At 53.6% G+C, this 226,713-nt stretch carries 241 protein-coding genes, 6 tRNA genes, 2 pseudogenes and 1 riboswitch (2 of these 250 cut by a window edge); of the genes and pseudogenes, 106 read left to right on the top strand and 143 right to left on the bottom strand.

Going from position 1 to position 226,713, the window contains the following annotated elements:
* The 4 genes from Dform_RS09505 to Dform_RS09490 form a co-directional block, all read right to left on the bottom strand.
* Positions 1–156, bottom strand: partial view of a hydrogenase small subunit gene (locus tag Dform_RS09505; RefSeq protein WP_076004801.1) — the start only. Its footprint begins 897 nt before the window's first position; the window shows 156 of its 1,053 coding nt (coding positions 1–156); the start codon lies at positions 154–156; its stop codon lies off the left edge, out of view.
* Between the two features lie 2 nt (positions 157–158).
* On the bottom strand, positions 159–947 hold the full coding sequence (locus Dform_RS09500; RefSeq protein ID WP_076004800.1) for a 4Fe-4S dicluster domain-containing protein: 789 nt from the start codon (positions 945–947) through the stop codon (positions 159–161).
* Positions 948–1,232: 285 nt separating this feature from the next.
* Entirely contained in the window at positions 1,233–1,649 is a 417-nt protein-coding gene (locus tag Dform_RS09495) for a hypothetical protein (protein WP_076004799.1), read from the bottom strand.
* Between the two features lie 33 nt (positions 1,650–1,682).
* Positions 1,683–2,477, bottom strand: coding sequence for a DUF998 domain-containing protein (locus Dform_RS09490; protein ID WP_158513502.1), 795 nt, complete (start codon positions 2,475–2,477; stop codon positions 1,683–1,685).
* A gap of 302 nt (positions 2,478–2,779) precedes the next feature.
* Between Dform_RS09490 and Dform_RS09485 the strand changes: the two genes are divergently transcribed.
* The 3 genes from Dform_RS09485 to Dform_RS09475 are packed head-to-tail and all read left to right on the top strand — an operon-like array spanning position 2,780 to position 6,067.
* Positions 2,780–3,658: a BMP family lipoprotein gene (locus Dform_RS09485; protein ID WP_158513501.1), complete on the top strand. Its 879-nt coding sequence runs from the start codon at positions 2,780–2,782 to the stop codon at positions 3,656–3,658.
* A complete protein-coding gene (locus Dform_RS09480; protein ID WP_076004796.1) occupies positions 3,658–5,439 on the top strand; it encodes a sensor histidine kinase in 1,782 nt (593 codons plus the stop codon). Before Dform_RS09485 ends, Dform_RS09480 begins: the two co-directional genes overlap by 1 nt.
* Positions 5,426–6,067, top strand: coding sequence for a response regulator (locus Dform_RS09475; protein ID WP_076003798.1), 642 nt, complete (start codon positions 5,426–5,428; stop codon positions 6,065–6,067). The genes Dform_RS09480 and Dform_RS09475 overlap by 14 nt, the downstream gene beginning before the upstream one ends.
* A gap of 197 nt (positions 6,068–6,264) precedes the next feature.
* Here Dform_RS09475 and rbr read toward each other — a convergent pair whose 3' ends face one another.
* The 3 genes from rbr to Dform_RS09460 form a co-directional block, all read right to left on the bottom strand.
* Positions 6,265–6,840, bottom strand: a complete 576-nt coding sequence (gene rbr / locus Dform_RS09470) for a rubrerythrin (protein ID WP_076004795.1) — start codon at positions 6,838–6,840, stop codon at positions 6,265–6,267.
* A 69-nt stretch (positions 6,841–6,909) separates the two neighbouring features.
* Positions 6,910–7,704, bottom strand: coding sequence for a potassium channel family protein (locus Dform_RS09465; RefSeq protein ID WP_145925578.1), 795 nt, complete (start codon positions 7,702–7,704; stop codon positions 6,910–6,912).
* 101 nt (positions 7,705–7,805) lie between these two features.
* Complete coding sequence (locus Dform_RS09460) at positions 7,806–9,203, bottom strand: glycosyltransferase family protein (protein ID WP_076004793.1); 1,398 nt, start codon at positions 9,201–9,203, stop codon at positions 7,806–7,808.
* 598 nt (positions 9,204–9,801) lie between these two features.
* On the opposite strand from Dform_RS09460, the gene Dform_RS11295 reads away from it, so the two are divergent.
* The 3 genes from Dform_RS11295 to ftsH all read left to right on the top strand — a co-directional run bounded on the left by Dform_RS11295 (position 9,802) and on the right by ftsH (position 13,702).
* Entirely contained in the window at positions 9,802–10,092 is a 291-nt protein-coding gene (locus Dform_RS11295) for a hypothetical protein (RefSeq protein WP_145925577.1), read from the top strand.
* 728 nt (positions 10,093–10,820) lie between these two features.
* On the top strand, positions 10,821–11,678 hold the full coding sequence (locus Dform_RS09450; protein ID WP_225973676.1) for a TIM barrel protein: 858 nt from the start codon (positions 10,821–10,823) through the stop codon (positions 11,676–11,678).
* A 59-nt stretch (positions 11,679–11,737) separates the two neighbouring features.
* Entirely contained in the window at positions 11,738–13,702 is a 1,965-nt protein-coding gene (gene ftsH / locus Dform_RS09445; RefSeq protein ID WP_076004790.1) for an ATP-dependent zinc metalloprotease FtsH, read from the top strand.
* Between the two features lie 97 nt (positions 13,703–13,799).
* On the opposite strand, the gene Dform_RS09440 is transcribed toward ftsH, so the two are convergent.
* The 7 genes from Dform_RS09440 to Dform_RS09410 form a co-directional block, all read right to left on the bottom strand.
* A complete protein-coding gene (locus Dform_RS09440) occupies positions 13,800–14,771 on the bottom strand; it encodes a polyprenyl synthetase family protein (protein WP_076004789.1) in 972 nt (323 codons plus the stop codon).
* 15 nt (positions 14,772–14,786) lie between these two features.
* Positions 14,787–16,460 carry a methionine--tRNA ligase gene (gene metG / locus Dform_RS09435; protein WP_076004788.1) on the bottom strand — a complete coding sequence of 558 codons (1,674 nt, stop codon included), beginning with the start codon at positions 16,458–16,460 and terminating at the stop codon, positions 14,787–14,789.
* 5 nt (positions 16,461–16,465) lie between these two features.
* Entirely contained in the window at positions 16,466–16,681 is a 216-nt protein-coding gene (locus Dform_RS09430) for a hypothetical protein (RefSeq protein ID WP_076004787.1), read from the bottom strand.
* A gap of 35 nt (positions 16,682–16,716) precedes the next feature.
* Positions 16,717–17,535, bottom strand: coding sequence for a 16S rRNA (cytidine(1402)-2'-O)-methyltransferase (rsmI, locus tag Dform_RS09425; protein ID WP_076005143.1), 819 nt, complete (start codon positions 17,533–17,535; stop codon positions 16,717–16,719).
* A gap of 37 nt (positions 17,536–17,572) precedes the next feature.
* Positions 17,573–18,283, bottom strand: coding sequence for a hypothetical protein (locus Dform_RS09420; protein WP_076004786.1), 711 nt, complete (start codon positions 18,281–18,283; stop codon positions 17,573–17,575).
* Between the two features lie 61 nt (positions 18,284–18,344).
* Positions 18,345–18,420: transfer RNA gene (locus Dform_RS09415), tRNA-Thr, on the bottom strand.
* A gap of 61 nt (positions 18,421–18,481) precedes the next feature.
* Complete coding sequence (locus Dform_RS09410) at positions 18,482–18,862, bottom strand: DUF302 domain-containing protein (RefSeq protein ID WP_076004785.1); 381 nt, start codon at positions 18,860–18,862, stop codon at positions 18,482–18,484.
* Positions 18,863–19,539: 677 nt separating this feature from the next.
* Between Dform_RS09410 and Dform_RS11715 the strand changes: the two genes are divergently transcribed.
* The 12 genes from Dform_RS11715 to Dform_RS09355 all read left to right on the top strand — a co-directional run bounded on the left by Dform_RS11715 (position 19,540) and on the right by Dform_RS09355 (position 29,499).
* The gene (locus Dform_RS11715; RefSeq protein ID WP_076004784.1) at positions 19,540–20,535 is read left to right on the top strand and encodes a LuxR C-terminal-related transcriptional regulator; all 996 of its coding nucleotides are present in this window, start codon (positions 19,540–19,542) and stop codon (positions 20,533–20,535) included.
* 119 nt (positions 20,536–20,654) lie between these two features.
* Positions 20,655–20,731: transfer RNA gene (locus tag Dform_RS09400), tRNA-Arg, on the top strand.
* 149 nt (positions 20,732–20,880) lie between these two features.
* Complete coding sequence (locus Dform_RS09395) at positions 20,881–22,047, top strand: FMN-binding protein (protein WP_145925576.1); 1,167 nt, start codon at positions 20,881–20,883, stop codon at positions 22,045–22,047.
* A gap of 152 nt (positions 22,048–22,199) precedes the next feature.
* Complete coding sequence (locus tag Dform_RS09390; RefSeq protein ID WP_076004782.1) at positions 22,200–22,574, top strand: ArsR/SmtB family transcription factor; 375 nt, start codon at positions 22,200–22,202, stop codon at positions 22,572–22,574.
* 123 nt (positions 22,575–22,697) lie between these two features.
* On the top strand, positions 22,698–22,907 hold the full coding sequence (locus Dform_RS11290) for a hypothetical protein (RefSeq protein WP_145925575.1): 210 nt from the start codon (positions 22,698–22,700) through the stop codon (positions 22,905–22,907).
* A 171-nt stretch (positions 22,908–23,078) separates the two neighbouring features.
* Positions 23,079–24,371, top strand: coding sequence for a serpin family protein (locus Dform_RS09385; RefSeq protein ID WP_076004781.1), 1,293 nt, complete (start codon positions 23,079–23,081; stop codon positions 24,369–24,371).
* Between the two features lie 154 nt (positions 24,372–24,525).
* The gene (thiL, locus tag Dform_RS09380; RefSeq protein WP_076004780.1) at positions 24,526–25,512 is read left to right on the top strand and encodes a thiamine-phosphate kinase; all 987 of its coding nucleotides are present in this window, start codon (positions 24,526–24,528) and stop codon (positions 25,510–25,512) included.
* A gap of 78 nt (positions 25,513–25,590) precedes the next feature.
* The gene (tsaE, locus tag Dform_RS09375) at positions 25,591–26,061 is read left to right on the top strand and encodes a tRNA (adenosine(37)-N6)-threonylcarbamoyltransferase complex ATPase subunit type 1 TsaE (RefSeq protein ID WP_076004779.1); all 471 of its coding nucleotides are present in this window, start codon (positions 25,591–25,593) and stop codon (positions 26,059–26,061) included.
* Positions 26,058–27,410 (top strand): tRNA (adenosine(37)-N6)-threonylcarbamoyltransferase complex dimerization subunit type 1 TsaB, encoded by a 1,353-nt coding sequence (gene tsaB, locus Dform_RS09370; protein ID WP_076004778.1) that lies wholly within the window; start codon positions 26,058–26,060, stop codon positions 27,408–27,410. Before tsaE ends, tsaB begins: the two co-directional genes overlap by 4 nt.
* Before the next feature lie 11 nt (positions 27,411–27,421).
* Positions 27,422–27,841 carry a nucleoside-diphosphate kinase gene (gene ndk / locus Dform_RS09365; RefSeq protein ID WP_076004777.1) on the top strand — a complete coding sequence of 140 codons (420 nt, stop codon included), beginning with the start codon at positions 27,422–27,424 and terminating at the stop codon, positions 27,839–27,841.
* Positions 27,842–28,021: 180 nt separating this feature from the next.
* Positions 28,022–28,888, top strand: coding sequence for a diacylglycerol/lipid kinase family protein (locus Dform_RS09360; protein WP_158513500.1), 867 nt, complete (start codon positions 28,022–28,024; stop codon positions 28,886–28,888).
* 11 nt (positions 28,889–28,899) lie between these two features.
* A complete protein-coding gene (locus Dform_RS09355; RefSeq protein ID WP_076004775.1) occupies positions 28,900–29,499 on the top strand; it encodes a YkgJ family cysteine cluster protein in 600 nt (199 codons plus the stop codon).
* A 6-nt stretch (positions 29,500–29,505) separates the two neighbouring features.
* Here Dform_RS09355 and rsfS read toward each other — a convergent pair whose 3' ends face one another.
* Positions 29,506–29,916 carry a ribosome silencing factor gene (gene rsfS / locus Dform_RS11080; RefSeq protein ID WP_158513499.1) on the bottom strand — a complete coding sequence of 137 codons (411 nt, stop codon included), beginning with the start codon at positions 29,914–29,916 and terminating at the stop codon, positions 29,506–29,508.
* Positions 29,917–29,938: 22 nt separating this feature from the next.
* Here rsfS and Dform_RS11405 point away from each other — a divergent pair, with 22 nt between their 5' ends.
* The 4 genes from Dform_RS11405 (at position 29,939) to rsgA (ending at position 32,545) form a co-directional block, all read left to right on the top strand.
* Complete coding sequence (locus Dform_RS11405) at positions 29,939–30,202, top strand: hypothetical protein (protein ID WP_076004774.1); 264 nt, start codon at positions 29,939–29,941, stop codon at positions 30,200–30,202.
* A 60-nt stretch (positions 30,203–30,262) separates the two neighbouring features.
* Positions 30,263–30,354, top strand: a tRNA-Ser gene (locus Dform_RS09340).
* 159 nt (positions 30,355–30,513) lie between these two features.
* Positions 30,514–31,299 (top strand): hypothetical protein, encoded by a 786-nt coding sequence (locus Dform_RS09335; RefSeq protein WP_076004773.1) that lies wholly within the window; start codon positions 30,514–30,516, stop codon positions 31,297–31,299.
* A gap of 157 nt (positions 31,300–31,456) precedes the next feature.
* Entirely contained in the window at positions 31,457–32,545 is a 1,089-nt protein-coding gene (gene rsgA / locus Dform_RS09330; protein WP_076005141.1) for a ribosome small subunit-dependent GTPase A, read from the top strand.
* A 198-nt stretch (positions 32,546–32,743) separates the two neighbouring features.
* Here rsgA and Dform_RS09325 read toward each other — a convergent pair whose 3' ends face one another.
* Both Dform_RS09325 and Dform_RS09320 read right to left on the bottom strand, forming a co-directional pair.
* Complete coding sequence (locus tag Dform_RS09325; protein ID WP_076004772.1) at positions 32,744–34,165, bottom strand: reductive dehalogenase; 1,422 nt, start codon at positions 34,163–34,165, stop codon at positions 32,744–32,746.
* A gap of 105 nt (positions 34,166–34,270) precedes the next feature.
* The gene (locus Dform_RS09320; RefSeq protein WP_076004771.1) at positions 34,271–35,698 is read right to left on the bottom strand and encodes a reductive dehalogenase; all 1,428 of its coding nucleotides are present in this window, start codon (positions 35,696–35,698) and stop codon (positions 34,271–34,273) included.
* A 590-nt stretch (positions 35,699–36,288) separates the two neighbouring features.
* Between Dform_RS09320 and miaB the strand changes: the two genes are divergently transcribed.
* From miaB to nadC, 4 genes are all read left to right on the top strand, one after another.
* A complete protein-coding gene (gene miaB, locus Dform_RS09315; RefSeq protein WP_076004770.1) occupies positions 36,289–37,569 on the top strand; it encodes a tRNA (N6-isopentenyl adenosine(37)-C2)-methylthiotransferase MiaB in 1,281 nt (426 codons plus the stop codon).
* Positions 37,566–37,850 (top strand): preprotein translocase subunit YajC, encoded by a 285-nt coding sequence (yajC, locus tag Dform_RS09310; protein WP_076004769.1) that lies wholly within the window; start codon positions 37,566–37,568, stop codon positions 37,848–37,850. The genes miaB and yajC overlap by 4 nt, the downstream gene beginning before the upstream one ends.
* A 63-nt stretch (positions 37,851–37,913) precedes the next feature.
* Complete coding sequence (gene nadB, locus Dform_RS09305; protein WP_083635437.1) at positions 37,914–39,449, top strand: L-aspartate oxidase; 1,536 nt, start codon at positions 37,914–37,916, stop codon at positions 39,447–39,449.
* Between the two features lie 9 nt (positions 39,450–39,458).
* Positions 39,459–40,322, top strand: a complete 864-nt coding sequence (gene nadC, locus Dform_RS09300; RefSeq protein ID WP_076004768.1) for a carboxylating nicotinate-nucleotide diphosphorylase — start codon at positions 39,459–39,461, stop codon at positions 40,320–40,322.
* A gap of 65 nt (positions 40,323–40,387) precedes the next feature.
* On the opposite strand, the gene Dform_RS09295 is transcribed toward nadC, so the two are convergent.
* Both Dform_RS09295 and Dform_RS09290 read right to left on the bottom strand, forming a co-directional pair.
* Positions 40,388–42,934: a diguanylate cyclase gene (locus Dform_RS09295; RefSeq protein ID WP_076004767.1), complete on the bottom strand. Its 2,547-nt coding sequence runs from the start codon at positions 42,932–42,934 to the stop codon at positions 40,388–40,390.
* 146 nt (positions 42,935–43,080) lie between these two features.
* Positions 43,081–44,178 carry a type IV pilus twitching motility protein PilT gene (locus Dform_RS09290; protein WP_076004766.1) on the bottom strand — a complete coding sequence of 366 codons (1,098 nt, stop codon included), beginning with the start codon at positions 44,176–44,178 and terminating at the stop codon, positions 43,081–43,083.
* Between the two features lie 123 nt (positions 44,179–44,301).
* Between Dform_RS09290 and sso10a the strand changes: the two genes are divergently transcribed.
* The 4 genes from sso10a (at position 44,302) to Dform_RS09270 (ending at position 47,402) form a co-directional block, all read left to right on the top strand.
* Positions 44,302–44,595 (top strand): Sso10a family chromatin protein, encoded by a 294-nt coding sequence (gene sso10a, locus Dform_RS09285; RefSeq protein ID WP_076004765.1) that lies wholly within the window; start codon positions 44,302–44,304, stop codon positions 44,593–44,595.
* Between the two features lies 1 nt (position 44,596).
* Entirely contained in the window at positions 44,597–45,019 is a 423-nt protein-coding gene (locus Dform_RS09280) for a hypothetical protein (RefSeq protein ID WP_076004764.1), read from the top strand.
* A 161-nt stretch (positions 45,020–45,180) separates the two neighbouring features.
* Positions 45,181–45,762 (top strand): methyltransferase family protein, encoded by a 582-nt coding sequence (locus tag Dform_RS09275; protein WP_076004763.1) that lies wholly within the window; start codon positions 45,181–45,183, stop codon positions 45,760–45,762.
* 2 nt (positions 45,763–45,764) lie between these two features.
* On the top strand, positions 45,765–47,402 hold the full coding sequence (locus Dform_RS09270) for a GH3 family acyl-acid amido synthetase (protein WP_076004762.1): 1,638 nt from the start codon (positions 45,765–45,767) through the stop codon (positions 47,400–47,402).
* A gap of 55 nt (positions 47,403–47,457) precedes the next feature.
* On the opposite strand, the gene Dform_RS09265 is transcribed toward Dform_RS09270, so the two are convergent.
* Positions 47,458–47,772 carry a Smr/MutS family protein gene (locus Dform_RS09265; RefSeq protein WP_158513497.1) on the bottom strand — a complete coding sequence of 105 codons (315 nt, stop codon included), beginning with the start codon at positions 47,770–47,772 and terminating at the stop codon, positions 47,458–47,460.
* 208 nt (positions 47,773–47,980) lie between these two features.
* Between Dform_RS09265 and Dform_RS09260 the strand changes: the two genes are divergently transcribed.
* From Dform_RS09260 to Dform_RS09235, 6 genes are read left to right on the top strand one after another with little or no spacing between them, the layout of a single operon-like run.
* A complete protein-coding gene (locus Dform_RS09260; protein ID WP_076004760.1) occupies positions 47,981–49,918 on the top strand; it encodes a proton-conducting transporter transmembrane domain-containing protein in 1,938 nt (645 codons plus the stop codon).
* A complete protein-coding gene (locus Dform_RS09255) occupies positions 49,915–50,853 on the top strand; it encodes a respiratory chain complex I subunit 1 family protein (protein ID WP_099092359.1) in 939 nt (312 codons plus the stop codon). Before Dform_RS09260 ends, Dform_RS09255 begins: the two co-directional genes overlap by 4 nt.
* Positions 50,850–51,527: a hydrogenase subunit gene (locus Dform_RS09250; protein WP_076004759.1), complete on the top strand. Its 678-nt coding sequence runs from the start codon at positions 50,850–50,852 to the stop codon at positions 51,525–51,527. The genes Dform_RS09255 and Dform_RS09250 overlap by 4 nt, the downstream gene beginning before the upstream one ends.
* Positions 51,527–52,999 (top strand): proton-conducting transporter transmembrane domain-containing protein, encoded by a 1,473-nt coding sequence (locus Dform_RS09245; protein ID WP_076004758.1) that lies wholly within the window; start codon positions 51,527–51,529, stop codon positions 52,997–52,999. The genes Dform_RS09250 and Dform_RS09245 overlap by 1 nt, the downstream gene beginning before the upstream one ends.
* A gap of 3 nt (positions 53,000–53,002) precedes the next feature.
* Positions 53,003–54,577, top strand: a complete 1,575-nt coding sequence (locus tag Dform_RS09240) for a hydrogenase large subunit (protein ID WP_076004757.1) — start codon at positions 53,003–53,005, stop codon at positions 54,575–54,577.
* Positions 54,574–55,101, top strand: coding sequence for an NADH-quinone oxidoreductase subunit B family protein (locus tag Dform_RS09235; RefSeq protein ID WP_076004756.1), 528 nt, complete (start codon positions 54,574–54,576; stop codon positions 55,099–55,101). Before Dform_RS09240 ends, Dform_RS09235 begins: the two co-directional genes overlap by 4 nt.
* 3 nt (positions 55,102–55,104) lie before the next feature.
* Here the strand turns inward: Dform_RS09235 and Dform_RS09230 are convergent, their stop codons facing one another.
* A complete protein-coding gene (locus Dform_RS09230) occupies positions 55,105–55,452 on the bottom strand; it encodes a DUF488 domain-containing protein (protein ID WP_076005138.1) in 348 nt (115 codons plus the stop codon).
* A 66-nt stretch (positions 55,453–55,518) separates the two neighbouring features.
* Between Dform_RS09230 and Dform_RS09225 the strand changes: the two genes are divergently transcribed.
* The 4 genes from Dform_RS09225 (at position 55,519) to Dform_RS09205 (ending at position 58,152) form a co-directional block, all read left to right on the top strand.
* Positions 55,519–55,905 (top strand): hypothetical protein, encoded by a 387-nt coding sequence (locus Dform_RS09225; protein ID WP_076004755.1) that lies wholly within the window; start codon positions 55,519–55,521, stop codon positions 55,903–55,905.
* Positions 55,906–56,329: 424 nt separating this feature from the next.
* Complete coding sequence (locus tag Dform_RS09215; RefSeq protein ID WP_076004753.1) at positions 56,330–56,698, top strand: DUF1428 domain-containing protein; 369 nt, start codon at positions 56,330–56,332, stop codon at positions 56,696–56,698.
* Between the two features lie 34 nt (positions 56,699–56,732).
* On the top strand, positions 56,733–57,143 hold the full coding sequence (locus Dform_RS09210; RefSeq protein ID WP_076004752.1) for a VOC family protein: 411 nt from the start codon (positions 56,733–56,735) through the stop codon (positions 57,141–57,143).
* 112 nt (positions 57,144–57,255) lie between these two features.
* Positions 57,256–58,152 carry a VOC family protein gene (locus Dform_RS09205; protein WP_076004751.1) on the top strand — a complete coding sequence of 299 codons (897 nt, stop codon included), beginning with the start codon at positions 57,256–57,258 and terminating at the stop codon, positions 58,150–58,152.
* Between the two features lie 56 nt (positions 58,153–58,208).
* Here Dform_RS09205 and purU read toward each other — a convergent pair whose 3' ends face one another.
* Positions 58,209–59,063: a formyltetrahydrofolate deformylase gene (purU, locus tag Dform_RS09200; RefSeq protein ID WP_076004750.1), complete on the bottom strand. Its 855-nt coding sequence runs from the start codon at positions 59,061–59,063 to the stop codon at positions 58,209–58,211.
* Between the two features lie 45 nt (positions 59,064–59,108).
* Positions 59,109–60,083 carry a tryptophan--tRNA ligase gene (gene trpS, locus Dform_RS09195; protein ID WP_076005137.1) on the bottom strand — a complete coding sequence of 325 codons (975 nt, stop codon included), beginning with the start codon at positions 60,081–60,083 and terminating at the stop codon, positions 59,109–59,111.
* Between the two features lie 155 nt (positions 60,084–60,238).
* Between trpS and Dform_RS09190 the strand changes: the two genes are divergently transcribed.
* Positions 60,239–60,664, top strand: coding sequence for a MerR family transcriptional regulator (locus Dform_RS09190; protein WP_076004749.1), 426 nt, complete (start codon positions 60,239–60,241; stop codon positions 60,662–60,664).
* 28 nt (positions 60,665–60,692) lie between these two features.
* Positions 60,693–61,130 carry a flavodoxin family protein gene (locus Dform_RS09185; protein WP_076004748.1) on the top strand — a complete coding sequence of 146 codons (438 nt, stop codon included), beginning with the start codon at positions 60,693–60,695 and terminating at the stop codon, positions 61,128–61,130.
* A gap of 160 nt (positions 61,131–61,290) precedes the next feature.
* Here the strand turns inward: Dform_RS09185 and ispH are convergent, their stop codons facing one another.
* The 5 genes from ispH to rnc all read right to left on the bottom strand — a co-directional run bounded on the left by ispH (position 61,291) and on the right by rnc (position 64,039).
* Complete coding sequence (gene ispH / locus Dform_RS09180; protein ID WP_076004747.1) at positions 61,291–62,139, bottom strand: 4-hydroxy-3-methylbut-2-enyl diphosphate reductase; 849 nt, start codon at positions 62,137–62,139, stop codon at positions 61,291–61,293.
* Entirely contained in the window at positions 62,136–62,780 is a 645-nt protein-coding gene (locus tag Dform_RS09175; protein ID WP_076004746.1) for a lysophospholipid acyltransferase family protein, read from the bottom strand. The genes ispH and Dform_RS09175 overlap by 4 nt, the downstream gene beginning before the upstream one ends.
* Positions 62,781–62,847: 67 nt before the next feature.
* On the bottom strand, positions 62,848–63,132 hold the full coding sequence (locus Dform_RS09170; protein ID WP_083635436.1) for an acylphosphatase: 285 nt from the start codon (positions 63,130–63,132) through the stop codon (positions 62,848–62,850).
* A gap of 13 nt (positions 63,133–63,145) precedes the next feature.
* The gene (locus tag Dform_RS11470) at positions 63,146–63,286 is read right to left on the bottom strand and encodes a hypothetical protein (RefSeq protein ID WP_192846587.1); all 141 of its coding nucleotides are present in this window, start codon (positions 63,284–63,286) and stop codon (positions 63,146–63,148) included.
* A 51-nt stretch (positions 63,287–63,337) separates the two neighbouring features.
* Positions 63,338–64,039 (bottom strand): ribonuclease III, encoded by a 702-nt coding sequence (rnc, locus tag Dform_RS09165; RefSeq protein WP_076004745.1) that lies wholly within the window; start codon positions 64,037–64,039, stop codon positions 63,338–63,340.
* 345 nt (positions 64,040–64,384) lie between these two features.
* Between rnc and Dform_RS09160 the strand changes: the two genes are divergently transcribed.
* The 8 genes from Dform_RS09160 (at position 64,385) to Dform_RS11400 (ending at position 68,893) form a co-directional block, all read left to right on the top strand.
* A tRNA-Gln gene (locus Dform_RS09160) sits at positions 64,385–64,458 on the top strand.
* Between the two features lie 535 nt (positions 64,459–64,993).
* Complete coding sequence (locus Dform_RS09150) at positions 64,994–65,638, top strand: hypothetical protein (RefSeq protein ID WP_145925574.1); 645 nt, start codon at positions 64,994–64,996, stop codon at positions 65,636–65,638.
* Positions 65,639–65,734: 96 nt separating this feature from the next.
* A complete protein-coding gene (locus Dform_RS09145; protein ID WP_076004742.1) occupies positions 65,735–66,214 on the top strand; it encodes a hypothetical protein in 480 nt (159 codons plus the stop codon).
* A gap of 64 nt (positions 66,215–66,278) precedes the next feature.
* Positions 66,279–67,013, top strand: coding sequence for a fibronectin type III domain-containing protein (locus Dform_RS09140; protein WP_076004741.1), 735 nt, complete (start codon positions 66,279–66,281; stop codon positions 67,011–67,013).
* 107 nt (positions 67,014–67,120) lie between these two features.
* Entirely contained in the window at positions 67,121–67,618 is a 498-nt protein-coding gene (locus Dform_RS09135; RefSeq protein ID WP_076004740.1) for an arsenate reductase/protein-tyrosine-phosphatase family protein, read from the top strand.
* Positions 67,611–67,901 carry a hypothetical protein gene (locus tag Dform_RS09130; protein ID WP_076004739.1) on the top strand — a complete coding sequence of 97 codons (291 nt, stop codon included), beginning with the start codon at positions 67,611–67,613 and terminating at the stop codon, positions 67,899–67,901. The genes Dform_RS09135 and Dform_RS09130 overlap by 8 nt, the downstream gene beginning before the upstream one ends.
* A 1-nt stretch (position 67,902) precedes the next feature.
* A complete protein-coding gene (locus tag Dform_RS09125; RefSeq protein ID WP_076004738.1) occupies positions 67,903–68,385 on the top strand; it encodes a hypothetical protein in 483 nt (160 codons plus the stop codon).
* Positions 68,386–68,707: 322 nt separating this feature from the next.
* Entirely contained in the window at positions 68,708–68,893 is a 186-nt protein-coding gene (locus Dform_RS11400; RefSeq protein ID WP_158513496.1) for a hypothetical protein, read from the top strand.
* Between the two features lie 155 nt (positions 68,894–69,048).
* Here Dform_RS11400 and Dform_RS09115 read toward each other — a convergent pair whose 3' ends face one another.
* Together Dform_RS09115 and Dform_RS11850 are read right to left on the bottom strand one after the other, a co-directional pair.
* The gene (locus tag Dform_RS09115) at positions 69,049–69,363 is read right to left on the bottom strand and encodes an MBG domain-containing protein (protein WP_076004736.1); all 315 of its coding nucleotides are present in this window, start codon (positions 69,361–69,363) and stop codon (positions 69,049–69,051) included.
* Positions 69,311–69,499 (bottom strand): MBG domain-containing protein, encoded by a 189-nt coding sequence (locus Dform_RS11850; protein WP_425481064.1) that lies wholly within the window; start codon positions 69,497–69,499, stop codon positions 69,311–69,313. Before Dform_RS11850 ends, Dform_RS09115 begins: the two co-directional genes overlap by 53 nt.
* Positions 69,500–69,585: 86 nt before the next feature.
* On the opposite strand from Dform_RS11850, the gene Dform_RS11845 reads away from it, so the two are divergent.
* Together Dform_RS11845 and glmU are read left to right on the top strand one after the other, a co-directional pair.
* On the top strand, positions 69,586–69,792 hold the full coding sequence (locus Dform_RS11845) for an ATP-binding protein (protein ID WP_083635498.1): 207 nt from the start codon (positions 69,586–69,588) through the stop codon (positions 69,790–69,792).
* A gap of 410 nt (positions 69,793–70,202) precedes the next feature.
* The gene (gene glmU, locus Dform_RS09105; RefSeq protein ID WP_076004735.1) at positions 70,203–71,405 is read left to right on the top strand and encodes a bifunctional sugar-1-phosphate nucleotidylyltransferase/acetyltransferase; all 1,203 of its coding nucleotides are present in this window, start codon (positions 70,203–70,205) and stop codon (positions 71,403–71,405) included.
* Between the two features lie 50 nt (positions 71,406–71,455).
* On the opposite strand, the gene Dform_RS09100 is transcribed toward glmU, so the two are convergent.
* The gene (locus Dform_RS09100; protein ID WP_076004734.1) at positions 71,456–72,367 is read right to left on the bottom strand and encodes a DUF1616 domain-containing protein; all 912 of its coding nucleotides are present in this window, start codon (positions 72,365–72,367) and stop codon (positions 71,456–71,458) included.
* 164 nt (positions 72,368–72,531) lie between these two features.
* Between Dform_RS09100 and Dform_RS09095 the strand changes: the two genes are divergently transcribed.
* Genes Dform_RS09095 through Dform_RS09080 form a run of 4 tightly spaced genes read left to right on the top strand, consistent with a single transcriptional unit; the run spans position 72,532 to position 76,767 of the window.
* Positions 72,532–73,482 carry an NAD-dependent epimerase/dehydratase family protein gene (locus Dform_RS09095; protein WP_076004733.1) on the top strand — a complete coding sequence of 317 codons (951 nt, stop codon included), beginning with the start codon at positions 72,532–72,534 and terminating at the stop codon, positions 73,480–73,482.
* A gap of 6 nt (positions 73,483–73,488) precedes the next feature.
* Entirely contained in the window at positions 73,489–74,832 is a 1,344-nt protein-coding gene (locus tag Dform_RS09090; protein ID WP_076004732.1) for an oligosaccharide flippase family protein, read from the top strand.
* Positions 74,825–75,391, top strand: a complete 567-nt coding sequence (locus Dform_RS11630; RefSeq protein WP_145925572.1) for an acyltransferase — start codon at positions 74,825–74,827, stop codon at positions 75,389–75,391. Before Dform_RS09090 ends, Dform_RS11630 begins: the two co-directional genes overlap by 8 nt.
* A gap of 29 nt (positions 75,392–75,420) precedes the next feature.
* Positions 75,421–76,767 (top strand): glycosyltransferase, encoded by a 1,347-nt coding sequence (locus Dform_RS09080; protein WP_225973753.1) that lies wholly within the window; start codon positions 75,421–75,423, stop codon positions 76,765–76,767.
* Here Dform_RS09080 and Dform_RS09075 read toward each other — a convergent pair.
* The 13 genes from Dform_RS09075 to Dform_RS09015 form a co-directional block, all read right to left on the bottom strand.
* Complete coding sequence (locus tag Dform_RS09075) at positions 76,758–78,479, bottom strand: hypothetical protein (RefSeq protein ID WP_145925570.1); 1,722 nt, start codon at positions 78,477–78,479, stop codon at positions 76,758–76,760. The two genes, Dform_RS09080 and Dform_RS09075, sit on opposite strands and share 10 nt — an antisense overlap.
* Before the next feature lie 58 nt (positions 78,480–78,537).
* Positions 78,538–79,641, bottom strand: a complete 1,104-nt coding sequence (locus Dform_RS09070; RefSeq protein WP_076004728.1) for a glycosyltransferase family 4 protein — start codon at positions 79,639–79,641, stop codon at positions 78,538–78,540.
* Between the two features lie 6 nt (positions 79,642–79,647).
* Positions 79,648–80,697 carry a non-hydrolyzing UDP-N-acetylglucosamine 2-epimerase gene (wecB, locus tag Dform_RS09065; RefSeq protein WP_076004727.1) on the bottom strand — a complete coding sequence of 350 codons (1,050 nt, stop codon included), beginning with the start codon at positions 80,695–80,697 and terminating at the stop codon, positions 79,648–79,650.
* Positions 80,694–81,752 carry a DUF354 domain-containing protein gene (locus Dform_RS09060; RefSeq protein ID WP_225973752.1) on the bottom strand — a complete coding sequence of 353 codons (1,059 nt, stop codon included), beginning with the start codon at positions 81,750–81,752 and terminating at the stop codon, positions 80,694–80,696. Before Dform_RS09060 ends, wecB begins: the two co-directional genes overlap by 4 nt.
* Positions 81,753–81,770: 18 nt before the next feature.
* Positions 81,771–82,508 (bottom strand): lipid II:glycine glycyltransferase FemX, encoded by a 738-nt coding sequence (locus tag Dform_RS09055; protein WP_158513494.1) that lies wholly within the window; start codon positions 82,506–82,508, stop codon positions 81,771–81,773.
* Between the two features lie 320 nt (positions 82,509–82,828).
* On the bottom strand, positions 82,829–83,620 hold the full coding sequence (locus Dform_RS09050; RefSeq protein ID WP_158513493.1) for a hypothetical protein: 792 nt from the start codon (positions 83,618–83,620) through the stop codon (positions 82,829–82,831).
* A gap of 16 nt (positions 83,621–83,636) precedes the next feature.
* Positions 83,637–84,416 carry a glycosyltransferase family 2 protein gene (locus tag Dform_RS09045; RefSeq protein WP_076004723.1) on the bottom strand — a complete coding sequence of 260 codons (780 nt, stop codon included), beginning with the start codon at positions 84,414–84,416 and terminating at the stop codon, positions 83,637–83,639.
* Positions 84,409–85,326, bottom strand: coding sequence for a Gfo/Idh/MocA family protein (locus tag Dform_RS09040; protein WP_076004722.1), 918 nt, complete (start codon positions 85,324–85,326; stop codon positions 84,409–84,411). The genes Dform_RS09045 and Dform_RS09040 overlap by 8 nt, the downstream gene beginning before the upstream one ends.
* 4 nt (positions 85,327–85,330) lie before the next feature.
* Positions 85,331–86,644, bottom strand: coding sequence for a nucleotide sugar dehydrogenase (locus Dform_RS09035; RefSeq protein WP_076004721.1), 1,314 nt, complete (start codon positions 86,642–86,644; stop codon positions 85,331–85,333).
* Complete coding sequence (locus Dform_RS09030) at positions 86,645–87,211, bottom strand: acyltransferase (RefSeq protein WP_076004720.1); 567 nt, start codon at positions 87,209–87,211, stop codon at positions 86,645–86,647. It lies immediately after the preceding gene.
* Positions 87,204–88,289, bottom strand: a complete 1,086-nt coding sequence (locus Dform_RS09025) for a DegT/DnrJ/EryC1/StrS family aminotransferase (RefSeq protein WP_076004719.1) — start codon at positions 88,287–88,289, stop codon at positions 87,204–87,206. Before Dform_RS09025 ends, Dform_RS09030 begins: the two co-directional genes overlap by 8 nt.
* Positions 88,290–88,539: 250 nt before the next feature.
* The gene (glmS, locus tag Dform_RS09020) at positions 88,540–90,330 is read right to left on the bottom strand and encodes a glutamine--fructose-6-phosphate transaminase (isomerizing) (protein ID WP_076004718.1); all 1,791 of its coding nucleotides are present in this window, start codon (positions 90,328–90,330) and stop codon (positions 88,540–88,542) included.
* Between the two features lies 1 nt (position 90,331).
* Positions 90,332–91,516: a sugar phosphate nucleotidyltransferase gene (locus Dform_RS09015; protein ID WP_076004717.1), complete on the bottom strand. Its 1,185-nt coding sequence runs from the start codon at positions 91,514–91,516 to the stop codon at positions 90,332–90,334.
* Between the two features lie 222 nt (positions 91,517–91,738).
* Here Dform_RS09015 and Dform_RS09010 point away from each other — a divergent pair, with 222 nt between their 5' ends.
* Positions 91,739–93,046 carry a phosphohexomutase domain-containing protein gene (locus Dform_RS09010; protein ID WP_083635434.1) on the top strand — a complete coding sequence of 436 codons (1,308 nt, stop codon included), beginning with the start codon at positions 91,739–91,741 and terminating at the stop codon, positions 93,044–93,046.
* On the opposite strand, the gene Dform_RS09005 is transcribed toward Dform_RS09010, so the two are convergent.
* The 10 genes from Dform_RS09005 to uppS (Dform_RS08960) all read right to left on the bottom strand — a co-directional run bounded on the left by Dform_RS09005 (position 93,047) and on the right by uppS (Dform_RS08960) (position 106,178).
* The gene (locus tag Dform_RS09005) at positions 93,047–94,195 is read right to left on the bottom strand and encodes a geranylgeranyl reductase family protein (protein WP_076004715.1); all 1,149 of its coding nucleotides are present in this window, start codon (positions 94,193–94,195) and stop codon (positions 93,047–93,049) included. It lies immediately after the preceding gene.
* On the bottom strand, positions 94,192–95,829 hold the full coding sequence (locus tag Dform_RS09000; protein WP_076004714.1) for a DUF58 domain-containing protein: 1,638 nt from the start codon (positions 95,827–95,829) through the stop codon (positions 94,192–94,194). The genes Dform_RS09005 and Dform_RS09000 overlap by 4 nt, the downstream gene beginning before the upstream one ends.
* A gap of 18 nt (positions 95,830–95,847) precedes the next feature.
* The gene (locus Dform_RS08995) at positions 95,848–96,783 is read right to left on the bottom strand and encodes an AAA family ATPase (protein WP_076004713.1); all 936 of its coding nucleotides are present in this window, start codon (positions 96,781–96,783) and stop codon (positions 95,848–95,850) included.
* A 94-nt stretch (positions 96,784–96,877) separates the two neighbouring features.
* Complete coding sequence (locus tag Dform_RS08990) at positions 96,878–97,789, bottom strand: DUF4350 domain-containing protein (RefSeq protein WP_076004712.1); 912 nt, start codon at positions 97,787–97,789, stop codon at positions 96,878–96,880.
* On the bottom strand, positions 97,776–99,713 hold the full coding sequence (locus Dform_RS08985) for a DUF4129 domain-containing protein (RefSeq protein WP_076004711.1): 1,938 nt from the start codon (positions 99,711–99,713) through the stop codon (positions 97,776–97,778). Before Dform_RS08985 ends, Dform_RS08990 begins: the two co-directional genes overlap by 14 nt.
* 18 nt (positions 99,714–99,731) lie before the next feature.
* Complete coding sequence (locus tag Dform_RS08980; RefSeq protein WP_076004710.1) at positions 99,732–99,983, bottom strand: DUF8044 family membrane protein; 252 nt, start codon at positions 99,981–99,983, stop codon at positions 99,732–99,734.
* Positions 99,980–100,726, bottom strand: coding sequence for a hypothetical protein (locus Dform_RS08975; protein WP_145925567.1), 747 nt, complete (start codon positions 100,724–100,726; stop codon positions 99,980–99,982). Before Dform_RS08975 ends, Dform_RS08980 begins: the two co-directional genes overlap by 4 nt.
* A gap of 102 nt (positions 100,727–100,828) precedes the next feature.
* Positions 100,829–101,989 (bottom strand): hypothetical protein, encoded by a 1,161-nt coding sequence (locus Dform_RS08970; RefSeq protein WP_145925566.1) that lies wholly within the window; start codon positions 101,987–101,989, stop codon positions 100,829–100,831.
* Between the two features lie 377 nt (positions 101,990–102,366).
* Complete coding sequence (locus Dform_RS08965; RefSeq protein WP_158513492.1) at positions 102,367–105,384, bottom strand: YDG domain-containing protein; 3,018 nt, start codon at positions 105,382–105,384, stop codon at positions 102,367–102,369.
* Positions 105,385–105,488: 104 nt separating this feature from the next.
* Complete coding sequence (uppS, locus tag Dform_RS08960) at positions 105,489–106,178, bottom strand: polyprenyl diphosphate synthase (protein WP_076004706.1); 690 nt, start codon at positions 106,176–106,178, stop codon at positions 105,489–105,491.
* Between the two features lie 228 nt (positions 106,179–106,406).
* On the opposite strand from uppS (Dform_RS08960), the gene Dform_RS08955 reads away from it, so the two are divergent.
* The 4 genes from Dform_RS08955 to Dform_RS08940 all read left to right on the top strand — a co-directional run bounded on the left by Dform_RS08955 (position 106,407) and on the right by Dform_RS08940 (position 111,335).
* Positions 106,407–109,340, top strand: coding sequence for a PAS domain S-box protein (locus Dform_RS08955; protein WP_076004705.1), 2,934 nt, complete (start codon positions 106,407–106,409; stop codon positions 109,338–109,340).
* Complete coding sequence (locus tag Dform_RS08950) at positions 109,333–109,740, top strand: response regulator (protein ID WP_076004704.1); 408 nt, start codon at positions 109,333–109,335, stop codon at positions 109,738–109,740. Before Dform_RS08955 ends, Dform_RS08950 begins: the two co-directional genes overlap by 8 nt.
* Positions 109,741–109,742: 2 nt before the next feature.
* Positions 109,743–110,123 (top strand): response regulator, encoded by a 381-nt coding sequence (locus tag Dform_RS08945; protein WP_076004703.1) that lies wholly within the window; start codon positions 109,743–109,745, stop codon positions 110,121–110,123.
* A gap of 159 nt (positions 110,124–110,282) precedes the next feature.
* Entirely contained in the window at positions 110,283–111,335 is a 1,053-nt protein-coding gene (locus tag Dform_RS08940; protein WP_076004702.1) for a helix-turn-helix domain-containing protein, read from the top strand.
* Between the two features lie 219 nt (positions 111,336–111,554).
* On the opposite strand, the gene Dform_RS08935 is transcribed toward Dform_RS08940, so the two are convergent.
* Entirely contained in the window at positions 111,555–112,784 is a 1,230-nt protein-coding gene (locus Dform_RS08935; RefSeq protein WP_145925565.1) for a glycoside hydrolase family 26 protein, read from the bottom strand.
* The gene (locus Dform_RS08930) at positions 112,705–114,657 is read right to left on the bottom strand and encodes a glycosyltransferase family 2 protein (RefSeq protein WP_158513491.1); all 1,953 of its coding nucleotides are present in this window, start codon (positions 114,655–114,657) and stop codon (positions 112,705–112,707) included. Before Dform_RS08930 ends, Dform_RS08935 begins: the two co-directional genes overlap by 80 nt.
* Before the next feature lie 327 nt (positions 114,658–114,984).
* Between Dform_RS08930 and Dform_RS08925 the strand changes: the two genes are divergently transcribed.
* The gene (locus Dform_RS08925; RefSeq protein ID WP_076004699.1) at positions 114,985–115,629 is read left to right on the top strand and encodes a DUF998 domain-containing protein; all 645 of its coding nucleotides are present in this window, start codon (positions 114,985–114,987) and stop codon (positions 115,627–115,629) included.
* 45 nt (positions 115,630–115,674) lie between these two features.
* Here the strand turns inward: Dform_RS08925 and Dform_RS08920 are convergent, their stop codons facing one another.
* Positions 115,675–117,009: a HEPN domain-containing protein gene (locus Dform_RS08920; RefSeq protein WP_076004698.1), complete on the bottom strand. Its 1,335-nt coding sequence runs from the start codon at positions 117,007–117,009 to the stop codon at positions 115,675–115,677.
* Between the two features lie 385 nt (positions 117,010–117,394).
* Between Dform_RS08920 and Dform_RS08915 the strand changes: the two genes are divergently transcribed.
* The gene (locus Dform_RS08915; protein ID WP_076004697.1) at positions 117,395–120,091 is read left to right on the top strand and encodes an ATP-dependent DNA helicase; all 2,697 of its coding nucleotides are present in this window, start codon (positions 117,395–117,397) and stop codon (positions 120,089–120,091) included.
* Positions 120,092–120,670: 579 nt separating this feature from the next.
* Here the strand turns inward: Dform_RS08915 and Dform_RS11070 are convergent.
* Positions 120,671–121,705 (bottom strand): precorrin-8X methylmutase, encoded by a 1,035-nt coding sequence (locus Dform_RS11070; RefSeq protein WP_225973675.1) that lies wholly within the window; start codon positions 121,703–121,705, stop codon positions 120,671–120,673.
* Between the two features lie 124 nt (positions 121,706–121,829).
* Positions 121,830–121,971: riboswitch (cobalamin riboswitch) on the top strand.
* Between the two features lie 217 nt (positions 121,972–122,188).
* On the opposite strand from Dform_RS11070, the gene Dform_RS08900 reads away from it, so the two are divergent.
* The 19 genes from Dform_RS08900 to Dform_RS08810 all read left to right on the top strand — a co-directional run bounded on the left by Dform_RS08900 (position 122,189) and on the right by Dform_RS08810 (position 141,615).
* Entirely contained in the window at positions 122,189–122,914 is a 726-nt protein-coding gene (locus tag Dform_RS08900) for an energy-coupling factor ABC transporter permease (protein ID WP_225973674.1), read from the top strand.
* Complete coding sequence (locus Dform_RS08895; protein ID WP_076004695.1) at positions 122,911–123,435, top strand: hypothetical protein; 525 nt, start codon at positions 122,911–122,913, stop codon at positions 123,433–123,435. Before Dform_RS08900 ends, Dform_RS08895 begins: the two co-directional genes overlap by 4 nt.
* Positions 123,428–124,204 carry a cobalt ECF transporter T component CbiQ gene (gene cbiQ / locus Dform_RS08890; protein ID WP_076004694.1) on the top strand — a complete coding sequence of 259 codons (777 nt, stop codon included), beginning with the start codon at positions 123,428–123,430 and terminating at the stop codon, positions 124,202–124,204. Before Dform_RS08895 ends, cbiQ begins: the two co-directional genes overlap by 8 nt.
* The gene (locus tag Dform_RS08885; RefSeq protein ID WP_076004693.1) at positions 124,201–125,052 is read left to right on the top strand and encodes an energy-coupling factor ABC transporter ATP-binding protein; all 852 of its coding nucleotides are present in this window, start codon (positions 124,201–124,203) and stop codon (positions 125,050–125,052) included. Before cbiQ ends, Dform_RS08885 begins: the two co-directional genes overlap by 4 nt.
* Positions 125,053–125,215: 163 nt before the next feature.
* Positions 125,216–126,388 carry a radical SAM/SPASM domain-containing protein gene (locus Dform_RS08880; protein ID WP_076004692.1) on the top strand — a complete coding sequence of 391 codons (1,173 nt, stop codon included), beginning with the start codon at positions 125,216–125,218 and terminating at the stop codon, positions 126,386–126,388.
* 120 nt (positions 126,389–126,508) lie between these two features.
* A complete protein-coding gene (ahbB, locus tag Dform_RS08875; RefSeq protein ID WP_145925563.1) occupies positions 126,509–127,492 on the top strand; it encodes a siroheme decarboxylase subunit beta in 984 nt (327 codons plus the stop codon).
* Positions 127,492–128,136 carry a precorrin-2 dehydrogenase/sirohydrochlorin ferrochelatase family protein gene (locus Dform_RS08870; protein ID WP_076004690.1) on the top strand — a complete coding sequence of 215 codons (645 nt, stop codon included), beginning with the start codon at positions 127,492–127,494 and terminating at the stop codon, positions 128,134–128,136. The genes ahbB and Dform_RS08870 overlap by 1 nt, the downstream gene beginning before the upstream one ends.
* A 1-nt stretch (position 128,137) precedes the next feature.
* Positions 128,138–129,406: a glutamyl-tRNA reductase gene (hemA, locus tag Dform_RS08865; protein WP_076004689.1), complete on the top strand. Its 1,269-nt coding sequence runs from the start codon at positions 128,138–128,140 to the stop codon at positions 129,404–129,406.
* Positions 129,387–130,307 carry a hydroxymethylbilane synthase gene (hemC, locus tag Dform_RS08860; RefSeq protein WP_076004688.1) on the top strand — a complete coding sequence of 307 codons (921 nt, stop codon included), beginning with the start codon at positions 129,387–129,389 and terminating at the stop codon, positions 130,305–130,307. The genes hemA and hemC overlap by 20 nt, the downstream gene beginning before the upstream one ends.
* Entirely contained in the window at positions 130,298–131,809 is a 1,512-nt protein-coding gene (gene cobA / locus Dform_RS08855; protein ID WP_076004687.1) for a uroporphyrinogen-III C-methyltransferase, read from the top strand. Before hemC ends, cobA begins: the two co-directional genes overlap by 10 nt.
* Positions 131,806–132,792 carry a porphobilinogen synthase gene (hemB, locus tag Dform_RS08850; RefSeq protein WP_076004686.1) on the top strand — a complete coding sequence of 329 codons (987 nt, stop codon included), beginning with the start codon at positions 131,806–131,808 and terminating at the stop codon, positions 132,790–132,792. The genes cobA and hemB overlap by 4 nt, the downstream gene beginning before the upstream one ends.
* Positions 132,789–134,090 carry a glutamate-1-semialdehyde 2,1-aminomutase gene (hemL, locus tag Dform_RS08845; RefSeq protein WP_076004685.1) on the top strand — a complete coding sequence of 434 codons (1,302 nt, stop codon included), beginning with the start codon at positions 132,789–132,791 and terminating at the stop codon, positions 134,088–134,090. Before hemB ends, hemL begins: the two co-directional genes overlap by 4 nt.
* Positions 134,090–135,169, top strand: a complete 1,080-nt coding sequence (locus Dform_RS08840; RefSeq protein WP_076004684.1) for a cobalt-precorrin-5B (C(1))-methyltransferase — start codon at positions 134,090–134,092, stop codon at positions 135,167–135,169. Before hemL ends, Dform_RS08840 begins: the two co-directional genes overlap by 1 nt.
* Positions 135,162–136,397 carry a bifunctional cobalt-precorrin-7 (C(5))-methyltransferase/cobalt-precorrin-6B (C(15))-methyltransferase gene (locus Dform_RS08835; RefSeq protein WP_076004683.1) on the top strand — a complete coding sequence of 412 codons (1,236 nt, stop codon included), beginning with the start codon at positions 135,162–135,164 and terminating at the stop codon, positions 136,395–136,397. Before Dform_RS08840 ends, Dform_RS08835 begins: the two co-directional genes overlap by 8 nt.
* On the top strand, positions 136,398–137,102 hold the full coding sequence (gene cobI / locus Dform_RS08830; protein ID WP_076004682.1) for a precorrin-2 C(20)-methyltransferase: 705 nt from the start codon (positions 136,398–136,400) through the stop codon (positions 137,100–137,102).
* Positions 137,103–137,104: 2 nt separating this feature from the next.
* Entirely contained in the window at positions 137,105–137,860 is a 756-nt protein-coding gene (gene cobM, locus Dform_RS08825; RefSeq protein ID WP_076004681.1) for a precorrin-4 C(11)-methyltransferase, read from the top strand.
* Positions 137,847–139,682 (top strand): precorrin-3B C(17)-methyltransferase, encoded by a 1,836-nt coding sequence (cobJ, locus tag Dform_RS08820; protein WP_076004680.1) that lies wholly within the window; start codon positions 137,847–137,849, stop codon positions 139,680–139,682. The genes cobM and cobJ overlap by 14 nt, the downstream gene beginning before the upstream one ends.
* Before the next feature lie 626 nt (positions 139,683–140,308).
* Positions 140,309–141,142: a PadR family transcriptional regulator gene (locus tag Dform_RS08815; protein WP_076004679.1), complete on the top strand. Its 834-nt coding sequence runs from the start codon at positions 140,309–140,311 to the stop codon at positions 141,140–141,142.
* Between the two features lie 53 nt (positions 141,143–141,195).
* Positions 141,196–141,615 carry a helix-turn-helix domain-containing protein gene (locus Dform_RS08810; RefSeq protein ID WP_076004678.1) on the top strand — a complete coding sequence of 140 codons (420 nt, stop codon included), beginning with the start codon at positions 141,196–141,198 and terminating at the stop codon, positions 141,613–141,615.
* 170 nt (positions 141,616–141,785) lie between these two features.
* Here Dform_RS08810 and Dform_RS08805 read toward each other — a convergent pair whose 3' ends face one another.
* The 5 genes from Dform_RS08805 to Dform_RS08785 form a co-directional block, all read right to left on the bottom strand.
* Complete coding sequence (locus Dform_RS08805; RefSeq protein ID WP_076004677.1) at positions 141,786–142,199, bottom strand: hypothetical protein; 414 nt, start codon at positions 142,197–142,199, stop codon at positions 141,786–141,788.
* A gap of 161 nt (positions 142,200–142,360) precedes the next feature.
* Positions 142,361–143,542, bottom strand: coding sequence for a DNA polymerase III subunit beta family protein (locus tag Dform_RS08800; RefSeq protein WP_225973673.1), 1,182 nt, complete (start codon positions 143,540–143,542; stop codon positions 142,361–142,363).
* A 221-nt stretch (positions 143,543–143,763) separates the two neighbouring features.
* A complete protein-coding gene (locus tag Dform_RS08795; RefSeq protein ID WP_076004675.1) occupies positions 143,764–144,285 on the bottom strand; it encodes a hypothetical protein in 522 nt (173 codons plus the stop codon).
* A 434-nt stretch (positions 144,286–144,719) separates the two neighbouring features.
* A complete protein-coding gene (locus tag Dform_RS08790) occupies positions 144,720–145,217 on the bottom strand; it encodes a hypothetical protein (RefSeq protein ID WP_076004674.1) in 498 nt (165 codons plus the stop codon).
* Complete coding sequence (locus Dform_RS08785; protein WP_076004673.1) at positions 145,195–145,896, bottom strand: tyrosine-type recombinase/integrase; 702 nt, start codon at positions 145,894–145,896, stop codon at positions 145,195–145,197. The genes Dform_RS08790 and Dform_RS08785 overlap by 23 nt, the downstream gene beginning before the upstream one ends.
* Positions 145,897–146,221: 325 nt before the next feature.
* On the opposite strand from Dform_RS08785, the gene Dform_RS08775 reads away from it, so the two are divergent.
* Both Dform_RS08775 and Dform_RS08770 read left to right on the top strand, forming a co-directional pair.
* Positions 146,222–147,148, top strand: coding sequence for a hypothetical protein (locus tag Dform_RS08775; RefSeq protein ID WP_076004671.1), 927 nt, complete (start codon positions 146,222–146,224; stop codon positions 147,146–147,148).
* Positions 147,149–147,182: 34 nt separating this feature from the next.
* Positions 147,183–148,733 carry a recombinase family protein gene (locus Dform_RS08770; RefSeq protein WP_076004670.1) on the top strand — a complete coding sequence of 517 codons (1,551 nt, stop codon included), beginning with the start codon at positions 147,183–147,185 and terminating at the stop codon, positions 148,731–148,733.
* Here Dform_RS08770 and Dform_RS08765 read toward each other — a convergent pair.
* From Dform_RS08765 to Dform_RS08740, 6 genes are all read right to left on the bottom strand, one after another.
* Entirely contained in the window at positions 148,692–149,105 is a 414-nt protein-coding gene (locus Dform_RS08765) for a hypothetical protein (protein ID WP_145925562.1), read from the bottom strand. The two genes, Dform_RS08770 and Dform_RS08765, sit on opposite strands and share 42 nt — an antisense overlap.
* Before the next feature lie 273 nt (positions 149,106–149,378).
* Complete coding sequence (locus Dform_RS08760; protein ID WP_076004668.1) at positions 149,379–150,215, bottom strand: DegV family protein; 837 nt, start codon at positions 150,213–150,215, stop codon at positions 149,379–149,381.
* Between the two features lie 384 nt (positions 150,216–150,599).
* Positions 150,600–152,909 carry an efflux RND transporter permease subunit gene (locus Dform_RS08755; RefSeq protein WP_076004667.1) on the bottom strand — a complete coding sequence of 770 codons (2,310 nt, stop codon included), beginning with the start codon at positions 152,907–152,909 and terminating at the stop codon, positions 150,600–150,602.
* 37 nt (positions 152,910–152,946) lie between these two features.
* Positions 152,947–153,558: a hypothetical protein gene (locus Dform_RS08750; RefSeq protein ID WP_076004666.1), complete on the bottom strand. Its 612-nt coding sequence runs from the start codon at positions 153,556–153,558 to the stop codon at positions 152,947–152,949.
* A gap of 127 nt (positions 153,559–153,685) precedes the next feature.
* A complete protein-coding gene (locus Dform_RS08745) occupies positions 153,686–154,396 on the bottom strand; it encodes a helix-turn-helix domain-containing protein (RefSeq protein ID WP_076004665.1) in 711 nt (236 codons plus the stop codon).
* 59 nt (positions 154,397–154,455) lie between these two features.
* Positions 154,456–155,301, bottom strand: coding sequence for a patatin-like phospholipase family protein (locus Dform_RS08740; RefSeq protein WP_083635429.1), 846 nt, complete (start codon positions 155,299–155,301; stop codon positions 154,456–154,458).
* 145 nt (positions 155,302–155,446) lie between these two features.
* On the opposite strand from Dform_RS08740, the gene Dform_RS08735 reads away from it, so the two are divergent.
* Both Dform_RS08735 and Dform_RS08730 read left to right on the top strand, forming a co-directional pair.
* A complete protein-coding gene (locus Dform_RS08735; protein WP_076004664.1) occupies positions 155,447–155,818 on the top strand; it encodes a DUF2089 family protein in 372 nt (123 codons plus the stop codon).
* Between the two features lie 288 nt (positions 155,819–156,106).
* Positions 156,107–157,495: an IS1182 family transposase gene (locus tag Dform_RS08730; RefSeq protein WP_076004663.1), complete on the top strand. Its 1,389-nt coding sequence runs from the start codon at positions 156,107–156,109 to the stop codon at positions 157,493–157,495.
* A gap of 180 nt (positions 157,496–157,675) precedes the next feature.
* Here the strand turns inward: Dform_RS08730 and Dform_RS08725 are convergent, their stop codons facing one another.
* The 3 genes from Dform_RS08725 to tatA all read right to left on the bottom strand — a co-directional run bounded on the left by Dform_RS08725 (position 157,676) and on the right by tatA (position 159,277).
* The gene (locus tag Dform_RS08725; RefSeq protein ID WP_076004662.1) at positions 157,676–158,647 is read right to left on the bottom strand and encodes a polyprenyl synthetase family protein; all 972 of its coding nucleotides are present in this window, start codon (positions 158,645–158,647) and stop codon (positions 157,676–157,678) included.
* Positions 158,648–158,714: 67 nt separating this feature from the next.
* On the bottom strand, positions 158,715–158,978 hold the full coding sequence (locus Dform_RS08720) for a Sec-independent protein translocase subunit TatA/TatB (RefSeq protein ID WP_076004661.1): 264 nt from the start codon (positions 158,976–158,978) through the stop codon (positions 158,715–158,717).
* A 65-nt stretch (positions 158,979–159,043) separates the two neighbouring features.
* On the bottom strand, positions 159,044–159,277 hold the full coding sequence (gene tatA / locus Dform_RS08715; protein WP_076004660.1) for a twin-arginine translocase TatA/TatE family subunit: 234 nt from the start codon (positions 159,275–159,277) through the stop codon (positions 159,044–159,046).
* A gap of 188 nt (positions 159,278–159,465) precedes the next feature.
* Between tatA and Dform_RS08710 the strand changes: the two genes are divergently transcribed.
* Positions 159,466–160,368, top strand: coding sequence for a lysophospholipid acyltransferase family protein (locus tag Dform_RS08710; RefSeq protein ID WP_076004659.1), 903 nt, complete (start codon positions 159,466–159,468; stop codon positions 160,366–160,368).
* A gap of 107 nt (positions 160,369–160,475) precedes the next feature.
* On the opposite strand, the pseudogene Dform_RS08705 reads toward Dform_RS08710, so the two are convergent.
* The 7 genes and pseudogenes from Dform_RS08705 to Dform_RS08675 all read right to left on the bottom strand — a co-directional run.
* A pseudogene (locus Dform_RS08705) lies at positions 160,476–161,204 on the bottom strand (IS3 family transposase); the annotation flags it as partial.
* A 368-nt stretch (positions 161,205–161,572) separates the two neighbouring features.
* Positions 161,573–162,046: a hypothetical protein gene (locus tag Dform_RS11465; protein ID WP_076004657.1), complete on the bottom strand. Its 474-nt coding sequence runs from the start codon at positions 162,044–162,046 to the stop codon at positions 161,573–161,575.
* A 66-nt stretch (positions 162,047–162,112) separates the two neighbouring features.
* Positions 162,113–162,409 carry a hypothetical protein gene (locus Dform_RS08695; protein ID WP_076004656.1) on the bottom strand — a complete coding sequence of 99 codons (297 nt, stop codon included), beginning with the start codon at positions 162,407–162,409 and terminating at the stop codon, positions 162,113–162,115.
* An 81-nt stretch (positions 162,410–162,490) separates the two neighbouring features.
* The gene (locus Dform_RS08690; RefSeq protein ID WP_076004655.1) at positions 162,491–162,793 is read right to left on the bottom strand and encodes a hypothetical protein; all 303 of its coding nucleotides are present in this window, start codon (positions 162,791–162,793) and stop codon (positions 162,491–162,493) included.
* Positions 162,794–162,882: 89 nt separating this feature from the next.
* Positions 162,883–163,095, bottom strand: a complete 213-nt coding sequence (locus Dform_RS08685) for a hypothetical protein (RefSeq protein WP_076004654.1) — start codon at positions 163,093–163,095, stop codon at positions 162,883–162,885.
* 173 nt (positions 163,096–163,268) lie between these two features.
* Complete coding sequence (locus Dform_RS08680; protein WP_225973672.1) at positions 163,269–164,621, bottom strand: DNA polymerase III subunit beta; 1,353 nt, start codon at positions 164,619–164,621, stop codon at positions 163,269–163,271.
* Positions 164,622–164,648: 27 nt separating this feature from the next.
* Positions 164,649–165,407, bottom strand: coding sequence for a hypothetical protein (locus Dform_RS08675; protein WP_076004653.1), 759 nt, complete (start codon positions 165,405–165,407; stop codon positions 164,649–164,651).
* Between the two features lie 440 nt (positions 165,408–165,847).
* Here Dform_RS08675 and Dform_RS08670 point away from each other — a divergent pair, with 440 nt between their 5' ends.
* Positions 165,848–167,002 (top strand): Fic family protein, encoded by a 1,155-nt coding sequence (locus Dform_RS08670; RefSeq protein ID WP_076004652.1) that lies wholly within the window; start codon positions 165,848–165,850, stop codon positions 167,000–167,002.
* A 304-nt stretch (positions 167,003–167,306) separates the two neighbouring features.
* On the opposite strand, the gene Dform_RS08665 is transcribed toward Dform_RS08670, so the two are convergent.
* The 39 genes from Dform_RS08665 to Dform_RS11385 all read right to left on the bottom strand — a co-directional run bounded on the left by Dform_RS08665 (position 167,307) and on the right by Dform_RS11385 (position 191,984).
* Entirely contained in the window at positions 167,307–169,787 is a 2,481-nt protein-coding gene (locus Dform_RS08665; protein WP_076004651.1) for an AAA family ATPase, read from the bottom strand.
* Positions 169,777–169,944, bottom strand: coding sequence for a hypothetical protein (locus Dform_RS11390; RefSeq protein WP_158513489.1), 168 nt, complete (start codon positions 169,942–169,944; stop codon positions 169,777–169,779). The genes Dform_RS08665 and Dform_RS11390 overlap by 11 nt, the downstream gene beginning before the upstream one ends.
* 231 nt (positions 169,945–170,175) lie before the next feature.
* Positions 170,176–170,712 carry a hypothetical protein gene (locus Dform_RS08660; protein WP_076004650.1) on the bottom strand — a complete coding sequence of 179 codons (537 nt, stop codon included), beginning with the start codon at positions 170,710–170,712 and terminating at the stop codon, positions 170,176–170,178.
* Between the two features lie 9 nt (positions 170,713–170,721).
* Complete coding sequence (locus Dform_RS08655) at positions 170,722–172,197, bottom strand: ArdC-like ssDNA-binding domain-containing protein (RefSeq protein ID WP_076004649.1); 1,476 nt, start codon at positions 172,195–172,197, stop codon at positions 170,722–170,724.
* Complete coding sequence (locus Dform_RS08650; protein WP_076004648.1) at positions 172,197–172,502, bottom strand: hypothetical protein; 306 nt, start codon at positions 172,500–172,502, stop codon at positions 172,197–172,199. Before Dform_RS08650 ends, Dform_RS08655 begins: the two co-directional genes overlap by 1 nt.
* Positions 172,480–172,749 (bottom strand): YkgJ family cysteine cluster protein, encoded by a 270-nt coding sequence (locus tag Dform_RS11840; RefSeq protein WP_425481074.1) that lies wholly within the window; start codon positions 172,747–172,749, stop codon positions 172,480–172,482. Before Dform_RS11840 ends, Dform_RS08650 begins: the two co-directional genes overlap by 23 nt.
* Positions 172,750–172,799: 50 nt before the next feature.
* On the bottom strand, positions 172,800–173,102 hold the full coding sequence (locus Dform_RS08645) for a hypothetical protein (RefSeq protein WP_076004647.1): 303 nt from the start codon (positions 173,100–173,102) through the stop codon (positions 172,800–172,802).
* The gene (locus Dform_RS08640) at positions 173,099–173,335 is read right to left on the bottom strand and encodes a hypothetical protein (RefSeq protein WP_076004646.1); all 237 of its coding nucleotides are present in this window, start codon (positions 173,333–173,335) and stop codon (positions 173,099–173,101) included. The genes Dform_RS08645 and Dform_RS08640 overlap by 4 nt, the downstream gene beginning before the upstream one ends.
* A 9-nt stretch (positions 173,336–173,344) precedes the next feature.
* A complete protein-coding gene (locus tag Dform_RS08635; RefSeq protein WP_076003445.1) occupies positions 173,345–173,737 on the bottom strand; it encodes a hypothetical protein in 393 nt (130 codons plus the stop codon).
* Entirely contained in the window at positions 173,734–173,934 is a 201-nt protein-coding gene (locus tag Dform_RS08630; RefSeq protein ID WP_076003444.1) for a hypothetical protein, read from the bottom strand. The genes Dform_RS08635 and Dform_RS08630 overlap by 4 nt, the downstream gene beginning before the upstream one ends.
* 3 nt (positions 173,935–173,937) lie before the next feature.
* Entirely contained in the window at positions 173,938–174,618 is a 681-nt protein-coding gene (locus Dform_RS08625) for a tyrosine-type recombinase/integrase (RefSeq protein ID WP_076003443.1), read from the bottom strand.
* A 5-nt stretch (positions 174,619–174,623) separates the two neighbouring features.
* Positions 174,624–175,088, bottom strand: coding sequence for a hypothetical protein (locus Dform_RS08620; protein WP_076003442.1), 465 nt, complete (start codon positions 175,086–175,088; stop codon positions 174,624–174,626).
* Between the two features lie 9 nt (positions 175,089–175,097).
* Entirely contained in the window at positions 175,098–175,700 is a 603-nt protein-coding gene (locus Dform_RS08615) for a hypothetical protein (RefSeq protein ID WP_076004645.1), read from the bottom strand.
* A 9-nt stretch (positions 175,701–175,709) separates the two neighbouring features.
* The gene (locus Dform_RS08610) at positions 175,710–176,096 is read right to left on the bottom strand and encodes a hypothetical protein (protein WP_076004644.1); all 387 of its coding nucleotides are present in this window, start codon (positions 176,094–176,096) and stop codon (positions 175,710–175,712) included.
* Positions 176,097–176,405 (bottom strand): hypothetical protein, encoded by a 309-nt coding sequence (locus Dform_RS08605; protein ID WP_076004643.1) that lies wholly within the window; start codon positions 176,403–176,405, stop codon positions 176,097–176,099. It lies immediately after the preceding gene.
* Between the two features lie 5 nt (positions 176,406–176,410).
* Complete coding sequence (locus Dform_RS08600; protein ID WP_076004642.1) at positions 176,411–176,602, bottom strand: hypothetical protein; 192 nt, start codon at positions 176,600–176,602, stop codon at positions 176,411–176,413.
* On the bottom strand, positions 176,603–177,859 hold the full coding sequence (locus Dform_RS08595; protein ID WP_076004641.1) for a S8 family serine peptidase: 1,257 nt from the start codon (positions 177,857–177,859) through the stop codon (positions 176,603–176,605).
* Between the two features lie 9 nt (positions 177,860–177,868).
* On the bottom strand, positions 177,869–178,624 hold the full coding sequence (locus Dform_RS08590; RefSeq protein WP_076004640.1) for a hypothetical protein: 756 nt from the start codon (positions 178,622–178,624) through the stop codon (positions 177,869–177,871).
* Between the two features lie 13 nt (positions 178,625–178,637).
* Positions 178,638–179,141 (bottom strand): hypothetical protein, encoded by a 504-nt coding sequence (locus tag Dform_RS08585; RefSeq protein WP_076004639.1) that lies wholly within the window; start codon positions 179,139–179,141, stop codon positions 178,638–178,640.
* Positions 179,142–179,609 carry a hypothetical protein gene (locus tag Dform_RS08580; protein WP_076004638.1) on the bottom strand — a complete coding sequence of 156 codons (468 nt, stop codon included), beginning with the start codon at positions 179,607–179,609 and terminating at the stop codon, positions 179,142–179,144. It lies immediately after the preceding gene.
* Complete coding sequence (locus tag Dform_RS08575) at positions 179,609–180,175, bottom strand: hypothetical protein (protein WP_076004637.1); 567 nt, start codon at positions 180,173–180,175, stop codon at positions 179,609–179,611. The genes Dform_RS08580 and Dform_RS08575 overlap by 1 nt, the downstream gene beginning before the upstream one ends.
* A complete protein-coding gene (locus tag Dform_RS11120) occupies positions 180,172–180,333 on the bottom strand; it encodes a cytosine permease (RefSeq protein ID WP_099092358.1) in 162 nt (53 codons plus the stop codon). The genes Dform_RS08575 and Dform_RS11120 overlap by 4 nt, the downstream gene beginning before the upstream one ends.
* A complete protein-coding gene (locus Dform_RS08570; protein WP_076004636.1) occupies positions 180,330–180,830 on the bottom strand; it encodes a hypothetical protein in 501 nt (166 codons plus the stop codon). The genes Dform_RS11120 and Dform_RS08570 overlap by 4 nt, the downstream gene beginning before the upstream one ends.
* 17 nt (positions 180,831–180,847) lie before the next feature.
* Entirely contained in the window at positions 180,848–181,435 is a 588-nt protein-coding gene (locus Dform_RS08565; protein ID WP_076004635.1) for a hypothetical protein, read from the bottom strand.
* Positions 181,436–181,466: 31 nt separating this feature from the next.
* A complete protein-coding gene (locus tag Dform_RS08560; RefSeq protein WP_076004634.1) occupies positions 181,467–181,661 on the bottom strand; it encodes a cell division protein FtsH in 195 nt (64 codons plus the stop codon).
* A gap of 36 nt (positions 181,662–181,697) precedes the next feature.
* Positions 181,698–181,901, bottom strand: a complete 204-nt coding sequence (locus tag Dform_RS08555) for a cell division protein FtsH (protein ID WP_076004633.1) — start codon at positions 181,899–181,901, stop codon at positions 181,698–181,700.
* 142 nt (positions 181,902–182,043) lie between these two features.
* Positions 182,044–182,256 (bottom strand): hypothetical protein, encoded by a 213-nt coding sequence (locus tag Dform_RS08550; protein WP_058439980.1) that lies wholly within the window; start codon positions 182,254–182,256, stop codon positions 182,044–182,046.
* 527 nt (positions 182,257–182,783) lie between these two features.
* Positions 182,784–184,694: an ATP-dependent helicase gene (locus Dform_RS08545; protein ID WP_076004632.1), complete on the bottom strand. Its 1,911-nt coding sequence runs from the start codon at positions 184,692–184,694 to the stop codon at positions 182,784–182,786.
* Between the two features lie 129 nt (positions 184,695–184,823).
* On the bottom strand, positions 184,824–185,054 hold the full coding sequence (locus Dform_RS08540; protein WP_076004631.1) for a hypothetical protein: 231 nt from the start codon (positions 185,052–185,054) through the stop codon (positions 184,824–184,826).
* The gene (locus tag Dform_RS08535) at positions 185,044–185,289 is read right to left on the bottom strand and encodes a hypothetical protein (protein ID WP_076003423.1); all 246 of its coding nucleotides are present in this window, start codon (positions 185,287–185,289) and stop codon (positions 185,044–185,046) included. The genes Dform_RS08540 and Dform_RS08535 overlap by 11 nt, the downstream gene beginning before the upstream one ends.
* On the bottom strand, positions 185,289–186,074 hold the full coding sequence (locus Dform_RS08530; RefSeq protein ID WP_076004630.1) for a C2H2-type zinc finger protein: 786 nt from the start codon (positions 186,072–186,074) through the stop codon (positions 185,289–185,291). The genes Dform_RS08535 and Dform_RS08530 overlap by 1 nt, the downstream gene beginning before the upstream one ends.
* A gap of 201 nt (positions 186,075–186,275) precedes the next feature.
* A complete protein-coding gene (locus Dform_RS08525; RefSeq protein ID WP_076004629.1) occupies positions 186,276–187,196 on the bottom strand; it encodes an AAA family ATPase in 921 nt (306 codons plus the stop codon).
* A 1-nt stretch (position 187,197) separates the two neighbouring features.
* Positions 187,198–187,581 (bottom strand): J domain-containing protein, encoded by a 384-nt coding sequence (locus tag Dform_RS08520; protein ID WP_145925560.1) that lies wholly within the window; start codon positions 187,579–187,581, stop codon positions 187,198–187,200.
* Complete coding sequence (locus Dform_RS08515) at positions 187,560–187,781, bottom strand: hypothetical protein (protein WP_076004628.1); 222 nt, start codon at positions 187,779–187,781, stop codon at positions 187,560–187,562. Before Dform_RS08515 ends, Dform_RS08520 begins: the two co-directional genes overlap by 22 nt.
* On the bottom strand, positions 187,778–188,023 hold the full coding sequence (locus Dform_RS08510) for a hypothetical protein (protein ID WP_076003417.1): 246 nt from the start codon (positions 188,021–188,023) through the stop codon (positions 187,778–187,780). Before Dform_RS08510 ends, Dform_RS08515 begins: the two co-directional genes overlap by 4 nt.
* On the bottom strand, positions 188,020–190,308 hold the full coding sequence (locus Dform_RS08505) for a DUF3854 domain-containing protein (protein WP_225973671.1): 2,289 nt from the start codon (positions 190,306–190,308) through the stop codon (positions 188,020–188,022). Before Dform_RS08505 ends, Dform_RS08510 begins: the two co-directional genes overlap by 4 nt.
* Positions 190,309–190,321: 13 nt before the next feature.
* Positions 190,322–191,302, bottom strand: a complete 981-nt coding sequence (locus Dform_RS08500) for a recombination directionality factor (RefSeq protein WP_076004627.1) — start codon at positions 191,300–191,302, stop codon at positions 190,322–190,324.
* A gap of 165 nt (positions 191,303–191,467) precedes the next feature.
* Positions 191,468–191,728, bottom strand: coding sequence for a helix-turn-helix domain-containing protein (locus Dform_RS08495; RefSeq protein WP_083635426.1), 261 nt, complete (start codon positions 191,726–191,728; stop codon positions 191,468–191,470).
* Between the two features lie 97 nt (positions 191,729–191,825).
* Positions 191,826–191,984, bottom strand: a complete 159-nt coding sequence (locus tag Dform_RS11385; RefSeq protein WP_158513488.1) for a hypothetical protein — start codon at positions 191,982–191,984, stop codon at positions 191,826–191,828.
* Positions 191,985–192,107: 123 nt separating this feature from the next.
* On the opposite strand from Dform_RS11385, the gene Dform_RS08490 reads away from it, so the two are divergent.
* From Dform_RS08490 to Dform_RS08470, 5 genes are all read left to right on the top strand, one after another.
* Positions 192,108–192,506 carry a helix-turn-helix domain-containing protein gene (locus Dform_RS08490; protein ID WP_076004626.1) on the top strand — a complete coding sequence of 133 codons (399 nt, stop codon included), beginning with the start codon at positions 192,108–192,110 and terminating at the stop codon, positions 192,504–192,506.
* Between the two features lie 15 nt (positions 192,507–192,521).
* Positions 192,522–193,484: an ImmA/IrrE family metallo-endopeptidase gene (locus tag Dform_RS08485; RefSeq protein WP_076004625.1), complete on the top strand. Its 963-nt coding sequence runs from the start codon at positions 192,522–192,524 to the stop codon at positions 193,482–193,484.
* On the top strand, positions 193,481–195,001 hold the full coding sequence (locus Dform_RS08480) for a recombinase family protein (protein WP_076004624.1): 1,521 nt from the start codon (positions 193,481–193,483) through the stop codon (positions 194,999–195,001). The genes Dform_RS08485 and Dform_RS08480 overlap by 4 nt, the downstream gene beginning before the upstream one ends.
* Positions 194,979–195,055: transfer RNA gene (locus Dform_RS08475), tRNA-Glu, on the top strand. The genes Dform_RS08480 and Dform_RS08475 overlap by 23 nt, the downstream gene beginning before the upstream one ends.
* A 315-nt stretch (positions 195,056–195,370) precedes the next feature.
* Positions 195,371–195,769 (top strand): PRC-barrel domain-containing protein, encoded by a 399-nt coding sequence (locus Dform_RS08470; RefSeq protein WP_076004623.1) that lies wholly within the window; start codon positions 195,371–195,373, stop codon positions 195,767–195,769.
* 56 nt (positions 195,770–195,825) lie between these two features.
* On the opposite strand, the gene Dform_RS08465 is transcribed toward Dform_RS08470, so the two are convergent.
* The 3 genes from Dform_RS08465 to Dform_RS08455 all read right to left on the bottom strand — a co-directional run bounded on the left by Dform_RS08465 (position 195,826) and on the right by Dform_RS08455 (position 197,693).
* Complete coding sequence (locus Dform_RS08465; RefSeq protein WP_076004622.1) at positions 195,826–196,233, bottom strand: pyridoxamine 5'-phosphate oxidase family protein; 408 nt, start codon at positions 196,231–196,233, stop codon at positions 195,826–195,828.
* A gap of 17 nt (positions 196,234–196,250) precedes the next feature.
* The gene (locus tag Dform_RS08460; protein ID WP_076004621.1) at positions 196,251–196,688 is read right to left on the bottom strand and encodes a response regulator; all 438 of its coding nucleotides are present in this window, start codon (positions 196,686–196,688) and stop codon (positions 196,251–196,253) included.
* Positions 196,689–196,784: 96 nt separating this feature from the next.
* On the bottom strand, positions 196,785–197,693 hold the full coding sequence (locus Dform_RS08455) for an EamA family transporter (protein ID WP_076004620.1): 909 nt from the start codon (positions 197,691–197,693) through the stop codon (positions 196,785–196,787).
* A gap of 317 nt (positions 197,694–198,010) precedes the next feature.
* Between Dform_RS08455 and Dform_RS08450 the strand changes: the two genes are divergently transcribed.
* Positions 198,011–198,406, top strand: coding sequence for a hypothetical protein (locus Dform_RS08450; protein ID WP_076004619.1), 396 nt, complete (start codon positions 198,011–198,013; stop codon positions 198,404–198,406).
* Positions 198,407–198,512: 106 nt separating this feature from the next.
* On the opposite strand, the gene Dform_RS08445 is transcribed toward Dform_RS08450, so the two are convergent.
* A complete protein-coding gene (locus Dform_RS08445; protein ID WP_076004618.1) occupies positions 198,513–198,980 on the bottom strand; it encodes an Hsp20/alpha crystallin family protein in 468 nt (155 codons plus the stop codon).
* Between the two features lie 340 nt (positions 198,981–199,320).
* On the opposite strand from Dform_RS08445, the gene Dform_RS08440 reads away from it, so the two are divergent.
* Positions 199,321–200,001, top strand: a complete 681-nt coding sequence (locus Dform_RS08440; RefSeq protein WP_076004617.1) for a peptide arginase family protein — start codon at positions 199,321–199,323, stop codon at positions 199,999–200,001.
* Positions 200,002–200,017: 16 nt separating this feature from the next.
* Here Dform_RS08440 and Dform_RS08435 read toward each other — a convergent pair whose 3' ends face one another.
* The 3 genes from Dform_RS08435 to Dform_RS08425 all read right to left on the bottom strand — a co-directional run bounded on the left by Dform_RS08435 (position 200,018) and on the right by Dform_RS08425 (position 200,980).
* Positions 200,018–200,227, bottom strand: a complete 210-nt coding sequence (locus Dform_RS08435; RefSeq protein WP_076004616.1) for a hypothetical protein — start codon at positions 200,225–200,227, stop codon at positions 200,018–200,020.
* 75 nt (positions 200,228–200,302) lie between these two features.
* Entirely contained in the window at positions 200,303–200,620 is a 318-nt protein-coding gene (locus tag Dform_RS08430) for a hypothetical protein (protein ID WP_076004615.1), read from the bottom strand.
* 120 nt (positions 200,621–200,740) lie between these two features.
* A complete protein-coding gene (locus Dform_RS08425; protein WP_076004614.1) occupies positions 200,741–200,980 on the bottom strand; it encodes a hypothetical protein in 240 nt (79 codons plus the stop codon).
* A 111-nt stretch (positions 200,981–201,091) separates the two neighbouring features.
* Between Dform_RS08425 and Dform_RS08420 the strand changes: the two genes are divergently transcribed.
* Together Dform_RS08420 and Dform_RS08415 are read left to right on the top strand one after the other, a co-directional pair.
* Complete coding sequence (locus Dform_RS08420) at positions 201,092–201,559, top strand: hypothetical protein (protein ID WP_076004613.1); 468 nt, start codon at positions 201,092–201,094, stop codon at positions 201,557–201,559.
* Between the two features lie 123 nt (positions 201,560–201,682).
* Positions 201,683–202,924 (top strand): isoprenoid biosynthesis enzyme family protein, encoded by a 1,242-nt coding sequence (locus tag Dform_RS08415; protein WP_076004612.1) that lies wholly within the window; start codon positions 201,683–201,685, stop codon positions 202,922–202,924.
* Here Dform_RS08415 and Dform_RS11460 read toward each other — a convergent pair.
* The 4 genes from Dform_RS11460 to Dform_RS08395 all read right to left on the bottom strand — a co-directional run bounded on the left by Dform_RS11460 (position 202,915) and on the right by Dform_RS08395 (position 206,389).
* Complete coding sequence (locus Dform_RS11460; protein ID WP_076004611.1) at positions 202,915–203,919, bottom strand: DUF4870 domain-containing protein; 1,005 nt, start codon at positions 203,917–203,919, stop codon at positions 202,915–202,917. The two genes, Dform_RS08415 and Dform_RS11460, sit on opposite strands and share 10 nt — an antisense overlap.
* Before the next feature lie 1,022 nt (positions 203,920–204,941).
* A complete protein-coding gene (locus Dform_RS08405) occupies positions 204,942–205,184 on the bottom strand; it encodes a hypothetical protein (protein ID WP_076004610.1) in 243 nt (80 codons plus the stop codon).
* A gap of 62 nt (positions 205,185–205,246) precedes the next feature.
* Positions 205,247–206,038, bottom strand: coding sequence for a DUF4328 domain-containing protein (locus tag Dform_RS08400; RefSeq protein ID WP_076004609.1), 792 nt, complete (start codon positions 206,036–206,038; stop codon positions 205,247–205,249).
* 33 nt (positions 206,039–206,071) lie between these two features.
* A complete protein-coding gene (locus tag Dform_RS08395; RefSeq protein WP_076004608.1) occupies positions 206,072–206,389 on the bottom strand; it encodes a zinc-ribbon domain and TM2 domain-containing protein in 318 nt (105 codons plus the stop codon).
* 788 nt (positions 206,390–207,177) lie between these two features.
* On the opposite strand from Dform_RS08395, the gene Dform_RS08385 reads away from it, so the two are divergent.
* The 3 genes and pseudogenes from Dform_RS08385 (at position 207,178) to Dform_RS08375 (ending at position 209,192) form a co-directional block, all read left to right on the top strand.
* Complete coding sequence (locus Dform_RS08385; protein ID WP_076004606.1) at positions 207,178–207,774, top strand: zinc ribbon domain-containing protein; 597 nt, start codon at positions 207,178–207,180, stop codon at positions 207,772–207,774.
* 608 nt (positions 207,775–208,382) lie between these two features.
* Positions 208,383–208,448, top strand: a pseudogene (locus tag Dform_RS11835) (zinc-ribbon domain-containing protein); the annotation flags it as partial.
* A gap of 36 nt (positions 208,449–208,484) precedes the next feature.
* A complete protein-coding gene (locus Dform_RS08375) occupies positions 208,485–209,192 on the top strand; it encodes a hypothetical protein (RefSeq protein ID WP_225973759.1) in 708 nt (235 codons plus the stop codon).
* A gap of 175 nt (positions 209,193–209,367) precedes the next feature.
* Here Dform_RS08375 and Dform_RS11705 read toward each other — a convergent pair whose 3' ends face one another.
* Complete coding sequence (locus Dform_RS11705) at positions 209,368–209,493, bottom strand: hypothetical protein (RefSeq protein ID WP_257787723.1); 126 nt, start codon at positions 209,491–209,493, stop codon at positions 209,368–209,370.
* A gap of 304 nt (positions 209,494–209,797) precedes the next feature.
* Here Dform_RS11705 and Dform_RS08370 point away from each other — a divergent pair, with 304 nt between their 5' ends.
* Complete coding sequence (locus Dform_RS08370) at positions 209,798–210,184, top strand: hypothetical protein (RefSeq protein WP_145925559.1); 387 nt, start codon at positions 209,798–209,800, stop codon at positions 210,182–210,184.
* 57 nt (positions 210,185–210,241) lie between these two features.
* On the opposite strand, the gene Dform_RS08365 is transcribed toward Dform_RS08370, so the two are convergent.
* The 5 genes from Dform_RS08365 to Dform_RS08345 form a co-directional block, all read right to left on the bottom strand.
* Complete coding sequence (locus Dform_RS08365; RefSeq protein WP_076004602.1) at positions 210,242–210,424, bottom strand: hypothetical protein; 183 nt, start codon at positions 210,422–210,424, stop codon at positions 210,242–210,244.
* Positions 210,421–213,069 (bottom strand): heavy metal translocating P-type ATPase, encoded by a 2,649-nt coding sequence (locus Dform_RS08360; RefSeq protein ID WP_076004601.1) that lies wholly within the window; start codon positions 213,067–213,069, stop codon positions 210,421–210,423. The genes Dform_RS08365 and Dform_RS08360 overlap by 4 nt, the downstream gene beginning before the upstream one ends.
* An 18-nt stretch (positions 213,070–213,087) precedes the next feature.
* Entirely contained in the window at positions 213,088–213,300 is a 213-nt protein-coding gene (locus tag Dform_RS08355; protein ID WP_076004600.1) for a heavy-metal-associated domain-containing protein, read from the bottom strand.
* Positions 213,301–213,416: 116 nt separating this feature from the next.
* Positions 213,417–213,489, bottom strand: a tRNA-Glu gene (locus tag Dform_RS08350).
* Between the two features lie 18 nt (positions 213,490–213,507).
* Positions 213,508–214,788 carry an MFS transporter gene (locus tag Dform_RS08345; RefSeq protein WP_083635423.1) on the bottom strand — a complete coding sequence of 427 codons (1,281 nt, stop codon included), beginning with the start codon at positions 214,786–214,788 and terminating at the stop codon, positions 213,508–213,510.
* Between the two features lie 82 nt (positions 214,789–214,870).
* Here Dform_RS08345 and uppS (Dform_RS08340) point away from each other — a divergent pair, with 82 nt between their 5' ends.
* Genes uppS (Dform_RS08340) through Dform_RS08330 form a run of 3 tightly spaced genes read left to right on the top strand, consistent with a single transcriptional unit; the run spans position 214,871 to position 217,496 of the window.
* Complete coding sequence (gene uppS, locus Dform_RS08340) at positions 214,871–215,581, top strand: polyprenyl diphosphate synthase (protein WP_076004598.1); 711 nt, start codon at positions 214,871–214,873, stop codon at positions 215,579–215,581.
* Between the two features lie 2 nt (positions 215,582–215,583).
* Entirely contained in the window at positions 215,584–216,378 is a 795-nt protein-coding gene (locus Dform_RS08335; protein ID WP_076004597.1) for a phosphatidate cytidylyltransferase, read from the top strand.
* A 20-nt stretch (positions 216,379–216,398) separates the two neighbouring features.
* Positions 216,399–217,496, top strand: coding sequence for an aminopeptidase (locus Dform_RS08330; protein ID WP_076004596.1), 1,098 nt, complete (start codon positions 216,399–216,401; stop codon positions 217,494–217,496).
* 78 nt (positions 217,497–217,574) lie between these two features.
* Here the strand turns inward: Dform_RS08330 and Dform_RS08325 are convergent, their stop codons facing one another.
* Together Dform_RS08325 and Dform_RS08320 are read right to left on the bottom strand one after the other, a co-directional pair.
* Entirely contained in the window at positions 217,575–219,071 is a 1,497-nt protein-coding gene (locus Dform_RS08325; RefSeq protein WP_158513487.1) for a radical SAM protein, read from the bottom strand.
* A 16-nt stretch (positions 219,072–219,087) separates the two neighbouring features.
* Positions 219,088–219,879 (bottom strand): LabA-like NYN domain-containing protein, encoded by a 792-nt coding sequence (locus Dform_RS08320; RefSeq protein ID WP_225973670.1) that lies wholly within the window; start codon positions 219,877–219,879, stop codon positions 219,088–219,090.
* Positions 219,880–220,069: 190 nt separating this feature from the next.
* On the opposite strand from Dform_RS08320, the gene Dform_RS08315 reads away from it, so the two are divergent.
* Entirely contained in the window at positions 220,070–221,824 is a 1,755-nt protein-coding gene (locus Dform_RS08315; RefSeq protein ID WP_158513486.1) for an ATP-binding protein, read from the top strand.
* A gap of 38 nt (positions 221,825–221,862) precedes the next feature.
* On the opposite strand, the gene Dform_RS08310 is transcribed toward Dform_RS08315, so the two are convergent.
* Positions 221,863–222,255 carry a hypothetical protein gene (locus Dform_RS08310; RefSeq protein ID WP_076004593.1) on the bottom strand — a complete coding sequence of 131 codons (393 nt, stop codon included), beginning with the start codon at positions 222,253–222,255 and terminating at the stop codon, positions 221,863–221,865.
* A gap of 139 nt (positions 222,256–222,394) precedes the next feature.
* Here Dform_RS08310 and Dform_RS11280 point away from each other — a divergent pair, with 139 nt between their 5' ends.
* A complete protein-coding gene (locus tag Dform_RS11280; RefSeq protein ID WP_076004592.1) occupies positions 222,395–222,592 on the top strand; it encodes a YgaP family membrane protein in 198 nt (65 codons plus the stop codon).
* 273 nt (positions 222,593–222,865) lie between these two features.
* Here the strand turns inward: Dform_RS11280 and Dform_RS08295 are convergent, their stop codons facing one another.
* The 5 genes from Dform_RS08295 to Dform_RS08275 all read right to left on the bottom strand — a co-directional run.
* Entirely contained in the window at positions 222,866–223,060 is a 195-nt protein-coding gene (locus Dform_RS08295; protein WP_076004591.1) for an SHOCT domain-containing protein, read from the bottom strand.
* 121 nt (positions 223,061–223,181) lie between these two features.
* Positions 223,182–223,388, bottom strand: coding sequence for an SHOCT domain-containing protein (locus tag Dform_RS08290; protein WP_225973669.1), 207 nt, complete (start codon positions 223,386–223,388; stop codon positions 223,182–223,184).
* A gap of 129 nt (positions 223,389–223,517) precedes the next feature.
* The gene (locus Dform_RS08285; RefSeq protein WP_076004589.1) at positions 223,518–223,961 is read right to left on the bottom strand and encodes a GNAT family N-acetyltransferase; all 444 of its coding nucleotides are present in this window, start codon (positions 223,959–223,961) and stop codon (positions 223,518–223,520) included.
* A 1-nt stretch (position 223,962) separates the two neighbouring features.
* Positions 223,963–225,468, bottom strand: coding sequence for a hypothetical protein (locus Dform_RS08280; RefSeq protein WP_145925558.1), 1,506 nt, complete (start codon positions 225,466–225,468; stop codon positions 223,963–223,965).
* 47 nt (positions 225,469–225,515) lie between these two features.
* On the bottom strand, positions 225,516–226,713 hold the final stretch of the coding sequence (locus Dform_RS08275) for a vitamin B12-dependent ribonucleotide reductase (protein WP_083635421.1). Its footprint extends 1,571 nt past the window's final position; 1,198 of the gene's 2,769 nt are visible here — the last part of the coding sequence; its start codon lies beyond the right edge, outside the window; its stop codon occupies positions 225,516–225,518.

The following is a 226,713-nucleotide window of genomic DNA, read 5'->3' as shown; positions in this document are numbered from 1 at the left end:
GCAGCCTGAGCCCTGGAACCAGATGACCGGTACCTCGGTCAGCGCCTGGGCGAACAGCTTGTGAAATTCGGGATATTTGAACAGCGACATACCGAGCGCGGCGGTCGATCCGGCGCCCAGTTCGATAAAATGGCGGCGCGTTAATTTGACTGTCACGATTAACCTCGCTTCTCGTTATGAGAGTTGTCTTTACCGGCGGCTGCCATGCGGCGCGACCGGAAGGTGTAAATCCCGCCCAGGATCAGGGCCAGTGAGGCGATTTCAACCGGGATTCTGCTGAGAAATTCGTGAGTGAAATTGGGGTACATTTCGGTTTCGGTCTCGGGGAATCCCAGCTCGCGCATATCCACCGCGCCGATGTACATCTTTAGCGTGCCGCCGACTTCTGTCTCACCGTAGACATGATCGAAGTACACGTCCGGGTTGTCAGCGATTCTCTGGTGAGCCAGAGCGATAAGGTCCGCCCGGTCGCCGAATCGGATAGCCTGGGTGGGGCAGACATCGGCGCACACCGGGTTCAACCCCTTGAGGAGGCGCTGGTCATGGCAGAAAATGCACTTCTGGATCTTAGGCCAGGCGACATCCCATTCGAATTTGGGGATCTCGAACGGGCAGGCGTTCTGGCAGTAGCGGCAGCCGATGCACCGTCCCTCATCCCAGACGACCGGCCCCTCGGGGGTTTTATGAAGGGCGGCAACCGGGCAAACAGAGGCGCAGGCCGGGCTGAAGCAGTGCAGACAGCGTTTGCTGACGCCCACGACTTTGGTTCCGTTAGGGGTAGGGACCTCGTAGTTCTTCACCACCACATAGTGGTACGCATCCAATTCCGGTTTGTCGCTTGAGCCTTCGAGACGCTTGTTTTTTAGACCATAGAAGTTGTGGCATTCGTTCTCGCACCTCAGGCACAGGATGCACTTGGTGGTGTCGATCAGCATTCCAACGGGCATAGCGGTCTCCTTTGCTTAAAAATGCTTAATGACTGAAAAATTGGGATTTGTAGGCCCTGATTAGGCTAAAGATGTCAAGGATTAATACCATCGGCAAAATATAGCACAGATTTCAAGCAAAGTAAATTGGTCGTAGCTTTGTCATACGAATGGGGCGGATTAGTAATTGATAACCCTTCGGGTAAACAACACGAACCGAGAAGCGAAGTTAATGGTTACGATTTTTCAGGGGTCTGGGAAAAAACACCCAAGTTGCAATGGAATCAATTGGCGCCGGCGGATTGCTTACGGGACAATAACGTCGACTGTCTGCGTCCAGTCGCCGCCTTGCCATTTGAGCGGGAAAACCAGGGGGAGGGTTTGTGTCTTATCTTTATCGAGGTTGGTGATCATGTCGTTGGTCTGGGTCACCCCGCCCTGGGTCAATGTCGCCCTGACGATAACGGTGCCGTCGGAGCCTTTATTCTCGATAGTAATCTGGAGAATTGCGTAGTAGTGGCTGTCCATGCCGCTCGTCGTGGCTTCGACGGATTTCACCACCGGCTTGGGTTTGGGCATCGAAGTGACTGGAGCAGCGGTCGTTGTCGATGTGTCGTCTTTGGAATCGAAAACGCCTTTAACGCTGTCGCAACCTGATGCCAGGGTGAGGGTCAGAGTTAAGGCGCTGATTGTTGCAGCCCGCAGGACTTTTGTCCCGATCATACGCCGGTATCTTAGTACTTTTAACAAAGGGCGTCAATCGGGTTGGAACCCGGATTTGTAACGCCGCTGAGCGTGGTTCTCATTGAGGTCAAATGCGCTCGCCATAACCGGTCGCATCGCCGGAGGCCCTTTTACAGAACAACGCTTCGGATTCCTGTATTGGAAGCGGTCACCCTCGCGCGCCTTTCTGTCCGCCAGCCAAAGATGGATGCTTGATAGCTGTATCCAGATCAGTCCGTTAAGCACAATCAGGCGTTCGATGCCGCCTATCCAGTTTGTGTCAGCGTAAATCGCCACCAGGCCGGCAAGGTTCAAGGTAGCCCCGATCACTCCCCCGGTTAGGCTGCACATCACCAGGAACCGGTGCTCCTCGCATTTCCGGAGCGTCCGGGCCAGCATGAAGCAGGCGACCGGCAGCGCTGCCGCGATTCCCTGGGCTGTGTACTGGTGGACCAGGGACCCAAATGTGGGCGCCGAATCAGGGGCCTGGGTCGGAAATACCGCGATTACGGCAAAACCCAGGGCGGCGGCCAGCAGGGGCAACCTCGCTGCCATGATCCTCATACCCAATAAAACTAGGGTTAGCGCGAAAGCCACGAACATCAGGTTCTCTACCCAACCCGCCGGCCCCCATACCAGTTCGCTGATGGTATTTGAGACCCGGTTGTAACCGGGTTGATATATTTCCAGGGCGGTCGTGCCCCCTAGGAAAATGGCCGGGAAAGCAAGTCCCATGACCGTAGCGATATTCGAAGATCTGAGAGCCAATACCTTTGGCAGAGCGTAGATCTGATTTCTGGCGTTGGATATGGTGTTAGTTGCGTTCACGATAGACAGTATAGGTTGGGAACGGTTCATAAACGCCGTGGAAAAGGACGGATTTTAACTATATAGACGGCTAGTTTTCATTACCGTACTTACGGCGGGGGGCATGAACCGGGATCGTGAAATGTGAAGATTTCAATTGACATTTATTAATGTCCCAATTACGATTATGGACGATTGCGTTACCAGAGAGTTATCTTATGTTTTTGCCGGGCCGGCGCTTATTCGTTCTGTTGATTTCAGCCGCGCTTCTCCTCCCCGTTTTTAGCTGCGCTCAGCCCGCGCAACCTGCCAGGATATTGAACGTGGGGCTCCTGTTGGGTAGCGGCGGCCTGGGGGACCGTTCATTTAACGATTCCGCTTATGCCGGACTACTCGAAGCGCAAAAGAAATATAATATCCGTTTTGAAACTATCGATACCGGTACCAAGGACGCTAATATCGATGCGCTCCGGCTGTTTGCCCGCAACCATTATGACCTCATCATCGCCGTCGCCTTCGAGAACCTGGAAAGCCTCAAAACCGTCGCTTCCGAATTCCCGGGTATCCATTTCGCCGGTATCGATTTTGAATTAGCCGCGGATAACGTCGCCTCCGTCGTCTACCGGGAGCAGGAAGCAGATTTCCTGATGGGCGCCCTCGCCGCCATGCTGACTAAGACAAAGAAGGTCGATGTCATCGGCGGGACCGACATCCCGGCCATTCGCCGCATTATGACCGGATTTTCTCAGGGTGTGGCATACCAGGATCCGGGCGTTACTGTCCTGACTGATTTTGCCGGCACCTTCGCTGATCCGGCGGTCGGGCTGGCTTTAGCCCTGAAGCGCTACGGCGAAGGCGTCGATGTCATCCATAACGCCGCCTCCAAAACCGGCTTGGGCATCATCCAGGCGGCCCAGCAGGTCAATAAGTACGTTACCGGCACCAGCGGCGATCAACGCTACCTGGCCCCCGGCAACATGGTCGGCAACCGGCCAAAAAGGGTGGACACAGCGGTGATGCTGCTTATCGACGGGGTTTACCATGACTCATTCAAACCGGGTGTCAGTTCGCTTGGTTTGAAAGAGAACGGCTTAGCCCTGGGTCCGTTCGACCCGAACATCGTCACGCCTCAAATCAGCGCCCGTCTCGATGATCTCAAGCAGAAAATTATCGCCGGTCAGATCGTGGTCAAGGCAGAATAATGTCTTCAAGTCGCCCGCCCATCTGGTCTCGGATTACCCGGTGGGTGGCCGTTAGTCTAAAACGCCGCCTGGTCGTATCCAGCGCGGTTTTCTGGATTGTGGCCGTGACCATTATCGCTTTCACCTTCCTTGGTTTCGGGCAACAGCAGATGCTTAACGAGACCCGGGACCGTAACGTTCAGACCGCCTCGATCATCAGCCGTGACCTGAACTCCCAGATGAACGGCATTCTGGCTGATGCCCGGAATTTTACGAGGCACCTTGAACTTTTGAGCCCGGATCTGGACGCCCAGGCTTCGGCAGCGATATCATTGCGCCTGTCAGCCCCGCAGCAGTACCGGGGTATTTATCTGTTTGACCTTCAGGGCAGGCTCCAGATTTTTGTCAACGACAGTGTCGATAGCCTTCTCCGGTTGAGAAGCGCCGATATCATCACCCGTTCCCCGGCTGTTGTCGACGAGAGGGTGATGAACGCCTTCCGGCAATCCCTGGCCGGCGGCACCTACGTTTCCGGGGTGCAATATACTGACCTCGGAAATGTGCCGGTTTTACATCTGGGGTTGTCGTTGAGTCCGGTGGCAGGCAATCCCGTCATCGCTGTCCTCGAAATAGATCTCCAGTCCATGTGGGAACGCATAGACCAGATCACCTTCGGCCAGACCGGGTTCACCTATATCGTGTCGCGTGAGGGTACCATCATCGCCTATCCGGAATCATCGCACCTGGGACATCCCATCGAAAACTCCCTCACCCCTTTGCTCGACGGCAATGAAGGTTTTGCGGAGTACCATGATCCCGCCCGGGGATTGATCCTGGCAGCCTTCAGCCCGGTGGGGGGCTTGACCGGATGGGGAGTGGTCATTGAGCAATCCGCCTCGGAGACCAACATTCCCATCAGCCGCATGGGCGCCGCCGTCATAGGCATTTGGATGTTTATGGCCTTTTTGGGCACGGCTGCCATTTTCCGTGCCGTAAACGGTGTGACCAAACCGATAGTAACGCTAACCGTGACGACGAATGATATCGCCCGCACCGGTTCTTTGAAACGCATCAACCCGATGAAACGAAGCGATGAGATTGGACAGCTTTCACGCTCCTTCGACCAGATGATAGAGCGTCTGCAGGCGACAGAAGGAAAACTGGAGCGGGCGGCTATCGACGAACGCAATCGGCTCGCGAGGGAGCTCCACGACGCCGTCAGCCAGACCTTGTTTTCGGCATCGATAATCGCTGAAGTCCTGCCAAAATTGTGGGCTAAAAACCCGGATGAAGGCCGCCGCCGGCTTGCCGAGATCCAGCAATTGACTCGCGGCGCGCTGGCTGAGATGCGCACTTTATTATTTGAACTCAGGCCGCAAGCCCTTCTTGAAGCGGAAACGAGCTACCTTTTGCGCCAGCTTGTTGAATCGTTCGGGAACCGGCACCGGATACCGCTGGACCTTAAAATTGAAGATGAATGTTCCATGGACCCTGAGGTGAAAGTGGCTTTTTACCGGATAGCCCAGGAAGCCCTCAACAATATCGCCAAGCATGCCCAGGCTTCTCAAATCTCTATCAGGCTGTGGTGTGAAGGGGATTCGATCCGCCTGAGTATCGCCGATAATGGCCGGGGCTTCGACCGGGCGTACGCCAGGCCGGGCAGCCTCGGGTTAGGCATCATGACCGAGAGATCCAGGGAGATCGGGGCAGAATTATCGATCGAAAGTCAGCCCGGTCAAGGGACGACGGTGACCGTTAAATGGCAAAAGCCGGTTAAGGAGGCAACAAATGGCGGAAACTGAACCAATTCGGGTCATGCTGGTTGACGATCACGGCGTGGTGCGGTCGGGCCTTAAGGCGATGCTGGCCGCCGAGGATGACCTGGAACTGGCCGGGGAGGCCGCCGACGGCAGCGAGGCCGTCAGGTTCGTCGAGCGCTTCAAGCCCGACGTCATCCTGATGGACCTCTTGATGCCGGTGATGGACGGCGTGGCCGCCACCAAAGCCATCCATGACCGCTGGCCGGACATCCGGATCATCGTCCTAACCAGTTTCAAGGAGCGGGAGCAGGTGGACGGCGCCCTCAAGGCCGGGGCCATGAGCTACCTCCTGAAAACCGTCTCCGCCTCGGAACTGGTCTCAGCCATAAGGGGCGCCATGGCCGGGCAGTCCAAGCTGTCCTCCGAGGCTACCCAGGTGCTCATCCAGGAGATGAGGAGCCCCGCCGCCCGGGACTATGACCTGACCGCCCGTGAAAAGGAGATACTTAAGCTCATGGTGGACGGCCTGCCCAACACCGAGATCGCCGATAAGCTGGGGGTGAGCCCCTCCACCGCCAAATTCCACGTCTCCAACGTCCTTTCCAAGCTGGGCGTATCAAGCCGCACCGAGGCCGTTTCCCTGGCCTTGAAACAAAAACTGGTCAAATGACCTGGCCAAAACCCGCCCTCCGGATATAAAAAATCCCCCCGGAAAGCTGATTTCTCGGGGGGATTTCCGTTTTATGCTGTCGGTGTAAGGCAATCAGGAGGACGGAAATGTTACTGGTACTACTTGCCGCGGCGGTCAGCGCCATTGCCTGGATCGCCGATCTCAAGGTCTCCCATATCTACTCAGAAGATGATTAGCTACCAGTTTTCGGCCAGCACTTCATAGAACGACCTGGGATGCCTGCAGGCGGGGCAGGTTTCCGGTGCCTCGGGGCCCTCATGGACGTACCCGCAATTGAGGCAATGCCATTTTACCGCGCCGTTTTTCTTAAAAACCTCGCCGTTGGCTACATTAGAGATCAGTTTGCTGTACCTTGATTCATGGAATCTCTCGACCTTGGCGATCTGTTCAAAAGACTGCGCTACTTCCGGGAATCCTTCTTCTTTAGCCGTCTGGGCAAAATCAGCGTAAATCCTGGTCCACTCCAGGTTCTCTCCAGCCGCTGCCGCTTCCAGATTTTTGAGCGTTGAACCTATCGTCCCGGCGGGATAGCTGGCGGTGATTTGAACGTCGCCGCCTTCCAGGTATTTGAAGAAGACTTTGGCGTGTTCCTTTTCGTTTTCAGCCGTTTCGATGAAGATATTGGCTATCTGCTCGAAACCTTCCTTCCGGGCCGCGGACGCAAAATAGGTGTACCGGTTCCTCGCCTGTGATTCCCCGGCAAAAGCCGTTAACAGATTGACCTCAGTCTTGGAGCCTTTTATCGATTTCATTCAATTCATCCTTTCCTTTTTTTGTTCGGCTAATCATACCAAGAGGGTCGAGCTAATCCAAGAGGGTTATTAAGCCGGTTCGACCGGGAACGGCGGCGGGCAGGAGCGTTCCGGTTTGGCCACTCCGAATGGGTTAGTTTCCAGGATGGTCATAAACAGGCTCGGATAGGCCTTTTCAAGGTGTTTCATGTGAGACAGCCACAACTTGACTGCGGGTTCGTAGATCTTACTCAGATCATTAGACAAATGAGCTTGCAGGTTATCTGATAGATTGCTGAACTGTTCATGAATCGCAAGCTCACCTTTGACATGGAACATCCCGCGCAGCACTTTATTGAACAGCGCATGATTGAAAACCTGAGGATTTTCCAGCAGCGTCAGCAACAATGGCGAGTCGAGAATCTCCTTGAGTTTCCCCGCGTCCAGCTTTTCAAGGCTGACTTTGAAGCCATGGTATTTCAGCACTTCAGCCAATTGAGAATAATCCTCGTGGGTCCAGGTTTTTTCAGTCGACGGCGGTTCCTGGATGCATGGTAGGTCCGGGTCGCAGCTACTCAACAGCCGGATGAGCCTGTCGCCAACTTCACTATAAAAAAGAGTGATGAGGGTCTGTAATTGTTGGCTGCGCCGGGTCTCCTCCCGCCTTTCGAATAGCGATTGTACCGAGGTTATGACCACCGCAGTGAAGAATGTGAAACCGGTAACTACTAGCCCCATGGCAAGTAATCGGCTGGCATCGGTCGTCGGTACGATATCCCCGTAACCGACGGTGGTGATGGTGACTACCGTTAGATAGAAGGCATCAAATGCCGATAGTCCTTCCAGGCGGCTGAATCCAATTGTCCCGGCAATGGCGATTAACATCAGGATTCCGATCGCTAAAGCTAGGCGCTGGTTTGCGTTCAAAGGGTTTCACCTCGATTTGATGATAACATGATAATATTACACCATCCGGCGGTCCAAACTCATTGAATAGCTGTTTGACGTTTAACCTCCTCGGGATTTAGTTGATTCGTAGGCCGCTTCCATCGGGTGAACGCAAAAGCGGTGTAGGCCAGGCAAAGTACCGTAATAGCCAGCGCGATCCGCAGATACACGGTGTCCGAAGCCGTAAGGTGAGTCAACCCGATGCGTTCGAAAAAAGAGATCGCCTCAGGGTGGTCTGGAGTCAGGTAGGTGAACCAGAAAGACAGGTTGAAGTACCATAACCACACCGCCGGGAAAATAGCCAGCCAAAGGGCGATGATCCGCTCTGACACATAGCTTGTCCTTGCCATGGCCAGGATCGCCAGGGGGATGAATATTACCAGGTACTGGTAGTTAATGCGGTAGAAGAGCCCGATGAACAGGAGGATACCGACCAGCATCGCCCGCAGTGGCGACAGCCGTTTGAGGTATGTCAGGACCAAACCGCCGATAATGGCGATTACCAGGACCGGGATGGTGTAGCTGAACCAGCTCAAGGTGTCCCAGCCGTACCTGTCATGCAGGTAGGTAAAGGCTGCGCCGCTCCCGGAAAATGTATATAACAGAGGTTCCTGGTAAGCCGGCGCCTGCCCCGGCAGCACCACCGCCCGGGCATATTCCAAGATATTCCCGGTCACCATGAAAGGCACTGAGAATAGGGCGGCAATCCCCGCGAATATCGCGAAATTCACCGCGAAGCGTCTCCATGGCATGGTCCGCAGCGTCGCCGCCATCATGAAGGCCACCGGAATCAACGTATGTTGCTTGGTCATCACCGCCAGGGCGGCCACCCCGAACGCCCATCGGTCATGCCCCCGTTCGAGGAGGATAAGCGAACCAACAAGAAACGCGGCGGCGATGGCGTCGAACTGCCCGAAAACCCCCGACTGGTACCAGGCGACCGGGTTGAGCAGCCAAAGGGCGGAGAAGAACAGTTTTTTCCACCGCGACCCTGGAATAGCTATGAAAAGCATCAATCCAATAGCCAGGTCGGCGGTGATGATCGGCGCCTTTTCAGCAATCCGCCAGGCCGTATCCACAAAAAATTGGCCTGCCATCGTACCCGGAACCGCCGCCAACGCGACTCCCAGAATGAGTATCCAGATCGGCGGATACACATAGCCCCACCCCTGCCACGGGTTTATCGGATCGTAGCCGTTGTAATAGCGGTAGAAATCGAAGCCGTGCTCTTTGAAGAGTTGAGCGAAAGACCAGAACTGAGCCATATCCTGGGTGGCAGAATATGGAGCTGCAACGATTCGCGCGGTTGCTCCGGCGAGAAAGATGACAGCGAAAACGAATAGCGCGAACCGTGGTGTGAAAAAACGGTTTTGGAATTTGGAAAAAGCTATGCCGATGCGGTCGTTGAATGTAAGACTTTTCGCTGTTTCCGGCACCAGACGATTATAACCCAGGGATATTACTATCGTAAATTTCGATCCATCGCGTAGGGGCGAGCGGCCTCGCCCGCCCCGTCTTGATTGCCCCGCCCCTCCCCACCCGCCTTCAAATCATGTGGTAGGGGCACGATATACCGTGCTCTCCTCCCCCGTAGCGGCACGGCATGCCGTGCCCTCCCGGCAAACACACGTAGGGGCGGGTTTTTAACCCGCCCGCCCTCGTCCGTCGTTGCAAGTCCCAGCCACGCCGTGGCGAAGCAATCTCAATTTCACCCTTGTTCTCCATGTTGTCATTCCAATCCCCGCGAAGGCGAGAAAAGCCCTAACCTAACATTTGTCTTTCTGAGTCCTCGATAAGCCGGGACGAAGAATCTCGGTGTAACACAAATTCTGGCCGAACTGTTTACTGAAAACCGGCGAAGCCGTCCCGTGGAGCGTAAGCGACGTGGGGGTCTAATGCTTCATCAGGCTACGGAAAACAAGACATAACAAAATAATCCAGGAAAAACGACAAAAGTCGCTTGACAATCGGAACTCCTGTGCTATAATTCTCTGAGTGAATATTAGCACACCTGTACAACACCCCGTTCCGCCCATGTCTCTTGACGCGCAACCCGAAATGCGTAATCCGCAACGTCGCCGGGGCGCGCCGAAAGGGAATTCCAACGCCCGCGTCCATGGCTACTATGCCCGCAAAACCAACGATGCCTGCCGCTGGGAACTGGAGGCTTCCACCCCCTACCGGGGGATCGATCTGGAGATCGTCCTTGCCTTGTGGCAAGCTGCACGCATCCAGGGCGCCGCGCCTGACCGCGAGGCTCTCTACCGAGCGGGTATTCAGTCTCGTCCGGCACAAGTACGGCCTGAGGTCCAGGAAGGACTATGAAACGCTGATGGTACTGTTCCTCAAGCTCGCCTACGACCTTATCCTCCGTCCTGACCTCTGCCAACGGTTGGAAAAAGCCTGTGTCCTTAAAGCTGATTCAGGCTTGATTGGATAATTGGTACTTATTTGCTTATTGGTACTATTGGTACTTATTTTCTCGCGTCTTTCTGAGTCCGCGACAAAGTCGGGACGAAGAATCTCGGTGCCACGCTAGGAACAGGTTGAACTGACGGTTGTTAACTGTAAACTGTTTACTTGATTGAAATGAACACATTGGTTTTTCTTACCGGCAAAACAACGAATATTCGTTTCCCACGATTAGCCAATCGCGCATTTTTGGATTCGTTTTATAAAAAACCTTTTTTCCTCCAAAAAACAAAAACAAATCCTATGGCGGGGAGGGGGATTGGATTATTGGTATTATGACCCACGTGTGTCTTTCTGAACGAAGTGAAGAATCTCGGTGCCGGCCCGGGAGCAGGTCAAACTGATAACTGAAGACTGTAAACTGTCAACTGTACACTTCAATGAAAATTGATCACTATTCTCACCCCGAAACAAATCCACGTTTAACCCCTTCCATCCTCAATCGTACATCCGCCTCGTTCGTTTCGGTAAAAATGCTTATTATGGGGGGTAATCAAATACAAACATCTTCGATCCTTGGATTTCTATGTTGATTGCTGAAAGCTAATGGCTGATAGCTGATGGCTGAAAGCTGACAGCTTTTGGCTGTATACTTAATGACCATGCTCACCTTCGGCACCGCCGGCATTCCGGCCTCGACAAAAGCCAGCGGCGACACCGTTGCCGGCCTCAAGCGCATTGCGGAACTCGGGCTCGGCGGCATGGAGATCGAATTCGTCCGGGGCGTTTATCTCAAGGACCATACGGCGGCGCCCGTGGCTTACGTTGGCAAGAAGCTCGGCCTTAAATTATCGTGCCACGCGCCTTACTACCTCAATCTCAACCACGCCGACGAGGTTCGGCGGCGGCAGGCGGGCGGGGTCCTCCACCATGCGGCCAGCATGGCAGCCAAGGCCGGGGCAAAAAGCGTCGTCTTTCACGCCGGCTACTACCTTAAAGACAGCCCGGAGATTGTATATGACGCCATCAAGGCGCAGATCGAGGTCGTGCTGGATAAGCTGCAAGGAGAAGGTACCTTGGTGAAACTCAGGCCTGAACTTGCGGGTAAAATATCCCAATTCGGTACTCTGGCGGAGATCCTGAGGCTTTCCAAAGAATTACCCGGCGTAGCGCCGGCGATAGATTTCGCCCATCTCCACGCGTCTACCGGGCGTTACAATTCCTATGCGGAATTCTCCGAGGTGCTCAACCGCGTCGGCGATACCCTGGGGCGGGAAGCCCTCGATGATCTCCATCTTCATGTCTCAGGCATTGAATACGCCAAAACCGGCGAGCGGCGGCATCTCAACCTGGCCGATTCCGATTTCCATTACGATGAATTGCTCCAGGCCTTGACAGATGTGAAAGCGGGCGGGTTGCTCATCTGCGAGAGCCCGAATATTGAAGTGGACACCCTTCTTTTACAGCGGACTTACCTTGATTTGTCGCCAAGAATGTGATTTATTGCTATAATATTCTGTAAACTAGTCAGTCCCCACGGTTGTAAATAGAGGCATTCATGAAATTTAACTGGAAGCGCACCACCATCGCCTACATCATCATGCTGATCGCCAGCATCGTCATTTTCGCCATCCTCATTCCCGGCAACCAGAATAAGCCGACCGAGATTCCTCAGAACACCTTGGTCAGTCTCTCGCAGGAACACCTGATCAAGACAATTGTCATCGATGGCGACCGCATCAATATCACCACCACCGGCAATTACCCCAAACAGGGAGACCCCTCAGGTGAGTTTTTCACTTATAAAGAGACCTTGACTTCGATCTACGAAATCCCCGGTTTCGATCCGACTGGAATCGAGATCACACCCAAGGGCCCTTCCAGTTTTGATTGGGGATCGCTTCTGGGCACCCTTATCCCCATGCTGCTTATCGGCGGTATGATCATTTTCCTGTTCTCCCAGGCCCGGGGCGCCAATAACCAGGCGATGAGTTTCGGACGATCACGCGCCAAGCTTTTTAACGTCGACAAGCCCACCACCTGTTTCGACAACGTCGCCGGCGTCGACGAAGCCAAGCAGGAAGTCCAGGAAATCGTCGAGTTTTTGAAATCCCGCGAGAAATTCCAGGCCCTGGGAGCCCGGATTCCCAAGGGTGTCCTTTTGATCGGCTATCCGGGAACGGGTAAAACCCTCCTGGCCAGGGCCATCGCCGGCGAAGCCGGGGTACCGTTCTTCTCCATCTCCGGCTCCGAGTTCGTCGAAATGTTCGTCGGCGTCGGCGCGTCCCGGGTCCGCGATCTCTTCGACCAGGCCAAGCGCAACGCCCCTTGCATTATCTTCATCGATGAGATCGATGCCGTCGGCCGTCAGCGCGGCGCCGGCCTCGGCGGGTCCCACGATGAGCGTGAACAGACTCTTAACCAGATTCTGGTGGAGATGGACGGCTTCGAGGCTAATACCACCATCATCGTCATTGCCGCCACCAACCGCCCTGACGTCCTTGACCCCGCCCTGCTCCGCCCCGGCCGCTTTGACCGCCGCGTGGTGCTCGACATGCCGGACCTGCACGGCCGGCTGGCTATCCTCAATATCCACGCCAAGGGCAAACCCCTGAGCCCCGATGTCAACCTGGAAACATTAGCCAAGCAGACTATCGGCTTCTCCGGCGCGGACCTGTCCAACCTGATGAACGAGGCCGCTATCCTGGCTGCCCGCGAGGACAAGAAGGCCATCGAGATGTGCGACCTTGAAGAATCGATCGACAGGGTTATCGCCGGGCCGGAGCGCAAGAGCCGCAAGGTTTCGCCTCACGAGCGGGAGATAACCGCCTACCACGAGGCCGGTCACGCTCTGGTCGCCCGGATGTTGCCCAATGCCGATCCTGTTCACAAGATCACCATCGTTGCGCGGGGCATGGCGGGGGGTTATACCAAGCAACTGCCCGCTGAAGACCGCTACATCGCCACCGACTCCCAGTTCAAGGCCAAGCTTGCCATCTCCATGGGCGGCCGTATCGCCGAGGAGATCATGTTCAATGAGATGTCGACCGGCGCGTCGCAAGACTTCAAAGAGGCTACCAACCTGGCCAAAAAGATGGTCACCTCTTATGGCATGAGTGAAAAGCTCGGGCCGCGCACCTTCGGCAGCAAAGAGGAGATGGTCTTCCTGGGTAAGGAGATCCATGAGCAGCGAGACTACGGCGAAAAAACCGCCGACCTAATCGACCAGGAAGTCGAAGCCCTGATCCAGAACGCCTACACATCAGCCAGGACCATCTTGACCGATAACAAAGCCAGGCTGGTCCATATCGCCACCCAGCTAATGGCTGAGGAAACCCTCGAAGGTGACGAACTGGAGAAGCTTTTTACCGAGGCGTTGCCGGCTGCCGCGCCGACCGCTCCTGTCGAACCGCCGCTGGCTAAGAACGATTCGCCGTCAGAGAAGAAAGCCGAGCCGGTCTTGCAACCCAGGGACAAGCCTATGGAACCTGGCACAGCCTCACCGGCCATCGCCCCTGCTTAAGCCGTAACTAAATGGAATACGAAAGGCGAGTCGGTCTGACTCGCCTTTTTCTTTTCTTCAAGCCGGTGTCCGGCAGGGGCGAACGTTTCCGGACTCGCTAATTCCGCCGTCTGACCAGGTAAGATGCGAGGGCCTTGAGCGCTTCTTTGCAAGTGCTTTCCGGCAACCCCTCAAGCAGGTTTATGGCCTTTTCGGAGTATTTCTCGGCTTCACGGTAGCTCTCTTCGATGATCCCGGAGCTTTTGATCTGCTCGATAGCACGAGCGATGTTTTCCTCCCGGTCTTTGCCCGCCAGGAATCGCGACACCGGGTTGGAATTCGGTTGCCTTTGCATCAGCAATAAGGCCGGTAAGGTCACCGTGCCTTGCCTGAGGTCCGAACCTACCGGTTTACCCAGTTCCTTTTCAGTGCCGATGAAATCCAGGATATCATCGACTATCTGGAAAGCCAGGCCAAGGTTGTAGCCGTAATTCGCCAGTGTCTGGATCTGCTCCTCGGTGCCGCCGGCGAGAATAGCCCCGGATTCGGATGACATCTTCAACAGGGCTGCCGTTTTTCCAGCGATCCTTTGAAGGTAGCCTTCCATGTTTTGAGAGGCTGAAAATATGTCCCGAGCCTGCCTGAGTTCGCCGACAGCGATAATCCCCAGTGTCTGGGAGAATAATTTGGTTACCCGAAGGTTGTCGGTGGATGCGGCAAATTCACCCGCCCGGGCGAACAGGAAATCGCCCAGCAGTATCGCTTTTTCGGTGCCCCACAACTTGTTTACCGTTACCCGCCCGCGGCGGGTGTCAGCCCGGTCTATGGCGTCGTCATGAACCAGGGTGGCGATGTGCATCAATTCATTGGCGGTGGCCATTTTGAGAATACGGTCGGTTTTGCCGTCAATGCACCGTCCTGACATGAAAGTAAGGGCGGGACGGAGAATTTTACCACCCACCAGGATGTGCTTGAGCATATCATGGAGGTCAGGGAAATCTTTTTTCCAGAAATCAGCAAGGGATTTGAAGTTGCCCTCGACGTCGGCGAGGTCGTTTTTGACCGGGGCGTAAAGCGTTTTCAGGTCCAACTCATCACCTGCGTCTTATGTAGGGGTTAGTCCCATGCGGGCGGTTTCTTCTTCAATAACCGATTCGTCCAGTTTGATAAACAGAGCTTCGGGAGGGTTGAGGCTGGCGCCGGGAACCGGGCGGCGAAGTTTCCAGCCATCGTTTTGTGTAGTGCCCTCATAGCCGAGGAAGTGATGCAGTCTCTCTGAACTGAAAGGCAGGAAGGGATAAAACGCCGTCCGCAGGCCGGAAATGACCGTTAGGGCGGTATATAGCGCGACACCGGCCGCGGCTTTATCCGTCTTGACCGTTTTCCACGGCGCTTTTTCGTCGAGGTATTTGTTGGTCTCGGAAGCTAAAGCCATCGCTGCTTTGATGGCCTCTTTGAAGCGGCAGGCGTGGAGCAAATCGTCCATTGTGATCAGGATTTCTTCTGTCCGGGCGATCATGGACAGAGACCGGTCATCAAGCACCCCGTGGTCCGGCACCTTGCCCTCGAAATGCTTCTGGAGCATCGAGAGGGTCCGGTTGACCAGGTTGCCGTAGGTGGCGACGAGTTCGTCGTTGTTGCGCCGCACGAACTCACGCCACGAGAAATCAGTGTCAGAGGTGTCGGGCATGTTCACCGAGAGCATGTAGCGTAAAGCGTCGGGCTGGTAACGAGACAGGAAATCCTCCAGCCAGATGGCGAGGTTCTTGCTTTTGGACAGTTTCTGGGCCTCGACGGTCAGGAATTCGTTCGAAGGTACGTCATACGGCAGGTTCAGGCCGCCGTAGCCCATCAGCATGGCAGGCCAGATGATGGTGTGGAAGGGAATGTTGTCCTTGCCGATGAAATAGTAGCTCTTGCATTCCCCCTGCCAGAAGTTACGCCATGACTCTGGTTCGCCCCGAAGTTGGGCCCATTCTTTGCTCGCTGACAGGTAGCCGATGACTGCCTCAAACCAGACGTAAATGCGCTTGTCCTCGTACCCGGGCAGCGGCACCGGGATGCCCCAGGTGATATCCCTGGTGATAGCCCTGTCGCGCAATCCTTCTTCGAGGTAACGCCGGGTGAACCGTTGTACATTGGGGCGCCAATGTTCGGCCTGGGCGTTGACCCAGTCGAGAAGCGGCTTTTCGAAAGCCGATAAGCGCAGGAAAAAGTGTTCGGTCTGACGGAATTCAGGCGTCGTGCCGCACAGCTTGCAGCAGGCGTTGATCAGATCAGCCGGATTCATCGGCTTGCCGCAGGCATCGCACTGGTCCCCTCGGGCCCCAGGCATCTTGCAGGAGGGGCAGACACCCTCGACATACCGGTCGGGCAAGAATCGGCTGCATTTAGGGCAGTAAGGCTGCGAGACCGTGTCCTTGTACAAGTAGTCTTTTTCAAGAAGCTTGAGGAATATATCCTGCACCACAGCCCGATGGTTCGGTGTTCCGGTGGTGGTATATAGATCGAACGTGATGCCGAGGCCCGCCCAGCTCTCGAGGAACTTCTGATGGTAATAGGCGGCCACCTCTGCAGGTGTTTTGCCTTCGGCTTCAGCCCTGATGGTGACCGGCGTGCCATGCTGGTCGGAGCCTGAGACCATCAAAACCTCATTGCCCTTGGTGCGGTGATAGCGGGCGAATATGTCTGACGGCAGATAAGCCCCGGCGACATGTCCCAGGTGAAGCAGGTTGTTGGCGTAGGGCCAGGCAACGCCGATGAAGATTCGTTCAGTCATCGGGTTTAGGGGAGGAAGGTCAGTGTCCGTTCGCCCTTCTCTTCGCGATAGCGGGCATAACCCTTGTCCAAGGCGCATTCAACGCAGTAGCGCACCGTGTCGCCCTTGGCGACTTCTTCGCCGTCTTTTTCATCAACCACAAGGTAGCGTTCCGGGTATCCGATGATCCGGCCGCACTTATCGCACTTGATATTGCCTAATGAAATACATCCGCGTCGCATCTTTGCCTCCGAAAATATCCTAGTATTATATAGCTTTACTCAATTTTAAGCCAAGCCTTGTACAATTCACGTCGGGAGAGGCCTGTTTCATCCGCCAGCATGGTCGTTGCCTCTCTGGCGGCAACGCCGCTCTGTTTCAACTTGCAGAGCTGGGTTTCGACGTCGTTATTTAACTCCGGCGTTTTTTGCACGACCGGCGCCCCCGCGACAACCAGAACGAATTCTCCCCTAGGCTCGGTGAAATGCGCCAAAGCTCCAGACAAGGTGCCCCTGAATACCTCTTCGTGAATCTTGGTCAATTCCCGGCACACCGCGATTTGGCGGTCGCCCAGACCCTCCAAGAGAGCCTCGAGGGTTGTCCTGAGGCGATGGGGGGCTTCGAGAAAAACCATAGTTGCCGTTTCGGTCGCGAGTTGTTCGATCACCCTGTGCCGCTCAGATATTTTCCGGGGCAAGAAAGCCACGAACCGGAATTCCGACGTCGGCAGGCCCGATACCGTCAGCGCGGCCACGACCGACGATGGGCCCGGTACCGCCTCTACCCGAAAACCCCGCCTGATGGCTTCTGCTATAAGCTCGCTGCCGGGGTCGGCGATGCCCGGTGTTCCCGCATCCGATACTAAAGCGACGTCGCCCTTTTCGAGGTGTCCGAGGACATAGTCCAGCTTGGTCAGCTTGTTGTGCTCGTAATAGCTGGTCAAAGGCGTCTTTATACCCAGGGCATTGAGCAACTTCAGGGTGTGGCGGGTATCCTCCGCGGCGATAAGGGTAACTTGCCTAAGGATCCGGGAAGCCCGGAGGGTGATATCCTCAAGGTTGCCTATGGGAGTCGCTACGATATAAAGAGTTGGCACGTCAACACCGCCTCCCGGAACGGTGGCGGACAAGGGATTATTCGTCTTCGTCCGGTTCGATTTCCGGTTCGCTTTCCTCGGGATGAGCCGCTGGCGTAGGACAGTTCACGATGGCGGTGCTTTTTTCTTTGCCCTTTTTCTTGGGTTCGAGTTCATCGACGGCCTTACGCAACGCCTCGGTGTCGATTTTAGCGGAATCAACTACCACTCCGGCAATTCCGCGATCGGAGAGCGCCTGCATCTCAGCCTTGCCGTATATTTTGGGCAGTCTTAAGAGGAGTGTTTTACCGCAGAAATCGACCAAGCGCTGCACGGCCAAAAGATCGCGGAAAGTCAGTGAATCGCCAAGCCCGGCTTCTCCAATAAGCGCCGCGGCTTCCAGCCCGCCCAGGGCGCGGAGTTGGGCATCGGTCAGGTCGCCACCTATCCGGAGCACCCGCGCCGTATCTTCGTCAATGCCGACAATAGCGCCGTCAAGATCAAGGACGACGAAATCACAGCCTTTGTGCCCGACATCTTCCCCGATCGAGCACCCTCTGAGGATTTCTGATTTCCTGGTCGGGCACTTGCAGGGTCCGGGTACCACGATAGCGTCTACACCTTTCAGCCTGGCGCCGTCATCCAACGTGTGAGTCTCGGCCAAAATGAAAAGCCTTGGTTTAGCCGGCGCTGTATACTGCCCGAAACCCAGGGGGCGGGTTCCGCCTCTGATTACTTTCTCAAGTTGTTCGCTGAATTTGTTAGCCATCTTATCGTCCTGAAGAGTTATTTTATTCGGGTGGGAATCAGTTATCGGCGGTGATGAACATTGGAGCCAGCGAGAGGGCTCGAACCTCCGACCTGCTGTTTACGAAACAGCTGCTCTACCGACTGAGCTACGCTGGCGCCTGAACCAAACGCCATTATATCCTAAGAGCGGATTTTACGGCAACGGGCGCCAGCCGATCTAAACGCTGTCGACTACCTTTTTTAGCTTCGCCTCCACCTGCTCGGCGAGGGGCTCCAGGGCTTTGTTGCCGGTCATGCTCATTGCCATCGTCGGTTTGACCGAGGCTACGAAGACCTTGCCCTGATGTTCATAAACAAGCACGTTGCAAGGCATAAACAGCCCGATATCCCGTTCCGCCATAATGGCTTTATAAGCGAACGGCGGGTTGCAGGCACCCAGGATGACGTATTTTTCACACTCGGCGCCGAGTTTTTCTTTGACGGTCTTCTGTACGTCGATTTCAGTGATGACACCGAAACCCTCATTTTTTAACTCAGCCTTCGTCCTGGCCACGGTTTCCTCGTAAGTTCCCGCGGCCTCCTTTTTAAAAGCGTACATGTTTCCTCCTTTTCTCCATAGTACACCGGGAAGGTACGATGGCTGAAATGCGGAGGGGCTGAGTCGCGAAGTGCGAAAACAAAGGAAACAATTCCCTCGGCCCAGGCCGAATAATACCAATAATCCAATAATACCAATTCTCCAATACTACCAATACCGCGCCGCAGCAAGTCGCAGTTGCGGGTCGGCTGACCAGTGAGCCCAACGCGTTGCCCGACTGGCATACCGGGCAGGCGTGTAGGGCGAACCGGATGAGCCAGATTGGTTTTTCGTTTTTTCCCATGCAAAGTTTTATTGCGGAACGAATCACCGGAATTCAGCTTTGGCTCAATCGCAAGAATTGATTTCGAAAGCGAACCATAACGAATCCTGGCACAATCTCCGGCAGCCGGGATCGAAATCCCGGAATAGCATGGGAATGGCAAAGCGGGCGCGCCGGTCTGACCTATATCAGGCATCGATGACCGATAGGTTGCCATCAAAACATAGCTTCCTGAGTGTACAGGTGTGCTAACATTCATGGCGCATATTATAGCACGGGTGTACGTTGGGATTGTCAAGCGGCTCGTGTCGTTTTAGCGCGTTTTCAAAAATATTTTTTAGAGGTCGAAGGAAACCCAAAACGTGGGGTCTTTGTGTAAGGTAATGGTATAATTTTCCGGAAGGTAACCGGAGAAATGCGAATCTTAGTCGAGCTGGTTGTGCCCATCGCTGTCTTTATTTTCAGCGCGGTAGCTTTGTGGTTGCTACTCAGGTTCGCGCTCGATAAGATCGAACCCTGGACCAAAAAGCAAACTGCGACGCCTTTCACGAGTATCTACTCAGGCATCAGGCGATCGGCGATTATCATTGTCCTGCTGATCAGCGCCTACGCCGGGCTGCTGGTGTCTCCGTGGTCCGGCGGATGGGGCCAGGCGCCGCCGAACACCCTTTTATCACTTACCATCATCGCGGTAATGCTGACAGCGCTCAATATTCTTCAAAGCCTGGCGGGCTTCCTCGGCGGCCGCTTGAATCTTCCCGGGGCGACCCGGGCTATCCGGGTTGCATTGTTTATCGTAATCGTGATCGTGACCGTTTTGTTACTGCTTCTGGTTTGGGGCGCGGAGACAAATCCGCTGCTGATCTTCATTGCGGTCATTTCGATACTCCTGGTCCTGGCCTTGAGAGACACCGGCCCGGACTACGCGGCTGCTTTGCAACTGGCAATGTGGCAGCACATCAGGGTCGGAGAATCGATCAAGCTTCAGAACGGCCTGCAGGGCATCATCTCCAAGTTGAACTGGCAGAACGTTGAGATTCTTACCCCGGACAGCCAGTGCGTAATCGTTCCCAACAGCCGGTTCATAAAGGAAGTGCTTACCAGGTTCATCGACAGCCCCGAACAGGTCAAGACCTCGATTGAGTTTCTCGAAAAACAATCGCACTCCCCCTCGCGTGAGCCTGACCAGCCCGAAACTTATCCGGATATCGCCGCCATCTTATCCAAGCGGGAGTTGGAAATCGCCGAATTGGTCTCAAAAGGGGCAACGAACAAGGAACTAGCCAGTCAGTTATTTATTTCCGAGCACACCGTTAAGGTCCATATTAAAAACATCCTTCAAAAGCTTGAATTGAAAAACCGGCAGCAAATCGCCGTTTTGGCCGCCACGCAGTCCAAAAAAGCCAGGTAATCCTGGAGCCCCGGTTAAAATTTATACATCTGAATCTCGACACAAGTCGGTTCTTGCTTTGCGCCCTGGTATTACCCAGTTCACAGGCATGCCGCTTTATTGATATAATCGTGAACCGTGCCCCTGTAGCTCAGTTGGATAGAGCAGCGGTTTCCTAAACCGCGTGTCGCGCGTTCGAATCGCGCCAGGGGTACCAGTTATTACTGTCGGCTCAAGTGTCGAAAGCGGATTTTCCGACCTGAGTCGAAATGACCAGCCTGCGATAAATCGGCCTTAAAACGGAGTTTTGTGGCGGCGTTCAAATTAGGGAGAATAAAAACCAGCTCCATTCTGGTTTTGATTATATTGGTCGTTCTGATTGGCGCCGCCATTTTCGGCCAATATGGCGAAGGCCATTCCGGTTACGAGCCTTTCCTCAAAGATGCGATGCCCGCCGCATCGTCGTTCACCTCGTTGAAGACCTCCGGGGGCGCCATTTTGTACCAGGCGCGCGATGCCTCCGGAAATCCGGTCGGATATATTACCGCCGCCGAAGGGCCGGGGTACGGCGGACCGATGTCGGTGTTAGTCAACTGGACGCTTGACGGCACAATCACTGCGGTCAACGTCCCCCGCCATCATGAGGACATGCCCTGGTGGAAAGTCCTGTTCAAGGATAAATTTTTCAATCAGTATATCGGGAGGTCGTATTCCGAGCCGCTGCTGCTGGACAGCGATATCGATGCGGCCACAGGTTCCACCGTATCCAGCAACGGAGTGGCGGTCGGCGTGAGAAACGGCAGACTCGTCCTTGCCAGCTACCTGGGCCATCCCTACAGCGGGCCGCGGGAGCCGCTTAAATTTGGTTGGCCGGAAATACTGGTGGTGGCCGGAATGGCCCTGGCTGTGATAGCCAGGACTTTGCCTGTGTTGAAAGGCAGATCCTGGCCTCGCTTGTTAACGCTCTTCTACGGATTCATCATCCTGGGAGTTTGGCTTTCGATTCCGTTGAGCCTGACCAATATAGCTTCATGGCTGGTGGGTTACGCGCCGCATCTTCAGACCTTTTTAGTCATGTACCTGATGGTTTTCGGCGTAATAGGATTGACGGTGATTTTCGGGAAGAATTTTTACTGCTTCTGGCTCTGCCCGTATTCGGCGGTTCAGGAGTCCCTCCACCTGATTACCGATAAAAAAACGCGGCCTGGTCCTAAGTTGTTCAAAGTACTTCATAACACCCGTTTCGTCTTGCTTTTCATCGCGGTGTTCTTGGTGCTGCTGCTGAAGAATCCATCGGTTTCGGTATTCGAGCCATGGAACGTCCTTTTCAGCATGAAGGGCACCACAGACCAATGGGTGTTGATGATCTTTGCGTTGGTATCGGCGTTGTTTGTCTACAATTTCTGGTGCCATTATCTTTGCCCGGTGGGGGCGGTGTTGGAACTCATCCTGAAAATGAGAAAGGGGGTTGTCGGCATATGGCAGCGAATCAGACCCCAAAAAAACCCGGGGCGTTCTCCAACTTCTTCGTGACCGCCCTGGTGGTCACAGCCGCGGTAATGGTGCTTGTGGTGATTGCCGTTAAAGTGGCCGCGCTTTAATAACGTTTCGCGGGTTTGCTTCTTGACCTCGCCGCTTCATCACGTTACCATATGCACATATTCGCATGGGCTTGAAGGTTTGAGATGAGAGATTTGATTAAAGTTTTTAAAGCTTTGTCAGATGAGACCCGGCTCCGCGTTCTCAACCTCCTGATCCATAGAGAATGCTGCGTATGTGAGGTGGTACAGGTTCTCGGGATTTCGCAAACCCGCGCCTCCAGAAGTCTCAGTCAACTCTACGACGCCGGTCTCCTCGACAGGCGGTCAGAAGGGCTTTGGATCATCTACTCCCTGGCCTCCGAGCTGAAAGAGGATTATCGCAGCCTCGTCGTGAAGGCGGTCGGGGAAGCTTTGGGCGGCAATCCCGCCGCGGACAAAGACCTAAAACGCCTGGCGGTGAGCCAGAGGCTTTGCCCGCCCGCTGATGGAACGCCGTCACAGCAGTCCGGCGTGTGTTAAGAGTGACCCGGTCATTATCTAGTATTTACTAGACATAACTAAAAAAGTGCTTGCTAAACCGGATTTTCAGCCCTATAATCCCACTCAAGCAAAGTCTCGGGCTGTTAGCCCGGAGGTAACTCTGTGAAACCTATTGCTGGCGGCCTTAAACCGCTGTGCGACACCTGTAACCGGAACAATTACCCCTGCCGGTGCCCTCGCGCAAGTCATGAAATCGTCATCGGATGCCAGGACTACATCCAGGCACACGGCTCAGACGCTCCGGTCAAGTTTTCCGAATGCCCGAGCCCAGCGGAATCCACTAAATCAGAAACTGCAACTGACGACTGGTAACAAGTCATCTCCCCAATTTCCAAACTTGTCCCGATGCCAGGGTACTGTCTTTTCTAATCGCCCGCTCCCACGAATTCGAAGTCATTTGTTCCCGTTTTCATATCTTTCTCTTCTCAAATTCGTTATAGAGATCAGCGGATATTGAAGTAGTATTGGTCTAATGAGACGACGATGAAGAAATTTGCTGTACCCATCATTTTAGCGGCGGCGATGTTATTCTCCGGCTGCTCCAAGACAACTTACGGCGAGGAACTCAAGTCGGACAAAGCCAGGCTGGTATCTAACGCATCGCAGGCGGATGTCGCCGCATTGGTTGACGGCAACACCGATTTCGCCATGGCGCTTTACCAGGTTCTTAAAGAACAGGATGGCAACCTTTTTTATTCACCCTACAGCATCTCCGAAGCCCTGGCCATGACCTGGGGCGGCGCCCGCACCGAAACGGAACGTCAAATGGCCGAGGCGTTGAGCTTCAACCTGGCTCAAGCGGATCTCCACGCGGCTTTCAACTACCTTGACGCCGCTCTGGCTTCGAGGGGCCAGGGCGCCAAAGGCAAGGACGAGGAGCCATTCGTACTCAAAGTGGTCAATGCCATTTGGGGACAGAAGGACTTCAGTTTCAAGGCGGACTATCTCGATCTCCTGGCCCAGAATTACGGCGCCGGTCTCAGGATACTGGATTTCATCAAGTCGCCGGAAGAATCGCGCAAGACGATCAACGCCTGGGTAGCAAAAGAGACCGGGCAGCGGATCAAGGATCTCATTCCCCAGGGTTCGATCAACGAACTGACCCGCCTGGTGCTGACCAACGCCGTCTATTTCAACGGTGGGTGGTTGAATCCCTTTGACAAAGCTCTTACTTCAGATGGCTCTTTCTTCCTGCCGAACGGGCAGAAAGTCATCGTGCCCATGATGCGCCAAACTGCTACCATGGGCTACACCTCCGGCAACCTTGCTTTGAGTTCGTTCTTCCCCACGGGTTATCAGGCAGTGGAACTCAAATACGATGGCGGAGAGCTTTCAATGTTGATCATCCTGCCCGATAAAGACAACTTCAGCCAATTCGAACAGCACCTCAACGGGGACGAGATTCGCTTGATGTTGAACAGCCTCAAGCCCACATCTGTGAACCTGACCATGCCGAAATTCGAATTCGATTCCAGTTTCGGCTTGAAGTCTGCTTTGTCCACCCTGGGCATGCCCATCGCTTTCAGTGATAAAGCCGATTTCTCAGGGATGGACGGCAAGACCGACCTGCATATCCAGGACGTCGTTCACAAGGCTTTTATCTCGGTCGACGAGGCTGGCACCGAGGCTGCGGCAGCCAGCGGCGTCGTTGTCGGCACGACCTCGGCTCCGGTCGAACAAGCAACCGTAACCCTGGACCATCCCTTCATTTTCCTTATCCGCGACATCGCCACCGGCGCCATCATCTTCACCGGGCGGGTGGCGGATCCCTCTTAGACCGGTCCGTCGATGAACATAAACGCGGCGATCGCCCATCGCCGCGTTTTTTATTAGTTATTGCCGGACGATGAAGAAAGGGAGGGCCTCGACTTTACGTTTTTGGTTACCGGCAACAGCTGGATTCGTTACACGGTGTGCTATAATTTCGGGTATGAAAGCCTCTAAATCGGGCGAATTTGCCCTCATCGACCGCATCATCGCCGAGATCAACAAAGTTAAACCGGGGGAGTGGAACGCGCTGGTCTCCGGCATTGGCGACGACGCGGCGTTGATCAGGACACGCAGCCGCTACCAGGTGGCCACCACCGATTGCCTCGTCGAAGACGTCCATTTCAAAAAGAGTTTTCTCGATTGGAACGCCCTGGGCTGGAAAGCCCTGGCGATAAACCTTTCAGACATCGCCGCGATGGGCGGGACGCCCAATTACGCCCTGGTTTCACTGGCTATTCCCTTGAACACCGAGGTCGAAGACGTGCTCAGGCTTTACCGGGGGATGCTCGAAGCCGCCCGCGAATCCGGCACAATCATCGCCGGCGGCAATATCTCCCGGGCTTCCGAGATCGCCGTTCACACCACCGTTATCGGCGAAGTGCCGGCCCGGGGCAAGGCGCTGTTGAGGTCGAAGGCAAAAAAGGGCGATTTGATCGCCGTCACCGGCAGGCTCGGGGCGGCGGCGGGCGGACTCAGAACGCTCGCCGGCTCGCTCCACGCGGCGCGCATCGATGCCGAAGCCCTGGAAAAGGCTTTCTGGTATCCACAGCCGAGGATCGACGTCGGCCGAATCCTGGTCAAAAACGGCATCCGCTGCGGCATGGATGTTTCCGACGGCCTCGTTGCCGACCTGGGACACATCCTGGAAATGAGCAGGGCGGGCGCCAGGATTGAAGCGGCGCGCATCCCGGTTCATCCTTCCGTGGCTGTCCTGGGGTTCGAAGGGCTTGATTTGGCCCTGACCGGCGGTGAAGATTACGAACTGCTGTTTACCGGCAAGAAGGAAGCCATTGAAAAGGTCGCCGCTGAAGCCTGCTGTCCCATCACCATCATCGGCGAGGTCACCCGCGGCGCCGGCAAGTTGGAAGTCGTCGGCAGCGATGGGAAGTTGATTCCCGTTGAAAACGGCGGCTGGCATCATTTCTAAGGATAAAAAGGCATCAGCCGTGGAGAAGGGCGGGTCAATGTGACCCGCCCCTGCGTTATCAGGTAGAATTAAGGACTTATGATTTTTGAATCGAAATCCGCCGTGGTGACCCGCCGCTTCGGCGAGGCTATCGGCAAAGAGCTTAAAGCCGGCGACGTCATACTATTGGCCGGGCCGCTGGGGGCGGGCAAAACCACACTGGTGCAGGGGATGGCCAGGGGGCTGGGGGTGACCGGCAGCGTCATGAGCCCGACGTTTGTCCTGGCGCGGGAACTGGAAGGGCGTCTAACGATGTACCACGTAGATCTGTACCGCCTGGAGAAAATGCCCGAGATAAGCGACCTCGGGCTTGACGATTACCTTTACGGCGACGGGGTCACCGTCATCGAGTGGGCCGACCGGGCGGAAACCCTGTGGCCGGACGACCATTTGAGGATCGACCTTGCCTATGCGGGGGACAAGGCCAGGACAATGAATGTAACCTCTCACGGCAAACGCTATCATAAGATGATGGACAAATTGGCTCTGAAGTTCGGTGACAAGCGATGACGTTGATACTTGCCATAGACTGCGCCACCGCCAACACTGGCCTGGCGGTCCTGAGAGACGGGGCCGTGGTCGGCGAGGTCTGCTGGCAGACGAAGCATAATCAGACCGTGGAAATGTACCCCAGGATCGAAGCGCTGTTGCGTGAAGCCGGAGCGGCTTTCTCCGATCTGGATGCCATCGCCGTTACCCGGGGTCCGGGCAGTTACAACGGCGTCAGGGTCGGCATGGCCGCCGCCAAGGGGTTGTCTTTTACCCTCGACAAGCCTTTGATCGGTGTTTCGACCCTGGAAGCTGAGGCGTGGCGTTTCAAAGACCTGGGGCGACCGGTTGCGGCGATCCTGCCGCTAGGCCATGACTACGCAATAGCGGTTTTCGAGGTGCGCGACGGAACCTGGACCCGTGTCCAGCCTGAACAGGCGGTCAACATTGATGAACTGACGCAGGTTCTGTCTGCGAGATCGATCCTCACCGGGGATCTCCCGGACAGGTTGCTCCTGGCCTTGAGAGACATTTCACCCGGCATCGACATCGTGTGCCAGGCGAAAATTTCCCGCGCCGCAGCATTGGGGCAGATCGCCTTTGAACGGCTGCGACGCGGCCAAACCGATTCCGCCGAGTCCCTGCAGGCGCTCTACCTGCGACGCCCCCAGGTGACCCCTCCCAAGGTCCCCCGGGACATGTCGGGGGTGCCGGGCCGCGGTGTCATCTGGGATATGGATGGTGTTATAATCGACTCCGCCGATTTGCATTTTCAGGCATGGCGCGAGACCCTGGCTAAACACGGCGTTCGGATGGACCGGGAGGAGTTCGAGCAGGGCTTCGGCCGGCGTAACGATGATATTATCGCCGGGATCATCCAAAGGCCGATTACCCCGGAGGAAGTCAGCGCCATTGGGCGGGAGAAAGAAGCGGCTTACCGGCGGATGGTAAAAGGTAACGCCCGCTTTTTCCCCGGCGTCCTGGAACTCATGAGCTCTTTAAAAGAAGGCGGTTTCAAGCAGGCAGTGGCCTCTTCGGCTCCCGCTGACAATCTGGCGCTCGTTGTCGCCGAGATGAAGCTGGAACCGTTTCTATCGGCTACCGTTGACGCCTCCGGAGTGTCCAAGGGCAAACCTGACCCGGAGGTTTTTTTGAAAGCCGCTGAGAGACTAGGTTTGTCGCCAGGGTCCTGCCTGGTCATCGAGGACGCCGTGGCCGGGGTGGAGGCCGCCAAAAGAGGCGGCATGGCTGTCGTTGCCGTCACCAACACCCACCCCCGGGAGAAACTTGCGGCGGCAGATCTCGTGTTGTCCTCTCTTGAAGACGTGGAACCCTCGCAGTTACTGGAACTTATTAACGCCAAGAATTAGAAGGAGTATAGATGGAAAGAACACTGGTCCTGGTCAAACCCGATGCCGTTGAGAAAGGCTACACCGGAGCCATCCTGGCCCGCCTCGAAGCCACCGGCGCCAAACTGGTCGCCGCCAAGATGCTTCAGATCCCCAAGGCGTTGGCTGAAAAACATTACGAAGCCCATAAGGCCAAGCCCTTTTTCCCCAGCGTTGTCGGCTTCATCACCTCCGGTCCGGTCGTCGCCGCGGTTTTTGAAGGCCAGGATGTTGTCGCCAAGGTTCGTAAGGCCATGGGCGCCACCAATCCGGCCAACGCCGAGCCCGGCACCATCCGCAAGGATTTTGCCGAGAGCATCGAACGGAATGCCGTCCACGGTTCGGATTCGCCGGACAGCGCCATGGTCGAGGTCGCGCTGTACTTCAAGCCTGAGGAAATCGTTTCGTATTAGTTAGATCAAGCCCGGCTCGTTATCTGATTGAATCAAAGTAGTTTGGCTCCGTTCGTGGTGCTTGCCCCGGACCGGTCCGGGAGCTTGTCGAATCCATGAACGGAGCCAGTGTTTTCTCCAGCTATTCTTAATTATTAAGCGTGCTGCTATAATCGGTTGGTTATGGAACAGGCGGGTTTTTTGGCTCTTATCTCGAAGAAGGCGGGGCATTTCCGTCCCAATGTATGCCGCGACCTTACTAGGGCTTTTTCCCACCCGAACATCCCGCTCCGGTTCTACTATATCGAAGACGAAAAAGAGCTTGCCGGCGAGATCGACGCCGCATTCCGGGCTGGTTGCCGGGACTATCTCGCTGTCGGCGGCGATGGCACAGTCAGCCTTGTGGCGTCCTGCCTTTATGGCAAGCCACACCGCCTCGGTGTAATACCCGCAGGTACCGCCAACACCATGGCACGGGTCCTGGGTGTGCCCATGTCGGCTAAAAAAGCCATTCGCCTGGCGGTCTCCTCGGGTAAAACCAAATTTGTTGACGGCATGGACGTGCGCGGTCGGATATACCTGCTTAACGTCTCGGCGGGTCTGTCCTCGATTTCGCTGGATCGCCTCAATGAAAAAACCAAGTCTACGATGGGCATGTTTTCTTATGTTATCGGGGTAGCCAGAGCCTCACTGAAGGTGGCGCCCTGCAGCTTTAATATAACCATCGACGGCCGACGGATCTGCAGCCGCGACGTGGAGCTGCATGTTACCAACCTCGGCGTCCTCGGCCTGCCCCGGTATCACATCCACGAACATTCCCTTCTCGATGACGGCAAAGTAGAAGTGCTAGGCTTGTCCGATCTTGCCCCGACAACCGTTATCGGCGCCGTTCTTGAAGTCATCCTTCGGCGCCGGAAGCGCCGTTCTATCCGCCTGTTGGGCGAGGGTTCTGAGGTGGTCATCGACAGCGATGTCAAGCAGTCGGTGCAGGGCGACGGTGATATCATCGGCCCGACGCCGGTGTCGCTCAAGGTGCGGTCCAGGGCGATCAATTTTATTGTACCGTGACGGGTGGTTGAATGACGGAAAACGAGAGCGCCAAAACAGAACAGAACCTTAAAACCGTGCTTGAGTTGATCGAGCAGAAACGGAAGAAACACGGCGAACGGTACGAGCGGTTCCTTTGGACGGTGGCGCAACTGCTGCGGGCGGAATTTCCCGGACTATTTGCGGGAATGCCCGATGCTCAGCTACGCAATCTGATCGCGTTCGTTGATACGGTGGGTGAAGACACCCAGGCAATGATGAAACGTCTCAAGGCTGCCTGCGCCGGCTGCGGCTGGTGCTGTTCCCAGACCGGTAACATCGTTGTCTCCGCAGAGGACGCAGGACGGATCAGCCGCCAGTTGAAAATGAAGAAAGACGACCTTTTTATAATCCGTAACGGGGAATGGACGATCAAAAACGCCCACCCCTGCCAGTGGTGGAGCCAGAAGACGGGGCGCTGCCAGATCTACAGCATCCGGCCCGTGACCTGCCGTATCTGGCCGTCATCCTTGCCGAACGAAAAGGGGATTCGCTGCCTCCAGCCCGTGGCTGAATGCGCCTACGCGGTTAGGGTGACCGCGGTGAAGGTCATGGAGTCCCTGGAAGCCCAGAAAAAGGCGGCGATGGGTTAATCCGCTCTACTGGAGGGCGAGGACCGTTTTGGCCGCGGGCCACAGGCGGTCGAAATCGAAAAGGGCGCGTTTTTCCGGGGTGAAGACGTGCATCATCACCGGACCGTAGTCCACGATCAGCCATTCCTGGTCAGGCCCGATTCCTTCCGAATGAAGCGGGCGCTGGCCTTCCTTCTTTAATCTTTCTGTGACTTCGTCGAGGATAGCCCGAGCCAGGCGAGTATTATCCGCGGAAAGTACCACCTGGTAATCAGTAATGCTTGAGAGACCCCTGACGTCGGTAACAATGATGTCCGATGCCTGTTTTTCTGATGCGATGTCGGCGATCCGCCGGGCAATATCGATGTTTTCCAGTGGTTTACTGTCCCCCGATGATGTTAAAATCAGGATGATTATACCATATCGAAGTTTTGACATCTCGATTGAAAGGAAGCACGGGGTGAACGCATTACGGATTTTCGGTCTGGTGCTGATTGGCGCCTGTGTCGTCTCCATCCTTTCTGCCGTTGCCATCGGCGACAACATCGCTCTGTTCATCGCTGCCATTGCGCTGGGTATTTTGGGTAATATACTTTGGTGGCTTGGAAAGCCTCATGCAGCGCTATCCGGCATTGAAAAACCCGGTTTCTATGCTGAAGAAACGCCTGATTCCGAAAATGACGAGTCGAGCTCATCGGATGATAAGGGGTCGGCCGGCAAATAGCTTCAAGGTTGAGCGTTCAAAGCCGGTCATGGTATATTACGACTTTGCCCGGCCTGACGCGGAGGGATCGCATAGTGGTCTAGTGCGGGCGCCTGCTAAGTGCTTACCCCGGGTAACCGGGGTCGGGAGTTCGAATCTCCCTCCCTCCGCCACCCCCTTTATCTGAAACATCACAGTTCCAATTTTCCATTTTCGATTTTCTTCTTCTTCCCAGGTACTTTATATTAAGTCGATAAGTACTAAAGAGGGATTGTGACCACGACCCGCCTGGACTAGGATTAACAGTAACAAAACGTAAACTGAGGTAGGGTATGGGTAAGAAAATCAATGTCGATAAACTGGACGCCGACAGGGCGCCGGAAGAAGTCGAAGACTCTCTTGATGCTGAGACCGAAGCTGAAACCGCTAACTCTTCAGAAGAGCCGGATCAAGCTGAAATGGTGGGCGGTATTGATGTCTCCAAGATTATTAAAGCCGCCGGCGGAATTCAAAGCGCCGTGAACACCGCTTCACCTTCGATCGACCAGTTTGCCTCCCAGGCCAGAATCGAAGCTCAGCGTGCCTCCGCGCTGGCGATGAAAGAGTATCGCCGGCAGATGCAGGCGATTGTCGGTTCGATGCAATCCACCATACGGGAAGAGGGCGTTCGCCTGGCCGACGAGATTTGTGCCCGAATCACCACCCAGATCAGGCAGGCAGTCCTTCTGGAGACCGAGAAGAAGGCGCTCAACCTGGTTGACGAGTTTGTCCTCGGGTGGCAGATCGAGGCAGAGAGCATGTCCCAGGATCTACTGGCGGTGAACACCGAAACTACGGAAGATCCTTCGGTTAAACCGGCGACGGAAACCGGACCTCAAGTTCAGGAGGCGCCCTCAATGGTTGAAAAGCCGGTTAAGCCGGTAGAGGCCGACGAAAAAGAAGCCGTCGCTAAACCGGTTGAGGCGGTGATGGCAAAATCATCCGAACCGCTACCATCCTTAAAGAAGCCCGAGATTATTCCGGAGCGGGCGAAAACTGAACAGACTGAGACTGAAAAGAAGGTTGTCTTCGATTTTGCCACCTTCATCGCCCAAACCAAATCTCCACTAAAGATCTGATTCGCGAATGCGTCCTCCCTTTTCGCCGCCCGCAAGGGCGGCGGATTTATTTTGGGCGGGGGTAAATAGGGTGTTGTTGTCGCCGGTTTTTGAGTCCGACCGTTATTTCGAACACCGGGGAATCCATTTCGCTTGTCTGTCGTTATATAATGTGCGAATGAACTACTCTTTTGATAGTTGGCTAAAACAATTGGGTTGGAATACGTATTTCCAGGCCAACTATGAGACCATGCAAACAACCGGAACAATACCCGCCAGGGTCAGTTCAGAATCCAAGGGTTTGTACCAGTTATTGACCCCGCAGGGTGAAATGTCCGCCCGGCTGACCGGCAAGATGCGATACGAGCAGGCCCCTGCCACCATTTTTCCTGCAGTCGGGGATTGGGTGATGGCGATGCCGATAGCTGGTGAAGACAAAGCCATGATCCATGCCGTATTGCCGCGGAAGAGTAAGTTTTCGAGGAAAGTCGCCGGAGAATGCGCCGCAGAGCAGGTGGTTGCCGCCAATGTCGATTTTGTGTTCATTGTCAGCGGCTTGGACGGGGGCAGAAGTTTTAATCTTAGAAGAATTGAACGCTACCTGACCCTTGCCTGGAACAGCGGCGCCGTCCCTGTCGTCATCCTGAATAAAGCCGATATGGTTGAAAGCGTTGAAACTTTTATCCAAGAGGTCGAAGGAATCGCCCCGGGGGTCTCGGTCCACCCGGTCAGTGCCAGGACCGGAGCGGGGTTGGAAGCCCTTCTGGCGTACCTGACGGAAGGGAGCACGATCGGTTTTTTGGGGTCGTCGGGTGTCGGCAAGTCTGCTCTCATCAACGCGTTGCTCGGCAAGAACAAGCAAGCGGTAGGAGATGTGCGACTCGATGACCGGATGGGCCGGCACACCACTACCCGCCGCGAATTGATACCCCTGCCTGGCGGTGGCATCGTCATCGACACACCCGGTATGCGAGAGATCCAGATGTGGGGCGCTGATAGTGACCTCGACGGTGTTTTTTCCGATATAAGCCAAATCGCCGAGGACTGCCGTTTCAAGGATTGCAGCCATACCTCGGAGACCGGTTGCGCCGTGCTTGCGGCGGTCGAGCGGGGAGACCTGGATCCGGCCAGGCTGGAGAATTACCGCAAGTTGCAGAAAGAACTTGAATACGTCGGCGCACGGGAAGCGGATAGCGCCCGCCAGTACGAGAAGATGAAATTTAAGCCGATCGCTAAGCTTGTTAAACAGCTCTATAAAGAACGGTAAATAGATCGAGGGCCATCGGCTTATAACGAGCCCTCGATCGAATCCTTCCTCAAACCTTCACTGCCGAACCAGCAAGGATTTTGCAAATAACCGGGTAGTTTTCCATACTACTTGGCGAGGTTCATAGTTGCCGTCAGCAGGAGTCCCCTACAAGGCAGTGAAATTTAAACCTCGTGGTCTCGGCAATCAAGGGAATATCTACCATCCCTTTGTACCAAACCCCAATAACGTGTCATGCTCCCATGTGTCCAGGTCCCGGTACCACCAATCCGTATGAACCTCCGGGCTCAGTTGTCCGTTGTAATCGAAATTCCTCTCAAAGTTCGCAAAGAAACTGTTAAAAATCGGGGTAGCGCCCTGCACTGTTCTCACGAGGTTATGTATGCTGGCTTTATCGTTATCGTGGTCGAACGGACAATTCGTTTGGCAGTTCACGCAGTCAAACGGACCCCCTATTTCTGCGCACGATTTCCATTTCATATGCCAGGTTTTGATACCCGGATTGTTGCCGGTATCGACGGAATCCCAGGAAGTGTCTTTTTCAAGACTTAACGAGTTCGACGGGCATACCTTCGCACAGGTCATGCATTCACTACAAAACGAACGAACCCCGGAGTCAATTGGTTTTGTTGGGGTTAACGGCAAATCGGTGACTACATAGTCGATGTATCGTATCATCAACCCGTATTCGGGTGAACAACTATGGGCCGTTCTGCCCTGTTCAACCAGTCCAGACCAGACACCGAATTGGACGTTTGAAGAAGCTGTTGGTTTGATCGCTTGATAACCCAAGCCCTTGATAAATTTCATAACCTGGTTCTGAATCTGGGGAGCATGTGAATATGCCATGTTTTCGCCGGCTTTACCCTGGCGGAATACGGTGTTCTTCCAGGGATCGTTGGGATCGTTACGCATGGCAAGTTTATTCATCGCATGATTTTGCTTGGTGAACCACGCGAAAATCCATTGACACTTATTTGGTATACGCATGCCGCTCGCGTCTTGTTCAGCTTTTTCGACGTTTGTCCATGTCACAGTGTTATTAAAAAACTTCTTCGTTTGCTCGGTTACTTGCATCGCCCCGGCTTTTGGACTTCCGTAAAAATGCGCTGCCGCGCGCAGTGTAACGAGGTTATCTTCAGGGGTTCCATCCCAGGCCGGAACGCCTGAGCCTCTTTGACTTGGAGTTGTCGCGTTACCTCCGTCAAAAGGAATTGAAGGGTAGTTGCCTCCGGTTGCGCCATCGAGTGCCAAATCCCTTAAGGTACCGCCTGGCCATTTGTTAAGTATGCCATCAACTTGTCTCTTCGTTCGGGCGGCAGCATTCGCCGGGCTCATAGCCCCGTTCGCTCCTGCACCCGACATTAATGGCATTGGATGAGCTTTGGGATCATAGGAATTGTATATCTTCCAGTCAATTTCAGTGGTCGGATCACCCAGGTCCCTTTCCTTGACCCACCATTCCTTGTATGTTTTTGTAGAGTTCGATGTCGAAATTGCGAGTTCATCCAGATCGTGAAAAACGGGGGAAGCAAGTGCGGCAGATCCCAAACCGACTCCGGCGATCCCCAGTCCTTTCATAAAATCCCTTCGACTTACGGTACTATGGAAATGTGACATTAATGCACCTCAAAATTTTAATCTCGACTCGCTTTGATCATGAAACGGTATACAAGGCTGCTAAAATCTAGTCTTTGAGCTCGTAGTTTTTCCTCCTTCGGGTGTTTATTGGAGTTTCAGAGTATATCGAGTGGTGTCTATTCCATAAACGGGAGCGTTTTCAATATCCCACCAGGAATGGAGCTTTTCTCTGGGTGAAAAGCCATCGGGATCCCGTGGTTCGTAACCGAATGCCGTGTCCATATTCGTGAAGAAACTGTTAAAAACCGGGGTATAGGCAGCCACGGGTTTAACGATCCAATCATGGATTGACGCTTTACTTTTTTGCCCAAACGGACAGGCAGCCCGACAAGTTCCACACCCAAACACGCCTTCAAACCAATAAACTAAACATTTTGCGCCATCGTAGTAATAGTTTTTAATCCCTGGTTTATTCCATGGTCCCAGGGTTTTGTATGATGGTTCTGTCTCTAAGCTAATTGCATTTGAAGGGCATGAATGACCACAAAGCATACAAGTTTTACAAAAACGGAACATTCCCGCATCAATTGGGCTAGTTGGTTGCAGAGGTAGATCGGTAATTATCTTATAAGTTCGCATCATTGGCCCGTAATCCGGATTTAACGAAGTTATTCCCATGCGGCCCATTTCCGTTAAGCCACTTAGGACGTTACCACCGGCCACCTGGACGATCGCGTTCGACATCATTTCGGCCAATCCTTGATAGCCGATGCCACGTAAAAATTGCTGCAGCCGGTTACCCGTTAGCGCCCCTTGATTGTAGGCTAAGGTGGTAGTAGCCGAATTGATATTATCAGGGGCTCGCTTGAGCATTTCCTCGGATTCCAGGATGGTGAACATCACCACATATTTGGTTTTTTCTGGTATGACCCGCTTGGTATCCGTCTCATAAGCTGTCGGGACGTTTTCGAAAGTATAAGCCTTACCATCAGATTCATAAGAGTAAACGGTTTTCCGAGTGTTCTGATCTAGTTCAAACACTCCAATATCCTTTGCTCCAAAAAACCGGGCAGCCACCCGCAGCATCCTGAGATTTTCCTCTGGAGTTCCTTCCCAGCGCGCTGCTCCAAGTTGGTCAGGAGACGGAGCAATCTCCGGAGCAACAAAGTGGCCCTCTAGGCCATAAGCAAACCCAAATCCAGTGGCGTTATTCAAGGCTACATCGCGTAATGTAGCCCCGGGTTTGTTTTCCTGAATCCATTTTTTAGTATTATCCTCATTGATCTTGGCAATTTCCTGTAGTTTGGCTAAACCGATGACTTTAATAAAGGCGTCATTATTGAACATGGTCTGTCGGCTATCGAAATAGGTCATGGAGTTCCAGTCTACTTCAGCGGTCGGCTGGGCAACTTCGCGAACCCACCAGGGCTTTTTGAAATTCGACGAACCATCCATCGATTCATCTAAGTCATGGAATATGGGAGCTGTTGCTGAGGCCACTCCTATTCCGGCACTAGTCAGGCCAATTCCTTTCATAAAATCCCTTCGGGAGACAGTAGAGTGATAGAACATTCTTTTATCCTTTCTATTACTATTTTCTAAGCCCCTATTGAGGTACTACAGGAAACTTTTATACTGGATCAGGTGTACAGACTCCATTATGTCCTTATTTATATAGGAAGCAGGACATTGAGATCATATATATCACATGTCTTATACGATATCATCGTCCCAAAGAACTAATCACTGTTAGAATTTTTGCCTGTTTCGCTCGAGAGATATACGAAAATTCGTGAAATTCTGGTGATGAAGATGTGGAAAGTGCGGGCGCATTGGGAATTATTTTAGGAATAACCTCCCGAAACGGCATGAAACGCTTGGCATCCCCCAGGCGAAGGCTGATTGGCTCTCTCGAAGGGATCTACGGAATTGGGTTACCGAATTTGTTTACTACTTCGAAATACGATGAACGTCCTGAATAGTTATTGCCCCTTCTGAAGGCACCCGATTCGTTACCCAAAAACATATCAATTTTCAGAATTCGAATCACAATTCCGAGTATCGAAGCTGCAACCAGGGGCTCTTTTATGCTATACTTCTTGACATAATTATTTCTTTATTAGTCTCCTTGGCCTATCGCCTGCTAGTTCCAAATAGATAACATGCCGAATTATTTTATTTTCACTATCGGGTGCCAAATGAACCAGGCCGAGTCAGAACGCCTGGAAAGCATCCTCTGTCAAAAGGGCTATTCCCCCGTCGATTCCGCCGAGACCGCCGATCTTGTCCTTTTAGTCAGTTGCGCCGTGCGGCAAGGAGCCGAGGATCGCATCACCAACAGGCTGTCGCTGCTCCGGCGGCTCAAGAATCAAAACCCCTCGATGAAAATCGCGCTCACCGGCTGCATGGTCGAAGAAGACCTGGCACTGATGAAAAAACAGTACCCCATGGTTGATTACTTCTTTTCCGCCGGAGCGATGCCTGATTTCCTTGACCGATTGCCCGCGGACATCCTGCCCCAGAAGCCGGGAGTTTCGGTCAATGTCCCGATCATTCAGGGCTGCGACAACTTTTGTTCGTATTGTATCGTGCCTTACCGCCGCGGCAGGGAGACGTCGAGACCCCTCGATGCCATAGTTTCTGAGGTGGCTGAATTAGTAAACCGTGGCGCCCGCGAAGTGACGCTCCTGGGGCAGAATGTGAACGCCTACGGACACGATCTGTCACAACCGGCGGACCTTGCCGATTTGCTTCTAGCGCTGAACGGGGTCAAGGGGCTAAAACGTATTCGTTTTCTGACCAACCATCCCAAGGATATGAGCCCCCGGCTTATCGAAGCTATGGCTACCCTCGACAAAGTCTGCCCGTCGCTCAATCTGCCGGCACAAGCGGGTGACGATGAAATACTGGCGAGGATGCGGCGGGGTTACAGGATTTCGGACTATCGGACGCTTGTTGAATCGATAAGAAACAAAGTCCCCGGCATTTCCCTGACCACCGATATCATCGTCGGCTTCCCCGGCGAGACTGCCGAACAGTTCGCTAACACCCGCCGCCTGATCGAAGACATCCGGTTCGATGCCGTCCACCTGGCGGCTTATTCACCCCGCCCCGGCACCGAAGCAGCGGAGAAATTCCCTGACGATGTGAGCAGGGAGGAGAAAGCGGGACGGTTAGCGGATCTCGAAGCGCTCCAAACAAAACTGGCGACAGAAATAAATTCGGGGCTGGTAGGCTCGGTAGTCGAAGTCCTGGTGGAAGGGGAGGGCAGGGACAAGTGGCGAGGCCGGGAACGAAGTGGTAAACTTGTATTCTTTAAGGGCAAACGTGACCAGGTGTCCAATTCCGATCTCAAAGGCCGATTGGTACCGGTTAAAATAACAAAATCGGGGCCCTGGTCGCTCCAGGGAGACCCGGTTGAAACATTAAAGGAGAATAAATGACCAGCGACACGGTAACCCTCGTCGGTTTTATGGTCCTCATGTTCGTCATGTTCTATTTCCTGATCATCCGGCCGCAACAGAAGCGGGCCAAGTCCCAGCAGGCGATGCTGGCTGACCTCAAGCGCGGCGATAAGATCATTACCATCGGCGGCATCTTCGGGGTTATCGAAGCCATCGATGAAAAGAGCGTCGTCATCAAGACCGAGTCCGGCGCCATGCTTCGTCTGGTCCGCGGCGGCGTGGCGATGAAGCAGGAAGAAGAAGTCTCGGTTCAACCCTAGGCAACTTCCGTGGTCGAGGGGCGGGATAGCCTGCTCTCGCCGGGCACATTCTTCGGAGGCCGATTGGCGTCTTACGATTACATCATCGTCGGTTCTGGCATCGCCGGGTTGTACAGCGCCCTCCTGGCCCGGAAATACGGCTCGGTCCTCATCGTCACCAAGGGCAGCATCGAAGAATGCAACACCCGCTTCGCCCAGGGCGGCATCGCCGCGGCGGTGGGGGCGGGAGACTCGCCCGAGCTCCATTTCAAGGACACCATGTCCGCCGGCGCCGGCCTGTCCGATGAGATTATGGTCCGGATCCTCGCCTCCGAAGCGGCGCCCCGGATAAAAGACCTGATCGAACTCGGTGTCCCGTTTGACACCATCGAGGGCGAGGTCGCGTTGACCCTGGAAGCGGCGCATTCGGTGCCCAGGATTCTCCACGCCGGCGGCGACGCCACCGGCCGGTACATCGAAGAAACTCTCTCCGCCCGGGTACGGGCGGCGGATATCCCTGTACTTGAACACTGCCTGGCGACCAGGATCATCGTTGACGGCGGTAAAACCGCGGGGCTGGAGACCTTGAATGTCCTTACCGGCCAGCGTGAGACGTTGCTATGCCGCCACCTAATCCTTGCCAGCGGCGGCGCCGGCCAGTTATTCAGCCTGACCACGAACCCAACCGTTGCCACCGGCGACGGCGTAGCCCTGGCCTATGAAGCCGGGGCGGACATTATGGATATGGAGTTTTTCCAGTTTCATCCCACCGCGCTTAAGCTTCCCGGAGTCCCGGTTTTCCTGATTTCGGAGTCGGTCAGGGGAGAAGGCGGCATCCTGCGTAACCAGGAAGGCAGGCGCTTCATGACGGACTACGCCGCCAGGGGCGAACTTGCCCCCAGGGATGTGGTCAGCCGGGCTATCGTTTCGGAGATGACCAAGACAAGCGCCGATCATGTCTACCTGGATGTCACCCATTTGGCGCCGACTCACGTATTGGCGCGTTTTCCCCAGATCTATCACTACTGCCTGGAGCAGGGGCTGGATATTACCCGGGACCTGATTCCGGTGGCGCCCGCCGCCCACTATATGATCGGCGGCGTCCGGGTCAATGCCTGGGGCGCCAGTTCAGTTGCCGGGCTTTACGCCGCCGGGGAGGTCTCCTGCACCGGAGTCCACGGCGCCAACCGCCTGGCATCAAATTCTTTGCTCGAGGTGCTTGTGTTTTCCCATCGAATTATCGAAAATTCGGTTGGCGGTGGAGAATCCCTGACCATGGCGCCCGCCCAGCGGCGGAAGCTTGCCGAAGCCAAGTCCGGTACGGTAGTATCTTTACCCGGGAAACAAGGCATCCAGGAGACCATGTGGCGGCATGCCGGGATCATCCGTGACGGAGCAAGCCTGGCCGAGACCGCGGCATTACTTGCGAACTGGCAGGCATCAGCGCCCGGGCCGGTTTCACGGGAAGATTACGAAATTCGTCACCTGGTCACTTGCGGGAGACTGGTGACCGAGGCCGCGTTGTACCGCGAGGAAAGCCGGGGCGCCCATTTCCGCGCCGACTTTCCCTGGACTTCGGATAAGTGGCGGCGCCATATAGTTATCAACAGCGGGAATTAGGAGGAACAGATGGCAACCCAGGCTCAGATAGAACAGATCATTGACGTGGCCTTGGCCGAGGATCTAGGCCGGGGTGACCGCACCACTGAACTGGTTATCCCCCAGAACATGGGCGGTACGGCGGGCATCATTGCCAAAGAACCCGCGGTAGTCTGCGGCGGGGAGATTGCCCGGATCGCCTTTATGAAGGTTGATCAGACTCTCCAGATCAAGGTAAATATTCCCGATGGACAAAAAGCCAAGGCCGGGGAACCGGTGCTGCTGGTGACCGGCCGGGTGGCCAGCATCTTGAAAACCGAAAGGGTGGCCTTGAATTTCCTTTCGCATTTATCCGGCGTCGCCACGGCGACTTCGCAATTCGTAGAAAAGGTCAAGGGTCTGGATGTTAAAATCAGCGATACCCGCAAAACGCTGCCGGGCTTGAGGCTCCTCGAAAAGTACGCCGTTTATGCCGCCGGTGGCCAGAACCACCGGCCGGACCTGGCTTCCGGCATCATCATCAAAGACAATCACCTGGTGGCCCTTGCCGCAAGAGGGGTGAGCATACCCGATGCCATTGCCAAGGCCCGGGCCGGCGCCAAAGGGATGAAGGTTGAGATCGAGGTCCAGAACCTGGAGCAGCTTCAACAGGCAATTCTGGGCAAACCGGACATCATCATGCTGGACAACATGGCCATCGACGATATGAAAAAGGCGGTGAAGATGGTGCCTGCCTCCATCAGCCTGGAAGCCTCGGGGGGTATCACCCTCGAAAATGTCAGGGCGGTGGCTGAAACCGGCGTGGACGTGATCTCTATCGGGGCGATCACCCATTCCGCCAGGGCGATCGATTTCAGTCTGTCATTTATCACCGGAAGGCCTCCCCAAGCCTGATAACGGTTTAATCCTGCCCCCAAGCGCACCTGTCGGGATCCGTCCTATCTGGCCGGGTTTACCGACTAGTCCTCAGTCTGAGGAATCTGCGGTTCGGTGCGCCTGTCCAGGGCGACCGGACCGGATTTAGCCCCTTGCTCCATCAGTTCGCAGAATACCGGTACCAGGTCCGGATCGAACTGGGTTCCGGCACAGCGCCTGAGTTCGCCCAGCGCGTCCTTGAGAGCCAGCTGGGTGCGATACGGCCGCGGTGAAGTAATGGCATCGTAGGCGTCGGCAACGGAAAGGATGCGCGCTTCCAGCGGGATCGCCTCGCCTTTGAGCCGTTGCGGGTACCCGGTGCCGTCCCAGTTCTCGTGATGGTGCATGATGGCGGGCAAGCATTTGGAAAGGTCCACGACGTGTTTCAGGATCTCCACGCCGAGTTCAGGATGGGTACGGATAGGCTCCCACTCTTTCTGTTCCAGGGCTCCGGGTTTTGTCAGGATCGAATCGGGCACACCTATCTTGCCGATATCGTGCAGTAAGCCGGCGGCGCGGATGGTATGCACGGTGTCTTCAGGAAGCTTCAACGCCTCGGCAAGGGATACGGCGTATTCGCTAACCTTTCTCGAGTGTCCGTAAGTGTAGTGGTCTTTCGCGTCTACCGTGGCGGCCAGGGCGTAGATGATGGAAAGGGGCTTCGGCTGGGATTCCGTTTCCGGAGCTTCTTTCGGGTTGCTTACCAGCTTTAGCCCGTCCGAAGCGACGCAGGTACGGTTCCGGCCGGTCTGTTTAGCCCGGTATAACGCCGTGTCTGCCCGGTGGATGATCTCTTCTTTCATTACCCCGTCGGTAGGCCAGTTGGCGATGCCCAGTGAAGCGGTTACCGGCATCTCGCGGAAGGACGATTTTGATTCTATGGCTTTCCGCAGGCGTTCAGCGACCCGAAGAGCATCCTCCATCCGTGTTTCCGGCAGAAGGACGGCAAATTCTTCGCCGCCGTAACGGAAAGCCAGGTCGATGGTTCTCACTGAAGACTGGATGAGCTTTCCCACCTTGCGCAGCAGTTGATCGCCCGCCAGGTGGCCGTAAATGTCGTTATAGACCTTGAAAAGGTCGAGATCTAGGATGATCAACGAGAAGGTAATCCCAAAACGGCTGCCTCGGCCGATCTCCTGCTCGATTCGCTCGTGGAAATGGCGGTGATTATATAGTCCGGTCAACTCATCGGTGTTGGCACGGATGGTGGCCTGGATATAGAGTTGGGCGTTTTCGATGATCACTCCCGCTTGAGAAGATATCCGGTCGATCAGATCGAGGTCTTCGGTGGTGTATACTCCCCCGCGGCGTTTAGGTCCGACGGCGATGAGCCCGATGAGTTTTTCACGGCTTTTTATGGGTTGGAGCATGGCCAGGTTGGCGGTCGTAAGCTGCTCTTTTTCCATCTGCCACAGCCCTTTGAACTCAGGCAGAGATTCTACCTGGGCGGGGGTTAACGGCTTTCCTTCCCGGTCCATCCATTCGATGATGGGGTTGTCCACCGGCAGGCGCAGGCTGCCTTTGAGCTCGTGGTTATCGGGGTAGGTATATTGGACCAGGAAATCGGCGGCGGCGTTGTCCTGAAACAGCAGCGCCGAGTGGGTCACCCCGAGAGCTTTGGTGAGAGCCGGGAGTAAGGCGTGTGACAGGTCGTCGAGGTTGAGGATATGGCTCATCTTGCGCGAAAAATCCAGCAGGTCCTGGCGGTAACGGTAGGTGTCCTGATAGAACAGGCGGTCGACTGAAACGCTGATAAAATGGGCTAGCGACCGGCCGGACAGAGCCGCCGCAGTCACGATCAAACCGGCGGTGATCACCACGGTTGTACTGGGAACGCCAAGCTTGATCAGGATGAAGCTCAGACCACCGTACGTTACTGCGATGGCAGCCGTCAAACCAAGCAACGTCAAACCGCGCCTGGCAACCAGTTTAATGTCGAAGAGATGGAACCGGGAGATAGCGTAGGTCACCAGGGCGGCATTGATGATATTGCCGATATGATCGGTTGTTAACCCGGCCAATGCCGGTGTAAAGGGGGTGACATAACTAAGGAGAATTAGAGCCCCTGAACCAATGATCAGGTAGATCGAACGGTTGCGATCGAACGGGTCTGTCGAATGCCGGTACCGGCTGATCAACATAATTAATCCGGCAACAACAAAAGGTGCGATGAAAGCGCCGATAAAAAGGTCCCAAGGTCGTATATCATGGAATAAATACCCGTTTACCAAGGAGACGTTGGTGACAACATTCCCCGAAAGAGCCATGATCAGGATAAACAAGGTGAAGGCATAACCCAGGTATGTCCATACGCCGCCGGCTTTGTCGTTATAAACTCTGACGAAATGGTAATACGCGATGCTCACCCACGCGATGGCGGTAACTACCAGTTCGTTCCAGAGTTGAAGGTGCTGGGGGCTGGCGCTCGGGTTGAACACCAGCATGAATGAACTGAAACTCCAGAAAGCGGCGACACCGAGAAAATAGGCGAAAAAGCGGTTTGCTTTACGCTGGGTGTCCTGAATCACGAGCAGGATCAGGACAAGATAGATGAGGCTGGCGGCCAGGGGGATTAATGCCCAAGCGTTCAAAAATCACCATCCCCCGAGTATAAGAATTCGATGGCACATTATGTCCATTCTGAAGCGAGAAGTCAACGGCCACCAAACGTGAGCCCTTCGTCTAAAAGTCACGCATAGTCGACCGAACTTGAGATGTACTACCCGGGAAAATCTAATCAGCGTTTAAAGGGATCCGGGCCTTTGACGTTGCGTTTAGCTTCCTCGATCAAACGCTCCAGCCGTTCGGGGCTATCGCTCTTCATCAAGGCTTCTTCTTTGGCGATGATGCCGTTGGCCGCGAGTTCGGCCAGGTGCTGGTCAAGGGTCTGCATGCCCATTTGCCGGTTGAGTTGCATGATCGACTGAAGTTCGAAAGTCTTTCCCTCGCGAACAAGGTTCCGGACGGCGGTCGTCGCCAGCAGAATCTCGTAAACGCCGACGCGCCCGCGGCCATTGGCCCGGATTACCAGCGTTTGGGAAATAATGGCTTCCAATACCTGGGACAGCTGAAGCCGTATCTGGTGCTGCTGGCCCGGCGGATACATGTCGATGACGCGGTCGACCGTCTGGACGGCATTGATCGTATGGAGCGTGCCCAGTACCAGGTGCCCGGTTTCGGCGGCGGCGATGGCCGTGGTCAGGCTTTCGACATCCCGGATCTCACCGACAACAATTACGTCAGGGTCATGGCGCAGGGCGTGGCGCAGCGCAATGGGGTAGGAGTTGGTGTCTCCGCCCAGTTCGCGTTGGGCGATGATGCACTTGTTGTCCTGAAAGACGTACTCGATGGGATCTTCGATGGTGATGACGCTTGAGTTTCTGTTTTCGTTGAGGTGCTGCAGCATGGCGGCCATGGACGTCGATTTCCCGGAACCGGTCGGCCCGGTGACCAGAATCAGTCCCCTGGGTTTCATGATCAGGCTCTTGAATATCGTCGGCTGGTTCAGCATGTCGATGGTCATGATCTGAAAGGGCACCATGCGAACGGCAATGGAGATGGTGCCGCGTTGAAAGAGTATGTTGACTCTGAATCTGGAGACGTCGGGAACGGAGATTGCGAAATCCAGTTCCTTGGTGGCGTAAAAAGTCTCCTGCTGTTGAGGTGTGGTCATTTCCCTCATCAGGCGCTCCATGTCGGCGGCGTTGATGCAGGGGTATTGGGGCTGTCTTTTTAGGATACCGTCGATCCTGAAAACGGGGGGATTGGGTACTTTCAGGTGCATGTCGGAAGCTCCGACCTTGACCATCGCCCGGAGTAGTTCGTCAGCTTTCATTCGCGGCTCCTGAAGGGGCTTTCAGCGTTGGGCATATCATACACCCTCAGCCCTTGACTTGGGTAGTATAATAGTACTAGTTAATCTGGATACGGACAGAACTTTGGTTCTCTGGAAGTACGAATGAGATTAGACCGCCGACGGTCGAGTATCGAAATAATTGCCGATATGCTACGCTTGGGCGAAGCAGGCAAGACGGAGATCATGTACTCCGTCAACATGAGCTATTTTCAGCTTCAGAAGTACCTTAACTTCATGGTCGAGCGGGAACTGATCGACAGAGTAAAGCTGGGCAATCCTTCGGTCGCCTATCGGGTAACCAAGAAGGGGCTTAGTCTTTTGCGCAACATCGACGAGATCCTCGACACCCTCAATCTCAAAGACGACGGCGAAGAGACGCCCCAGACAGGAGCCTGATATGACCGAAAAACGCATGCTCATCTTGCCAGCCGAACTGGTCAAGAAAATCGATGATAACCGGGGGGACATCTCTCAGGCTGAGTTCATCGATTTCCTGATCGAAAGCCACCTGAAGGGCACTCCCTCTCCTGCCGGTGTCGTCACCAAAGAAGATCTCGAAGCCGTAAAAGCCGATGTCGCCAAGATGCTCAACAAGGAGAGCTACAAGTATGCCCTCAAGGACGAGATGGCCGGCTTCCAGGAAGATACCAAGAAGCTCCTCAAGAGCTTCGTTGATTTTTTCATCGGGTACGGGCTTGAGCTTGGCAAGGATGGTCCCATCGACCTGAAAGAGATCACCAGCAAGATGGCCGGTCTTGATAAAGAAGCCAACAAGGACATCCCGGAAGAAGGCCGGGAAGTCAAGATCAAGTGGAAATAGCAAAACCGAAGAAAATAGAAAATAAGCGCCGCGCCCCCTGCTTCCCCCGGATTCCGGGGGAATTTTTTTATTCGTGACCTAGCTTTGACTAGAACATTGTTCTAGTACTTAATACCTTCCAATCGCCCCGTACGAATGTCATAGTGTTTCCCGAAAATACTATGAAATACATTCTAATGGGCTCCGCCGGGTTCCTCCTGATGCACCTCCTGGACTTGGCGTCCATGAAAAAAATGCCCTTCCTGAAACCGATCCTTTCTTTTTGCGGCACCGCCCTCATTGCCATCTCTTTGGTAATGGTCGCCGTGACCGGCGTTAAATTCGGCCTTTCCGGTTGGATGTCGATGGCAGGCTGGATCGTTTTTATGGTCTCGATCTCGCTTATGGCCTATTCACTCTACTTTGCTCTTCCGGCGGGCGACACCTATATCAAATCGGGAACCAGCGGGCAATTGGTGACCAGGGGAATCTACGCCCTTGTCCGCCATCCCTGGCTTCTTTTTTTCGCCCTTTCGATGGCCGGGCTGGTAATCGGTTCCCGGTCGGTCCTGGCATTCCAGGCCGGTCTAGCCTGGACAATCCTGTCCCTGGTCCTTGTTTATCTTCAGGATCGGAAAATCTTCCCGCGGATGTTTTCCGGATATTCGGAATATCGGAAGACGACCCCGATGTTGCTGCCCAATCAAAAAAGTGTTACCGCCTTCATCGAAGGATTGAAACAAAATAAGGTACCGGAGGTCTAAACGTGAGCCAGCTATCTGAGTTATTCCGCCAGGGTAAATACGATGAAATGTGGGACCGCTGCTGCGGCTTCATCGACCTTTCGCTCCCGGAGTTCATGGGTATCCAGAAGAGGTTGCTCATGGAGCAACTGGAACTACTGAAAAATTGCCAGCTCGGCAAAGGCATCCTGAAGGGTGCCAACCCGACCAGCGTTGAAGAATTCCGAAGGATGGTGCCGTTGACCAGCTACGAGGACTACGCCCCTTACCTCCTGAAACGGCGCTGGGAAGTTCTGCCGCGCAAGCCTATCCTGTGGCAGTATACTTCCGGCAAGAGCGCTGAGTATTCCTACCGCTGGGCGCCGGTGACCGCCAGGATGCTTGACGAGACCGAAGCCCTGGTGTTCGCGCTGTCCTTCTTCTCCGCGGCGACCAAGAGATATGACATCAAGATCCGCCCCGGTGACCGCGTCCTTTACGGGATGGCCCCGCCGCCCTACGCTACCGGCACGATGACCCGCGTTTTCCCCCACGAGATGTTCGATTTCCTGCCTCCTGTTTCGGAAGCCGAGCAGGTTTCGTTCGAAGACCGGATAAACACCGGGTTCAAGATGGGGCTGGACCACGGCATGGATTGGGTTCTGTCCATGTCCAGCGTCGCCTACGCCATCGGTGAGAGGTTCAAGCACAGCGGCGGTTCCGTGGATATCAAGAAACTGGTGAAACAGCCCAGGACATTGGCGCGGCTGATAAAAGGCAAGGTGGTCTCCAAACTGGCAGGACGCCAGATGCTGCCCAAGGATCTCTGGAAGCTTAAGGGGCTGATCACCTACGGCATCGATGGCGACGTCTTCCGCGATAAGATTAAAGATATGTGGGGCCAGTACCCCCTTGATTTCCACGGATGCACCGAGGCTCCCATCATCGCCATGCAGACCTGGGATCACGAAGGCATGACTTTCGTACCCCATATGAACTTTTTTGAATTCATCCCTGAAGCCGAAGCCGTTAAGTGCTGGCAGGATCCAACCTATCAGCCTGAGACTTTCCTGATGGATGAACTCAAGCCCGGTAAGTATGAGTTGGTGATCACCAATCTACACGGAGGCGCCTTTGTCCGGTACCGCCTGGGTCACCTGGTAGAGATCACCGCGCTGCGGAACGACAAGCTTGATATCGACATCCCGCAAATGAGGTTCCTGACCAGGCTGGACGACCAGATAGATATCGCGGGCTTCACCAGGCTTTCCGAAAAGGTTATCTGGCAGGCGCTTGAAAACTCCGGAATAGAGTATGAAGACTGGACCGCCCGCAAGGAGGTCGTGGGTGACAAGCCTGAGCTTCATGTTTACGTTGAATTGAAACGCCATGAAACCAGGACGGCGCAGGAAGTAGCGTCGGCCATACACTCGGAACTCAAGAAACTCGATACCCCGTACGCCGAACTGGAAGAGTTCACCGGCCTTCAACCCATTGACGCCACTGTACTGCCGCACGGGGCTTTCAAATTGTACAAAATGAAGCAGCAGGCCGGCGGCGCTGAACTGGCGCATTTGAAACCGCCGCACATCAATCCCTCCGATACGATCGTTGAATTCCTGACCTCGATCGCCGGCCGCGTCAGGGTCGCGGAAACAGAACCCGTTACGGCCGCTGTTTAGGCTCTGCCCGGAAAGGCGATAAAGAAAAAAGGGGATGCGTAGAGCATCCCCTTTTTCATCGGTTGGTGATGTCGACTTCGGTGGCGCCCGAGCCGCCGTGGTAGGAGTCGGAAGACTGGTAGCGCAGGACGAGCGGATGGGTGGCGAGATAGCGGGCGACCTCGAGCTTGAGGACGCCGGTGCCTTTGCCGTGGATGACTCTCACCCTGAAATATCCCGCCCGGAACGATGAATGCAGGAATTCATCTACTTCCGGCAGCGCTTCAACCACGGTGAGTCCGTGGAGATCGAGGCTCGGTACGGCGTCGGGATAGCCGGGATTGCCGGGTGATTTACCGCCGGGAATTCCGGGCCGCGTCTTTTTTGACATTTCCGGATAATATACCATTTCCCGTCGATTACACAGGAATACCGCACCCTGAGGCGGCTCTTGTCGAATGATTTTTCCCTTGACACCTCAGTAGCGGATGCCTAGAATAATCAACCATCAACACAAGACGACGCGCAAGGAAGTCCAAGGGGGCTTCCTTTTACTTTTCACCGGAACCGGCGCGGCGTCGCACGGACATTAAAACAAAATGATAGAGGGGCTATTCCTCGGCGGTGGGGCGGCGATGGTGCTGGCGGCTCTGACGTCGGTCACCGGGAGCCGGGAAAGGGGCAGCGGGCGCCGTTTCGCCTTGGGCCTCGTGATGGCCGGCGCCCTTGCCTGGATCGCGGCGTCCATTGTCATCCTCGCTGACGACTCCGACCTCACCTTCCGGATTTATTCGCTCACACCGCAACTCGGGATCGCGTTTCACCTCGACCGGCTCGCCGCTTTCTTCATCCTGATTGTCAGTTCCGTTGCCGCTTGTGTCGCCATTTACTCGCTCAAATACATCGAGCACACGGGTAGCCAGGCACGGCGCGACATGTCGGTGGCGGCCATGTCCGTTTTCATTTTGTCGATGGTGCTGGTGGTGGCTTCGGCCAACTTCTTCGGGTTCATTTTTTTCTGGGAGCTGATGTCGCTGTCCTCATTGTTCCTGGTCATGTTTGACCGGGAGAAGGCGGAGACCGTTAAAGCCGGCATTTACTACCTGGTGATGACCCAGTTTTCGACATTATTCCTCTTATTGGGGGCTCTCCTTTTGCACCGCTACACCGGGAGCTTCGATATCGCGTCAGCCGGCGGCCTCACCCTGTCGACGGCAGGAATAATCTTCATTGCCTTCTTTATCGGCTTTGGCACCAAGGCTGGCATCATTCCCTTCCACAAGTGGCTGCCCTTCGCCCACGCCGCCGCCCCGTCCAACATCTCGGCGCTGATGTCCGGGGTGATGATCAAGGTAGCAATCTACGGCTTGATCCGCGTCCTCCTCGATGTCCTGTCGCCTGACCTGTGGTGGGGAACATTGTTGTTGGTCTTCGGCACCGTATCGGCGGTTCTGGGCGTCATCTATGCCCTCAAGGAACATGACCTCAAGAAATTGCTGGCTTTTCACTCCATCGAAAATATCGGCATCATCGTCATCGGCCTCGGCCTGTGGGTCATCTTCAGCCACTATAGCCTGAACACCCTGGCCGACCTGTCGCTTTTCGGCGCGTTGTTCCATACCCTGAACCACGCCATATTCAAGAGCCTGCTGTTCATGACGGCGGGCTCGGTGGTGGCTGCCACCCATACCCGGAACATCGAGGAGATGGGCGGTCTGGTGAAAACCATGCCAGTTACGGCGGCGATATTCCTCATCGGCTCGGCTGCCATTTCGGCTTTACCTCCGCTCAACGGTTTTGCGTCGGAGGTGATGCTTTTCCAGGCTTACCTCGGCGCCTTTCAGGTGCCCAGCCCTTTGACGGCGGTACTGCTGTTCACCGCCCTGGCCGGTTTTGCCTTGATGAGCGCCCTGGCGGCCGCCTGTTTCGTCAAGGCATTCGGCGCCGTCTTCCTGGCCCTGCCCCGGTCGCGCGAAGCGGAGCATGCCCGTGAAGCGCCCCGCGCCATGCTTGTCGGCCCCGGCATTCTGGCCGCGGCTTGTATCATCCTGGGCGTTTTCAGCTACCAGATATTGAGGGCAATCGGTCTGGACTTGCCATTACCTAACGTCCTGCCGGTCAGCCTCATCGCCGCCGCCGTATTTTGGTTGGCGGTACTCGCGTTACGCCGGTCGGAGGCCAAAGCCCGAGTCTCCGAAACCTGGGGCTGCGGCATCCACACCCAGACGAGCAAGATGGAGTACACCGCCTCCGGGTTCTCCGAACCGATAATCACCATCTTCAGTCCGATCTTCCGCACCAGGAAAACCGGTAAGCGCGAGTTTTTCGATAAAGACAAAGCGATAGTCTCGGGCGGTTCAGGCGAGGTGCATACCCTGCAGTTCTTCGAGGAACGTATCTACCTGCCGACGGCCCTTTTCGTCAAGCGGATAGCCTCCTTTATTTCCAGGCTCCACAACGTTGACCTTGACGCCAATGTCATGTACGTTTTTGCCGTTGTGGTCGTTATCCTCCTGGCAGTAGGACAACTGCTGTGATCTTGAACACGGTTCTTTATCTTCTTTTGAACACCATTTTCGTGGTGGCGATTTCGCCGCTGGCTATGACGCTGATCAAGAAGGTCAAAGCCTACACCCAGGGACGCGTCGGCCCCCCGCTCCTGCAGGGTTACTACAACCTTTTCAAGCTGTTCAAAAAGGAGATAGTCTACTCTCCGAACTCATCCTTCATCATGCGCCTGGCGCCATACCTTAATATCGGTTTCCTGCTGGCGGCGTCGGTCATGGTGCCGGTCGTTTTCCTTCCCCAGGTTTCGGGGATCGGCAACATCATTCTCTTCTTATACCTGATGGTGACTGCCAAATTCTTCATGGCGCTGGCGGGACTGGACGCCGGTTCGACCTTCGGCGGCATGGGTTCGTCCCGTGAAATGAGCCTGTCGGCCATTATCGAGCCGGTAACGATCACCTCGGTCGCGGCCCTCGCATTCGTCCTAAAGTCCACCGATATCCCGGAAATGTTCGCCACCACTCTCAACGGGTCGCTGGCCCAGTATCCTACGCTTATCCTGGTGGCCTTCTCGCTGTTCATCGTCATCATAGTGGAGACCGCCCGCGTTCCCGTCGATAATCCTGAGACGCACCTTGAACTGACCATGATCCATGAAGCCATGATCCTGGAACAGACCGGGCCCAAGCTGGCGCTAATGGAACTGTCGCAGGGGGTCAAGCAGACCATCCTGATGGCGCTATTGATAAACATCGTCTGGCCGGTGGGGCTTGCCTCGAATGCCGGGATCGTTCCGATCGCCGTTTCAATGGCGAGTTTCGCCGCCAAAGTTCTGACCTTTTCCATAGTCGTTGGAGTTTTTGAATCGATGATGGCCAAGATCAGGTTGTTCCGCCTGCCCAGCTTTTTTATGCTGGCGCTGTTCTTTTCCTTCGCGACAATCGTTTTTGAGTTACTGGCATGACAGATACCGTATTTGGCGATGACATCATCAAGATACTGCTGGTGTTCCTGATCGGCAGCGCGGCGCTGATCATCACCCAGCGGTCCCTGACGTCGCTCTTTTCGATCTACGCCCTGCAGTCGGGCATACTCGCGGCAATAGCCCTGGTACTGTTCTCCCGGGAGTCCACCCTGAGCCTGCTCCTGATGGCGCTGCTGACCATAATTTCCAAGGTGATTATCATCCCGATGTTCCTGCGCCGTCTGCTGGCGGTGATGCCCATAAAGCGGGACCTGGAGTTCCGTTACCTGACGCCGATCGGTTCCATCATCATGTCGGCGGCGCTGTTTTTTGTAGTCTATAAGGCCTTCGGGGTATTCTCAGCCTCGCTCGATGTCGGCCCGTTGTTCCTTTTGGGCGCGATTATAGGCGTCTCGTTGGCATTGATGGGCATGCTGGTTATCGTGAGCCGGCGCAAGGTGGTTACCAAGATCATCGGTTACCTCACGATGGAAAACGGGGTGCTTCTTTTTTCGCTGTTCATCGCCGAGATGCCTTTCATCATTGAGGTGTTGATCGTGGTTGACCTGCTGATGATCATCGTCCTGTCCACGGTCCTGGCTTTCGGCATCGATTCGTCGGTGGAGGCCTTCCACAAGCGGCTGAGCCAGCTCGGCCTGGAGTCGGAAGACTGATGGAATTCCTGATCATTGTCGGCTTTGCGGCCCCGGCGCTGCTGATCGCCGCGGCGTCGTTCTTACTCGGCCGTTTCCGTCCTCAGACCGATGGACGACTGCTTAACAGCTTCCTCATCGCCGAGTCGATCATTTATTCAGGTCTGGCGGTGTGGCTGGTCGCCACTGATCTGCCTCGTTATCTGGTCGGCAACCATTATCTCTTCGCCGACACCTTCGGCGCGTATGAGATATTGATCACCTCGGTTCTGTTCCTTTTATCGGCGGTCTATTCCCGGGGTTACCTGGCATCGCTGCTTGATCGGGGAGAAATAGAGAGGTCGCTTCTCGGCCTGTTCTATGGCTCTTTCGCCCTGTTGCCCCTGGTGCTGGTGTTGGGCTTTTTGGCCAACAACATCGCCCTGATGTGGATCTTCGCCGAGCTTTCCACCCTGTTGTCGGTTGTCCTCCTGGTGACATTGAAAGCCAGGGAGAATATCACCGCGGCGCTCAAGTACGTTTTCGTGACCTCGACCGCCATGCTCTTCGCCTTTATCGGCGTCATCGTGTTATTCGCCTTGTCGCGGACCGCGGTGCCGGGCGGCACCCTGAATTGGACCGACCTGATGTCGGCGGCTTCCGCCATCCCGCCCAAGCTCTACACCTTCGCCTTCGTGCTGCTGTTTATCGGTTTCGCCGCCAAGGCGGCTATCGTTCCTTTTCATACTTGGCTCCCCACCGTCTATGTCAGGGCGCCTTCGGTGGTGGCGGTTATCTCGGGCGCGGTGCTCAACCTGGGGTTGTACGCCATCATCCGCTTGTATGCCATAGGCCACCGCGCCGGCGATGACAATTTCCTGAATCCGCTGCTTATCAGCTTCGGCGCCATCAGCATTTTCATCGCCGCCCTGGCGCTCATCGCCCGCACCAACACCAAGAAGGTCATCGCCTTTTCCGGTGTGGAGCAAGCCGGATTGATCCTCGTCGCCATCGGCTTGGGCTCGCCGGTCGCCTTGTTCTGGGCATTATTCCACAAAGCCGGGAATGCGCTGGTGAAAGCGCTGCTTTTTTTCTCCGCCGGCATTTTTCACCGCCAGTACAATTCCAATAAGTTCTTTGCCGTAAAGAGCCCCTTCCGGCTGCAACCTTTGGCCGCCTGGGGTTTGATCCTCGGCTCAGCCGCGGCCATCGGCACCCCGACGCTGCCCGTATTTTTGGCCAAGTTCAATATTCTTTCGATCATGGCTTCCCAGGCGTTACCCCTGTTCATCGCCGTGCTGGCCGGGTTTTTACTGGTCGCCGCCGGTTTCGGCTATTACCTCGTCAGGGCGTTTTCCCAGCCGGATGACGAAACCATCCAGCCTTACCCCACCCCGATGACCATGAAAGCCCCGATAATTTTGACGCTCCTGGCATTGTTCGCCCTCGGGCTCTATCTGCCCGGTTGGCTCAATAGCATCCTGAGTACCATCGTTTCTGACCTGGGTCTGTAAGATATGCAAAACCTGACATCTTTAGTTGAACACCATCTCTACCAAAAAGGCTTCGACAGCCGCAGCCGCAGGGGGTCCGGTGGTGAAATCCACCTGTCCATAAGCGTCGTCGCCCTGGTGGAAGCGGTGTCGGTTTTAAAAACGCAAAAAGATGTGGTGCTGATTGGGCTTTGGGCGGCGCAGGATTTTTCGGCCGAAGGCTTCACCTTGTTCTATTGCTTCGAAAGGCGAGGCGCAAAGGACCTTTTTGTCCTTGAGGTCAGGCTGGTCGGCAACCGGGCGATCTCGATCGCCCAGGAGTACCCCATCGCCAGCTATTTCCAGCGCGAAGTAACGGACGGTTTCGGCATCGAGTTTTCGGGCGCGTTCGACACCAGGAGACTATTTCTCCACGAGGTGTACGGCGACGATTTCCATCCCCTCCTGAAATCCTTCGACGGCCGCCGCCAGGAACCGTCCAAAATTACGCCGGAGCGCGAATACCGGTTCAAGGAAATTTCCGGCGAAGGGGTTTATGAGATCCCTGTCGGACCGGTTCACGCAGGCATTATCGAACCGGGGCATTTCCGGTTCAGCGTCATCGGCGAGACCATTTTCAACCTGGAGATCCGGCATTTCTGGAAGCACCGCGGCATCGAGAAGCTGGCCGAAGGCAAGCCCCCGGATGAAGTTATTAAACTGGCGGAGACGGTTTCCGGCGACGAAAGCGCTGCCAACGCCTGCGGCTTCGCCATGGCTATAGAGAACATTGCCGGGGTCAGCATCCCGCGTCGCGCCTGGCAGTTGCGGATGATTGCGCTTGAACTCGAACGAATCTACTCCCACCTCGGCGACCTGGCCGGCATGTCGGTGGATGTGGCTTACCCGGTGGGGGCGGCTCCGTTCTTTGTACTGCGAGAAGAGATTTTACGCTGGAACGCCGGACTCACCGGCTCGCGTTTCCTCAAGGGTTTCATCGTGCCCGGTGGCTGCGCCCGGGATCCGGCGCAAGATGATCTCGAAAACCTCAGGCGGTATACCCTGTCTTTTTCGGCACGATTCAACGAAGCCCTGGACGGTGTTTATGATTCGGCCTGGGTTATCGACCGCTTCGAGACTACCGGCATAGTAAAACGGGAGCTGGCGGCGCCGCTCAACCTGACCGGGCCCACCGCCCGCGCCGCCGGTACGGCTATTGATACCCGGGTCGATCACCCTTATGGATTATACGAAGAATTCAAGCCTGAGGTTGAGACGGGGGAATCCGGCGATGTCTTGAGCCGGTTCCAGGTAAAGGCCGGAGAGATCGAGGAGTCATTGCGCCTGATCGGCGACATTATCGAGAAAACTGCGTCTGGAGCGGTGATGGTTGAGTGCCGCCCGGAAAATGGTTACGCCCTGTCCTTGGTCGAAGCTGCGCGGGGACAGAACCTGCACTGGGTGTGCCTCAAAGACGGCCGAATCGACCGCTGGAAGATCAGGACGTCTTCGTTCTGCAACTGGCTGGCTATCCAGCACGCCGTCATCGGCAACATCGTGCCGGACTTTCCCCTGATCAACAAAAGCCTGAATCTGTCCTACGCGGGTAACGATCTATGAGCACCAGGAGCCTGATAAATAATATCCTTTCGCCGAAGCTCGCCGGCAAGGTCGCTTTTAAAAATGAGGAATTCGAAAAGGCCGGGCTGGAGCTTAAAAAGGAGATCGCCCGGGTTTTCGGGCGCAGCCTGGCTATCCGCGAGGTGGATTCCGGATCGGACAACGCCGTTGAGATCGAACTCAATAACCTGGGGACGCCGCATTACGACATCGAACGCTTCGGCGTCAGTTTCGTCGCTTCGCCTCGGCACGCCGATGTCATCATTATCACCGGTCCGGTTACCATGGCCATGGCGGAGGCAGCCAAAAAAACCTACGACGCGATGCCGCAGCCGGGTTGGGTGGTGGCGGTGGGTGACGATGCCTGCGGCATCGGTTTAATCAAAGACAGTTATGCGGTTCTCGGCGCCGCCGAAAAAATCCTTCCCGTCGACTTCAAGATCCCCGGTAATCCGCCTTCTCCACTCGAAATAATGCGAGGACTCCTGGCATTTATGCGGGCGATTCAGAAGCAGCCCCGGTAACCCTCAAACTGAGCCCTCCAACACCTGTTTCAAAACAACGGCTTCGTTGCGGCTCTCGTCTCTGGCGGCATAAACCAGGGTCATCGTTTTGTGGTCAACTTCAACCTGCTTCAGCTGTTCCAACAGGTCCTTGTGGTTCTTTAGTTCAGTCCGGTATTTGGACTGGAACTCCGGCCAGCGCTCCGGATCGTGTCCGAACCATTTCCTGAGTTCAGTACTTGGCGCCACCTCTTTGAGCCAGAGGTCGATTCCGGCCTTTTCTTTGGAGATCCCGCACGGCCACAACCGGTCCACCAAGACGCGGTAACCGTCTGATTTTTCGGACGTTTCGTAAGCCCTCTTGATGTTTATCGTCACAATTTCAATTTACTCCTCTTTTTCGTTGACTCAAAAAGCGCGGCGTAATATGCTGGCTCAGTGGACGAAGAATTAATTAAAAAACTGCTCTTCAAAAGGGAGTATCAAGCCGCCATTCTGAACGCCCCGCCGGATTACCTGGATCGGATAGGGATCCCGGTTATGGATGATATTTCGATCAGGGCAAGCCTTGATTTTATCCAGGTGTTTGTCACCGGGAAGCTGGAATTCCTGCTTCAGTTACCGAAAATCCTGAGGGCATTGAAGCCCGGCGGTTATTTATGGGTTTCTTATTCGTCGGATAATTCTAAAATTCCCGCTGACGTGAACCGGTATATTTTGTGGGCGGAAATGGCCAAATTTGGCATGGCCGGCGTCGCCATGATTGCTATTGACGATACCTGGTCGGCCATGCGGTTCCAGCCTGTTGGCAAGGCGAAATTGTAGACTGTCTCGCCTTTTTATTCGCGCCGCTCAATAAATACCTGGCATCTCGCTAAAAATTAGGTAAAACTACCTATTCCCACCGTGCCATATATGGTGTATAAGTACGGTGCCATGATCTCTAATCAGACCGGACAGGAAATTCAGAAGGTGGCATTATTACCGGTTGCCTCGATTCCGCCGGAGCGCCGATTGCCGCTTATAAACCAAAACAATTGCCCCGCTCCCCCCATTGTCGGCGGGTTCCAGATGCCCCTCCCCGGCCTCTCGGGAGGACGCCCGGAGGTGGAGGGTGAACCGGCCTTAGACTGGCATTGCTATCTCGGATCCCGGTAACGGTCCTGTTTTTTCTCAGGCGAATTCACCGATATTTTGCCCGTGTCTTTGCGCCCGGAAAGAGTTGACTTGCGAGGAAGGAGCCTCGGAGATGAGGTACGTTGACGGGTTTGTCATTGTAGTCCCTGAAGGGAACGTGGAGGCTTACCGCAAGCTGGCGGAGGAATCCGGCCGGATCTGGAAAAAATACGGGGCGCTTGAGTATGTCGAGTGCATTGGCGATGACCTGAATCCGGAAATGCCTGGCGAAATGAAAGGGGTAACATTCCCCGAAATTGCGGGGGCCAAACCTGGCGAGACAGTCGCCTTTTCGTTTATCGTCTACAAATCGCGTGAGCATCGCGACGAAGTCAATGCCAAGGTGATGAAGGATCCGTTCATGAACGGCACCGTCCAGCCGATGCCTTTCGATGTCAAGCGGACTGCTTTCGGCGGTTTCAAAGCTATCGTAGATCTGTAAAATCTTAAACCGGAACATTTATTCAGGAGGGGGCATGGCCGTTCTCAACGTCTATTTACATTTCAATGGCGATTGCAAACAGGGGATGGATTTTTATAAGCAGATCTTCGGCGGCGAATTGAAAGTGATGACCGTGGCACAATCGCCGATGGCCGCGCAGCGTCCCGAGGTCAAGGACAAGATTCTCCACTCCATCCTTCGCAGCGACGGCGTCGTCATCATGGCTTCTGATTGGCTGGTCCCTGAGCAGCGCATTCCCGGGAATACCGTGGCGTTGACCCTGGTTTGCCAGAGCAAGGAAGAGATCAATGCCCTGTACTCCAGGCTGGTGGAAGGCGGCAAGGTGAAGCAACCGCTAAAGGAAGAATTTTTCGGCACTTACGCCCAGGTGATAGATAAGTTTGGTTTCATTTGGATGCTCCAGTTCGGCCAGAGCGATATGTAGTGTTAGGTTCTGTTCACGGAGATTGCCCCGATTTCTGTCGGGAGAGCCTATCGAACCATGAACGGTTAACCCTCGTAATAATGGATTGGACAAATTTACAGCAGGAGACAATATGCAGAAGATCACGCCCAACCTGTGGTTCGACAATAACGCTGAGGAAGCAGTAGCCCTCTACACATCACTTTTCAAAAATTCCCGCAAAGGCTTTGTGGCCCGTTACGGCGCCGAGGGGGCCAAGGTTTCCGGGATGCCTGAAGGTTCAGTCCTGACCGTCGAGTTTCAGCTTGAAGGGTACGATTTTATCGCTCTCAACGGCGGACCGGTTTTCAAATTCAATCCGTCGGTGTCATTCTTCATCATGTGCCAGACCGCCGAGGAGGCCGACAGGATGTGGGCGGGCTTGAGCCCGGGCGGCTCGATACTCATGGAATACCAGCAGTACCCTTTCGCCAAAAAATTCGGCTGGTTGAATGACAAATTCGGTCTTTCTTGGCAGGTGATGCTGGCAGAAAAGCCTACTCAGAAGATCCAGGCGTGCCTTATGTATGTCGGCAAGCAGGCTGGCAACGCCGAGGAAGCCATCAACCGTTATGTATCGATCTTCCCGGATTCAGCGGTCGTGATGTTGTCGAGATACGGAGAAGGTGGGGCTGACAAACCGGGGACCATCAATCACGGCGTGTTCACTCTGGCCGGGCAGAAATTCGTCGCCATGGACAGCGCCCTGGAGCACAAGTTCAATTTCAACGAGGCGGTCTCGTTCCAGGTCACCTGCAAGGACCAGAAGGAGATCGATTACTACTGGGAGAAGTTGACCGAAGGCGGCGAGGAGAGCGTCTGCGGCTGGCTCAAGGACAAATACGGCGTGTCATGGCAGGTCACGCCGGCTGCCCTGGCCGATATGATGAAAGACCCCGATAAAGTTAAAGTCGAGAGGATGATGAAGGTCTTCCTCAAGATGAAGAAGATCGACCTCGCTGCCCTTATGAAGGCTTTCGAAGGAAAGTAAGGCAAGTTCTAAAGCCCGTTCGTGGTGAGCTTGTCGAACCATGGACGGGCTTTTTCTTAAAGAATTATCGTCCGGTGGCCGTGGACGAAAACCCGGTTGGCGATGTAGAGCTTCACCCCATCTGAGAGGACGCGCTTCTCGATGTCGCGCCCCTTGGTGATGAGGTCGTCGACCGTATCCTGATGGGAGATCGGCAGCGTCGCCTGGTGGATGATCGGCCCCTTGTCCAGGTTCACCGTGGCAAAATGGGCGGTCGCCCCGATGATTTTGACGCCCCTCTCGAAAGCCTGGTGGTAAGGCTTGGCACCCTCGAAGGCCGGCAGGAACGAGTGGTGGATGTTGATGACCCGGTTTTCGTACCTTGAAAGAAAATCCTCGCTCAAGACCTGCATGTAGCGGGCCATGACCACGAAATCTGCCCGGTATTTCTCGAGGATTTCGAACTCCCGGCGCTCGGCCTGGAACTTGTTCTCGGCGTTCTTGGGTACGACGTGAAAGGGCACGCCGAAAAACTCGGCCACATGCCGGAGGTCTTCATGGTTGCTGACAATGACCGGGATGTTGCATTTGAGTTCCCCGGACTGATGCCGGAGCAGCAAATCCCACAAGCAATGGTCAAACTTGGATACGAAGATAGCCATCCGGGGCTTGGTGTCTGAAAAGACCGTTTCCCATTTGCCGCCGAAACCGCCGTCAGTGGACAATTTGGCGATCGCCGGGCCGATGTTTTCGCTCGAGATGGAGAAATCCCGGATATCCCACTCGACCCGCATGAAAAAGGTGTTGGATGCCCTGTCGACGAATTCGTCGAGGGTGATGATATTGCCGTGGTTCTGGGCGATGAACCCGGACACCGCGGCAATGAGGCCTTTTTTATCCTGGCAGGTGACCTTTAATATTGCAGAAGTCATGTTTTGTCCGTAGGGCTGGTCGTAAGGGCACGGCGCGCCGTGCCCTTACAGGAGTCCCATCCGCTGCTTCACTTCGGTGATGGTTACCCTGGCCAGCGCCCTGGCCTTTTCGGCTCCCTCCTTCATCACCCGGTCGATGTACGCCTGGTCCTTGGCGATCTCGATGCGGCGGACGCGGATGGGCGCCAGGAATTCGTTGATGGAGGCGCCCAGTTGCTTTTTGCACTCCACGCAGCCGCGCGACGCGGATCGGCAGCCCTCGGCGATCTCGTCGATGACTTGCGGATTGAAGTTCTGCTGCAGCTTGTAGATATTGCAGACCTCCGGGTGACCCGGATCAGCGCGGCGCATGCGGGCAGGGTCGGTAACGGCGCCCATCACCTTTTTCATCGTCTCTTCAGGCGTGGCCGCCAGTTCGATGTGGTTGTTCAGAGACTTGCTCATCTTTTCCCTGCCGTCGAGACCCACCACCATGGGGAAGGTGGTCATGCGCGCCTTGGGTTCGGGGAAAGTTTCGCCGAAATGGTCGTTGAACCGCCGGACGATCTCGCGCGCCAGTTCCAGGTGGGGCAACTGGTCCTCGCCGACCGGAACAACTTCGGCTTTGTACAGGACGATATCCGCTGTCATCAGCACCGGGTAGCCGACCAGCCCGTAGTTGACGTTCTGTGGCTGCTGCTTGACCTTCTCCTTGAAGGTCGGCACCCGGAGCAGCCAGGAAAGCGGCGTTACCATGCCCAGCAGGGTGAACAACTCGGTCACCTCAGGGACGTGAGACTGGACGAACAGGGCGCATTTCTCCGGGTCGAGCCCCGCCGCCAGCAGGTCGGTGATCATTTCCCGCACGTTTTCCTTGAGCAAGTGGGTGTCTTCAAGGGTGGTCAGGGCGTGAATATCGACAACGCAATAGATGCATTCGAACTCGTCCTGCATGGCCACATAGTTCTGCACCGCGCCCAGGTAATTGCCCAGGTGGATGCGGCCGGTCGGCCTGATGCCGGAAAATACGCGCTTTTTCATCTGAAACGAGACTCCTTTATCGAAAAAGCATTTTAACATAAGGTTGTTTGCCGTGGCGAGGCGCGCTGACCGCCGTAATCAGATAACGAAATATAACGTAACGGAAGGTATTGACACTAACGTTAATATGGGTTAAACTTTCGCCGGGTGGGAGTATGACCGAGTATTATCAAATCGGAGATCTGGCCCGGCGCGCCTCGATTTCGACCAGGGCTGCCCGATTTTACGAGGAAAAAGGGCTGTTGAGTGCGGCTTCCCGGACTTCCGGGGGCATGCGGCTGTATGACGAAAGTGACGTGAAAAGGGTCAGGCTCATACGCCGCCTGCAGAACACCGGCCTGGAGTTGGAGGATATCCGGCACCTGTTGGATACCTCTCCCGGTTCAAAAGTCCGCCAGGATCGCGTGGCGCATACTCTTTCGGTGCTGAACCTCGAGGCGGAGCGCAGCCGTGAGAGGATGGCGCAACTCGCGGCGCAAAGCCTGGAGCGTGAAGAAATCATCGAACTGGTATCCCGCTGCCGGGAGTGCGCCGCTGAAACATGCCCGGTCGATTGTCCGCCCAGGAACCACATCATCTAAACAAGGGAAAAAATAAAGGAGGAAAACAATGAACAAGGTCCTGATTTCGTACCAGTCTTTCACCGGCAGTTGCAAAGCTCTGGCTGAAGCGGCGGCCAAAGGCGTCTCCGAGGCCGGCGGCCAGGCCGAAGTAAAAAACGTAGCGGAAACCTCGTCCGCGGACTTCGCCGGGCGGCAGGCCTTCATCCTGGTGACCACCCAGCCCTTCCAGTCGCTCGCCGGGGAAACCAAGACCTTTTTTGAACGCCTGTGGGGTCAGCGCGAAAAAATAGAGAGCGGCCTGCAGTTTGCCGCGGTGATCTGCCACGTCAATGACGCCGCCTCCACCGAGGCCAATCTCGACATGTTCGCCAAGTACTTCGGCTGGAAGAAGTTCGGCTCCTGGGTTGAAGTGTCGCCCAAGGAAGCCGAGGCGGGTAAGGAAGCCGTGCGGAAGCTCGGCATCGCCGTCGCCCAGGGCGGCTGAACGGGCTTTCTTTCTATTACAGCAGTAGTGACGCGATAATCGCGCCTATCGCCGGTGTGGGAAAACGGGGAATGGTTTATTCCTTGTTTTCCCACCTTTATTTACGGGGTAACCGGATTACCGCCGTGTCCTGCGGCTGCCTGACGATAGCCAGGCCGCACTAGGCGGCGGCCAGGTCTTTCAGCCGCCGCACCACCTCATCGATGGTCTCCGGCGAAGTGGAAGCCCCGGCGGTGACACCCACCAGGGTTTTGCCGGTAAGCCAGGCCGGGTCGATCTCGGTCTCGGTTTCAACCAGGTGGGTCTCCGTCCTGGCGGCGCATAAATCCACAAGGTGCCGTGTATTGGCGCTGTGGTGTCCCCCGATCACCAGCATCAGGTCCGCCCGTCCGGCCAGTTCCAGCGCCGCCGCCTGGCGCTTCCGGATGTCGTGGCACACCGTATCCACCAGCCGGAGTTCGGCATCTTTGATCATGGCTTTATCAGTGACCTGCTTGGCAAAATCTATGAACCGGGCGGGCACCTGGGTCGTCTGTGAGAGCAGACCTATGTGGCGGGGCAGTTCGATCTTATCGAGGTCGTCGGTGGAAAGTGTGGCGATACCGTTGCCGTCCGCCCATCCCAGGATGCCCTTGACCTCCGGATGATTGACGTCGCCGTATATGACGGTGAAAAAGCCCGCCTCGGAAAGACGGCGTGCCGCGGTTTGGGCGCGCTGGACGAACGGGCAGGTGGTATCGACGATCTCGATGCCGCGGTCCCTGATTTCCTGGAGAACCTTCGGGCCGACGCCGTGTGAGCTGACGACCACCGTCCGGCCGGTGATTTCGGAAACGCCCTTTACCGTCCTGACGCCCAGGCTGTTCAGCCGTGACATCACCTGGCGATTGTGCACCAGGGCGCCGAGGGTTTCGACGCCGCCTCTTTGCCTCGCCGTCTCTTCCAGGATGCCGAGGGCGCGCCTGACCCCGAAACAGAAGCCCAGGTCGGCGGCCCGCTCGATCTTCAAGCTTTTTCTCCGTAGACGCCCCGGTTCGGCACCGGCAAAAGTTCGGCGATGGCTTTCATTATGCGGTCGCCCTGGGCGGCGAGCGCCTCGCGGTCGTTCTTATCCGGGCAAGCCTCCAGGTTGAATGGTTTACCGAATTGGATGGTGACCGTCCGTGGTTTTAAGAACCACCACTTCCCCTTGATGTTCTCGGTGCCGAGGATGGCTGTCGGGACTACCGGCACCCCGAAGGTGGCCGCCAGGTAAGCCGCCCCCGGCAGAGCCTGGCACAGCGTTGCCGCCGGGTTGCGCTTGCCCTCCGGGAAAATGATGATCGCGCCGCCCTTTTTGAAGGCGGACTGGGATAGCTTGATGCCTTCACCGGAAACTCCGGTGCGGTTTACCGGGATAGTGCCGGATCCCCTGAAAATAAAACCGACAAACTTGTTGCCGAAGAGTTCCTTCTTGGCCAGGAAATATACCGGGTATCTTGGAAGGTTGAGTCCCAAAAGGGGTGGATCGGCAAGATGTATGTGGTTGCTGCAAACCAGCATCGGGCCGGTGCTGGGCACGTTCTCCTTGCCGATAACCTTGACCCGGGTGAATATGAATACGATTCTTGCGGACAGGCGCACCAGCCGGTAGTACCAGGCGAACTTCATGGTGTCAGATTATATCCTCTAAATTCCCGGTTAACCAAACAAAGCTGAAGGGGGTGGTTGGAGAAGCTCAATAAGCGATCTGGAAATCGGCGTATCCGCCGGCGGGTTCGATCCATTGGGTATCGACTGTTTTAACGATGGCGCCGGGAGGACCCGACATCAGGTTCTCGATGAAATGGAGAATATCCGGCCTCTGTCCCTCAGCCACAACCTGCAGGCTGCCGTCGGGCATGTTCTTAACGTAACCGGCCAGGTTGAAATCGGCGGCTTGGCGACGGGTGAATTCCCTGAAGCCCACTCCCTGCACCCTCCCGCCGAATGACAGGCGCACCGCCGCGGCCTTTGACATCATCAGCGGCTGGCCGCTACTCGCCCTTTAGTTTCTTGCCTTTTTTGATGACCTCGACCGGAGGGGGCGGCGGGGCGAAAGAAGTGGAGATGACTGGTTTCTTGGCGTCTTTTTTGGTTTTTTTCTGTTCTCGGCCCCCGAGATCTCGCTGTCCCATAACCGTACCTCGTTTCAGAATACTTTGGAATTCAAGTTTAACAAAGCGTCATCAGGGTGTAAAGTGTCTTCCCAATTCATCGATGGCTTGTTGCGCGGCTCGTGACTGGGCTTCTTTTTTGGTCCGGCCTTCGCCGCGTCCTAGGATATCCTCTCTTACGGACACCGTGGCGGCGAACAGTATTTCGCCGGATTGGCTCCCGATCTCGGTTTCGTTGTAACGCGGCGTTGTTTGGAACCGGCTTTGGACTATCTCCTGCAGCCGGCTCTTGGAGTCGGCGATGGCGCTCATCTCTTCGAGGCGGGCCAGGTCGGCGGCAAACAACCGGTGAATAAAGCGGCCCGCGGCCTCACTCCCCTGGTCGAGGTATATCGCGGCGATAAGGGCTTCCAGCGCCCGTGATAAATTGGCGGGTTTGGCGCGCCCGCCGCTTGAGTCCTCACCCCGCCCCAGGTACAGGTAATCTCCCAATTTGAGCGACTCTCCAAGCCGGGACAGGGTCTCGCGGCGCACCAGCAGGGAGCGGTAGCGGGTCAGAGTTCCCTCATCTTCCCCGGCAAAGGTGCGGTACAGCATCTCGGCGATGAAAAGGCCCAGGACGGCGTCGCCCAGGAATTCCAACCGCTCGTTGGAAATCAGCCCGTGGCCGGACCGTTCGTTCAGATAAGAACTGTGAACCAGGGCTGTTTCCAGCAGCGCCTGATTTTTGAAATGGATACCCAGCGCCGTTTGTATTTTTTCGAGGTCTGCCACGTTCTAAAGAATAGGGATGGACATTACGGTTGTCAATTTATGGTTGGTACTAGTTCTTTAGGGTTAAAACCCTTGACGTAGCGGTCCAAACTGGTTATCATATAGGCATTCATCCTTGGGGAGGCTGATCTTGCGCACCTTAATTGACAACCTGGTTTCCATCGCCGTCATCGCCGGGATGGCTTTCGTCGCCTTCGGCATCTCCTACGTGCTGTTCTGGGGTTTCATGACCCACAACCCAACCTAATTTCCCTTCCTGGTCGGATCTAAGCGTGCCGTGACCGCTCTGCGGTTGCGGCATTACGCTTTTTTCAGATATAATTGCCTTTGCTTCTTTGAAGCCGCTGGGGATTCGTCTAGCGGTAGGACAGCAGACTCTGGATCTGCTTGGCCAGGTTCGAATCCTGGATCCCCAGCCAATTAGAATGCATTCCGAACTTCTCTTCGAGAAGAAGTCGCTTATTCCCGCCTTACAACAGCTCCTCACCGCTGGTGTATAGACACCCCAGGATTTCGTTGGTTCGAATCCCCTCAGCTGGAGCGAAGGTATCAAAAGGTAGAACCTTTATCGCTACCTTCGTCTTATCCTAACCTCACTTGGGCTACATTCAACTACTCAATAATCGGAATAATAAATCCCATGTCTACCCGCCGTTGTCTCCTTCGAGGAGCCACGAGGTCTTTACCTTTAATGCCTTTGAAAACGCCACTACTTCAAAATCCGAAACTGGCCGTTGACCACACTCGATTCTGGAGATCATTGCCTGATCTATGTTGAGACCTTGAGTTTGTAAACGGGCAACTAAATCCTCTTGGGTTACGGGAGGTCGGGCTGACAGCCGGGCTTGCCGAATCCTGGCACCAATCAAGTTTCTATTTTCCACGGGAATTATCTTAGGGTAAAGAGCTTGACAAATTATGTGTGGTACACATAAGATATGCGCTGGTAACATATTGCCTATACTAGAGAACCACGAGAACCTCGAAAAGAAGTGCCACCAGATGAACCTAGACGCCCGCTTGCAAGAATTGAATAGACGGTTTACCAAACTTTCAGCCGGTGAAACATTGTTCGTTCGGCTGACAGCCAGAGCCGTGGTGAACGGAACTGCCAATTGTACGCCGGTTCTACCTCCGGGTGAAGAGCTGAAAGGGTTACTGCCTTTGATGACAGGCGCCGAAAAGGAACTCTATCGTGCGGTTCTGGAGGTGCTCGAAACATCCCTTACCAGCGACACCCCGGCCCCGCGCAGGAAATCTGGTTATTCCCTTCGCAGCCGGAGTATTCACCCGCCGGTCAAGGATGAGCAAGGCAAAATCCTGGCCAATAACCCATCTGAGTTCGCACGAAAGCATGGCTTAAAGTACAGCGGCATGCTGAACGGGATCGATTCCTTAACCGCGGCAAGGGACCTGTCCGGGGATGATCTCCCCTACCATTTCAAGGTTATCAAGTACGACAAAGACGGCATCATCGTCAGAAAGACCGCCGGTCGCGGCTACCGCACTTATTCCGATGAGGTCGATGAGTGGCGCAGGCAAGAAGGATTGCCGCCGATAAAGCGACCGAAGCATAAGATTCAAAGGGTGTTTGAGTAAGCACGCAAAGGAGGTGTATCAGAGCAGTTCGAATCGCGTCTCCCCTTTAGTCAGCAGAGTAGCAGGGTTATCGAATATGAGATAAGGAGTTTTCAAATGGACACCGAGCATAATTTGCAGTTAGCTAAAATGGTTGAATACCTCCACCACAATACCTCAACACAGGATAGGGTGACACTTAGAAACATGAGCGCCGTCCTCGATGGGCGGATCACCCGCACGGCTCAACTGGAAGGAAGGACATTTATTCCATCCAGCTCATCCCGCCAGCATCCGCCTCCGGTCGATATGCTTGGTGTCGTCCTGGGCAAATCGATAGAAGAGTTCTGCTGGAACCATGACCCGGAGATACGCTACACCGGCAGGCGCACCGCTATTGATGCTTTGACCAGTTGTGTTGCCCCGAACGGCGAAGAATATTCCTTTCACTATGAAGTGGACCGGTACACAAAGCACATGGTGTACGTCAAAAGGGTTGCCGGGGTCGGCTTCAAGACCTCTGCTCAAGAAACCGACGAACTCCGCCGGAGCGCTGGCCTCCCACTATTCAAGCGCCGTATCCGTAAGGTGAAGTGATTCATGAGTGGTCAGGGAGAGGGAACAACCCCCCTCCTATTTAATAAAAACACGAGGAGGAAATATGGCTCATATCAAACGGTGGCTTTATCCGGTGCTTTCAATGGTTCTCATTCTTACAGCGGTATCTTGCGGGGCCCAGGTCACCCCACCCGCCGTAACGACCTCTCCGCCGGAACCAATCCCGGCTGCGCCATCCGATCTGGTGGTGAAGATCATCGACCCAAACAAGATCAATATTCGTTGGGCTGATAACTCGGTCAATGAGATTGGCTTCCGGTTGGAACGTTCCACCGATCTCAATTTCACTAAGGACGTAGTTGTCACCAATCTAACCTTCAATTTTACAGACCTGACCGAACCGGCATTTAACTTGGTAGCCGCCGCCCTCGATCATCCGGTCACCACTTATTTCTATCGAGTTTACGCCAGGGGTGAGAGCGGTGATTCGCTGCCGTCTAACATCGCGACTGACTGGCAGGTGTTTTATTCTTTTAAGGGGACGCAGTTCGTGTACGCCCGGCTCGTTTCGCTGGCCACCTCCCCAGCAGCCATGAACTACGTCGCTACCTATTGGAAAGGCGTCAACTGGTACGACATTTCCGGCAACTCCCAGCAAGGCAGGGTGAATATTGGGTGGCAATACAGGTACGTATGCGTTCCCTGGCAGGAAGCTGACTGGACGGTTTACCCCGACGGCCGCATGATTCCCGGTGCTAGTGGGCTGCGTCTTGAGGCAGAGATCGCCAAAATGAACCGGGGCGAAACCCTGCCTTACCAGTGGCAAGGCGCCAAGTAGGGAGGGCTCTTTGGAACGTCGCTATTTTACCCTGAAAATTTGACGGATTAGCGACTTTGTGCGTGAAATAGCTTAGGTCCGATTCTTATCTGGGAGGGGTGAAGTCTTTGAATAAAATCCTTTTTGTCTGCTATGCCAATATGTGCCGCAGCCCAATGGCCGAGGTGCTGTACAAAGCCAACATGGGTAGGCGGCAGGATGAAGTACAGTCTTGCGGCACCGGTGCCGAGGACGGCTGTCCAGCCAGCCCTGGATCGGTCAAGGCGATCGCTCGATACCAGGACAATTCTGGCCGACCGCTTAGTCTGAGAAATCACAAGTCTCAAGCCTTGAATCACCCATTGCTGAAATGGGCTGACCTGGTGCTTACAACAGATATCGGCAGGTCTCATTCTGTAAGACGCTTTGCCCCGGAGGAAGCCTATAAGGTATTCACCATCGGCGAATTTGTCGGATCCGGCGACCAGGTGCCGGATCCGGTTGGCGGCACCGATGCAGATTACCAGCGGTGCGCCAAGCAACTGGATGACATGACTAAACTGGTTGCCAGTCGGTTGAATGACATCGAAAATGGGCGGTTTACCACAGAGGTGGCCAGTGTTTGAGTATATTCCTAAAGTTGAATTGGTAGACTCCGTCCTCACTATGCTTGAACTCGACCGTGCCACCCTCGACTTTGAATTCGCGCGGCTTAACCAATCGAACGAAGTGCTAGCCAACACTATCCTGGCGTTTGAAGATAATGTCTTTCAAGCAGCGGCTCCCGATCTGGAATCAGAGTTCCCGGAGTTTCACCAAAGACTCTCCCGAGAGTTACACTTTAGCTTTTTGGCGCTCTTGTCAATGATCGACCGCTCTTTGAAACAGCATGCGGAGGGATCGATCTGATATGGATAATTCTAACGAAGCCAAACTCAGTTGTGGTGATTTCGTTGGCGAATGGGCAGACCGGTGGTTCCAGCTCGGGGACCTATTGTTCGACGTTCTGCGTACTGACAGAAGCCCCTCCGAAAACCAGATACCTTTTTCAGCTAGTGACGCCGCCACGTACGAACTGCTCCGTGAATGGCTCACTAGTCACGAAGAGCGATTCCGTGATCTTTGGCAGTGGTTTTACAAAGAAAAGCTTACGGCCCTCGAGCCAGACAGCGATTACCTCAGAGAATATTGGCAGAACCCGTTTGCGATGTTCTATCGGTCATCCACTCTCCCTGAATTACTCACCGCGTTTAACATCCAGACTTCTTCGGATGGTTGGGCCCCGGATGAGAATAAATGCTGGGACGTGGCGATGGTGGTTTTACAGCTAGCCCCAATTGTCGCGTCGTTCTTCAAGTGGGCTGACGAAGAAGTCGCCGCCTTACTACTCTAACGTGTCAATAGCCTGGCCAGTTTTAGCCACGCCCCTGAACAATATCTTCATCCAGAAATCGTTCGAGTTTCAGACCGAGTCAAACATTCTAACACACTAGTTGGTCACATAAGCAGATGTTGTTGGGTGATGGGGTTGTTGGCTCTTGCAACAAAGGCAAATCCCCAATTAGCCAGCCAAAAAAGGGCGGGATCTCTGATGAGCCCGCCCCTTTGGTTTACCGCGAATCGAGACTTACCTGGTTTTTCTGTTTCTCTGGTAGAGAACGATACCCAGCGGAAGGGCGGCTACAGCAACCAGGCTAATCGGGACGATGAGATTGTTGTCGGAGGGTTCATCCGACCATGTCGTGGTGGTCCGCAGCCTGGCCGTGGATGTCGCCGGAGATGCCGTCGTCGGCACATGGGCCAAGACGCAGAAGGTGCTGAAATGTTCCACCTGGGCCGTCACCTTGTTGTTCACCGAATCGACGGAACTCCGGAGCTTGACCCAGTTAGAGCCGTCCTAGACGGCGATGTAGAGAGAACTCTCAAGCATACCTGCTGGAATCTGGGCGTCGGTGTAGCACAGGGTCATGGTGAGGCCGGGTTAAAGGTGAAGCCGCTGGGTCCATCTGATAGGCGAAGATTATCGCGCCCTGCGGCGGGGCGGCGTACGGCGTTTCTACGTCATGGCCGACACGGCATAAACCGCCGCGCCGGCATTCCTGACGACGCTGCCGCTCTCAAAGGTCAAAACACACTCGCCGTCGTCGGCCTTGAAAAGGCCGGGGTAATCACCTTGCCGTTTCCATCCAGGGCGAAGTGGCGGCCAGGTTGATCCCAGGGAGCGGCGAACCGAAGTACATACCCCCCGGCCACCGAAGTTGGGCGGCAACTGAGCGAAGATCACCATCGTGCCGGCGGCGCCGCCTTGGTAGTTCACGTCATCGACAGTGGCGACTACGGTACAGCTGCCGACGGCGGACGGCGCCTCCACGTAGCCTATTGTAGGTGAAAGTCACCATCAGGCTGGCCGGAGTGGTTTTGTCTGTCATTACCGCGCCTTCATAGGTATGGCTCAAGCCACCCAGCGTTACTATTGCCGTCGCTTTGGTGATATCGGCGATAGTCATTGGTGCCTCGTCGAGCGGGAATAAATAGTTGGATATCTTCCTCAGGGCACCGAGGAATCTGAAGTTATTTTCACATTTGATGGCGGATCGATCTGAACGGGCGCTCGTTAGGCATCAGTTCGAATCTGGTCTTTTCCGAGTGGGATCGTATTTTCCAAAACCCAGAGGCCACGGCTGCGCCCATTAACCGCATCGTCCACCACTCTGGAATCCTGGAGTTAGTGTCCCCAGCTACCGGACCAGCGCCGCGGAGCAGCGGCAGAGTGAAAACAACCTTAAAAAGAATGGAGTAGAGCGGCAAGAATAATTGTTGCAGATCACGGAGTTATTCAGTGTGTCGTTGGAGGCTGACGGTGATGACCATTGTGAATATTTAGAGCCGCTCTTACCTTAATCGTGGGATCGAAAACCTATCATCTCGATCAATGGCAGTTGGAAAGCTGGTTGTGAGTGGGCGGGGGCGTCTGGTGACGACTAATTGTAGCATCCTAGTCAATACTTTCTGATGACCTTGGGGAGCTCTTAACCCGGAGGTGGTCCGTTCTATCCGTGGTTGATTACATAATGTTCTTTGATGTAAAATACCTCAACCAATAAAATTTGGCCATTCTCGAATGGATTCCATTACAATGGCGGGGGAGAATGGGGGGGACAGGTTCAGAATGGCTCGATTTCTCCGCGGTGGGTGGTTTAGGTGAGTTCAATGTCATGCGTCATCCTCGCGGCCGGAGAAGGATCCCGGATGCGGCCGCTGACCGCGGCGCGGCCCAAGGTCATGCAACCGGTCGCCGGCAAACCGATGGTGGAGCACCTGCTTATTGAATGCCGTAAAGCTGGATTGACCGATTTCGTTCTTATTGTCGGTTACCATGACGAAAAGGTGCGGGGTTATTTTGGCGATGGATCGGCTTGGGGCGCGCGCATTCGTTACGTGTTGCAGCGCCAACCGGCAGGCACCGCCGATGCCCTACGACAGGCACTGCCCCTCCTGAATACTTCGTTTATAATGTTGAACGGCGATATCATGCTACGGGCGGCGGATATCGCGCCGCTATCTCGGATGAAGGTGACGACGCTCAGTTTGGTGGAACTGGCGGACGTTACCGGCATGGGTGTGGTCGAACTAGAAGGTGAGTGCGTAATTCTCATCCATGAAAAGACTTTGAACCCACCGACTCATCTGGCTAATGCCGGAGTTTATTATTTTACCCAGGATGTTGTTGCCGCCTTAGCGAAGACGCCACGCTCGCCCCGGGGTGAGTTCGAGATCACCGACACCATCCAATTGATGATCGACGCGGGGGTGCCGGTAGGTTTTCGAATGTTGAATACCTGGCGCGATCTAGGTTATCCCTGGGACTTACTATCCGCTAATGAAGAGTTCCTGTCCGGTATCGAATCGAGAATCGAGGGAAAAGTCGAAGACGGCGCGGTGCTCAAAGGTGCGGTGGAAATCGGGTCGGGTAGTATCGTTCGGGCAGGGTCATATATCGTTGGGCCGGTAATCATCGGCCAGAACTGTGATATTGGGCCAAACTGCTATCTCCGCCCCGGGACGGCCATTGGCAACAACTGCCACATCGGAGCCAGTGTCGAAATCAAAAACTCAATCATAATGGCTAACACCAAAATCCCCCACCTGACCTACGTGGGTGACAGTATTATTGGGGAGAATTGCAATTTAGGCGCCGGTACACAGGTGGCTAATTTACGGTTTGACCGGTCAAACGCCAGGGTCAACGGCAAGGACACCGGGCGGAGAAAGATGGGTGCCATTATCGGCGACAATGTATCTACTGGCATTAACGCAAGCATCAATCTAGGGACTTTTATTGGAAGTGGTGCCATTATTGGACCAGGTGCACTTGTTTCCGGCGTCATTGCGCCTGGGGCGAGAATTTTATAGTAAAAGACGCGTGTTCGGTACATTCAGGGAATCTGGGCTGTTATGCAGTATCACTTGATGTTAAGAAATATATGCGGTGGGTCTTCAAACAAAGGCCTCCCGGCCACGGCCAAAATGATATTAAGTTTCAGATTAGCTCCTGTAGTCGTAGGTGAAAACGATATGTCCTTTTCCCATTTTTCACCGTCACCTAAGTTGATGGTTAAGTACCCGTCGACCGTTTGCCCCTCCACATCGAACCTGATAGGCGCCTCATCAAGTACTAACTGTAGTTGATATTCAGTGTTGGCGCTTTGATGATTGATGATGCCAATCTTGAGTCTAGCGAACGGTTCATTCTTACTCTCAGTAATACCGTCGTATTGAACTTCACTAACTCGACCATCGACAAGAACGATTTCACTCGGATAATTCATCGCTTTGCCTTCCACGCCAAGGATGTACAACTCAGTAAATCTCTCACCTATTTTAGGATTGGCGACAGTATAAAAGAGCGTTGACACTGCGGCGATGATAGAGATTATCACCAGAGCGGAAACTAGGCGGCTGAAGATGTTACCATTCCAAAAATCGCTAGACAAGTCTATGCTAAGGGATAAACGTTCCGCTGGGGGCAATTGGAGGAGCCTAAGCCAAGCGACAACAGAAACGATAATGACGTAGGCGCCAACGCCAAATAACACAGATTTAAGAGTAATTCCCCAGTCCGTGTAGTTCAACCCCATACCAATTAACGCCGCAACCATGAAACTGATACCCAGGCTAAGTATGAGACGCTCAAGAGGTATGCCGGTGTCTCGGGGGAATAACGCTGCAGTGGTGACATAGCCGGGGAAAAGCAGAATGAACAGCAGCCCCAGAACCATCTGGATCGGAGAAGCGGCGACAAACAAGCTAACAGCAACCAATCCGAGAACGAGCAGGTTGATTGGAATCAATCCGTTACCGAGCTTGATTTTCAAATCAGCATCCTGCCCTTGAAATCAACAGGCTGGTTACAACATGGATGATTCCAATTTAGGGGCATTAATAGGTTCGCGTACATCATAAGCCGTATATATCACTCATTGAAACATTCGGGCTGGATTCAACCTGTCCAAGGGTATGATATACTATCACAAATATTATGTCTGCTGAAACTATCGTCGTTACAGGGGGAGCCGGTTTCATTGGTTCAAGGCTGTGTCTCAGACTATGTGACCTCGGATATAGCGTCACAATCCTTGATAATCTCTCGACTGGTCAACTGGATCGCCTTAAGCCAATGTTGGAACACTCGGGAGCACGTTTCGTACAGGGCGATATAAGAGATAAAGCCATACTTGAACGAATCATTTCCGGAGCCGATTACTTGTACCATCTAGCAGCTTCCATCAGCGTGGCAAAAAGCATTGTGGAACCACTGACCACTCTAGACGTAAATGCTAGTGCAACGTTGGAGATTCTACGCTTGGCTGCCAAATATGAACTTAAAAAAGTAGTATTGGCATCATCCGCAGCGGTGTATGGCGATGTCGAGCTTATGCCCGTAAATGAGCAAACTGCACTCAATCCTCTCTCCCCTTACGCCATCTCGAAGGTTATCGCTGAGCAATATGCTCAACTATTCAACGATTTCGCGGGGATGCCCACCGTTATATTAAGGTTCTTTAACGTCTATGGCCCCGGTCAGGATTCTACCTCCGAATACTCTTCTGTAATACCGAAATTTATCCACCGCGTCACTTCCGGTCAGCCACCGATTATCTTTGGAGATGGCGAGCAGACACGTGATTTTGTGCATGTGGACGACGTTGTTTCTGCCACGATCTTAGCCCTGGGTGAAAATGCCCGGGGAGTGTTTAACGTTGGAAGCGGTGAAGCCGCTACGTTGAACCATTTGACCTGGCTGTTATTGGATATCACTGGGAACTCCCTTTCGCCAGTATACGAGGCAGAGCGCCTTGGCGATATCCGCCACAGTGTGGCAGACATCAATAAAGTCCGAAATATTGGTTACATGCCGGTGGTAGAGCTTAGAAGCGGTCTTGAGCAAATGGTTGCTAGCCTATTAAATCAGAGAAGTTCGGCGAGCTAGAGCAATTTGAACCAGCAGCACCGGTTCCTCAGTTCATGGCCTGAATTCACGAGAAACACCTTTTATACCTTACTTACCAAGGTCTTCATTCTCGTTAGCGGCGCCCTGGCTACGATTATTATTGCCCGCTGGTTAGGACCTGAGGGTAAAGGCATTTATTCATTGATCGTTTTGATACCCGCGCTACTCGCGATGGCAGGTGACCTCGGCCTCGGCATCGCAAATACCTATTATGGGCGCACGAAACGGTATAGCATAGAGCAACTAACAGCTAATTCTTTAACCCAAGCGCTAACAATCGGCACAGTAGTCACGACCGCCTTTCTTGCGTACTATTTTATTTTGCAACCTAAGTTCTTGGAAAGCGTCGAAGCCGTTTATATCATACTGGCATGTTTGACCGTACCCCTGAAGCTGTTTACGGTGTACTTAAGTTGTATCGTATTGGGGCAATATCGGCTATCGGCGTATAACCTAATAAGTTTAATCTATAATAGTGCCTCTGTAATCCTAACCGCTGCTGCATTGATAGTGTTTAACCTCGGTATAGGGGGCATGGTTTACGCTTTTGTATTAATCGAGCTCACGGGTATGATCATCACTTTATTAATGCTGCGCAGTCATGTGCATATTCGGTTTGGTTTCGATTTCGCGGTATTTTCTAATTTGTTAGGGTATGGTATCAGAGGCTATATTGGCAATCTGGTTCAGTTTCTGAATTACAGACTGGATTTATTGATGATTGCGTTTTTCTTGGATGCAGCTTCAATAGGGTATTATTCAGTGGCGGTAGCAGGCGCCGAAGTGCTCTTCTATTTGCCAGGGGCAGTCGGTACCGTGGTATTGGCGAGGACGCCAGGTATAAGCGTTGAACAAGCAAATTCGTCCACTCCTATAATATGTCGGAATACTCTGGTGATAAGTCTGGTGTCTGCGCTCTTCCTATTAATATTTGCTCACATTGCAGTAGAGATTCTCTTTGGTGAGGAGTTTCTACCGGCAGTAATGCCGTTGTGGCTTTTATTACCCGGGGCAGTCGCTATGAGCATCTATAAGGTTCTAGGTAACGAGATGGCAGGACGCGGTAAACCGGGGTTGCTGGTGAAGGCGTCTTTACTTGGGCTCAGTATCAATATTATCCTGAACCTGTTGCTTATTCCGCGATTAGGCATAGAGGGCGCAGCTATAGCTACCACTGTTGCTTATATCTTAATCGGATTTGTCGCATTAGTGATATTCTCCAAAAATACGGGTTTAGCCATGAGAGCCTGCGTATTCATTGATGCAAATGACCTCCGTATGTATAAACATTTGATAACTACACTTCGAAAGAAAAATAGACGTGGATAGAAATAAAAGCGATCCCGGATGGAAAACGGTTGCCTCGGCATTGGTTTCGATGCCTAGGGTGATGACTGAGCTTATTATAAGGAACATTCCGTGGCAATGCGGGGGCTCCATAATCCGGAAGAGTTATTATAAGAATTCATTCAAACAATTAGGTAACGGTGGTAGGTTTGATGAAGGTGTAATAATATATGGTGCCCATGGCATCGCATGCGGTGACAACGTATTTATTGGGCGCAACACGATAATCAATGGAGCTGGTGGTCTCAAGCTAGGCAACAATATTCTTATTGGTCCTGGATGTTACATTTGGACTATTAACCACGATTATTCCGTTGTGAACATTGTATCCGAACCTAAATATATCGCGAAACCGGTGGTTATTGGAAATGAAGTTTGGATTGGCGCTAATGTCAAGATAATACCAGGAGTCTCAATAGGGGCCAGGAGCGTGATTGGCATGGGTTCTGTTGTGACTAAGGACGTACCAGCAGGTGCTGTTGTGGCGGGAAACCCGGCTCAGGTTGTGAAAAACGTGGGAACAGGGTTGGAGCGAGAGTAAAGTAATTGAATAAATTAAGATTAGTGGATATGCATAACACGAGTGATAATATAATAATAGTGATCAGTTACCATTATCGACCAAGTCAGAGTATTGCTGCGACTCGACTGAGTAAATTATGCAAGTACCTGTCGCGCTTAGGATGGCAACCGATTGTGATTACCGCCGATAATGATCCCCGAGAGTCGGAGCACTTGGAGCCGAACGTATATAAAATCAAATACCACCAATTACGTGTGACTAATCGAGAAAAAAAGGGTCCTACAAAGGCAAGGCGAATTAGCGCTAGTGGTCGATCGCTAATCGGGAAAATGGTTACAATTGGGAAATCATTTATCGCATCTGTGGTGTCATTACCGCTGATTAGGACAGTAGCCGAAGAACCGTTTTGGTATTTCGGAGCCTTAAAACGCGCTATGAGTTTATTGAAAAATACTGGCGCGCAAATAGTATTCAGTAGCTATGGGCCTGCCGCGAGTCACTTGGTGGCTTCACGGCTGAAGAGTAAAGGGGTCTATTGGGTTGCTGAATACAGAGATTTATGGTCTCAGAATCCGTACGTCAGAAAAGCACAACCATTTACGTATTTGGAAAAAAAATGGGAACAAAGGATTATTCGTAATTGTGATCAGATCGTAGCTATTTCTGAACCGATGGCTCGTGACCTTCAAGTATTGCATAAAAAAAACGTATCCGTTGTCACAAGCGGATTCGATCCTGAGGACTATCCATTACATAAGCGGAAATCAAATAAATTTATTATTACCTATACCGGCTCGGTATACAAGGGGAAAAGAGATCCAACAGCTTTGTTTCAGGCTGTACATAAGCTTTATCAAGAAGGACAAATCGACCCTAACAGTTTCGAAATCCGGTTTATTGGTAATGAGTCTCTAAGCTATGTAAAAAATTTACTGAAAAGCTATCAGATTGAAAAAATGGTATCATTCCATGAAATGATTAGCTACGCAGAAAGCATTAGCGCACAAAGCGAGTCCACAGTCCTGCTACTTCTTAGCTGGAATAATCCCTCCGACGCCGGAACTTACTCTGGCAAAGTGTTTGAATATTTAGGGGCTGGCCGCCCAATCTTGGCATGTTCAATATTTCCTCAAGGTAGTATCCAGAGACTGTTGGTCGATACGGGCTGCGGAATTATCGCAAATGAAGTCGATGAGATATTTAAGATCTTATCTGTTTGGTTACACGAGTTCTTTGATGATGGTGTTATACGTTCGTATTATAATCCGAAACAGGATATAATTGAATCGTATTCATGGGCTAGCCAGGCCCTTAACCTAAGCAAGGTATTACAACGCTATAAATCGGTCACAGGAAATACTATTATTCATCAAAATCAGCGCAATCATGAATAAGGCACAACGAGATACACTTGATACTCACCATTATCGTAGACCTTACTTACGGTTTGGTCATCCTCCAGAGTTGCATAGTCTGACGCCGTGAAGCGGCCTACCACCTGCCAGATAGTCAGGTAAGTTTGCTTTTCGGCTATGGACAATGGCAGGTACCCGGGTTTGCTGAAAGCCTGTCCAAAATGATCAAGGGTCTCGTAGGAGAAGTGGTCGGGCAGGGAGACGTTTGCACCCATAGGCCTAGGTGCAGCGGTGAACCCCGTGAAGCGTAACAATTCATTTGTGGAAGACGAAATCAGGGCGATATGGGTACCTTTTAGGTTCATCAACCAATTGATGCCGTTCAACTCACTCCGGGTTACTTGCAAGTTACGCTGGATGACATAAGGTGAAGGGTAAATATACATGAGGCTTAGCCCAGCGGGCACAACTAGTAAAATTGCTATTATCATGGTTGTGAGTGGCTTAAACCGAATCCGCTGAATTGCAGTGGCCAATGTCACGGCAGCTAAAATCGGAGTGAGAATCCCGGCATAGGATAGGAGCCGTTGCCCGCCAATACTTGACATCCCAGGCATACCCAAAAGATACAATAGGTACATGAAGCCGAGCGCCAAGAATAATGCGCCCAATCCAAGGAATAATCGTCCGATTACTTCATTTGTGGACCGGCGGACCCTTAGCCAGGTGATAACAAGCCCAACCGACGAAACAATAATTAATATCGCCTCTACTCCGTATAGTTTAAAGAACAACATAACAGCATCGACACCGTGAACGTTGATCTTGGAAAGAGTATCACTCATAAAACCTAATACATCTGGGCCGCCAGACGTAATTTGAATCCAAATAAGACGAATGTTAGGTTCGAAGGAATTAAAAGACAATATCCAGGGTAATAATATCATTAGTTCAATCAGCATTGGTTTGAGCGCTGCACTACGCGGGTGCGATGAGTTAGTCAGACCTCTAGATTGGTTCTTCCATAAAAACTGGAACGCAAGGGTCATCACTAACATCGAAATGATAATGATCAGAGCTGATAGCGGATGAAAGAACGGATATAATACTGATAACAAGAGGAATGGAACCGAATATATGGGATGAAACAATCGTTTGAAAAAGAGGTAAAAGAGAAGAGGTAATAGAAAAATGGACCAGCCATTAGGCATAAGGAGTACGTTGTATCCACCACCGATAAACACCATCCCAGCAAGAGTTGTAGCTATGAGTTGATGTGTTCGCTCTGATAATAGCGCTGTTGCTAGGAGATATGTAGATAGAATAAAAAATACCGAGAAAAAAGCCGTACTAAGATTAGCAACAAGTTCAACAGAAAGCCCTGTAGTTTGGATGATCTCCGCGAGGAAAGTGTGAGTAATCGGATACGAGTTGTCAGCAGCATAATGGCCAGTCTGAAGGATTTCTTTGAGGAAACCCAAGTGGCTCACATTATCGCCATGCCAAGTTACATAACCTCGAATAAACGGGAGGAATAATATTGTCAGGCGAGATACAATCAGAAGCAACAAACCCCAGAGCCAGCTTGAATCAGGGTCTTTTAGCAAAATGGCTTGGCGAACAATAATACTCATTCCACAGGCCATGGCGAGCCCAATTAGTACCCAAGAAAACGTTGGAGTTGCGGCGAAAATACCCAACTCGTACCCAGTCGCCGGGTGATTCCATGCCAACAAAGTAGCGGCAGTCAACGCAGCGAACCCCATCAGTGTAAGGAATTTTGTTATGATGGTCTAGTCACCTTGCTTCTCAATGTTGATATTCGCGAATTACTTCACAATAGCCGGCAACAATCTGCTCCATCTGCCCCTGGCACTCTGCCCTACTCTGGGCGATGTCACGAGACCTACGACCAAACAACAATCTTCGGTTAGGGTCATTAATGAGACTTATTATTTTTTTAGCCAAGGATTGTGCATCACCCGGTGGAAACAGATAGCCGTTGTCCCCATCGGCAATCCATTGGCGGTTGGCAGGGATATCTGTTACAACAGATGCCTTCTCGCAAGACATGGCCTCAAGAAGGGAATTGGAAGCACCGTCAGATAACGAAGTGGATACATATATATCGGCAGTGGACAAGAATTTGGGCATTTGATCATGTGGCAGCCAGTCTAATAAAGTCATATGACCGTTGAGGTCATGCTTATCCGAGAGAGCCTCTGCCTCGACTCGTTGCCCCGGTCGATGCAGGGTGACGAATTGGGCATCGGGACACGTCTTTAGTACTATTGCAGCGGCGCGAAAGTACGTTTGAACATCATAAATTGGAGCTAGACCTCGTACGTTCGCAATAATTGGACGTTCGGGATCCAACCCGAAAAACGATGCTGTGCGCTTACCATCAGGCTCCCTCTTGAACATCCTCGTATCGACGCCAAGTAGCACTTCTTGTATCTTAGACTGGTCGATTCCTAACAATTTCATCTGCTTGAAGGCTACCTGCTTCGTGAAGAGCAGGTTGATCCGATCGGCGTTATGCAAGGTGTAACGCGCAAACGACCGCCACAATAGGTTCCGATATGGTTGCACAAGTATATCTGACCCCCAACCGGTCACAACAAGAGGATGGAAATTGGTTAATGCTGCTAAGAAACCATAGATGGTTACGTAATGGGCATCAATAATATTCGGTTTGACGGATTTCACACAGCGCCTTGCCCCGAGTATCCAACCCAGTTCTCTGAATAACGGGATGCGGTGATTGGTCAGTATATGTAGTTTGACCCTTGACGGAAAACCCGGCCTAGTCTTCCAAGTGATCAAGTGAACGTCATTGCCTTGATCCACCAGGTAAGATGATAACCTCATGATGTGCTCGCTGCTTCCGTCGCCGATCAAACAGATACGCATTTTAATTTAGTTTAGGATATCACAAATATTTCTACACGCGCCTTCGGGGAAAAGAGTCTTTGGTATTGACACTGGCTGAAAATTGTGGGCGGCATTTACGATCATTTCCTCATTTGTACCTACTAATACGTTCCAACCTGCTTGCACTGTTTCTTGCCATTCGGTATTATCCCGTAGCGTAACACATGGTACTTGCAATAAATAGGCTTCTTTCTGGACGCCGCCGGAATCAGTAAGAACCTTTTGAGAATGACCAAGAAGTTTGGTAAACTCTAAATATCCGAGTGGTTTAATCAATTTTACGCGGGATGAGAGTATGTCAAATAGACCGAAATGCTTTAACTGTTTTTCTGTCCTGGGATGCAGTGGAAATACGACTGGTTGTTTCAGCTGAATTAGGGCGTTTACTAAGCTATCTAAATTTGCTTTCGTGTCTGTGTTGCTTGCGCGATGAATAGTCACCATTAGGTATTCCTTGCTGGTAAGGCCCAGGATTTCCAAAATGTTTGAGTTCTCAGATCTGTTTTTAGCAAATAGGATAGCATCCACCATCACATCACCAGTTAGATAGACGCCACGATTGATTCCTTCATCTGCTAGAGTTGTCGTAGCGGTTTGAGTAGGACAAAATAAAAGGTCGGAGCAATGGTCCGTCAGTATACGATTTATCTCCTCAGGCATTGTCCGATCATGGCTTCTGAGACCTGCCTCAACATGGGCTACTTTTATATGCATTTTGGTTGCGGCTAGGGCACCTGCCAACGTGGAATTGGTATCTCCGTAAACCAGGACTAGATCCGGTTTCTCAATTAGAAGCACTTCCTCAATTCTTTTAAGCATTTCCCCGGTTTGTAGACCATGGCTCGAAGACCCCACTTCCAGGTTGTAGTCCGGGCTGGGGATATCGAGTTCATCGAAGAACACTTTATTCATCAGGTAATCATAGTGTTGTCCAGTATGAACAAGTATCTCTCTATGATGGATTCTAAGTTCTCGTGAAAGGGAAGCACACTTGATGAACTGAGGTCTAACACCTATGACTGACACGATTTTCATATCTTATCCTGAGAAGCTCTGAATTTCCAGGCACTTTCTGGCCAATTTACAATGGAGTCCGCCATATAATCAGTTAAATCTATCTTTTCTTCGAGCATCACCTTTCGTTTAGCCTGCCATTCCTCCCGCAGGTCTGACTGGGTGATCAACTCGATTGCTCGATTGATCGCCTTGCCTGGTTGGTTAAACGAAAAGAGCAGACCATACTTCGATTCTAACTCAACAAAATTACCCATATCGTGAAGTCCAACAAAACTGTTGCACCGAATAGCTGGGACACCAAGAACGGCGGCTTCGGTAGTTAAAGTCTGGGTATCTGAAACCAGTAATTGGGCGTGGTATAAGGCTTGATGGACTTGATAAGCCGGTACCGGTAATTGATATTTCAAAAGGTCCGGGGGAAGGGTAGTCTCTGAGGAGATAAAAACATGGGCGAACTTCTCAAGCTCGGACACTAAGGTATACTTATCAAGCAATGTAAAACCCTTACGACCGATATCATGCACAGCGTCAAATGCATTGAAACGAAGAATCACATATTTTTCATTCTTGGCAATGCCTAGCTTATCGTAAATTGCCGGATCAGGTTGAAAGCGTGAGGGGTATAGGTATGCAAGTTCTTTATAACTAGGTACACGTACTTGTTTTCTTCCCAGATTAATGCGGAAACAGGAGGGAGTAATTACAACAGAACACAGGCGATACCATAATAGCCGTTCGAGCCTTGGGGTCGGTTCCGAGTCCTCGAAAATAATGCTTGGCTTTCGCGTAAAAAAACCAGCCACTGACTCAAGTATCCCAGTACCAATGATAATATCCGGCTTATTCCGTAAAGTCTGCTGTAATGATTTGATCACAGTTATTGGCAAACTCGTGATTCTGGTTATAGGAGTCCTTCCAACTCTGCCATAACATTCACTCTTTCGATTATATGATGCCAGCAGCCGCTGTATAATGGATTCCATTCGACTAATAAACACGACATGATGGCCACGCGATTCGAGTTCGGTAGCAACCGCTTGCCATAAATGGACCTGGGCCGGCGTATGAATCATAAATACAATATGCATAATTTATCCTATGTGCCTAAACAAAATATTACTCAGTGGCCCAACAACCTGGGGAGGGATTAATTTCCACAACTTAGAAGCCATCTGGAGTCCTCGTTGGTCCTGACTGAAGCTCCCTTTTCCTGAGGGGTAATAGTAGTATACAAGCCTCTTTTCGGTCGCACCCCACCTTCGTTTAAAGGCTGCTAAACCAGGCTCTGATGGTGATACCCTTCCGAAATCGAATTGAAGAAAACCATGCTTAGAAGCATCCTCGATGGCCGTCCATAGGAGTAAGTTGTAAGGTTGATGTATCAGAAAAGCATTATCAGCAGCGCCATAGGCATATAGGACAGTTTTTCCATGTGCAATGGTAATGATACCTGCAATAATCCTATTATTGTACTCAGCCAGGTAGAGTCTTGCGTTTTCGCCAAAGTCGTTGAGTATGGCCGCAAGAAAGGCCTTTGGGTGCCCAGGAACTCCTAGGCGCTGCTTTGTTGCTAAGTTAAGCCGATAGAACGAATTGAGGTCATCCTTGGAGATACTGGATCTTATCTTTACCCCGTCCTTGATTGCCTTTCTTATACCCCAGCGGATGCTTCCGGAGTCGAGAGATTTCCAAAGCTCCATCGGTTCTTTAAGCCCCAATATGTAGGTGGAGTAACGATTGTCTTGTGTGAATTCGGATCCGGGCGGAAAAGCCCCTTCATCGGACGGGAACATTCGGATTTCAAGATGCTTAAGTCGTAGGTCGACCAAGACCTCTCTTGCGCGCTTAACAAGCTGCGATGAAACAGAATCGGAATCAGCTATCGGTCCGCAGATGTAAGAAAATGGGGCAGACACAATCCGTTGCCCTGTCAACGGACTTTTCACTACAAATAAGGGTAATACGCCACACAATTTACTCGATTCATTATATGCGAATAGATGAACTGGCTTATAGCCGAAATTATTACAAAGAATGTCACGCCATTGTCGGCTGTGGAATATCGTACCTTCAGTATGGATGCGAACGAAATGGTCCCATTCCAAGTCATTCGCGCTGTCCGTTGTAATTACATCTAAGTTAGAAATTGTCATATGTTATTCCGGGAAACCGTGCGAAATAGATGAATTCCTGTTTTACCAGCACTAAATATCAGATCAAGCACGTATCTTTTTATGTAGTCAGTTGGCTTACTACACCATCGCTCAGGATGGGTCAGCACGCATATATTGCCGGGCGTACCAGCATTGATAATACCAACCAACTCATCTGTGTCTTTCGGCTGCAAATAGTCGTAGATGGAGCCGACGTCATCTTTACCATGCATTTTCTGGCTCCTACTTTTTCGCCAGGTTCTACCACTATCAGAAAAATAGGCGAACCGTGCAAAATCTAATGAAAGGAAAGCTTCTCCGATTAGTTTGAATTCAGACAATCTGCAATGCTTCCAAATGTGTTTGTTATCGTGCTTCGTTAAAGGATTGCCGTGCGCACATGCTGTGACAATTGGGTGATAGACTCGAAATTGCGCAAGTTCATTCTTAAATAAATCAATCGCAGACTTAACATCACCCTTCATTTTGTCAATTGTCTCATAATGAAAGCCTATTTCATGGCCATAGGACGCCACCTTGTCCATAATCCCCTTTGAAGCGGTTGATGTACGGAAATAGTATGTCGCTTTAATCCCGTTATCATACTCGAGTCTAGCTATATCGAGAGTCCTCTCTGGATTTCTATCGATATCGTGGCGCATGATGAGATATGGACGCATCTTATGATCGGAATCTAACTTTAGATAGTCAGCAAGGGTAATGCTTGTGTAGCCAGATTTGGAGATAGCTTTGCATAGAACTTGGTATTTAGAGATAGAGAAATCCAAATTACTGATCACTCGATTAAGCATACGTACTTGGCTCACGGTTTGGTGCGATATGCTTGACCGAGGAGCGAGTGATAGGGTTCAAGACACGCCTGATAAAGCTAAATAGCAGCATCCAACTCGTTTTTAAAATGAAAATCGGGTATTTGATTTTAGACTTTTCATCCCTATAGATTGCCGAATGCGGAACATCCATGACTTTGGCTCCGACAAGCTTAAGTCTGACAAGCATGTCATTTTCGAAAGCAAATCCCACATAGATTTTTTCGAGATCAAGTTTTATCAGAGCGTCCCGTGAAATCGCAGTATAGCCATTTTGAGGGTCGCTAATATGCCAATAACCTGAGGCGATACGGTTTAGCACTGTCAGTAGGTAGTTGCCAAAGCGCCTAAAACGAGGCATTTCCCGAATGTGAACCGGATTCGAGAGGCGGTTTCCTTTAGAATAATCAGCATACCCTTCAACGACAGGGTCGATGATTTTATGAAGAATTGCTGGATCCATCTGGTTGTCCCCGGCCATCACCGCGACCACATCCATCCTTTCCTTTATCGCTTCCTTGTGGCCGGTGATAATTGCTGCGCCCACCCCCCCATTGATGGAACGGTGAATTACGCATATCCGAGACTCGCGATGGGCTAAAGCACAAGCTATGCCATAGGTATTGTCTTTACTATTATCGTCGACTACATATACCCGATCTACGAAATCCGGTATTCCGTTTATCGTGAGGGTAATATGGCGATGTTCATTATAGGCAGGGACCACTACACCTATGGATTTGCCTTTATACATATACTCGGGTACCTCTTGGTTGTGTTGCCTCTAAAGCTATCTCAAGTACTTTAGTTGAAGACTCTCCATCAGTCAGAGGAGTTTTCCCGGTGATGATGCAGTCAAGGAAATGAGCCAGTTCCAGTTTTAGTGGCTCTCCCTTTTCTATGACGATATCATGGTTCACTACGGAATTGAACACCCTTAGATCTTGTTGAATATAATCCAGATAGGCGATCCCTTCACTACCGGTGGCCACAAGAGTTCTTACTTTATGTGGAGTGAACCAATTCACTTCTATTGATCCCACTGCATCACCGAAGTCGCAGACTATTACAGAATGGTCTTCTTTTTCATGCCGGAAACTCCCGGATTTGGCGTACACATGTACCGGATCGCGATTCATCAAAAAACGAATAACATCAATATCATGGGTGGCAGAGTCAATTATGATACCCACGTCTCTTATTCTGGGGGCAAATGGCCCAACCCGGCGGGTAGAAACGATCATCAACTTTCCCAAGATACCTTCATCGAGTAAGGATTTTAATTTTAGGACAGCGGGATTGAAGCGTTCAATATGACCAATCATTAGTTTGGCTGCGTGCTTCTGGGCGGCTTCAATCATTGACCTGGCTTCGTCCACCGTAGAAGCAATGGGTTTTTCTACTAGGCAGTGAATGCCTTTGTTGAGGCAGTCAATAGCGACTAGACTGTGCAGACTAGTAGGGACTGCAATGCTCACAGCTTCGGCTTTGTCAAGAATATCATGATAGTCAGAAAACCAACGGCTACCGTACTTTTGAGCAAATTCTTTGCCGCGGGCTTCATCAGTGTCTACCAAACCGACTATATCGCAACCTAACTCCGAATACACCCTCACATGATGCTGCCCCATTGTACCTAAACCGATGATCGCCACCTTCAACATGTAATTACCTTCCGAGCCCGCGATACTCAAATCCATATTGTGCGACTTTGGTAGGACTAAGAATACCTCGAACATCGATGATTAGCCGACCGTTCATGCAAGAACGAAGGTGGGCGAGATCTAGCGCTTCGTATATCGAGTGTTCGGTCGAAACGATGATAGCGTCGGCATTTTGGCATGCAGTATCAATGTTAGCCGTGGCTTTGAAAGGAAACGTCTCATCACTGATAAACGGGTCATGCACCACTACATCTTTGCCTTCTGACTCCAACAATTTGATCAGTTTCAAAGAGTGTGACGTCTCGAAAGATTTGACGTCTTTCTTGAAACTCAGACCCAGTACGGCCACACGATGCGTATCCCTATCCAGCATATCCGCTATATTCTTAAAAACCGATTCATTAAGATCACGAGCGGTTTTTATCAGCCGGGGGAAATAGCCACGGTGAATCAAATCACTGATGATGTAGTAAGGGTCCATGGGTATACAATGTCCGCCTACGAGGCCTGGTTTTAAGATATGGCAATATGGTTGTGAGTTTGCGGTGTGAATGAGTTCATCCACATTGACACCATATACGTTGCATATCTGGGCTAATTCATTTGCGAATGCGATGTTGACGTCGCGATATGTGTTCTCAACTACTTTATCAAGTTCGGCAGCAATGATACTGCTCATGGTTATAATGCTAGGAGCAAAAGCACCATAGAGTCCACCCAAGATAAGTGCGCTCTTGCTATCCAGGCCTCCGACGATTTTAGCATATGATTTCAGATCACGTAGTACCTGAGGGGCTTGTGTTCGTTCCGGGGAATACGCTAAACCGAAATCCAAACCAGGGATCAGATCGCTTTCCCGTTGAATGATGGCCGCGAGGGTATTTTGTGTAGTGCCAGGTGGCACCGTACTTTGAAGAACAACAAGTTTGCCTGGTTTCAATATTTTAGCCAACCGATGGGAGACCGTCACCACGGCGTCTATATCCGGGTCTTGATCTTTGATCAAAGTGGGCACTGAGATGATGTAGACGTCACACTCGGCAGTATCCTCGATGGCTGTAGTCGCTGTCAGTTTTCCCTTTCCCACAACGTTGCTAATGAGATCGCCTAGACCGTTCTCATCCGAGATCGGCGTTCGGCCGGCATTGATGGTTGCCACAGTATTCTTGTTTATGTCCATGCCTAGCACGGGGAAACCTTCATTTGCGAGAGTTGCAGCCAAAGGGAGACCAACCCGCCCTAGGCCGATGAAGCCAATCGAGACGTCGCGGTTTGCTATTCTTGATCTAATTTCCGTTTCAGAGAGGTTGTATATCATTTAAGTTTCTTTGCCGAGTTCACTTGCAGGGTTGCCTACCACGGTTTTCCCAGCGCCGACCTCTTTTGTAACTACAGATCCAGCCCCAACGACGGCGCCTTCCCCGACAACAACGCCTGGAAGTATTGTAGCGTTGGCGCCGATACGAGCCCCTTTTTTTATCACGGAACCTTTGAGAGCCGCTCCTTTGACCATGTATTTATCGTTGGTGGTTACGGAACAAGGTCCCATGAACACATCTTCTTCAAGCACTGTATAGGTGGTCACATATGCGTTTGTTTGCAGGCTCACATTATCGCCCACCTGACAATAGCCATCGATAACTACACCGGTACCAACGAGAACATTGTCGCCGATGACACTATTCCCTCGAATAAGTGCATTGTGTCCAGTCTTGAGGTTGTTTCCAATAGTCACACCGGAATAGATGATGGTTCCCGAACGAATCCGAGCACCGGACCCAATGAGTAACACTCCGTTGTCCTCATGACCGAGTACAACACCATTATCGATGTCGGCTCCTTCGCCGATGTTAACTAAACCTCTGGTGATAACGCCACTATTCATATATTAATGCTTCGATAATCGTATCCAAATCACTTTGGGTTAGAGACGGGTGGATAGGGAGCGAGAGCACCTGGCTGGCAGCTTTTTCCGCTTCAGGCAGTGTAACGCTGTAACCGAGTCGCTCGTACATGGGTTGTTTATGAATAGGAATCGGGTAATGTACCGCGCTGCTTACACCCTTTTCCTGCAATCGCTCCTTGAGGGCGTCTCGGGAGATTGGGTAGTCTGAAGTCACGCGAATAGTGTACTGATGGAATACGTGCTTGATGCCGTTGGCCACAAAAGGCGATATGAGACCGTTAATTCGACGAATGGCTTGGCTCAAATAATTGGCATTTTGGATGCGTTTGGCATTGAATTCATCGAGCCGAGCAAGTTGTGTGATCCCAATGGCAGCAGCTATGTCGGTCATGCGGAAGTTGTAACCAAGCATTTCATGTTTATAGCGTTCCCTTTGACCGTGATTCCTGAGCACACTCGCCTTTTCGGCTATTCTGGTATCATTGGTGGTCATCATGCCACCCTCGCCAGTAGTCATATTCTTCGTTGGGTAAAAGGAAAAACAGCCGATACCAAACGACCCAACTCGTTGTCCATGGTACTCTGCCCCATGTGCCTGACAGGCATCCTCGATAAAAGCCAAATTATGTTTTGAACACAATGAGAGTATCTCGTTCACATCGAAGGGCTGACCGTAAAGATGGACCCCAAGTATCGCGCGCGTTCGTGGGCCAATAAGTCGCTCCACATTCTTAGGGTCGATATTGAAGGTGAGCGGGTCGATATCAGCAAAAATAGGTTTTGCTTGGCAATATAGAATGGAGTTGGCAGATGCCACGAAACTAAATGGGGTGGTTATTACTTCATCCCCAGGTTCAATCTCAGAAGCAAGTAGGGCTAGTTGGAGAGCATTGGTTCCGTTGGAAGTCGCCACCGCATATTTCGTACCACAATACGAGGCAAACATTCCCTCGAATGACTTGACCTGTTCGCCTTGAGCCAATTTGCCGCTGGATAGCACTGCCGAAATGGCATTAACTGCGGCTTGGTCTATTACCGGTTGCGCAATAGGTATCATGAGAGACTCCTGGTTTCAATGTTGGGTGCGGAATATACGCGCCTTACTTGGTTACCCGTTTTGGACTGCCGACTATTCAATGAATATATTTAGTTCTACAGGAAACTCGTTCAGTATAAATTACTCAGGCAGATTCATATACGGCCACTCTGAAGAACCGTACCCCTCGGCGTTCTGAGGTCTGCAGTTCGGCGCTTGTAAATCAACTCTCCTCAAAACACCCCCTCCATTTATTGTCAGACGGGCGATATCACTCAACAGTGACGCTCTTGGCCAGGTTGCGCGGCATGTCGATAGGGCAGCCGAGTTCCAAAGCGGTGTAATATGCCAGAAGTTGTAACACCACCGCATTCAACATTGGCGATACTAAGTTGTCGACTTCCGGTCTGGGGATAATATAGTCGGCTAAGCCATCGAGACCGTCATCTCCCTTAGGAGCAATGGCTATCAGCGGAGCACCCCGCACTTTGATCTCCCGGAGGGTCGTCAGCATGGCATCGTGGGTCGTATCGCGGCCTAATACCGCTACCACTGGGGTCGTTTTCGAAACCAGGGCAAGCGGTCCGTGTTTTAATTCCCCCGCAGCGTAGCCCTGAGAGGGAATATAAGCGACTTCTTTGAGTTTAAGTGCGCCCTCCAAGGCGATTGGGTAGTTGAGGCCTCGCCCAATGAAGATGACCCCGGAGCACGAAGCCAGGTATTTAGCGCATGATCGTATCTCTAATTGGTTATCGAGCACCCCCTGGATAGCGCTGGGCAGGAGTCTTAGCGCCAGTGTCAGCCGGTCGAAATCCCGCCTCTCCAGCCTGGAGCAGGAGAGCAACAGCCGATAGATGACTTTTAATTGGGCGGTGAAGCTCTTGGTGGCGGCGACGCTGATTTCCGGACCTGCCCCAGTGTACCATGTCTCATCCGCGAGGCGGCTTGCAGTGCAACCCGGGACATTGGTAATCGCTAAAAGTTTTGTGCCATGCTCACGAAGCCGGCGCATAGCCAATAGGGCGTCCGCTGTCTCGCCGGATTGCGTGATGACGATAGCGAGCGCCTCTGGCGTTCGATGTCGGTGATAATTGAACTCCGAGGCGAGCTCGACATTAACCGATAAGCCTAGTAGTTCTTCGACGAGATACTTGGCAATAAGCCCGGCATGATACGAGGTGCCACAGGCCAGGATCAGGATGGAAGGCGGCGGGTCTAAAGACAGGATGCCGGAAAGCTCTGCATCTTTAACACCGGAGTGGATTGAGGTGCTGTTGGACTCTCGGATAATCCGTGGTTGTTCGTGAATTTCCTTGATCATAAAGTGGTCGTAGCCACCCTTATGTGCTTGCTCCGCTGTCCATTCGACATGTTTGATTTCAGGGATTTTTTCGTTGTCCCCATGCCACAACTTGATGCCATCCCGCGTCACTACCGCGAGTTCGTTTTCTTCCATATATACGACACGATTGGTGTAACCGAGGATGGCCGGCACGTCAGAAGCAACCCAATTCTCGCCCTGGCCCAGACCGATTATTAGAGGGCTACCCTTCCTGGCAACCACGAGTTTATCCTGTTCGTGATGGTGTACCACGGCTACGGCATAGGAGCCCTCGATTTCAGCGAGAGCGGAGCGCACGGCGGATGCGAGATCGCCGTGGTAGTGATTCTCGATAAGATGGGCGATCACCTCGGTATCGGTATCAGAGGTAAAAACGTGTCCCTGGCTTTTAAGTCGGCTCCTCAGTGGCACATGGTTGTTGATGGTGCCGTTGTGGACCACGGCGATGGTATGGGTGCAATCCTGATGAGGATGGGCGTTGGCCTGATTTGGCTCACCGCATGTTGCCCATCGGGTGTGACCGATGCCGAAAGTACCATTAAGAGGTTGAGCCTTTGCTGCGAGATCGGCTACCCGCACAGCGTCCTTGAAGACCTTAAGGTCACCGTCGACAACGGCAATTCCGCAAGAATCGTAGCCTCGGTATTCCAGCCGCACCAGTGACTGGAGTAGCGTCTCTTGGGCCTGGCGATAACCGATGTAACCTACAACTCCGCACATACTATACTAACCGGCTTCCATCAGGAATCCGTCCCGAGATGGACTTGCCCGCCTTAACCTGACATCCATTTCCGAGAATGGTACCCGCATCCGCGCTAACCCGACTGTCTATCTTGCAGTTCATGCCCATCATGACACCGACCGGCACTTCATGGAATTCACGGTCTATCCTGATTTCAGCTTTTTCACTGGCCGCGACGAAGTGAGGTGCGATACGGTTGCCATTGTCGATGATCGAGTTCTGTAACGTGCTGCCTGAACCAATGGTCACGTCGTTGCCGATGATGCTGTTTTCTATAAGACAGAAAGGCCCAATGGAGACATTATCACCTATGGTGCTCGCCGCATTGATGACGGTGTTGGGACCGATGTCGCAGCCCTTGCCAATGAGGACCGGGCCATCGACATAGCAACCGGCGCGGAGCGTCGTATTTTCACCTGTAGAAACGGAATGACGAATAGATACGCCCTTTTCGATGGTGCCATTCAGGGTCGGACGCAGGCTTTTTAAAACTAAATCATTCAGGTGTAGCAAGTCCCAGGGATAAACCGCATCCAGCCAGGGACCCGTCGTTTTCACGGCTTTGAAGTTGATACCGTTGTTGATCATCCGGTTGATTACAACGGGAATGCTCGTGTCATCTCCGATGTATTCGAATATTTCATGCTTGAGATGATAAATGCTCGTGCTTACTACCCCGTCGCAGGGTTGTTTCGGTTTCTCAATTATGGCTTGGATATCGTCGTCCTCATTCACCATGGCCACCCCATAGCGGACGGTGCTGACCTCAGGCACGCTTTTTAGAAGAACTGACCAAGGAGGGCACGAAATGAAGTCCTGAATAGTCTCTCGCGCGATAAGATTATCACCCGGAAGTAAGAAGAATTCGTCCTGGATTAAAGGCTCGGCAAGCTGAAGTGCGTGAGCAGTGCCCAATTGGGGCTGCTGTTCGACATACTGGATTCTTACTTTGAGCGATTCACCTGAACCGAGTGAGTCGAATATCTGTTCCTTACGGTAACCGACAACGATAACTATGTCACGAATATTAAAAGAAGCGAGGGCTTCGATGACGTATTGGAGTATAGGCTTCCCTGCGATGGGCAGCATGACTTTTGGTCGGGTATTGGTGAAAGGGCGAAGTCTCTGCCCTTCACCCGCCGCCAGGATAACCGCTTGCGTCATGCCGCGATTATAACGATAATTCACCAAATATTCAAGATAATAAAAACGTCTTGTCATCGTAGGAATTGTTAAGAATTGATTAGTTTGCGATTTTTATCTGGCTCCTTTAGAATCCGGCAGTTGGCTTATAGTTTTTTGGCCGTGCAGTGTCGAAGTTCCAAGCCAACCAAATATCAAAGTGTTTGTCCCGTGGACAGCGAATAATATCTAGAACTGGACAGTGTGTTGAAAACCCGACTTTTTGGGAGCTCTGGGATCCGAAGAATAGCCGATGATCAGCTGGTTAAGATAGCGTTTGAAGCCGGCTTGGCAGTTGGCGCGCGATATCGGAACGTAGTCATCGGTGGCGACACGCGGACTTCAACTGACATCATCAAGGCGGCTCTGTTCAGCGGCATTCAAGCTTCTGGCAACATTTGCCAAGACGCTGGACTATTACCCACTCCCACGTTGGCGTACGTCGCGCGACATTTTAACGCCGGACTCATGGTCACTGCTTCGCATAACCCTCCAGAATACAACGGGATCAAGTTCTGGAATCCGGATGGGGCAGCGTTCGACGACACGCAGGAACGACAGGTTGAAGCCTCGATCGAATCAACTGATATCCCGGCAGATGTTGGTCATGATAGTGCTACCGCTCCACAATGTGGTGGTGCGATTGACGAGCACATCGATCGTATCCTTAGGGACTTCCCCGGCAGCCTAAGAGGACTCAAGGTTGTGGTGGACTGTGGCGGTGGAGCCGCTTCAGTCACGACACCAAAGCTGATGAAACAATTGGGGATAGATCCAATTTTAGTTTATTGTCGGCCGAGCGGTGTTTTTCCTAGGGCAAGTGAACCGACAGACGAGAATCTGGCCGAACTAAAACGAAAAGTAGTTGAATCGGGTGCTCAGGTGGGATTGGCTCATGACGGTGACGCTGATCGATTGGTCGTTGTCAACGAAAACGGTCAAGTAATTTCCGGTGACAAACTGATGGTGATATTGGCACACCGTCTGAACGCGAAAGAAGTGGTTACGACCGTCGATGCTTCCATGGTGATCGAGGAGTCAGGGTTGATCGCCAGACGTACCCGGGTCGGTGATAGCGCTGTTTCTGCCGAGCTTAAACGGACAGGCGCCCAGTTCGGTGGAGAACCATGCGGTGCTTGGATTTTCCCGAAGGTCTCGTATTGCCCTGATGGAATATACGCCGCAGCCCTGGTATCGACATTGGCCGCCGAGGGCAGTCTGGCGAAGTTGGCTGGCGAAATCCCTTCCTATCCGATGATCCGCGGAAGTTTATCATTTGAAACACCTCCGCATATCGATGATCTCGAGCCAGGTCTGTTGGCGCTTGACCACGTTGACATTGAGAGAATCGACGGGCTAAGACTCAGGTTGAAAAACGGGTGGGTGCTGATCAGGCTCTCCGGCACTGAGCCGAAACTAAGACTCACCGTAGAGGCTGACAGTTGGAATGGAGCCGTGGAGATCTTCGAAAAGGCAAAGCAGTCGATTAAAGCGGTAATGCCCTGCGGCTAGTTATCTGCGAAACAATCCGGTAACCAATCGTAAAATAGCCGGACTGTGCCAGTCGAACGATAACCGGTCATCTACAAGCAGTTTGGCCATTAAGCCACTCTCTTGTGTTCTTCTCATCAGGCCATCCAATTGGTGATCCCCGAGATGTCGAAACACATTCCTGGCCAGTCGACCCACGAGCATCTCGCGGCCTAATCGGTCAAGCCACGCCCGCTCATAACATTTGAGGTCCGTACTCCGCAATCTGTCACCGAGTAGGCCTTGATGCAAAGTGGATGCGGCAATATCGGCACATAAAAGCCCGTAGTACAGCCCGCCCCCAGTGGTGGTTTTTACTTGGCCGGCCGCATCACCCACCACTAGCAACCGGTCGGTGTAGCTTTTTCTCAGGTGGTTCAATGGAATGGGGCGGCAAACGGGTTTGCCGGCGGGAACAAAGCCTCTACGTTTGGTGGCTAATAACGAGATCAGCCGTAGTATTGAAGCCATTGGTTGGTGGCGTACTATCATGCCAAGCTTGGCATGACCGGGTGAAGTCGGCACCAACCACGCGAAGAAACCCGGAGCCAGAGATTTTCCCGAGAAGATTTCGATCTCGGAAACATCCGCCCCTTCGACATCAAGCTGGACCCCGACGGCGAAGTCTTTAATCGTCACCAGCCCAAGTTGCGGTGTGAGTTTCTGGGTAAGCCCGGCGGCGACGACCACCGCCCGCGCGGTGAGATGTCGCTGCTCCTGGTTCCTGAATACCGCTACGACTACGCGGTCGGGCTGGATATCTAGGTAATTTGCTGTTGTCCCCAGCATAAGCCGGGCGCCGGCGGCTTGGGCTTTTTCGGTCATCCTCCGGTCGAAGGCAGCCCGGTCAATGGCCACCGCCTGGATGGTGGAACGCCTGATTGGAACGATCTCACCCGAGGGAGAATGTATAAGCGCACCGCTGAACCGGTGCATTATGAGATCGGGGTCGATCGAGAATTCGGCGACACACTGCGTGCTGACGATCCCGGTGCAACACACCGGTTCGCCGAGCGTCTGGCGTTTCTCAAGCAAAATGACGTCATGGCCTTGTAGCGCGAGTTGCCGGGCTACGCGGCTGCCGGCCGGCCCGGCGCCGATGACGATGATGTCTGCGTCGGTCTCGCTCATCGAGGGCTAGCCACGGCCGAGGAAGCGCGGTTCACCGACTTGCTCAAGGTTGAGATCTCGTACCCCTTGCGGCGCCATTCGTCGAGAGACCAGTAGAAAGTCTCGGCCTCATCAATGGGCTCGGAAACGACAATGATCGTTGCCGGCGGCGAAAGGCGTCCGGCAAGCGATGCGAAGACCGCTTCGGCCGGATGCGATGCGGACGATGATCTGATGGCGTTCTTTTCGAAATCGAGCACCGCCAGCAGCCCGCTGGATTCGGGTGTGGCAAATCGTTCCAGCAGAGTAATGGTGTGGCGCAACTGGGTGATCTCGGCCGGCTGGAGGCGGCGCTGCTCCGCCGGAATAATTCGAACGTCTTTAATAAGTCCTAGCAACTGGCGCAGCGCGAGATCCGGGTTTTCCGGGGCGGTGACCTTGATCACACCGTCCCGGTTGAATATGGCCAGGGCAGTGGGCACCGCCTCCTGCGCCAGAGTCAGCGCCGAGGAGATCAAGTTATAGACGAGTTTATCGGCCGCTTCCTCGTCCGGCGTATCGAGACTGGAGAGGATGACCGCCGACTGACCAACAGCCCTGGCGTATTCCTTGGCGAAAATGTCGCCGAGCTTGGCACTATGTTTCCAGTCGATATCCTTGAGCCGGTCGCCAGGCTGGTAGGGGCGGGAGCCCAGAAAATCGATGCCGCGACCGGGATGAGCGGTGATGGACGAAGACCAAAGGCCTACCGGGCCCGTGCTCGCTCCCCCGGCCAGATATTTTTCCGCCAGGTGCCGGATGTAGCGCGCCCGTGGTACGATTTCCAACTTAAGCGGCCGGACCTCCCGATGGTGCCGAACCAACCCGAACATGTCGGACATGACGGCCTCGAAGACCGGCCACTGAGGACCTGACAGCGGAGGCCCGTTGATCCCCAGGTTTAGAACGAGCATCTTCCCGCTCATAGTGAAACACCCCGGCCTGACAACAAGCCAACGGGCAGCGGGACGAAGGCAACCATAAACTGCCGCCGCAGTCAGTTTACGCAGTTCAAGATTGACGCTTAAATCTCCGCCGGCCACCAGCCGGGTGGAGACTTCTGCCGGTTCCACCGGAAAGCGGCCGACGGCGGCGAGGCCCCGGAGAAGCATGGTGAGGAAGGCGAGACTAAAAACCGCCGCGCCGGTAAAAAGCACCGGACTATCCGCGATCATCGCCGCCGGGAAGTTCCCCGCTGCCGCTGCCCCGAGCACCACCGCGGTCCGGCTGAAATGGAGACCGTTCCGCCCGCCCCGCAGCGGCCGGGAAATGTTCAAATCCTCCAGGTCACGCGCCAGAAGGAATACGGCCGGCAGAGCGGAGGCCACCGCCAGCAAGCCGCCAAGATCAAGCTCCCGGCTCATAAAGGGCAATGCCAGCACACCGGTCCCGCCGTCTGCTAGTGCCACTGTAAACACGGGCGCCAGGCAGAGCGGTACCAGGAAAACGGTCACCAGCCCGATGAAGATCAACAATTCAGCCCGCCCGGCGACGAAACGCTTTGCCCACTGAGCAGCGATGAGCGCCAAGGCGGAGGCGGCATATTCCAGCGGCGCCGTTATGACGGCGAGGCCGAGCATCCCAAGCAGCCAGAGCCGGCTTGATCTCGCCAGCATTAAATCTCCAACGCCATACTAGACTCTTGGCACCGGTGTTTCATCCAAAATTTCCCGGATGATGCGCTCAGGAGTTTGGCCGTCAGCCTCGGCTTCAGGCTTGAGGTGAATCCTATGATGCAGCGCCGGTATCGCGAGTTCCTTGATGTCATCCGGAATGACATAATCCCGCTCGGACATGAGGGCCAGCGATCGGCAGGCGTGCATCAGGGCGATGCTGCCGCGGGTGGAAGGAGCGGTCTGGACATCGCCATGGCGACGCACCCGGCCAATGATGTCGATGATGTAACCCCGGACCGCGTCGGATACCGTGACCCCGGTCATCTCTCGATGCAGCGACAGCACCTCATCGTTATTAACCACCGGTCGGGCATGGCTTTCGGAGATGCGGTCGATGTTTTTAAGGACTTCGTCCTCCTCGGCGGCATCAGGGTAGCCGCTCCAAGCCCGTAAAAGGAAACGGTCGGCCTGCACATCGGGCAGGGCGGTAGTACCGGGTCCACCATAAGGTACTTGGGAGGCGACGACGGTAAATGGGGCAGGCAATGGATGAGTATGGCCTTCAACAGTGACCTGGTGTTCCTGCATCGCTTCAAGTAGCGCCGACTGGGTCCGGGGCGATAGGCGATTGAGCTCGTCTACCATAACCACGTTGGCAAAGATCGGTCCGGGCTTGAATTCCTCCTCTTTGCCGGGGTGGTAGAGATAGAAACCAGTGATATCAGCCGGCAGCATGTCCGAAGTGGCCTGGATGCGTTTGAAATCGCCGCCCAGCAGGTGGGCGAAGGTATGTGCCAAAAGCGTCTTAGCGGTTCCGGGAAGGCCCTCAATCAACAGATGGCCCCGGCTGATGAGGGCGATAATGAGCAACCGCTTGATATCATTGCGGTAGAGCACCAACTGGTCTAAACCGCCGTTGATTCTCCTGATGATCTCGGTGGATTCTCTCGACATTAAAGCTCCTTTTCCAGAGTAGTATCCCGAACTATTATCGATTTCAAGGGGTGATGAATCTGGTCAGTCACCAGATATCACCTCGAATGGTTTTTCAGGCGCCGGTCCCGCCGCCCCGCCCTTGTGTTTGTGGCGGCCATCCCGCAAGCATCACAACTGCGGCGATGACGGCGGTGATGAGCAGGATCATGCCCAGAGGCGTGGACATAAAATCCCTGAGATTATGCAGCAAATCTTTCGAGGTATCCAGTTCGCTTCGCGGCAAGGTCGACTCGACGAAGAAGAGTCCGTTTTCGGTCAGTCCGGCAATGTTTTGGAGCAACTGGGCATTGTCCCCAAGGGATTGGCTCGAATTAATGAAAACACTCGGGTCGCTCAGAAGGATGAGTTGGCCGTCTCCATAACCGAGGCGGGCGATAACCGGATGCGGGCCGAAAACCTCACCAGCGTTCCACTCGCCATTACCGTTGTCATCGACGAAGCTCAAGGAGGACGACCAAGCCACGATGTTTTCCTCATCGAGTCCGATCAGGACGCCGGGGTGGTTGAAAACGATCTCGGTTATCCCTGAAGTCACTGGATCGGCATCGAACCGGACGATTAGGGGCAAGAAGCGGTTCTTATAGCAGACCACTGGATCAAGCAACGTTTTATTGGAGAAACGTGCCCCGACGTCAAGATAGTTTAAAATGGTATTGCCGAAGCCGTAGTCGTCGGCGAGGATCAAAACACCGCCCCCGTTCACAAACTCGCCGAGCTGCTGCAGCGTTTCGGGGGGCAACTCTAGGTAGGGTACAACGATGAGTCCTTTGCCTGTAAAGGGTTCTGGTATTTCTGCGACCGAGCCGACAGGCGTCACTCCGACTGGGGCAGCGGTGTCGGCAAGGCCGTTCCACGAGGGATTTTCGGAACGGAAGTCGCCACCTGGCGGTATTACGTACGTGATCACAGCCAGAATAACCACCACCAGCACGGTAAGGATCGCAAGGTATCTACGGAGTCCCAATCTTCTGGTCCTCTCGCATTGATCTAAATAGGGATTCCGCCCTTAAAAGGGCAGGTTCTCCGGGCTCGACGCGTGAATACAGGATTCTCTCCGCTAAAAGGGTGAGTTCTGAAAAAGCACCCGAGAGGATCGGTATCCGCTTGGAGGCGCGCGAGAGGTATTCGCGGACGGTGTCCCTTGGGCGAATGAAGACTCCACTTAAAGCTTGTACCAGGGTACGGGCTGAGAGGTAGGCGCGGATGATCCCGCCCTTGGCGCCGCCCCCAAGGGAGGGCGCCTGGTCCGGCAAAGGTACTTCCGGTGCCGGGTAGGGTTTTCCAGGATAAGCGGACCCGGCGTCCCGTTGTATATTTAGGCGGTTGGTTGAGCGGGCACGGCCTGCGAGTATAAGTCCGACAATCATCGCGAGCAGGAGCCCGATACCGATGGGGCTGATGATCGTGATTTGTTTGGTAGTTTCTACCTCGGCGAACCACCCTTCCGCCGGCTTCACCTTAGCAACTAGTGGATGAGCGCCGAACAAGAAGAAACTCACAGGAAGGTCGAGTCGGGCGTTAAACATCCCATTGGCATCGGTGACGACGCTCGTGTTCCAGCTGGCGTATGAAAGCTCAACCATTGCTCCGGGGAGGGGGGCGCTGTCGCCGGTAACTCTCCCGGAAACGAGCAGATCCCCCGGAATCAGGGCAAATCCGGTCGAGTCAAGAATCACGCTGGTAGCTATCTGAGCAACTGGCACCGTGACGCTGTCCGAGTAACCAGCATAACGAGCGTCAGATGCAACCTGCAGCGTCAGCCGGGCACCGGGGGACGAGGCTCCCGGAGGTGGAGTGATATTAAGGGAGAATGCGCTGACGGTGGTGGTAAGGCCGAGCGGTTGATTGTCGAGAAACGCACTGATGGTCCGGGATTGCGGGGGACCATCGGTTGAGATCGTGCCCTCAATGGTAACTGTAAGTCCTGGATGCAACTCCGTAGGCAACTCGGTGTCCAACAAGGTGACATAATAGTTTATTGTTAGTTCCCGCACCTGACTGGCCGCGGCCTGATAGAGGTCAAGGTCCTGCGCCCTTGGCGTGTAGCGGGCTTGAACGCCAAGATGATTTACGTATCGGAAAGGAATTTCGACGGTAGCACTATAGCGACCATCCGAATCGGTCACGGCGGTGGAGACTATTCCGCCGATTACGAGGTCCAACTCGCGCCCAACCAGCCCCGCGCCATCGGCACTGAGACGCCCGCTAACGACGATTTCGTCGCCGACGAAGCCCTCGGATGCTGACATCGACAGACTGAGTTCGGTCAGCGCCAATACCGCTTGCGTCTGCACCCGTTGTTGTTCCAACTGAAGCCCTAACGCCGCCAGCCGGTCGATAGCCTGCTGCAGGCGGTCGAGGGAGGTGAGCATTTCCTGAAATGCCAGCCTGAGACGATCAGTGCCGGGAAGAGAAGCGATGCCGAGGACGATGCCCAGTGAGTCATGGATGGACCGGACTTCGGCGGGCACGATGACGATCTGCTCGAGCCGCTCGGCTGCCGCATCGAGACGGCTTTTGGCAGCGGCCAGGTCGTTTTGTTCGATGACTATGGCCGCATTATCCAGGAGTCCTTCGACCTGGCTGAGGTTTTCGGCAAGTTCTCGGCTGAGTTCGCTGAAGCGCTCGAATAGGGCGAGGATCTCAGCGCTGGCGTTGGCCGATTCGAGGTCGGCCAAAATGCCATCGACCTCCGCATATAAGCCGGACGACAGGTACTCTAGAATGCCACCATATGCCGAGACGAGATCCACCAGATCAAATTCCAGCGCGGCACTGGCCGGGTCCTGATGCGGCAGTTGGCGCGGTCCTGATCCGGGAGCGACGCAGCCGGCAAATATCGCCGCGAGTAGCACCGTGCTTAATAACCCGATGAAGAATTTTTTCATCTACCGACTAAATCAGGCTCATATCAGGATCGCGGCTACCTTTTGCAGGACGATCACCAAAAACCCGGCAAAGAGAAGGACGCTGACTAAATTCAAGGCGCGTCGGGCCTTGTTATTGAGGTAAACATAAAGCTCGGTGATTATCAGGGCTTCGATGATGAACAAAGTATAGTAGACGTCCAGGCTCTGTTGCCCAAATCCCGCCAGGATAACCACCGTGGCAAGCAAAGCGGTGGATACACTCAAGACATAGTTGTTGAAGATCCTCATTTGAGACGCTCGATGACGACGATGTATTTCCGTGAGTTACCGCCCTCGCTTGAGATGATCATCGGATAGTCCCACATCTTGGCGGCTACGGCAGTGGCCACAGAAGCGGGTGCGCTGCCGAGTACCCGGTCAGTCCGGTCGTTAACGCGTTCATGGCGCAATTGGGAGAAGGCCACCCGTATAGAACCGTTCTCGTTGGTGACATTTACGGCATCAGCCAAGCCCAGTGTGCCGCTGAAAAAAGCTGTCAACGTGGCACTTAGTAACTCGGTGTCAGTCTCGGTTTTGTCACTGACTAGCTGCGCTGCTGCCGAACCCGGAGTGGTGATCAATAGTCCGATATCCTGCGCTCCGGCGCCGTAGCGCACAATCAGCCGGTTAGGCAGGGCTTCTTTCAGCATCTCAGCTTTCAGCGTACCAGCAAGGGGTATCAGCGCCCGGGATTTGCCGTTCGATAATCTTGGTGGCAAGTATATCGCCCGTGTCGAAACCGCGAGCTCTTCAAGCAGGACTGCGAGGTTTTCGGTTCCGGTTTCGAAAAGAACTCGACTGAATTCGGGGGATAACTTGGGGACGCTTCTGGCCAAAGCAAGCAGGATAATGGCGATAATGATCATTGCCAAACCCAAGGCAGTAAACCACGCAACACCCAATATGAACAAAGAACTGGTTGCGACGAGTGCTCCAGAGACGAACAGCCCGCAACCAGCCCAAGTATATGGATTATCTCCTTGCTTCAACATTACTCCTTGACGTGTACAAAAGTTTAAGTTGATATTATAGCCAAAAGGGCTACGAAGAGGATACCGTATTGGCTGCGAAGATTAAGTCAACCCTATTGTATATTAATCCCTCGGTTTCCGAGCTCGCCAATAGAGTACGACACCGAGAGCAAGCGCGATCATCAGGGTGATAATGACAATCCAGTTGGTCCTGGTCTCAACGGAAGGAGGGAGAGGTGTTGGCGCCGGTATTGCGGGTGTTTGCAACTCGGCCGGATCTTTTATGGTTACGCTGACCGTGGCGAAGACCGCCGAACTGAAAGGAGTACCGTCGTTCTGAACGAGTTGTACCCCTAACGTATGAGTTCCGTACGCCAAGTCGCTCCAGGTGTTGGAGGTGGATTGAGATTCTTTGTAAGAGCCCGGTGTAGAAAGGGCCGATTTCCCAGCGGCGGTGGGGATGGTGACGTCGAGGTAGTAGACGATCCGGCCCTCACCATAGGTATTGGGTCGGCCGGCGGCCACCAGCTTGAGACTCTCCACGTTGATGGAAAGCGTAATGTTGTTCAGATCGAATTCAGCGCCAGAAGCCGGGGTGCTTATCTTTAACGTCGGCGGAGGGGGAGGCGGCGCTGGGGGAGCTATTAGGGCGAAGGTGGTGAAGTGGGAGATCTTGACAGAGACCGTATTGGCCACCGCATCGACGTTGCCTTCAAGTTTAACCCACTGGCTGCCGTTCCACCACGCGATATAGAGTTCGGCTTCTTTGGTACCCGGCGGTACCTGATCTTCGGTGTAGGTCATAGTAAGAGAAGCCGCCGGATTGAAGGTGACGCCCGATGGCCCCATCTCAAAAGCGAGTACTAGTGCGTGCTGCGGCGGAGCCTGGGGCGGTTCGGATTGGATGACCGCCGATAGGAACGGCTGGGCGGCGCCGGCGGCGTTCCAGACGGTTGTACCAACCGGGATACCAAGGCTCACGATGTTATCGACTGTGTGGATATCTCCGGCGGTCATGGCCTTGCCGTTGCCGTCCATGAATGGTGAAGTGCCGGACAGGCCGATGCCGACAAGCTGAGAGCCGAAACCGCCGCCGCCACCCCCTGATGTTGGTGGACTAACAAGCAATATCGATCCAAAATCTTCGCTGGACGGTAGATACGAACTTACATCAAACCATATCACGATCTGAACTTTAGCCTCGATTAATTCGCCCCGCAGGGTGTACCGACCCGTGGGACTACCCGGTGGTAAGGAAACACTGACCGTCTCTGAAGCATTCATTGACTGACCAGCTTTGGTAGGGAAACCACCCATATTAACGGTGTAACTATTTGACAGGATTATTTGAGTACCGCCCTCGTTCTGGGCGATAATTCGACCGGTTACAACGGCATTACCAGGAGCGAATGGCAGGTTTTTTGTGCAGACTGCCGTACCAGTTATCGTGATGTTAAAACTTTGACCGGGTGAAACCTCGCTTGGGGAAATGGTGGAGCCATAACTGACGCTAAAATATTCGAAAGGGTCTAAAGCTGCAACTTGGTGCGGCGATGGACCGCCGAGTAGCAACAAACCCAAGGCGAAGATCCCTGATACAAACCCAAAAAGTGATCTTTTCATTATCTGTTGTGTTTTGGAGACTGCAGAATTCTCTTAATCTATTTCCTGTTCGTGTATTCCAGCTTATCCGCCGGTTTCCGCGATTTCCAGAAAAGGAAGACTCCGAGGGCCAGCGCAGATAGCACCCCAGTAACGATGAGCAGCCAGCTGAAGTCGGGTTTATCGCTGTTTGGCGGAGTCGTTTGTATCGGCGCGCCCGATGTCTGCGGCGGCGATTCCTTGATGGTCACGCTGACATTGGCGAAGACCGGCGGGTTGAATGGCGTATGGTCGTTCTGCACCAGTTGCACGCCCAGCGTGTGGGTGCCGGGGGCGAGGTTGGCCCAGGCATTCGATGTGGCGATGGACTCGGTGAAAGTACCCACCGCCGACAGGGCGGATTGCCCTGCCGCAATGGGGATGGTCACGTCGAGGTAGTAGATGATGCGGCCTTCACCCGGGACCTTGGGCAGGTTATCGCCGTGGACCAGTTTCAGGTTGCCGACAGCTATCGACAGGCTGACGCTGCCGGGGTCGAATGAGGCACCTGCCGCCGGGGAGTTGATCTTAAGCGTGGGTGCCGGCGGGGGCGGAGGCGCGGCCGGGGCCAGGAGGGCGAAGATGGTGAAATGACTGACCGAGACAGTAACGGTATTAGCCGCCGCATTGACAGTGCCGGTGAGTTTAGCCCATTTGGCGCCGTCCCACCAGGCGATATACAGGTCGGCTTCATTGGTGCCGGCCGGTACTTGGCCATCGGTGTAGCTTATGGTCATGGAAATGGCCGGGTTGAAGGTGACGCCGGTGGGTCCCATCTCGAAAGCCAGAATCAGGGAATTCTGAGCGGGAGGCGCGGGCGGATCGGCCAGAGGGGCGGCCGAAAGGAAGGATTGGGCAGCGCCGGCGGCGTTCCAGATATATGTGCCGATAGGCACTGACAGGCTGAGGCTGCCATCGGGTGTCCTGATCAGACCGGCGGTGATCGCGCGGCCGTTGCCGTCCATGAAGGGGGACGTGCCGGACAATCCTATACCGACAAGTTGCGAGCCGAAGCCGCCGCCGCCGCCTCCACCACCGCCTGTCGCCTGGGTAATATTAGCCGTAGTCGTCGCGGAGGTCGAGGATAGGGTGTAATTACCTGCATCCGCACCGCCAACGGTTAGTCCGATGACGGTGACCGTCTTGCCGGTGCCAATGGCGGCGGTGTCAAAGGTGGCCGTACCGCCGGTCAGTGTCACTGAGTCGTTCCCCTTGACGCCGGTCAGAGTCCTGGTCAGGATGGTCGCTGAGGTATTGCCGTCGTAGACTTTGTCGGCGACGGTAACAGTGGGTACAAGCGAGGCAGGGGCGATATCAGCTGCGGTAGTTGGTTGACTTACAACGTAAAAAGATGCATCCGCACCGCTCAGGCTTATACCCGAGATCGTTACCATCTTACCGGCCTCCACGTTTTTATCAGCGAAGGTACCGTTAGCTGCGGTAAAGTTCAATACAACGTCATCTCCGGTGTCAAAGCCAGTCAGTATGGCACCGCTGGTGTTGATGATCGCAGAATTATTGCCGTCATAGACCTTATTTGACGCCGTGATACCGCTGACCGTCAGGGTTTTGGAGGTTGAGCGTTCATAGGTTAGCGGATTAAATGTGCCTTGGAGCACATCAACCAGAAATTGGGCGTCAAGAATATTCGATCCGCGAATATACCACATCTCGTAGACGCCGGCGTTCAGTACGACACTCGAGACGCCAACGCTGCCCCACGGCGAGGTGTTTGGCCCGGACAGCGTAGGATCGGTAGCTTCCTGCCAATTCTGGCCGTCGGTAGAGGTGGCATAGGCGATGACCGTGCTCGTGTTCGACAAAACGGTTCGTAAGTCGGTGATTTTATTAGCTAAAAAGTCCTCAATGGCATTAACGAAGGCAGTGAAGTCGCCTGTATTGTAAACCGTCCAGAGATTGACCAATTCGGGTTTGAGGGCGGTAACGGCATCGAAAATTGTCTGGAGATTATCAGAGGTCAGGTTAGTTTCTAACTTGGTGAACCACATTTTGTACTTGGAGCCGACCTTTATGACTCTTGGGGAAGCCACGCTGTTCCAGAGCCCGACTCCTCCCGAAAGTACAGATGGGTTGACCACTGACCAAGTTTGACCGTCGGAAGATGTGGCATATCCAATGACTGTGGAGATATCGTTGGCAATTTGTTTCAAGTCACTAAAATCAAATGCCGCCGGAACAGCCAGGATAGCATCCAGGTTAGCCTCGGTCATCGCTGTGGCTGCGAGACTGAACCACATCTGATAATCGGAAGCCCCGTTTTTAATGACACTGCCGGCGATGGCGCTTGCCCAGATGCCGGTGCCATTAGGTGCTACGATATCATCGGCTACGTTTGTCCAGACGCGGCCATCGGTTGAGGTGGCATAACCGACAACATTACTGGTGCCATCCAACAGGGTCATAATGGCCGATTTTCGTGTGGCGCTGTTATTGAGATCAAGCAGTAAATTCTGTAGGGCGACCTTGGTAAGGTTGGTCTTGGCGTGACTGTACCACATTTGGTAGCTCGTAGAACTGTTCTTGATGATCCGAGGTGCCGCTGGAAGATTCCAAAGGCCGCTGCCCAAGCTGAAGACTTCATCGTTGACCACGTTCCAACTCTTGCCATCGGTTGAAGTGGCATAGCCCACTACTGGGGTGCTGTTGCCGATTACGGACCACAGAGCATCATACTCAGGACCACTGGCGACGCCGGCCAGATCGGCCATCAGCCCAAGAAGGTTTACTCCGGTCAGGTTGTTTATCAGTTCCTGGGTGATGAGTGGCTTCAATCCGTCCAGAATGCCGAACAGGTCCAATGTGGTTTTAATATGTGTGTACCACATTTCATAGTCGTTCGGTCCGTTTTTAACAATACAACTATCGACAACGTATGTTTCGTCTTGGGCTCCATTCGTGATCGATACCGACTCCGGCGTCTGATCGAAGGGGACGGCGATAGCTGACTCAGGTAGAAAAGAGGCAAAAGATATAAGTGCAAGGGCAAACGCGATCATAACTCTTTGGAGCGTTAGCACGGAGACACTCCTGTTTTTAGTTGAATCCGGGGGATTATGGACTTGGACAGACTATCATGGGGGGTATTGGGTGTCAAGGTGATAAATATATAAAATATATGCTTTCAGCGGGAGCGTCTGACGTATTCCTCTATGGCTTTGTCAATTTCAATCTGATCAAAATCCGGCCACAGGGTCTCCGTGAAATACAGCTCGGCGAAAGCGGATTGCCATAATAAAAAATTGCTAATCCGTTGCTCGCCGCTAGTTCTTATAAGGAGATCGACCTCCGGTAAATCTGGATCGTATAGGTATCGCTCGAACTGGTGCTCGTTGACCTGATCAAGGGGCGTCCCGCTTTTGAGCATCCGTTTAACCGCATCGACAATTTCACTTCGGCCGCCGTAATCAAAGGCCATACTCGCCACGGTGCCGTTGTTGTCGCGGGTGCGATTAATGATGTCGTTGATTCGAAATCTGACTAATGGTGACAGGTTATCCAAGCGCCCTAAATGCTTTAAGCGGATGTTGTGCTGTTTTAAGTCCCGGGCTATGTCGTCCAGGCCGATCTCCAACAGCTTCATCAAGCCCGAGATTTCGTCGGCCGGGCGTTTCCAGTTTTCGGTAGAGAAACTGAACAGAGTGACAAAAGGGATGCCCATTTTACTGAGCGCTACTACGGTGTCACGGGCTGTTCGTAAACCAGCGCGATGTCCGTCGATGCGGCCCAATCCTTGTTTAGTCGCCCAGCGCCCGTTGCCGTCCATGATAATCGCAACATGTCGTGGTAGTTTGGCGTCCGTTTCTTGGGTCATATCCTCGGTATTCTATGTGCTCTTCCCGGCAATAGCAACCAAGCCCATCCTAAAAGGTTGCATGAACCATAGTACTATTGCTATTCTAATGCCGAGTAACTAATAATAACACTCAGGTAGTGTCGAATAGTATCAAGTATGAAAGATGGCGTTAAGTATTCAGGATCACCTTTTATCACGACAAAGCACCCAAGTTTGATAATAATAACCGGTGAGGAAAGATAGCCCATGGCGATAGCCAGGTCAACTAATTCGGGGCCGGCGTGTGAGAATGCGTCCTGCAGGCAAATAGATGAATCCCGTATCAGGCATCTGAACCAAACACTGCTTGCCCTCCGAAGTATCAATAGGCTGATCACGCGTGACAATAAAGATGCACAGGGCCTCTTGGATGGTGTGTGCCATGTTCTAGTAGAAACTCAAGGGTTGATGCAGGCATGGATAGCCCTTATCGATGCCGATGGTAAACCTTTTTTTGCCAGTCAGGCTGGTATGGGGCAGGAACTTGACCAACTGGTTGAAAAAATAACCGATGGCAGGCTGCCGGCCTGCGCACGGCGTGCGATTCTATTGGGACGGGCTGTCATCGTGGATGTCGGTTCAGAATTTTGCGGACACTGTGCGGTATACGAGCGGCATGGCCAACACTCTGCGATGGTGGCTCCCTTAAAATATGGCGAAAAGCTCTGGGGTATACTCAACACGGCGCTCAGTGACAAGTCGGTGGTGAGCGATGAGGAACTTGGCTTGTTTGGCGAAATGGCCGAAGATATCGCCTTTGCCCTGAATAATATTGAAATGGAGGCCGGTAAACGGGATGCCGAGGCAGCGCTGCAGGTCAGCGAAAAGCGCTTACGCAATCTGGTTGAGACGACGAGCGACCTCGTCTGGGAGATCGACGAAAACTTAAAGTACACATATGTGAGCCCACACATGCGCAATTTACTGGGTTATGAACCATCTGAACTCATCGGCAAAACCCCTTATGACCTAATGGGCCCAGTTGAGGCCGCCCGTGTCGCTAAAGTGGTCGACCCCATAATCAAGCGGCGAAAGCCTATAAATCTCCTCATAAATGTGAACCGGCATCGCGACGGTCGATCGGTTATCCTGGAGACGAACGCGGTGCCTGTCTTCGATTCCGACGGGGTTTTTAGAGGATATCACGGGATGGACAGGGATGTCACCGAGAGGGAAAAAGTTGAAAGTGCGCTTGAGCTGACCCAATTCTCGGTGGAGCGGGCCGCGGACGGCATTTATTGGGTAGAGCCCAGCGGGAAATTTATGGCCGTTAACGAAGCCGCGTGTCGTATCCTAGGCTACACAAGCGAAGAGTTGCGGTCGATGAGTGTTTGGGATATTTCTCCTGGTATGACCAAGGAGCAGTGGTCAAAGAACTGGCCCAAAATTAAGGGGCTTGGTACCAGTATCATCGAAGCTCGACATCGCACTAAGAATGGCGATGTTTTTCCGGTTGAAATTAGCCGCAACTACCTGAAGCATGGCGATAAAGAATATACCTGTTCGTTTGCCCGGGACATCACCGAGCGAAAAAAAGCCGAAGAGATCATCAAGCGCCGGTTAAGGGTGGAAGAGACGATTTCTCGTGTCTCTGCCCGATTTGTCGGTATCGTTAGCCTGGATGATGCTATCAATGCTTCGCTCGCGGACATCGGACAACTATGCGAGGCGGACCGAGCTTATCTCTTCCGGTTTAGCGATGATGAGAAAGCCGTGGACAATACCCATGAATGGTGCGATGGCGGGGTTTCTCCCCAAAAGGCCAATTTGCAAAATCTTCCCATCGAAGCATTTCCCTGGTGGGTGGGGCAGTTAGGCCGAAATGAAACCGTCCATATTCAAGATGTTTCCGCCATGCCCGCCGAAGCCGCCGCCGAAAAAAGTATTCTTGAAAGCCAGGGTATCAAGGCGGTTCTGGTGTTACCTATTAATATAGGCAACGAACTCTCGGGATTTATCGGTTTAGACAATATCGCCGTTGCTACGGCCTGGCCAGATGAAGATATTTCTATCCTGCGCATGGCAGCCAATATTATCGCCAGCGCCCTGGAGAAAGCTGGGATTGAGGAAGAACTGAGACTTCGAGCGGCGCTTCTGGACGCGGCGATGGACTCCACTTTCCTTTATTCTCCTGAGGGCGAACTGGTCTATGTAAATGAAGTGGCTCATACGGCCAGAGGCTACACCCTTACGGAAATGATGCAAATGCACGTCGAAGAATTACGCACATCGTATGAGGCGTCCCTGCTGCCGGCCCAAATTGAGGCAATCCTCGATGGGCGCTTGACGATGTTCGAAACGGTACACGTCAGGAAAGACGGAACAACTATGCCGGTGGAAGTCCGTTGCCAGACAGTTGATCACGCCGGTCGAGCGTTGATTATGGCCATTACCCGCGATATTACAGAGCGAATTAAAATGCAGGAAAGGCTGGTGGTAGCAGACCGCTTATCATCTATCGGCGAGATGGCAGCGGGGATAGCCCACGAGATCAATAATCCCCTGACCGGCGTCATAGGCTTCTCTGAACTACTGCTCGAAAGGTCCCTCCCCTCAGATATCAAGGCAGATATGGAGGTCATTCATCATGAAGCCATGCGGACGTCAACGATCGTTAAAAACATGCTCGCCTTTGCCCGGCAGCACAAAGCCATTAAAAAGCCGGTCGCCATTCACGAGGTCATCGACGATGTGCTCCGGCTGCGTAGCCACGAGCACGAGATGAACAACATACGGGTGAACACCTGTTATGAAACACTTCTGCCTGATATCGAAGGGGATCCATTCCAATTGCAGCAAGTGTTTCTCAATCTCGTCATCAACGCCGAGTATTTTATGAAGCAAGCCCACGGTGGAGGCACTCTAACCATCACAACAACCGAATCGAATGGGGAAAATATCCTGATAAAAATCTCCGATGATGGTCCGGGAATATCACCCGAGAACCTGGGGCGCCTTTTCAATCCCTTCTTCACCACTAAGGAGGTAGGTAAGGGCACCGGATTAGGACTCTCGATCTGTCACGGCATAGTAAATGCCCACGGAGGCGATATCCGGGCTGAAAGCGGGTATGGCAAGGGGGCCACTTTCATCATTGAATTACCTGTGGGTTGTAAACGGGAAATGAACACCGATGACTGAAAAGGCTTCCGGCTTCAGGATACTGGTGGTTGAAGATGAGTACAGCATCTCGGAGATCTGTAAAAGGACGCTTACCGCAGACGGTTTCGATGTCTCGTTGGCAACAGACGGGCATATCGCCCTACGCCTGATATCGGAACAGGACTATGACCTGATTCTGGTCGATGTAAAAATGCCGAATATGACCGGGATAGAAATGCATTACCGGCTTACCAATGAGAATCCCGAAGCGGCTCGCCGGGTAATTTTTGCCACCGGGGATGTTTTCGGAGACACGCTCGATGCGGTCGCAGCCTCCGGCTGCCTCTGTTTATCAAAACCCTTTTCTCCCGCCGAATTAAGATGCAAAGTCAAACAAGCTCTGGGATTGGATTCCCGGATTGTTGAGGGGCAAAACTGAATATGAAACAAAAAATCCTGATCGCTGACGATGAACCATCGGTCAGAGACACGGTTCGCCGAGCCCTCTGCGACAAGTTCGACGTGTATGAAGCCGGCGACGGGGAATCGGCGGTGAGGCTGGCAGCTACCCATCACCCGAACCTTATTATCATGGATATTTTAATGCCTGGTAAGGACGGTTACACCGCTCTCGCAGAAATCAAGAGAAATCCCAGCCTGACCCATATACACGTCGTCATGCTCACCGCATTGACACAGGACCTTAACGTGAAATTTGCCGAGGCGTTAGGGGCGGTCGGTTATCTCATGAAACCCATCCAATTGGCTATCTTAAGATTAAAAGTTAACCAAGTGTTGGGTGTTTCCGGTGGGGCAAAGTAAGTTCAACAAAGCCGTGAGGGGCGCGATTTAGGATCCCCGGGACTTGGATGGTCCCTAAATAATCGATTACATACGAGTAATTGTATTTGAATTGCTGGTCCGGAAATAGGTCAATTCGATGATTTTGAATCGATTCTGTTTCTGGTTAGGAGGCAAACGGTGAAAGCATTGACTGGCATCCCATTCTCGGAATTACCGGCATTTATCACTACCAAAGAGGCTGCAAGGGTCTTAAGGCTTGGCATGACGAAATTGTACAGACTGATCAACGAAGGTCATATATCCCATACCCGTCACGGTAACGGAGGTGGGAAACGAATACTGGTTTCTGTGGCGGGGCTCAAAGCAGCCATGGAAAAATCGACCGGTTTTGATCCGGAATTAGACACGGCAATATTGGAAGCTATCAATAGTCCTGATGTTAAGCGGAGACGGGGCAGACCTTCAAAAACAGAAACACACGAGAGGCTGGTTATTACAGGCCTTTCGACGTCCAACAGGACCGGCTTCGGAGATGCTGTGGTTCTCGGACGCAACACTGAGGGAACACAGCACTCCACCGAAATATCAATTCAAGACAATTTGATGATTGAATACGCCAAGATATTCCGATTGTTCCTTTCCAGCGCAATTGAGCTGCAAACATTCAAAGATGAAACTATAGCCAAGGCAATTGACGCGCTAGAAGCACCCAAAGGCGAAAATCGGAGTACGCCAACAGATTCCGGATTGCCAATTCGAAAATCCTTCGCTCACTTACGGGCGGTGTACAAGAAATTGGGGAGGAAGGTCAACCTCTTGTACGGGAAATTGCCAGCAGAGATCAGGCTGGCGCTTAAAGACCCTGCAGAAATCAAGAATTCCTTGTCGTCGAATTTGATTTACCGTGAGGACTTGAGGCGTCATAAAGACAGGATGATTGTGTCGAAGCCGCGCCAGAATGAAACACCGTGCGACAAGATCATCAACAAATTGCTAGAAGTCGGCTTTTTCGGACAGGGACGCGATTTCGGTTCCGTCCTGGCTGAAGTGCTGAAGACTGAACTGAGTTGCTCGGACAAAAGTACCAGGAGGGCTCTAAAGAAAGCGATTGTCGGTGGTCAGCTAAGCGCTTTAGGGTATGGTAAGGGCACGAAATACATACTCGGAAGTAGAAAAACCATAGCACATGAGCAGCCCGGAGCTCGGCCGAAATACCCGAGAAACCCATGATCTCTTGCGGAAGAAATCCCCAATGGTTTCAACAACCAGGGACTTAGGAATTCAAGACAACATTTGCAGAGGATGTGATATCGGGTACTCTGATGCGCGCTTCATAAAAAATAAAACGAGAATGAGACTCGCGGCGTAAACATGGTCTGGAGTTGCAGCTTTTACTAGCTTCTCAAGATTATTACTTATATTTAATCACCGAGGTACCGCTGATTTCCGTCAACCCCGGCCCAGGATGAATTTATTTTTTGGAAAATCTTTAACAAAAGCCGAGCGAATTTCCGGGTTGAGGGAGATTGTCCAATCAACAATATCCGATATTTCGGTCTCGTATTTCCGCCATTCGAACCAGTTGATCATCTTTAACTGAGGAAAACGGTTAAATACATCCTGGGAAAAAATCAGGTTCCACCAAGCTCGCTTGATTTCCAATTCTCCGGGGCCTCCGGCTTGGGGGCTGTAGAGGGCTGAGGTCTCGGTTATCGCCAAAGGTTTGCCGTGATTCACAGCATAATCGTTATAGAAATCCGGGACGGCTCTTTCATCCCCGTTGAGGCCATTATAGTTACCCGTGAGGCGATCGATGAAAGAGGTGCTTTCCGGGACTTCGTTTTCACCCCAAGGGTACGCATTGCCCCAGTGGTAGAGCGACATCCCCACCCAGTCCACATAGTTATCTCCCGGATAATACGGCGCATACGGATCATCCTGCTGATCAAGCTTGCCATCCCCGTTGGTATCAAGGGTTTTAAAATCAGGGGTTCCGGTTTTAGCTTCGTATTGTCCTCCCGTGAACGGATAACCGCCGCCATTATTGGGGGCCCAAATCATTGCGGTATCAGGTGTTTTGGCATGGACGGCGTCGGCGATCCTCTGAAAGGCAACTTTGCAGGCTGTCGGCTGCTGCGACCAGGGGTACCAGGAACCGTTCATTTCATGGGCGAAACGCAGCATGATGCGGATACCGGCTTTATTCTTGGCCGCAACGTAATCAGCCAGCCGGTTCGCCTCATCGGCTGTTACTGTCTGCAAGCCAGAGAACGGTTCGAGGGTCAGCAATGCGATGGCGCCACTCTGAGAAACCTGTTGAAAGTAAGCGTCAAGTCCGGATTGATCGTTTGACGGTATGGGAAAATTAACAAAATATACCAGCACGGCGGGCGCCAAACCGAGCCGTCCGGTAAAAGCTGAAACGCTGTCATTCCCCCAATCAAGGTTGGCGCCCCAATAGACCCCCTTCTCGGGTTCTAGCGGCGCAAAGGCTTTGGAGGATGTCAAGGTCGGTATTGACGAGGTGTGGCAACCCGGCAATAGAAACAGCGCCACGAGGACCAATAGCCGTAACGATGCATCGAGGGGGTTCAGCAGACTACGCCTGGTCCGGAACGGGTTCATGCCGGAGAAGTTCTTCAGGTTGATGGAGGTAGTAGAAGTAGCGGTTAGCATCATCCTCTGTTTCAAAACCTTCTATGATCACACCGATCCGGTTTTTGTCACTACCCCGAACAGGCCGAACATTGATAACACGGCCTTTCAATTTTATGCGATTCCCAACAGCCGACGCAATCTCAAGGTTAACCTCGACCACATCTTTCAATTGACCAGTCCCACCAGTAACGAAGCTGAGGCCATGGCTGGAAAGGTCGTTGGAGAATCCCTTGAACCACTCGGTTTGCCCTAAAGGCCGCCACACTACATCGACCTGCATTTGGTGCCTGTATGTGGAACGTTTACTGGCGCTCAAGATCCGACTGGCGCTGAAAATTATGAATCCGAGGTCGATCGCGACCCAAGCCGACACAATCAATAAGGCAGAGTTATTCAGCTGATACCACAACGGATGAAGGAGATTGACCACGCCGACGATTAGAACGATAACACACAGAACGCCGCCAATCAGATGGGGCACTATCAGCCCCCATTCCCGCCGATCAGACATCGTTTCTTCTTTGGGTGTCACCTGGAAACCGGCGGTGCGGTTGGAGAACAGGGTCAACAGCGAACGCGTAAAAACAAAAGACCTGAGAATGCTGTAACGTTCGGTATGCCATAAGTCATAGTAACCTCGCCCAAGGAGGACCTGGGTGGCAAAGATAAGAGCGAGATATGGGCCCAAATGCCACAAAAAGGGAATGGCATTATATTGAACCGGCAGCACACCGCTCAACAATGTAAATATGGGAATTATGAATAGGATGATCAGTTGAAGTCCATCCAGGTAGGTGGTCGTCGAGGCGATAAAATTTATACGCTGCCCGAAACTCAGTCCACCCGCCCAAAAAGGGCTGTCTTTACTACGCAAACTTTGCATAGCGCCTTGCCCCCAGCGCAGGCGCTGTTTCAAATAAGAAAGCAGAGTCAGCGGCGCCAAGCCGACGGCGACCGGCTTATCGACGTACAAGACGCGATAGCCCCGTTGTGCCAGTTTAAGAGTTGTATGCAGATCCTCGGTAACGGTTTCGGTGGCGACGCCGCCGACTTCGGCGATAGCCGATCGCCGGAGAAGGGCCGGACTGCCGCACCAGAAGGCGGCACGACTCCGGTTCTTGCCCGGCATAATCACGGCATAAAACAACCTCTGTTCATGCCACCTAGACGGTTCGTACTGGATGGAATCGGCGTTGTAAAACAGTTGGGGACCTTGAACCACAGCTACTTTCGAGTCGTCGAAAAACCCGAGCATAGTGTCTAATAATCCGGGTAACGGTACATTATCAGCGTCGAGGACTGCAAAAAATTCGCTCTCAGTTTGGTTTAAACCATAGTTGACATTACCTGCCTTGGCATGGTCATGGGTCAGCCGCGCTAGATATTCACAACCCAATGATTCCGTCAGGGTCTTTACCTCGGGACGCCCGCTGTCATCCAGCAGAACCGTCCGGTGAGGGTAGGTTACGGCATTGCAACCAATCAGGGTTGCCCGGAGAACATCGATGGGTTCTCCCTTGGTTGGTACGAGAATAACCACCGATTTCCCCTTCGGGGCGGCAACAGGCTTTTCATGCTTTAGCGACCAGGTCATAAAGACATACATCAATAGAGCGATGAAGCCATACAATTCCGCAGCCCAAAGGAGCAGAGAGAACCATAGCGCCTGGTGATTGAACGTTGACCAGCGCCAAATAAGATAGTAGGAAGTGTATCCGATGGCGATGATTGCGATTAATCGGATAAACCATTCAGGAAAAGCTTTGGGTTGGAATCGCCCAACGAACGTCCGCTTAACCCAATGTTGCCAGCTCCATTTTTCGAAAGCGAAAAATAAGAATACCGCAGTGCCCGTAAGAACAATAGAAAGGAATGTGGTTAAAATAAGGCTCATGTTCATTATTGTTATATTTCAATTCTTTCGGAACCTGAATTTTTCCTTACCCTCAGGCAGGCTTAATTTCATTTGACGATAGGTCATTGCTAACCGTCGTCCAAGTGACCAGTTACGGGGCGACGGGTAATCGCTTTCCTGAAAATTTAGATATTATATGACGCAGCTGGTTGGGTCAAGATATCCAAACATTACTTTAACTACCCAATCCCCCACATTTTATTTAATAAAATATAATGTTAACATACTTGTCGCGTTGTCGATGACAACTATTTGTTAGATAGTGCAGTTGAAGCCTAACTTTGGGTCGGTGCTATAATTCCGTCGATGAGTCAACAAAGCGGTACAGACGTCTCTCTCGTTCGCTCTTACCTAACTCTTCGTAAATCTGTCGGCATCATCGGTATCTCATTGCCATTTGTCCTGGTATTCGGAAAATGGCTATTCGAGAGTCCAGGGATCCAAAATTCCATCAGTGCCTATTATTACACCGGGGTGCGCAATATCTTCGTCGGAAGCTTGTGCGCCATCGGTGTTTTTCTCTTTTCGTACCGAGGATACAAAAGTGACGGACCTACAGGTATTCTTGCAAGTATATTTTCGATAGGAGTGGCGCTTTTCCCCACCGCGCCGGAAAGTAGCGCCTCGGCTGGGGTGATCGGCACCTTGCACCTCCTATTTGCGGCTAGCATGTTCCTGACACTGGCATATTTTTCTTTGTTTTTGTTTACCAAGACAGACCCTACTAAAACCCCCACTCCTCGCAAATTGCAACGGAACTCTGTCTATAGAGTCTGCGGGTTCGTCATTCTCGGATGCATACTCATAATGTTCCTGGGTGGATTGTTACCAAACCATTCAATCGATGCACTGCATCCGACTTTCTGGTTGGAATCAATTGCCATTGTGGCATTTGGTGTATCCTGGCTCGTAAAAGGTGAGGCGATATTAGGAGACCTTCCTCCAATTTAGGAAAACAAGCGGACACAATCCGTCATTTGTTACACAGGGACCGCATCAACTAAGTGAAGTATCTTGCCATCTAGGGTTTTTAAGAAGATCGGTCTCGATAGAAATAGGATCAAAAGTTTTTTGATCTAAGACAAGCATAAGAAGAGCCCTTCTCAGATATGAACGCGTATTCGAAATCACACCGGATTTATTAGAAATTTTTTGGACACCCCCATGTACGATTTTTGATCTCAGATCGTAAGACTCTTTCAATTGTTTGAAAATGGAAGTTCGTTCTTCAGGTGAGTTTCCAACGAACGCTGCGATACGTATGGAAGCCCTATATCTCACCTCTTGACTTGAATCGGGTGTAAATAGTGATTCAAAAGCTATCCAATAGTCGATCAGAGTATCATCCTCGTTGAACCGCTCAGAGACGATATCCCATCTTCGAAGAGCAAATCGGATGGCGCTGTTTGGCGGCAATTCTCGAATGCGATTCCAGATATCTACCGCCTGAGTTCCCGAAGACACATTGAGTCGTGCGCGGGCCCCAGATCGTTTAGGTATGTTGCTGTAACTAGTCCCACCCCCAGGGTGGAGAATATTTGAAGACCGATCTTCAATGAATCCGATGTGGACGTTCTTATCGGTCAATAAACATATCGAAGTAACAAAATCAGATACTTTGTCCCGAATGTCTTGTCGAGCTCCCCACGCTTCTCGCCGGCCTTTTTCGTAAGTAATTTCTATTGCGCAATCAACCTCAAAGGGGTCGATTGGTGGTCTGCGCATAATAGGAAATGGATCTTTGATATAATCATTGAGCCACTCTTCAAGCTCATTGGCTTCGAGCTTTCTCAAAACCATGCCAGGCGCAAGATTAATCTTTTGAACGTCCAATTGGACATTCACCAAAGTATTGACCTCGGTTACCGCGTTTGTATCGGATAAGATTTCAGATACAAACTGTTCGTACAGTTGGTCAAACACCTCTCGGTTAAAAAGAAAACGCTTTGTTCGTCGTAGATAAGCACGGAGAAATGAACCAACAGCCGTGTTAAGAGCCCAATCTTTGGGCCTATCTTCAACGATTGGGTCCCCGGCCGCATCAGCTAAGAGAGCACCGGCTAATATCGGATCTCGTCGTATAACCTTAAAAAGCCGCAATAGCCCATCTGGGGGATTTATTCGGAGAGAATCTGCAAGCAATTCTATAGAACCATCTATGTCTTCCCGTTTTTCCTGAGGAAATGAGATGGCCTCTGCCGTCTCACGTACAATTCTGGTCCACGATCTTTCAGGAATCTGGTAATCATGTAGTTGTTGGCAGATCTCTTGAACGAAACCCGCCAAGGCAATCCTCAATTCCTGCCAACTGCTTGCCATCTCCATGGGCATTATTTTACATCTTATGGAGCCTCTATGAACAACCAACAAAGGGAGAACTTTCGCTTTCACAAAATTCGATGTCTAATATGTTACCATTAACCTTGAACATGAGGGGCGGATATTTTAACGGGGTCGTGGTAGAATGCACACCGTCCTGGCAGGTTTGACAGGCCGTGACAGCCGCTGCGATGGTTGACACGGTGCATAGTCGGCTGCGAACATACTTTGGTGCAACCTAGTTGCGGTAGCTGGTGTTGTTCGTAGGGCTGAATCCCTCAGAGGGTACTAATCAATGAAACTCGGGGTTCAAAGAATACTGCTAGGTAGTAATAGAAAAATGGCATAAGAAAAGTACGCTCGTGAGTTTCATTAACCAAAGGGAGCTTGATAGATAATGGCCACCGTCAGCGCGCAAATCCGGAGCGCAGACGAGGCGATTTGTCGGAATATCGAATCGCTCGCTGACCAGCGGGCATTGCTCTCGCAAAATATCCTCTCACACCTCCGGAATCTGGTCGAGGGAGTTGCGGTTCGGCTCCACACTGGCGCACCCGATGCCGAATTCAACTACGCCGCAGTTGAACCAGGGTTGGCCTTCGTCAAGAGCAAAGGAAGGTTCAACTTCCTTGGTAAGTTCCACAAACTGATTCAGGAAAGTGTTTCCCACTACACCTTGGACGGGGACGCTTCTGAACGCTTGATGCTCAAGTACTACGAGTACCTTCACCGCATCCGCAGCTTACTTCAAGGCACCTGTGGAGACGCAGTGCTGGCGAACCTCGAGGCCTTCCCGGTCGACCTCGATCCATCACTGCGTGAGTACCACGAGAAGATTGCTGCTAGGATTGAGGCAGGCCGTTCAATTCCGCTGGATAGCAGCACCAGGGATCGGTACTATATCCACAAAACGCGTCCGTTCTTCATCGACGGGCGACTCTACTACGAAGTTACACTCTACCGCGCTATGAACAAAGTGAGTAAATTCGACCGCACCATCGCCTTCACTGATATCGACATCACTGAAGAGTACGCAGCTATGTTGACGCTCCGGCGGGACTCGATAGAAGTGCTCACCCATACGATGCCAATCACGATCATCCGCGAGTGGGAGGTCTCGATTCGCCCGTGCGAATTTGATAACTTCGCGCGCTTGCTGGGCATCTCCACGAAAGTTCGGACCAAGTCGGAGGAGTATCGCTACCTGATGTGGGGGCTGACGGCCGGCTCAAGCAGCCTGCTCGACTTGATTGACATACCCGATGACAAGTACGCGGTAGTGAGGGCGGCGGGTACGGCTGGTGTGGACAAGCCGCAGATCTTCCCTGTTCTGGATGAAGTACGCCGCATAGTGAGATCAGCCGCTTCGGGTCACAACGTACTCCGCTATCTCATGCTGCGGATGCACAACCAGATCCTCAAACCGCAGTATCACCCGGACCGCTGTACCCGCCTTTCCGATCTGGATCTCCTGTACGGCTGCATCCCCTTCGACAATATGCCGTTCTGCACCTCGCTGCCTGAGCACAACCCACGGTACTGGGACCTCGTCGAGAGCATTGATGTAACCGGGCGGAACCACGAACTGCTCGCTCGACGCGTGAAGAACAACGTAGAGCGTCACGGAATTCTCTACACTCCCGTGGTTGATCTTGAGGAGTTCGGAGAGGTCAATGATTTGATCTCTACTTACAACGATAAGCTCTATTACAAGCATACGCATCGTCGACTCGTGCTCGACAAGGACCATGTCTTTATCAGTGGGCATGAGGACGACACCGTCTCCATCGTCAAGACACTCCAAGGGTACGCATTATCTGGGATTGCCGGCTACACACAAGCCGTTGAGCGCTGGCTCGATGAGACATCTCGAGGCATCGATGACCACGCGAAGGAAGATGCGCTCAAGCAGTTGTTCAGCCAGTCTCGCGTCGCCCTGATCTACGGGGCGGCCGGCACTGGCAAGTCAACGATGGTGGATCACATTGCGCACTATTTTAATGACAAAGAGAAGCTCTTCCTTGCGCACACTAACCCAGCGATCGACAACCTCAAGCGCAAGGTAACCGCGCAGAACTCGGTTTTCCGCACGATCAGCAGCCACATCTACAGGAGTGCCACCGATCCAGATTACGACCTCCTAATCATTGACGAGTGTAGTACTGTGAGCAACGCAGACCTAATCAAAGTTCTGGAGAAGACCTCCTTTAAGTTGCTCGTACTCGTCGGCGACGTCTACCAGATCGAGTCGATCCAGTTCGGCAACTGGTTCAGTATAATTCGTTCATTCATCCCGAGCACGTCTGTGTTCGAGCTGACCACGCCTTTCAGAACCAAGAACGCGTCACTTTTGGGCTTCTGGAACAAGGTGCGAGCCATCGAAGACGACATCGCCGAGGTTATGGCTCGCAATGGGTACTCGACCATACTCGACAAGACGTTGTTCGAGACCCGAGGGCAGGACGAGATCATCCTGTGCCTGAACTACGACGGTGTCTACGGCATCAACAACATCAACCGATTTCTGCAGAGCAGCAACACCGGTGCAGCGACGACCTGGGGCGTCTATACGTATAAGGTCGGTGATCCCGTCCTCTTCTACGAGTCTGAGCGGTTCCGACCCGTGATCTACAACAACCTCAAGGGCTGGATCAGATGCATCGATCGCGCCCGTGGTCGAATTCAATTTGACGTCGAGCTTGATCGACCGCTCAGCGAATTCGACGTCGTTAGTGATGAACTCGAATGGATGGGTGACTCGACCGTACGCTTCTCAGTCTACGAGTACGACACCAGCGATGAAGACGACGACTCGCTGAACACCACCGTGCCATTCCAGGTGGCTTACGCCGTTTCGATTCACAAAGCGCAGGGCCTCGAGTATGACTCCGTCAAGATCGTAATCACCGATGCCAATGAAGACGACATCACACACAGCATCTTCTACACGGCCGTGACGCGGGCACGTGAGAACTTACGGATCTTCTGGACGCCGGAGACACAGCAGGGGGTTCTGAAGAGCCTCCGCCGCAGCACCAACCCCAAGGACGTCTTTCTTCTCGCTAGCCGTCGTGCCCTTACGCTGGTCCGCTAAAGGGACATCATTTCCTAAGTGATATTGCTTTTACCATAAATATCTGTTCAAACAAATAACCAGGCAGGCAATGCTATTTTAGTAACCTTAAGCCGCCGCTCGCTCCAGCTGGGCTTTGCTCCAAAAGAGGCATTTGTTCCATAAGTCAATGAGTTGTTCCAAAAGTCAAAAACGACGTTATTGTAAACGTTCAACTAGTTTTCTTTTTTGTTCATATAGGGATTTCTTTTGATCCGCCAGTAAGTTTAGGGTCGTCTGGGTAAGACTATCATCTGGAAGTGATTTTAACTCATCTTCAAGCCGGACTACCGCTAGTAGTTGGTCAATAATTGATTTCTAATCCGATAGGTCTTGAGCAGATAAGGGTTTAGACAACTACTTTCTCCCTTCGATATTGATTGCCCCGCGCGTCAGGTGAAGTTCGACTATTCTCTATCTCCGTCCAATGAGCCACTTTTACACTTTGGTCTGCAAGGTGGCTCACACCTTTCGTCAGAAGGTGTGATCAAACAGTCGCCTGGATTGTGTCATGTAAACGCCATTGGGCCTGACATTCTCTGTGTCTCTTCCCCAAAACGGTTACCTAATCGCTAGCTTCATAAGCGCGTTAACCGCCGCCGCCGCGAGGTTGCTGCCACCCCGGGTTCCCCGCACGGTTATGTATGGAACGTCGCGCTTCACCAACGCCTCCTTGGACTCCTTGGCCTGAACGAAGCCTACCGGCATGCCGATCACCAGGGCGGGGCGAACCTGGCCGGCGTCGATGAGGTCCAGCAGTGCGTATAGTGCCGTAGGCGCGTTCCCGATGGCCACAATCGCGCCATCGATCCGGTCGGCGAGGCGTTTGATAGCCACGGCGCTGCGGGTTTGATTGGTCGCCTTAGCTTCATCGGCGAGGTCCTTCTCGTCCAGGGCACAGAAGACCTGAACCCCCAACTTTTCGGCATTGGCCCGGTTGACCCCGGCGCCGACCATGCGGACGTCGGTGAACACGCCCTTCCCGGCGCGGAGGGCGGCGATACCCGAATCAACCGCACCGGAGGTCATCTGGATCTTGCTGGCTAGTGGTATTTCGCCGCTGGCGTGGATCAGCCTTTTAACCACTTCCTTTTCGGACCGGTTGAAGGGCAATTCCGGGAGGTTGGCTTCGATGATCTCCATCGACAGAGCCTCAATATCTTCCGGGCGGCTGGCCACCGCTGAATCCTCAAAATGCGGTAACAATTCCGGAGAAGCCGTGCCTAGCCGTTCAGCGACGAGTTCGATCAGGCTTTCAGCCCGGTCCAGGGTGCCGGCCAGTTTAAGCTTGAGGTCGGAGTATTGCTTGCTGATCTCGTCCATCATACCGGGGATGTCATGGCTGACGTGCTGACCGCTGTAGAGGAAGTACGGCATGACCACCACGTTCCGGAACCCCTCGTCATAAAGGGTGGCGGCTGACTCGGCCAGGGTAGGATGGTTGAACTGCATCGCCGCCCAGCGGATCTCAACACCCGGCGCCAGATAACGCTTGAGGCGGGCGCAAAGACCCGTCATGATAGGAATGACGCTGTCAGCCTTCGGGCTGCCGTGAGACAGGATTATTACCGCTGGTTGGCTGGTTTTGATGGTCATCTCGCTCCTCTGCATCTCAACAAATCTGTCGCGTTCGGCTCTAGCCCTCAATCAACCGACTCGTTAATGGTACCATTAAGGCCCTTGACAATCAACTCTAAGTGATATAGATTAAGTGTAATTGAATAACACAACAATCTAAGGTAGTCCTTCAATGGAAGGACGCGCAGGTGTAAGTCCGGTGAAAGTCCGGCACAGTCCCGCCTGCTGTAACCGGTAATATTACTACCGGGAGTCAGAACCCTGGCCTTAGATTAAGTGGGCTCTCCGCGGCAGAGGAGCAGTGCCAATTTTTTATTGACATTGACCCTTTGGCCGCATGGCTAAGGGGTTTTCTATTTTTCCGGCTCAATGGGTCCTTGAAAAGAGCTATTCCGCCCTGAGAGGAATCGGGCTATCGAAAAGCACTCAGTCGAAAAACCAGGCGCTACCGGCCAGACACGGAGATTCGGAAGCCTGGCCATTCAGGCAGCGCTATTGGGCGTGGCGCTTTTTGTTTTTGCCCCCAAGCCGGTGTTGGCCATGCACATCGCCGAGGGCATACTTCCAGCCGGCTGGGCAATAGGGTGGTATGCCGTTGCTATTCCTTTCCTGATTATTGGCGTCAGGATGATCTCCAAAAAAACACAGCAGAACCGAAAACTGATCCCCCTGCTCGGCCTCGCCGGAGCCGCCGTTTTTCTCATCTCGGTCTTTCCCGTCCCGGTTCCCGTCGCCGGGACGACTTCCCATCCGGCCGGCACACCATTGGCGGCAATCCTTCTGGGCCCGTTCATCGCCGCTGTACTGGGGGCTATCGCCCTGTTATTCCAGGCACTTTTCCTGTCTCACGGCGGTCTCTCCACCTGGGGAGCCAATATCCTATCTATGGCGGTGGTCGGGTCGTTCGTAGGTTTCGGCGTGTTTTTCGTGCTGCGGAAAACGGGCGTCAGCTTGATGCCGGCAGCCTTTGCCGCCGGGGTCCTGGGCGACTGGGCGACCTATGCCATGACCTCGTTCGAATTGGCCTCGGCCCTGGCGGCGCCCGGAGGCTTCTGGCAGATGTGGGGCAGCCTGGTCGCCGCCTTCGCGCCGACGCAATTGCCGCTCGGTTTTCTGGAGGGCCTTTTCACCGCCGGGGTGGTCGGGGCCATTCAGCAGCGCCGCCCGGACCTGCTGGCTGGCGGTTTACTCGCCCGGAAACAAACAGCAGAAGAGGCAATCCGTTGAATAAGGGAAAGCTTGTGGGCACAATGTTCGTGGTGCTGATCGGCCTGGCGGCGATCATCGGCACTTTTCTCCTGGCGTCGAACAACCCGGTCAAGGACGACGGACCTTTCAGCGACGCCACCGATGTCCTCTCCGGGGATGCCGCCGCCGGCGCCGGCCGGGAAGCCCGGGACCCGCTGCTCAACACCGAGCAGGGCAATATGCTGGTGTTCTTCTTCACCCTCGGCAGCCTTGTCGCCGGGGGTATCATTGGCAAATACTGGCGGCAACTCTTCGGCGGGAATAATAACTCAAAACATTCCTCGGCTTTATTGGCCTTTGGCATCCTGGCCGTGGCGCTGGCGATCCTCGTCGCCGCCTGGGAAGCGTTCTCGGGCAACCCGATGCTGGATCCAGCCCTGGGAGATGTGGTGCTCTTTATCTTCGCCCTTGGTGGGGCCATAATCGGGATTTTTACCGGTTACCTTTTTCAAAGCCACCTCGCAGCGAAATCCCCCGCGGAGGTTCGGCCTGTTGGCTGATTTCCACATCCTCACCACCGCCGCCGTCACGAACAGCCGACTCGGCCGTTTCGATGCGCGGCTCAAGGTGGTCGTGGTGGCAGTGGCGATCATGGTCAATCTTCTCAGTGTCAACGTCGTGGCGCCGCTGCTTATCGCCGCGGCCGCGCTGGGCAGCCTGCTGATTTCCAGGGTGCAGGTAAGGCGGATATTGCTCAGGCTCGGCCTGCCGCTGGTGATGGCATCGGTCGTCTTCGTCACCCAGCTCCTCCTGAATGGCGAGACGGTTATCGGTCAAGTCGATGTGTTTGGTCTGACCATATCGGCTTATGCCGAAGGATTAGAGCGCGGTCTGCTCATTGTCGCGCGGGTCATCGGCGGCGCGTCGTTGGTCATCTGGCTCAGCCTGTCGACGCCGGTGCAGCAACTCCTGTCCGCCAGCCAATCCTTCCGGGTGCCGAAAGTAATCGTCGAGATTACCGCCCTGATGTACCGCTTCATCTTTGTCCTGCTTGAAGAGGTCATTACCATCCGGCAGGCGCAACAGATGCGCCTGGGTTACGCGCGCTGGCGGACGGCCATGAAATCAGTATCCGTGTTGGCCGCCAGCCTGTTCTTCCGCGCCTATGACCGCGCCGAGCGCTTGTTCTCGGCGATGAGCGTCCGGGGTTATTCCGGCAGCACCATGGCGATCAAAACCCGCACGCTCTCGTTAACCGATTACGCCGCGCTCGGCCTGGCGCTTTCCGCGCTGCTGGCGATCTATCTCATCGGGAGACTCACCCTGTGATCAGGCTCGACCATTTGTCGTTCCGTTATTCCGAAGGCACGCAGGCGCTTAGGGAAGTGACGCTTGAATTCCCCACCGGGCAGTTCTGGGCGCTTCTCGGCGCCAACGGCTGCGGCAAGACGACGCTGCTAAAACTCCTGGTCGGTCTGCTCAAGCCGACTTCCGGGGCTATTCTCATCGACGGCCGGGACTTGACCAAACTCAAAGACAAGGAACTGTTCTCCCGGATCAATCTGGTGTTCCAGGATCCCAACGACCAGCTTTTCGCCGCCACCGTCGCTCAGGACGTGGCTTTCGGACCGACCAACCTCGGCCTGTCGCCGGTAGAGATCGAGGCCCGCACCAAGGAAGCCCTATCCGAGGTCGGCCTCGTAGGGCTAGAGGAACGGCCCATCCATACCCTATCTTACGGCCAGAAGCGGCGGGCGGCGTTGGCCGGCGTCCTGGCCATGCGGCCGGAGGTAATCCTGCTCGATGAGCCGACCAGCGGGCTGGACCCCAAGGGCATCTATGCCATCATGAGCCTATTAAGGAAGATCAACCGGGACAAAGGCGTCAGCATCATCGTCGCCACCCACGATGTAGACCTGGTGCCGCTGTTTTGCGACCAGGTGGCCATCATGAAGAAGGGAGAACTCCTGTCCAGCGGCGACCCGGAGAAGGTCTTCGGCAACGAGACCTTAGCCCGCAGCGCCGAACTCAGGCTGCCGCGGATCGCCCATTTGATGGAGATACTGGAAAAAGAAGACGGACTGCCATTTACTTCTCGCCCGCTGACCATTGCGGGCGCAAGGCGGGAACTGCTGGAGGTAATCAATCGAAGCCACACGTCAACCGGGGAAGCTTGAATATTTCCAATAATACGTGGCTATTCGCCAACAATTACGTAGTTTTGCGGATGTCATCTGATAATCTGGGGTGTTATCATGAAACCAGATATTGAGTATTTGGTAGAATTTAATAGATTATGGTAGTTTTAGCAATGAAAACACCCAGCGAAGTAAAGAGACAATGATATCGATCTCCCGGCTGATGCTTGGGACCGTAAGCCCGGGCGACCATCTCCGTTATGGCCGCGCCCACTCGGGCGATAACGGTGGTGTGCCCCGCCCGGTGGTCGTCTGGAATTCCACCCGCGCCTGCAACCTTAAGTGTGTTCACTGTTACGCCTCCGCGACAGAAAAGCCGGCGGCGAATGAGATGACCACGGTGGAAGCAAGGAGCTTTATTCAAGATATCGCCGCCTTCGGGGCTCCAGTAATCCTCTTTTCCGGCGGCGAGCCGTTGTTGCGGCCGGATTTTCTCGAACTGGCCGAACACGCCGCGAGCCAAGGCCTTCGGGTGGCTTTATCAACCAATGGCACCCTTATCGACGGCGCGATGGCCTCGAATCTGAAACGGATAGGTTTTACCGAGGTCGGTATTTCTCTCGACGGCATCGGCGAAAAGAATGATCGTTTCCGCGGGCAACCGGGCGCCTTCGACAAAGCCCTTAACGGTGTTCGGCACTCTATGGCCAATGGTCTACGGGTGTCTCTCCGGCTAACGATGACCCGGTTCAATTACAAAGAACTCCCTGCGATTTTCCGACTGGTAGAGGACGAGGGCATCGAGCGGGTCTGCATCTACCATCTGGCCTATAGCGGACGCGGCGAAAAACTCAAGGCCGCCGACCTGAGTCCGGAGGAAACTCGCCAGGCGGTGGATGGCATAATCGACATCACCCGCGACCTTCACCGGAGGGGCAAACCGAAGGAAATCCTGACCGTGGGAAATCACGCCGACGGGGTTTATCTTTATCTGAAGACCCTCCAGGAAAACCCCGAACGGGCCGGAAAGGTCCTGGAACTTTTAAAACTCAACGGCGGCAACAATTCCGGCAGTCGCATCGGCGCCGTCGATGAAGCGGGCAACGTCCACCCTGACCAGTTTTGGCGCCACTACTCTCTGGGCAACGTCAAAGAGCGGTCCTTCGGCCAGATCTGGGCTGACACCAGCGAACCGCTTTTGGGTAGTCTGAGGAACCGCAAGGAATTGCTAAAAGGCCGTTGCCGGCAATGCGCCTACCTCGAATTGTGTAACGGGAACCTGAGGGTCCGCGCCGAATCGTTCTATGGCGACGTATGGGCGCCCGACCCGGCCTGTTATCTGACCGATACCGAGATTGGAGCGGGCGGTGAGTAAAGTCTGGATTACACTCAGCCTGGAGCGCCGCAAGGTTACCTGGGAGCGGACGAGGTTCGGCAAGCTCAGAATTATTCACCTAACACTCCGCGAGGCTATTTCTTGATATCCGAAATCGATATGGTCGAAATTAGGCTTCTCGGTCTCGTCCAGGCTGATTTTCCCCTGGAAACGCGGCCATTTGCCTGTTTGGCCGAAATCCTCGGGGCAACCGAAAGCCAAATCATTGGTGATATCTCCGATCTTAAAGCGCGCAGGCTGATCCGCGAAATCGGCCCTGTTGTCTGTCCGCAAGCTCTTGGGTTCCAAACAACACTGGTGGCCATGAAAGTCAAAGCTGAAAATCTGGAAACGGCCGAAAATAGCATAGCCAACAATCCGGGTATCAGTCACGCCTATATCCGGGAAAATTTCTTCAACCTGTGGGTGACATTAGCTGTGCCGGTGGAAACAGATCTGGACTTCGCCGTTCAGGAACTCGGCCTAGCGTGCGGTGCAGATGACGCTATCTCACTGGCGGCAATTAAAACGTACAAACTTAAGGCGCTCTTCGGCACTGCGGCGGATACCGTGTCACCGGATGCCCCGGCCGTGGCGAACCGATTGGCGCTCACCGGCTTAGAACGCCGGGTGATCAACGCCATCCAGAGGGACTTGCCCGTAGAGCCCGAACCGTTCAATGCGATGGCGACTGAGGCCGGTCTGGAAACCACGGAATTGCTCGCCATGGTTGACGCGCTAAAATCACGGGGCGTTATCCGCCGCTATGGCGCCAACATCAACCACCGGAAGGCTGGTTATGCCGCCAATGCCATGGCTTGCTGGAAAGTACCTGCCGACCAGCTTGACGAGATGGGTGGGACACTGGCCTCGCGCCGCGAGGTCAGTCACTGTTACTCCAGGCGAAGCGACGCCCGCTGGCCGTACAACCTGTACGCCATGATCCATGCCGCTACCAAGGAAGAATGCCGCGGCGTTGCCGATGAGGTTACGGCGTCAAGCGATGCAGGGGAACCGATACTGCTGTTTTCATCTCGGGAGATCAAGAAATCGAGGAACCGCTACGCGGCCAATCCGCTCCCCAAAATGGAGAATCGCGTTTAATGGCCGAGCTTTACCCGGCATTATTAAACCTAAAAAATAAACTTTGCCTGGTCGTCGGTGGGGGTCCGGTAGCAGCGCGTAAAGCCGCCTCCCTCGTGGCGGCTGGCGCCCGCGTCAGCTTGGTCAGCCCGGCGCTCTGCGCCGTACTGGCGGAATCGGTCTCGAAGAATGAAGTATTACATACGGCTCGTAAGTTTGAGGAGAGCGATCTGACCGGCGTTTTCCTGGTAGTGGCGGCGACCGACCATCCAGAGGTCAACCGCATGATCGGCGAGGCGGCTGAGGCAAACGGCATCCTGGCTAACGTCGTAGACGCGCCTGAGGCATCGAGTTTCATCGTCCCTTCGGTCATCCGCCGCGGCAAGCTCCTGATCGCGATCGCCACTTCAGCCCAGAGCCCGGCGTTGTCGCGGAGACTGCGCCTTCACCTGGAAAACGAGATTGGCGAGGAATATGGCGAGCTCGTGAAACTCGTCGGTGAAGTCCGCGCCGAACTGAAGGACGCCGGAACCAAAGTCAGCGAGCAAACCTGGCAAAACGCCCTCGACCTCGACGAACTGGTTGACTTGCTCAAGGACCGTCGCCGCGATGAGGCGAAATCGGTACTGATACAGAGACTTATATCGAACGCGGGGGGAGCCTAGAGTGCCCCTTTTTGCCTACGGCGTCAACCATTCGGCCACACCCATTCGACTCCGTGAGAAACTGGCGATCACCACATCACGGCTGGGGGCGGGGCTGGAAATGCTGCGCGATTACTACCGCCACGCCGCTATCCTGTCCACCTGCAACCGCACCGAGGTCTATTTCCTGGCGCACCCGGGCACCGAAGGCTCGATACTGCGGTTTTTTGCCGAGTGGTCCGGTCTGCCGGAGGCTGACCTCCGCCAGCATCTTTACACCTACCAGGACTATGAGGCCTTCCATCATCTGTTCGAGGTGGCGGCGGGGTTGGACTCGATGATCATCGGTGAGTACGAGGTGCTGGGGCAGGTCAAGCACTCCTTGGAAGCGGCGCGTAAAGCCGGCATGGCCAGCCTCAAGATCGAACGCCTCTTCAGTCATGCCATCTCGGCCGGACGCCGGGTGAGGTCGGAGACCGCCATCAGCCAGCATGCTTTGTCGATAAGTTCGATAGCTGTCGACCAGGCAGAAAACATTGTTGGCGACCTGTCTCAACGCCGCACCCTGGTCATCGGCGCCGGGGAGGCTGGCTGGCTGGCGGCCGAGGCCGTGGTGAAGCGCGGCGGGCATCTTACCGTCTTCAACCGGTCGGCGGAAAAGGCTAAGCTGTTGGTCGATTCGCTCGGCAGCGCGACGCTGGCTTCAGGGAACCTGCTCGATGAGCTTGCCATGGCCGATATCGTCATCAGTTGCACCTCGGCACCACACCATGTGGTCGGTCACGGCCAGGTGGCTGAGGTGATGAAGACCCGACCGGACCGCCCGCTCATGTTCATCGACATCGCCGTGCCGCGCGACATCGATGAAAAAGCCAAAGAAATACCCAACGTTTATGTCTATAATATCGATGACCTGAACCACATCTGCCACCAGAACCGCTGCAAGCGGCTGGCCGAGGTGGACCGGGTCAAGACCATCCTGGCGGAAGAGTTGGAGCGATTTTACCGCTGGTGGCAGAGCCTCAGGAACCGCCCGGTGATCCAGGCGCTCTATCAAAAAGCAGAAGCTATCCGTCTCGAACAATATGAGGAGACGATCAAAACCTTGCCGCCCCTGGATGAAAAATCGCTGGGTCACCTTGACGCCATGACCCAGGCCATCGTCAACAAGCTGCTGCACACCGTGGTGGATAAGCTGAAACTTGGCGCCGTAGCCCAGAACGACCTTGATGCAACAGTTAAGGAATTATTCAACCTGGAAGTGTTGGTGGATGAAAAAACCGAAGTTTAGGATAGGCAGCCGGGCCAGCCGCCTGGCGATGGTTCAAACCAGCATGGTGCAGTGCTGGTTGGAAAAACATTGCCCGGGTTTTGAGGTAGAGGTGATCAAAATCTCCACCGAGGGCGATCGGAAGCTCGGCATCTCCCTGGGCGAATTATCCGGTCCGGGAGCCTTCGTCAAGGAACTGGAACAGGCGCTGCTGGAAGGGCGAATCGACATCGCTGTCCATAGCCTGAAAGATATGACCATCAAGCTGCCCGAGGGCTTGATGATTGGCGCGGTGCTGGAGCGCGATGACCCCCGCGACGTGCTGGTTACTAGGGGCTTCAAGTTCGACGAACTGCCGCTTGGTTCGATGATCGGCACCGACAGCCCTCGGCGCGCGGTGCAATTGCTGAACCTGAGGCCGGACCTTAAGGTGCAAACGCTACGCGGCAACGTCGAAACCCGCATCGGCAGGGTCACCGAAGGGGTCATCGATGGCGCCGTCCTGGCGGCGGCCGGCCTGCGCCGGTTGGGACGCGAGGAGGCGATCACCGGCTATTTTCCCGAATCCTTTTTACCGGCTCCCGGCCAGGGAGCCATGGCCATCGAGGCCAGGCAGGACGACCTGGAACTACTTGAGATCCTCCGGTCGCTCAACCACGCCGGCACAGCCGTCGCTGTCACCGCTGAACGCGGCTTCCTGGCGGCCATGGGCGGCGGCTGCCGGGCGGCGGTCGGCGCCCTCGGTACCGTTGAAGACGGCAGGCTGAGGCTGCGCGGCATGTTCTCGCCGGATCACCGGCACATCGTGAGCGACGAGATCGCCGGTGATCCCGAGAACGCCGAGAAGCTCGGCGCGAGTCTGGCCGAAAAGATGAAAACCACCTGGAACGCCCTTTACCCGGAGGCTGCGGTTTGGAAATAGGCAAGGTATATCTCCTTGGCGCCGGACCCGGCGACCCAGGGCTGATCACCGTCAAGGCGGCGGGAATCCTCGAAAAAGCCGAAGTCATTGTCTATGATCGGCTGGCTTCCGACCGGCTGCTGAAAAACTGTCGTCCTGACGCCGAACTCATCTACGTCGGCAAGGCCGCGGCGGACCACGCCCTGCCCCAGGATAAGATCAACCAGCTATTGGTCGACAAGGCTCTGGAGGGCAAAACCGTCGCCCGGCTCAAGGGCGGCGATCCGTTCGTTTTCGGGCGCGGCGGAGAGGAAGCAGAAACCCTGGCTGTGGCCGGCGTCCCCTTCGAGGTTGTGCCCGGTGTGAGTTCTTCGGTGGCCGTTCCGGCCTATGCCGGCATACCGGTTACCCACCGGGCGGCGGCTTCGTCTTTCGCCGTGGTCACCGGGCATGAGGACCCCACCAAGGCCGAATCGCGGCTTGATTGGACCAAATTCGGCGCCGATACCCTGGTCATCCTCATGGGCACCACCAATTTGCCCAACATCGTAGCCGGTTTACGCGCTGCCGGACGCGCAGCCGCCACACCGGCCGCTGTCATCGAAAAAGGCACCACCCCGGAACAGCGGGTAATTACCGGCACGCTGGCCGACATTGTCGCTAAAGCCAATGCGGCTGAGGTCAAGCCGCCAGCTATCCTGGTGGTCGGCGAGGTGGTCAACCTCAGACACCGACTGGCTTGGTTCGACAACCGGCCGCTCTTCGGTAAAAAAGTGCTGGTCACCCGCTCCCGAACCCAGGCCAGCGAACTCTCCGCCGTCCTTTGCGAGCTCGGCGCCGTCCCGCTGGAGCTGCCGGTGATCTCTATTACCACCGGGGACGACGCCGGGTTGGATCGAGCCATCGGAGACGATACAAATTTTGACTGGGTGGTATTCACCAGCGCTAACGGCGTCGAAGCCTTTTTTACGCGGTTAGCCGCCGCCTGTAAAGATGCCCGCTGGTTCGGCGGCGGCAAGGTGGCCGCTATCGGCCCGGCAACAGCTGCATCGCTGGAATGCCGCGGCATCAGACCGGATTTGATGCCCGCAGAGTATACCGCCGAGGCCGTCCTGTCCGAGTTCGCCGAGAGCGACATTACGGGGAAGCGGTTCCTGCTGCCCAGGGCCGATATCGCCCCACCGCTATTGGCCGAGGGGTTGCGGCGCAAGGGAGCCGTTGTCGTCGAGATTGCCGCCTACCGGACTCTGGGAGACAGCGGAACCACGCCGGAACAGGCAGCGAAATCGGTCGCCAAGGCCGACATCATTACCTTTTGCTCGTCATCCACCGTCGAGCATCTCTTAAAACTGGTGCCCGTCTCAAAGATCAGTGAAAACATCATTATTGCCTGCATCGGCCCGGTAACCGCGGCCACGGCGGAAAAACTCGGCCTCCGCGTCGATGTCGTCGCCGCCGAACATACCATTCCCGGCCTTGTGGATGCCATGGAAGAATATTTGGAATCGAGGACGAGCCAATGAGCACGTTCCCTGAACTAAGACTGCGCCGCCTGCGGCGGACGCCCGGAATGAGGAAACTGTTTCGGGAGACTGAGCTCAACGCCGGGGATTTCATCTATCCGCTGTTCGTCGTCGATGGTGACGGCGCAGCCCAGCCGATACCCAGCATGCCCGGCGAGGTTCGTCACACTCTCGCCAGCCTCGTAGAGGAGATCGACGATATCGTCCGGCTGGGCATCGGCGCTGTCATCCTTTTCGGCATACCGGCCGCCAAAGATGAGCAGGGTTTATCCGGTCTTGACCCGGACGGCATCGTGCCGCGGGCGGTTAGTCTTATCAAACGGCAGGTGCCGCAGCTTACCGTCATCACCGACGTCTGCCTGTGCGAGTACACCAGCCACGGCCATTGCGGCGTCGTCACCAACGGCGAAGTGGACAACGACGCCACGTTGCCGCTTTTGGGACGGATGGCGGTGGTCCACGCTAAAGCCGGCGCCGACATCGTCGCCCCGTCGGACATGATGGACGGCCGAGTCGGCGCCATCCGGCAGGCCCTCGACGCAGCTAATTACAAACACATCCCGATCATGGCCTATTCCGCCAAGTACGCCTCGGCCTTCTATGGCCCGTTCCGCGAAGCCGCCTGTTCGGCGCCGGGGTTCGGCGACCGCCGCGGCTACCAGATGGACCCGGCTAACGCGCTCGAGGCGATGCGCGAGATTTCGGCCGATCTCGATGAAGGCGCCGATGCCGTCATGGTCAAGCCGGCACTGGCCTACCTCGATATCGTGCGGCAGGCCAAGGATGGCTTCGATTGCCCGGTCGTGGCTTACAACGTTAGCGGCGAGTATTCGATGGTCAAGGCCATGGCCGAGCGCGGCTGGGGCGAAGAAAAACGCCTGGCGTTGGAGATATTGACCTCGATCAAGCGTGCCGGAGCGGATGTCATTATCACCTACCACGCCAAAGACGCGGCGCGTTGGATTAGCGAAGGAGACAGATGAAGTCGTTTGATAAGTCGCGCCAACTTTTTGCCGAAGCCCGGCAAATCTTCCCCGGCGGGGTAAACTCCCCGGTGCGCGCCTTCAAGGCTGTCGGCGGTGAGCCCTTGTTCATCGAGCGCGGCGAAGAGGCATACCTTTACGACGTCGATGGTAACCGCTACCTTGATTTCGTCGGGTCATGGGGGCCGATGATACTGGGTCACGCCCATCCGGCCGTCGTCGCCTCCATCGTCGAAGCGGCCAAAGAGGGTACCAGCTTCGGCGCCCCCAGCCGTCGCGAGACCGAGCTCGGCAAGGCCATCCGGGCGGCCATGCCGCATCTTGAAATGATGCGCTTCGTCAGTTCCGGCACCGAGGCGGTGATGAGCGCCCTGAGACTGGCGCGGGCCTACACCGGGCGCGAGAAGATCATCAAGTTCGAGGGCGGCTACCACGGCCACTCCGACGGTTTACTGTCGAAATCCGGTTCCGGTTTGGCAACTTTAGGTATCCCGGAGTCCCCCGGCGTTCCGGCTGCCTTTGCCGCCGAGACCCTGACCGCCGCCTACAACGACCTCGATTCCGTGGAGGCGCTGTTCGACCGCTACCCCGGGCAGGTGGCAGCCGTCATTCTGGAGCCGGTGGCGGCGAACATGGGCGTAGTGACACCCGAACCGGGTTTCCTGGAGGGTTTGAGGGAATTGACACGCGAGCGGGGCGCTCTGCTCATCTTCGACGAGGTCATCACCGGGTTCAGGGTCAAGCGCGGCGGCGCCGTGGAAAAGTTCGGTATCGTGCCCGATTTGACCACCATGGGTAAAATCATCGGCGGCGGGCTGCCGGTGGGAGCCTATGGCGGACGTAAAGAAATCATGCAGCTTATCGCTCCTTCCGGTCCTGTCTACCAGGCAGGGACGCTGTCCGGCAACCCGCTGGCCATGGCCGCCGGCCTGGCGACATTAAACGAATTAGAAAAACCGGGAATATATGCTGCTCTTGAAGATAACGCGGCGGCGCTGGCATACGGCATTTCGGCCGCCGCCAGGAAATCAGGGTTGTCCTTGCAGGTTAACCGGATCGGCAGCCTGATGACCGTGTTTTTCACCAGCCAGGAAGTGACTGACTACGCCTGCGCCAAAACATCCGACACCGAAGCCTTCAGAATATTCCACCGAACACTCCTGGAAAACGGCATCTACTGGCCGCCGTCGCAATTTGAAGCCGCCTTCGTATCGACGGCGCTCAGTCATGCGGACGTTGAAACTACCATCACCGCTATCGAAAAGGCATTCGCTGCCGTCAAGGAGGGCCGTCCCTGATGCCGCGGCCTGACCGGGGACAACTCAAGCGCGGCTTCACCACCGGCGCCTGCGCCGCCGCGGCGGCCAAAGCGGCGGCAGAGGCGCTGATCAAGCAGAGTGCGGTGCCTTCTGTCGTTATAACGATGACTACCGGCGAAAACGTCACTTTTACAATTTCCGAGTGCCGTTTCACCGGCGCCGAGGCCGTCTGCGCTGTCATCAAGGATGCCGGCGACGACCCGGATATCACCCACGGCGCTACGATCGTTGCAACTGTGGAATGGCGAGATAGACCGGGGATCGAACTGAAAGGCGGTGATGGCGTCGGCACCGTCACCCGCCCCGGCCTTGAGATACCGGTGGGAGAACCGGCCATCAACCCGGTGCCCCGGCGCATGATACGCGATGAAGTCTCCAAAGCGCTAGGACCGGAGACCCGCGGCGTCACCGTCACCGTGTCGGTGCCCGGTGGCGAGGCGTTAGCCCGGCGGACCCTTAATCCGCGGCTGGGCATAGTTGGCGGGCTGTCGATACTGGGCACTACCGGAATCGTTATCCCGTATTCACTGGACGCCTACAAAGCCAGCATCCCGCAATCGGTGAGCATTGCCAAGGCCTGCGGCTGCACCAAGGTTGTTGCCTCCACTGGCCGCCGTACCGAAAAATACGCCCAATCGGCGAACAATCTCGGTGAGGAATGTTTCATCCTGGTTGGCGATTTCATGGACGAGGCCCTCAAGGCTTGCGTTGAGAAAGAAGTCTTTGAAGCCGAGATCTGGTGCATGGTCGGTAAGGCGAGCAAGCTGGCGGCGGGCGAGATCAATACCCATTTCACCAAATCAGATATCAATATCACGTTGCTCGTCGGCATCGCCGCCGGACTTGGCGCTTCAGACGTATTACAAACGGAACTGGCTACCACGGTCATGGCCAACGAGTTCATGTCCGTACTGCCGATCGAAATGGTGCCCGAATTTTGCCGCCATCTTAGCCAAATCGCGGCGGCACGCTGCTCCGAATTCGCCGGATGCCGGGTCAAGGTTGTGTGTATCGTCTGCGACTACGAAGGGAAAATCCTGGGGCGAAGCGATGACTGATAATCTGGTTCATATTGTAGGCGTAAGCGGCGGGCGTGAGTGTATTCCCCCGGCTACGAGTGAAATCATAGATCGGGCGGAGTTGCTCATCGGTGGCGCTCGATTACTGAAGATGTTCCCCGAAATCAACGCCGAGAAGCTAGCGATCGGCAACAACCTGTCCGAAGTCATTACTACCATAAAGCATGCGCTCACCCACCGCCGGGTGGTGGTATTGGCTTCCGGAGATCCCAACTGCTACGGCATTGCCAGGAACCTAACCGAGGCGCTGGGAACGGAACAGGTCAAGATCATACCGGGGGTGAGTTCTTTCCAACAGGCTTTCGCCGCGGTCAAGCTGCCCTGGGACGATGCGGTACTATCCAGCGTCCACGCCCGTCCTATCGAGGACATCATCGGCCTGGTGCGCCGCGCCTCCAAGGTGGCGCTATTGACCGATAAAGATCACACTCCATCGAACGTCGCCAGGGCTTTGATCGAAGCCGGGATCGAGCGACAGGTCTACATTTGTCAGGACCTGGGCACCAGCGACCAACGGGTCTATTCCGGTTCCCTCGAGGAAACGGCGAAGACGGAGTTCTCGCCCCTCAACGTGATGATACTGGTCAGCGGGCCGCTGCCTGAGAAATCGTCGATGCCATTGATCGGCCAGGTGGACGAGAGTTTCAGCCAGCGCACCCCGGACAAGGGACTCATCACCAAGATGGAGGTCCGGGCTGTCAGCCTGGCCAAACTGGCTCTCCGGGAAGACAGCGTGGTCTGGGATATCGGCGCGGGCAGCGGTTCCGTCTCCATTGAAGCCGCCCGGCTGGCACGCCGCGGTCATATCTTTGCCGTGGAACGTTCGCCCGAAAGCCTTGAAGGATTGAAGGCCAACGTCGAGAAATTCGGCCTTGGAAACGTCTCCGTGATCGCCGGCAGCGCGCCCGGGGCGCTGGCCGGGTTGCCCGATCCGGACGCCGTCTTCATCGGCGGCAGCGGCGGCAGTATGGCAGATGTCTTAGCTATGGTAGCGGGTAAGCTCAGGCGCGGCGGGCGCATCGTCATCAACCTTGCCACTCTTGAAAACCTCGCGGAGGCCAGCCGCTCACTTCAGACTTTGGGTTTTGATACCGATACGCTTTTGGTAAATATTGCACGTAGCCGGGCTATCGGCAACCTGACCCGGCTGGAACCGCTGAACCCGGTTTTCATCGTTACCGCAACTCGGCAAGGGGAGGACAAATAGTTGGCCCAGGGAAAACTTTACGGTATAGGCGTCGGGCCCGGCGACCCGGAACTGGTAACCATCAAGGCGTTGCGGCTTCTTCGGGAAGTCCCGGCCATCTTTGCTCCCTGTAAGGCAGCCGGCGAGCCGAGCCTGGCCTCACGCATCGTCTGCCAACTCGATGAGCGGCTCAGTCCGAAGATTGCGAATCTCGTTTTCCCGATGTCGGATGACGAAGCGGAACTCGATGCAGCATGGCAAGCTGCCGCCCGTTCCGTGGCTGAAAAACTGAATAGCGGCATCGATTGCGCTTTTATCGTGGAAGGCGATCCGTTCTTATTCGGCAGCTTCATTTATCTTTTCGATAAGTTTGCCGGCGACTCAAACCAGCCTATCGAGGTTGTTCCGGGCGTGTCGTCGATCACCGCCGCTCCGGCACGCGCCGGCATTCCGCTGGTGCGCGGCGATGAGCGTCTGGCGGTGGTGCCGGCGCCCTCCGACCGGGAGGCTATCCGCCGGGTGCTCTCCGAGTTCGAGAGCGTGGTATTCATGAAGATCAACCCGGTTTTTGACACCCTTGTCGGCGTGCTGGAAGAGATGTCGCTCCTTGACCGGGCGACGGTGGTGGTCAAGGCGACCACCAGCGAAGAGCGCATCATCCGGCGCCTGGCTGACCTGAAAGGCCAGAAGCCCGGCTATTTTTCGATCATGATGGTCCGGAGGTAGAGATGCCCCAAGTATATTTTATCGGCGCCGGCCCGGGCGACCCGGACTTGATCACCGTTAAAGGGATGAAAGTTCTCGGGCAAGCCCAGGTTGTCATCTATGCCGATTCGCTGGTTAATCCCGAGGTTTTGAAATTCGCTCGTCCGGATGCCGAGATCCATAAGAGCGCTGCGATGAACCTCGAAGAAACAACGGCCGTAATCGAAAAGGCCGTCGCCGAGGGCAAACTGGTAGCGCGGCTGCAGACCGGCGAGCCGAGCCTCTACGGCGCCATCGGCGAACAGATGGCTGAGTTGGACAAGCGGGGTATCGAATACGCCGTCATCCCCGGCGTGAGTTCCCTGTTCGCTTCCGCCGCGGCCCTAAAAACAGAGCTGACGATACCGGAGGTCAGTCAGACGGTAGTCATTACCCGGCTAGCCGGCCGCACCCCGGTGCCGGAAAACGAAGCGCTGCACCGGCTGGCCGCCAACGGCGGCACCCTGGCGGTGTTCCTATCCTCCGGCATGGTGTCGGCGGTTGTCGCCGAACTGTTAAAAGGCGGGCGAACTGCGGAAACTCCGGTGGCTGTGGTTTACCGCGCCAGTTGGCCTGAGGAAAAGGTCATCAGGACGACCATCGCCAATCTTGCGTCCGATGTTTCGAAGGCGGGGATTTCCCGCCAGGCGCTCATCATCGTCGGCGATGTGCTAGCCGCCAAGGACAAAGGCCTGGTTTCCAAGTTATATGATAAAGGGTTTTCCCATGGATACCGTTAAACTCACCATTGTAGCTGTCACGAAAAATGGCACGGCGCTAGGACGGCGCCTGCGGTCGGTGCTGCCCCATTCTGAACTTTACGCCCAAGCCCGGTTCCTCGATGACCCGCAGTCCGGTGAACATCCCTATGAAGAACCGGTCGGGGAGCTTATCGGCCGGTTGTTTAAAGAGTGCGAGTCAATGGCGTTAATTATGGCCAATGGCATTGCCGTGCGGGCCGTGGCGCCGTACCTTAAAGACAAAAAGTCCGACCCGGCAGTGGTCGTCCTCGACGAGGGCGGTGAAAACATCATCAGCCTGCTGTCCGGGCACCTGGGCGGCGCCAACGCCTTAACCCAGAAGATCGCGGCTCTATTGGGTGCGCATCCGGTGGTCACCACCGCCAGCGATGTCTCGCACAACCTGTCGCCTGACAATCTGGCGGCGCGTTACGGCTGGCTTGTCGAGCCGGGCAGCGACCTGACAGGTTTAGCCGCGGCGCTGGTCAACGGCGATCCGGTAGGCGTTTTTCAGGATTCCGGGGAAACAGATTGGCAGGCGACGGTTAACGGATATGTGACAGTATATCCCTCGATCGACACGATTAAGAATGGGAAGGTCGCCGCCCGCCTGGCGATCACCAATCGCATGGTGGAACTGGATCATGCCATACCATCGGTTGTTTTTCACCCCCGGAACCTGGTAGTTGGAATCGGTTGCAACCGGGGCACAACCGCGACGGAAATCGATAAGGCCATCAACACCATCTGCCAGCGGTATGGCTTATCGCCGATGTCCATCTCTTCTCTGGCGAGCGTCGACTTGAAAAAAGATGAACAGGGGCTGCTGGAGTATTCGGTTGAACGAAACGTACCTTTGCGGTTTTTTCCCGCCGCCAGACTGGCTGAGATCCCCGTGCCGTCCGCTCCGTCGGAGCACGCCCTCACCCATGCCGGTACACCATCGGTGGCGGAGGCCGCGGCACTATTGGCCAGTGGGGCGACCGCCCTCCTGGTTGAGAAACAGGCGGTAGATGGACAGGTCACGGTGGCCGTGGCCGAGTCCGTTACCGAGGCAAAGTCCAATGGGAAGTTGTCGGTCGTTGGCATCGGGCCGGGCGATTTCGCGGACATGAGTTTCCGGGCAAGGCAGGCGATCGATGAAGCAGAGGTCATCGTCGGCTATAAAATGTACCTTGACCTCATTCGCCCGCTCCTGGCTGGCAAGACCCTCCTGTCCAGCGGCATGACCAAAGAAGTCGACCGTACCCAGGAGGCGGTCAAATCGGCCGGCGCCGGGAAAAATGTAGCCCTCATCTCCTCCGGCGATGCCGGCATCTACGGCATGGCCGGCCTGGCGTTTGAAGTTGCGGCAGAGATGAAAATTCCGGTGGAGATCGTGGTGGTGCCTGGGATCTCGGCGGTTTCAGCCGCGGCCTCACTCCTCGGCGCGCCGCTGATGACTGACTTTTGCACCATCAGTTTGAGCGATTATCTGACCGACTGGCCGAGGATCGAAAAACGGTTGGAATACGCTTCTAAGGCTGATTTCGTCATCGCCCTCTACAACCCCAAAAGCCGCAAACGGCCTCACCTGCTGGAGAAAGCGGTGAACATTCTGCTGAACCACCGTGGCGGCGGTACCCCGGTCGGCATTGTTAGTGATGCTTACCGGCCGGAACAGATGGTGGTGATCACTGACCTCGAGAACCTACCAAAGCAAGACGTCGGGATGACAAGCATAGTCATCATCGGCAACTCACAGACTGAGGTCATCGGCGGGCGCATGGTAACCTCCCGCGGGTATCAGAAGAAGTACGAACTCGGAGAAACCTCTGGGTAATCTGGTGTAAGCACACTTTTTCTGCGATTGTGCAGATCCAGGTTGACTTGAGGACCTCCAAAACCACCTAGGGTTTCCCCCGGCTCGACAACGCCCACACACCATTCCAGGATTGAGTTGATAAGGCATCAGTTCGTGTTGCTCGCCTACGAAGGTGGTAAGACCACCGTATTTCGAAACAGCGACGCCATGGGGTCACCGGCCCCCTCGCACACCATACGGTAAACAAGCCAAAACACAGCAGAGGCGAAGGTCGCCGGGAAGGCGTCGAGAGCCAACAAATCAGATCGAAATTAGAAGCGCAATTCACTCTAAATCAAGCAGCTGTTCACCCCAGACCCCGTGTCTCGCCAAGCCGCCTTGCTGGAAATCCCTGAGCGATTCAAGATTCTGATTTCGATACGGTCAGACCATCTTCCGCTCAAGATTGCCTTGGCTAGCCGCGGATGGACAAGCTACATGAGAAAAATCCGGTGTTTCTCACCAGATGGACTAGAACTCTAAATCGCCGGTCAGCAGTTTCTCCTGGTCCAAAGGCGGGCGCAAGAAATCCACATAGATACTATTGCCAAACGGCTCTCTGGGATGGTATTTGTGAGACTATCGAAACCCTATAGGGGGATAAAATGCAAAACCGACTTTTTCCGAAGGGCAGTTGCAAGTACCTCATCCTCGACCTTTTAGCACAGAAGGCATGCTACGGTTACCAGATCATCGGCGAAATCTCCGAGTGCTTCGATGGGGTCTACAAACCCTCGGCAGGCATGATCTACCCGGCCTTGGATTGGCTGGTCTCCGCGAAACATATTGTCGCCAAAGATTGCGACGGCAGAAAGGTCTTCTCGATCACCCCGCAGGGGTTTATTTTCCTCAACGACTGTATGCCGGCGCTCAGAGAAGCCAAAAAGCATATGAAGACAAACTGGAAAGCGGCCAGCCAGAAGGCGCTGAAGAAAACACTAGCCGCCCACAAAGACATGCTTCCGCTTATAAAGAGGCGTTTGCCGGAGCTAACGAGGGAGCAGGCACGGGAAATAACGCGTGCCTTGGATAGAGCCCACAAGGTTGTTGACCTGGCCATAAGCAGCAGGGCACCGGTAAAGCATGCGATTTCTGCCAAGAAACCGGTATCGCCTCGCATCATTGCCTGGGATGTCGTCAAACCTCAACAAATCCAACAGGCTCAGGCGACCGCGGCGCCTGGCACGCCGCCAAAAAGAGGGAAGGCGTATGAGTATTACATCAAGGGAGATGGGCGAGGGCCATACCCGAACATCCAACAGGCAATGAATGCGCTTGATATCCCACTGGCGGAAAGGCCCACGCACCTTCGCTATGAACGGCTGGGCAGACAGTTCAAGGAGCGTCTGGTCCGACGAGAAATTCAGATTGCCTCGGTATCAACGGGTACCCAAACCAAGAGCCAGAAAACCAGCCGCGTACCAGCAAGCGACAGATAATGATGCTGAGCGGTCGCCTGATCAAGATCGCATATTGTTAGGGGTAAAAGAAAATGGGGAAACACGAGGTGATAGCCACAAAACTTGAAGTTCTGGGGTTGATCGAGAGGAAAGAGGTTGTTGTTGCCGGTGATCTTGCCCACAATTTTGGATATTCACAGAAGGCCGCGGCGGAAAGATTGAACCAGCTCGAACATCAACGTCTAATCGAGAAGGTCAAGGAGATCTTTCGCCTTACAGAAAGGGGCCGCAAATATCTGAAAGTGATGAAGCGCGAACAGGAGCCGTCTCGCTCCCAGCTTCTTGATGAGATCAAGACACTTACCACCCGGATTGGGGATCGGGAAGCCACTATTCGCAAGATGAAGAAAGAAGGCGATACGCTTAAGTCTGAACTTTCGGCCCGCAAAGAAGAGTTTAACGAACTGGTCATGGGGCAAATGCTTAATAGAATTCGCCAACAATCAAAATAGAACCCCGACCTTCCGGCTGAGCTATCCGTTCACTTAGCCTGGGTGTATTTCATTAAGTCGCGTTCACTGGAAAAACAAAAAAGGGACTCCCCAGATCGGGAAGTCCCTAAAAAGCAAACGGCGGGACATTTCTATCCCGCCGTCGTTATAAGCCTTCGATTATAAGGTAGCTAACTGCTTAAGGCCTTAGCCCGTTCAGCATCCACAACCCCCATGTCTTTAAGGTGCTGGAAGATTTCGTCGAGTAGCTTGAAAGCGTCGCCGGACAGCGTTTTGCTGGCGCCGTCGTTCCAATCCAGAAACCAGTACTCGATTTCAACGGCCTCGAGATTTTCGTCCATGAAAAATCGGAACTCGTCAGCCGGGCCGCCCCATGACAACTGCCAGCGGAAATAGCCCCGTTTCTGGTCTTGGAAGGTTCCTTTGGCTACATAGTCGAGACCCAAGCCGTATTCCTCGAATTTTCCCAGCTCCGGGTGGGATGCGTCGGGATGCTTTTGATACAGCCGCCATAAAGTCCGTATGTCCCGCAACCGATCCTTAAGCTCGCCGTTAAGCCGTTCCCGGCATGATTCCTGTTTCATTTTGCCTCCTTCAAAGCAGTGTTTAGCCATTAGTAAGAACAAAAAAGGGGATATTCGTTCCCACGCACGGGAGACGAATATCCCCTTAAATAGCAAAAAGCGGGGCGCACACCCCGCTTCCTGCGTTGGTTGTTTTGTGAGTTCAAGCGTTCAGTTTTGGGTTAGACCGCGACAGCTTCCCGCGCTATCTTTTTGGCAATCCTCGGCATCTTGGGTTTCTCGGTGATGGCTTTGGCCTCGGCTACCGCTTCCTCGACTTCTTTGTCCGGTTTGATCGCTTCCGGTTCCTTCGGCGTTTCAGCTTTGACCGGCTCGGCTTTCACCGGCTCCGGCGTTTTGGCTTCGGCCTGTTTGGGCGCTTCGGGCTTCGGTTGCGGCTTGCCTACCGCCATCGGCATGACGACCAGTTGAAAGCCGTCAGCCTTGAATAGTATCGGCAAACTCGGCTCGGTGACGTGAAACTCCACCATGCCGCCGCAGGCTTTCAGGGCGTCCCTAAAGAAGCCGCCGTCAAGCCTTACCCGCATCGGTTCGCCCGTTGTCTCGGCGGCTATCTCCGTTTCGCCCTTATCATCGGTGGCGGCCATGATGACCTTGCCGCCGCCGAAGTTTAGGTCTACCGGAGCGCCTTTGACATCGGACAGCACCTTAAGGCTGGCAATCGCCCGGAGCGTTTCCGTGGCTTCGAGGTTAACAGTCGCCTTGAAGCCTGTCGGGATGAGCGCCTTGTGGTCGGGATAGTCGCCGGACATTCCAGACCATCGGTAACGGATAAGCTCCGTTTCGAGGATAAGGTATGTCCGCTTGGTGGCCTCGTCCGTTTCAAAGGCGAGGCGTACCCGCCTGGCACGCTTTAGCGCCTGGGCGATACCCCGTAGCTCGTCCCGATGGATGACCGCCGTCCCTTCGCCCTCGAAGTCGAGTGTGGCGATGGCGAGGCGGTAGCCGTCGGCGGATACCATGTCGAGCTTGCCGTCCTTTGCTTTCAGGCAGACGCCCTGAAGGACTGGCCGCGAGCTTTGGGATGAGGTGAAAGTAAGCACCCGTTCCAATGCTTCGGAAAGCTCCAAAGCACCGAGGTTCGGTACTATGGAGTAGCGGGGACTTACTTTAAGCTCGCAGTAGCCGGAGCTTGTCTTGTCGCCGGTCCATTCGTTGTTGGTAAGGTAGGCCGTGTTTGCGCCGCAGACTACCTTAAGGCATTTACCAGTGACCCGCGATACGCTGGCATCACCGCCGGACGGGACAACCTTTATGACGTTGCTACCGCCCAATGCTCTAAGGTAGGTAAGGAAGCCTTTGCGGCCAAGGGTGAAACCGAGTAGATTCACCTTATCGGCCAAGGCTCGATTCAGGGCACTGATAACACTTTGGCGCTGTGCGATAAAACCCTCACCTGAACGCTTGCCCTCGATATTCAATTGTTCGATAGTTGATACCCCCTTTAGCTATCCGGCGGTGGGCAATTCCACCGGCTTCGCATAGTAGTAAGACACCCATTAGCCGCCGTTCGCTGGCCTAATGAATGCTCCCACTTATACAACCGCTAAACGGGGTCAAAACCTTACCCACAAATAGGAATTATTTTTTGTTCACGTTTGCGCCACTTGGAAAGGTACTTATATTCGGCATTTTCGAGGGTGACGCCCTTTACCCGCTTGAAGGCAATCTGGATTAACCGCTTGGGACAGCTTAGAAGGAAGGTTCGGGCATCTACCCAGGCATCGAGGTCGAGCGCTGAATCATCGGGCAGGACTGTGGCAAGGCCGGTATCATTGTCGGCGTCCTCGTCGCCGTCAAGACTTAGCATATTGGGACTACGTTTCTTTGTGCGCCAGTAGTCGGCCACCTCGAAAGAAGCAATCCGGTACATCGCCGCTTCGGGTAACGGCAAGCCGCCCTTGCGGTTTTGAGCGTCGGCCAATTCCATCATTATTGAATGCCTTACGTCCGGCCTATCCTGTGGCGGTATTTTCCACATAAAACGTTTGGCGACCATGTAATAAAGAAGCCAGTCACCGGTTAGCCGGTTATAGGACGTGGGCGGATTATTTTGATCGTCCGGATAAGATAGTGTCGTTCTCAATACTTGACCCCCTTTCAATGAGGGGGCAAGCGTTCAGGTCAAGGATTATCGCCTATTCAGTTGGTAAGGTGCTGGCGGTATCAAAACCAGCACCTATCATGTAACAATCTTTGCGTTTGTTCAGCTACAAAATGAACCTATATTTACGACACTTCCCCCGCCCACGATGAAATCACGGACAATCCGGTTTAGCTTTGGAGTGACCTCAGTTAAACAATAAGGAAGCTCTCTATTGCTCAGCAATTCGCTCTTTCCGGCTGGTGGTTCGTCTCATGGGGAGTACGCACTGCACAATCCGGCTGTGAACGGGGCGATTGTGTGATCGAAGTGTGACAGATGGAATTACTTTGCTGAAGGGTTAAGAAGGCTTCTTTAAGCGCCACAGCGCTTGGTATTTGGGGTGCCGCGGCCTTACCGGCCGGCGGTTTTGGAGACTAAGCCTTTTGTGGGTTTGCCCAGGCGCTGTCGCCGGCGTCATGGCCAGCCTTAGTCAGGTGGTAGTATTTCCGCGGCTGCCCGGGCGGGAAGTTGTCTTGAAAGGCGGAGGGTTCGGTGTTGCCGGTGAGCTCGACCCAGCCAAGCCTTGTCAGCATCGAAAAGTAAACGACAAACGAATGGTAGCGGCAGGCGATGGTTTTATAAGGTGTTTGCGAAACATACTTTTGAAAAAGCTCGTCGATCTGGTCCGGCGAGATCGGTTTCCCTTCTTTTTTAGCGAGCTTTTCAGCCTTCCTGATGGCTAGGTCCATGGAGTGTTCGTTAATGAGTGCCAACTTGTAGGAACGAAAAATCTCCGACTGGGGGGCACCGATATCAGGGTCTATCTCTGGTGATCCATGCGGCGCCCGGCCGGAGAGGTATTCCCTGATAAACCAGCCGCAACCGAACGGCCGCAGGAAGCCGCCCTTCTTAGGCTTTAGTGGAACGACCATCGCCCTTCCAAAGATCATCGTACCAGCGGCGGTGTTCCTCTCCGGCGACTTTGCGGTATTTGGCGGTGGTGTCGAAAGACTGATGCCCGAGGTGTTCCTGGAGCATCCGCAGGCCGTCGCCGGAGTCGTTGCGTTTCACCGCAAAAACGGCGAAAGCGTCCCGGAGCTTGTGCGGTGAGACGTAGTGGGCCTTGCCGGATTCGTTATTGATAATCCGCGGCAGCCCGGCTTTCTCCCCAAGTGTTTTAACGATCTGCCAGGCTCGATGCCTATTGATGCCAAAAAGGAGTCGTTTGCCGTTACGATTGACCGGACCGCCGCGCGAAATGTATTCCTTGATTAAGGAGATGAGCTCGTCATCTAATGGGAGAATCCGCTGTTTGCGGTGATCCCTGAGTTCCTTAACCGCAACTTCTACCTTATCGCCGCACTTCGGGCAGAAGACGGATGTTAGACCGAGAGACGCGCCGCATTTCGGGCATTTCAGCTTGATCCGGCGCTTCAAGTGCTTGATGGTCACCGTGCCGTTATTGAGGTCGATGTCGCCAACGGCGATTCCTAGCGCCTCGGAGATTCGGCAGCCCATATGGAACAGCATCGTTACCAGCAGCCTGTCACGGAGGTTATTGGCGGCGTCGGCCAGGCGGTTGAGCTCTTCTAATTCAAGGTAGGCTTTCATTATATGTTTCGGACTCCGCAAGCTGAGCGATAGTGGTGTCATTGGCAGCCTGTGCTTCCCTTAGCGCTTTTTGGCGCTTTAGATGAACATCAGCGATAATCGAGGCGAGTATTCTGAGGCCGGTCTCCAATACATCTCCCCCGACCTGATACTCTCGATATTTTCTCCGGCTTTTTGGCATGCGACCAGACTATCACACTTTATCTCCTCCGTCGAAGCAGATAAACGATATGCTGTAAATATTGACAGTCACCCTAAAACGCAATAAAATACACCATATCAACGTATCTAATAAACGCCAAACGCAGAGAAGAGGAAAATTATTATGCCGAAAAAATACAGCGTCGAGGACAGGGCCGAGTGGCTCATATTATCGGAAAAAGGTGAATCTGAAGCCAAGATCGGGAACGACAAAGAGATCGATCTGCGTACTGTCAAGGCGGGTATAATTCAAGCTCGGCGGGAACGGGAACGAAGAGAAGCCAACGTCAGTTTGATCCGCGACGCCCTCAAAAGGCACCAGGAACAACTGCTCACGGAACTTTCAGCTCTGGCTCGTTCTTTAGAGCCTTCGGCGGTTGAGGCGGAGGCTATCTCCTGGTACAAGCGGGAACCGATCTCAGTCTACATCGACAGAGAACAGGCAGAGACGCTTTTCATCAGTGAACTCTTCCCGAAAACAAGCGCCGAAAAACAGACGCCCCTTAAGCAACATCTCGGCAGATCCAAACTTGCCCGTGAACTTTCAAAGTGGCAAAAATCTAATATATCGCACCTGCTGGCCCGGATCGGGCTTCAGTACAAGACAATCGCCTTAATCAAAGAGAAGACCGGTTTGCCGGTGGTGTCGGAGAACAATGAGTTCAATGATCCATTTATTTTCAGCTACACCGCCTGCCGTGCTCTCTACAAATACGCCCTGCGTTGGCGCATCGAGAAGGATCATGAAGAGTCACGCAAGAAGTTCGACGTTGAGTTGGAGAGCGGGATGGTCATTAATTCTGAAACACATTGGGTTTCCCTTTTTAAAACGGTGCTTGCCGAAGTCAAAGGCGGCGATAAGGTTAAGTGCCGTGCTGATCTTCTTGCAGCCTATGAAGAACTTAAGAAAGCGCCAGAACTTGAAGCGGTTGCCATGACCCTCAAAAAACTTGAGACGATTGGTATGACACTCAAAGAACTCATCACGGAATATATTGCCCCCGGCTTGCTGCCGGGAAGTTGCTCGGTCTGTGAACGCATCGGGATTTGAGCACGATTCAGGGAAGGAGTGAGGAGGTAACGACATGAAAGCAGCGCTGTATTGCCGAGTATCAAGCGAAGCGCAGGATACCGTTCTTTCCCTGTCAGCCCAGCTTCGGGCACTAAGGGAGTTTGCCGGTAAAAATGGATATGAGGTTGCTCGAGAGTTCATTGACGAGGCCGAAAGCGGGCGCTCGACCGACCGTCCCGCCTTTAAGGAAATGATCTCTGTGTCGCGGCTCAAACCGCCTCCGTTCGACACGATCCTTGTCTGGAAATTGAACCGCTTCGCTCGAAACAGAGGCGACTCGGTCACTTATAAGATGCTTCTTAAGAAACAGGGCATCTCGGTGGTGTCCATCAGCGAGCCGGTCGATGATTCACCCACCGGCCATCTGCTCGAAGGCATTATCGAGTCGGTCGATGAATTCTACAGTCTGAACATGGGGCAGGACATCCGCCGCGGCCAGGCGGAGAATGCCAGGCGAGGCTTCTACAATGGTTCCAAACCGCCCTATGGTTACCAGATCGTCAAGGTGAAGGATGGGGAAAAGCTGAGGAATAAGATCGAACCGCTGCCGGAAGACTCGGTACCCGTCCGAGTCGTTAAACTCCAGTTTGAAATGTCTTTGAGTGACAAGGGCTGCAAAGCCATCGCCACGAAGCTCAATACCCAGGGTTTTCGAACCCTCAAGGGAGAGCGCTGGGGCCGGACCACCGTATATAAGGTGCTCGCCAACGAAGCCTACGCTGGCGTCTCCGGCTGGGGATCGGTCCGCCTGGAAAACGCCTGGCCTGCTATCATCTCCCGCGACGAATTCAATCTCGTTAAACAGAAGCTGGGGAATAAAAGCCCGCTTGCCGCTCACCCGAGGACCGTCACCAGCCAGTACTTGTTGTCCAGCCTTCTATTTTGTGCCTGTGGCCACTCCATGTCCGGCCACAGCGCCAAATCCAGCAGCTATGCCTACTACCAGTGCCAGCGTAACTTCAAACAGGGGAAGGAGGCTTGTTGTTCACGCAGCCTGCCCAAAGACAAACTCGAGCGAATTATTTCCGAGAATCTCAAATCAACGATCCTTACTGACGACAATCTCGAAAAACTCGTGATGTACACCAATGAGGATATTCGATCGAGCCATCGTATCATCCATGATCGTTTGGAGTGTGTTGATGCTGAACTCAGGGAAGCCGGCGCCCGTTTGTTAAAGCTGTACGAGGCAATCGAGACTGGGATAGTCACTCTTCACGATCTGGCTCCCCGAATCAGGGAGTTGCGGAACAAGCAGGAAGAGTTGAGTAAAGTGAGGGTACAACTCGATGCCGACGCAGTGGTCGAGAAACAGGAGCAAGTGAATCTTCAAAAGGTCAAGTCGTATGCCGGTGATTTACGGGTCTTACTTGACGAAGGCGATGTGTTGAGCCGGAAAGCGTTCATCAAGACTTTTGTGAAAGGGATTACTATCGAAGGTAACGAGGCCAAGGTGGAATATAGGCTCCCGTTGCCGGGAGGGGAGACCGAAACAGTTCTACCTATTGATACCTTTGGTGGACTAACCTTTCAACTTGATGCTAAATCCAGCCTCTTCAAGTGACAAGGGATAATCCTGCTTTAAACCTTCTCGATCTGCTTTCTCTATTGCTTTATCAAGGATCGAATGGAGTTTTTGCCGAACCGAACGTTCATTAAAGTCTACGCAATCTGAGGATATCTGGATCCTCTTAATGTAAAGCTTCCTTTTGTAACCAGGCTTTTTTGAGCGACATTCTTCAGCAAGTTCTTCAAGATAAGCTTCAGCCATCATTCGCCCCAGCAGCCGCAGCCCATTTTCAGGCGTATACACCAAATGATCATGGCCATGATCAGAACTTGAGGTGGCTGGAGGTACTTCTGCTCTTTTTTTGTCGGGCAACGCCATTTTCTCACCTACGGGCTCACAGTATCGAAGCGTCACACTGCCTGCCATGATGAGCTTCAGAAGCCCGCGGTTAGAATAGTATCTTCGGCATGATAACTCCACCAAAGGAGACGATACCGAGAACTGGCTGGTTTCATAATAGCCCTGTCGCACCGGCCAGGGTCTTTTCAATAACCTTCCCGTGGCTTGCCCCAAAAAGTGGGCCCGGTCGATGCCCTTAGATAGCTTCTAAATAACGTTTGCTATTTAATTACAAGTTGGCCAACACCCTAACGGCGGAAGAACCATACCGAAATTGGGCACTGACGACTACCCCTAAACCTATTCCTTGGTTCTCAGCGCAATGCCCAGCGCCCCTGGCCCACTGTGAACGCCCAGCACCGGACCCACCTGGGCGATGATTATGCGGGCTTGGGGGATTGCCGTGATACTAGCGGCTAGCTCTTTTGCCTCATCGGGAGTGGTGCTGTAGATAATTGCTAGGTCTTCGATATCTTTAGCATTTTTTAGGAACTCTAACAGTTTTTCCTTGCCCTTGGTGCGACTGTGCGCCTGGGTCGCCGGCACAAATTCACCCTCTTTGAGTGTCAGCAGCGGTTTAACATTCAGTATTGAACCGAGCATTGACTTGGCCTTGCCAATCCGGCCGCCCTTGGCTAAGTATTCCAGCGTGTCAAAGAGGATCAGTAGCCTGGTACTAGGCACCATCTTTCTGACGGCATCGGCGACTTCAGTCAATCCCTTGCCTGCTCTGGTCATTCTGGCGGCAGCGATGACAATCAAACCCAACGCCATTGTTAGGTTCTGTGTATCAATGACTTCAATAGGGCAATTGACATTGGCCAGCTTTTTGGCGTGTTCGGCGGAGTTGATTGTGCCACTCAGTTTGGAAGAAATATGAATAGAGATAATACCGTCGGCTTCCTTGGCAAGCTGGTTATAGACTTCTACGAAATCCTGCGGGGTGGGCTGGGAGGTGGTAGGCAGCACAGGCTCATGAAGAAGCTTACGATAGAACTCGTCCGCGGCTATATCGATCCCGCCACGATATGATTTACTTCCAAAGATCACGTATGAAGGTACTACCACGATGCCCAGATCTTTTACCAACTGAGACGGAATATCAGCGGTGCTATCGGTAACTACTTTAATAGCCATATTAACCCTCCTCTTATAGTCGGATACGACCAATAATGTCAACATAATACAGATATGCGGGCCTAATCAAGGTCGCGAACTATATCATTTCCCCTCCCCCTTTTCAACCAATATCACCTGGATTGGTTTGATTGAGCACACAGTCTTGTCCCTATGATGAGGTATCACTGAATCTAGCCCAATTATTTCTTTGTTTCCTTAATTTTTAGCGGTCGTGACCATCCCATACGAAACCAAACCCTTGCCTTCCAATCCCATAAGCTGACTATGGGGTCTGTCATTTTTTCGAACAACCACCGTAACGCCTCTTTGATTCTCATCACTCCCTCCTTCTAAGTTGCTAATTGACTATTAATAGGGATTTGCTTTACAACATTCTCCCTCCTATTTCCGGATCGACTTTACAGCCAGTCGTTGTTTCTCCTGCCAGGTGTCGACCCAGACAATCAGAGTCGGTAATACGAACAGGGTGCTGACTAAGGCAAAAAAGACATTGATCATGGTGACGATGCCGAAGTCACGAAGTATCAGAAAATCCTTGGCGATCAATAACGCGCCAAAGCCACCGATTATAGTAAGTCCTGAGGCGATAATGGCACGACCGATCTTGGTCATGGCCGTGGTCATCGCTTCCTCTGGTCCTTCGCCCTTGCGCCTCTCTTCGTAGTACCGCATCATCAGCAAGATAGTGAATTCAACCCCGATACCCAAGATCAGCGCTCCCAGGGTAGAGGTGAGGGGAGTATATTTGATTCCCAATAGATACATTATGCCGCTTGACCAACCGAGAATAAGCCCTATGGGCAGGACCGCCAGAACGGCGCGCAGCAGATTGAACTTGAAGAGACCAAGGAGAACCAAAAAGATCAAGCCAACTCCTATGAGGGTCATCTGTATCCGCCCCCCGGTCAGGGCGTTAAAGAGCTCGATCCCGATTATGGGCGTTCCTGTCAGGATGACATTTACGCCGGCCGGAGGGTTGACTACATATCCGGTCAATTGGTCCCTGAGCTCCTGAATCTTGGCAATCTCTAACTGCTCAACGCTAATCACAAGATTACCGGCGGTGTAATCATCGGTGATTAAGTTCCTCTTGATGGGTACAGGAAGTTGCCCCAAGATCTGCTTGACCTGCACGGAGCTTTGAGGCATCACTCCGCCGGTAGCCTGCAGAATTAGGTCAGCAATACTGCTAGTGCCAGTAACAAACTCGGGCTGCTCCGAGGTAATACGCTGTTCCAGTTGCACCATCCAGGCTATAACCAACGGATCAGTGATGTCCTTAGATTCGACCAGCATATTGATTGAACTGACTCCGCCGGCTATTTTCTCAAGAGCCAGCAGATTCTTTACCGCTGGAACATCCTGAGATATAAACTTGGTCTCATCGGTTTCGGTGGCAATGTAGGAGTCACTTATCAGGCCACCGATGGTCAATAATAAGGCCAAAGGGATGATGATGGCTGTATTTCTGATCACCCAGGGTGCAAGGTGTTGGAGACCCCTTTCCACAAAGCCAACTTTCTCCTGCTTCGCCTTGGCCATTCCTTTGTTTATTGTGGTTTTGGTTGCATTGCGTCGATCATGCAGATACAGGATACCCAGAAGTAAAAACAGCGCTACAAGGTAGGCGGCTATGACGCCAATAATCAACATAAGCCCGAAATCACGGACCATGGGAACAGGCGAGAAGAACAGAGCGGCAAAACCAAGAGAGGCCGCAATAATAGCGATACCAATTGACGGCCCAATATGGGTAACAGAATCTATAATGGCTTCAGCTACAGTTTCGCCTCGCCTGGCCTCTTCGTCATAGCGGTTGTGGAATTGGATGGCGTAGTCTACCCCAAGGCCGATTAATATGGGAAACACTGCCATGGTAACCATAGTTATAGGAACGTTGATCACGCCCATAATTCCAAAGGTATATATGATTCCAATAAGCACAATACCCAGTGGCAACCATCTCCAAGCAAAGAAACCACGAACACTGAAGACCACGGCCAAGATTACAAGCATTAACAGTATAGAAAGCAGGAACATATTGCGCAGGCTGCTGGACATCATATCTTCTAGCTGGCTAAAGACAGCAGGCATACCGGTGACTACGGCTCCAACTCCGGAGAAACCGGCAGTGGCGACTATGTTTTCAACTTCTTCGCTTACCAGTTTTTGGCCATCCAATGACAAGTCTCCCTTGAGCACTATGGCGATCAGGGCGTGCTGGCCATCAGGCAGGACTCTGCTGAATTGGGGCCGAATCTGGCCATTCTCGGGATCTACGACTATGGACTGAAGTATTTTGGGGTCAAGCGGTAAAACAGGGGTTCCAGTTTGTTGTGCAACCGCCTGTTTTATGAGAAAAGTAGGTCCTAGAGCCGAAACAACGTTTGGATTGTTCCCCATCTGGTTCTCGATGGTCTCCATCGCCGCCACGTTGGCGGGCTGCAGTAGTTGAGTCAAATCATTTCCTGTCACCAGGACTACTACGACGCTGCTGCCGAAATGCTGGTTAAACCTCATGTAATCTTGGTAGGTCTGAGAACCGGTGGATAAGTAGGTTTCAACACCGGTAGCCAGCTTGAGTTGTGTGGCACCAAAAAGCGAGGCAATAATAAGTATTACACTGACAGTGATAACCAGTACGCGTTTGCTTTCAATGAAAACGCCTAACTTTCGAAAATACCGCTCCATCTATTTTCCTTTTCTTAGTTAGTTAGTTATTACCTTATTAGAGAAGGTTAAATCCCTGGAAGACGGCCGCAGTAACCACCAAGCCAATTACAAACCCGGTTACTAACTGCAAAGGAGTGTGCTCCCCCAGCTGGTAGCGAGAAATCCCCAGTACCGGGATAAGGACGGCAACAACTAACGCTGGTGGGCCGAATACGATAGCGATAGAGGTGACCACGCTGGTGAAAAGAGAAAGGTGGAAGCTGGCTCGATAGCGTAAATTTATAAAGGTAATCAATAGCGCTGTTGCGCTGAGCCCAATCAGGGTAGCCATAATGCTCGGAGGAGCGTCGAGAGAAAAGAGTATCAATGCGCTGGGCAGGCCGAAGAGGCATATCAAAAAAATCATCTCTCTGGATCGCTCTCTAAAAAGAGAGCGATGAGTTACCTTGACCCCGGTAGTACGAGCAACTAGAACAACCCTCGCCTGCATATACAGGAGGGGGAAGAGATAGGCTGGTAACAGAGCTATGACACTCCATTTAACCCAGTCTTCCCGGCTGAAGCTCACGGCAAGCAACACCACCACCGGTACAAGGATTACATAAGGATGCAGCACTTGGGACACTATTTTGGCGATTTCGCCAGTCTTAATTTTGGCGCTTGCCATGTTTCAACCTCATAGTGTTATTCACGGTTAGCCTCTGCAATCAATTGACAGATGCCGTATTTCCGTCTGGTTAGCTACTTTCATTAATCCAAATTCCATAAATAACCAAAATATTGATGAAAAAAAATTAAAATGTCGGTGTTTTTAGAATATTCCAGACATCGCGGGTAAACCGATGCAGCTTGAATAAACTGTCACGGCTTAATCCCTGCAGCGATGCTTCATATTTTTCGGCGTATTCCTGATAAATACCCAGAAATCTCTGAGTTTCCTGATCGGTATACGATAGCCCCAGGATGAGCCCGGCCAGTATACTCATGCGCAACTTGCTGGCCGGCGCCTTCAGTAGATTATCCACTGAGCTTTGCTCAGTCAAATTCTGTTTGGATTCTCTGAGTTTCAGTAATAAAGCCGTCATGACTTCGGTGCATCGCACAAGTGATGAACGCGGTTCTGGCATCCTGGCAAGTAATTCGTTTAAAATATCCTTATAATCGTTCGCCTCTCCCCTGCTCAAGTTCGTTAGGACGCGAGTTTTTATATCATCCCACTCATCTTGCTCCCGTATGTCACCTGCCAGGTGAGCGAAAAGCTCGATGGTTTCGGCAGTAGGAACGAAACGTATACTAGACCGTCCAGGCCCAGCAGTCTCCTTCGGCGTATCGTACTCTGAAGTCACCATACCTTTTTTCTCAAGGAGCCTCAACATATCATAGGCTGTAGAGTTGTTCAGACCCAGTCGATTGGCAATGACGCTATAGTGAACAGGCTCTTTCATGTCCCGATAAGCGTCGAGGAGCTTACTGAGAAAAATCTTCTGCCTAAATGTCAGTTTCATAACCTTATTCAACCCCAGCGATGCGCATTATGCACTGGAAATATATATTTTGTGAAAAATCAACCGGCCAGCAACCTTTTTATCTCCGGTATGGATACCTGAGCGGCCAATCGACCTTGAACGATGCACTCTTCAGCACGATGGAAATCACCCCAGCTAATGTGTGTAACTTGAGGCTCTATGATAACATCGGCGCCACTGAGACTGGACTTTAATCTCTGGCTACTAATAATGTTTACCGTTTGGATCGCTATACTAAGTATATTAGGTCCATTTTTCCTCCGATTATTCTGGCTAGCACCCAAAAACGTATTTTGACCATTCGGTATTACATTTACTGCGATGATAGGGTCTGCCCCCATATCCTTGAGGATTTTTACAGGCACCGGATCGAGCAAACCACCATCAACTAAATATCTTCCTTCTAATTTACTGGGAGTAAGTAAAATGGGAATAGAGCAACTCGCCCTCACACCCTCTCTCACTTTGCCCTGCTTAATTACGACCTCTTGATTGCTATTAATATCAACCGCCGAACAAGCAAATGGTATCTTCAAATCCCCAAACTCAACATCGCCGATAATCGATCTTAACATGTTTCCAATCTTCCGCCCGCGAATCAAACCGTATTTTGGTAACACGGGATCTGCTAAAAAGGAAAACCTCTTTAAGCCCAATTCTATTGCTAGATGTTTCATCCGGTCAATGTCCTGTCGCTCTGCGTAGACAGCACCGATCAGTGCTCCCATGCTCGTACCGGCAAGCATGTCGATGTGGATCTCTTCTTCCTCTAACATCTCCAGTACGCCGATGTGAGCCAGTCCTCGCGCCGCGCCACTGCTAAGTGCCAGCCCGATTTTTCTATCCTTAAGCAAACTACCCAATGCCCCAGCTCTCACTGTCATGGTTTTACTTCATGTCACGTTCGTGTGTCACAACTTTGATACAGCTAGAAATTTCCAAAGTAACCATAATATATGGTACTATACGTCAGGAATGGTGTCAAATTTCCCGGATGTTAAGATCGATAAATGCATTGTTGAGGAGAGCATGATTAGGGATTGGAGCGAATTAACTGGGCTAACCAACGGTTCACCGATCACTGTTGAACGAGTGAAAATTGCCGATAGCAATATCGCGATCGAAGGGGAATTTGCTTTACCACCACTAGCTCAACTCGGGAGGGAAGATCAAGTCTTCATCATGGCTTTCGTCGGAGCCCACGGTTCGATGAAGGAAGTGGGACGGCTCTTCGGCATCAGCTATCCAACGGTCAAGAACCGTCTTGTTAAGGTCGCCAGCAAGTTGAGAATGGTGGAGATTAACTCGAAACTTACAGCTATGTCTGAGCAGGAAAGCCTGTTGGACATGCTGGAACAGGGCAAAATTAATGCAGATGAGGCTCTAAAGAGGCTTGCATGAGGGAATAATTAATACCCTTTGTTTAGAACGTAACTGTATCTACGACGTGGAGACGGGGTAGAGAGCCTGTCTTATAATTCAAGCCAATTTGGTAAAATTGGGCCAATCAGTAATGAGGTGAGCCCAATGCCGCTGAGACCATTAAACCGCGAACAAGCATGGATGTTGCCCCCGACTCTTGGAGAACTGATTCCCAACGATCATCCTGCGCGGTTCGTGGCCGAGCTTGTGGATACACTTGACCGTGCGGCCTAGATAGAATTAGAAATTGGGATCGACGGAGAGCCGTTGGGTGCCCCGGCTTATCATCCGAGGGCACTACTGTGTGTCTGGTTGCATGGTTTCATGACGGGGATTCGTTCCTCACGCAGACTTGAAGCAGCCTGCCGAGACCAGGTGCCGTATCTGTGGCTAACGGGATGGCAGCGCCCCGATCACAATACCCTGTGGCGATTCTACCAGGCTCACCGTGATGCGATGCGGAGACTACTGAAATACACAGTGGCCACCGCTGTCGAACTGGACTTGATTGACTTGGCGGTGCAGGCGGTGGATAGGACGAAAATAGTGGCCAATGCGGCCGGTGACCGTACCTATGATGTCGCCGCATTACAGCGTTTACTCAATCGTACGGAAGCGGCAATCTCCGAACTGGAGGCACGAAACGAGGGCGGCGATGACTCTCCCCAACCGCGGTTACCGGAAGCATTGCAGACGGCCAAAGAGTTACAGCAGCGGGTTAAAGGCGCCATGAATCGCCTAGCGCAACAGGAAAGAGTAAAACGGGTGAATCTAACCGATGAAGATGCCCAGCTGATGAAGGGGCGAAGCGGGATTATCACCGGCTACAATGCCCAGGCAATGGTCTCTTCATTAAACCCTGAGACAGCCAAGGGAAATGGCATGCTGATTACGGCTGCCGAGGTCGTGAACAGTGCTTCAGACTCAGGCCAATTGGTTCCCATGCTGGAGCGAGCCGAAGAGATAACAGGGCAACGGGCCCCTGTTACCCTGGCTGATGGCGGCTACCATACCGCTGCCGGCCTGGAAGCCGGTGAACAGCGAGGTCAACTCCTGGTGATGGGGGAACGATATAAGGATTCTTGTACTGGTCCTTATTTCAAAGACCAGTTTGACTATGATGCCGCCAGCGACATTTACACTTGCCCCCATGGCCAACGGCTTCCTTTCCGCGGGCTGCGCAGGTCCAAGCTCACTGGTTCACACTCGATCCGCATATATCGAGCATCGAGGACGGTCTGCCGGGCTTGTCCCGCCTTCGGCGTTTGTACCAAGGACAAACATGCGGGGCGTGCACTCCGGATTAGCTCTTCCGAGGTACTGTTGCTCAAACATCGACAGTGGATGCGCTCGGACGAAGCACGCAGTTTGTACGCCCTTCGCCGGGAACTGAGTGAACCTACCTTCGGAATCCTCAAAGACCAGATGAATGCCAGGAGATTCCTGTTGCGCGGTCTGGCCAACGTCAGAGCGGAGTTCAACTTACTGGCAACTGCGTTTAACTTGCGAACCCTATGGCGCGTTTGGGCTAAGTCAGGGAGACGAAGCACCAGAGCCAGGGTAGAAATCGCGGATAACCTGGCCACCAATGTCCAAATGCACCGAAACTTCGGTCTAAATCCTGTAATGCTATCCGCTTGGAGTTTCGCATATTAAATCCTGTCCCTCATTTTGAGACAGGCTCTAGAGTCGGACTCCACCGGAAACACGGATGGAGTGGGTGGATTGTAACCTTTTTTAACCAACATACAAAATATTGGTTAAAAGTGGTCTTGCACCATTTTCAATGCCCAGTTAGAGAGATTTTTGTGGTTTATTGGTCTTGGCGTCTACACCTTAGACTCGTCGTTCGATAAGGTAGTCGGTCAGAGCCCTCAATGCCCCACGATAGGGGCTTTCTGGCAGGCGGTTAAGCATTTCTTGAGCCTGTGTCGAATATTTCAAGGCATGGCGGTAGCTTTCTTCAATAAAGCCACCACTTTTTATCATGTCGATGGCCTCTGCGATTTTATTATTGCGTGCCACGCCTCGTATGAAATCTGAAATCGGATTGGCGGCTGGGTATCTTTCCATTAAAAGGAGCGGCGGTAGTGTGATCGTTCCCTGTCGCAAATCCGAGCCCACTGGTTTGCCCAACTCAACCTCGGTACCGGTAAAATCCAAGATATCGTCAACAATTTGAAATGCCAGCCCCAGATTAAATCCGAAATCGCTCAAAACCTGAATCTGTTCCTCGGTACCTCCAGCCAGAATGGCTCCGGATTCACAGGACATCTTTAACAGTGCCGCCGTCTTGCATGCAATGCGGTCCATATACCCCTGCAAGCTTTGTTCCAAACTGAAAGCAGCCCGAGCCTGCTTGAGTTCACCCACCGAAATAATTCGCAATGTACTAGAGAAAAGCTTCACCACTCGGAGTTCATGGGTAGTAGCAGCGAACTCAGAAGCCCGAGCAAATAAAAAATCACCCAGTAGAATGGCCTTTTCCACTCCCCATAGCTTGTTCGCCGTCTCTCTTCCCCGACGGAAATCCGCTTTATCGATGGCGTCATCGTGCACTAAGGTAGCGATGTGCAGTAGTTCATTGGCGGTAGCCATATTGAGCATACGACTCGTTACCCCATCGATGCACCGGCCAGCCAGAAAGGTCAGAGCCGGCCTCAAGATTTTACCGCCGCGCAAGACATGATGCAGCATGGCATGGAGCTCAGGAAAATCGCTTCTCCACTGCTCAGTTAGGTCGGAAAGATTAGCCTCGACATCGGCTAAGTCCCTGGCCACCGGTGTATATATAAGTTTGTAGTCCAAATTACTTTCAGTAACCTCAGTACTTCAAATTTCCCCTTCTGTATTCTATACCTGTTTTTGTCATTTATTATTTATCGTTTGTTTTAAAATATTTGTCCAAGGTTATGCCACTGAAGGAGTCAGGAGGTTTACCAGTGTCAGAAGGTTTAGTTGGTGAACTATCGATGGCTTTGGTGAACTCCTTGGTCATATCACTAGTGATTTTTTGAAAACTGCGCATGAACTCCCCAGCCTTTTTAGCGAATTCGGGGATGCGATTGGGACCGAAGACAAGGGTAGCTACGATGAGAATAGTAACGATCTCAAAAGTACCTAGACCGAAAAAGTTCATTGTTGGTTATTACCCTTTAACTTCTACATGCTAAAACTTCAGGAACCACTTCTCCCCTCCCAAAGCTAAGCCTTAGGAGTATCTTCCGTTTTGGAGACGACCGCCTCTGGTGTCCCGGTAATTGTTGCCGACTTCACTTCTTTTGGCTTTTCTTCATCTTCGCCGGAGGATCCATCCCTGAACGACTTAAGACTTTTGCCAATAGCTTCACCCACCTGAGGCAGTTTCCCGACGCCGAAGATGAGGAGAATGATTACCAGAATAATACATAGTTCCAAGGGGCCCAGTCTGAATGGCACACTATACCTACTTTTGAGGTGTACTCCGTCTTAGGTGCAGTTACAAGGAGACTATCGGAGGCGTGCTTTACCTGTGCCGCCTTTCCTTCTCTATATGACGTTCGCATAACACAATCTCGTTATGACTGGGGTAAACTTCCAAAGAAACCAAATTATATGGTAATATACTTCCAGATAGGTGTCAAGTTTTGACCGACGCTAACAGTTATGCCACAGAGAGGGATGACCAAATGTGGAAATATTATGCGTTTAAGATTGCAGGATTCAGTCTGTCCTACTTACCTAGAAACCTTGGCTACTTTGTCGCGAGTCTAGTCGCAGATTTCGCTTACACCTTCTTCCCTACAGCGAGGGTTGGAGTTGCTGACAATATGAGGCATGTCCTGGGGTTTAACGTAGATGATATTGTCCTAAGAAGGGCTGTGCGCGAAGTACTAAAGAATACAGCCAAAAACTATTTTGACCTTATAAAGTTACCGCACATGGAACTTGATGAAATCGAGCGCCATTTAACTGTCCATGGCTGGCAACATCTTAAAGATGCTCTAGAGCGGAAGTGGGGTGTTGTGTTGGTCACGGCTCACCTGGGCAGTTTTGATATCGCGGCACAGATATTTGCCATTCGATCGGTCAAAACAACAGTCTTGGTAGAGGCTTTGAAACCGCCGCCTCTGCTTAATCATGTTACTGCCTTGAGAGAGAGCCATGGCGTCGCTTTCATGCCAGGCCGACCGGGTGCGCTGGAATCAATGATGCAGCTACTGCGAAGCGGTGAAGCAATATTGATGGCTTGCGACCGTAACATCAAAGGGAAAGGCATAACATCGGTCTTCTTTGGTGAGGAGGCTACTCTGCCCACGGTAGCTGTCAGAATGGCCATGCGCACCGGAGCGGCTATTGTCCCCATCTTTAATCGACGCGAAGATAATGGTAAATATGTTATATATGTAGAACCAGCCATCGATGTTTTCACCACTGGAAACGGCGCGGTAGTAAAAAACGTAGAGCAAATAGCTCAGGTCATGGAAAGGTATATTAGACATTGTCCCGAACAATGGGTTACTCTTAAGTCTATCTGGGCAAAGAGTTAAGAGTAAAAATTGAAAATACATAGAAAATCAGATCGTTAAAACGGATACTATTAAAATGGAGCGAAAAAATACAAGAGAGTAAGTCGAACGAAAAGCATCCGTTGACCTTACCCCATCTTTAGTGCCAGATGCATCTTAGTGTTTCCGTCTAGTTCCATGAATTCCTGGTGTGCCAATCCATCCAATGAGCTATGAGGTCTGACAGTATTATAATCCATTCTCCATGCCTCGATAACTTCTCTGGCATGTTTTAGATTCAGAAACCAGTTTGTGTTCAGGCATTCGTCGCGTAGTCTGCCGTTGAAGCTTTCTGCGAAGGTGTTTTCAATAGGTTTGCCGGGGCGGATGAAGCTGAGCTTGACCCCTTTGCGAAACGCCCACTCATCCATAGCTTTACCGGCAAATTCTGGCCCGTTATCCACCACGGTGATGGCTTCGGGCAAGCCGCGCATAGCCGCCAGTCTTTCCAGGACGCTGATCACCCTGACGCCACCCAGCGAGGTATCGACCTCGATTGCAGGGCATTCCCGGGAATAATCATCGACGATGGCCAGGGCCCGGAAGCGCCGGCCGGTTACGATGCTGTCAGTCACAAAATCCATGCTCCACTTCTGATTGGGACGAGATGGCGCCGACATCACAACACGGGCGCTGGCAGCTCCTTTACGGCGTCTCTTCCTTCTTAAAGCCAATCCCTCTTCCCTGTAGATGCGTTCGGTCCGCTTGTGGTTGACTACCAGTCCCTCTCTTTTGAGCATGATGTGGAGCCGCGGGCTGCCAAACACACAAGCCCTTATGGTATCCCTTCTCTGTAGCCGCGAAGCCAGGTCCGGCTCATCATTCTAAAGCATTCGCCACTTTTGCTTTATTTCAGACCACAGCAATTGTTAGACTAGTTTCAGATATCTTGTGGGATAAAATTAGATGAATTTCACTTACTTCATGCCGATGGCCGATGAATCGTACTTATAAGGGTCAAATCGACCACCGTCACGGTGAATCTGGCCCGCCCCGAGTCGAGGATTGTGAAGTGAATTACCCCCCCCAGCAAGCTGGGGGGCATCAGGAGGGGAAGAAACGGGCCACCCCGCCCTTGCGATTCATCCCGCCAGCAAGCTGGCGGGTATTCTCGCTCCTTTTCTATAAAAAAAGGGAGCCGGGACGAACCCCCAGACTCCCTTTAATTTGAGCTTTCTCCTGTCGATCAGCCCTTGAACTTGGTGACAGCCAAACATGCGTAGTGTGATCTGTAACCGTTTATCGGGCATTGGCCAAAGCCGTTCCAAAAGTCGAGGAGATAGTGATGGTAATTCTGATACTCTTGTTCACGGACTGCTAACAAGCAGTCCGTGAATATCCTGACGCAGGCCCCTTTACTCCCCCACAAAACGATGACCGATGGCGGGCAGGATACATCAGATTCCGTCCTGAACCCATCGACTCTAAGCTTAGATAGCTTCAGATTATCGAGCCAGAAATGGCCGCCGCCGGCACTGTAGGAGCCAAGGTAAATGTCCTTACCCTCCAGTTCTTTAAGTATTTCCATGAGACGCTTTGCGGCTACCCGCTGCTTCTTCCGTAGCGGTATCTGGGCGGCTTTCCGGCCAAGTCTGACCGTGGTTTTCGGCACCGGCTCCGCCAGCTTAACGCCCTGAAACAGATCGAGTTGACCTGCCATGCTTGTTACTCCTTCCGTTCAGTATTGGGCATGGGTATCCCTTTGAATTTGGTAGTGGTTATTGGTTTAGGCCACCAGGACGAGCTGGTTGCCGCTTTCGATTCTCTTCTGCTCTTCCGCCGCGGCGCCGATAGGTAAGGATTTTCGGACTTCCGAAATAGAGCCCTTGATATGGTCAATACGCCCAATATCGCCGATGAGATGTGCAAGGCGCTCGTCGACGTATTGTGGGATGTCGTCTATTCCTCTTGCTGCAATTGCTACAATCCTGGCCTGTTCCAGCGGTTCGGCGGCCTGGTCAATGAACTCCTCGACCATGTCCATTGCTTCACTTACCTTAAGGGCACTCCATTTGATAGGCATAGTTTCACCTCTATTCGGGCATTGTTACCCCTTCGTATTTGCCTGCTTTGATAACACCTAACTGGCACACAGGTTCTTGAGTCAGTACTCATCGGGGAAAAGAATTGTCGTTGATGACCGGTCGGCTTCGGTGATGATCCAAATCTTAGGTAAGCCCTCGCTCTCATAAGACGAGAGCAGTCTGAAGCCTTGCTCCAGGCTCAGCTCGTTCTCTTGGTTGTCTGCCTCATCGAGGTCGCCCCAATCGCCTTTGGCGTGGCGGTTCAGGCAGCGGGGCATGAACTCAGCGAACTTGGGGTTTTCTCCGGCCAAGGCATACACTCCCCGGGTGGCCACCACCTGGCCTAGCGGGACAGTGGGATTGGTTACCAGCAGCGCATCCATATTTATCACCTCCTTTCCATCGTCTTCGGGCAAGAGTAAGGGGTCGGTACTTCATGCTTCTCGACCCCTTCTCTACGCCCTGGGCGGCCTTATTCGGTTTTCTCGATGCCTTCCCCGCCATGTCTGGCGGTAAGATGCCTGGCGCATTCCTTCTGGATGCTCTCCGCCGTCGCTCCGATCTGGCTGAAAACGCCCAGTTCCTCATCCTCGTGGTAGAGCGCCACCATGTGGTCGTCAAGGTTTTCCAGCCGGAAACCGCGGTCGGCATGCTCGCCGAGTTCCGGTATCCTTTGTTCTTTCATCCTTCTCTCCGTTTCGCCTTTCTTGCCCTCGCCGGTATTTCAGCCAAAACAAAAGGGGATATTCCCACCAGCACAGGTAGGAATATCCCCTACGAAAAAAGAAGCACAAAAAGGGGCGTTAAAGCCCCTTCATGTGCGGCTGTTTTGTGAGTTCAAGCGTTTCAGTTCAGGCTTTAGGCAACGGCGACTGGTTCTTTCGCCTTGCTATGCTTCTTGGTCTTGGGCTTCTCGGCCTTCGTGATGGCCTCGGCCTCGGCGACAGCTTGGGCGACTTCCTCGGCGGCGACCGGCTCGGCATCCGGCTCGGCGACCGCTTCGACTATCTCAACCTTCGGTTCGGCGGGTTCGGCGGGTTGGCTCGCTTCTGTCTTGTCCCCGCTTTCGTGGGGAGTCTCGGCGGCCTTGGCTTCGACCTTCGGCTTCTTGGCTTCCGGCAGAAGCATCGGCATGACCACCAGCTCATAGTCCGGCGCGGCAAAAAGCATCGGTGACTTCGCGTCAACGAGTTTTAGCTCCACCATCCCGCCGCAAGCCCTCAGAGCTTCGGCGAGATAACCCCCGTCAAGCCTTATCTTGATAGGCTCGCCGGTAGTGTCGGCGGGTATCTCGGCCTCGCCCTTGTCGTCGGTGTTTGCCATGACCACCTTGCCGTTGCCGATGGTGAGGTCTATGGCGTAGGCTTTGACGTTGGCAATGACCTTGAGTGAGCTTACCGCCTTGAGCGCCTCATTGGTGTCGAAGCTGGCGCGGGCGCTAAAGTCGGCGGGTATGAGCTTCTCATAGTCTGGAAAGTTACCGGCGCATCCCCGCCATCCATAGCGGATTAGCTCCGTGTCCAGATTGAGGTCCATCCCCTCGCTGTCTTTCCTCTTTTCAAGTGACAGCCTTACCCGTCGCGCCCGTCGAAGAGCGGCGGTGACGCCCTTTAGCTCATCGCGACTAACGAGAGCTTGTCCTTCATCCCCGTCGAAGTCCAGTTTGAGTACGGCGAGTCGGTAGCCGTCGGCGCTAACGAGGGTTAGCTTGCCGTCCTTGACCCGGAAGAGAACGCATTGAAGTACGGGGCGGGTGTTCTCATCCGAGGTAAACGGCAGTACCCTTGAAAGGGCTTCCGATAGCTCTGTCGCGCCGAGGTTGGGACTTACCGAGTATGACGGGCTTACCCTGATGTCGCACAGGGTAAGGGGTGTTTTTTCGCCGACCCAGGCCATGTTGTCAAGGTAGCTGGTGTTGGCTCCGCAGACCACCTTAAGGCATTTTCCGGCGACCCGCGATACGCTGGCATCGCCGTTAGACGGGACGATTTTCACGATGTTCGACCCGCCTAAAGACTTGAGGTAAGTAAGAAAGCCTTTCCGCCCAATGGTGAGGTCAAGAAGCATCGCCCTTTCGGCGAGTGTCCTTGATAAGGCGTTGACCAGTACAGCCTTGTGCGCTAAAAAGCCCTGACCTGAACGCTTGCCCTCAATATTCAGTTGTTCGATTGTCCGACCCCCTCTTGCTATCCGATAGGTGGGCAACTCCATCGGCTTCGCCTAGTAGTAAGCTATCGGCTACCCGCAATTCGCTGGCATAGCCGAAGCTCCCACTGTATTAGTTGCGGAATAAGGCCGAAACCTTTCACCCTCAAACAGTCTTTGTTGTTCCATTTTCCGAAAGCGGCAAAGGTAAATCATTTCGGCATTGGTAAGGGCTTGCCCGTCCCGCCGCTTTTCGGCGATGGCGATTAGCCTGTCGGGACAATGGAGCAGAAAAGTGCCGGCATCCAGCCAGGCATCGAGGTCTAACGCCCTGTCGTCGGCAATCAGATCGCCGAGTTCGGTGGTGTTGCCTTCATCGTCTATGACGGGCTTATTCAGGCTTTCGAGTTTGACGGCTTTGGGACACGCCGAAAAGAGCCAGTTCTCTTTACACTTCTGCCGTTGCGCCTTGCTACAGTCCCCGCAGGTAAGGCCGTTGTCTATCCGGTAACGCTTGCGCCAGTACAATGCTTGGGCGCGGCTGGCGATGCGATACATGGCGGTTTCGGTGAAGGGATGGTATCCGTTATTCCGCTCGACATCGGCAAGGGTGATGATAATGTCATGGAGCAGGTCATCCCGCTCGTCCGGCTTGGCCTTGTGGCTGAACTTCGAGGCTATGGTATAGAAGGTAAGCCATTGGCCGCTAAGGTGGTCATACCCGACCGCTTCGGTTTGCTTTGGTCTGGTGCTTCGGCTAGACTTGAAACTACGCAAGGCGCTTGTCTCTTTGGTCTGACAGGTGGCGATCTTTCCGCACCATCGGCAAACGCCTTGCCGCTCTTTTAGCACCCAAACCTTGTGACATCGGTTACAGAAGCCCCCAGGCCGATTGTATTCCCCCGCTACTGTTACGCTTGAACTCACGTTTTCCCCCTTTCAGGGCAAGCGTTCAGGTCAAGGCTTTTCATGTTCAGTTGTTAAGGTGCGTTTGCGTGTTTTTCCAGCTTCATTGTCAAACAAAAAGTCATTTTGAACACTCCGAAGAACTAGCTGTATTTACACCCTCTCCCCCGGAGATCAGAAGCGTTTTGAACAAGCAAATGCTCGGTCGGCGGTGACAGCGGCGAACTCGGGCGAAATGGAGAATAGTAGCTCGGGCTTGCCGCCGGTACTGTACCAGCGGCAAGCAGATCCAAGGAGTATTGCCAACGCCCAGTTGCTGGTGTATTATTAAACAAAACCGCTGATTTGTTTACTAACGGAAGACGCTAGTAAACGGGAGTTTAGTAATGGACACCGCGCTGTTCAAAAAGAGCCCATCGGGCAAGCTGTCCCGGGCAACCGGTGATTACTGGGCTTTTATCCCCGATCCTTTGCCTCCAAGGCTTGAGTGGGACGATGCCCTGGTATCAGTCATGTCGAAAGCCGACATAGCTCTGGGGACTCTTTCTGGCCTGGGCGAAACGCTGCCCAATCCACACCTTCTCATCTACCCTTTCATCAGGAGAGAGGCAGTCCTGTCTTCGCGTATCGAGGGCACACAGTCCTCGCTCTCTGACCTCCTGCTGTTTGAGGCAACGCAGGTTGAGAAATGGGGTGACGTCAGGGAAGTGCAGAACTATGTGCGTGCCATGGAGTACGGACTGAAACGACTGAACGAGTTGCCGCTAAGCCTGAGGTTTATCCGCGAATTGCATGGAGTCCTGATGGAAGGGGTACGTGGCCAGCACGCTACTCCTGGTGAGTTTCGCCAGTCGCAGAACTGGATCGGCAACCCCGGAGCGACCCTCAATGAGGCAACATTTGTGCCTCCGCCGGTACCTGAGATGCAGGAATGCCTTAGTCAGCTGGAGAAGTTCCTCCACGCCGAAACCAGGCTGCCCCCGCTGGTCGAGGCGGCGCTAGTTCATTATCAATTTGAGGTAATTCATCCGTTCCTGGATGGGAACGGGCGTATCGGCCGACTTTTGGTCACACTGCTTTTATGCCAGAGAAATGTTCTCAGCAATCCACTGCTTTACCTGAGTGCTTTCTTTGAACAGCACCGCGAGGAGTATTATGACCTTCTCTTGAAGGTAAGTAGCACAGGCGCATGGCGAGAATGGATAGAGTTCTTCTTGAGGGCGGTCACCGAGCAGTCCGGGGATGCGGTCTCAAGGTCACGGCGTCTGCAGGAGCTTCTGCGAAGTTATTCGCAGCTTGCCAGAGAGAAGCATTTACCGCCGACGGCCGTACAATTGGTGGAACTTATTCTCATGAAGCCAGTATTAAGCGCAAAAACGGCCCAAGAGTATCTGAAGATAACATCCCCGGGCGCCAGGAAGGCGATAAAGTCGCTCTTGGAAGCTGGTATCCTGACCGAGATTACCGGTCGTAAACGTGACAAGGCTTACGCGGCTAATGAAGTCCTTAAAGCCTTGGATGGAGAAATTACTCCCGAGTAGTCTTCCAGCAGATTAGCTGACACACCCAGCTACCCATTACCTGCATAATAGCACGTTTATCACCCCCCACGGGGTTGTGGGCTTTTGATAATTAACAAAAGAAAGCCCCCCGAATTCGGAGGGCCAGGGATATTTTGCGAGGCAATCCAATTTATGGCAGGTTAATTATTTCTTTCTCCCTAAGACTGTTTTGAAGGAGCTCTTACTTTTCGACCGAGCATACAATAATATCGTTGCGAGACTTTCGTATTAATCCTTCTGATTACCGTCCGATACTGTCGAATTCGCAAATAGTTAATAAGGGTTATTCCGATAACTTGGCTAACGCATGCGCCCAGTTATGATAGCATCTAATCCTCTGACGATGAGCAGCATAATCCTTCGGGGCATGGTGAGCATCATCAGTAGTCTCGAATGTCTGACCTACACGGTCCACCAGGTCCATGGTCACACCACATTCAATGAGTGTTTTTCTGACCATCGCTGAATTGAATGTACTCGGATTTCTCTGAATGCCTTTCTTATTCAAATATAGCCCAGCCGTTATATCACATACGACAATCCTTATCTCTTCCTCTGCCTGCTGAAGCCTAATGCTGTCGGCAGTGTTGTCCTTAAGGATCGCATCAACTTCGTCTAACCGTTGTTTCCAAGTACACCAAGGTTTCTCAATTATATTGGGGCCGTCTTTAGTGTAACCTGTTATTTCATGATACAAGCCGTTAAATGAGCGGCAGCCAATACGTAGCCGCTCTAGCCATGCTTTATTATGCGATAATACAATAACTTGTTTCCCTTTTTCTACCAATTTTCTGACCACATCAATGAACTGGACGCCATGCTCTTCGTCCCATGATTGTATTGGATCGTCAATGAAAATAAACTGAAAGGGGCAATCCGTTTTTAGGTTTGTTGCTATGCTTAAGCAGAGACCTAATGCATTAAGCTTGGACTCACTCAATGAAGATACCGCACTAACTAGGTCTTTACCATAAGACGAAGCCTTGATCTGTACTCGGCGAGATTTGATTTCACCCTTTTTTGTACGGTCCATGTCAAAACCGGAGAAATGAACGTCCGGATCGCCAGTCGTACGTATGTTATTGTACCAGTCCATGACGTCTCCAGACATTTCTGTGGTTATCGCAGCGAGCATTTCTGAACCGACGTATTGGTCAACCGTTTTGCGTAATTCTTTAAGGCTTTCGAGAATTGACTCTATCTCAAACCCCCTTTTTATCATTCCCGCTTGTTCAGTAAGGTCAATAAGGACGCCAATGTCTTCCGTACCAGCAAGCGAATCCAACTCGTGTTTAAGAACTTGATTCGCATCCGACATTCTTGGAGCAAAAGTATTTATCGATTGAATCATAGATTTAACATGATTAGCGTACGTGATTAGCGCACTTCCCAGTTCTTTTATGAGATTAATATCCTCTTTTGATTGTTGAATAGACATCTGTACTTTGTTTAAAGAGTCGCCGACATTGAGATAGAGCGGTTCTAATTCATCCTTTAGTTTCTGCAGGTCTGTTATTGCGGATTGGACAGCCTCGTACAGAGAGATGTGCTGAGGTGAAAGAATCTTTTCTAGTTCGGGCATCGATTTACTTATGGATAAAAACGTTGTCACTCTAGATCCATGACGCGTTTGGCATTTCTCAAGATCACGTTTAAGGCTAGCGAGCACTTCAATCAGATTTAATCTCTGGGTAACTAATTCTTTTGACCTTCCTTCTTCATCCTTGAGACCTTGATGTTGCCTTTGAATGTGATTTAATAAATCGCTGCCAAGCGCCCGCCCACAAAATGGACATTCATCCGGCTTGCAACCTAATAATTCCATTCCAACTTTGAAAAACCCGGCGCGTTTTAAAACGGCGTCTCGTGTTACTAAGGCGACCAATCCACAATATTGCGCGATGAGGTCTTCGGATGCAAAATTAATAAAGCGCTCAAATTCGGTAGAATTAACCGCACTTTCTTCAGATGTATAGGCTGATAGTGTTATACTACCCGAAAAGACCTTTTTCACCGCTTCATCTCGTGCTCGCAATAAAGCTGGCAATACTTCATCAGACGCACTACCAGGCGGCACACGTTTAATGCACTCCGTCATGGTTGCAGCTTTGAACGCTGAAAATGAGTCTTTGCCCTTTTTAAAGAACAAATGAACATTCTTTAGGCTTGGTCGTAATACAAGGCGGGTTTCCAATGCGTTAATTTGCTGTCGCAGAATTGCGGCAGCTTTCGAAATTGAGGACTCCGGTTTTGTACAAAGAGAGACAAACTCAGTTTGCATTTCCCCTAGCGTATCCAAGCCAAGTAGTTTGGCAAAGCCACGGAATCTCTGATCAGGTCCCACCAGTAACAGATACTTCAAAGCATGTTGCATTATAAAAGGTTTTGGGGACGGACCAATGTCAGGTTTAATCGGCCAAAATTCAACTGCTTTGCCATCAATATATTTATTGATATCTTCCTCACCGGATAGCTCGGCTTTGAATTCGCTGTACTGTCCATCCTTGATAAAAAGGACTTTGACTAAAGTCGTCGTCCCACAATCGAGGTGACAGTTTCGGTATGATCCTTTATATTCATCTTTTGACTCCCCTTTATCGACTTTCGATGTACTGCCATACAATAACCATTCCACCGCCTCAGTAATGCTTGTCTTGCCATAACTATTTGGGCCATAAATGAGAGTGAGAGAAGGGTGAAAGTGAATCGGCCTCTCCCCATTGAAACCTCGAAAACCTCGTATTGTCACAGTGTCAATCTTCATTTGTGACGACCTCATCCAATATCTTGGTTAACTCAGCTTCCATAGATTCAAGAGGATTGTTACCTTTGTATGCCTCTATTATGCGTTTGTGGATAGGGTCATTAACCAAGGCCGCTAGTTTCTGCAAATGCTTTTCTACTTGAGAATTCTCGGTCATAGCAACCTCCTACGAACAGATCAGGACATTGTAATACAGGCGGAGCCTATTAAACGCCCTGAATTATACCACGGGTACAATCTGGTCGAGAGAGTTGGTTTTCGAATCGTAGAAAAGAGATTAGTTAAAAGAGGGAGAGCGCCTGTATATCTAACACAGTTCAAGTGTCATGGAGTTAACGGATCCCTATATACTAAGAAGCCTCGGTATTCAAGGTTGATCCCCGGAGAGTCAGATATGCTGCTTCCTGTGACTCGGCCCGATTCTGGGATATAAGGTGAAAAGAGGATTCGCCCACATTCGCTCATCAGCCGTGATTCCTATTGCTGTAAGGCGATAATAAACCCGCTCCGGAGCCGACGGGTAATTGTCTTGAATGGCCGACGGCTCGGTCCGATCGGTGGCCCCAACCCACCCTAACCGCTTGAGCACTCCGAAGTACATCAGGAACGAGTGATACCGCATATGGGTAAATTTCCGCGACACCTTCTTAAGCTGCTTCTGGTAGATCTCTTCGGCGTATTCCTCGGTGATATCCACGCTCCGGACGACCTGCTTACTGATGATCCGTTCAGCCCGCTCTCGCGCCGTAGCCCGGGCAAGGGCTTCTTTGTATTCGTAGTTGATGTCGGCTTGCGGAGCGCCGCGTTCAGGATCAATCCTCGTTGATCCCTCCGGCCCATTCCCCAAAAGGTACTCCCGGATAAACCAGCCGCAGCCAAACGGCCGGAGAAAGCCACCCCTGCTCGGTCTCAGCTCAATCACCATAAATACGCCTCAAGCCACCCCTGCCAGCTTTTTCGCCAGTGATTCGAGGCCCTCAATGATTCTGGTGGTTACCTGGCGAATCGCCGCCAGATTTTGCTCGAGGACTTTCTTATCCTGCGCCCAGAGGGCGACGTAGGGGAAAGAGCGTGTCCCGGAATCGAAGCCAAAGTGGGCTCCAACGGCAAAAGCGGCGCTCTCGGCGATGGTTTCGGCGTCTCTTCTGGGAATATGGAAGACGCCTTCGGAGTAATAGTGCGCCACTTCATGAATCAGCGTCTTCAGCTGCTGGGCTCGGGATTCCTCCGGCCTGACCCAGATTTCCTTGCCGGAAAAATAGCCCTTAATTGCCGGGTCCTGATGCGGTCGGTGTTCAAATCCAACGAATACACCTTGGATTTTAGCAAGATGTAGAATGCTCTCGAAGAGTTCCTCGTTCGCTTCACCGGTAAGCACCGGCACCTCGAATTCAGGTAATGGCTTGCCTTCAGTCTGGCTCACATCGAAGACATAGACCACTTTGAAGTAGATCGGGCGAATCATTTCCCGCTTTTCTTCCTCTTCGCCTTCCTTCTTTTTGTCCTCGGCACCAGCAGGTTCAGTCATTTTGGCCGACTTCGACGGCAGGCACGGCGCCAGGATAGCGATGCCCTTCTCGCCTTTCTTCACCCAGCGATAAAGATCCTTCCAAGTATTGAAACCGCCTACCCTGGTGGCGTCGGGTTTTTGAGCTGCAATGAGAATGAGGTTGCCGATGCTGTAGTCATGGAATTTTGACATGGTGAGCAGGAAGTTTCGGAAATGCTCGCTCCCCTGGATGCCTTCGACGCCCTCTTTTAGCTTCTTAAGGACCTCGTCGATGCGGCGCTCTTTAGCTTCCGGCTCGATGGAGAAGCTGTAATCCGGTACCGGTGAGCCAACCCAGCTCACCAGGTCGTAGTTTCGCGGATAGACGATCTCACACTTACTGGAAGCACTGCCTGTTGCCAGTAAGAGTTCAGGTTCAGGGTTAACGAATACCGTTTCAGCCAGATGCTGTGATAAGCCAACCATGACGGCGCCGACCGCCAGCCAGCCGCCAAGCGAGGCGATAGTAGTTACCCAATCCGGTGTTGCAGCAGGCATCTCCGCCAAGTCCAGCCAGTTTACAGAGGCTATGTCACCCACTTCGATGCCTTCCAGATCGCCGGCGTTGACTTCAATAAAGTAACGTGCCGGCGAGGTCGAGGTCACCAGGTAACCGGGCGGTACGTTGCGGTAGACCTCGGTCACCGTGAAGGTGTCCGAAAGGAAGGCGATATCCAACGGGAAAAACATCGGCGCCGTGGTCACCTCGATGACCCGCGGCGAGCCGAGGTCAAACAGCATCCCGGTCCGCGGCTCAAGCGCGGGTAATCCGCCCAAGCCTTGCGTCAGTTCCCAGGGGGTGGCCGCCACCTCGGCGAGCCACTCTTTGTCTCCGATGGTAAGGCGTACTTGGCCAGCCATTAGCGCCTCCCCGGGATTCTCTTGATACCGTTGGCCTTACTTTCGAGTCCCATCTGTTTCGTCTCGAAATCGGTAGTCCCGATATCCGAGCCGCCGAACATGGCCACGTCGAAGTTACGATGCCATCTGGCCGAGGTCTTGAAATCGGTTTTCTCTTCGAACTTTTCACCCCGTGATCGTCTGGGCCTCATACCCGGCGGCGCGATGCCAGACATGCCATCGAGAAAAGACTCGCTGGTCGTATCCTCGCGGTAGCTCCGCGGGGCGTTCACCCCGAACTCTTCATGATTGGCGTATTTGCCCATAGGTTCCTCCTTTTACCAACTTGAAGCCGCAACTTTCAGGTACGCAGCCAAGCTCAAAGTCCCTGACTGTCGGAAAGGTCCAGCAGCCCTCGGGACGATCTCCCCAAATCCGGCAAGCTCCCTTCTCAAGATCCAAGTGCGGGCACCAGCCTTTTCTCGGCGCCATTGCCGCACTGCCATCGGGCACCTCGTATATCCAGCAAATGCAGCACTGATAACAGCGGCTGCAGCCTCCCGCCAGGAGCATCGGCTCTTCCTCAGTTTTAGTTTTCAGCGTAACTTTTTTCCATGCCATGGCTATGGATAAGCCTGGTAAGCCCAGGCCCTCTGCGCCCCATCAATGGCCGACGACGACCAGTTGCTTATTCTGAGCCTCAAGGTGCCGTTAGCTGGACAATAAGTGGCGACGCAGGCCAGCCCCGTTTCCAGATCGGACTGACACTGGGCAAAGATTTTGTGTCCGGTCGTTATCCCGGCTACACCCACGTCAATATTGGTCGTGGAGGCCTTCGCAATACTCGGCGGGTCAACGGCGACCGTTCCCTGGAGAACCGCGCCGCCCCCTGAATCGCCATCCAGCAGCATCTTCTTCCAGCTCACTGCGGTTTACCGAAGCGGATCTCCCCCGGTTTCGGTTCGGTGGCAAAAATGCTCCGGTACCTTTCCTCAAGCAGTTCAAATCGGATCATCTCAAGAACGTACAACACCGTCTGGATCTCCGCCTTGTGCTCAGAGAGCAACTCGGCTACCGCATTGTGGAGGGTTTCCGCTTCTTTCAGTTTTTCGTCGCGGTAGGTCTTTTCGAACTGTTCCATCAGGTCCTTGGTTTTCATCTATCCCCCTTATGGCACCCAGATATATGGGTGCTTATCACCGGCTGTGGAGTTATAGTAGATCTGGCCCTCGACTTCAGTGCCGCTATTCGGGGCGGCCGCAGCCACGTGCACCACCGGTCCGATGAGCTGTTTCTGGTTGCAGTTGAGGTTTGCCAGGAGAGGCCCCAGGGGATGCCGGTGGTCGGCGCGCACGAACTTGTTGGCCGCGCCTATGGCCGCTGCCTGGCCGTCAACGGCCGCCAGGTCGCCCAGGAGGGCCTCCGGCACGTCATGCTTATGGTCTTGTCTCGATGCGCTGTCCGCCACGCCGGCTGAGGCGGCGGCGAAATCAGCATCCACCGGCACGGTGTCGGAGAGGACGGCGACCTCTCCCTCAAGCACGATTTTCTTCCAGGTCATGAATTTTCCTCCTCTGGTACATAAACCCAGTAATTCCCGGTAACAGGGTCAAGGTAGAGCCTGCCGGATAACGGCGTTTCCGCCCGGGACGCTGAAAAGGATTTCACTAGAGACGGCCAAATAGCGAAGACGCAGCCCGACACGATGATCGCCTTCATCATAAAAGACAGCATTTCATCTTCGAATTCTTCTTCCACACGCTAACTCCAGAGCTTCTGATACCATTCTTTCTGTTCCTCACCCGACACCTTGCGGTATTTCATGGTAGTGACAATGCTCCGATGACCCAGGTGCTCTTGTAGCAGCCTTAGCCCGTCGCCGGAATCGTCGGCCTTCACTGCATGGACGGCGAAGGCATCACGCAGCCGATGCGGGCTGACGTTGTGGGTCTTGCCGCTTTCGGCGTTCACCAGGCGCGGGATACCGGCGCGCTCGGCGCAGTCCTTCACGATCTGCCAGGCGCGGTTGCGCCTGAGGTCGAAAAGACATTTTTCACTGTGTCTCTCGACGGCGCCGCCGCGGCCGATGTACTCTTTGAGCATGCCCAATGTCACTTCATCGACCGGCAGGGTCCGATAGCGATGATGCTCCTTCTCCTGGGCGACAGCCTTCTCCACCTTGTCCCCGCACACCGGGCAAAACTTGTGCCCTTTGCCCAGCCTGGCGCCGCAGCCTGGACAAGATAGCTTGATACGCGACTTCAGGTGTTCGATGGTCACCGAGCCGCGGCGGAAGTCGATGTCCTTGACCCGGAGCGCCAGCGCCTCGGACACCCGGCAGCCGAGGTGGAAGAGCAGCCGGATGAGTAGCCGGTCTCGAAGGTATTCGGCCGCGCTTTCCAGCTTCGCTACCTCTTCGATCTCCAGGTACGCCTTGCCCACTATCCCTACTCCTCGCCCATTTGCTGGGTCATCGGCATGATCATTCCCATCATTAGAAGCATCATGAGCATCGGCATCATTCCGGAAAGCATATCGCCGCTTGAAGAATTGCCGGTGACGATGATGACGTTGTCCTGTTCCGCCACGGCATCAGTGTCCTCGATCCAAACCCTGAGGCCGTAAGTGCCGTCTTCGATGCCGCCGCTTGACTTGGGCACCAGTAAGAAATCGACCACGCCGGTACCTTCGGCCTTCGTCGAGCTGGCCGGTAGAGTTATCTCCGCCTGCCCGACGCAAGCGTTAACCAGGTGCTTGCCGAAAAGGTTGGTCGAGTAAGGACCAGCCAGTAATTTCACCGTCTTATTCACGCCGACAACGTACTTGAAGGACACTGTCACCCGTACGGCGTCCCCGGCATTGAAGTTGGTCGGCGCTAGCTCCATCGGCGCAAAGGCGATATCGAGTACCACTGGTTTCTCCTAGACCTTGGCGAAGTCCGAGATCTTGAATTCGGTGATGGTCGGCTGGATTCCAGCTACGAGGAGTGCGTTCTCGTAGCCGAAGATGTAATTGGTGGTCGCTTGTCCTCCGATTGAAGGCGTACCGCCGAAGATCTTCACGTAGATGTCGTCCCAGTTGGTGTCGACGTTCGACGGGATGGTGAATGTAAATGAATTGGTGACGTTGGGGTACGGCGGCGGGGAAGTCACCTGCGGGAGGCTGAAGGTCGTCAGTTGCACCAGCTTTTCATCGAAGCCAAACATCCCATTCGTCCCGATGCAGTAGTAACCGGTAACGCCGGAGACTGCCGGTCCGGTGTACTTGAATGAAATGGACACCATCAGCCGGTCGCCGGGGGCGATGGCTACCTGCTTCGGGGCAGGGTTCATGTAGCCGAGGGGTATATAGACGCCGCCGGCCGCGGTGAAGAATTTTCCGGCAACCGGATCGTAGAAGACGCGCTGGCCGGTGGCCGGGTCGACGTACCACCCCGGCATGACCGGGTCTTCGGCAAGGGCGACGGCGCCTTCTCCGAGGGCGGTAAAGGGTTTAAGTTCCATTTCGAGTTTCTTGAGAGCCATCGTAACCTCCTATACTTTAGCGAAATCGACAATGCGAAAGTCCGAAATACTGGGCGACCCGGCCGAGGGGAAATCAACCGTCTTCGTCATTTCGTCGTCGGCATACCACTGGCCGTCGGCGCCGTACCAGAAGCTTTTGGCATGAATCGTCACTTTCTGGCCTGGCATGTAGAAGTAGCCGGGAAACGGCCAGGTTGCTAGGGCGTCGACATTAGCCCAGTCCACCGGGATAATGGCACTCGGCCAGGGCGGAACACCGTATTCAAGCGTCGCTTCGACCTTCATGCCGATCGGCGCCGAGTGGGTGTTTTTCACCCGAATGGTAAAATCCACCCGGCCTCCCGAGGCGGCCTCGGACGGCGCATCGATGGCGATGATGTCGGAGTACTGCGCCATTTAACCGTCCTCGATGTCCTCTTCGGGGCTCGATGATATGGGGAAGCTGCCATTGCCGAAATTCCCTGCCAGGCGGTTGCCAATAACGTCGACCCCGGCGCCACCAAGGAAGGCGTAGAAAAGGGCAGCGATATCGACTGGGCCGGCAAGGCTAGAGCCAAGACTGATTACCACTCCGGCAAGCGTGGACCGGACGATAGATCCGCCGAACTTGCGCAGATCGAATGATTCTCCGCTTTCCAGCCAGCCGAGCACAGCGGCGACAATACCTCCGAAGAGGGCTGCCAGGGCGATATATAGTCGTTCCATGGCCGTTAATCCTTCTTTCGGTTGATGCAGATGAACTTACCCCAGATAACGCCGCCCATGGCGATAAGGCAGCTGCCGCTCGTGGTCACCACCATACCGAAATCGGCACTGGTGGCCAGCTCAATGCCGATGCCGATTCCGGTGGCGCCGATACCGACAAGCTCGATAACAATTGCTGCAATCATGCCTTTGTTCATTTACATCGCTCCCATTACCCCTGCCATCATCATCATGGCCGACATCATTTGAACCATCTCCGTAGTTTGAGCAGCGGGCGAGGCGCTCTGAATCACCTGGCCCAGCATGGCGCCCATGGCCGGCAGCCCATATCCGTAGGCGTTGTCTTTAGAGAGTGGGACGTCCTGCGGCTTGGTTGAAAAGTAAGGGGCTACATCTCGCGCCTGGGTCCAGCGGTACTGCCAGCCCTCACCGTAAGCCCTGCGGCCGCTCTCCCAGAGGAGGCCGGTCAGGCCAGCCAGCATCGGCGCCGCGAAGCTCGTCCCCGATTTCACCAGGAAGTCTTCGTCATTTTTGTCCGAGGCCATCTCGAGGCTAGTACCCCAGATGACGAAATCGGGTTTGGTCTCGCCCTGAACGGTCGGCCCGCGCGAGGATCTCTCCCAGACAAGGAGCTCGCCAAATGTCTCAACCGCCCCCACGGCGATGACCTCCGGCTCGCAGGCCGGCAGCATGACAGTTGTCATTTTCGGCCCGGTGTTGCCCGCCGCAGCGATGACGTCCAGGCCGTATTCTTGACTCGCCTTCCGGCAGGCGACCCTAACCGGATTGTCCGGATCGCCGTCGTCCTCACCGCCGAGCGAGAGGTTTATCACATTGGGATACATTTCATCGGTCGGAAAAAGGCCGGAGGTTCTTGCCTGCTCGGCAAGGTCGCATACCCGGTCGATCCCTAGCACGATGGCCTCATCCGAGGCGATGCCTTCGTCGCCGATGACTTTGATGTTCATGATGGCGGCACCGGGCGAGACGCCGGAGTTTTCGCCCAGCGCGTGGTAGCCACCGGCAACGGTGAAGGCCACCTGAGTGCCGTGGCCGAAAACGTCGCCAGACGTCGGGGACTCGGTGAAGTTAGCCTCATAAACCACTTTGCCCTGGAGCGCCCGGTGGGTCTTTCTCACCCCGCTGTCCAGCACGGCTACGGTGAGGCCGGTGCCAGTTATCGGCGGGGTAAAATAGCTCCTGAGCAGGTAGAAGACATCCGAGATGCTCTCGACTGCCGGCGCCTGGGCGGCCATCTGGCTGGTACCATATTCTCTGAGCGGCCTGAGAGCCATGCCGGAGACAGCGGCCAATCTGTCGGCTTGAGCCTGGTCGAGTTCGCAGAAGACCTGGCCGATGACCTCGGCTTTTCTGATGTTCCCGGCGCCAGCCTTCTTCGCCTCAGCCTCGAGACGGTCGAGTGATAAACCCTTGGAAATCAGGGCGTAGCGCATTTCTCCTCCTTACGCCGGATAGGCGAGCTGGATGGTATAGGTCACCTTGAGCTGGCCGGTGCTAGGCACATCAACCGTGGATGCCAGGACGTCGCGGGAAAACATGATCGAGCCGGTTCCAGCCGAGCTGAATTTGACCCTGCCATACAGTCCGACCTCGTTGACACCGATCGAAGCGCCGGAGTTGTTGTTGATGAACCTGATGAGAGTATCGGTCAGAGTCTTGGTGGGTGCGTCATAGCTCATTGAGTGGAGGTCTGACTGGGCGTAATCCATCTGGCCGGGGCTAGAACCGTTGGCGATTTCAGCACCCAAGACATAGCCTTCGAAGGATTCGGGAAAAGCGTTGGTGCCGACGATGATACCTTTATTCACCGTACCGGCGGTGGCAAGCAGTCCGGTGTCAATTGACCGTGTGTTTACGTTGACGCCCTCATCCCAGCCGGCGACCTGATTCAGAGCCCAGCCGGAACCATTGGGGTAGATGTTTCCGCTCGTCCACTTGAGGGATATGGCGCCGGCTTCAAATACATTGGTCCCTGTTAGACCGTAGGCGGCCATCTGGGAAAACAGGAAGTTGTAGGCGTTCCGGTTCCAGGAGTGGCTTCTTTGCCGGTGGGCATGAATGATGTTTCCTTCCCCGTCCCGGACCTCCATCCCAAGGTATGCCCTGAAGACCGGCATCTTGAGCCGGGTGCCCAACTTCTCGAAGCGCCGGTACAGGCTCTCCAGTTTCGGGTCTTCAATGTAGATCTCGTTTGTCACTAAAGTCTCCTTCCTAGACGATTTGCGCGGCCGCTCCGATTACCGGGACCGGCACTGCGAACGACAATAATTCATCAGCACTTACGTCGAGCCCGACGCTGGTCATGATGGAAATTTCCGGTGTCTCAATAGACCGGGCCGCCGCGGCTGCATGAGCGCCGCCTGAATGATCCTCGTTTGTTGCGATGGCCAAGGGCGGCTTCGGCATCGTAAGAAGCGGCAAGGCGGCGACCCGGTTGACGGCGCCGGTCATGTAGATGATGAGCTCCTGGATGTCGAGCCAGCCCGGCCGTCCCATCCCGTGATCGAGCGCCTTGAGAACGTTGTAGCCGTTGCCGTACTCCAGGGGCAGCCTTTCGAATACGTTCTCGCCCCGGTAGATGATGTCGCCCGGTTGCATAAACGAACCTATTCCGCCAAGGTTGCGGATGTTCATGCCGTCCCAGTCCTTGTCGACGTCGATCTCAATCTCGGAGAGCTTTGTTGCTCCCGATTTTAACCTTAAGAAAAGGCTCACCTACATCGCCTCCAGCATGAAGTCGTAATCGACGGCCTGGCCATTATCGGCCGGGTCGTTGCTTTGGACGGTGACCCTGAGCGGTCCGTGGATCGCCCAGGTGCCGTTGACCACCGGCAAGCCTGGGCCATCCGCGGCAGCGTCGAAAGACTGTTCATACACTTTTCGCTCGATGCCGTTTATCTGCTTATACAGCCTGATGGTGATCTGAGTTCCGGCAAGGTTTTGGATACCGAGGGAAAGGTCGTGGAGCTTGTACTTCACCCCCGGTGCCCCGACGACGATCAGGTTGCTCTCGGCGATCTGCCAGTCGGCTATGGTGAAACCCACATACGGGATCTCGCCGGATAACTTGTCGGTCTGGTTCCTAATCGCCTCAAGCCTCGCCTCGAGGTTGGCGATGGCCGTCTCGATGGCTTTAAGGCTCAGCTTCGCCTTGCTTCCCTCGACGTAAAACTCGCCGGGCATCAGCTTCCCCTCCCGACCGGCAACTGTTTTGCGGGTTCTTTTGCCGGCGCAAGCTGCTTGGCCTTGTCTGTTTTCGGCTTCATTGCCGAGGCCACTATACCCAGCATCAAAACCGGCAACATGAGTCCCATGAGCGAGGTCCAGTCGAAGCCTGAAGAGCCGGCGTTTCCTGGCGCACCGGGCCAGGCCGGCGGCAGCACCGAGCTACCCGGCGCTACCAGCATGGTGGCCACTGAGTCGATGACCTCGCCGCTTTCTTTCTCGTGTAAAAGCAGCGCAAGGACCGCGTTGGTCTCGGAAAAACGCAAAGCGCCTTTGAGTTGGGCGAGGTCCCCAGGCTCGACCTTGAACCAGGTGTAGCCGAAGACCGGCAAGGCTTCTTCGCTAATCTGGGTAGTGTCCCGCGACAGCCGGGCCATCAGGGCGTATTCCTGCTCCACGTCAGTGGGATTGGCCACATAAACGGAAAGACCCAGATCATAACCTGGGGTGTAGTAAAGCCATGGCGGCAGGTCCCAGAAGACATCGCCCAGCGCGCCACCCATGACCGATGATGCCTGGCTCATAATGGAAACTCCACGTCTTCGCCTTTCAAGGCTTTTCTCACCGTGGACAGAGCCCAGGTACCCAGGGCGATCATCATGGCAACGCCGATGATCGCAGAAAATGCCGACTGCCAGAACATCGGCTGGTAGGTGTTGTACTCTGTGGGGTAGCCGTTCATGTTTTAGCCTCGGGTAATTTCTTGGGCTTTTTAGGCGCGGCGAGCGGCTTCATCACCTGCATCAGGATGTACATAACAAGCAGCATCATGCCCATGTTGATGAGGCTGGAGATGAGGTTTTTCACATCCTCCGGGATCAGCCACCAGATGACGGTGCCGACCAGCGGCGGCAGGGCGATGAAACCGATAATGCCGGCAATGATCGGCAGCCAGGCGAATCCCTTCTGCCAGGCGAGATAAACGGCAGGCCTGCCCGAATCGGCATGTACGATATAGCTATAGCCGGGCCAATGCTCGACTCCGGCATCGCTAAAAGCCTGCTCCAGCTGCGCCATTATCTCGCCCGAAGGAAATTCCTCGAAATCGAGCCGGGCTAAGAAAAGAGCGCCTTCGTCTGAGCTCTCTTCGAGCGGGGCGAAGGCGCCCAGTCCTTCAATGCTACCGGTTTGCCCCAGTGGGATAGCCCGGTAGCCCGGCGGCACCATCGCATAGGGCATGGGAAGCCTCCCTACGCTTAGACTAGCCGCCTGGCCTTGCGGCCGTACGGATTAAGGGTCACCTTTCGGGCTGCCGTGGTGCCGCCGGCGGCGGTCACCGTGGCGACCACGGTCAGCTTGTCGCCAGGGGTGAGCCGGAGATCGGCGCCGAGCTGCCCGGCCGCGGCCAGGTCGTAGTTGGTATTAGCCCCGGCCGCCTGGTCGGTGCCCAAGTATTTCTTGTCGATGGTGTCTGACTTTGGGAACTTCGAGACACGGAAGTTGCCCGACACCTCGGCTTCGGTGACCAAGTTGAGGCGGTTCAGGAACCAGACCTCGCCTGCCGGCACCTCGAGCTCGACGGTTTTGACCGTATCCTGGGCCGAAGCATCAGGCACGGTTACCTCGACCTTGTCGCGCTCGTCGATGCGGTCTTCGGTATGGATTGCCTCGGCGTTTAGCAGGGCTTCCCTAAATACCTGGAGCGGCAGACCCATCCAGTTGCCAGACTCGTTGTCGTACACGCCGAGCAGCGCCAACGACTGACCCAGGGGAGGCACCCAGCCCTTGGGAGGCCGCGCCCCGGGATAGCCCGGATATTGCTGCGGAACAATCTTCTTGTTCAAGAATTTACCTCCTGTATTGAATTTGCCTCGCCTAGGATTTACCGGTGATGCCTTTCATCATCGGCATCATGATGGCCATCATCATCACCATCATGATCATGGGCATCATGCCCGAGAACATGCTCGTCATGTCGGTGGTCTGCTGGGGATAGTAGCCGCCGACAGTGCCGTACTGGTATTGCTGGGGCCGGGCCTGCATCCCGGCGAACTGCTGTGTTGCGTACATGGTTTAGCTACCTCCTACAGTAACTTTCGTTTTAGTTCAGTCCTTAGACGTGACGCCCTTCATCATGGGCATGATGATAGCCATCATCATCACCATCATGATCATGGGCATCATGGCGGAAAACATCCCTGAAAAGGGATCGGTGGTCTGGGTGGGGTAGTAAGAGCCCGGGCCGCTCACCTGCATCGGGTTATATTGCCCCGGCGCTACCGGCCCGCTGATTTGCTGTGGATTGAACATCGCTGCCTCCTCGTTATTTTCATTTGGATTTCCGGCATTTGCCTGGTGTCCTCTCCCTGGTGGATCTTCCTCCTCTGCCGCCGCGACAGCAGTGAAGGAAGAAGGATTAAAATCTGAGAAAAGGCATCAGGCAGAGCAGGCGCTATTCGAACATGGCGCGCTTGTAGCCGCTAACCATGACCGGACCCTTGCCGTCGACGCCGTCGCGATAGTGATTAACCCGCCCCTCTTTCACCTTCAGACCGGACGGCGCGATGCCATTCATGCCGGTGCGGAAGGCTTCGGGGGTGGCTTTTTCTTGGTAGGCGACGGGGACGTTCTTTTCCAGGTCGTTCCAGCTGGCGTACTTTCCCATGCGGGCACCTCCTCTTTAGTCTCGGTCCGTTCGCGGCCGGGACGATTTCGGGGTTGCACTCCGGGCGGAAAGGCAAAGGGGTCAGCCTGAACCTTGCCGGTCCGGAGTGCTGACCCCTTGTGCGAGCCTGTGAGCTGCCGTGAAAAACAACGAGCCTCGTGAGCCGGGTTTTTCCAGCAAGCTCACGAGGCTTACGAAATCAGATTATACAGGCTGTGTCTGGCCTGTCAATAGGGTGAGGGTATTTTAGCTTTGAATACGATCGCGCAAATAGACACCTCAATTGGCCGTTCTCTAACAAAACCAGACTTCTACTCATACTTCGTTGAAATCAAAGGCTGAAAGGCCAGGGGGGAGACGGAGAGGAGATTAAACATGGCGATGAGGGGAGGGGTGGCGAGGGGGCATTAAATTGCTCAGCAAATACAAAGAAAACTATTCAAATAGCATACTCAACAGCATATCACCATGCGGAAGCTCCGCTTTTATACCATTAAAGGAGGAGTGAGTTTCTTCTAAAAATCCCACTAATCTAAACCAGCGACAAAGGTTTGGCCTAATACTCGGCGCACGGGTCCCCCGCTGAGGAACCGGGTTAGGTTACGACTCGCTGTCAAAGGTGATCTACCAGTATGCTGTTGAATTCCTGTTCGATGATTGCAATAGGTGACGTAAAGAAAAGAACGTGCGCGAGTGAGAGACACATAAAGCAATCTTCGCTCATCGTCAATTTCATTACCCTGAGCTCGCCCAGGGATATATTCATCTTCCGCTGCGGCAACAAAAATTACTTCTGCATCGAGTCCCTTTGCCTGATGCATTGTCATTACATTTACCTTTCCTTCAACTCGAACTTGTTCTTTGTCCCGCATCGGAGAGACGATTTCTCGCAGAAAATCCTCAAGCGAGATGCCGGAATTGTCAGAAATAATGTGTTCGATGACTTCCATCATTTCTTCCCCATGTTCAATGGCAAGTAACTCGTTGACCATACAATGTATGAACTCACTAAGATTGTCGGCATGTTCGTTCGTCGCATTAAGCCTATCGAGCATATTATTTGTGGTTTCATACTCTGTTTTTATTGCTTCTCCCTGTCTTGGGATAAGGACTGGATTGTTAGCTATTAGAGACAGGGCTTCAAAGAAGGTGATTCCCTTATTTCGAGCAATCTCGTAAATGCTGGCAACTGCGACATCCCCTAGATCATTGTCCCGTATCTTAATCAGGTTTCGCCAAGCCAAATTATCATTTCGATTGACCATTAGGCGAAGAAATGAGATAAAAACACGGCCTTGATCTTGTTCAAATACATTCAGTGGGTTTTCAACGGTTGTTGCTGGAATTCCTTGGTTTTGCAATGCGGCACAAATCGGGTTGGAAAATCTGTGATGCTTATTAGACCTAATCAAAACCAAGATCTGATCGGGAGTGATGCCTTTAGTCTCAACTAACCAGCGTGAAATTCGCGCAATCGCGTTGGCTTCATCATCAAAGTCGTTAAATTCTAACAAATGAACTTCTCCCGGTCTCATGCTACATGGAGTCAAAGGTTTAATAAGCCTGCGAATATCTTGCTCTGCAACATAATCTGCGATAGTAAGTATATTTTGACCGCAACGATGGCATTCAGATAGTGTCAGAGGTTCAGATCCAGGATATTCTTCAAGAAAGCGGCGAATACCAGTTGGATCAGCATGTCTAAAGCCATAGATACTTTGATCATCGTCTCCAGCGACGTAGAGTGTGGCGCCACCCCGCGCCAGGCTATTAATGACAGACAAATCACATGCATTAAGATCTTGATATTCATCTACCAAGACATGTAATGGCGAATTTGCAAGTCTTCTTGTTCCCTCTTCCAATGCCTTCTTTAATTGGTATACAAGTTCAGCTTGGAGTGTATACCCGTAGATTGTTCGATGCTCTTGCCAAGCACCAAGAAATCTGGGGTTTGGAAACCTATGAGCCCAATCATCGACCTCAGCTGAAAGCATCTCCCAGTCTGCGGAAAGAAGATCGATGAGATCCCGGGCATTTTTAACCTTTGGCAAATCGAGTAAGTCTTTGATGTCTTCTTCAATGATTTGTCTTTCTTCAAAATCATCTGCAATTCTGATTGGAGAGGGGAGGCGGTTACCGGCTCCAAGTTGCAGGAGCGATTGGAGAGCGAAAGAATGGAGTGTAGTTACTTTAGGGATGCTTCCACCTTCTTGATGCTCGGCAATGCGTTTTCTTAGTTCGCTTGCCGCTGCTCTAGTGAAAGTCAGGGCTAAAATCTCACCTGCAGAAACATTTTTTTCCTGTAACAGAAAGGCAATCCTACCAGTCATGGTTCGAGTCTTACCCGTTCCAGGTCCAGCTAATAATCTTGCATGTGAACCAAAGTGTTCGGCCTTCTCTTTTTGTTCCGGAGAAAGATCATCATGCCAAGTCATTCCATTCCTCCATGAGTTGATAAACCAAAAAGAGCCTGGGCATTTATAGCACCAGGCGCTTCACCATTCAAGTTAATTTGTCGGCTTAATTACCATTGCACGAACATCGGGTTCAACACATGAAATAGCCTATTCTAACTCAAACATCGCCTCCTGCCAGTTCCGCCACTTCTTGTCCTGGGCTTCAGCATACTTGCGGACCGCTTTATCCGCCCACTCCCTCTGGCTAGCTGCGAGGACGTTCTTCCTCAGTGATCGAGAAGCCGCCGGAGGATTCGTCTCCTCCGGCGGCTTGCTGATCTCGTAATCTGCCCTAAGGAGCGCGACGATAGTGAGCAAGGTGAAATAGTTATTCCACATTGATGATCTTGCCCTTGATGCCGAACATGGTTGAAAAGCCCCAGGCCAACTGCTCGCAGAGTTTGTCCACCGGCTCGCCAAGGTCGAGTTTCTCGTTCGGGTCCAACAGGTAAAACCTGACCTCGAGCCGGCCTTCCTTTCGGCGTTTGGTGATCTCCATGCCCATATGCCGCCCGATCTCCTGGGCCTGCTCCATCTGCTGCCGGTTGATGCCGGCCATACCCGGATTAAACATTACATGCCTCCTTTCTTTTGTTCTGTCTCCCAGCCTTCCGGAACGCCACCGCCGCCCCGGCCAGGAAACATCTGTTGCTCCATCATGCCCCACATCATGTCCATCACTTTATCGACTCGCTTGGCATAGGCCTCGTCAACCGTCTTCGGCGGCGGTCCTTTGGGTAGCTTCTCTTCGATATAGCCCAAGACACCGCCAACCGCCTCTTGGGCCGCTTCTCTGGCCATTTCCGAACTGGCGCCCCGGGCTCTGGCCGCCGCGGCATCGAGCTCCTCGCGAGAGGCAGTCAGCATCCTTAAAAGGGGCTCAAAGCGTTTCGCCTCAGCTTCGGCTTGCGTCTTTTGGATTTGAGCCAGCTCCATTACAAGAAGCATCGACGACCGGAGTTTCATCATGCCCCGGAGCTCGCACTGTTCTTCATAGCTATCGCCCATGTAACGGCGGAGGACCGCCTCTGGCGAAATGACTTCGCTCTGCTTGTAGGTCGACGGCAGGTTGCTGGCCTGATCGTCGGCCGCCGGGATCATCTTGGCCAGCTCCTGCCTCACCGTTCTTTCTTTGAAGTGAAGGTCATTCGTGAGTTGCTCGAAGGTGTAGCCCTTGCCCAGGTATTCCCTGATCTCGGCGGCGATGCTCGCCTCATCCGCCTTTCCGTCAACCTGTTCAGGAGCCTGGTTTTCGCTCATGGGTGGTTCATCCTTGTTTACCGGGTGGGCGCCCGACGTATGACCGCCGAGCGCCTTGATCGACTTGAATTGCCTGTTGCAGATCTTGCATGTGTACACTTCCTGCCTCCTGTAACCGGTGCCGTAACTTCCTGTGGAACGTACAGGCCGTGCCTACAGTGTGAATACCCGCTGTAGATACCCGCCTGTGAATACCCGAAATTGCCCTCATGTCCCGGCCTCCTTTTCCCCGGGGGTCACCCCCTCCCCATCGTCTGGCGAGTCGCCGCGGATCCGTTCAGCTTCTGCCTAATCTCCGATTCACTTTTCACCTTCGTTTCCTCCGATCAATAATTTGATTGCTTTTTCTACCCCGAGTTGGGGCGCCAGTCTTGCCACCCTGATGGCATCGCGAACGTTCTGGGTGAGGCCGTCCAGGCGGCGGGCGATCTCTTCAGCAAGCTCGGGACTGAGGCCTTCGCATCGCACCAACACGCCTTTTACGACCGTGAGATACTCCGCCCGGCCATATGGGAAGAGCTGCCGGATGGCGAACCGCGACCGAAGTTCCGGCGACAGTTTTTCACAGCGGTTGGAAGCGGCGATCACGCGGAGAGGGTTGTTTAAGTTGAGCTCGCGGCCTCTCTTAGCCCGCACCAACCGCCCGCCTTCCATCATGGTGAGAAGCGCGGCAGTATCGGCGGCGTTCATCTTGTCGATCTCGTCAATAAGGAGTATCGACGGCTCGCGCTCGGCCACCAGGTCCCATAGTCCAGCTTTCGATGTGGCCGAGCCCACCAGCCAGATAGCTTTCTCGCCGCCCGCCCTTTCGATGTCCCAGAGGAATAGCGTCTTGGCCAGCGCCGGCGGCCCGGTAAGGAGCACATGCACTGGCTTTTCGGCAAGTAATGACGCCCTGAGAAGTTCTTTTACGCCGTCATGCCCTATGATGTCATCGAAAAGAGAGTTGGGTGTTGCCAGTTTTGGCTCCTGGTGCGTCCGGGGCGGCGTGTTTTCAGCCGCAAGAAGGCTTTTGCCCAGTTCGCTCAACCGGTAGCCGGTGTGGGAGTTAGAGCGGAAGACGTTTTCGAGGTAGCCTTCTTTGAAAAGCTTGGAAAGCGTGGCCGGCCAGATCCGGACATGCCGCCAGCCCCAGCCGATGCGGTAGTCCTTGTCCATGTCTACCGAGGCCTCGAACCGGGCGATCTCCGTGAGAAGTTCAAGGGTGTTGTCAGCTTTCATTTCACCACCTCCTTTCGCTTGAGATTTTCCTGAACGCCTCGGTCACAAGTTGAGTCAGGTACTCAGTACCTTTGATACCGGCGGTGTCGGGATGGAGTTTCCGCAAGAGATCGAGATAACGCCGCCTCACCTGCTCCTGAGGCATGGACCGGTCGCAGCCGAGGATACGGTAGGGGTCAAAAGTCGGCTGAGTTGAAGACGCTGTTCTTTGGGCTGCCGATATATCCATGCCGAGCCGCTGAGCGAAACCGATGATAGCGGCCGGGTCGGCGGCATTAGAAAAACAATCGGCCATGAAGGACTGAAGCTCATATGCCAGATCCAGTTGCATGCGCTTGATCCGGTTGAAACGCTCTTCCATGTTCACCACCAGAAATGCCCGCATAAGACACCGATTAAGAAACCAACGAGGATCTGCCACCAGTAATTGCCGCCGATCCTGGCAAGAAGTATTCCCAGCCCTAGGAAGACAAGCATATAGACGAGCGGCGATTTCTTCTGGTCGTCCCGGATGATCTCCGTCCAAGGTCTGCCGCCCACTTTCCGCCAGAGACTTTCATATAGTCTGCCCAGGAAGTCGATCATTTCTTGGCCTCTTTCTTTATAAGCCACCCTCGTTCCTCGTCGGGGACGGGTGGTCCCAGGCGGTTGAAATCGAGGCAAGCCTGACAGATGTCGAGCGCCAGCGGCTCACCGCGGGCCAGCCGGATAATGTCGATGCCGCCGTTTCCGGCTTTGTCGGACAGAGGAAATCCCCTGCGGCAGAAAATCCTCTTGCCATGCACTCTGGCATGGGCGCATTCATAAAGCGTCCGTTTCTTCTTCATGTAGTTTCCTCCGGCTGATGATGAGGCGCCGCATTCGGCTCAGAACCTTTCGAACCTTTCAAACCTTTCGCCTCACGTTCAGGCTCACGATTGAAAGGTTTTTCGAAAGGTTTTTCCGCGGTTTCCAAACCTTTCGCCCCGTTTGAAGCTAAATCCGCAATATTTCCGGCTTTTTCAGCGAAAGGTTTTTCCTCGCCGGCAGAACCTTTCGGGGAATCCGAAGCTGTTTCGAAAGGTTCGAAAGGAATGAAAGGTTTTACCACCGATACGGGGGTTTCGAGCGCAAGGCCGTACTGCTTGACCAGGCTTTCGACCCTTGCCTGATCCCAGCAGACCACCCTTCGCCGGGTGGTGCTTCCCTTCTCTTTTTGAAAGCCCAGTCGCCGGGTCAGCCAGCCAGCCTTTTCCGGGTTAAACGGAGCCCCTTCTTCGTCTATAGCGCTGGCGTATAAGGCGATGTTTTTGAGGGACAGTTCCTGATTTTTCAAGTGCAGTTCGATCATGGCGGCAAGTACCCGTCCCGCATCGCTCTCCCGGCGCCTAGTGTAAAGCGACTCCTGCAGCCGGTGGACGAAACTGCCCAGCGCCTCCGCCATGGCATGGTCGCCGTTAAGCATCGCTTTCATCGGGATGAGGATCTCCTGAAGCCGTGGCTGCAGGTTCGGTTCGAGAAGTTCGTTGCCAAAGGTCTTGCCCTTCAGGCGACAGAGATTATGAAGACGAAAAGTTAACAGCTTTGAGCGCAGGGTCCCGACTTCCTTGTCGAACGATGCCGGCAGCACCCGGGGGATGTCGTCGCGGGTGAGAGGCATCATCTCGGAGGTGAGGCAGCGGCTCTCCAGGGCCTCGTCGCTGAAAGGAAACCTGGTCGACAGAAGTTTCGGGCCGAACACCTGGTAGCCCCGCGGAAACCATTTCCCGTTTTCCTTGTCGGCTCGAAGGACCGGCATACCCGGCCGGTAGCCGTTATTGAGAAGCTTCACCATCTCCGTCCAGGCGGAAGAATCCTTGAAGTCGGCTTCATCAAGCACCAGCGTTCCCCGGAATTGTTCCAGGATGCGGAAGATCGGCGACGGGGTGGTCGCGCCTGAGGCAAACATCGGCCGGAAGCAGACGCTGCCTACGACCTGCAAAAAGCGCGTCTTGCCAGTGCCCCAGTCGCCAATCACCCGGAGATAGGGAATCGACGGGGCAAACTCATATACCCAGCTTAAAAGGACATAGAGCGAAGCGATCTCCTCGAAGTCGGCCGGCAGTTCCATATAACGGTGAATGAAGTTCTTTACCTCGCTGAAGAGGATTGCCTGGGAGTCATAGGGCGTGGCGCCAGGGGCGAAGTGCACTACCTGGCCGACCAGTGGATCAGCGGTTGGCAAGTAAGCCACCTTCGAGGTGTCGTACTGCCAGACCTTTTTGATTGCCCCGCCATCCGAAACCATGAAATAACGGTCGTCTTCGTCGACCACCATCTCGCCCACCGTGCCATCGCGGAGGACGAAGCCGGAGACATAGCGTTCCCGGTCTTCCTCTTCCAGCTTAAACTCGCCAACCAGTTTTTCGGCATCGGCAAGGGAATGTCGCAGCAGATAGTCGTCAATGCCTGTTTTGCCCTGACCTTCCAACTGAGGCAGTTGGACGATTTGCACTTTCGCCCCTTTGCGCCGGATATGCTCGGCGACATGGGACAGCGCTTTCCTTACCGGCTCCTTGGTGACGATGTCGGAGTCGAAGGCGAGGTAAACAGTGCGGTCTTTGAGGGCGATGTAATCCCAATCGGCGAGGAAGGTGACGCCGCCGAACTCGTTCTTGCCCTTGAAGCCCCAGACGCCGGTGACGGATATGGCGCAGGCGCCGCGGCCAGCCAGGGCATCGGCCTTCTTCGAGCCCTCGGTAATCCAGAGAGGAACTTTCGGATTGCCGAGGGCTTTGTGACATCGAGGCGGGCAATCGAGGCGGTTCGACGAACCGGCCGGGAGCTCGTACTTCACTATCTTGCCTTGGTTGTTGGTGCGAGGATTATCAGGCCGGAGCTGGCAACCGGCTGCCTGACCATCGACGCCCCAGAGGGGAATCAAAAGTCCGGGGACCTGTTGTTGTGCCGGTGCAAAACCGAGCCTGGCAAGCTCGGCTTTGCCCACAATGCTCCGGTATTTCCGCTCCCGGATGATGTCGAGATCGAGGCCGGTTTCTTCCAGAAGATGCTTCAGATGATTTTCCAGAAGCTCCGGCACGGCCTCGGAGAACACGCCTCCAGTAGCGGCCTTTTCACCGCTCATGTCTTTCATGGTGATATTCGCTCTAGGAAGCGGCGTCGCGGTCGACAGCTTTAAGGAACCGGTTAAGGCCTTCGGCGGTGAATTTCGCCGGCGGCAGCGGCCAGTTGAAGTCGTCCATTTCGACGTTGACGTGGCAGTGCTTCTCAAACCACTCCTTGAGCTGGTGCTCCCGGATATCGAGCTGCCAGACCTTGCTCTTCGCCCGGTCCCAAAGTTTGATCAGGTCGCGTTCGGTAACGCCGTCCTCGAGCCTGACATTCTCCTTGCTGATTACTGCCTCCGGGAAAAGGTCGTCTGGAGCCTCGCTGTCAGGCGGCGGCAGAACCAGCACCTGGCCCGGCGGCATTTGGGCGAATTTCTGGATTTCAGCCAGCGTGTATGAAGCAGTCAGGGATAGAACCCGGACGGTCTTTTTCTTCCCATCGACCTCCACTTCCTTCTCAATGAGCCTCAGGGACAACGGGATCATCGACAGCCGGCCGCAGACGGCCTTAACAAGTTCAAGGCTTGAATTGATGCCGACGATGGAATGAAACGAACTGGTATCGAGCTGGTAGACGCCCAGGCCGGGGCAGTCGGGGATGAGGAACTGTAAATTCATCACCCGTTTGCAGCGGAGGGTCTCATAATGAGCGCATGTCTTCGGGCTACAGGTGATCTCCCTGAGCTCGGTCTCTACGTCCTCATGGGTGGCGATGCGGCCGGTCTTTATATTCACCCTGGCGAGGGCGGTCTCGCCGTCGCCGCGGCAGATGAGGCCGCGGTAGGACGAATAGCACCGCAGGTACTGGCCTGCCCACTGGTTTGGGTCTTCGGTCGGCAGCATGATGGCAAGCTCGGTGGGTTTTTCTCCGAAGATTTTCCTGACCTCATCCGGGCAGACGAAGTAATCGGTCGGTACCGGGTAGGGAAACCCCTCACTAGATTCCTTCCGTAGTCCGAGCCTGATCTTGCCCAGCCTGGGCAATCTGATGACACCGGTGATCCCTTTGATTGGCGACATGGTGCTCCTCCTTTTTCATTTTGGTTTCTTCGTGACTCTTTATCAGGCCTTCTTTTCGGCCGATGATGATGGCGAGTTCGATAAGGTTGCGGATCCGCTGCTTGATAAGGTGGGGTTCACATGCAACCGGCTCGGCCTTGTGAATACCGGCTGTTTGCGCACCCATCAGTTAGCCCTGGCTGTTTCATGGGCTTCTGCGCCGTCACATTCGACTTCCTCGATGATGAAAATATCGTCGAAGGTGACTCTCAGTGCGTTTTGAAGTTTCTCCCGTACCATGGGGGAGGGGTAGCGGCTACCGCGCATGATTTGCGAGATAAATCCGCTGCTGATGCCGGCTTTAATGGCGAGCCCGTTCTGGGACAGGTTTCGCCTGGCGATGGCCCGCAGGACGGCCGGCTGGTTCACTCTTACCTTGATAATCATTCGCTCAATCCCCCTGGTAAGATTTGTGGCAAAAATAAAGGCGCCTCGGGCTTTTAAGCCCAAAGCGCCTATCGTTTTCGATTCGGCGGATTAAATGTTAGCTGAGTTTAATCTCTCGCCTGACCGTCACCATCACCGGTTTACCGTCCTTGACCGCAATCTCGATCTTGCCCCACCCGAACTCGCGGCACACCCTCAAAATCTCGGGGTTATGCTTGAAAAGTTCTTCCAGTGAGGACTCGACGACTTGCTGCATGGCGCCCATTATAAAACAAGCTTTCTGGGAAAGTCAAGCATCTGTCAATCGTAGTGGAAAATAAGTGCTTGCTATCATTAACACATAGTGCTATAATGCTTGCTGAAAGAGAGGTGAGGACTAATGGCAGAACTCACTTTTGGTCAATACCTGCGGAGTCTCCGGGAGAGGCAGCGCATGTCGATGCGTGAAGTCGAAAAGGTAAGCGGCGTTTCTAATGCCTATATCTCCCAGATAGAAACAGGCGAAAAGCCGACGCCTCGACCGGAAATTCTCAAGAAACTGGCTCCCGCCTATAAGGTAACGGCGAGGGAGTTATTTATGAGGGCCGGTTACCTGGACGAACGCGAAGTTACGGCCAGCGAAGACGAGCGAATCGAAGCCGCTTTCCAGTACGTGCTTTCCGACCCGGACTATAAGCTCGGCACCCGTATCAGGGGCGAGACCTTAAGCATCGAAGCCAAACGCGGCATCGTCATCGTCTACGAAACCCTGACCGGCAAGAAGTTGCTCACAATTTAGTACCCGGGGGATTACATGACCGTTTCTGATAGACTCATGGAGTTCTGCCGTTTTGCCCTTAGCGAGGGACAGGATGCTGGTGACCCGGTGAGATTGGCGTCTTTATTTCGAGATTATGCCGGGATCGACCGCACGCCGAGCCTCAAAAAGACCCTTGAACTGATACGTTCATTCGATATCAAGATCGAGGGCGTCGTTTACCTGGACAGTGGCGGCACCAACATGTCGGCCAGGGGATCCTGGCATATCCATTACGCGGCTAAAGACCGCACCGGCACTCAGAAGTTCGACATCTTCCACGAGCTTTTTGAAATCATACATAAAGAGCTCAGCGCTATCGACGCTGGCATTAGCCCGATGGTTGAACCCAAACTCAGCCAGCACGCCGACCGTTTCGCCGCTTCTGCCTTGATACCGTCGGTCTTCTTTCTGGAGCAAGTGGGGAGGACCGGATGCGACCTTGTAAAATTGGGCGAAGAACTCGGACTTTCGCATCAATGCCTGATGATCGCCCTAGGGCAGCACCACACCGATATTCCGCTTATCGGGGCGCTGTACGAGCACCAACCGAAGACTCCCGCCGCCGAGAAGGCTGAGGCTGATGATTTCGTGGCGACGGTGGTTGTGAAAACAGGACGGGCTCGCCGGACCAAAAACCTTTGCTGGGTGCAGCCGACGCCGGCCCGCCATAGCCGACCCGAGACCGCCTCCCTGGTGTGCGCCGCCATTACCGGCGGAAAATCGCTTTTGTGGCGCAGCCCGCATATCGAAAACTCCCCCGCGGTCCTGGTGCGTCCGTTATTTACCTCAAGTCTCGAGCCATACAGGGTGATTCTCCTTGCCGTACCCAGTGAAGAGTGCGGTATGCTTGCCCCGCAACTGGAATTACTCGAACCGGTATCAGTCAATGGAGACCATTTTTGCCCGTCCGAAAAAAGGTGCCATAATCCGAATAGATGCAGTTGGAGGTTGCCATGAGCGGTGATGTCAAAAGGGTCGCTATCTACGCCAGGGTTTCCACCGAGGAGCAAGCGGAACGGGACCTCTCCATTCCATTTCAGCTTGAAAGGTGCCGCTATCATGCCAAGGGTAACGGCTGGGAGGTGGTCAAGGAGTACGTCGATGCCGGTGAGAGCGCCCGCACCGATAAGCGCACCGAATTCCAGAAAATGATCAGCGCTGCCCGGGCACGAGAAATTGACATAATACTCGTTCACAAATTCGACCGTTTCGCTCGAAATGACTATGACTTCGTTGTTTATGAGAAAGAACTGGAAGAACTCAGCATAAGTCTCGAGAGCGTCAGCGAGCCGGGGGATGCCTCCACGCCAGCCGGTTACATCGGCCGGCGGATGATGCAGATCATCAGCACCTGGTATTCAAAGAATCTGGCTGTTGAAGCCAGAAAGGGACTTAAAGAGAAGGTTGAGCAAGGCGGTTGGCCGAAACTGGCGCCCCTCGGATATCTCAATAAGCATGACAAAAGCAGTGCCTGGATCGAAGTTGATCCCGAACTCGGCCCTCTCGTAACCAGGGCCTTCAGGGAGATGGCTTCGGGGAAATGGACCATAAAAGAGTGGGCGGACTACGTTTATAGTCAGGGCTATCGCAGCCGGAAAGGCTTTCGTATTTCAAGCGGTCTCTGGAGTTTTGTCTTTCACAACCGCTTTTATCTTGGGGAGACTTGGCTTAAGAAGGGCGACATGCCTAACAAAGGCAATCACGAGGCTCTTACCGAGGCCGATACTTTCGCCACGGTAAATGTGATCCTGAGATCACATGATAACTACAAGCAACGCACCCAGCGCCACACCTATCTTCTGCGGGGGCTGTTGTACTCCGATGACACCGCCACACCTTGCTTTGTTGAGACGCATCCGAAGAAGAAGATCAGCTACTACCGCACCAAGGGAAGGGTCAATGGCAGTCAGATCTTCTACAATACCCGCGATATCGATGGCCAGCTTTTCGAAGTCATCAAAGACATCACCATAACCGAAGAGGGGAAAGTTGAACTTGAAGTGCAACTCAGCAAATGGTTTGCCGCCGAAAACAACGGGGATGAAGAATTGGAGCGGGCCAGGCAGCGGCTTCTGAAATTGGATCGGATGGAAAATCACCTCCAGGAGATGCTCTTGGAGGAGGACGTCTCAAAAGAAGACTATAGGGAACACCGGACACGCATCGAGGCCGAAAGGGCCAATCTCAGGGACCTCCTAACCACTGTAAGCACGCGGCGCGGCCTGATAAGGGGTGACTTTGAAATAGCTTTGGAGCTTGCCAGTAAGTTTGACTTGTTATTCGAAAATGGCGATAATAACAACCGGCGCTTGCTCTGTGAAACGGTGTTCAAACAGGTAAGGGTTCGCGATGGTAAGATTGCCGGATTTGAGTTGAACCCGCCTTTTGCCTTGATCTCCTCCCGGGGTAAAGGTACGGAACCCGTCCTGAGTCGGCAGCCAGATTCCTCGCGGCGCATTCGTCTAGCGGCCTAGGACGCTGCCCTCTCAAGGCAGAGATCACGGGTTCGAATCCCGTATGCGCTACCATTTCTCACCCCAACTTTATCCACTCGACCGGTTGTCATGACTGGATCCGGAACCCCTTCCTCCCTCTGTTCCCCGGCACGTGAACGAACTCTCCAATAACCTGATTTTCCAAAACATCAGTAGCCTTCTCCCCCGAAAATAGGTGATGTTACGGATTGGAACCCGCCGAACCCGGAGTATAGTTGTATTGGCGACAGGATTTCGGGCTTGCTGAGGAGGGTTGACCATGGTTTTCGGCGTACCGGCTGAACAGACTACTTAATTATTATTGTCTTTAGTCTTTCCCGACTGAAATTTATGAGAGGAGCAATCAACATGGAAATGAACTTGATCCCGGCCAGGAGGCTGACTGATTTCGACATCACCAATGACAAGAACGAGGATCTGGGACAGGTCCAGGATTTCATGATCGACGCTGCCTCGGGCAGGATCATGTACGCGGTGGTAGCCTTCGGCGGCACCCTGGGTTTCACCGATAAATGGCTGGGCATCCCCTGGGAGGCGCTCTGCTGGTCCCCGGAACAGCACAAGTTCATCGGTAATTTCTCACGACAAACCCTGGAAACGGCTCCCGGGATCGATAAAGCCAAATGGCCGGACCACTACATGGAAAGCGATGCCGGTTGGATGTCCAACCTGTATGCCAATTTCAGCTGCAAGCCCTTCCTGATGGTGCCCCCGCCGAACGCTGTCGCCGTAAGCCCCCAAAAATAGGCGCCGAGAGAGCTGAGGGTGCGTTGCAGGCTACCCTCAGTTTTACCCGCCTGTGGCTACGCGATCTGTTTCCCGCCGTCCGGTCCGGAAGACTGGTTCCAGATGGATTCGACGGTCACTTTAACCACATACTTCGGGGCCGGCAGTTGGGGCATAGCCTTGTGGATAGCCTCGGCCGTTTGATCATATAACGGGCCGCTTCCGATCTGCTCGGTCGCTCCCTTGAACATATAGCCACGTTTCGAGGCCTCTTCGAAGACCATGATCGCCGCCACCGGATTTTCGCTCAAATTCTTGCGGGTCTTCATTGAGAAGAGATCGGCAAAGACGAGGTGCTCGTCGTCCAGGAGCCTGAGCGACCCTTTTATCGAAACGTTGGGTACCCCTGCCTTCGATGAAGTCGCCACCCAACCCTGTTTGCCTTTCATGAATTCCTGGAGTTCCTGGGGAATCTTGACTGCCATGTGTCTCTCTCCTTTTCTTAATCCTTCTTTTGGCGGCTGCTGTTCGAAGCGACTTCCATGGGCATGACCAGCGGCGGGCTGACGAAACAGCGGTTGGCCGCCGCTTCCCTGATGGCGGTAACCACGTACTCTACTCCGGCTTCCTTCAGGACATAACCGAGAGCCCCGGCGGTCAGGGCGCTCACCACGAACGGTTCGTCGGCGTGCATCGAAAGCACCACCACTTTACTGGGATAACCTTTTTGTCTGATGGTTTTTGCGAGCTCGATACCGGTCGGGGGCGGCATGCTGATATCGGTTACCAGGATGTCCGGCTTCTGGCTCTCGACAAGCGCCAGCGCCTCAGAACCATTGGCGGCCTCGCCGACCACCTTCAAATCGGGTTCCATTTCCAGAAGCGTCCGCAGGCCTTGCCGGACTACCTTATGGTCGTCAGCGATAACGATGGTGATCATGACCAACTCCCAGTCTAGAGCGTTGGCTGATTATACGGCTGACCTGGCGGCTCGACAATTAGTAGAACTACCTAATTTTTCCGGGCAATTGTTAAGCTAGATGAACACCGCGGCCAGTCCCCCGACCACCGCCGCGGTGCCCGCCCCTTTGATCACCCAGCCCCTGGCGCTTAGTTTTTCGCAGATCATGAAACCCGGCGCGCACCGGCCGATTACCGCCGAGGCCGCAAAGACCAGCAGCGGCTTCGAGTTGAATACTGTGGAAGCCAAGGCCACCGGGCCGAGTTGGATCGTCCAAAAAGCCATAATCGTGGCCGCCGTGGCGATCGCCTGATTTACCAGGGTGAGGTTTATCGCCTGCCTGGAATTTGCCATTGCTTTCAGGCTGGCGATCACATCCCGTCTCAGGCACAGGCCCAGTATCACCAGCGAGGCGACCAGAAAATCGATGCCGGCGCACGTCCAGTACGACATGTATTCCAGCCCGAATTTGTTGAACACACTGCCGGTGGCGGCGATGATCGCTACGCCAAGGAGCACGAAAAAAGGCCTGGAATGAAAATGACTGGTGCCCCGGCTATCCCACCTGAAGGAAATTATGACCGCGCCGCTGATGACCGCCACAATGCCCAGCCACTGTTGAAGCCCCAGGCTCTCGCCGAGGAAAATGGTCGCCAGGATGGCTACAAAAACCGGCGCCGTACTGACGACCGGCGCGACCCGGGCGACATCCTGGCTTTTCATCGCGTTGATCATGAGCAGCGAGGCGAACGAGGTAATGACCGCTGATCCGGTAATAGCCCCGATCGGGGCTAATCCGGTTCCGGCGGGTACCGGAAAAAGGATCAGGGTGACGATGCTTACCGGAAGCAGAAAGGCGCCGCAGATAAGCATGTAGGCTCTGGTCCCCGGCATGCGGCGGGACATGAAATGGCTGTCGAGCAGCGTTACCAGGGCGGAAATTATCGTTGTGGAGAATGCCAGAACAAACCAGATGGGTGACATGTGAGATTTCCTTTCTAACTTTACGGTGGCGGTGGGGTGTTAGAAAGGCCGCTAGTCGAAGACGCAAACGGGGATGCGCGGGACGGCCGCCAGAGTGCCGGCGTCCGCTGCTGCGGGACGATGTAAGTCTTCTGTTTCCCGGGGTGCCAGTACGTTATTCATCGGAATGATTCCGGTATTATAAGGGCCGCGTTGCCCAAATACAAAAAGCTTCCGCTTCAACCTCATTCTTTTTCGGGGATCGCGATCGGAATTGCCCGGGCAGCCGCTACCGTATACAATCGATTCGCCTACGTTAGGCAAAAAGGAGGCGGTAAATGGATGCCTCGGTCATTAAAAAACTCCAGTTCAAGTCGGGGACAAAAGCTGCGGTGCTGAATGCGCCGCCTGGATATGTCGATGAATCGATTCCCGTGTCGGAGAGCTTAACCGGCGCGGCGGGTCAAAGCCTTGATTTTGTCCAGGTCTTTGTGAGAAACGCCGGAGACCTGGCGCGGGTCATCCCCGAGGTACAAAAAGCCTTGAAACACGACGGATTGCTTTGGATTTCGTATCCCAAGGGTTCCTCAAAGGTCAAAACGGATCTGAACCGCGATATCCTCTGGAAAGAGATGGAGCAATACCATTTACTCGGCGTTTCGCTGGTTTCGATCGACGAAACCTGGTCGGCCATGAGGTTCCGCCCGGCGGATAAAGTCGGCAGCAGTCCCTGACGCTTTTTAACTTTTAGGGTCGGTGGATACCGCGGCTTGGATGTAAAACAAGGAAGCCAGGTTTTTGAGCTGGCTTCCTTATGGGAATTACCGGGAACTTCTCGGGTTACTTTTTCTCTGCGGTCTCTATAACTTTCCCGCCGCTTTGAACGGAGACCTTGATCTGCTTGCGCTTTTTCTCCTCGGCTTTGGGCAGCGTTACCGTCAGAACCCCGTGCTCATAGGTCGATCTGATATGTTCGGTGTCGACGCTCTCCGGCAATCTGAGCGCCCGGTAGAATGAGCCGAACGCCCGCTCGCGGACCAGGTAACCGGATTCTTCGGTTTCGGTGTCCGAAGAGCTTTCGGCTTTGAGTTCCAGGACGTTGTCTTCTACGGTGACCTGGATTTCGTCAGCCTTCACACCAGGCAATGAAGCCTTGACTACAATCTCATCGCCCACCTTTTTGACGTCGATCGGGATGTCCCACTGTTCAACCGTAGCTGGCTGCAGCCCGAAATTGCGCCACATCCTGTCGAAGGTCCTGTCCACCTGTCGGAGTTCCCGGTAGGGGTCCCATCTTTGAAGTACCATAAACCTTTCCCTCCTTATATATTACAATTTGTTAGCAGTCACGCCCATCGACTGCTAATTTCTTTATACCAAAATATCAAGGTTTCGCCAAATCTATTTGAAGCGATTTATCGTTTAGGGTAAAACATGAAACCTTTTGACAGTCAAAAATTGAATCATATCTCATCAAAGATCGTTGATTATCGAAAGATCGCCTGATTTCTACCGATATCTTTGTATCAACCTTAGCACGTTTGGTGAACTGAGTGTGCCGCACCGGAAAAAATATTCTGAAACCATTGTTTCCGCCCAGGATGGGAGATAGAATCTAAACAGATGGGCTGAATCATCAGAGGACAATATGCGCTGCCTGGATATCGATCTGGATTTTTTCCTGAATCGAAATGCCTATTATTCAGGGGCTGAAACCCGGAGACTCGGTGAAGAATACCGGCCCTGGACCGGACCTCGGGTTGAGCATTTTCTGGAGGTCAGATGTGGGTTGTCCCCTCAAACGCCAGTAATGGGGCGGGTGATCGAAAGCCACGATCTCGTCCTTAGTTTCTGGCAAGCCCTAATCGATTCGGGCGATCTTAAGATCCCGTTCGATGTCATTCACGTCGATGCCCATCCCGATCTCTCGGTAAGGGGTGGGCTTCGTCTTGTTTCAAACAGGCTTTATATTGATCCGGCGGAACGCTCGGCGTTCATCGAGGATTACGTCCATTCGGGCAACTATTTAACCTTTGCCATTGCCATGGGCTGGATCGGGTCTCTGGTTTGGATTCCCCTCCTGGTGCCGCCGAAAAGGCTGCATAAAGCTGATCAAGCATCGAATATACGCGAAGCTGGCATAGCCGAGGAATCTTCCGGGCATTTTTTGAGAAGGGGGCTGGGGATCCCATTCAAGACCTTGTCGCGGCACAATTTCAAAACACGCAAGTCTTTCGACTGCATGATACTGAGCAGGTCTCTCGCCTTCACTCCACCGGCGAGCGATGACTTGATACCCTTGATTTCCAGTTATATGAAAATTGTTTAGGCCAGTTAGATAGAGATCAGGGATTCTGCCGGTAGTGGATATTCCAGCGCAGACACAGCTCGTTTACAAAAACGTTGATCGCGGGATCAGGGGTATCGTGGAGTTCGGCCAGAAACCCGTGCAGCAATTCTCCTCCGGTCATCCCCGGCTCCGGTTCTGCTGGGCCTGGCAAATTGACCCAAACGATTTCGGTCATGACTTTTTGGTAATCGATGGAGGTACCCATATTAATCCTCCCTTAGCGAACTGGTTGGCATCACTCTATTCCCACCCTAAGGCAGTGTCAACGATTTTATTGCCTCTAATGGGGCGAGATGACTTCTCCGGCGCCGAACAGGAAAATGAAAAGACCTACGAAAACCGCCATAAATACTGGCACAGCCCGTTCCCGCTTTTTGACGACAGCCCACACTCCGGAAACCATGGCCGCAGTTCCCGCCGCCCATGCAAGTATCAACAACGTCGCGGTGATTGGTTCGTTGAAGAAAGACGAATTACTGGGTATTTCCCTGGGGACGATCCGGATTGTCCGGCTCAGGATGAACAACGGGAAGAAAAGCAGTATGGCTATCGCGCTCACTTTGCCTGGAATGGTTGCCGGGGCGATCCACTTCTTCATGCTGTCCCTCCAGATGGCGGGATTGTCAACACAATAATATTGTACTTCTGGTGTCAATCCAATCTTAGATACAAAAAAAAGGGAGCTCTCAAGCTCCCTCTTAGTTTGCAGGTGAAAACCTTAACCGATGGGCATCCTCCTGGAGGCGTCCGCCCCTTTGAAACGGTAAACCACGTTCCATCTGAGCGACAGGTAGTTCACAAAATCCCTGACTTTCTGGTCAGGCGCGTCGTGTAGTCCAGCCAAAAAGCCGTGCAGCAGTTCGCCGCCGCTCATTCCCGCTTCGGGTTCCGCCGGACCGGGCAGGTTGATGTACACGATCTCCGACATCTGTTTTTGATAATCGATTGCTCCAGCCATATTCTCTCCCTCGAAAAATTGTGATTACTTTATAGGTTAAGGGTGGAGTTGTCAAAGCCGCGGCGTCAGTTAGAAAGGACGTCGGAAGGTTGTGTTCATTCCTGCTTCCGAATGACCACCGGATTTCAAGCCGGATTCATTGATCCCAAGCCCTTGATGACGGGCTATTTCTGTGGTGCGCCCGTAGGAGGCACTTTTACCCTGGGCGCATCGGCTGTTGTCGGTGGCAATTTCACCCTTGGCGGTTCGACAGTTGCCGGCGGCACTTTTATCCTCGGCGGCGCGATGGTCGCGGGCGGCAGTTTCACCCTCGGAGGTACAGTAGTCGTCGGGGGTAGTTTAATCCTGGGTGAGTCGGTGGTTGCGGGAGGCGCCTTCACCCTTGGCGTATCGGTTGTTGCCGGCGGCACCTTGACCCTCGGCCCCTCGGAGGTCGGAGGAGGAGTTTTAGTTGGCGGATCATCCGCAAATACGGGCACGGCCAATATCCCAACTGCGATCAGAACGATAAACGTACCGGCAAAAAACCCGATCTTCTTACTCATGACCGAACCACCTCTACCGGTTGATGAGACCTAGTTTGTCTTTAAAAGTACCACTATGCGGGAGCATAATCAAGACCTTCGGGGAGCTCTACCGCGCTCACCCATAGCACCCTCTCCCCCTTCGTGGTAACATTCACAGTCGGGAGTGCTCCAAGCCATGGGGGTTGATTCACCGAAAAGCGCGATCGATCCGCCCGTCGCCCGACTGGTGGAGGAATTCTCGCGCGTCTGGAACGGGGCGGGAGAAGACGCCGATTTGAGCCCTCTGGTTGACGACGCCGATCACGCCATTCGGGAATCCCACCTGGATCTTTTTTTGAGCCAGTCGCTGGGGGAACTCCGCCATCCGCCTTCGACTTTCGATGGTAAGTCAGCTCTTGAGGAACGCGTACTGTTCGGGCTGGACCGGCTCGGCCAGGCGGCGTTCGGCTTAAGCCCCGCCCAACTCGAGATCCTCTGCCGCCGCGGCATGCCTCAATCTCTCGTACAATTCGCGCAAATGGCCCGAGGGCAAGAATCCCTATCTGACGATGAGATCTTCCAGGCTTCCCGGAACGTCGTCGTGATGCACGTCCTGCAATTGCTGTTAGGGCAATCGTGCCTCCTGACGCCCTCGGTTTTTGCCTACAGCATGCTCTATCCCTACTCCGATAACTACCTCGATGACCCGAAGATCCCCGCGGCGTCCAAACGGGCATTCAACGCCCTCTTCGGGCGGCGCCTGGCCGGGGAAAATGTCTCTCCCGCCAACGGGCACGAAAAACGGATATTTTCGATGGTGGCGACGATCGAGTCTGAAAAATACCGCGCTCGAACGCCTCAGGTCTTCGCCAGCTTGCTGGCCATCCAGCGAGCCCAGGTCAAAAGCCTGGAGCTGCAAACTAAGAGACAGCCGAGTGTCGATGATGTCCTGACGGTAACCATCGATAAAGGCGGCACGTCGGTGCTCGCGGATGCCTACCTTATAGCTGAAAACGGGCTCACTCCACGGCAGGTGAGATTCATTTTCGGGCTGGGCATTTTTCTCCAACTGGTCGATGATATTCAGGACTTGAAGCAGGACCTCAAGAGCGGTAACGTCACCTTGTTTTGCCTGGCTGCGAAGGACCCGATCGCCCTGGAATCGCTCGCCAACCGGGCCATCGCCTTCGGAAAACATGTCATGGATTATCTTGAAGCGTTCACGGCGCAAGGCATCGAGCCCTTGAAAGAAGTCATCCGCATGAGCGTGGCCCAATTGATCATCGGCGCCGCCTATCAGAGCCACCGGTATTTTCGCAGGGAATATTTAAGCCGCCTCGAAGCTCATTTCCCCTTCCGCCTCGCCCACTTGGAAAAAGTCACGGCGACCCTCAGGAAGCAAAAGCTTTCATTGAAAAACGCGGGTCTTTACGGTTGATAACTAGTCCGGCCGGTCGAAAGGTTCGCTATAAACTTAATAAATCGTACCAGTATGCCGATTCCAGTGCCGACAGCCGCTAGTATGAGTACCACTCTCACTCCGACCCGCGTGGCATCGATCGAAAGGGCATCCGGGAACGAACTGAAATCGAACGGGAAGGTGTTTATCAGACTGACGATCGCAGCGAGGGAAAAAATGTCGATGACCATCTTGACGGGTTCCCGGAGCAGGTATTTGTCCCAGACAATGGTCATGATATTTCCTGCTATGCCTACAAACAGGGCAACATTCAGGATCGGCAACCACTGGTGGAAATCCTGGTTCAGAATTGGATCCCTGGTCCATGTGGTGACGCCGTTCGAGGTGTTACCATGGTAAATCGCGATGTACTGGTGGTAGAAATTCATCAATATTAGTAGCGCCGAGTACCAGGCGATTAGAATGCTGGAACCCACCAGCCTTCCCACCCGGCTGCCCGGAACGTATTTCCGCGAATCGGCTGGCTCACTCGGAGCATTGAGGCTGCTCCTGGTTCGAATCTCATTGATCTGGGATGGGGGAGTTGCGGATATTCCTGTTAGTTGCCTGGCCAGGTTGCTGACTACCGGTATTTCAAACTCGTCGCCCCGGTATGTTTTGACCATTAATACTATCCAGAGCACCAGGGCTACGATGGACACGAGAAATGAAAGGACTCCGCCCGAAACCGGGATCCAGCCGAGGATCCATCCCGCGACTGAGAGCGGGCCGAAGATTAAGATGGATTGGGTGGCGTGGAAACGGACTTTGGCGTTTTTTTGTTCGATGATGAGGAAAATTATGCCGGTAACCCACATGCCCAGGTAGCACAGAAATGCTTCGATATTTTGTGAAAGCCCCAGGCTTGTTTTCTGAGAAGGGTCCATTGGTTTAATCGTCGCTTGCGCTTCCCCCTCAATCCTGGCTTCTTCTTCCTCGTATATTTTCTTTCGTTCTTCTGGTGAAATCTCCAAATATTTGTACCTCGAAAAGCCAGAAATCTACTGCTTTTAGATTATATGGCACGGGTCAATAACGTGTCCCGACCTTAATGGAATCGTCCTCCACCCCCTTCTGTCATTCCCGCGAAGGCGGTAATCTATGCTCTCATATGTCTTTGCGAGGACTGCCGGTCAGCAGTCCGTGGCAATCTCCCTCCCGCCACCCCTCCATTCAACCGTAGACCGGCCCACCGGCTCGCCGGCCTTGTTCTATCGTAGGGGCGGGTTTTTAACCCGCCCGCCTCGTCGTCCCAACCCCCCCCCCCGCCGCCCCCCTCTGTCATTCCCGCGAAGGCGGGAATCCATGTTCTCATATGTCTTTGCGAGGACTGCCGGTCAGCAGTCCGTGGCAATCTCCCTCCCGCCACCCCTCCATTCAACCGTAGACCGGCCCACCGGCTCGCTGGCCTTGTTCTATCGTAGGGGCGGGTTTTTAACCCGCCCGCCTCGTCGTCCCCAACCCTCCCCTTCGCCCCTTCTGTCATTCTGCGAAGGCGGAATCCAGGTGTCTTGTAGTAGCATGGCATGCTGTCCCGTTCTCCGCCCCCCTCTGTCATTCCCGCGAAGGCGGGAATCCATGTTCTCATATGTCTTTGCGAGGACTGCCGGTCAGCAGTCCGTGGCAATCTCCCTCCCGCCACCCCTCCATTCAACCGTAGACCGACCCACCGGCTCGCCGGCCATGTTCTATCGTAGGGGCGGGTTTTTAACCCGCCCGCCTCGTCGTCCCCAACCCCCCCCGCCCCCCTCTATCATTCTCGCGAAGGCGGGAATCCATGTTCTCATATGTCTTTGCGAGGACTGCCGGTCAGCAGTCCGTGGCAATCTGATGCGGATAAGCCGCCACTGAGTTCGCTCGCCATCCTAAGAGGGTTCGCCCCTTGAGCGGTCTGGAGTCGGAGGATCGCAATCGTCCTCCCCCGAGCACCGGACTATAAAATCCTGTGTAAGGGCGAGCGGCCGATCGCCCGCATCCTCCCCCTCTCCACCCTCCCCTAGATAATCCCTCCCCCCGCCCCCAGCCTCAAAGCCCCCACGAATATCGCGATAGCGCAAAGGATTATGCCGGCAATCCCCAAGCCTTTGTTCGGGCCTCTGACAGCCCCGACTAAACTAAGGATGAAGCCGAGGATTGCGAAAGGGATGTTCACCCAATTGGTCCAACCCAGGAAAGGGATCAGTCCTACGAGGAAACCCAGGAAAGCTAAGACACCGATAATGAATCCGGCGATACTCATTTCTTGCTCCGAACGACCGTTGAAACGTCCCGATATTAAAATTCCACGTTATGGAATGGCTATTAAGGTTCCTGGTTTCTCGCAAAAAATTTAACCTTGTATCTTTTCATTTGTCGGTTATCAATGTCTAAGACTAGAACGACAGCCAAGATTATCGCAGGCACAAGGATTATATCGGAGGCTAAAGTGACATACGTATATGATTGGATATTTTCGAGTGTGTCCAGGTTAAATGAACTACGGAGCACCATGTTTCCAAAAAATCCCGTAATAAGAAACAAAGCCCACCACCACCCCAATATTGACGATACTCGAACCTTTTTCCAATTGTCGCCCGTCGTACTCAGAAAATCAGGATCGCTCGCTTTCCAAATTTCCTTGGTCACCTGGTAGGGGCGAACGAGATTTAGAAAAGGAACAAAAAAGCCGCCAACCGCCCATCCGGGAGTGTATTCTAGCCCAGCGGAACCAAGAGGACCGAGATTCCGGTGCGCAGTGTGAATCCACACCAAGAATAGAACGATTACCACGATGTTCACGAGAAAATAGATGCCACCGATAGAAGCCACACGCGCATCATTGGTTGTCGCTTCTGCTTCGGTGATAATTCCCCCATTTGCAACACGGTCAATCAGTTGTACCTGTAAAATGTCCGAATAAATCGATACTGCAGCAACTACCAGCAGAACCGCGAATACAATCGCCAGACTTAGAGAAAGTCCGTGAACCGAGGAATATTTAGGAAGAGGTTTGTAAACGGTCGGGACTCCTCTCGACACTGAGCTTGGGTTCCCGCAATTTGTGCAAAAAGAATCGTTGCTTACGACTTGGCTACCGCAATTTACGCAGTACATCTCTAGTCCTCTTTACCGCTCCCAAATTGAACATCAGTCACGGAGCGGAATGCCCCTGGCATCTTTGTTGAAAGTCCCGGTTAATAACAAAATACCTTCGATAAATCCCCAAACACCGCCGAACCCCAAAGTAACGATGGTAACAACGATTTGAACGATCCCGATCCCGACAAACCCTAGATAGAAACGATGCACGCCAAAGGCGCCGAGGAATATCCCGAATAAGCCCGCAGCGATCTTGGATTTTTGTTTGAGATCTGCGTTCGCCTGATTGGGATTTGTAGCTGCCCCGCAATTTGAACAGAACGACGCTCCCTCTACAACCTGTTTTCCGCAATTGGCGCAATACATCGTTTTGTCCTCTCTTATTGAATATTTACGCTTACTTTAATTCGAATATGAGATTACTACAATATTGACTACGGTAACTTATAAGTTCTACACTCTAACATATTAACAAGATTTTGGAACGGGTAGCAAGAAATTATTTTTAAGATTGATGGAAAGGAAATTAGATGGCAAGACTAATAATCGGCATTATTTTAACGGTTCTGGCATTGTTTCTGCTTCTCTTTACGATACAAAACTATTTTGGTTATCAGGTTGAACTTGAACCCGCAGCCGCAAATATGGTTCTGATAGTTACGGGCTTGCCGGGCTTCCTTTTGGCCGCAGGTGGCGTTGTATTGATCTTTAGTTATTCAAAAAGATCTCGCCAGAGTTTACCGCGCCACGACATAAGAGTTGGGAACTCCCAGCCTGGCAGGACTTTATACTGTAGAAATTGTGGAGGCCAGCTTAATACGAATTCCAATTATTGCCCGAAGTGCGGGACGAATGCCCTGGCCTGACCTTCGGAGTTCTTTTACGCCAGTTTGAAGCATAACACGTTATGCCCTGACCCGTTTTCCGAAAACTGGAACCATTGTGTAGAGGCGACCCATCGGGTTGCCCGCCCTGTTCACCACCTCCCCGTCACACTAGATCATCGCTAAGCTATAGAACTAGCAATCTTCTGGCATTATCCTTGGAAGTGGATTGCTAAATATTATTTACAAAACTATTGACATCTGTTTAGTGGTGAATAATAATAACTCGTTTGTTTGTTCTATTATCACTCCGGTACCTTAGGAGAAATCATGACAGAGAACAACCCAGATGAGCCCCTTCAACAAATCCTTCAGTTGATCCTCAATGGGAGGGATGATAAATCACTTGTTAAAGAATTCAAGAACAAGGGTATCCCTGAGGAATTGGTAAGACAATATTTAGCCGTGGCACACTCTATTATCGAGGAATATAAAAACACTCCTGAATATGCCCAAGCCATGGTGAAGGCTAGCATCAAAAAAATGATTACTGGCGCACTCTGGGCAATCGGAGGAGGAATCGTAACGGCTTTAACGTATTCGTCCGCGGGCGATGGGGGCACATACGTTGTTTTTTGGGGAGCAATTATTTTCGGCATATACGATATTCTTCGTGGTCTATTTGGGTGGATAAAATATTCATCAAAAACGTCGATTTCTCCCAGATTGATGAACTTTGATATCGGAATGCCATCGGCTCCACTAATCGAGAGAATTGAAAATTCGGAAACGACTCCTTTTCCTGAAACTCATTTTAATCCTAATCATAGGCCTTATTTTTGCACAAAATGCGGGAAAAAAATTGAAGAATACATTCGTTATTGTCCTGGATGTGGAACCGAAAAGTTGTTCTTGGGCACTTCCTAAAGCATTCCGGAGTTAGGGAGCAGCAGGGAATTATATGTGGTTAATAACAGGATTCATCCTTAATCTGTTAATCGTCGGACTTTTTTCCGAGAAAATGACGAAGCGCGGTTTAGACTTCTTTCCTTCTTATTGGGTGATCGGAATAGTCCTGGGATCAATTATTTTATATATATATATTTGGATCACGACTAAAAGAACCCCAATCGAATGGTACGAATTCTTGTTGGGACTAGTTGGATCAATACTCATGGTTTTAACTTTTCAGAACTTTCTGGGTTCTATGGCAGAGATGGAAATTGAAACCGCAAGCATGTTCCTGCTGATCACGGGTTTGCCCTCCGTAGTTCTATTAGTTTTGACTGGTATTCTAGTTGACAGAAATGAATACAAGCAATCGCAAAATTTGATTAGGCAGCAAACCACAATCACACAAGAGCCGATCCGCAGTTACGCCTCTCAATTCTGCGCCAGGTGTGGCGAAAAATTCCGTTCAGATTCGAAATACTGCTGGAAATGCGGATCTGAAAGAAAGTTGGTGACCGTAATTAATATTTGAGGGGGATTTTATTGAACACCCACTGAAATTGGTAAGGAGTGAAGTTTCGCTTATGTATTGCCCGAATTGTAACAAACAAAATCAGGATGATTCCCAATTCTGTTTCAATTGTGGTACGAATCTTTCACAATACAAGACTAACAAAGCTCCCGAGATGGCCCCCCAACAGGTTCAATCTCAAAATGTTGTACCACCAGTAGCAAGTGCTCCCCCAATTATTCCGGCTCACCCTGTTACAACCGTTCCAGTTCCCCCAACGGCTGGACCAATTTATATCAATTCAAGTCCTCCTGTGTATCGCGAAAAAAACAAATCCATTCCGATTGTAATTCTTTCTATATTTTTGGTCTTGGCTATCATCGGGGCAGGATTTCTAGGTTTTCAGTGGACCAATACAAAAACCAATCTGACCAATGAAAACAACAGTCTACAATCTTCGATCACCGCTTTTCAAAGCGAAATCACGTCCCTGAATGGATCAATCACAACCCTTACTAACGATAAAACTAATTTGAACTATACAATAACTTCTTTGCAGGGTTCAGTTGCATCCTTAAATACCAATTTGGCCGCGATTCAAGCTAAATACCCACTAAAAAACTTTGGCTCTTTTTCAGCGTTGCAATCATGGGTTTCTGCTCACATTCAACCTGGTTCGTCTTCGGCAAACGTATTTTATCAACACGCGTTGAATGTTCAAACCGCGGCTATGAACGATGGTTATTTTATTTCAGCCTGCCTATATGAATATGCAAATGGTTATTATTACGTTTGGTGCGAAGCAATGGTTGGAACCACAGCTTATTGGTGGGACCCAGAGGTCGGTACTGTATACTTAGATCTTAGTAACGTTCATTCTTAGGATTGAGTATAGTTCATGGAGAACTAAGCCAATAGCTTTCAACACTTACTCAAAAATGATTTTGTCTATCCAATCCCCCCCGAAAATGTTTTTTCTCACCACCCCACCCAACCACCCCCCTAAACCAAAAGAGCCCTCTCGCAAGAGGGCTCTTTAACGTTGTTCCTGTCGCCGCCTACTCCGTCTCCGTCTTCGCCTCGGCCATCTTGAGGACTTCGTCGGTCTTGCCTGTGCGGATGAGCTTGATCATTTCCGTCAGGTCCATACCGATCGTATTCTTCAACGCTTCATTTGCAACCATGAGAGATCGTGGCGTGACGTTGAGCAGTTTGTCCACCGGCTAAGAGAGATGTCGCCAGCCGCGACGTTCTCCGGTGGCCCGCTATGAAATCGTGGCGAAGGAGATCGAATGCTTCCCAACTTCACACAACCGCAACTGTGAGCGATTGCTTAATTTGAAGCGTAACATAACAAAACAGCAAAGCCGTCTCTGAGGAGTCCTCCCTCGGGACGACGTGAAGGTCTAAAAAATATTTTCCCCACCCTACCAAAAACGACACGAAACGCTTGACAACCCAAAGGAACGCCAGTGCTATAATATCGGCGTGGATAAATTAGAACGCCTGTATTACTACGGTTGCCCATCCCTGATCGTTCGGCAAAGCGACCGGAGAATGAGTGGATCGTTTACGTTCGGTGAAGATTTGACTTCGAAATCAAATCATACGATTGAGCCAAAGCTGATTTCGGATGATTTGTTTCAGAAAACAAGGCTTTGCAGAAGAGCGAAACAAACCCCCCCGCCGCCACCCCACCAAAAAACGGGGCTGAGAACTGAAAACTGTGAACTGATGACTGTCTACTTGATTGAATTGACCGTATTGAATGAATTGTCCGCGCCAAACAACTCAATCGTGATATTTGCATGTTTCAATCGTGTTGTTTCGGGAAACCTTGAAGAAGATGTCCAAACAAATTTCGCTGAAAGCTGATAGCTGACCGCTGAAGGTTTATTGAGAACTGTGAACTGTAAACTGTTTACTGTGAACTTATCCGCCGCGTTTCTTAAATGCGGCGGTAACCGGCGGCATCAGGATTATCATCGACAGTATGAACACCCAGACCGCCCCGCCGATTCTGGCGACAGTGCTGTAATCGCCGCTTATGGTGGCAATAACGAACAATGCCGCCGCCAGCAGAGAAAGGCCGGTATAGACGAACGAGGCTTTCATTTGGCGTCCCCCGTAGGGGCACGATACATCGTGCCCGTTCCCTCCCGACGAATCTGCGGCACGAAGCCCCGCATCCGGAGCGTGTTCAGCGTGACTGATAGTGAGCTGGTGGCCATCAGGAGCGCCGCTAGTTCCGGCGACACCATCTGGTGGGTGAAGGGGTACAGCACCCCCATACCCAGGGGTATCGCCAGCGTGTTGTACCCGAACGCCCAGAACAAGTTCTGCCTGATCAGCCCGAGCGTCTGGCGTCCCACCTGCACCGCGGCGACGACGTCCAGCGGGTCGTCCTTGACCAGTATGACGTTGCCCGTTTCCTTGGCGACATCCGTCCCCGACCCGATGGCGATGCCGACTTCTGCCTGGGCGAGCGCCGGCGCGTCATTTATGCCATCGCCGACCATGGCGACTTTGAGTCCCTGCGACTGCAGCTTCTTGACCTCGGCCGCCTTGTCCTGCGGCAGCACCTCGGCGAGGACTCTGTCGATGCCTGCCTGCCTGGCGATGGCCTGTGCCGTACGGGCGTTGTCGCCGGTGATCATCAGCACCTTGAGTCCCATCCGCTTGAGTTCGGCGACGGCCCGGGCAGAGCTTTCCTTCATCGTATCGGCGACAGCGACGATACCGGCGGCTTTTCCGTCGACAGCGACAAAAACCACCGTCTTGCCCTCGTTTTCAAGCCTCTCCGCCTCAGCGGCTAATGTGGTACTTTCCCCCTTTGGCAAAGAGCCGGTCCTGAGCTTGTCGAAGGAGGGACTAAGGGGGATTTTTATCTCGACCGAATTGGTTTCCATCAACTTTCGGTTGCCCAGCAGGATGAAACGGTCTCCGCTTCGGGCGATAATTCCATGTCCCGGCACTGCCTCGAACTCCTCTGCGTCCTCAAGATCCTCGTTGCCATTTTCGGATTTTGTGCTTCGTATTTCGTTCCACTTCCTGACAATCGCTTCCCCCAATGGGTGCTCCGAGTGCTTCTCGGCGATAGCCGCAAGGCGCAGCAAGTCGTTTGAGTCGTTTTCGTATGCAGGCACAACGTCGGTGACCGAGGGCTCGCCCTTTGTCAGCGTGCCGGTCTTATCGAAGACGATGGCATCGATCCTGGCGGTCACTTCCATGGCATCGGCGCCCTTGAACAGGATGCCGTACTCCGCCCCTTTGCCTGAACCCGCCATCACCGCAGAGGGCGTCGCCAGCCCGAGGGCGCAAGGGCAGGAGATGACCAGTACCGTCACCGAGGTCAACAGCGCAAAGCCGAACACCCCGAGGCCGGAGAGGACGTACGGGGTGAGGATAAGCCGGGTTTCGGGGATGAACCACAGCCCGAAGCCTATGAAAAACCAGAATACGAATGCGACAAGCGCGATGATGTGGACGCCCATGATGAACTGCCCGGCCACCCTGTCCGCCAGCTTCTGGATAGGCGCCTTGGTCGTCTGGGCGTCTTCCACCAACCGGATGATTTGTGCCAGGGCGGTGTCCCTGCCCACGCGGGTCGCCTTGAATCTGAACGCGCCCGTTTTATTGAGCGTGCCGCCCAGCACCTCGTCGCCGGCCTTCTTCTCGACGGGGATGCTCTCGCCGGTGATCATCGCCTGGTCTACCGCCGAATACCCCTCGACGATTGTTCCGTCGACGGGGATGGCCTCGCCAGGTCTAACGGCAATTACATCGCCGATGATGACAGCTTCGGCTGGGACTTCGGTTTCGACTCCGTCCTTGACGACTCGTGCTATCCGGGGCTGGAGCTTCATCAGGCGGCGGATGGATTCGGAGGTGCGGCCCCTGGTGACCGCTTCCAGGTACCTGCCGAGGATGATGAAAGCGGTTAAGAGCGCTGCCGCTTCGTAAAACGTGGCTTCCTTGCCTCCGAAACCGGCGTCGGGGAAGAAGGTGTTGATGACGGCGATCAGATACGCCGCCCCGATGCCGGTGGCGTACAAAAGGTTCATGTCGGTCAGGCCGCGCTTGAGCCCGTTCCACGAGTTGACGAAGAACTGCCTCGCCGGCCCGAATACGATGGGCGTGGTCAGGAAGAACAGCAGGACCTTGTTATTGAGCCAGGAGGGGATGAAATCGGGGAAGATCCAGTACGGTTGGAACATTCCCAGCATGACGATGATACCGAGCGTTCCCGCGACGATGAGGTTGCGCTTCTGCCGCTTGATCTCGTTCGATCGGGCTTCCTGCTCCCGGTCGAGGGCGGCCTGCCCCACGATCTTCTCGGTCGCCTCGTACCCCAGGTCGTTGATGGCGGCGACGATTTCGGAGAGGGGGGTGATCGAGGGAGCGTATTCGACCTTGGCGCTGGCTGTACCCAGGTTCACCACTACCGAATTGACTCCCGGCATAGCGGCGACAACCCGTTCAATATTCTTAACGCAGGCCGCGCATGACATGCCGGAGATTGCCACGTCGGCCACATCGAGGGACGCGGAGTATCCGACGTCCTCGACAGATTTCTTGAGGTCTGCCAGCGTCGCCTGTGACGGGTCGTACTCGACGGCAGCCTTGCCCGTGGCCAGGTTGACCGCCACCGCGCCCACGCCCGGGACGCTCTTGAGCGCGCCCTCGACATGGCGGACGCAGGCGGCGCACGTCATTCCGCCGATGAAAAGAGTTAAAGCGGTCTTTTTGGTGACGGCCATGTTGTGTTCGGCGCTGAATCAGTTGGCGATGGTAGCCGGGTATCCAGCGGCGTCGACGGCTGTTTTCAACGCTTGGGGGTTGGTCTTTACCGGGTCGTACGCCACCGACGCCTTGCCCTTGGCCAGGTCGACGGACACGGAGCTGACTCCGGCCACTTTCTTGAGCGCCGTCTCCACATGCTGGACGCAGTGCCCGCAGCTCATGCCCTGGACGTTCAGAATTGCGTTCATAAATCCCCCTGTCAAATTTTTGGTGATCGTTAATTATCAGTATACCTTAGTTCTGACACTTTGGGGATTTCGAAAGAATAGATAAACGAGAAAGGAGATGTTTTGAAGGAGGGAAATACCCCCAAGGGAATTCGAATCCCTGTTGACGGCGTGAAAGGCCGTTGTCCTAGGCCTCTAGACGATGGGGGCAAGAACTTTAAGAGTATATCAAATGTCTTGTTCTATAACAAATTGGCGCGGTTGCCGCTTTGGCTTTTTGACCAGCAGGCCGGCCAGCAGGAAGTAAAAAAGGCACGCGGCGAGCATTACCTGGTAACCAAGGTTCGCCTCCATCCGATTGAAATAGTCGATCACCGGACCGATCAGCCTGGCGATAGCCGCCCCGCCGGCGGTGGCCATGTTGGCGATAGCCAGGTACTTGGCTTCTTCTCCTTTGACCACCATCTTCGTCGCCATGGCCCAGTTGGAAACCCCGAAAATACCGATGGCGAACCCGGTGACCCCGGCGGTGATGATCAGGGTGACCGTCGATGGCCAGAGTAACAGGAGCAAAACCCCGAACCCTCCGAGTAATCCGGCGGCTCTGGACAGGACCGGGGCCCCATACCGATCGGTGAAAAAGCCCGCGGGCAAAATCGCCAGAGCCATACTGGCTCCCGCCGTGAGGATGAAGATGGCCGTAAAACCCGCCGGATCGGATACGCCGAGTACGTCTCTAAGATAGAATAGAGCGAATTGTTGTAAAGTCGCCGCGGCCATGAAAAAGAGCAGCCGTGACCCCAGCAGCCAACCGAAGGCCGGGCTCTTGTTGAGATTGAATCGGTACGCCGAGAGCGGATTATTGAACCGTTTCAGGGGCTTCCTTACCGGGCTTTCTTTGAGATTTCGCCCGAGGTAAAACAAGATCCCGCCGATGAAAATTTCCAGGCAAAGCAGGAACACCCAGAGTCCGCTCCGGTCGCCTCCGGAGTAATGGGACATGAGGATTCCGGCGCCCATCACCCCCGCCGCCCCTCCGAAGAGTTCCATCTCTGATTTTAAAGAAGAGGCGCGGCCCCGGTGGTCAAGGGGCACCAAATCGGGGATGTACCCCTGGTAAGGCCCCTGAGCGGTATTTCCCGCCAGTTGGATGAGGCAATAGATCGTGAAAAGAACAGCAAAGCTGGAAACCAGCGCTACTCCCGGTAGAAGGAGCAATAGCGCCAACCCTCCAAAAATGACAAATGGTTTGCGCCGTCCCCATCGTGAGGTTGTCGAATCGGAGATTGCCGCCGCGATGGGTTGGAACAACATGGCCAGGATAAGCCCGGTGAAGGTTATGGCCGCCAGGGCGGTGTTCTTGTCATCTTCACCGACGAAGTCGAGCACCCTTAGCGGGAGGATTATGCCGTGGATGCTCTGCGACAGTGCGGCCAGGCCAGCGCTGAGGATGGTTATCTTGAGATATTCGGACCCTTTTAGAAATCCGGTTATCGGCGGCAACTTCACGGTGAAAGATTAACAGAGTTCTTTAAGCTATACAACGCAACTTCTTGCCCTGTAAAGCGCATAGTCCTACAATAGCTCCTTGATGCAATCCGCAGAAACTCCAGTCAGCTCGGTTCCTCGTCATGTAGCCATCATCATGGACGGCAATGGAAGATGGGCTACAGCAAGAGGGTTGCCTCGGCTGGAAGGACATCGGGTCGGCCTGGAAAAGGCCGGGGATGCGGTCCTGGGACTTGCCGCGGCAGGGGTCTCTTTCATAACGCTATTCAGCTTCTCGACGGAAAACTGGAAACGCCCCAAGGAAGAGGTCGCGGGGATTTTGCGCCTGCTGGCAGAAGGCCTGGAACGGACGGTCAAAGACCTGAACGCCCAAAACATTGTCATTCGCCATCTGGGAAGGCTTGACCGCCTGGCGCCGCCGCTCCGCCATCGAGTCAAAGAAGTCGTCGAAAAAACCAAAGATAACACCGGCGCCGTTGCCAGTTTTGCTTTCGATTACGGCGGGCGGGCGGAGATACTCAATGCCACAAAGAGGTTGATGAAAAGCGGTATTAAAGCGGAAGATGTCGAAGAGAACACCTTTGCCCGTTACCTGTACACCGCCGGCATTCCCGATGTCGACCTCCTGGTTCGCACCGGCGGAGAGATGAGGCTGTCGAATTTTCTTTTATGGCAATCATCCTACGCGGAATTGTATTTTACCGATACCCTGTGGCCGGATTTTTCCAGAGGCGACATTGAGAAAGCCCTGGCTGAATACGCCCGCCGGCAACGCCGTTTCGGAGGCCTTTAATTTTGCTCAAGACCCGTCTCATCTCAGGTTTTATCCTCGGCCTGGCCGCGCTCCTGGCCGTCTGGTTCGACCAGCCGATACCCTGGCTGACGATCGGGGCAGCGATCTGGGGGGTGTTGGCGCTACGGGAGTTCAACCGGGTCGTGACTCAAGTGAAGGCGGCACCCTTTGCCGTAATCGGGTCTATCGCTGTGATCCTGTTGATCGTTTCACCCCACTTCGAGAACTCTTTGACGCCAATTTTAACCGGGTTCGCTGCTCTTTCTCTTTTGTACCTGCTGAAGCCGGGCGAAAGGTCAAAGAGATTTATCCAATGGACCTGGACGCTGGCTGGAGTAATATACGTAGGCTTGCTTCTTTCTTTTTTGGTGGCGTTACGCGGGCTTGATAACGGGCGCGATTGGGTTTTGTTTGCCCTCGGTGTTACTGTCGCTTCGGATTCTTTTGCCTACTTCATCGGGCGTTCTTTCGGCAGGCACAAAATGGCTCCCACGATAAGTCCCGCCAAGAGCTGGGAAGGGGCGGCGGCCGGCTTGATCGCGGCGGCGGCGGTGGGGTTGGCACTGAAAGCCGTTTTCGACTTGCCTTCGGGTTTCATTACCATCGGGATCTTGAGTGTTTTTGCCTCTATCGTCGGGCAAGCCGGCGATCTGGTTGAGTCGCTATTCAAACGGAATATGGCGGTTAAGGACTCAAGCCAGGCTATCCCCGGCCACGGCGGATTGCTTGACCGCATGGATTCTGTCGTCTTTGCCGTCATCGCCGTCTATTATTACGTGATCATTTTCGTCCAATAGTCGCCAAAGGAGATAAAAAAATGCACGATCCCCGTGTTGATAAACTGGCTAAACTCTTGGTCAACTATTCCGTAGCAGTTCGACCAGGCGATCGAGTAGCGATAAATGCCCCGGAAATCGCACGGCCGCTATCCGACGCTATATTCATTGAGACCCTCAGGGCTGGCGGCTATCCGATATTGATGGGCCCCCAACCATCCGAACTGCTTTTCAAGTATGGTTCCAAAGAACAAATCGAATATATTCATCAGATGCTGTCTCACATCACTGAGCAGTATGAAGTACGAATTTCGGTCCTGGCTGAAGAGAACACCCGCAGCCTTTCCCGGATCGATCCTCAGAAAGCAGCCTGGCATTCGGCGGCGCGCCGCAACCTGATGAAGACGATGATGCAGCGTTCTGCCACCGGGGCGTTCCGCTGGACGATAGCGCCCTACCCAACCAATGCCATGGCCCAGGACGCGGACATGAGCCTGGAAGACTACACCGATTTCATTTTCGATGCCTGCCTGCCGGACCTGAACGACCCGGTGGGCTTCTGGCAAGCCCTTTCGGACAAACATGAATATATAATCAACTGGTTAACCGGCAAGAAAACGGTGCATATCACCGCCCCGGAGACTGATATCCGCTTCAACATCGAGGGGCGGACCTGGGAAAATTGCGACGGCCGGAAGAACATGCCGGATGGCGAGGTCTTTACCGGACCCGTCGAAGATTCCGCCGAGGGGCACGTTTATTTTTCGTACCCGGCCATTCACCAGGGCCATGAGGTCACCGGCGTCCGGCTGTGGTTTGAAAAGGGCAAATGCGTCAGGGCGACGGCGGAGAAGAACGAGGACTACCTGAATAAAATCCTGGATACCGATCCCGGCGCCCGCTACCTGGGTGAGCTGGCTATCGGCACCAACGAAGGCATCAAGAATTTCACCCGCGAGATCCTGTTCGACGAGAAGATCGGCGGCAGCTTCCACATGGCCCTGGGCGCGGGCATCCCGGAAACCGGCGCCAAGAACGAAAGCGGTATCCATTGGGACATGGTTTGCGACCTGCGAAACGGTGGCGAGATCACCGTGGATGGAGAGCTTTTCTACAAAAACGGGGAGTTCGTTATCTAAGCAGGTTTGGCAAAACCCGTTCCGCCCAGATGCCTTTGGCGGTCAGCTTTCGAACCAGGATGGGGGAGCGGAACTCTCCTACATCGAGATAAAATCCCAGGGCAAGGGCTCATGTTCGTCGAAACGCCGGCGGGCATAATCTTCCATGGACAACCCCGCACCTTTCAGGGCTCGGCGCCAGCCGACCAGCGAGACCTTGTCCAGCTTCTCGATAACTTCGGCCAGTTTTTCGTTTCCACGGGCCAGCGCTGCCTGGATCTCTCCCCACCCCGAGGCGTCCGGCTTGACCTTGACGCCTTTGCCGGACAATGACCTTTCGAGCAGGTCGAAACGCCGATCGATGTCTTGGGCAGATGTCATGGGTTCCCGCTCGAAAGGAGTGTGGGCCTTGGGGACGAAGGCTGAGACGTTGAGCGATAGGACGACGTGATGTCGGTCAGCTTCGGTTTTGCATCGTAGAACCAACGCCGCCAGTGAACGAACGTCGTCATCGGTCTCGCCCGGCAGCCCGACCATTGAATATAAAGTCAACTGCCTTATACCTGCCTCACCGATTTTACTGATCGCCTCTAAAATGTCGTCATCCGAGAACCCTTTGCCGATCGATCGCCTGAGTTGTGGCGTTCCTGCTTCAGGGGCGATAGTCAGGCTTTTTACGCCGCCCTTTACCAGTTCCTCGAGCACTTCACTCGAAATCGGCTTCACGCGCATCGAACCGACGGACAGGTTGTAATCCAGTCCCCTGAGTCCCCGCAGCAACTCGACGAGTTGGGGATATTCACTGACCACCGGTCCGACCAGGGCGATGCGGTCGCGGTATTTTCGAGCTGCTTCGGCTTGTGACAGTAGAGAACCGAGGGTGCGGTAACGGAAGGGACAAAAAGTGCTCGCCACCAGGCAAAAACGGCAGGAGAAACGGCAGCCCCGCTGCACTTCGAGCAGGAACATGTCCCCGAATTCGGTATCTTCGGTGAAAACGGCGGTGCCGACAGGAAAATCATCAAGGTTTGAGACAAACTGCCGCTTAACAGAAGCCTTCTGCCGTGGGACATAAACGCCGGGGATTGCGCCTATACGGTCGAGTTGCGATTGTCTAGGCTGCCCAAGGGTCTCTTTAATCGCCCGGGCAAGCTCTGGGAGGATGGCTTCAGCCTCTCCGACGCAGATCGCATCGAAAAATGGAGCGACAGGTAAAGGGTTGGCCGTCAGCACCGCCCCGCCCCCGATGACCAGCGGATAAGACTCGTCCCTGTCTGATGAGCGGGCCGGGATGCCGGCCGCGTCCAACAATCCGGGGATATTAAGATAATCCAGTTCGAATGAGACCGAGAAAGCCAGGGCGGAAAAATCGGTCAACGGCCGGCGGCTCTCAACGGAGAGCGCGCCGCTGGTGGACTGCGGGCCTTCTTCCCAGAAGACGCGCTCGGCAACGAAATCATCCCGGGAATTGAACCAGCGGTACAGCGCGTGGACGCCTAGGTTGGACATGCCGATGTGGTAGCTGTTGGCGTAAATGATGGCTACCGGGAGGCGCCCGCCCCAGTCTCTGGTGACAGCGCCTGATTCGGCGCTCAACCGGTCTTTTAAAGCCCTATTCCAGACCATTCGGGTTAAAAGGTTTGGGCACGTACTGCACCGGAGGCGACGGCGGCAGTTGTCGCGACTGTAATTGTCCCTCGCTGGTCTCCGGGCGCGCCTGGGGGGCCTGGGGCGTGGGCTGGGAAGGTGCCGTTGCCGGCGGCTGCTGCGGTATTTGCCCCGGCTGAGGCAGTTGTTGCCCTTGCGGCGGCCTGATATGCCGATGCTGGAACTGCCGTTGGGGTCTCGGGGGCGGCGGCGGGGTTTTCCAGCAGCCTCGCATCAGGTTACCGTCGATAATATGGACTACGTCAGCGACTTTCCGCAAAGGCACCGATGTCCGTTCTTCGCCGAACAGCGCGGCTTCACAGTGTTTGCCGTTATCCTTGACCGCCTGCAGCGCGCCGACGAAGTCGGCATCGCCGGCGACGAGGATGGCGGTATCGTAGTTGTTCTTGAAACAGTGGGTCAGCATGTCGGTCGCCAGCATGACGTCAACGCCTTTTTCGTAGGGCGGGGTGTTCGGCCAGGCGTTGGTATATACCAGGCGGCCAAGGCGCAGTTCGGTGTAGGGTATCGCTTCGACACTGTCGAAGAAGGCCCGCTGGTCCTTGTATCTTTCAGGCTCCTGCGTCTGGCCGACTTCGGCGTTGTAATAGTAGATGCGTACCAGCTTACGCTTGTTGACCAGCTTTTCGCAGAACTTACCCAGATCGATATCGGTGCGGTGAAAATAGGCTTTTAACGAGTGGTACATATTGGACCCGTCGACGAAGATCATCACTCGTTCTTCTTTATCGGCCAAGTGGTTACCTCCAAGGTTGATATACCAATTATAAGGCGTTTGAGGGGCGGTTGCGAATATTTAACTTATATTCACTGTTTTGTTATTAAATGTATTTTGTTTAATGTTCAAATATCGTGATAAAATTCCCGATATTATTTTGAGGTTTTTCGGCCTGGAACACTCACCCCACAACCTCTGGTTGCCCAATGTGCCTGAAGAAAGGTATCGCCCAAGGTACCTGAAGGAAGACGCCCGTCTAACTTCGATTACCGCGCTCTTCAGTATCGCCATAACCGGATTGTTCGCCTTCCGGGATTACCAGTTCCTGGGAATGTCCTCTGAATTCTATGCCCTTGCCGCGCTTCGCCTGGGCATCGTCATCATGGGATTGTTCATCATCCGGTTTTTGAAATCGGTCGATGACTTCCGTGCTTTCGACAGAGTAACCTTTTTCGGATTCCTGGCAGGCGTGACGGGGTTTTTGATAATCAACGCTACCCGGCCGCCGGATTACACCCTGTACCTTCTCTCGGATCTCGCCGCGGCGGCGGCCATATATATTGCGGTGCCACAGAAGTTATCGAACCAGTTATTCCTGGGTATGTACATTATGGCCGGGGATATCCTGATTCTGATTTTCACCAAGGATGTTGCGCTGCACTCCCAGCTCTTCACTATCATCCCGACCTTCGCAACCGTAAACATCATTGGCTTCGGCCTCTCCCGGCGTCTTCAAGCCTCCCGTTGCCGCGAGACCTTAGCCCGGGAAGCGGAAGCTCAGGCACAGGAAGCAAAACTCAAAATGGAACTTGAGCAGCACCGTACCGAAAAACTGGAAGCCATCGGACAGGCTGCCGGCGGCATCGCCCATGATTTCAACAACATTTTCACCGCTATCATCGGCAATGTCAGCCTGGCAAGGGAACTGGCGGAGCCGGACAGCGAAATGGGCGTGATCCTCGCTGAGGCTGAGAAGGCCTCCATACGGGCAACCGAACTGAACCGGCAGCTGATTACCTTTGCCCGGGGCGGGCAGCCGGTCAAGCAACCTTCCTATGTCGTCGATCTCGTGCGGGAAACGGTTAATTCCGTCCTGAACGGGTCAAAAATCGAGGCCAAAGTTTCTATCCCGGAAGTGATCATCGCTGAGATGGACCCCGCCCAGATCAGGCAGGCGCTGAAAAACATCCTGGTCAACGCCAAAGAGGCCATGCCCGGTGGCGGCACCGTGAGGATCGATGCCAGGAGTGTCGATGCCTTGGAAATCTCCCGCAGGGGCCTTTCAGGCTTGTTGAACGGAGAACGCTATATCCTGCTCGAGGTCAGCGACGATGGTCCCGGCATCCCCGAAAAAGATCGGGACAAGGTTTTCCAGCCATTTTTCTCGACTAAACCCGGCGCCAGTGGCCTTGGGCTGCCGGCGGCTTATTCCATCTGCAAGAGTCATGGGGGCTATCTGACCATCAGCTACAATGGCAGCAGGGGCGCTACGTTCAGCATCTACCTCCCCGCCGGCATCACCGCCCCAGAACTACCGGAAGCGCGCGCCGGGGCGGCCAGCCACTTCAGAATCCTCGTTATGGACGATGAGCAGGACGTGCGCAAGGTGGCCGGCAAGATGATCCTCAGGATAGGCTATGACGTCGAGACGGCTGTCGACGGCCGCGAGGCTATCGAGCTATACCGGGAGGGTATCACCACCGGCAACCGGTTCAATGCCGTCATCCTGGACATGACCGTCCCCGGTGGCATGGGCGGCCTGGAAACAATCGGTATTCTTCGCGATATCGATCCCATGGTCACCGCTATCGTTTCATCAGGTTATTCCGATGACCCGGCCCTCGCTCAATATGCCGACCTGGGGTTCAGCGGCGTTATTCACAAGCCGTATAGTATAGACCAGCTACGAGAGGCTCTGGATAGGGTGTTCGGTCTGGCTCCGGCCGGAAGAGCTTCGATCTAATACGACCCTCAATCGATGACAAATCCACTCGCAGGGGATTATTCTTTCCTGGGGTTGGTCAGCCCGGACATGAAACCCTGGAACTTCTTGACATAATCACCGGCTACTTTGGAGAGGTTGCCCGTTCCGGCTGACTTCACATCTCCCTGGGCGGGTTCCGCTGACAGCAACTGCCGGATCTTATCGCGTTCCAACCATTTGATGCCTGCCGTTGTTTGCGCCGCTGAATAATTACCGTTGGCTTCTTGAACGAACCCTTTTTGCGCCAGCCTGAAAAGCCCGGCGCGCAGGTCCGAAACTGCCATCGGAGTCTTGCTCAACAGGTCGGCGGCGTTGTTTATTCGCTCCGTGGTGCCGGGGCCATCGACGTTTGCCAGGATCACCGATTGCAGCAGCCAGGTGTCGAATTCAAGCGTTTTATTGTCCGCCATCCGAAGCTCCGATGTATTTTGGCTGATTATAGGGCGTTACGCGGTGAAAAGCGATACTTATCCGGCTGGGCTTCGTTTTGGTCTCGAAAAATTCCGCGATATGATAGTTGAAGAAGATTGCTTTTTAAGGAGTTGATACATGAACAAAAACATGGGCGCGGTTGACCGCTGGATCCGGATCATTCTAGGTATCATATTTGTTCTTTGGGGTATCTTCATTGCCACCGGAGTCTGGGCGGGCGCTTTGTTCACGCTGGGGGCCATCATGATCGTCACCTCTTTGATCGGCACCTGCCCGCTCTATATGCCTTTCGGCATTTCGACCAAAAAGAAATAGGCACAGCTGCTTAGAATAAATAAAAGGGGAGGCTTGACGCCTCCCCTTTTCGTTTTGACCAGGATATTGTCGGCCGGTCAGGCCCTTCTTGATCTCCTCGAATTGATCTTTGGTGATCTCGCCCCTGGCGTAACGCTCCTTGGCGATCTCCATCGGGTCTTGCCTGGAACTCGGACCCCAATCCCATCCTCCAGCCGTTGTTGTTGGCTACCAGCCAAACGATCAATCCGATGACAACAATAACTAAAATGATCATGGCGTTCCTCCTGAATCTTACCGGATATTCTTCTTGATGTCGTTTAACTGTTCAAGCGTAATTTCGCCCCTGGCATACCTTTCCTTGGCGATAGCTACCGGGTCATGCACGTGGCTGCCGATGCCTCCCCGGGCGACGTTCCAGACCACGAACATCAGCACGATGATCAGTATTACCACTATGACAACGCCGAATCTCCAGTCCCCGAACATCGCTCGAAAACCTCCTACCCCCCGGTCGACTTCATTTTATCGCCGGAAGTGACGTTCTCCTAATTTCGTATAAAAAAGGGGATGGCTTTTAAGCCATCCCCTTTTGGGATTCCCCGGAGACTTAACCCAAGTCTTTCTTGAGGGTTTCGAACTGCTCCTTGCTGATCTCTCCTCGAGCGTAGCGCTCCCTTGCGATATCCAGCGCGTTGCCGTCTGTGGAGCAGCACCCGCCGGAATGCATGTGCGCATGCCCGTAGCGTCCGTGCCTGGTTAGGGCAATCGCTCCCCAAACGATAAGGGAAATAAGGACGATCCAGAAGAGAAGCATGAACCAGCCTCCTCCGAAACCTCCGTACCACCCGGGTCCCCAGCCATACATCATATACTTGTCCTCCTGAATAATAAAGAATTTTACTATTTAGGATGGACATTGTATGTGACGGGGGTCACAGGAAAATCAGCACGTCCCCTTTTCCATCACCAGGGACATGACGCTGATGTCTTTCCGCAGCGTCCAGCCGATGTGTTCCCAGAACTTTATGGCCGATGTGTTGGTGTTGAAGACGAACAGGTGGACCTTATTGGTACCTTCCGCTTTCAATGCTCCCAGGCAGGCTTCAGCTAACTGTTTGCCGATACCGCGATGCCGGTAATCCGGATGCACCGCCAGGTGGTAGATGTATCCCCTCCTCCCGTCATGCCCCCCGAGAATGGTACCGACGAGCCTTTCTCCGTCCCACGCTCCGAAGCTGCAGCCGGGATTGCGTTCAATATACCTGGTTATGCCGCAGCGCGAGTCCGCATCAGACAGCCCGATGCCCTCGCAGGCTTGCCACAAGGCGAGGGCTTGGTCATAGGCGGCGGGCGTGAGGGAGTTTAGAATTAGTCTTATGCCTAGCATCCTAGAGCATTATTTCATCACAACGGGTTTTTAATAGTGGGTACACTCCTGGAAGGTTCGCAGGATCCTTGGTCTGTTCAACGAGTAAAGCTAAATCATTATCATCCAAAGGTAAGACGATTCCTCGGTCATCCAGGAGGGTATCCTTGCATTTTCTAAGAAAAGCTTGTTTTTCTTCAATATTCCGGCAAACGATAATACCAAATTTACCTCGTCTAGGTGAAAATCTACCGGCAATCTGATCCAATTCGGGATTTGCCAGATCACGCGAATAGTTCTTACATTCAAGGAATACATAAGGCGCTGGCGCGTGGTCACCTATCCATTTGAAAAAACCTGAAGCGGCGACGTTAGTATAAGTAATGTCAATTCGTTTGCGCCCATCATGAATTGGTCTTTCGATTTGGGGATATGCTAGATCTGGAGAAAACAACGCAGAGATTAGTTTTTCTACGTTTCTATGAAATAAGGTAGCATTTTCGGTTCCGGGTGGTACTCGAAGAACGTCGTGCAACAAGACGTCTAAGTTTGGAAGTTCAACGCCAATTGCTTCTGCGAGTTCCGCATTATCTAACGTACGTCTAGTAAATGAAGACTTAGAATTCCTATACCTGTCAAGCACATCAGGATGCTCAATTGTAATCCGTAAAGCTGCCTTTTTCCCTTGACCATATTTTTTTACGAGATCTTTTGAAAATACTCTTTTCTCACCATTTTTTAATAATGTGACCAACTCTGAGCTTGGTGTGCCCAATTCAATTCCGCGGAGATGCTGCAATAAATAATCGCGATAGTACTCATCGGGATTGTAATCCATCCTGACACGGACGATTGACTTTGGAACAAACAACAGTTTCTTATTATTTGCTACAGGTTGTAATACATGAATTGTGGTGAATTCTTTTTTAGTCTCATCCCAGATCGGTCCCGAACCTACTTCTTGAAGTGGAATTCCGTATAAATTACACATATCCTGCGTGTATGTAATCAAAGGGCCGCGGATGATATTCGTTGTCATATCAGAAATAATGTCAGGTCCTATGCCATCAACCAGCAATATTGTATCTTCTAGGTCTTCTAATAAACCGGTCCTCACAGCAACGCTTGACAAAAGACTATCAGAAACGTCAACAGAAGATTCGTTTCCTAATGCTCTTCCTTGAGCTTTGCGTTTGGACAAACCTAGATGTGTCTCATTTGGTTCCTTTAAAGTTCGAAGAATGCCTTGGGCGCGTTGAACATGGTTTGCCCCAAGTTCAGTGATTATTTCCGTGAAACAATCTTGGATGAGGTGAACACAAAGTCCACCCCATTCGGTTTCAAGAAGGCGTAAGGCTCTGGGATCAACAAATACAGGAACATCTCCATCAATATCTATATCGACAAAATCCAATTCAGATTGGGTACGCCCAAGCTCGAAATACTCAGATACCCTCATCCCTTTTCTCCTTACGGTAATAATTTCGGATAAGGAAAGCGCCTGGGCTTCTCGCACCAGGCGCTTCATTGAATCCGGACGGACTCGAACTATTTTCAGGCATAGCTACATCGCCTTTAGCACTTCGTAAACCCGCACCCCGGACAAATAAAGCACCCCTCTTGGTAGACCAGGATGCTGCCGCACTCGACGCACTGGCCGGCTATGTTCTTCACCAGGCCGAAGTCCTTGATGACCTTCTTTTCACCGTTGCCGTTCCCGTTGCCATTGCCGTTGTGCTCGGCCTTGGTCTCCAGCTTGACGCTCATGCCGCTGGCGATGTAGTTCTCCAGCACCGTGGCGATGGCGTCGGCGCAGCTTAGGACGCTCTTGCCGGCGTCCCAGGCAATTGACGGGCAGCGGATGCCCTTGAGCTGTTTGGCCACCGTGTCGACCGGTACGCCGCTTCTGAGGGCCAGCGACACCAGGCGGCAGGTGCTTTCGAGCTGCGCGGTGGCGCAACCGCCCGCCTTGCCCAGGTGGGAAAAGACCTCGCAGATGCCGGTCTCGTCGGTGTTGATGGTGATGTAAATATTGCCGCAGCCGGTCTTGACCTTCTCGGTGAAGCCGGTGGTGACCTTGGCGCGCTCGCGCGGGCCGACGGGTTTGGGCGGCGCGGCGGGTGCCGGGGCGGCCTCGGCCTTGGCCTCGGTCTTGCCGGTGGACATCGGCTGGTCGGCCTTGCAGCCGTCGCGATAGATGGTGATGCCCTTCAGCTTGTCGTCGAAGGCCATCAGATAGACCTTGTCGACATCGGCGACGGTGGCGTTAGCCGGGAAGTTGACCGTCTTCGAAACGGCGTTATCGGTGTACTTCTGGAACACCGCCTGCATCTTGACGTGGCCTTCGGGAGTGATCTGGTGGGCGGTGACGAACAGCTTCTTGACCGCCTCGGGCACGTTGGCAAACTCTTCAAGGTGGGCGCCGCCGGCCAGCTTTTCCATCATCTCCTTGCTGAAAAAACCGCCCTCGACGGATGCCCGCTCGAAGTAGGGGTTGACCTCGACCATCTTGGTGCCGTCCATGATGTTCCTGGTGAAGCACAGGGCGAAGTGGGGCTCGATGCCGCTTGAGCATCCGGCGATGATGGACAGGGTGCCGGTGGGGGCGATGGTGGTACAGGAGGCGTTGCGCATCTTGACCTTGCCGTCGTAGACCGAGCCGTCATAGGCCGGGAACGTGCCGCGGATGGCGGCTAATTCCTCGGAGGCTTTGTGCGATTCGCTCTCGATGAAGCCCATGACCGCCTCGGCGGTATCCAGTGCGGCGGGCGAG

The organism is Dehalogenimonas formicexedens, from assembly GCF_001953175.1.
GTDB classification, from domain to species: Bacteria; Chloroflexota; Dehalococcoidia; order Dehalococcoidales; family Dehalococcoidaceae; genus Dehalogenimonas; species Dehalogenimonas formicexedens.
Note: the sequence above shows the minus strand (reverse complement) of the source record. Positions and strands in the feature narration are given on the sequence as shown.

What these genes read in the sequence shown, in the direction of transcription:
- Dform_RS08760 (WP_076004668.1), bottom strand. Translation starts at nt 150,215, where the DNA reads ATGGCTATTAAAGTAGTTACCGATAGCACCGCTGATATTCCGTCTCAG.
- Dform_RS09210 (WP_076004752.1), top strand. Translation starts at nt 56,733, where the DNA reads ATGGCCGTTCTCAACGTCTATTTACATTTCAATGGCGATTGCAAACAG.
- Dform_RS08465 (WP_076004622.1), bottom strand. Translation starts at nt 196,233, where the DNA reads ATGGCAGTCAAGATTCCCCAGGAACTCCAGGAATTCATGAAAGGCAAA.
- metG (WP_076004788.1), bottom strand. Translation starts at nt 16,460, where the DNA reads ATGACTGAACGAATCTTCATCGGCGTTGCCTGGCCCTACGCCAACAAC.
- Dform_RS08470 (WP_076004623.1), top strand. Translation starts at nt 195,371, where the DNA reads ATGGAAATGAACTTGATCCCGGCCAGGAGGCTGACTGATTTCGACATC.
- Dform_RS08280 (WP_145925558.1), bottom strand. Translation starts at nt 225,468, where the DNA reads ATGAAGCGCCTGGTGCGAGAAGCCCAGGCGCTTTCCTTATCCGAAATT.
- Dform_RS09275 (WP_076004763.1), top strand. Translation starts at nt 45,181, where the DNA reads ATGAAATACATTCTAATGGGCTCCGCCGGGTTCCTCCTGATGCACCTC.
- Dform_RS11715 (WP_076004784.1), top strand. Translation starts at nt 19,540, where the DNA reads ATGCGAATCTTAGTCGAGCTGGTTGTGCCCATCGCTGTCTTTATTTTC.
- Dform_RS08365 (WP_076004602.1), bottom strand. Translation starts at nt 210,424, where the DNA reads ATGAAAGCCTCGTTCGTCTATACCGGCCTTTCTCTGCTGGCGGCGGCA.
- Dform_RS11295 (WP_145925577.1), top strand. Translation starts at nt 9,802, where the DNA reads ATGTCTCTTGACGCGCAACCCGAAATGCGTAATCCGCAACGTCGCCGG.
- Dform_RS09495 (WP_076004799.1), bottom strand. Translation starts at nt 1,649, where the DNA reads ATGATCGGGACAAAAGTCCTGCGGGCTGCAACAATCAGCGCCTTAACT.
- Dform_RS08495 (WP_083635426.1), bottom strand. Translation starts at nt 191,728, where the DNA reads ATGATTATCAAGGTAAGAGTGAACCAGCCGGCCGTCCTGCGGGCCATC.
- Dform_RS08460 (WP_076004621.1), bottom strand. Translation starts at nt 196,688, where the DNA reads ATGATCACCATCGTTATCGCTGACGACCATAAGGTAGTCCGGCAAGGC.
- Dform_RS08285 (WP_076004589.1), bottom strand. Translation starts at nt 223,961, where the DNA reads ATGCTAGGCATAAGACTAATTCTAAACTCCCTCACGCCCGCCGCCTAT.
- Dform_RS08310 (WP_076004593.1), bottom strand. Translation starts at nt 222,255, where the DNA reads ATGGCGGACAATAAAACGCTTGAATTCGACACCTGGCTGCTGCAATCG.
- Dform_RS09070 (WP_076004728.1), bottom strand. Translation starts at nt 79,641, where the DNA reads ATGCGTATCTGTTTGATCGGCGACGGAAGCAGCGAGCACATCATGAGG.
- Dform_RS08500 (WP_076004627.1), bottom strand. Translation starts at nt 191,302, where the DNA reads ATGTCGCCAATCAAAGGGATCACCGGTGTCATCAGATTGCCCAGGCTG.
- uppS (WP_076004598.1), top strand. Translation starts at nt 214,871, where the DNA reads ATGCAATCCGCAGAAACTCCAGTCAGCTCGGTTCCTCGTCATGTAGCC.
- Dform_RS09000 (WP_076004714.1), bottom strand. Translation starts at nt 95,829, where the DNA reads ATGCTGGCGAGATCAAGCCGGCTCTGGCTGCTTGGGATGCTCGGCCTC.
- miaB (WP_076004770.1), top strand. Translation starts at nt 36,289, where the DNA reads ATGCCGAATTATTTTATTTTCACTATCGGGTGCCAAATGAACCAGGCC.
- Dform_RS09290 (WP_076004766.1), bottom strand. Translation starts at nt 44,178, where the DNA reads ATGAAAGCTGACGAACTACTCCGGGCGATGGTCAAGGTCGGAGCTTCC.
- Dform_RS08550 (WP_058439980.1), bottom strand. Translation starts at nt 182,256, where the DNA reads ATGGGAAAGTACGCCAGCTGGAACGACCTGGAAAAGAACGTCCCCGTC.
- Dform_RS08720 (WP_076004661.1), bottom strand. Translation starts at nt 158,978, where the DNA reads ATGAACTTTTTCGGTCTAGGTACTTTTGAGATCGTTACTATTCTCATC.
- Dform_RS09250 (WP_076004759.1), top strand. Translation starts at nt 50,850, where the DNA reads ATGACAGATACCGTATTTGGCGATGACATCATCAAGATACTGCTGGTG.
- Dform_RS09260 (WP_076004760.1), top strand. Translation starts at nt 47,981, where the DNA reads ATGATAGAGGGGCTATTCCTCGGCGGTGGGGCGGCGATGGTGCTGGCG.
- Dform_RS08510 (WP_076003417.1), bottom strand. Translation starts at nt 188,023, where the DNA reads ATGAAGAAGAAACGGACGCTTTATGAATGCGCCCATGCCAGAGTGCAT.
- Dform_RS11840 (WP_425481074.1), bottom strand. Translation starts at nt 172,749, where the DNA reads ATGCTCCTGGCGGGAGGCTGCAGCCGCTGTTATCAGTGCTGCATTTGC.
- Dform_RS09235 (WP_076004756.1), top strand. Translation starts at nt 54,574, where the DNA reads ATGAGCACCAGGAGCCTGATAAATAATATCCTTTCGCCGAAGCTCGCC.
- Dform_RS08330 (WP_076004596.1), top strand. Translation starts at nt 216,399, where the DNA reads ATGCACGATCCCCGTGTTGATAAACTGGCTAAACTCTTGGTCAACTAT.
- Dform_RS08980 (WP_076004710.1), bottom strand. Translation starts at nt 99,983, where the DNA reads ATGAGGATCTTCAACAACTATGTCTTGAGTGTATCCACCGCTTTGCTT.
- Dform_RS09095 (WP_076004733.1), top strand. Translation starts at nt 72,532, where the DNA reads ATGTCTGCTGAAACTATCGTCGTTACAGGGGGAGCCGGTTTCATTGGT.
- Dform_RS08485 (WP_076004625.1), top strand. Translation starts at nt 192,522, where the DNA reads ATGACCGTTTCTGATAGACTCATGGAGTTCTGCCGTTTTGCCCTTAGC.
- Dform_RS08600 (WP_076004642.1), bottom strand. Translation starts at nt 176,602, where the DNA reads ATGAACAAAGGCATGATTGCAGCAATTGTTATCGAGCTTGTCGGTATC.
- Dform_RS08615 (WP_076004645.1), bottom strand. Translation starts at nt 175,700, where the DNA reads ATGGCTCTCAAGAAACTCGAAATGGAACTTAAACCCTTTACCGCCCTC.
- Dform_RS08295 (WP_076004591.1), bottom strand. Translation starts at nt 223,060, where the DNA reads ATGTTCGGGGACTGGAGATTCGGCGTTGTCATAGTGGTAATACTGATC.
- Dform_RS09170 (WP_083635436.1), bottom strand. Translation starts at nt 63,132, where the DNA reads ATGATGTCAAAGGCCGCGGCGGTGCGCCTGTCATTCGGCGGGAGGGTG.
- Dform_RS08920 (WP_076004698.1), bottom strand. Translation starts at nt 117,009, where the DNA reads ATGCCCATGGAGATGGCAAGCAGTTGGCAGGAATTGAGGATTGCCTTG.
- Dform_RS08555 (WP_076004633.1), bottom strand. Translation starts at nt 181,901, where the DNA reads ATGTTCAATCCACAGCAAATCAGCGGGCCGGTAGCGCCGGGGCAATAT.
- Dform_RS08640 (WP_076004646.1), bottom strand. Translation starts at nt 173,335, where the DNA reads ATGAAAACCAAGGACCTGATGGAACAGTTCGAAAAGACCTACCGCGAC.
- Dform_RS09500 (WP_076004800.1), bottom strand. Translation starts at nt 947, where the DNA reads ATGCCCGTTGGAATGCTGATCGACACCACCAAGTGCATCCTGTGCCTG.
- Dform_RS08375 (WP_225973759.1), top strand. Translation starts at nt 208,485, where the DNA reads ATGGCCCCCCAACAGGTTCAATCTCAAAATGTTGTACCACCAGTAGCA.
- Dform_RS09430 (WP_076004787.1), bottom strand. Translation starts at nt 16,681, where the DNA reads ATGCGACGCGGATGTATTTCATTAGGCAATATCAAGTGCGATAAGTGC.
- Dform_RS09280 (WP_076004764.1), top strand. Translation starts at nt 44,597, where the DNA reads ATGACCGAAAAACGCATGCTCATCTTGCCAGCCGAACTGGTCAAGAAA.
- Dform_RS08655 (WP_076004649.1), bottom strand. Translation starts at nt 172,197, where the DNA reads ATGGCTGGCCAAGTACGCCTTACCATCGGAGACAAAGAGTGGCTCGCC.
- Dform_RS08560 (WP_076004634.1), bottom strand. Translation starts at nt 181,661, where the DNA reads ATGTACGCAACACAGCAGTTCGCCGGGATGCAGGCCCGGCCCCAGCAA.
- Dform_RS09465 (WP_145925578.1), bottom strand. Translation starts at nt 7,704, where the DNA reads ATGTTAATCGCCATTGCCGGGACAATTGGATTCAGCCGCCTGGAAGGA.
- Dform_RS09410 (WP_076004785.1), bottom strand. Translation starts at nt 18,862, where the DNA reads ATGTACGCTTTTAAAAAGGAGGCCGCGGGAACTTACGAGGAAACCGTG.
- tsaB (WP_076004778.1), top strand. Translation starts at nt 26,058, where the DNA reads ATGACGTTGATACTTGCCATAGACTGCGCCACCGCCAACACTGGCCTG.
- Dform_RS09385 (WP_076004781.1), top strand. Translation starts at nt 23,079, where the DNA reads ATGAAGAAATTTGCTGTACCCATCATTTTAGCGGCGGCGATGTTATTC.
- Dform_RS08785 (WP_076004673.1), bottom strand. Translation starts at nt 145,896, where the DNA reads ATGAAAGCCTACCTTGAATTAGAAGAGCTCAACCGCCTGGCCGACGCC.
- Dform_RS09355 (WP_076004775.1), top strand. Translation starts at nt 28,900, where the DNA reads ATGACGGAAAACGAGAGCGCCAAAACAGAACAGAACCTTAAAACCGTG.
- Dform_RS09325 (WP_076004772.1), bottom strand. Translation starts at nt 34,165, where the DNA reads ATGTCACATTTCCATAGTACCGTAAGTCGAAGGGATTTTATGAAAGGA.
- thiL (WP_076004780.1), top strand. Translation starts at nt 24,526, where the DNA reads ATGAAAGCCTCTAAATCGGGCGAATTTGCCCTCATCGACCGCATCATC.
- Dform_RS08455 (WP_076004620.1), bottom strand. Translation starts at nt 197,693, where the DNA reads ATGTCACCCATCTGGTTTGTTCTGGCATTCTCCACAACGATAATTTCC.
- Dform_RS08635 (WP_076003445.1), bottom strand. Translation starts at nt 173,737, where the DNA reads ATGACCTGGAAGAAAATCGTGCTTGAGGGAGAGGTCGCCGTCCTCTCC.
- Dform_RS09475 (WP_076003798.1), top strand. Translation starts at nt 5,426, where the DNA reads ATGGCGGAAACTGAACCAATTCGGGTCATGCTGGTTGACGATCACGGC.
- Dform_RS08415 (WP_076004612.1), top strand. Translation starts at nt 201,683, where the DNA reads ATGGGGGTTGATTCACCGAAAAGCGCGATCGATCCGCCCGTCGCCCGA.
- purU (WP_076004750.1), bottom strand. Translation starts at nt 59,063, where the DNA reads ATGACTTCTGCAATATTAAAGGTCACCTGCCAGGATAAAAAAGGCCTC.
- Dform_RS11850 (WP_425481064.1), bottom strand. Translation starts at nt 69,499, where the DNA reads ATGACTATCGCCGATATCACCAAAGCGACGGCAATAGTAACGCTGGGT.
- Dform_RS08805 (WP_076004677.1), bottom strand. Translation starts at nt 142,199, where the DNA reads ATGAAACAGGAATCATGCCGGGAACGGCTTAACGGCGAGCTTAAGGAT.
- Dform_RS08535 (WP_076003423.1), bottom strand. Translation starts at nt 185,289, where the DNA reads ATGTTTAATCCGGGTATGGCCGGCATCAACCGGCAGCAGATGGAGCAG.
- Dform_RS08610 (WP_076004644.1), bottom strand. Translation starts at nt 176,096, where the DNA reads ATGGCGCAGTACTCCGACATCATCGCCATCGATGCGCCGTCCGAGGCC.
- Dform_RS08685 (WP_076004654.1), bottom strand. Translation starts at nt 163,095, where the DNA reads ATGAAAGAACAAAGGATACCGGAACTCGGCGAGCATGCCGACCGCGGT.
- Dform_RS09145 (WP_076004742.1), top strand. Translation starts at nt 65,735, where the DNA reads ATGGACACCGAGCATAATTTGCAGTTAGCTAAAATGGTTGAATACCTC.
- Dform_RS08985 (WP_076004711.1), bottom strand. Translation starts at nt 99,713, where the DNA reads ATGAAAAAATTCTTCATCGGGTTATTAAGCACGGTGCTACTCGCGGCG.
- Dform_RS08355 (WP_076004600.1), bottom strand. Translation starts at nt 213,300, where the DNA reads ATGAACGCAATTCTGAACGTCCAGGGCATGAGCTGCGGGCACTGCGTC.
- Dform_RS08870 (WP_076004690.1), top strand. Translation starts at nt 127,492, where the DNA reads ATGGCCGAGCTTTACCCGGCATTATTAAACCTAAAAAATAAACTTTGC.
- Dform_RS11070 (WP_225973675.1), bottom strand. Translation starts at nt 121,705, where the DNA reads ATGACCATCAAAACCAGCCAACCAGCGGTAATAATCCTGTCTCACGGC.
- cobJ (WP_076004680.1), top strand. Translation starts at nt 137,847, where the DNA reads ATGGATACCGTTAAACTCACCATTGTAGCTGTCACGAAAAATGGCACG.
- Dform_RS11280 (WP_076004592.1), top strand. Translation starts at nt 222,395, where the DNA reads ATGAACAAAAACATGGGCGCGGTTGACCGCTGGATCCGGATCATTCTA.
- glmU (WP_076004735.1), top strand. Translation starts at nt 70,203, where the DNA reads ATGTCATGCGTCATCCTCGCGGCCGGAGAAGGATCCCGGATGCGGCCG.
- Dform_RS11465 (WP_076004657.1), bottom strand. Translation starts at nt 162,046, where the DNA reads ATGGCAGGTCAACTCGATCTGTTTCAGGGCGTTAAGCTGGCGGAGCCG.
- Dform_RS08995 (WP_076004713.1), bottom strand. Translation starts at nt 96,783, where the DNA reads ATGTCGAGAGAATCCACCGAGATCATCAGGAGAATCAACGGCGGTTTA.
- Dform_RS08690 (WP_076004655.1), bottom strand. Translation starts at nt 162,793, where the DNA reads ATGGATGCGCTGCTGGTAACCAATCCCACTGTCCCGCTAGGCCAGGTG.
- hemC (WP_076004688.1), top strand. Translation starts at nt 129,387, where the DNA reads ATGAAAAAACCGAAGTTTAGGATAGGCAGCCGGGCCAGCCGCCTGGCG.
- yajC (WP_076004769.1), top strand. Translation starts at nt 37,566, where the DNA reads ATGACCAGCGACACGGTAACCCTCGTCGGTTTTATGGTCCTCATGTTC.
- hemB (WP_076004686.1), top strand. Translation starts at nt 131,806, where the DNA reads ATGAGCACGTTCCCTGAACTAAGACTGCGCCGCCTGCGGCGGACGCCC.
- Dform_RS11120 (WP_099092358.1), bottom strand. Translation starts at nt 180,333, where the DNA reads ATGAACGGCTACCCCACAGAGTACAACACCTACCAGCCGATGTTCTGG.
- Dform_RS09245 (WP_076004758.1), top strand. Translation starts at nt 51,527, where the DNA reads ATGGAATTCCTGATCATTGTCGGCTTTGCGGCCCCGGCGCTGCTGATC.
- Dform_RS08945 (WP_076004703.1), top strand. Translation starts at nt 109,743, where the DNA reads ATGAAACAAAAAATCCTGATCGCTGACGATGAACCATCGGTCAGAGAC.
- Dform_RS08955 (WP_076004705.1), top strand. Translation starts at nt 106,407, where the DNA reads ATGGCGATAGCCAGGTCAACTAATTCGGGGCCGGCGTGTGAGAATGCG.
- Dform_RS11385 (WP_158513488.1), bottom strand. Translation starts at nt 191,984, where the DNA reads ATGCAGCAAGTCGTCGAGTCCTCACTGGAAGAACTTTTCAAGCATAAC.
- Dform_RS09265 (WP_158513497.1), bottom strand. Translation starts at nt 47,772, where the DNA reads ATGTCAAAAAAGACGCGGCCCGGAATTCCCGGCGGTAAATCACCCGGC.
- ftsH (WP_076004790.1), top strand. Translation starts at nt 11,738, where the DNA reads ATGAAATTTAACTGGAAGCGCACCACCATCGCCTACATCATCATGCTG.
- Dform_RS08505 (WP_225973671.1), bottom strand. Translation starts at nt 190,308, where the DNA reads ATGAAAGACATGAGCGGTGAAAAGGCCGCTACTGGAGGCGTGTTCTCC.
- Dform_RS09185 (WP_076004748.1), top strand. Translation starts at nt 60,693, where the DNA reads ATGAACAAGGTCCTGATTTCGTACCAGTCTTTCACCGGCAGTTGCAAA.
- Dform_RS08400 (WP_076004609.1), bottom strand. Translation starts at nt 206,038, where the DNA reads ATGTACTGCGTAAATTGCGGTAGCCAAGTCGTAAGCAACGATTCTTTT.
- Dform_RS08670 (WP_076004652.1), top strand. Translation starts at nt 165,848, where the DNA reads ATGGACACCGCGCTGTTCAAAAAGAGCCCATCGGGCAAGCTGTCCCGG.
- Dform_RS08765 (WP_145925562.1), bottom strand. Translation starts at nt 149,105, where the DNA reads ATGGCAGGCAGTGTGACGCTTCGATACTGTGAGCCCGTAGGTGAGAAA.
- Dform_RS08840 (WP_076004684.1), top strand. Translation starts at nt 134,090, where the DNA reads ATGCCGCGGCCTGACCGGGGACAACTCAAGCGCGGCTTCACCACCGGC.
- Dform_RS11705 (WP_257787723.1), bottom strand. Translation starts at nt 209,493, where the DNA reads ATGGTTGCAAATGAAGCGTTGAAGAATACGATCGGTATGGACCTGACG.
- nadC (WP_076004768.1), top strand. Translation starts at nt 39,459, where the DNA reads ATGGCAACCCAGGCTCAGATAGAACAGATCATTGACGTGGCCTTGGCC.
- Dform_RS08750 (WP_076004666.1), bottom strand. Translation starts at nt 153,558, where the DNA reads ATGGCAAGCGCCAAAATTAAGACTGGCGAAATCGCCAAAATAGTGTCC.
- Dform_RS09335 (WP_076004773.1), top strand. Translation starts at nt 30,514, where the DNA reads ATGGGTAAGAAAATCAATGTCGATAAACTGGACGCCGACAGGGCGCCG.
- Dform_RS08580 (WP_076004638.1), bottom strand. Translation starts at nt 179,609, where the DNA reads ATGCCCGGCGAGTTTTACGTCGAGGGAAGCAAGGCGAAGCTGAGCCTT.
- trpS (WP_076005137.1), bottom strand. Translation starts at nt 60,083, where the DNA reads ATGAAAAAGCGCGTATTTTCCGGCATCAGGCCGACCGGCCGCATCCAC.
- Dform_RS08835 (WP_076004683.1), top strand. Translation starts at nt 135,162, where the DNA reads ATGACTGATAATCTGGTTCATATTGTAGGCGTAAGCGGCGGGCGTGAG.
- tsaE (WP_076004779.1), top strand. Translation starts at nt 25,591, where the DNA reads ATGATTTTTGAATCGAAATCCGCCGTGGTGACCCGCCGCTTCGGCGAG.
- Dform_RS08650 (WP_076004648.1), bottom strand. Translation starts at nt 172,502, where the DNA reads ATGGGCAAATACGCCAATCATGAAGAGTTCGGGGTGAACGCCCCGCGG.
- Dform_RS08950 (WP_076004704.1), top strand. Translation starts at nt 109,333, where the DNA reads ATGACTGAAAAGGCTTCCGGCTTCAGGATACTGGTGGTTGAAGATGAG.
- Dform_RS08925 (WP_076004699.1), top strand. Translation starts at nt 114,985, where the DNA reads ATGAGTCAACAAAGCGGTACAGACGTCTCTCTCGTTCGCTCTTACCTA.
- rsfS (WP_158513499.1), bottom strand. Translation starts at nt 29,916, where the DNA reads ATGTCAAAACTTCGATATGGTATAATCATCCTGATTTTAACATCATCG.
- Dform_RS09035 (WP_076004721.1), bottom strand. Translation starts at nt 86,644, where the DNA reads ATGATATACAACCTCTCTGAAACGGAAATTAGATCAAGAATAGCAAAC.
- Dform_RS08665 (WP_076004651.1), bottom strand. Translation starts at nt 169,787, where the DNA reads ATGAAGATTGACACTGTGACAATACGAGGTTTTCGAGGTTTCAATGGG.
- Dform_RS08425 (WP_076004614.1), bottom strand. Translation starts at nt 200,980, where the DNA reads ATGGCTGGAGCAATCGATTATCAAAAACAGATGTCGGAGATCGTGTAC.
- Dform_RS08970 (WP_145925566.1), bottom strand. Translation starts at nt 101,989, where the DNA reads ATGAATGCTTCAGAGACGGTCAGTGTTTCCTTACCACCGGGTAGTCCC.
- hemL (WP_076004685.1), top strand. Translation starts at nt 132,789, where the DNA reads ATGAAGTCGTTTGATAAGTCGCGCCAACTTTTTGCCGAAGCCCGGCAA.
- Dform_RS08915 (WP_076004697.1), top strand. Translation starts at nt 117,395, where the DNA reads ATGGCCACCGTCAGCGCGCAAATCCGGAGCGCAGACGAGGCGATTTGT.
- Dform_RS08545 (WP_076004632.1), bottom strand. Translation starts at nt 184,694, where the DNA reads ATGACTTGGCATGATGATCTTTCTCCGGAACAAAAAGAGAAGGCCGAA.
- Dform_RS08975 (WP_145925567.1), bottom strand. Translation starts at nt 100,726, where the DNA reads ATGTTGAAGCAAGGAGATAATCCATATACTTGGGCTGGTTGCGGGCTG.
- Dform_RS08880 (WP_076004692.1), top strand. Translation starts at nt 125,216, where the DNA reads ATGATATCGATCTCCCGGCTGATGCTTGGGACCGTAAGCCCGGGCGAC.
- Dform_RS08515 (WP_076004628.1), bottom strand. Translation starts at nt 187,781, where the DNA reads ATGATCGACTTCCTGGGCAGACTATATGAAAGTCTCTGGCGGAAAGTG.
- Dform_RS08605 (WP_076004643.1), bottom strand. Translation starts at nt 176,405, where the DNA reads ATGGAACGACTATATATCGCCCTGGCAGCCCTCTTCGGAGGTATTGTC.
- Dform_RS09125 (WP_076004738.1), top strand. Translation starts at nt 67,903, where the DNA reads ATGGATAATTCTAACGAAGCCAAACTCAGTTGTGGTGATTTCGTTGGC.
- Dform_RS09390 (WP_076004782.1), top strand. Translation starts at nt 22,200, where the DNA reads ATGAGAGATTTGATTAAAGTTTTTAAAGCTTTGTCAGATGAGACCCGG.
- Dform_RS08490 (WP_076004626.1), top strand. Translation starts at nt 192,108, where the DNA reads ATGGCAGAACTCACTTTTGGTCAATACCTGCGGAGTCTCCGGGAGAGG.
- Dform_RS09205 (WP_076004751.1), top strand. Translation starts at nt 57,256, where the DNA reads ATGCAGAAGATCACGCCCAACCTGTGGTTCGACAATAACGCTGAGGAA.
- Dform_RS09045 (WP_076004723.1), bottom strand. Translation starts at nt 84,416, where the DNA reads ATGTATAAAGGCAAATCCATAGGTGTAGTGGTCCCTGCCTATAATGAA.
- cobM (WP_076004681.1), top strand. Translation starts at nt 137,105, where the DNA reads ATGCCCCAAGTATATTTTATCGGCGCCGGCCCGGGCGACCCGGACTTG.
- Dform_RS08935 (WP_145925565.1), bottom strand. Translation starts at nt 112,784, where the DNA reads ATGATGCTAACCGCTACTTCTACTACCTCCATCAACCTGAAGAACTTC.
- Dform_RS09140 (WP_076004741.1), top strand. Translation starts at nt 66,279, where the DNA reads ATGGCTCATATCAAACGGTGGCTTTATCCGGTGCTTTCAATGGTTCTC.
- Dform_RS08525 (WP_076004629.1), bottom strand. Translation starts at nt 187,196, where the DNA reads ATGAAAGCTGACAACACCCTTGAACTTCTCACGGAGATCGCCCGGTTC.
- Dform_RS08680 (WP_225973672.1), bottom strand. Translation starts at nt 164,621, where the DNA reads ATGGAGTTGCCCACCTATCGGATAGCAAGAGGGGGTCGGACAATCGAA.
- rbr (WP_076004795.1), bottom strand. Translation starts at nt 6,840, where the DNA reads ATGAAATCGATAAAAGGCTCCAAGACTGAGGTCAATCTGTTAACGGCT.
- ndk (WP_076004777.1), top strand. Translation starts at nt 27,422, where the DNA reads ATGGAAAGAACACTGGTCCTGGTCAAACCCGATGCCGTTGAGAAAGGC.
- Dform_RS08430 (WP_076004615.1), bottom strand. Translation starts at nt 200,620, where the DNA reads ATGAAGAAGTGGATCGCCCCGGCAACCATTCCAGGCAAAGTGAGCGCG.
- Dform_RS11390 (WP_158513489.1), bottom strand. Translation starts at nt 169,944, where the DNA reads ATGACCGAGAATTCTCAAGTAGAAAAGCATTTGCAGAAACTAGCGGCC.
- Dform_RS09215 (WP_076004753.1), top strand. Translation starts at nt 56,330, where the DNA reads ATGAGGTACGTTGACGGGTTTGTCATTGTAGTCCCTGAAGGGAACGTG.
- Dform_RS08540 (WP_076004631.1), bottom strand. Translation starts at nt 185,054, where the DNA reads ATGTGGAATAACTATTTCACCTTGCTCACTATCGTCGCGCTCCTTAGG.
- Dform_RS09060 (WP_225973752.1), bottom strand. Translation starts at nt 81,752, where the DNA reads ATGATTCATACGCCGGCCCAGGTCCATTTATGGCAAGCGGTTGCTACC.
- Dform_RS11470 (WP_192846587.1), bottom strand. Translation starts at nt 63,286, where the DNA reads ATGGGACAGCGAGATCTCGGGGGCCGAGAACAGAAAAAAACCAAAAAA.
- Dform_RS09015 (WP_076004717.1), bottom strand. Translation starts at nt 91,516, where the DNA reads ATGACGCAAGCGGTTATCCTGGCGGCGGGTGAAGGGCAGAGACTTCGC.
- Dform_RS09190 (WP_076004749.1), top strand. Translation starts at nt 60,239, where the DNA reads ATGACCGAGTATTATCAAATCGGAGATCTGGCCCGGCGCGCCTCGATT.
- Dform_RS08520 (WP_145925560.1), bottom strand. Translation starts at nt 187,581, where the DNA reads ATGCGGGCATTTCTGGTGGTGAACATGGAAGAGCGTTTCAACCGGATC.
- Dform_RS08810 (WP_076004678.1), top strand. Translation starts at nt 141,196, where the DNA reads ATGGGGAAACACGAGGTGATAGCCACAAAACTTGAAGTTCTGGGGTTG.
- Dform_RS08735 (WP_076004664.1), top strand. Translation starts at nt 155,447, where the DNA reads ATGATTAGGGATTGGAGCGAATTAACTGGGCTAACCAACGGTTCACCG.
- Dform_RS09025 (WP_076004719.1), bottom strand. Translation starts at nt 88,289, where the DNA reads ATGATACCTATTGCGCAACCGGTAATAGACCAAGCCGCAGTTAATGCC.
- Dform_RS08775 (WP_076004671.1), top strand. Translation starts at nt 146,222, where the DNA reads ATGCCGAAAAAATACAGCGTCGAGGACAGGGCCGAGTGGCTCATATTA.
- Dform_RS08745 (WP_076004665.1), bottom strand. Translation starts at nt 154,396, where the DNA reads ATGAAACTGACATTTAGGCAGAAGATTTTTCTCAGTAAGCTCCTCGAC.
- Dform_RS08435 (WP_076004616.1), bottom strand. Translation starts at nt 200,227, where the DNA reads ATGGGTACCTCCATCGATTACCAAAAAGTCATGACCGAAATCGTTTGG.
- Dform_RS09480 (WP_076004796.1), top strand. Translation starts at nt 3,658, where the DNA reads ATGTCTTCAAGTCGCCCGCCCATCTGGTCTCGGATTACCCGGTGGGTG.
- sso10a (WP_076004765.1), top strand. Translation starts at nt 44,302, where the DNA reads ATGAGATTAGACCGCCGACGGTCGAGTATCGAAATAATTGCCGATATG.
- Dform_RS08360 (WP_076004601.1), bottom strand. Translation starts at nt 213,069, where the DNA reads ATGGCCGTCACCAAAAAGACCGCTTTAACTCTTTTCATCGGCGGAATG.
- Dform_RS08395 (WP_076004608.1), bottom strand. Translation starts at nt 206,389, where the DNA reads ATGTATTGCGCCAATTGCGGAAAACAGGTTGTAGAGGGAGCGTCGTTC.
- rsgA (WP_076005141.1), top strand. Translation starts at nt 31,457, where the DNA reads ATGAACTACTCTTTTGATAGTTGGCTAAAACAATTGGGTTGGAATACG.
- Dform_RS08290 (WP_225973669.1), bottom strand. Translation starts at nt 223,388, where the DNA reads ATGCTTCTCTTCTGGATCGTCCTTATTTCCCTTATCGTTTGGGGAGCG.
- Dform_RS08450 (WP_076004619.1), top strand. Translation starts at nt 198,011, where the DNA reads ATGGATGCCTCGGTCATTAAAAAACTCCAGTTCAAGTCGGGGACAAAA.
- Dform_RS09240 (WP_076004757.1), top strand. Translation starts at nt 53,003, where the DNA reads ATGCAAAACCTGACATCTTTAGTTGAACACCATCTCTACCAAAAAGGC.
- Dform_RS08790 (WP_076004674.1), bottom strand. Translation starts at nt 145,217, where the DNA reads ATGGTCGTTCCACTAAAGCCTAAGAAGGGCGGCTTCCTGCGGCCGTTC.
- Dform_RS08660 (WP_076004650.1), bottom strand. Translation starts at nt 170,712, where the DNA reads ATGGTGATTGAGCTGAGACCGAGCAGGGGTGGCTTTCTCCGGCCGTTT.
- Dform_RS09420 (WP_076004786.1), bottom strand. Translation starts at nt 18,283, where the DNA reads ATGGCTAACAAATTCAGCGAACAACTTGAGAAAGTAATCAGAGGCGGA.
- Dform_RS08385 (WP_076004606.1), top strand. Translation starts at nt 207,178, where the DNA reads ATGACAGAGAACAACCCAGATGAGCCCCTTCAACAAATCCTTCAGTTG.
- Dform_RS08440 (WP_076004617.1), top strand. Translation starts at nt 199,321, where the DNA reads ATGCGCTGCCTGGATATCGATCTGGATTTTTTCCTGAATCGAAATGCC.
- Dform_RS08815 (WP_076004679.1), top strand. Translation starts at nt 140,309, where the DNA reads ATGCAAAACCGACTTTTTCCGAAGGGCAGTTGCAAGTACCTCATCCTC.
- glmS (WP_076004718.1), bottom strand. Translation starts at nt 90,330, where the DNA reads ATGTGCGGAGTTGTAGGTTACATCGGTTATCGCCAGGCCCAAGAGACG.
- Dform_RS09005 (WP_076004715.1), bottom strand. Translation starts at nt 94,195, where the DNA reads ATGAGCGAGACCGACGCAGACATCATCGTCATCGGCGCCGGGCCGGCC.
- Dform_RS08595 (WP_076004641.1), bottom strand. Translation starts at nt 177,859, where the DNA reads ATGCGCTACGCCCTGATTTCCAAGGGTTTATCACTCGACCGTCTCGAG.
- Dform_RS08930 (WP_158513491.1), bottom strand. Translation starts at nt 114,657, where the DNA reads ATGAGCCTTATTTTAACCACATTCCTTTCTATTGTTCTTACGGGCACT.
- Dform_RS09320 (WP_076004771.1), bottom strand. Translation starts at nt 35,698, where the DNA reads ATGTTCTATCACTCTACTGTCTCCCGAAGGGATTTTATGAAAGGAATT.
- Dform_RS09030 (WP_076004720.1), bottom strand. Translation starts at nt 87,211, where the DNA reads ATGAATAGTGGCGTTATCACCAGAGGTTTAGTTAACATCGGCGAAGGA.
- Dform_RS09040 (WP_076004722.1), bottom strand. Translation starts at nt 85,326, where the DNA reads ATGTTGAAGGTGGCGATCATCGGTTTAGGTACAATGGGGCAGCATCAT.
- Dform_RS09175 (WP_076004746.1), bottom strand. Translation starts at nt 62,780, where the DNA reads ATGAAGTTCGCCTGGTACTACCGGCTGGTGCGCCTGTCCGCAAGAATC.
- Dform_RS08480 (WP_076004624.1), top strand. Translation starts at nt 193,481, where the DNA reads ATGAGCGGTGATGTCAAAAGGGTCGCTATCTACGCCAGGGTTTCCACC.
- Dform_RS08570 (WP_076004636.1), bottom strand. Translation starts at nt 180,830, where the DNA reads ATGCCCTATGCGATGGTGCCGCCGGGCTACCGGGCTATCCCACTGGGG.
- Dform_RS08575 (WP_076004637.1), bottom strand. Translation starts at nt 180,175, where the DNA reads ATGAGCCAGGCATCATCGGTCATGGGTGGCGCGCTGGGCGATGTCTTC.
- Dform_RS08695 (WP_076004656.1), bottom strand. Translation starts at nt 162,409, where the DNA reads ATGCCTATCAAATGGAGTGCCCTTAAGGTAAGTGAAGCAATGGACATG.
- Dform_RS08445 (WP_076004618.1), bottom strand. Translation starts at nt 198,980, where the DNA reads ATGGTACTTCAAAGATGGGACCCCTACCGGGAACTCCGACAGGTGGAC.
- Dform_RS08420 (WP_076004613.1), top strand. Translation starts at nt 201,092, where the DNA reads ATGACCACCGGATTTCAAGCCGGATTCATTGATCCCAAGCCCTTGATG.
- Dform_RS08770 (WP_076004670.1), top strand. Translation starts at nt 147,183, where the DNA reads ATGAAAGCAGCGCTGTATTGCCGAGTATCAAGCGAAGCGCAGGATACC.
- Dform_RS09080 (WP_225973753.1), top strand. Translation starts at nt 75,421, where the DNA reads ATGCATAACACGAGTGATAATATAATAATAGTGATCAGTTACCATTAT.
- Dform_RS08405 (WP_076004610.1), bottom strand. Translation starts at nt 205,184, where the DNA reads ATGAGTATCGCCGGATTCATTATCGGTGTCTTAGCTTTCCTGGGTTTC.
- ahbB (WP_145925563.1), top strand. Translation starts at nt 126,509, where the DNA reads ATGGTCGAAATTAGGCTTCTCGGTCTCGTCCAGGCTGATTTTCCCCTG.
- uppS (WP_076004706.1), bottom strand. Translation starts at nt 106,178, where the DNA reads ATGACCCAAGAAACGGACGCCAAACTACCACGACATGTTGCGATTATC.
- Dform_RS08740 (WP_083635429.1), bottom strand. Translation starts at nt 155,301, where the DNA reads ATGACAGTGAGAGCTGGGGCATTGGGTAGTTTGCTTAAGGATAGAAAA.
- Dform_RS08755 (WP_076004667.1), bottom strand. Translation starts at nt 152,909, where the DNA reads ATGGAGCGGTATTTTCGAAAGTTAGGCGTTTTCATTGAAAGCAAACGC.
- wecB (WP_076004727.1), bottom strand. Translation starts at nt 80,697, where the DNA reads ATGAAAATCGTGTCAGTCATAGGTGTTAGACCTCAGTTCATCAAGTGT.